The 222,817-nt window shown below is 58.0% G+C and carries 229 protein-coding genes, 4 tRNA genes, 1 other RNA gene and 1 pseudogene (2 of these 235 only partly in view); 114 read left to right on the top strand and 121 right to left on the bottom strand.

Annotated elements, in window-relative coordinates; translation table 11 throughout:
• Together ACR0B0_RS01410 and ACR0B0_RS01405 are read left to right on the top strand one after the other, a co-directional pair.
• Positions 1 to 3,343, top strand: the 3' portion of a protein-coding gene (locus tag ACR0B0_RS01410) for a pyruvate carboxylase (protein ID WP_170348023.1). The gene continues 95 nt to the left of window position 1, outside the view; 3,343 of the gene's 3,438 nt are visible here — the last part of the coding sequence; its start codon lies off the left edge, out of view; the stop codon is at positions 3,341 to 3,343.
• A 74-nt stretch (positions 3,344 to 3,417) separates the two neighbouring features.
• The gene (locus tag ACR0B0_RS01405) at positions 3,418 to 3,801 is read left to right on the top strand and encodes an MAPEG family protein (protein ID WP_170348022.1); all 384 of its coding nucleotides are present in this window, start codon (positions 3,418 to 3,420) and stop codon (positions 3,799 to 3,801) included.
• A gap of 16 nt (positions 3,802 to 3,817) precedes the next feature.
• Here the strand turns inward: ACR0B0_RS01405 and ACR0B0_RS01400 are convergent, their stop codons facing one another.
• On the bottom strand, positions 3,818 to 3,970 hold the full coding sequence (locus ACR0B0_RS01400) for a hypothetical protein (protein WP_170348021.1): 153 nt from the start codon (positions 3,968 to 3,970) through the stop codon (positions 3,818 to 3,820).
• Positions 3,971 to 4,118: 148 nt separating this feature from the next.
• On the opposite strand from ACR0B0_RS01400, the gene ACR0B0_RS01395 reads away from it, so the two are divergent.
• From ACR0B0_RS01395 to ACR0B0_RS01385, 3 genes are all read left to right on the top strand, one after another.
• Positions 4,119 to 4,193, top strand: a tRNA-Gly gene (locus tag ACR0B0_RS01395).
• Between the two features lie 34 nt (positions 4,194 to 4,227).
• A tRNA-Gly gene (locus tag ACR0B0_RS01390) sits at positions 4,228 to 4,302 on the top strand.
• Between the two features lie 85 nt (positions 4,303 to 4,387).
• The gene (locus ACR0B0_RS01385; RefSeq protein ID WP_170348020.1) at positions 4,388 to 5,254 is read left to right on the top strand and encodes a GNAT family N-acetyltransferase; all 867 of its coding nucleotides are present in this window, start codon (positions 4,388 to 4,390) and stop codon (positions 5,252 to 5,254) included.
• On the opposite strand, the gene ACR0B0_RS01380 is transcribed toward ACR0B0_RS01385, so the two are convergent.
• Positions 5,251 to 5,490, bottom strand: a complete 240-nt coding sequence (locus ACR0B0_RS01380; protein ID WP_058280212.1) for an Lrp/AsnC ligand binding domain-containing protein — start codon at positions 5,488 to 5,490, stop codon at positions 5,251 to 5,253. The two genes, ACR0B0_RS01385 and ACR0B0_RS01380, sit on opposite strands and share 4 nt — an antisense overlap.
• Positions 5,491 to 5,644: 154 nt before the next feature.
• On the opposite strand from ACR0B0_RS01380, the gene hisB reads away from it, so the two are divergent.
• A complete protein-coding gene (hisB, locus tag ACR0B0_RS01375) occupies positions 5,645 to 6,232 on the top strand; it encodes an imidazoleglycerol-phosphate dehydratase HisB (protein ID WP_170348018.1) in 588 nt (195 codons plus the stop codon).
• Complete coding sequence (gene hisH, locus ACR0B0_RS01370; RefSeq protein ID WP_480635967.1) at positions 6,233 to 6,871, top strand: imidazole glycerol phosphate synthase subunit HisH; 639 nt, start codon at positions 6,233 to 6,235, stop codon at positions 6,869 to 6,871. It abuts the gene before it with no gap.
• A gap of 4 nt (positions 6,872 to 6,875) precedes the next feature.
• Here hisH and ACR0B0_RS01365 read toward each other — a convergent pair whose 3' ends face one another.
• Positions 6,876 to 7,277 (bottom strand): DUF2147 domain-containing protein, encoded by a 402-nt coding sequence (locus ACR0B0_RS01365; RefSeq protein ID WP_480635965.1) that lies wholly within the window; start codon positions 7,275 to 7,277, stop codon positions 6,876 to 6,878.
• Positions 7,278 to 7,411: 134 nt separating this feature from the next.
• Here ACR0B0_RS01365 and hisA point away from each other — a divergent pair, with 134 nt between their 5' ends.
• Positions 7,412 to 8,134, top strand: a complete 723-nt coding sequence (gene hisA / locus ACR0B0_RS01360; RefSeq protein ID WP_480646110.1) for a 1-(5-phosphoribosyl)-5-[(5-phosphoribosylamino)methylideneamino]imidazole-4-carboxamide isomerase — start codon at positions 7,412 to 7,414, stop codon at positions 8,132 to 8,134.
• 49 nt (positions 8,135 to 8,183) lie between these two features.
• Here the strand turns inward: hisA and ACR0B0_RS01355 are convergent, their stop codons facing one another.
• Positions 8,184 to 8,630 (bottom strand): DUF302 domain-containing protein, encoded by a 447-nt coding sequence (locus ACR0B0_RS01355; RefSeq protein ID WP_480635961.1) that lies wholly within the window; start codon positions 8,628 to 8,630, stop codon positions 8,184 to 8,186.
• Between the two features lie 416 nt (positions 8,631 to 9,046).
• Between ACR0B0_RS01355 and ACR0B0_RS01350 the strand changes: the two genes are divergently transcribed.
• The 4 genes from ACR0B0_RS01350 to ACR0B0_RS01335 all read left to right on the top strand — a co-directional run bounded on the left by ACR0B0_RS01350 (position 9,047) and on the right by ACR0B0_RS01335 (position 12,904).
• Positions 9,047 to 11,089 (top strand): fused MFS/spermidine synthase, encoded by a 2,043-nt coding sequence (locus tag ACR0B0_RS01350; protein WP_480646108.1) that lies wholly within the window; start codon positions 9,047 to 9,049, stop codon positions 11,087 to 11,089.
• Positions 11,090 to 11,188: 99 nt separating this feature from the next.
• Complete coding sequence (gene hisF / locus ACR0B0_RS01345) at positions 11,189 to 11,950, top strand: imidazole glycerol phosphate synthase subunit HisF (RefSeq protein ID WP_170348013.1); 762 nt, start codon at positions 11,189 to 11,191, stop codon at positions 11,948 to 11,950.
• Positions 11,947 to 12,264, top strand: a complete 318-nt coding sequence (locus tag ACR0B0_RS01340) for a phosphoribosyl-ATP diphosphatase (RefSeq protein ID WP_170348012.1) — start codon at positions 11,947 to 11,949, stop codon at positions 12,262 to 12,264. Before hisF ends, ACR0B0_RS01340 begins: the two co-directional genes overlap by 4 nt.
• 73 nt (positions 12,265 to 12,337) lie before the next feature.
• The gene (locus tag ACR0B0_RS01335) at positions 12,338 to 12,904 is read left to right on the top strand and encodes a hypothetical protein (RefSeq protein WP_170348011.1); all 567 of its coding nucleotides are present in this window, start codon (positions 12,338 to 12,340) and stop codon (positions 12,902 to 12,904) included.
• Here ACR0B0_RS01335 and ACR0B0_RS01330 read toward each other — a convergent pair.
• The 4 genes from ACR0B0_RS01330 to rlmB all read right to left on the bottom strand — a co-directional run bounded on the left by ACR0B0_RS01330 (position 12,901) and on the right by rlmB (position 15,197).
• Positions 12,901 to 13,371 (bottom strand): CoA-binding protein, encoded by a 471-nt coding sequence (locus tag ACR0B0_RS01330; protein ID WP_480646106.1) that lies wholly within the window; start codon positions 13,369 to 13,371, stop codon positions 12,901 to 12,903. The genes ACR0B0_RS01335 and ACR0B0_RS01330 overlap by 4 nt on opposite strands.
• A gap of 198 nt (positions 13,372 to 13,569) precedes the next feature.
• A complete protein-coding gene (locus ACR0B0_RS01325) occupies positions 13,570 to 14,022 on the bottom strand; it encodes a YHS domain-containing (seleno)protein (RefSeq protein WP_170348009.1) in 453 nt (150 codons plus the stop codon).
• Positions 14,023 to 14,128: 106 nt separating this feature from the next.
• Complete coding sequence (locus ACR0B0_RS01320; RefSeq protein WP_174821525.1) at positions 14,129 to 14,443, bottom strand: hypothetical protein; 315 nt, start codon at positions 14,441 to 14,443, stop codon at positions 14,129 to 14,131.
• Positions 14,424 to 15,197, bottom strand: a complete 774-nt coding sequence (gene rlmB / locus ACR0B0_RS01315; protein WP_170360322.1) for a 23S rRNA (guanosine(2251)-2'-O)-methyltransferase RlmB — start codon at positions 15,195 to 15,197, stop codon at positions 14,424 to 14,426. Before rlmB ends, ACR0B0_RS01320 begins: the two co-directional genes overlap by 20 nt.
• Before the next feature lie 116 nt (positions 15,198 to 15,313).
• On the opposite strand from rlmB, the gene ACR0B0_RS01310 reads away from it, so the two are divergent.
• Positions 15,314 to 15,397 (top strand) — tRNA-Tyr (locus tag ACR0B0_RS01310).
• A 34-nt stretch (positions 15,398 to 15,431) separates the two neighbouring features.
• On the opposite strand, the gene ACR0B0_RS01305 is transcribed toward ACR0B0_RS01310, so the two are convergent.
• The 4 genes from ACR0B0_RS01305 to ACR0B0_RS01290 form a co-directional block, all read right to left on the bottom strand.
• On the bottom strand, positions 15,432 to 16,550 hold the full coding sequence (locus ACR0B0_RS01305) for an alanine racemase (protein ID WP_480646104.1): 1,119 nt from the start codon (positions 16,548 to 16,550) through the stop codon (positions 15,432 to 15,434).
• On the bottom strand, positions 16,547 to 17,794 hold the full coding sequence (locus tag ACR0B0_RS01300) for a D-arabinono-1,4-lactone oxidase (protein ID WP_480646102.1): 1,248 nt from the start codon (positions 17,792 to 17,794) through the stop codon (positions 16,547 to 16,549). The genes ACR0B0_RS01305 and ACR0B0_RS01300 overlap by 4 nt, the downstream gene beginning before the upstream one ends.
• Positions 17,795 to 17,881: 87 nt before the next feature.
• Positions 17,882 to 18,403 (bottom strand): DUF2478 domain-containing protein, encoded by a 522-nt coding sequence (locus ACR0B0_RS01295; RefSeq protein ID WP_170374471.1) that lies wholly within the window; start codon positions 18,401 to 18,403, stop codon positions 17,882 to 17,884.
• A 72-nt stretch (positions 18,404 to 18,475) separates the two neighbouring features.
• Positions 18,476 to 19,141 (bottom strand): NnrU family protein, encoded by a 666-nt coding sequence (locus ACR0B0_RS01290; RefSeq protein ID WP_480646101.1) that lies wholly within the window; start codon positions 19,139 to 19,141, stop codon positions 18,476 to 18,478.
• A gap of 168 nt (positions 19,142 to 19,309) precedes the next feature.
• Here ACR0B0_RS01290 and ACR0B0_RS01285 point away from each other — a divergent pair, with 168 nt between their 5' ends.
• Together ACR0B0_RS01285 and ACR0B0_RS01280 are read left to right on the top strand one after the other, a co-directional pair.
• Positions 19,310 to 19,972 (top strand): DNA-3-methyladenine glycosylase I, encoded by a 663-nt coding sequence (locus tag ACR0B0_RS01285; RefSeq protein WP_480646099.1) that lies wholly within the window; start codon positions 19,310 to 19,312, stop codon positions 19,970 to 19,972.
• A 40-nt stretch (positions 19,973 to 20,012) separates the two neighbouring features.
• Positions 20,013 to 20,699, top strand: coding sequence for a hypothetical protein (locus ACR0B0_RS01280; protein ID WP_170548032.1), 687 nt, complete (start codon positions 20,013 to 20,015; stop codon positions 20,697 to 20,699).
• Between the two features lie 3 nt (positions 20,700 to 20,702).
• Here the strand turns inward: ACR0B0_RS01280 and ACR0B0_RS01275 are convergent, their stop codons facing one another.
• Positions 20,703 to 21,107, bottom strand: coding sequence for a c-type cytochrome (locus ACR0B0_RS01275; protein ID WP_170348001.1), 405 nt, complete (start codon positions 21,105 to 21,107; stop codon positions 20,703 to 20,705).
• Between the two features lie 92 nt (positions 21,108 to 21,199).
• Here ACR0B0_RS01275 and ACR0B0_RS01270 point away from each other — a divergent pair, with 92 nt between their 5' ends.
• Positions 21,200 to 21,637, top strand: a complete 438-nt coding sequence (locus ACR0B0_RS01270; RefSeq protein WP_170360332.1) for a DMT family transporter — start codon at positions 21,200 to 21,202, stop codon at positions 21,635 to 21,637.
• Here ACR0B0_RS01270 and ACR0B0_RS01265 read toward each other — a convergent pair.
• Both ACR0B0_RS01265 and ACR0B0_RS01260 read right to left on the bottom strand, forming a co-directional pair.
• Entirely contained in the window at positions 21,621 to 22,307 is a 687-nt protein-coding gene (locus tag ACR0B0_RS01265; protein WP_480635947.1) for an ABC transporter ATP-binding protein, read from the bottom strand. The two genes, ACR0B0_RS01270 and ACR0B0_RS01265, sit on opposite strands and share 17 nt — an antisense overlap.
• Positions 22,300 to 23,595, bottom strand: coding sequence for a lipoprotein-releasing ABC transporter permease subunit (locus ACR0B0_RS01260; RefSeq protein WP_170395608.1), 1,296 nt, complete (start codon positions 23,593 to 23,595; stop codon positions 22,300 to 22,302). The genes ACR0B0_RS01265 and ACR0B0_RS01260 overlap by 8 nt, the downstream gene beginning before the upstream one ends.
• Before the next feature lie 377 nt (positions 23,596 to 23,972).
• Here ACR0B0_RS01260 and ACR0B0_RS01255 point away from each other — a divergent pair, with 377 nt between their 5' ends.
• Positions 23,973 to 24,326, top strand: a complete 354-nt coding sequence (locus tag ACR0B0_RS01255; RefSeq protein ID WP_170347997.1) for a hypothetical protein — start codon at positions 23,973 to 23,975, stop codon at positions 24,324 to 24,326.
• A gap of 2 nt (positions 24,327 to 24,328) precedes the next feature.
• Here the strand turns inward: ACR0B0_RS01255 and ACR0B0_RS01250 are convergent, their stop codons facing one another.
• Positions 24,329 to 25,240 (bottom strand): glycosyltransferase family 2 protein, encoded by a 912-nt coding sequence (locus ACR0B0_RS01250; RefSeq protein ID WP_170360338.1) that lies wholly within the window; start codon positions 25,238 to 25,240, stop codon positions 24,329 to 24,331.
• Positions 25,224 to 26,564: a proline--tRNA ligase gene (gene proS / locus ACR0B0_RS01245; protein WP_170360340.1), complete on the bottom strand. Its 1,341-nt coding sequence runs from the start codon at positions 26,562 to 26,564 to the stop codon at positions 25,224 to 25,226. Before proS ends, ACR0B0_RS01250 begins: the two co-directional genes overlap by 17 nt.
• Before the next feature lie 168 nt (positions 26,565 to 26,732).
• On the opposite strand from proS, the gene ACR0B0_RS01240 reads away from it, so the two are divergent.
• The 5 genes from ACR0B0_RS01240 to ACR0B0_RS01220 all read left to right on the top strand — a co-directional run bounded on the left by ACR0B0_RS01240 (position 26,733) and on the right by ACR0B0_RS01220 (position 32,520).
• Positions 26,733 to 28,097, top strand: a complete 1,365-nt coding sequence (locus ACR0B0_RS01240) for an FAD-dependent oxidoreductase (RefSeq protein ID WP_480646748.1) — start codon at positions 26,733 to 26,735, stop codon at positions 28,095 to 28,097.
• Entirely contained in the window at positions 28,097 to 29,071 is a 975-nt protein-coding gene (locus ACR0B0_RS01235) for an isopenicillin N synthase family dioxygenase (RefSeq protein ID WP_170347994.1), read from the top strand. The genes ACR0B0_RS01240 and ACR0B0_RS01235 overlap by 1 nt, the downstream gene beginning before the upstream one ends.
• Positions 29,072 to 29,162: 91 nt before the next feature.
• On the top strand, positions 29,163 to 30,236 hold the full coding sequence (locus ACR0B0_RS01230; protein ID WP_170347993.1) for an AI-2E family transporter: 1,074 nt from the start codon (positions 29,163 to 29,165) through the stop codon (positions 30,234 to 30,236).
• Positions 30,237 to 30,926 carry an HdaA/DnaA family protein gene (locus ACR0B0_RS01225; protein ID WP_170347992.1) on the top strand — a complete coding sequence of 230 codons (690 nt, stop codon included), beginning with the start codon at positions 30,237 to 30,239 and terminating at the stop codon, positions 30,924 to 30,926.
• Positions 30,927 to 30,975: 49 nt separating this feature from the next.
• Positions 30,976 to 32,520, top strand: coding sequence for a Ppx/GppA family phosphatase (locus ACR0B0_RS01220; protein WP_170347991.1), 1,545 nt, complete (start codon positions 30,976 to 30,978; stop codon positions 32,518 to 32,520).
• On the opposite strand, the gene ACR0B0_RS01215 is transcribed toward ACR0B0_RS01220, so the two are convergent.
• The 6 genes from ACR0B0_RS01215 to scpA all read right to left on the bottom strand — a co-directional run bounded on the left by ACR0B0_RS01215 (position 32,517) and on the right by scpA (position 37,956).
• Entirely contained in the window at positions 32,517 to 32,888 is a 372-nt protein-coding gene (locus ACR0B0_RS01215) for a hypothetical protein (RefSeq protein WP_170347990.1), read from the bottom strand. The genes ACR0B0_RS01220 and ACR0B0_RS01215 overlap by 4 nt on opposite strands.
• A gap of 38 nt (positions 32,889 to 32,926) precedes the next feature.
• On the bottom strand, positions 32,927 to 33,904 hold the full coding sequence (locus tag ACR0B0_RS01210) for an endonuclease/exonuclease/phosphatase family protein (RefSeq protein WP_170347989.1): 978 nt from the start codon (positions 33,902 to 33,904) through the stop codon (positions 32,927 to 32,929).
• 4 nt (positions 33,905 to 33,908) lie between these two features.
• A complete protein-coding gene (locus tag ACR0B0_RS01205; protein WP_170347988.1) occupies positions 33,909 to 34,589 on the bottom strand; it encodes a molecular chaperone DjiA in 681 nt (226 codons plus the stop codon).
• 9 nt (positions 34,590 to 34,598) lie between these two features.
• On the bottom strand, positions 34,599 to 35,123 hold the full coding sequence (locus ACR0B0_RS01200; protein ID WP_480646096.1) for an N-acetyltransferase family protein: 525 nt from the start codon (positions 35,121 to 35,123) through the stop codon (positions 34,599 to 34,601).
• Entirely contained in the window at positions 35,120 to 35,722 is a 603-nt protein-coding gene (locus tag ACR0B0_RS01195) for a VOC family protein (protein ID WP_480646094.1), read from the bottom strand. The genes ACR0B0_RS01200 and ACR0B0_RS01195 overlap by 4 nt, the downstream gene beginning before the upstream one ends.
• 107 nt (positions 35,723 to 35,829) lie before the next feature.
• Positions 35,830 to 37,956 carry a methylmalonyl-CoA mutase gene (scpA, locus tag ACR0B0_RS01190; protein WP_170347985.1) on the bottom strand — a complete coding sequence of 709 codons (2,127 nt, stop codon included), beginning with the start codon at positions 37,954 to 37,956 and terminating at the stop codon, positions 35,830 to 35,832.
• Positions 37,957 to 38,124: 168 nt separating this feature from the next.
• On the opposite strand from scpA, the gene ACR0B0_RS01185 reads away from it, so the two are divergent.
• Positions 38,125 to 38,571 carry a DUF4174 domain-containing protein gene (locus ACR0B0_RS01185; protein WP_170347984.1) on the top strand — a complete coding sequence of 149 codons (447 nt, stop codon included), beginning with the start codon at positions 38,125 to 38,127 and terminating at the stop codon, positions 38,569 to 38,571.
• Positions 38,572 to 38,647: 76 nt separating this feature from the next.
• Here ACR0B0_RS01185 and ACR0B0_RS01180 read toward each other — a convergent pair whose 3' ends face one another.
• On the bottom strand, positions 38,648 to 40,693 hold the full coding sequence (locus ACR0B0_RS01180) for an acetyl-CoA carboxylase biotin carboxylase subunit (RefSeq protein WP_480646092.1): 2,046 nt from the start codon (positions 40,691 to 40,693) through the stop codon (positions 38,648 to 38,650).
• 114 nt (positions 40,694 to 40,807) lie between these two features.
• Complete coding sequence (locus tag ACR0B0_RS01175) at positions 40,808 to 41,011, bottom strand: hypothetical protein (protein WP_170347982.1); 204 nt, start codon at positions 41,009 to 41,011, stop codon at positions 40,808 to 40,810.
• A 650-nt stretch (positions 41,012 to 41,661) separates the two neighbouring features.
• On the opposite strand from ACR0B0_RS01175, the gene ACR0B0_RS01170 reads away from it, so the two are divergent.
• A complete protein-coding gene (locus ACR0B0_RS01170; RefSeq protein ID WP_170409074.1) occupies positions 41,662 to 42,825 on the top strand; it encodes a DcaP family trimeric outer membrane transporter in 1,164 nt (387 codons plus the stop codon).
• 87 nt (positions 42,826 to 42,912) lie between these two features.
• Here ACR0B0_RS01170 and ACR0B0_RS01165 read toward each other — a convergent pair whose 3' ends face one another.
• The 3 genes from ACR0B0_RS01165 to ACR0B0_RS01155 form a co-directional block, all read right to left on the bottom strand.
• On the bottom strand, positions 42,913 to 43,266 hold the full coding sequence (locus ACR0B0_RS01165; RefSeq protein WP_170347980.1) for an alpha-amylase family protein: 354 nt from the start codon (positions 43,264 to 43,266) through the stop codon (positions 42,913 to 42,915).
• Positions 43,267 to 43,399: 133 nt separating this feature from the next.
• A complete protein-coding gene (locus tag ACR0B0_RS01160; protein ID WP_480646090.1) occupies positions 43,400 to 43,882 on the bottom strand; it encodes a DUF6497 family protein in 483 nt (160 codons plus the stop codon).
• Between the two features lie 100 nt (positions 43,883 to 43,982).
• Entirely contained in the window at positions 43,983 to 45,515 is a 1,533-nt protein-coding gene (locus tag ACR0B0_RS01155) for an acyl-CoA carboxylase subunit beta (protein ID WP_170347979.1), read from the bottom strand.
• 183 nt (positions 45,516 to 45,698) lie between these two features.
• Here ACR0B0_RS01155 and ACR0B0_RS01150 point away from each other — a divergent pair, with 183 nt between their 5' ends.
• Together ACR0B0_RS01150 and ACR0B0_RS01145 are read left to right on the top strand one after the other, a co-directional pair.
• Positions 45,699 to 46,904: a multidrug effflux MFS transporter gene (locus tag ACR0B0_RS01150; protein ID WP_170347978.1), complete on the top strand. Its 1,206-nt coding sequence runs from the start codon at positions 45,699 to 45,701 to the stop codon at positions 46,902 to 46,904.
• Positions 46,905 to 46,969: 65 nt separating this feature from the next.
• Positions 46,970 to 48,370 carry a helix-turn-helix domain-containing protein gene (locus ACR0B0_RS01145; RefSeq protein WP_170347977.1) on the top strand — a complete coding sequence of 467 codons (1,401 nt, stop codon included), beginning with the start codon at positions 46,970 to 46,972 and terminating at the stop codon, positions 48,368 to 48,370.
• 74 nt (positions 48,371 to 48,444) lie between these two features.
• On the opposite strand, the gene ACR0B0_RS01140 is transcribed toward ACR0B0_RS01145, so the two are convergent.
• The 6 genes from ACR0B0_RS01140 to ACR0B0_RS01115 form a co-directional block, all read right to left on the bottom strand.
• The gene (locus ACR0B0_RS01140; protein WP_170347976.1) at positions 48,445 to 48,684 is read right to left on the bottom strand and encodes an HP1242/YdcH family protein; all 240 of its coding nucleotides are present in this window, start codon (positions 48,682 to 48,684) and stop codon (positions 48,445 to 48,447) included.
• Positions 48,685 to 48,763: 79 nt separating this feature from the next.
• Positions 48,764 to 50,422: a choline dehydrogenase gene (gene betA / locus ACR0B0_RS01135; RefSeq protein WP_170347975.1), complete on the bottom strand. Its 1,659-nt coding sequence runs from the start codon at positions 50,420 to 50,422 to the stop codon at positions 48,764 to 48,766.
• Between the two features lie 72 nt (positions 50,423 to 50,494).
• On the bottom strand, positions 50,495 to 52,003 hold the full coding sequence (gene betC / locus ACR0B0_RS01130) for a choline-sulfatase (protein ID WP_480646088.1): 1,509 nt from the start codon (positions 52,001 to 52,003) through the stop codon (positions 50,495 to 50,497).
• Positions 52,000 to 52,572 carry a choline-binding transcriptional repressor BetI gene (betI, locus tag ACR0B0_RS01125; RefSeq protein ID WP_425081042.1) on the bottom strand — a complete coding sequence of 191 codons (573 nt, stop codon included), beginning with the start codon at positions 52,570 to 52,572 and terminating at the stop codon, positions 52,000 to 52,002. The genes betC and betI overlap by 4 nt, the downstream gene beginning before the upstream one ends.
• A gap of 89 nt (positions 52,573 to 52,661) precedes the next feature.
• The gene (locus tag ACR0B0_RS01120; protein ID WP_170347972.1) at positions 52,662 to 53,570 is read right to left on the bottom strand and encodes a DMT family transporter; all 909 of its coding nucleotides are present in this window, start codon (positions 53,568 to 53,570) and stop codon (positions 52,662 to 52,664) included.
• A 40-nt stretch (positions 53,571 to 53,610) separates the two neighbouring features.
• On the bottom strand, positions 53,611 to 54,210 hold the full coding sequence (locus ACR0B0_RS01115; protein WP_170347971.1) for a LysE/ArgO family amino acid transporter: 600 nt from the start codon (positions 54,208 to 54,210) through the stop codon (positions 53,611 to 53,613).
• Between the two features lie 88 nt (positions 54,211 to 54,298).
• On the opposite strand from ACR0B0_RS01115, the gene ACR0B0_RS01110 reads away from it, so the two are divergent.
• Complete coding sequence (locus ACR0B0_RS01110; RefSeq protein ID WP_480646086.1) at positions 54,299 to 55,189, top strand: LysR family transcriptional regulator ArgP; 891 nt, start codon at positions 54,299 to 54,301, stop codon at positions 55,187 to 55,189.
• Here ACR0B0_RS01110 and ACR0B0_RS01105 read toward each other — a convergent pair.
• A complete protein-coding gene (locus ACR0B0_RS01105) occupies positions 55,184 to 56,473 on the bottom strand; it encodes a permease (protein WP_170548015.1) in 1,290 nt (429 codons plus the stop codon). The two genes, ACR0B0_RS01110 and ACR0B0_RS01105, sit on opposite strands and share 6 nt — an antisense overlap.
• A gap of 135 nt (positions 56,474 to 56,608) precedes the next feature.
• The gene (locus ACR0B0_RS01100; RefSeq protein WP_170347968.1) at positions 56,609 to 57,349 is read right to left on the bottom strand and encodes a YebC/PmpR family DNA-binding transcriptional regulator; all 741 of its coding nucleotides are present in this window, start codon (positions 57,347 to 57,349) and stop codon (positions 56,609 to 56,611) included.
• A gap of 110 nt (positions 57,350 to 57,459) precedes the next feature.
• On the opposite strand from ACR0B0_RS01100, the gene ACR0B0_RS01095 reads away from it, so the two are divergent.
• The 4 genes from ACR0B0_RS01095 (at position 57,460) to ACR0B0_RS01080 (ending at position 62,586) form a co-directional block, all read left to right on the top strand.
• A complete protein-coding gene (locus tag ACR0B0_RS01095; RefSeq protein WP_170347967.1) occupies positions 57,460 to 59,232 on the top strand; it encodes an SLC13 family permease in 1,773 nt (590 codons plus the stop codon).
• 16 nt (positions 59,233 to 59,248) lie between these two features.
• Positions 59,249 to 59,983 (top strand): glutamine amidotransferase, encoded by a 735-nt coding sequence (locus tag ACR0B0_RS01090; protein ID WP_170347966.1) that lies wholly within the window; start codon positions 59,249 to 59,251, stop codon positions 59,981 to 59,983.
• A 72-nt stretch (positions 59,984 to 60,055) separates the two neighbouring features.
• Entirely contained in the window at positions 60,056 to 60,913 is an 858-nt protein-coding gene (locus ACR0B0_RS01085; protein WP_170347965.1) for a bile acid:sodium symporter family protein, read from the top strand.
• An 11-nt stretch (positions 60,914 to 60,924) separates the two neighbouring features.
• On the top strand, positions 60,925 to 62,586 hold the full coding sequence (locus ACR0B0_RS01080; RefSeq protein WP_170347964.1) for an FAD-binding dehydrogenase: 1,662 nt from the start codon (positions 60,925 to 60,927) through the stop codon (positions 62,584 to 62,586).
• 9 nt (positions 62,587 to 62,595) lie between these two features.
• Here ACR0B0_RS01080 and ACR0B0_RS01075 read toward each other — a convergent pair whose 3' ends face one another.
• The 3 genes from ACR0B0_RS01075 to ACR0B0_RS01065 all read right to left on the bottom strand — a co-directional run bounded on the left by ACR0B0_RS01075 (position 62,596) and on the right by ACR0B0_RS01065 (position 66,116).
• A complete protein-coding gene (locus ACR0B0_RS01075) occupies positions 62,596 to 63,336 on the bottom strand; it encodes a YbaY family lipoprotein (RefSeq protein ID WP_170347963.1) in 741 nt (246 codons plus the stop codon).
• Between the two features lie 95 nt (positions 63,337 to 63,431).
• Entirely contained in the window at positions 63,432 to 65,210 is a 1,779-nt protein-coding gene (locus ACR0B0_RS01070; RefSeq protein WP_480646083.1) for an SLC13 family permease, read from the bottom strand.
• Between the two features lie 90 nt (positions 65,211 to 65,300).
• Positions 65,301 to 66,116: a TIGR00282 family metallophosphoesterase gene (locus tag ACR0B0_RS01065; RefSeq protein ID WP_170347961.1), complete on the bottom strand. Its 816-nt coding sequence runs from the start codon at positions 66,114 to 66,116 to the stop codon at positions 65,301 to 65,303.
• An 89-nt stretch (positions 66,117 to 66,205) separates the two neighbouring features.
• On the opposite strand from ACR0B0_RS01065, the gene ACR0B0_RS01060 reads away from it, so the two are divergent.
• Positions 66,206 to 66,439 carry a putative hemolysin gene (locus ACR0B0_RS01060; RefSeq protein WP_170347960.1) on the top strand — a complete coding sequence of 78 codons (234 nt, stop codon included), beginning with the start codon at positions 66,206 to 66,208 and terminating at the stop codon, positions 66,437 to 66,439.
• 5 nt (positions 66,440 to 66,444) lie between these two features.
• Here ACR0B0_RS01060 and ACR0B0_RS01055 read toward each other — a convergent pair whose 3' ends face one another.
• Positions 66,445 to 67,008 carry a 5-formyltetrahydrofolate cyclo-ligase gene (locus tag ACR0B0_RS01055; RefSeq protein WP_170347959.1) on the bottom strand — a complete coding sequence of 188 codons (564 nt, stop codon included), beginning with the start codon at positions 67,006 to 67,008 and terminating at the stop codon, positions 66,445 to 66,447.
• Positions 67,005 to 68,399: a magnesium transporter gene (mgtE, locus tag ACR0B0_RS01050; protein ID WP_170347958.1), complete on the bottom strand. Its 1,395-nt coding sequence runs from the start codon at positions 68,397 to 68,399 to the stop codon at positions 67,005 to 67,007. Before mgtE ends, ACR0B0_RS01055 begins: the two co-directional genes overlap by 4 nt.
• 140 nt (positions 68,400 to 68,539) lie before the next feature.
• On the opposite strand from mgtE, the gene guaD reads away from it, so the two are divergent.
• Positions 68,540 to 69,829 (top strand): guanine deaminase, encoded by a 1,290-nt coding sequence (gene guaD / locus ACR0B0_RS01045; RefSeq protein ID WP_480646081.1) that lies wholly within the window; start codon positions 68,540 to 68,542, stop codon positions 69,827 to 69,829.
• On the opposite strand, the gene ACR0B0_RS01040 is transcribed toward guaD, so the two are convergent.
• The 3 genes from ACR0B0_RS01040 to ACR0B0_RS01030 all read right to left on the bottom strand — a co-directional run bounded on the left by ACR0B0_RS01040 (position 69,826) and on the right by ACR0B0_RS01030 (position 72,484).
• On the bottom strand, positions 69,826 to 71,160 hold the full coding sequence (locus tag ACR0B0_RS01040; RefSeq protein WP_480646079.1) for an 8-oxoguanine deaminase: 1,335 nt from the start codon (positions 71,158 to 71,160) through the stop codon (positions 69,826 to 69,828). The two genes, guaD and ACR0B0_RS01040, sit on opposite strands and share 4 nt — an antisense overlap.
• 114 nt (positions 71,161 to 71,274) lie before the next feature.
• Complete coding sequence (gene hisN, locus ACR0B0_RS01035; protein ID WP_480646078.1) at positions 71,275 to 72,066, bottom strand: histidinol-phosphatase; 792 nt, start codon at positions 72,064 to 72,066, stop codon at positions 71,275 to 71,277.
• A gap of 46 nt (positions 72,067 to 72,112) precedes the next feature.
• Positions 72,113 to 72,484 carry a helix-turn-helix domain-containing protein gene (locus ACR0B0_RS01030; RefSeq protein ID WP_170347955.1) on the bottom strand — a complete coding sequence of 124 codons (372 nt, stop codon included), beginning with the start codon at positions 72,482 to 72,484 and terminating at the stop codon, positions 72,113 to 72,115.
• 338 nt (positions 72,485 to 72,822) lie between these two features.
• Here ACR0B0_RS01030 and ACR0B0_RS01025 point away from each other — a divergent pair, with 338 nt between their 5' ends.
• Positions 72,823 to 73,779, top strand: a complete 957-nt coding sequence (locus tag ACR0B0_RS01025; RefSeq protein WP_480646076.1) for an NADPH:quinone oxidoreductase family protein — start codon at positions 72,823 to 72,825, stop codon at positions 73,777 to 73,779.
• Here ACR0B0_RS01025 and ACR0B0_RS01020 read toward each other — a convergent pair.
• Positions 73,776 to 74,657, bottom strand: coding sequence for a LysR family transcriptional regulator (locus tag ACR0B0_RS01020; protein WP_170347953.1), 882 nt, complete (start codon positions 74,655 to 74,657; stop codon positions 73,776 to 73,778). The two genes, ACR0B0_RS01025 and ACR0B0_RS01020, sit on opposite strands and share 4 nt — an antisense overlap.
• Positions 74,658 to 74,784: 127 nt before the next feature.
• Between ACR0B0_RS01020 and ACR0B0_RS01015 the strand changes: the two genes are divergently transcribed.
• Entirely contained in the window at positions 74,785 to 74,994 is a 210-nt protein-coding gene (locus ACR0B0_RS01015; protein ID WP_170347952.1) for a DUF1127 domain-containing protein, read from the top strand.
• A 182-nt stretch (positions 74,995 to 75,176) separates the two neighbouring features.
• Positions 75,177 to 75,956, top strand: a complete 780-nt coding sequence (locus tag ACR0B0_RS01010) for a Bax inhibitor-1/YccA family protein (RefSeq protein WP_170347951.1) — start codon at positions 75,177 to 75,179, stop codon at positions 75,954 to 75,956.
• A 167-nt stretch (positions 75,957 to 76,123) separates the two neighbouring features.
• Here ACR0B0_RS01010 and ACR0B0_RS01005 read toward each other — a convergent pair whose 3' ends face one another.
• Together ACR0B0_RS01005 and rpmG are read right to left on the bottom strand one after the other, a co-directional pair.
• Positions 76,124 to 76,630, bottom strand: coding sequence for a hypothetical protein (locus ACR0B0_RS01005; protein ID WP_170347950.1), 507 nt, complete (start codon positions 76,628 to 76,630; stop codon positions 76,124 to 76,126).
• Between the two features lie 207 nt (positions 76,631 to 76,837).
• Positions 76,838 to 77,005 (bottom strand): 50S ribosomal protein L33, encoded by a 168-nt coding sequence (gene rpmG, locus ACR0B0_RS01000; RefSeq protein ID WP_037309480.1) that lies wholly within the window; start codon positions 77,003 to 77,005, stop codon positions 76,838 to 76,840.
• Between the two features lie 280 nt (positions 77,006 to 77,285).
• Between rpmG and ACR0B0_RS00995 the strand changes: the two genes are divergently transcribed.
• From ACR0B0_RS00995 to ACR0B0_RS00985, 3 genes are all read left to right on the top strand, one after another.
• Positions 77,286 to 77,921: a DUF1326 domain-containing protein gene (locus tag ACR0B0_RS00995; protein WP_170395555.1), complete on the top strand. Its 636-nt coding sequence runs from the start codon at positions 77,286 to 77,288 to the stop codon at positions 77,919 to 77,921.
• A gap of 11 nt (positions 77,922 to 77,932) precedes the next feature.
• Positions 77,933 to 78,754 carry a DUF2182 domain-containing protein gene (locus tag ACR0B0_RS00990; RefSeq protein ID WP_480646074.1) on the top strand — a complete coding sequence of 274 codons (822 nt, stop codon included), beginning with the start codon at positions 77,933 to 77,935 and terminating at the stop codon, positions 78,752 to 78,754.
• A gap of 85 nt (positions 78,755 to 78,839) precedes the next feature.
• On the top strand, positions 78,840 to 79,172 hold the full coding sequence (locus tag ACR0B0_RS00985; protein ID WP_170347947.1) for a GYD domain-containing protein: 333 nt from the start codon (positions 78,840 to 78,842) through the stop codon (positions 79,170 to 79,172).
• A gap of 9 nt (positions 79,173 to 79,181) precedes the next feature.
• Here the strand turns inward: ACR0B0_RS00985 and rnpB are convergent.
• The 5 genes from rnpB to gatC all read right to left on the bottom strand — a co-directional run bounded on the left by rnpB (position 79,182) and on the right by gatC (position 82,832).
• Positions 79,182 to 79,597: RNase P RNA component class A (gene rnpB, locus ACR0B0_RS00980), an RNA gene on the bottom strand.
• 44 nt (positions 79,598 to 79,641) lie between these two features.
• Entirely contained in the window at positions 79,642 to 80,355 is a 714-nt protein-coding gene (locus ACR0B0_RS00975) for an N-acetylmuramoyl-L-alanine amidase (RefSeq protein ID WP_480646746.1), read from the bottom strand.
• Positions 80,300 to 81,013 carry a hypothetical protein gene (locus ACR0B0_RS00970; protein ID WP_170395549.1) on the bottom strand — a complete coding sequence of 238 codons (714 nt, stop codon included), beginning with the start codon at positions 81,011 to 81,013 and terminating at the stop codon, positions 80,300 to 80,302. Before ACR0B0_RS00970 ends, ACR0B0_RS00975 begins: the two co-directional genes overlap by 56 nt.
• A 40-nt stretch (positions 81,014 to 81,053) precedes the next feature.
• Positions 81,054 to 82,541 (bottom strand): Asp-tRNA(Asn)/Glu-tRNA(Gln) amidotransferase subunit GatA, encoded by a 1,488-nt coding sequence (gatA, locus tag ACR0B0_RS00965; RefSeq protein ID WP_480646072.1) that lies wholly within the window; start codon positions 82,539 to 82,541, stop codon positions 81,054 to 81,056.
• A 3-nt stretch (positions 82,542 to 82,544) separates the two neighbouring features.
• Positions 82,545 to 82,832: an Asp-tRNA(Asn)/Glu-tRNA(Gln) amidotransferase subunit GatC gene (gatC, locus tag ACR0B0_RS00960; RefSeq protein ID WP_058280141.1), complete on the bottom strand. Its 288-nt coding sequence runs from the start codon at positions 82,830 to 82,832 to the stop codon at positions 82,545 to 82,547.
• Positions 82,833 to 83,060: 228 nt separating this feature from the next.
• Between gatC and ACR0B0_RS00955 the strand changes: the two genes are divergently transcribed.
• Together ACR0B0_RS00955 and ACR0B0_RS00950 are read left to right on the top strand one after the other, a co-directional pair.
• Positions 83,061 to 83,219 carry a hypothetical protein gene (locus ACR0B0_RS00955; protein ID WP_170347943.1) on the top strand — a complete coding sequence of 53 codons (159 nt, stop codon included), beginning with the start codon at positions 83,061 to 83,063 and terminating at the stop codon, positions 83,217 to 83,219.
• 149 nt (positions 83,220 to 83,368) lie between these two features.
• On the top strand, positions 83,369 to 83,932 hold the full coding sequence (locus ACR0B0_RS00950; protein WP_480646070.1) for a DUF4202 domain-containing protein: 564 nt from the start codon (positions 83,369 to 83,371) through the stop codon (positions 83,930 to 83,932).
• On the opposite strand, the gene ACR0B0_RS00945 is transcribed toward ACR0B0_RS00950, so the two are convergent.
• Positions 83,923 to 84,579 carry a ceramidase domain-containing protein gene (locus ACR0B0_RS00945; protein WP_170360414.1) on the bottom strand — a complete coding sequence of 219 codons (657 nt, stop codon included), beginning with the start codon at positions 84,577 to 84,579 and terminating at the stop codon, positions 83,923 to 83,925. The genes ACR0B0_RS00950 and ACR0B0_RS00945 overlap by 10 nt on opposite strands.
• A 59-nt stretch (positions 84,580 to 84,638) precedes the next feature.
• On the opposite strand from ACR0B0_RS00945, the gene ACR0B0_RS00940 reads away from it, so the two are divergent.
• On the top strand, positions 84,639 to 85,331 hold the full coding sequence (locus ACR0B0_RS00940) for a metal-dependent hydrolase (RefSeq protein WP_170395542.1): 693 nt from the start codon (positions 84,639 to 84,641) through the stop codon (positions 85,329 to 85,331).
• Here the strand turns inward: ACR0B0_RS00940 and ACR0B0_RS00935 are convergent.
• The gene (locus ACR0B0_RS00935; protein WP_170347939.1) at positions 85,321 to 85,782 is read right to left on the bottom strand and encodes a nucleoside deaminase; all 462 of its coding nucleotides are present in this window, start codon (positions 85,780 to 85,782) and stop codon (positions 85,321 to 85,323) included. The genes ACR0B0_RS00940 and ACR0B0_RS00935 overlap by 11 nt on opposite strands.
• A 61-nt stretch (positions 85,783 to 85,843) precedes the next feature.
• On the opposite strand from ACR0B0_RS00935, the pseudogene ACR0B0_RS00930 reads away from it, so the two are divergent.
• The 15 genes and pseudogenes from ACR0B0_RS00930 to ACR0B0_RS00860 form a co-directional block, all read left to right on the top strand.
• Positions 85,844 to 86,650: pseudogene (locus ACR0B0_RS00930) on the top strand (pseudouridine synthase); the annotation flags it as partial.
• 177 nt (positions 86,651 to 86,827) lie between these two features.
• Positions 86,828 to 87,742 (top strand): 5-bromo-4-chloroindolyl phosphate hydrolysis family protein, encoded by a 915-nt coding sequence (locus tag ACR0B0_RS00925; protein WP_170395538.1) that lies wholly within the window; start codon positions 86,828 to 86,830, stop codon positions 87,740 to 87,742.
• Positions 87,743 to 87,772: 30 nt separating this feature from the next.
• Complete coding sequence (locus ACR0B0_RS00920; RefSeq protein WP_170347936.1) at positions 87,773 to 88,963, top strand: toxic anion resistance protein; 1,191 nt, start codon at positions 87,773 to 87,775, stop codon at positions 88,961 to 88,963.
• Entirely contained in the window at positions 88,938 to 89,933 is a 996-nt protein-coding gene (locus ACR0B0_RS00915; protein WP_480646067.1) for a DUF2927 domain-containing protein, read from the top strand. The genes ACR0B0_RS00920 and ACR0B0_RS00915 overlap by 26 nt, the downstream gene beginning before the upstream one ends.
• A 22-nt stretch (positions 89,934 to 89,955) precedes the next feature.
• Positions 89,956 to 91,104: an SPFH domain-containing protein gene (locus ACR0B0_RS00910; RefSeq protein WP_480646065.1), complete on the top strand. Its 1,149-nt coding sequence runs from the start codon at positions 89,956 to 89,958 to the stop codon at positions 91,102 to 91,104.
• A 35-nt stretch (positions 91,105 to 91,139) separates the two neighbouring features.
• The gene (locus ACR0B0_RS00905; RefSeq protein WP_480646063.1) at positions 91,140 to 92,228 is read left to right on the top strand and encodes a TFIIB-type zinc finger domain-containing protein; all 1,089 of its coding nucleotides are present in this window, start codon (positions 91,140 to 91,142) and stop codon (positions 92,226 to 92,228) included.
• Between the two features lie 103 nt (positions 92,229 to 92,331).
• Complete coding sequence (locus tag ACR0B0_RS00900; RefSeq protein WP_170347933.1) at positions 92,332 to 93,000, top strand: nitroreductase; 669 nt, start codon at positions 92,332 to 92,334, stop codon at positions 92,998 to 93,000.
• A 25-nt stretch (positions 93,001 to 93,025) separates the two neighbouring features.
• Positions 93,026 to 93,463, top strand: coding sequence for a D-aminoacyl-tRNA deacylase (dtd, locus tag ACR0B0_RS00895; protein WP_170347932.1), 438 nt, complete (start codon positions 93,026 to 93,028; stop codon positions 93,461 to 93,463).
• Positions 93,463 to 94,566: a glycerate kinase type-2 family protein gene (locus ACR0B0_RS00890; protein WP_170347931.1), complete on the top strand. Its 1,104-nt coding sequence runs from the start codon at positions 93,463 to 93,465 to the stop codon at positions 94,564 to 94,566. Before dtd ends, ACR0B0_RS00890 begins: the two co-directional genes overlap by 1 nt.
• A gap of 51 nt (positions 94,567 to 94,617) precedes the next feature.
• Positions 94,618 to 95,019 (top strand): hypothetical protein, encoded by a 402-nt coding sequence (locus tag ACR0B0_RS00885; RefSeq protein WP_170347930.1) that lies wholly within the window; start codon positions 94,618 to 94,620, stop codon positions 95,017 to 95,019.
• 259 nt (positions 95,020 to 95,278) lie between these two features.
• The gene (locus tag ACR0B0_RS00880; RefSeq protein ID WP_170347929.1) at positions 95,279 to 96,865 is read left to right on the top strand and encodes an ABC transporter substrate-binding protein; all 1,587 of its coding nucleotides are present in this window, start codon (positions 95,279 to 95,281) and stop codon (positions 96,863 to 96,865) included.
• A 15-nt stretch (positions 96,866 to 96,880) separates the two neighbouring features.
• Positions 96,881 to 97,837, top strand: a complete 957-nt coding sequence (locus ACR0B0_RS00875) for an ABC transporter permease (protein ID WP_170347928.1) — start codon at positions 96,881 to 96,883, stop codon at positions 97,835 to 97,837.
• Entirely contained in the window at positions 97,834 to 98,649 is an 816-nt protein-coding gene (locus tag ACR0B0_RS00870; RefSeq protein ID WP_170347927.1) for an ABC transporter permease, read from the top strand. Before ACR0B0_RS00875 ends, ACR0B0_RS00870 begins: the two co-directional genes overlap by 4 nt.
• Positions 98,646 to 100,283 carry an ABC transporter ATP-binding protein gene (locus tag ACR0B0_RS00865; RefSeq protein WP_170347926.1) on the top strand — a complete coding sequence of 546 codons (1,638 nt, stop codon included), beginning with the start codon at positions 98,646 to 98,648 and terminating at the stop codon, positions 100,281 to 100,283. Before ACR0B0_RS00870 ends, ACR0B0_RS00865 begins: the two co-directional genes overlap by 4 nt.
• Positions 100,284 to 100,433: 150 nt before the next feature.
• Positions 100,434 to 101,270: an alkaline phosphatase family protein gene (locus ACR0B0_RS00860; protein ID WP_170347925.1), complete on the top strand. Its 837-nt coding sequence runs from the start codon at positions 100,434 to 100,436 to the stop codon at positions 101,268 to 101,270.
• A 4-nt stretch (positions 101,271 to 101,274) separates the two neighbouring features.
• Here ACR0B0_RS00860 and ACR0B0_RS00855 read toward each other — a convergent pair whose 3' ends face one another.
• From ACR0B0_RS00855 to ACR0B0_RS00820, 8 genes are all read right to left on the bottom strand, one after another.
• Entirely contained in the window at positions 101,275 to 102,198 is a 924-nt protein-coding gene (locus ACR0B0_RS00855; protein ID WP_170347924.1) for an alpha/beta hydrolase, read from the bottom strand.
• 12 nt (positions 102,199 to 102,210) lie between these two features.
• Positions 102,211 to 104,100, bottom strand: coding sequence for an acyl-CoA synthetase (locus tag ACR0B0_RS00850; RefSeq protein ID WP_170409025.1), 1,890 nt, complete (start codon positions 104,098 to 104,100; stop codon positions 102,211 to 102,213).
• Positions 104,101 to 104,257: 157 nt separating this feature from the next.
• Complete coding sequence (locus ACR0B0_RS00845; RefSeq protein ID WP_480646061.1) at positions 104,258 to 106,078, bottom strand: ABC transporter transmembrane domain-containing protein; 1,821 nt, start codon at positions 106,076 to 106,078, stop codon at positions 104,258 to 104,260.
• Between the two features lie 128 nt (positions 106,079 to 106,206).
• Positions 106,207 to 106,281 (bottom strand) — tRNA-Gly (locus ACR0B0_RS00840).
• 108 nt (positions 106,282 to 106,389) lie between these two features.
• Complete coding sequence (gene nagA / locus ACR0B0_RS00835; protein WP_480646059.1) at positions 106,390 to 107,526, bottom strand: N-acetylglucosamine-6-phosphate deacetylase; 1,137 nt, start codon at positions 107,524 to 107,526, stop codon at positions 106,390 to 106,392.
• Positions 107,523 to 108,551 (bottom strand): SIS domain-containing protein, encoded by a 1,029-nt coding sequence (locus tag ACR0B0_RS00830; protein WP_480646057.1) that lies wholly within the window; start codon positions 108,549 to 108,551, stop codon positions 107,523 to 107,525. Before ACR0B0_RS00830 ends, nagA begins: the two co-directional genes overlap by 4 nt.
• Before the next feature lie 18 nt (positions 108,552 to 108,569).
• Positions 108,570 to 109,319 carry a GntR family transcriptional regulator gene (locus ACR0B0_RS00825; RefSeq protein ID WP_170347919.1) on the bottom strand — a complete coding sequence of 250 codons (750 nt, stop codon included), beginning with the start codon at positions 109,317 to 109,319 and terminating at the stop codon, positions 108,570 to 108,572.
• On the bottom strand, positions 109,306 to 110,181 hold the full coding sequence (locus ACR0B0_RS00820; protein ID WP_170374346.1) for a glucosamine kinase nucleotide-binding domain-containing protein: 876 nt from the start codon (positions 110,179 to 110,181) through the stop codon (positions 109,306 to 109,308). Before ACR0B0_RS00820 ends, ACR0B0_RS00825 begins: the two co-directional genes overlap by 14 nt.
• A gap of 170 nt (positions 110,182 to 110,351) precedes the next feature.
• Between ACR0B0_RS00820 and ACR0B0_RS00815 the strand changes: the two genes are divergently transcribed.
• The 7 genes from ACR0B0_RS00815 to ACR0B0_RS00785 all read left to right on the top strand — a co-directional run bounded on the left by ACR0B0_RS00815 (position 110,352) and on the right by ACR0B0_RS00785 (position 118,458).
• Positions 110,352 to 111,236, top strand: coding sequence for an N-acetylmuramic acid 6-phosphate etherase (locus ACR0B0_RS00815; protein WP_170374344.1), 885 nt, complete (start codon positions 110,352 to 110,354; stop codon positions 111,234 to 111,236).
• Positions 111,237 to 111,259: 23 nt separating this feature from the next.
• Positions 111,260 to 112,513, top strand: a complete 1,254-nt coding sequence (locus ACR0B0_RS00810; RefSeq protein WP_170374342.1) for an ABC transporter substrate-binding protein — start codon at positions 111,260 to 111,262, stop codon at positions 112,511 to 112,513.
• A 65-nt stretch (positions 112,514 to 112,578) separates the two neighbouring features.
• On the top strand, positions 112,579 to 113,493 hold the full coding sequence (locus ACR0B0_RS00805; protein WP_170347915.1) for a carbohydrate ABC transporter permease: 915 nt from the start codon (positions 112,579 to 112,581) through the stop codon (positions 113,491 to 113,493).
• 10 nt (positions 113,494 to 113,503) lie between these two features.
• Entirely contained in the window at positions 113,504 to 114,343 is an 840-nt protein-coding gene (locus ACR0B0_RS00800) for a carbohydrate ABC transporter permease (RefSeq protein ID WP_170347914.1), read from the top strand.
• Entirely contained in the window at positions 114,340 to 115,374 is a 1,035-nt protein-coding gene (locus tag ACR0B0_RS00795) for a Gfo/Idh/MocA family protein (RefSeq protein ID WP_480646055.1), read from the top strand. Before ACR0B0_RS00800 ends, ACR0B0_RS00795 begins: the two co-directional genes overlap by 4 nt.
• Complete coding sequence (locus ACR0B0_RS00790; RefSeq protein ID WP_480646053.1) at positions 115,371 to 116,366, top strand: ABC transporter ATP-binding protein; 996 nt, start codon at positions 115,371 to 115,373, stop codon at positions 116,364 to 116,366. The genes ACR0B0_RS00795 and ACR0B0_RS00790 overlap by 4 nt, the downstream gene beginning before the upstream one ends.
• A gap of 202 nt (positions 116,367 to 116,568) precedes the next feature.
• Complete coding sequence (locus ACR0B0_RS00785; protein WP_480646051.1) at positions 116,569 to 118,458, top strand: PhoX family protein; 1,890 nt, start codon at positions 116,569 to 116,571, stop codon at positions 118,456 to 118,458.
• 39 nt (positions 118,459 to 118,497) lie between these two features.
• Here the strand turns inward: ACR0B0_RS00785 and ACR0B0_RS00780 are convergent, their stop codons facing one another.
• Together ACR0B0_RS00780 and ACR0B0_RS00775 are read right to left on the bottom strand one after the other, a co-directional pair.
• The gene (locus ACR0B0_RS00780) at positions 118,498 to 119,061 is read right to left on the bottom strand and encodes a tetratricopeptide repeat protein (protein ID WP_170347910.1); all 564 of its coding nucleotides are present in this window, start codon (positions 119,059 to 119,061) and stop codon (positions 118,498 to 118,500) included.
• Positions 119,062 to 119,091: 30 nt separating this feature from the next.
• Entirely contained in the window at positions 119,092 to 119,580 is a 489-nt protein-coding gene (locus tag ACR0B0_RS00775) for an Lrp/AsnC family transcriptional regulator (RefSeq protein ID WP_170374334.1), read from the bottom strand.
• Between the two features lie 102 nt (positions 119,581 to 119,682).
• Between ACR0B0_RS00775 and putA the strand changes: the two genes are divergently transcribed.
• Complete coding sequence (gene putA, locus ACR0B0_RS00770) at positions 119,683 to 123,084, top strand: bifunctional proline dehydrogenase/L-glutamate gamma-semialdehyde dehydrogenase PutA (RefSeq protein WP_480646049.1); 3,402 nt, start codon at positions 119,683 to 119,685, stop codon at positions 123,082 to 123,084.
• A 42-nt stretch (positions 123,085 to 123,126) separates the two neighbouring features.
• Positions 123,127 to 123,870, top strand: coding sequence for a rhomboid family intramembrane serine protease (locus tag ACR0B0_RS00765; protein ID WP_170347907.1), 744 nt, complete (start codon positions 123,127 to 123,129; stop codon positions 123,868 to 123,870).
• A 3-nt stretch (positions 123,871 to 123,873) separates the two neighbouring features.
• Here the strand turns inward: ACR0B0_RS00765 and ACR0B0_RS00760 are convergent, their stop codons facing one another.
• Entirely contained in the window at positions 123,874 to 124,704 is an 831-nt protein-coding gene (locus tag ACR0B0_RS00760) for an IclR family transcriptional regulator (protein WP_170347906.1), read from the bottom strand.
• A gap of 186 nt (positions 124,705 to 124,890) precedes the next feature.
• On the opposite strand from ACR0B0_RS00760, the gene bhcA reads away from it, so the two are divergent.
• The 4 genes from bhcA to bhcD all read left to right on the top strand — a co-directional run bounded on the left by bhcA (position 124,891) and on the right by bhcD (position 129,310).
• A complete protein-coding gene (gene bhcA / locus ACR0B0_RS00755; RefSeq protein WP_480646047.1) occupies positions 124,891 to 126,081 on the top strand; it encodes an L-aspartate--glyoxylate aminotransferase BhcA in 1,191 nt (396 codons plus the stop codon).
• A gap of 11 nt (positions 126,082 to 126,092) precedes the next feature.
• Positions 126,093 to 127,067: a beta-hydroxyaspartate dehydratase BhcB gene (gene bhcB, locus ACR0B0_RS00750; RefSeq protein ID WP_226688752.1), complete on the top strand. Its 975-nt coding sequence runs from the start codon at positions 126,093 to 126,095 to the stop codon at positions 127,065 to 127,067.
• Positions 127,068 to 127,079: 12 nt separating this feature from the next.
• A complete protein-coding gene (gene bhcC / locus ACR0B0_RS00745) occupies positions 127,080 to 128,243 on the top strand; it encodes a 3-hydroxy-D-aspartate aldolase BhcC (protein WP_170547982.1) in 1,164 nt (387 codons plus the stop codon).
• 77 nt (positions 128,244 to 128,320) lie between these two features.
• Positions 128,321 to 129,310: an iminosuccinate reductase BhcD gene (bhcD, locus tag ACR0B0_RS00740; RefSeq protein WP_170347902.1), complete on the top strand. Its 990-nt coding sequence runs from the start codon at positions 128,321 to 128,323 to the stop codon at positions 129,308 to 129,310.
• Positions 129,311 to 129,381: 71 nt separating this feature from the next.
• On the opposite strand, the gene ACR0B0_RS00735 is transcribed toward bhcD, so the two are convergent.
• Both ACR0B0_RS00735 and ACR0B0_RS00730 read right to left on the bottom strand, forming a co-directional pair.
• Positions 129,382 to 130,167, bottom strand: coding sequence for an inositol monophosphatase family protein (locus tag ACR0B0_RS00735; RefSeq protein ID WP_170347901.1), 786 nt, complete (start codon positions 130,165 to 130,167; stop codon positions 129,382 to 129,384).
• Positions 130,168 to 130,263: 96 nt separating this feature from the next.
• On the bottom strand, positions 130,264 to 131,169 hold the full coding sequence (locus tag ACR0B0_RS00730) for a LysR family transcriptional regulator (RefSeq protein ID WP_170349338.1): 906 nt from the start codon (positions 131,167 to 131,169) through the stop codon (positions 130,264 to 130,266).
• 94 nt (positions 131,170 to 131,263) lie between these two features.
• Here ACR0B0_RS00730 and metF point away from each other — a divergent pair, with 94 nt between their 5' ends.
• Both metF and ACR0B0_RS00720 read left to right on the top strand, forming a co-directional pair.
• Entirely contained in the window at positions 131,264 to 132,130 is an 867-nt protein-coding gene (gene metF / locus ACR0B0_RS00725) for a methylenetetrahydrofolate reductase [NAD(P)H] (protein WP_170347900.1), read from the top strand.
• Positions 132,131 to 132,334: 204 nt separating this feature from the next.
• Positions 132,335 to 132,982 (top strand): DnaJ domain-containing protein, encoded by a 648-nt coding sequence (locus tag ACR0B0_RS00720; protein ID WP_170577579.1) that lies wholly within the window; start codon positions 132,335 to 132,337, stop codon positions 132,980 to 132,982.
• Between the two features lie 52 nt (positions 132,983 to 133,034).
• Here ACR0B0_RS00720 and ACR0B0_RS00715 read toward each other — a convergent pair whose 3' ends face one another.
• Positions 133,035 to 133,553: a YHS domain-containing (seleno)protein gene (locus ACR0B0_RS00715; RefSeq protein ID WP_480646044.1), complete on the bottom strand. Its 519-nt coding sequence runs from the start codon at positions 133,551 to 133,553 to the stop codon at positions 133,035 to 133,037.
• A 231-nt stretch (positions 133,554 to 133,784) separates the two neighbouring features.
• Between ACR0B0_RS00715 and yghU the strand changes: the two genes are divergently transcribed.
• Positions 133,785 to 134,660 carry a glutathione-dependent disulfide-bond oxidoreductase gene (yghU, locus tag ACR0B0_RS00710; RefSeq protein ID WP_480646042.1) on the top strand — a complete coding sequence of 292 codons (876 nt, stop codon included), beginning with the start codon at positions 133,785 to 133,787 and terminating at the stop codon, positions 134,658 to 134,660.
• A 46-nt stretch (positions 134,661 to 134,706) separates the two neighbouring features.
• Here yghU and ACR0B0_RS00705 read toward each other — a convergent pair whose 3' ends face one another.
• Positions 134,707 to 135,495, bottom strand: coding sequence for an SseB family protein (locus ACR0B0_RS00705; RefSeq protein ID WP_480646039.1), 789 nt, complete (start codon positions 135,493 to 135,495; stop codon positions 134,707 to 134,709).
• Positions 135,488 to 136,075, bottom strand: a complete 588-nt coding sequence (locus ACR0B0_RS00700) for a uracil-DNA glycosylase family protein (protein WP_480646037.1) — start codon at positions 136,073 to 136,075, stop codon at positions 135,488 to 135,490. Before ACR0B0_RS00700 ends, ACR0B0_RS00705 begins: the two co-directional genes overlap by 8 nt.
• A gap of 233 nt (positions 136,076 to 136,308) precedes the next feature.
• Here ACR0B0_RS00700 and ACR0B0_RS00695 point away from each other — a divergent pair, with 233 nt between their 5' ends.
• Genes ACR0B0_RS00695 through ACR0B0_RS00680 form a run of 4 tightly spaced genes read left to right on the top strand, consistent with a single transcriptional unit; the run spans position 136,309 to position 140,870 of the window.
• Positions 136,309 to 136,968 (top strand): ABC transporter ATP-binding protein, encoded by a 660-nt coding sequence (locus tag ACR0B0_RS00695; protein WP_170347894.1) that lies wholly within the window; start codon positions 136,309 to 136,311, stop codon positions 136,966 to 136,968.
• The gene (locus ACR0B0_RS00690) at positions 136,946 to 138,520 is read left to right on the top strand and encodes a KpsE/RkpR family capsule polysaccharide export protein (RefSeq protein ID WP_170347893.1); all 1,575 of its coding nucleotides are present in this window, start codon (positions 136,946 to 136,948) and stop codon (positions 138,518 to 138,520) included. The genes ACR0B0_RS00695 and ACR0B0_RS00690 overlap by 23 nt, the downstream gene beginning before the upstream one ends.
• A 5-nt stretch (positions 138,521 to 138,525) precedes the next feature.
• On the top strand, positions 138,526 to 139,359 hold the full coding sequence (gene kdsA / locus ACR0B0_RS00685; protein ID WP_170347892.1) for a 3-deoxy-8-phosphooctulonate synthase: 834 nt from the start codon (positions 138,526 to 138,528) through the stop codon (positions 139,357 to 139,359).
• A 14-nt stretch (positions 139,360 to 139,373) separates the two neighbouring features.
• A complete protein-coding gene (locus ACR0B0_RS00680) occupies positions 139,374 to 140,870 on the top strand; it encodes a phosphomannomutase/phosphoglucomutase (protein WP_170347891.1) in 1,497 nt (498 codons plus the stop codon).
• Positions 140,871 to 140,903: 33 nt separating this feature from the next.
• Here the strand turns inward: ACR0B0_RS00680 and ACR0B0_RS00675 are convergent, their stop codons facing one another.
• Positions 140,904 to 142,862 (bottom strand): AsmA family protein, encoded by a 1,959-nt coding sequence (locus ACR0B0_RS00675; protein WP_170347890.1) that lies wholly within the window; start codon positions 142,860 to 142,862, stop codon positions 140,904 to 140,906.
• 96 nt (positions 142,863 to 142,958) lie between these two features.
• On the opposite strand from ACR0B0_RS00675, the gene rimO reads away from it, so the two are divergent.
• Entirely contained in the window at positions 142,959 to 144,347 is a 1,389-nt protein-coding gene (rimO, locus tag ACR0B0_RS00670) for a 30S ribosomal protein S12 methylthiotransferase RimO (protein WP_170347889.1), read from the top strand.
• 113 nt (positions 144,348 to 144,460) lie between these two features.
• Here rimO and ACR0B0_RS00665 read toward each other — a convergent pair whose 3' ends face one another.
• The 3 genes from ACR0B0_RS00665 to ACR0B0_RS00655 all read right to left on the bottom strand — a co-directional run bounded on the left by ACR0B0_RS00665 (position 144,461) and on the right by ACR0B0_RS00655 (position 145,533).
• Positions 144,461 to 144,712, bottom strand: a complete 252-nt coding sequence (locus tag ACR0B0_RS00665) for a hypothetical protein (protein ID WP_480646035.1) — start codon at positions 144,710 to 144,712, stop codon at positions 144,461 to 144,463.
• 143 nt (positions 144,713 to 144,855) lie between these two features.
• Complete coding sequence (locus ACR0B0_RS00660; RefSeq protein WP_170347887.1) at positions 144,856 to 145,212, bottom strand: diacylglycerol kinase; 357 nt, start codon at positions 145,210 to 145,212, stop codon at positions 144,856 to 144,858.
• Between the two features lie 132 nt (positions 145,213 to 145,344).
• Entirely contained in the window at positions 145,345 to 145,533 is a 189-nt protein-coding gene (locus ACR0B0_RS00655; protein ID WP_170347886.1) for a hypothetical protein, read from the bottom strand.
• A gap of 229 nt (positions 145,534 to 145,762) precedes the next feature.
• Between ACR0B0_RS00655 and ACR0B0_RS00650 the strand changes: the two genes are divergently transcribed.
• Entirely contained in the window at positions 145,763 to 146,005 is a 243-nt protein-coding gene (locus ACR0B0_RS00650) for a CDGSH iron-sulfur domain-containing protein (RefSeq protein WP_170347885.1), read from the top strand.
• Here ACR0B0_RS00650 and ACR0B0_RS00645 read toward each other — a convergent pair whose 3' ends face one another.
• From ACR0B0_RS00645 to ACR0B0_RS00630, 4 genes are all read right to left on the bottom strand, one after another.
• Positions 146,006 to 146,266 (bottom strand): DUF6455 family protein, encoded by a 261-nt coding sequence (locus ACR0B0_RS00645; protein ID WP_170347884.1) that lies wholly within the window; start codon positions 146,264 to 146,266, stop codon positions 146,006 to 146,008.
• 118 nt (positions 146,267 to 146,384) lie between these two features.
• Positions 146,385 to 146,636, bottom strand: coding sequence for a DUF6455 family protein (locus ACR0B0_RS00640; RefSeq protein WP_170347883.1), 252 nt, complete (start codon positions 146,634 to 146,636; stop codon positions 146,385 to 146,387).
• A 69-nt stretch (positions 146,637 to 146,705) separates the two neighbouring features.
• Positions 146,706 to 147,074 carry a YigZ family protein gene (locus ACR0B0_RS00635; protein WP_480646032.1) on the bottom strand — a complete coding sequence of 123 codons (369 nt, stop codon included), beginning with the start codon at positions 147,072 to 147,074 and terminating at the stop codon, positions 146,706 to 146,708.
• On the bottom strand, positions 147,071 to 147,778 hold the full coding sequence (locus ACR0B0_RS00630) for a M48 family metallopeptidase (protein ID WP_170347881.1): 708 nt from the start codon (positions 147,776 to 147,778) through the stop codon (positions 147,071 to 147,073). The genes ACR0B0_RS00635 and ACR0B0_RS00630 overlap by 4 nt, the downstream gene beginning before the upstream one ends.
• Before the next feature lie 122 nt (positions 147,779 to 147,900).
• Here ACR0B0_RS00630 and ACR0B0_RS00625 point away from each other — a divergent pair, with 122 nt between their 5' ends.
• Positions 147,901 to 148,149, top strand: a complete 249-nt coding sequence (locus tag ACR0B0_RS00625) for a hypothetical protein (RefSeq protein WP_170347880.1) — start codon at positions 147,901 to 147,903, stop codon at positions 148,147 to 148,149.
• On the opposite strand, the gene ACR0B0_RS00620 is transcribed toward ACR0B0_RS00625, so the two are convergent.
• Positions 148,137 to 148,412 (bottom strand): DUF167 domain-containing protein, encoded by a 276-nt coding sequence (locus ACR0B0_RS00620; protein ID WP_170347879.1) that lies wholly within the window; start codon positions 148,410 to 148,412, stop codon positions 148,137 to 148,139. The two genes, ACR0B0_RS00625 and ACR0B0_RS00620, sit on opposite strands and share 13 nt — an antisense overlap.
• Positions 148,413 to 148,550: 138 nt before the next feature.
• On the opposite strand from ACR0B0_RS00620, the gene ACR0B0_RS00615 reads away from it, so the two are divergent.
• Together ACR0B0_RS00615 and ACR0B0_RS00610 are read left to right on the top strand one after the other, a co-directional pair.
• Positions 148,551 to 149,129, top strand: coding sequence for a nitroreductase family protein (locus tag ACR0B0_RS00615; RefSeq protein WP_480646030.1), 579 nt, complete (start codon positions 148,551 to 148,553; stop codon positions 149,127 to 149,129).
• Positions 149,129 to 149,824 (top strand): EI24 domain-containing protein, encoded by a 696-nt coding sequence (locus ACR0B0_RS00610; protein ID WP_170532977.1) that lies wholly within the window; start codon positions 149,129 to 149,131, stop codon positions 149,822 to 149,824. Before ACR0B0_RS00615 ends, ACR0B0_RS00610 begins: the two co-directional genes overlap by 1 nt.
• Positions 149,825 to 149,827: 3 nt before the next feature.
• Here the strand turns inward: ACR0B0_RS00610 and ACR0B0_RS00605 are convergent, their stop codons facing one another.
• Complete coding sequence (locus ACR0B0_RS00605) at positions 149,828 to 150,103, bottom strand: DUF1467 family protein (protein ID WP_170347877.1); 276 nt, start codon at positions 150,101 to 150,103, stop codon at positions 149,828 to 149,830.
• Between the two features lie 15 nt (positions 150,104 to 150,118).
• A complete protein-coding gene (gene mce / locus ACR0B0_RS00600; RefSeq protein ID WP_170347876.1) occupies positions 150,119 to 150,523 on the bottom strand; it encodes a methylmalonyl-CoA epimerase in 405 nt (134 codons plus the stop codon).
• A gap of 134 nt (positions 150,524 to 150,657) precedes the next feature.
• On the opposite strand from mce, the gene ACR0B0_RS00595 reads away from it, so the two are divergent.
• Positions 150,658 to 151,374 carry a response regulator gene (locus ACR0B0_RS00595; protein ID WP_170347875.1) on the top strand — a complete coding sequence of 239 codons (717 nt, stop codon included), beginning with the start codon at positions 150,658 to 150,660 and terminating at the stop codon, positions 151,372 to 151,374.
• 220 nt (positions 151,375 to 151,594) lie between these two features.
• Here the strand turns inward: ACR0B0_RS00595 and aspS are convergent, their stop codons facing one another.
• The 4 genes from aspS to ACR0B0_RS00575 form a co-directional block, all read right to left on the bottom strand.
• A complete protein-coding gene (aspS, locus tag ACR0B0_RS00590; RefSeq protein ID WP_480646028.1) occupies positions 151,595 to 153,370 on the bottom strand; it encodes an aspartate--tRNA ligase in 1,776 nt (591 codons plus the stop codon).
• 78 nt (positions 153,371 to 153,448) lie between these two features.
• On the bottom strand, positions 153,449 to 154,120 hold the full coding sequence (locus ACR0B0_RS00585) for a CPBP family intramembrane glutamic endopeptidase (protein ID WP_480646026.1): 672 nt from the start codon (positions 154,118 to 154,120) through the stop codon (positions 153,449 to 153,451).
• The gene (locus ACR0B0_RS00580; RefSeq protein ID WP_425081089.1) at positions 154,117 to 154,764 is read right to left on the bottom strand and encodes an aminotransferase class IV family protein; all 648 of its coding nucleotides are present in this window, start codon (positions 154,762 to 154,764) and stop codon (positions 154,117 to 154,119) included. The genes ACR0B0_RS00585 and ACR0B0_RS00580 overlap by 4 nt, the downstream gene beginning before the upstream one ends.
• Positions 154,719 to 155,846: an aminodeoxychorismate synthase component I gene (locus ACR0B0_RS00575; RefSeq protein WP_480646023.1), complete on the bottom strand. Its 1,128-nt coding sequence runs from the start codon at positions 155,844 to 155,846 to the stop codon at positions 154,719 to 154,721. Before ACR0B0_RS00575 ends, ACR0B0_RS00580 begins: the two co-directional genes overlap by 46 nt.
• A 176-nt stretch (positions 155,847 to 156,022) precedes the next feature.
• Between ACR0B0_RS00575 and carB the strand changes: the two genes are divergently transcribed.
• Together carB and ACR0B0_RS00565 are read left to right on the top strand one after the other, a co-directional pair.
• Positions 156,023 to 159,367, top strand: a complete 3,345-nt coding sequence (gene carB, locus ACR0B0_RS00570; protein ID WP_480646021.1) for a carbamoyl-phosphate synthase large subunit — start codon at positions 156,023 to 156,025, stop codon at positions 159,365 to 159,367.
• A gap of 258 nt (positions 159,368 to 159,625) precedes the next feature.
• Positions 159,626 to 160,036 carry a VOC family protein gene (locus ACR0B0_RS00565; RefSeq protein ID WP_170347869.1) on the top strand — a complete coding sequence of 137 codons (411 nt, stop codon included), beginning with the start codon at positions 159,626 to 159,628 and terminating at the stop codon, positions 160,034 to 160,036.
• A gap of 18 nt (positions 160,037 to 160,054) precedes the next feature.
• On the opposite strand, the gene ACR0B0_RS00560 is transcribed toward ACR0B0_RS00565, so the two are convergent.
• The 3 genes from ACR0B0_RS00560 to ACR0B0_RS00550 are packed head-to-tail and all read right to left on the bottom strand — an operon-like array spanning position 160,055 to position 164,608.
• Positions 160,055 to 163,096, bottom strand: coding sequence for an efflux RND transporter permease subunit (locus ACR0B0_RS00560; RefSeq protein ID WP_480646019.1), 3,042 nt, complete (start codon positions 163,094 to 163,096; stop codon positions 160,055 to 160,057).
• Positions 163,097 to 163,106: 10 nt separating this feature from the next.
• Positions 163,107 to 164,144, bottom strand: coding sequence for an efflux RND transporter periplasmic adaptor subunit (locus ACR0B0_RS00555; RefSeq protein ID WP_170347867.1), 1,038 nt, complete (start codon positions 164,142 to 164,144; stop codon positions 163,107 to 163,109).
• A complete protein-coding gene (locus tag ACR0B0_RS00550) occupies positions 164,141 to 164,608 on the bottom strand; it encodes a MarR family winged helix-turn-helix transcriptional regulator (RefSeq protein WP_170347866.1) in 468 nt (155 codons plus the stop codon). Before ACR0B0_RS00550 ends, ACR0B0_RS00555 begins: the two co-directional genes overlap by 4 nt.
• Before the next feature lie 165 nt (positions 164,609 to 164,773).
• Between ACR0B0_RS00550 and ACR0B0_RS00545 the strand changes: the two genes are divergently transcribed.
• Positions 164,774 to 165,898 (top strand): beta-ketoacyl-ACP synthase III, encoded by a 1,125-nt coding sequence (locus ACR0B0_RS00545; RefSeq protein ID WP_480646017.1) that lies wholly within the window; start codon positions 164,774 to 164,776, stop codon positions 165,896 to 165,898.
• A 90-nt stretch (positions 165,899 to 165,988) separates the two neighbouring features.
• Here ACR0B0_RS00545 and ACR0B0_RS00540 read toward each other — a convergent pair whose 3' ends face one another.
• A complete protein-coding gene (locus ACR0B0_RS00540; protein ID WP_480646015.1) occupies positions 165,989 to 167,110 on the bottom strand; it encodes a PLP-dependent transferase in 1,122 nt (373 codons plus the stop codon).
• A 142-nt stretch (positions 167,111 to 167,252) separates the two neighbouring features.
• Positions 167,253 to 167,714 (bottom strand): hypothetical protein, encoded by a 462-nt coding sequence (locus ACR0B0_RS00535; RefSeq protein WP_170347863.1) that lies wholly within the window; start codon positions 167,712 to 167,714, stop codon positions 167,253 to 167,255.
• 356 nt (positions 167,715 to 168,070) lie between these two features.
• On the opposite strand from ACR0B0_RS00535, the gene ACR0B0_RS00530 reads away from it, so the two are divergent.
• Positions 168,071 to 168,649, top strand: a complete 579-nt coding sequence (locus ACR0B0_RS00530) for a thymidine kinase (RefSeq protein WP_170360506.1) — start codon at positions 168,071 to 168,073, stop codon at positions 168,647 to 168,649.
• On the opposite strand, the gene ACR0B0_RS00525 is transcribed toward ACR0B0_RS00530, so the two are convergent.
• The 5 genes from ACR0B0_RS00525 to ACR0B0_RS00505 all read right to left on the bottom strand — a co-directional run bounded on the left by ACR0B0_RS00525 (position 168,646) and on the right by ACR0B0_RS00505 (position 171,842).
• Positions 168,646 to 169,596 carry a 2-hydroxyacid dehydrogenase gene (locus ACR0B0_RS00525; RefSeq protein WP_170408993.1) on the bottom strand — a complete coding sequence of 317 codons (951 nt, stop codon included), beginning with the start codon at positions 169,594 to 169,596 and terminating at the stop codon, positions 168,646 to 168,648. The genes ACR0B0_RS00530 and ACR0B0_RS00525 overlap by 4 nt on opposite strands.
• Entirely contained in the window at positions 169,596 to 169,934 is a 339-nt protein-coding gene (locus ACR0B0_RS00520; protein ID WP_170408992.1) for a tRNA-binding protein, read from the bottom strand. Before ACR0B0_RS00520 ends, ACR0B0_RS00525 begins: the two co-directional genes overlap by 1 nt.
• A complete protein-coding gene (proC, locus tag ACR0B0_RS00515) occupies positions 169,927 to 170,742 on the bottom strand; it encodes a pyrroline-5-carboxylate reductase (RefSeq protein WP_480646012.1) in 816 nt (271 codons plus the stop codon). Before proC ends, ACR0B0_RS00520 begins: the two co-directional genes overlap by 8 nt.
• Before the next feature lie 36 nt (positions 170,743 to 170,778).
• Positions 170,779 to 171,279, bottom strand: coding sequence for a type III secretion system chaperone family protein (locus tag ACR0B0_RS00510; RefSeq protein ID WP_170347858.1), 501 nt, complete (start codon positions 171,277 to 171,279; stop codon positions 170,779 to 170,781).
• Positions 171,280 to 171,593: 314 nt separating this feature from the next.
• Positions 171,594 to 171,842 carry an accessory factor UbiK family protein gene (locus ACR0B0_RS00505; RefSeq protein WP_037308471.1) on the bottom strand — a complete coding sequence of 83 codons (249 nt, stop codon included), beginning with the start codon at positions 171,840 to 171,842 and terminating at the stop codon, positions 171,594 to 171,596.
• A 97-nt stretch (positions 171,843 to 171,939) separates the two neighbouring features.
• Between ACR0B0_RS00505 and lgt the strand changes: the two genes are divergently transcribed.
• The 4 genes from lgt (at position 171,940) to ACR0B0_RS00485 (ending at position 176,160) form a co-directional block, all read left to right on the top strand.
• On the top strand, positions 171,940 to 172,827 hold the full coding sequence (lgt, locus tag ACR0B0_RS00500; protein WP_170395438.1) for a prolipoprotein diacylglyceryl transferase: 888 nt from the start codon (positions 171,940 to 171,942) through the stop codon (positions 172,825 to 172,827).
• Complete coding sequence (locus tag ACR0B0_RS00495; RefSeq protein WP_480646010.1) at positions 172,824 to 173,891, top strand: class I SAM-dependent methyltransferase; 1,068 nt, start codon at positions 172,824 to 172,826, stop codon at positions 173,889 to 173,891. Before lgt ends, ACR0B0_RS00495 begins: the two co-directional genes overlap by 4 nt.
• On the top strand, positions 173,888 to 174,646 hold the full coding sequence (pgeF, locus tag ACR0B0_RS00490; RefSeq protein ID WP_170347855.1) for a peptidoglycan editing factor PgeF: 759 nt from the start codon (positions 173,888 to 173,890) through the stop codon (positions 174,644 to 174,646). Before ACR0B0_RS00495 ends, pgeF begins: the two co-directional genes overlap by 4 nt.
• Positions 174,647 to 175,377: 731 nt before the next feature.
• A complete protein-coding gene (locus ACR0B0_RS00485; RefSeq protein WP_480646008.1) occupies positions 175,378 to 176,160 on the top strand; it encodes a Hint domain-containing protein in 783 nt (260 codons plus the stop codon).
• A gap of 116 nt (positions 176,161 to 176,276) precedes the next feature.
• On the opposite strand, the gene ACR0B0_RS00480 is transcribed toward ACR0B0_RS00485, so the two are convergent.
• On the bottom strand, positions 176,277 to 176,777 hold the full coding sequence (locus ACR0B0_RS00480) for an Lrp/AsnC family transcriptional regulator (protein ID WP_170374263.1): 501 nt from the start codon (positions 176,775 to 176,777) through the stop codon (positions 176,277 to 176,279).
• 226 nt (positions 176,778 to 177,003) lie between these two features.
• Between ACR0B0_RS00480 and trxB the strand changes: the two genes are divergently transcribed.
• The 5 genes from trxB to ACR0B0_RS00455 all read left to right on the top strand — a co-directional run bounded on the left by trxB (position 177,004) and on the right by ACR0B0_RS00455 (position 183,052).
• The gene (gene trxB / locus ACR0B0_RS00475) at positions 177,004 to 177,945 is read left to right on the top strand and encodes a thioredoxin-disulfide reductase (RefSeq protein WP_170395432.1); all 942 of its coding nucleotides are present in this window, start codon (positions 177,004 to 177,006) and stop codon (positions 177,943 to 177,945) included.
• A 4-nt stretch (positions 177,946 to 177,949) separates the two neighbouring features.
• On the top strand, positions 177,950 to 178,408 hold the full coding sequence (locus ACR0B0_RS00470) for an RES family NAD+ phosphorylase (protein ID WP_170347851.1): 459 nt from the start codon (positions 177,950 to 177,952) through the stop codon (positions 178,406 to 178,408).
• Positions 178,409 to 178,477: 69 nt separating this feature from the next.
• Positions 178,478 to 180,148 (top strand): adenylate/guanylate cyclase domain-containing protein, encoded by a 1,671-nt coding sequence (locus ACR0B0_RS00465; RefSeq protein ID WP_170347850.1) that lies wholly within the window; start codon positions 178,478 to 178,480, stop codon positions 180,146 to 180,148.
• Between the two features lie 216 nt (positions 180,149 to 180,364).
• Positions 180,365 to 182,083 (top strand): bifunctional sulfate adenylyltransferase/adenylylsulfate kinase, encoded by a 1,719-nt coding sequence (locus tag ACR0B0_RS00460; RefSeq protein ID WP_170347849.1) that lies wholly within the window; start codon positions 180,365 to 180,367, stop codon positions 182,081 to 182,083.
• Positions 182,084 to 182,203: 120 nt separating this feature from the next.
• A complete protein-coding gene (locus ACR0B0_RS00455; protein ID WP_170347848.1) occupies positions 182,204 to 183,052 on the top strand; it encodes a hypothetical protein in 849 nt (282 codons plus the stop codon).
• Here ACR0B0_RS00455 and ACR0B0_RS00450 read toward each other — a convergent pair.
• From ACR0B0_RS00450 to ACR0B0_RS00435, 4 genes are all read right to left on the bottom strand, one after another.
• Positions 183,049 to 183,924, bottom strand: a complete 876-nt coding sequence (locus tag ACR0B0_RS00450; RefSeq protein WP_170347847.1) for a glycosyltransferase family 10 fucosyltransferase — start codon at positions 183,922 to 183,924, stop codon at positions 183,049 to 183,051. The genes ACR0B0_RS00455 and ACR0B0_RS00450 overlap by 4 nt on opposite strands.
• Positions 183,921 to 184,808, bottom strand: coding sequence for a PhzF family phenazine biosynthesis protein (locus tag ACR0B0_RS00445; protein ID WP_170347846.1), 888 nt, complete (start codon positions 184,806 to 184,808; stop codon positions 183,921 to 183,923). Before ACR0B0_RS00445 ends, ACR0B0_RS00450 begins: the two co-directional genes overlap by 4 nt.
• 109 nt (positions 184,809 to 184,917) lie before the next feature.
• Positions 184,918 to 185,142, bottom strand: coding sequence for a DUF1150 family protein (locus ACR0B0_RS00440; RefSeq protein WP_170347845.1), 225 nt, complete (start codon positions 185,140 to 185,142; stop codon positions 184,918 to 184,920).
• A gap of 5 nt (positions 185,143 to 185,147) precedes the next feature.
• Positions 185,148 to 185,561 carry an Hsp20 family protein gene (locus tag ACR0B0_RS00435; protein ID WP_170347844.1) on the bottom strand — a complete coding sequence of 138 codons (414 nt, stop codon included), beginning with the start codon at positions 185,559 to 185,561 and terminating at the stop codon, positions 185,148 to 185,150.
• A 164-nt stretch (positions 185,562 to 185,725) separates the two neighbouring features.
• Here ACR0B0_RS00435 and ACR0B0_RS00430 point away from each other — a divergent pair, with 164 nt between their 5' ends.
• A complete protein-coding gene (locus ACR0B0_RS00430) occupies positions 185,726 to 185,950 on the top strand; it encodes a YdcH family protein (RefSeq protein WP_058280035.1) in 225 nt (74 codons plus the stop codon).
• Positions 185,951 to 186,041: 91 nt separating this feature from the next.
• On the opposite strand, the gene ACR0B0_RS00425 is transcribed toward ACR0B0_RS00430, so the two are convergent.
• On the bottom strand, positions 186,042 to 187,427 hold the full coding sequence (locus ACR0B0_RS00425; protein ID WP_170347843.1) for an FAD-binding oxidoreductase: 1,386 nt from the start codon (positions 187,425 to 187,427) through the stop codon (positions 186,042 to 186,044).
• A 161-nt stretch (positions 187,428 to 187,588) separates the two neighbouring features.
• Between ACR0B0_RS00425 and purE the strand changes: the two genes are divergently transcribed.
• Both purE and ACR0B0_RS00415 read left to right on the top strand, forming a co-directional pair.
• Positions 187,589 to 188,077 carry a 5-(carboxyamino)imidazole ribonucleotide mutase gene (purE, locus tag ACR0B0_RS00420; protein WP_170347842.1) on the top strand — a complete coding sequence of 163 codons (489 nt, stop codon included), beginning with the start codon at positions 187,589 to 187,591 and terminating at the stop codon, positions 188,075 to 188,077.
• Positions 188,070 to 189,137: a 5-(carboxyamino)imidazole ribonucleotide synthase gene (locus ACR0B0_RS00415; RefSeq protein WP_170347841.1), complete on the top strand. Its 1,068-nt coding sequence runs from the start codon at positions 188,070 to 188,072 to the stop codon at positions 189,135 to 189,137. Before purE ends, ACR0B0_RS00415 begins: the two co-directional genes overlap by 8 nt.
• A 1-nt stretch (position 189,138) precedes the next feature.
• Here ACR0B0_RS00415 and ACR0B0_RS00410 read toward each other — a convergent pair whose 3' ends face one another.
• From ACR0B0_RS00410 to ACR0B0_RS00385, 6 genes are all read right to left on the bottom strand, one after another.
• A complete protein-coding gene (locus ACR0B0_RS00410; protein ID WP_480646006.1) occupies positions 189,139 to 190,290 on the bottom strand; it encodes an alpha-D-ribose 1-methylphosphonate 5-triphosphate diphosphatase in 1,152 nt (383 codons plus the stop codon).
• Positions 190,287 to 191,060 carry an alpha/beta fold hydrolase gene (locus tag ACR0B0_RS00405; protein WP_480646004.1) on the bottom strand — a complete coding sequence of 258 codons (774 nt, stop codon included), beginning with the start codon at positions 191,058 to 191,060 and terminating at the stop codon, positions 190,287 to 190,289. Before ACR0B0_RS00405 ends, ACR0B0_RS00410 begins: the two co-directional genes overlap by 4 nt.
• Before the next feature lie 38 nt (positions 191,061 to 191,098).
• Complete coding sequence (locus ACR0B0_RS00400; protein WP_170547945.1) at positions 191,099 to 191,941, bottom strand: DMT family transporter; 843 nt, start codon at positions 191,939 to 191,941, stop codon at positions 191,099 to 191,101.
• A gap of 189 nt (positions 191,942 to 192,130) precedes the next feature.
• Entirely contained in the window at positions 192,131 to 193,774 is a 1,644-nt protein-coding gene (groL, locus tag ACR0B0_RS00395; protein WP_170347837.1) for a chaperonin GroEL, read from the bottom strand.
• A gap of 53 nt (positions 193,775 to 193,827) precedes the next feature.
• A complete protein-coding gene (gene groES / locus ACR0B0_RS00390; RefSeq protein WP_170347836.1) occupies positions 193,828 to 194,115 on the bottom strand; it encodes a co-chaperone GroES in 288 nt (95 codons plus the stop codon).
• 151 nt (positions 194,116 to 194,266) lie between these two features.
• Positions 194,267 to 194,941 (bottom strand): DUF2161 domain-containing phosphodiesterase, encoded by a 675-nt coding sequence (locus tag ACR0B0_RS00385; protein ID WP_170347835.1) that lies wholly within the window; start codon positions 194,939 to 194,941, stop codon positions 194,267 to 194,269.
• Between the two features lie 124 nt (positions 194,942 to 195,065).
• On the opposite strand from ACR0B0_RS00385, the gene ACR0B0_RS00380 reads away from it, so the two are divergent.
• From ACR0B0_RS00380 to ACR0B0_RS00340, 9 genes are all read left to right on the top strand, one after another.
• The gene (locus ACR0B0_RS00380; RefSeq protein WP_170347834.1) at positions 195,066 to 196,046 is read left to right on the top strand and encodes a TraB/GumN family protein; all 981 of its coding nucleotides are present in this window, start codon (positions 195,066 to 195,068) and stop codon (positions 196,044 to 196,046) included.
• A 109-nt stretch (positions 196,047 to 196,155) separates the two neighbouring features.
• Positions 196,156 to 197,076 (top strand): manganese-dependent inorganic pyrophosphatase, encoded by a 921-nt coding sequence (locus tag ACR0B0_RS00375; protein WP_480646002.1) that lies wholly within the window; start codon positions 196,156 to 196,158, stop codon positions 197,074 to 197,076.
• 127 nt (positions 197,077 to 197,203) lie between these two features.
• Positions 197,204 to 198,280: a DUF389 domain-containing protein gene (locus tag ACR0B0_RS00370; RefSeq protein WP_170347832.1), complete on the top strand. Its 1,077-nt coding sequence runs from the start codon at positions 197,204 to 197,206 to the stop codon at positions 198,278 to 198,280.
• Between the two features lie 106 nt (positions 198,281 to 198,386).
• A complete protein-coding gene (locus tag ACR0B0_RS00365; RefSeq protein WP_170347831.1) occupies positions 198,387 to 199,262 on the top strand; it encodes a TIGR01459 family HAD-type hydrolase in 876 nt (291 codons plus the stop codon).
• 100 nt (positions 199,263 to 199,362) lie between these two features.
• Positions 199,363 to 199,806, top strand: a complete 444-nt coding sequence (locus ACR0B0_RS00360) for a MaoC family dehydratase (RefSeq protein WP_058275996.1) — start codon at positions 199,363 to 199,365, stop codon at positions 199,804 to 199,806.
• Entirely contained in the window at positions 199,728 to 200,627 is a 900-nt protein-coding gene (locus ACR0B0_RS00355) for a Stf0 family sulfotransferase (RefSeq protein ID WP_480646000.1), read from the top strand. The genes ACR0B0_RS00360 and ACR0B0_RS00355 overlap by 79 nt, the downstream gene beginning before the upstream one ends.
• 51 nt (positions 200,628 to 200,678) lie before the next feature.
• Positions 200,679 to 201,611 (top strand): bifunctional riboflavin kinase/FAD synthetase, encoded by a 933-nt coding sequence (locus ACR0B0_RS00350; protein ID WP_170547941.1) that lies wholly within the window; start codon positions 200,679 to 200,681, stop codon positions 201,609 to 201,611.
• A complete protein-coding gene (locus tag ACR0B0_RS00345) occupies positions 201,608 to 202,081 on the top strand; it encodes a YcgN family cysteine cluster protein (RefSeq protein WP_170547940.1) in 474 nt (157 codons plus the stop codon). The genes ACR0B0_RS00350 and ACR0B0_RS00345 overlap by 4 nt, the downstream gene beginning before the upstream one ends.
• Positions 202,081 to 203,115: a threonine aldolase family protein gene (locus ACR0B0_RS00340; protein ID WP_480645997.1), complete on the top strand. Its 1,035-nt coding sequence runs from the start codon at positions 202,081 to 202,083 to the stop codon at positions 203,113 to 203,115. Before ACR0B0_RS00345 ends, ACR0B0_RS00340 begins: the two co-directional genes overlap by 1 nt.
• A 12-nt stretch (positions 203,116 to 203,127) precedes the next feature.
• Here ACR0B0_RS00340 and ACR0B0_RS00335 read toward each other — a convergent pair whose 3' ends face one another.
• Positions 203,128 to 203,730 carry a DsbA family protein gene (locus ACR0B0_RS00335; protein WP_480645995.1) on the bottom strand — a complete coding sequence of 201 codons (603 nt, stop codon included), beginning with the start codon at positions 203,728 to 203,730 and terminating at the stop codon, positions 203,128 to 203,130.
• A 108-nt stretch (positions 203,731 to 203,838) separates the two neighbouring features.
• Here ACR0B0_RS00335 and ACR0B0_RS00330 point away from each other — a divergent pair, with 108 nt between their 5' ends.
• The 3 genes from ACR0B0_RS00330 (at position 203,839) to ACR0B0_RS00320 (ending at position 206,396) form a co-directional block, all read left to right on the top strand.
• The gene (locus ACR0B0_RS00330; RefSeq protein WP_170347825.1) at positions 203,839 to 204,858 is read left to right on the top strand and encodes a ribose-phosphate pyrophosphokinase; all 1,020 of its coding nucleotides are present in this window, start codon (positions 203,839 to 203,841) and stop codon (positions 204,856 to 204,858) included.
• Positions 204,859 to 204,961: 103 nt separating this feature from the next.
• Positions 204,962 to 205,411 (top strand): ribose 5-phosphate isomerase B, encoded by a 450-nt coding sequence (rpiB, locus tag ACR0B0_RS00325; protein ID WP_170347824.1) that lies wholly within the window; start codon positions 204,962 to 204,964, stop codon positions 205,409 to 205,411.
• A gap of 301 nt (positions 205,412 to 205,712) precedes the next feature.
• Complete coding sequence (locus ACR0B0_RS00320) at positions 205,713 to 206,396, top strand: hypothetical protein (protein WP_480645993.1); 684 nt, start codon at positions 205,713 to 205,715, stop codon at positions 206,394 to 206,396.
• A gap of 61 nt (positions 206,397 to 206,457) precedes the next feature.
• Here ACR0B0_RS00320 and ACR0B0_RS00315 read toward each other — a convergent pair whose 3' ends face one another.
• The 7 genes from ACR0B0_RS00315 to ACR0B0_RS00285 all read right to left on the bottom strand — a co-directional run bounded on the left by ACR0B0_RS00315 (position 206,458) and on the right by ACR0B0_RS00285 (position 212,829).
• A complete protein-coding gene (locus ACR0B0_RS00315) occupies positions 206,458 to 206,808 on the bottom strand; it encodes an H-type lectin domain-containing protein (RefSeq protein WP_170347822.1) in 351 nt (116 codons plus the stop codon).
• A 117-nt stretch (positions 206,809 to 206,925) separates the two neighbouring features.
• Positions 206,926 to 207,336, bottom strand: coding sequence for a F0F1 ATP synthase subunit epsilon (locus tag ACR0B0_RS00310; protein WP_058280015.1), 411 nt, complete (start codon positions 207,334 to 207,336; stop codon positions 206,926 to 206,928).
• Between the two features lie 12 nt (positions 207,337 to 207,348).
• Positions 207,349 to 208,773, bottom strand: a complete 1,425-nt coding sequence (gene atpD / locus ACR0B0_RS00305) for a F0F1 ATP synthase subunit beta (protein WP_170347820.1) — start codon at positions 208,771 to 208,773, stop codon at positions 207,349 to 207,351.
• Between the two features lie 19 nt (positions 208,774 to 208,792).
• Positions 208,793 to 209,668: a F0F1 ATP synthase subunit gamma gene (locus ACR0B0_RS00300; protein WP_058280013.1), complete on the bottom strand. Its 876-nt coding sequence runs from the start codon at positions 209,666 to 209,668 to the stop codon at positions 208,793 to 208,795.
• 15 nt (positions 209,669 to 209,683) lie between these two features.
• Positions 209,684 to 211,222: a F0F1 ATP synthase subunit alpha gene (gene atpA, locus ACR0B0_RS00295; protein WP_170347819.1), complete on the bottom strand. Its 1,539-nt coding sequence runs from the start codon at positions 211,220 to 211,222 to the stop codon at positions 209,684 to 209,686.
• A complete protein-coding gene (locus ACR0B0_RS00290) occupies positions 211,223 to 211,783 on the bottom strand; it encodes a F0F1 ATP synthase subunit delta (RefSeq protein ID WP_170347818.1) in 561 nt (186 codons plus the stop codon).
• 311 nt (positions 211,784 to 212,094) lie between these two features.
• Positions 212,095 to 212,829, bottom strand: coding sequence for a class I SAM-dependent methyltransferase (locus tag ACR0B0_RS00285; RefSeq protein WP_170347817.1), 735 nt, complete (start codon positions 212,827 to 212,829; stop codon positions 212,095 to 212,097).
• A gap of 61 nt (positions 212,830 to 212,890) precedes the next feature.
• Here ACR0B0_RS00285 and gloB point away from each other — a divergent pair, with 61 nt between their 5' ends.
• Together gloB and clpA are read left to right on the top strand one after the other, a co-directional pair.
• Positions 212,891 to 213,658 (top strand): hydroxyacylglutathione hydrolase, encoded by a 768-nt coding sequence (gene gloB, locus ACR0B0_RS00280; protein ID WP_170347816.1) that lies wholly within the window; start codon positions 212,891 to 212,893, stop codon positions 213,656 to 213,658.
• 166 nt (positions 213,659 to 213,824) lie between these two features.
• Positions 213,825 to 216,149, top strand: coding sequence for an ATP-dependent Clp protease ATP-binding subunit ClpA (clpA, locus tag ACR0B0_RS00275; protein ID WP_480645991.1), 2,325 nt, complete (start codon positions 213,825 to 213,827; stop codon positions 216,147 to 216,149).
• Positions 216,150 to 216,202: 53 nt separating this feature from the next.
• On the opposite strand, the gene ACR0B0_RS00270 is transcribed toward clpA, so the two are convergent.
• The 4 genes from ACR0B0_RS00270 to ACR0B0_RS00255 form a co-directional block, all read right to left on the bottom strand.
• Complete coding sequence (locus ACR0B0_RS00270) at positions 216,203 to 216,733, bottom strand: phosphotransferase (RefSeq protein ID WP_170347814.1); 531 nt, start codon at positions 216,731 to 216,733, stop codon at positions 216,203 to 216,205.
• A gap of 230 nt (positions 216,734 to 216,963) precedes the next feature.
• Positions 216,964 to 218,601, bottom strand: coding sequence for a peptidoglycan -binding protein (locus ACR0B0_RS00265; protein WP_480645989.1), 1,638 nt, complete (start codon positions 218,599 to 218,601; stop codon positions 216,964 to 216,966).
• Positions 218,602 to 218,604: 3 nt separating this feature from the next.
• The gene (locus ACR0B0_RS00260) at positions 218,605 to 219,783 is read right to left on the bottom strand and encodes a biopolymer transporter ExbB (RefSeq protein ID WP_170347812.1); all 1,179 of its coding nucleotides are present in this window, start codon (positions 219,781 to 219,783) and stop codon (positions 218,605 to 218,607) included.
• A gap of 69 nt (positions 219,784 to 219,852) precedes the next feature.
• The gene (locus tag ACR0B0_RS00255; protein WP_170374217.1) at positions 219,853 to 220,383 is read right to left on the bottom strand and encodes a gamma-glutamylcyclotransferase; all 531 of its coding nucleotides are present in this window, start codon (positions 220,381 to 220,383) and stop codon (positions 219,853 to 219,855) included.
• Between the two features lie 67 nt (positions 220,384 to 220,450).
• Between ACR0B0_RS00255 and ACR0B0_RS00250 the strand changes: the two genes are divergently transcribed.
• The gene (locus tag ACR0B0_RS00250; RefSeq protein WP_480645986.1) at positions 220,451 to 221,452 is read left to right on the top strand and encodes a DUF2125 domain-containing protein; all 1,002 of its coding nucleotides are present in this window, start codon (positions 220,451 to 220,453) and stop codon (positions 221,450 to 221,452) included.
• Here ACR0B0_RS00250 and ACR0B0_RS00245 read toward each other — a convergent pair.
• Positions 221,449 to 222,279: an extensin-like domain-containing protein gene (locus ACR0B0_RS00245; protein ID WP_480645984.1), complete on the bottom strand. Its 831-nt coding sequence runs from the start codon at positions 222,277 to 222,279 to the stop codon at positions 221,449 to 221,451. The genes ACR0B0_RS00250 and ACR0B0_RS00245 overlap by 4 nt on opposite strands.
• A protein-coding gene (locus ACR0B0_RS00240) for a prephenate/arogenate dehydrogenase family protein (RefSeq protein ID WP_170374211.1) crosses the window boundary here: on the bottom strand, positions 222,276 to 222,817 show its 3' portion. The gene runs 379 nt beyond the window's last position; 542 of the gene's 921 nt are visible here — the last part of the coding sequence; its start codon lies beyond the right edge, outside the window; its stop codon occupies positions 222,276 to 222,278. Before ACR0B0_RS00240 ends, ACR0B0_RS00245 begins: the two co-directional genes overlap by 4 nt.

The raw sequence follows: 222,817 nt of genomic DNA, 5'->3' as shown, positions 1-222,817 counted from the left end.
TGTCTTCGCCGAAGAAGATAAGCTGGGCCTGCACCGGTTCAAGGCGGATGAGGCCTATCGCATCGGCGAGGGGATGGGACCAGTTGCTGCCTATCTGAGCATCGACGAGATCATCCGCGTGGCCAAGGAATGCGGCGCGGACGCGATCCACCCGGGCTATGGCCTGCTGTCCGAGAACCCCGATTTCGTGGATGCCTGCGTTCAGAATGGCATCACCTTCATCGGCCCCAAAGCTGAAACCATGCGCGCGCTTGGTGACAAGGCCAGCGCACGACGTGTGGCTATCGCGGCGGGCGTACCCGTCATCCCGGCGACCGAGGTTCTGGGCGATGACATGGACGCGATCCGCAAGGAAGCTGCCGAGATCGGTTATCCGCTAATGCTCAAGGCCAGTTGGGGTGGCGGCGGGCGCGGGATGCGCCCGATCGAATCCGAGGACGAGCTGGAAGAAAAGGTTCTGGAAGGCCGCCGTGAGGCCGAGGCTGCGTTCGGCAACGGCGAGGGGTATCTGGAAAAGATGATCACCCGCGCCCGCCATGTCGAGGTGCAAATTCTCGGCGACAAACATGGCGAGATCTATCACCTCTATGAACGCGACTGTTCGGTCCAGCGCCGGAACCAGAAGGTCGTGGAACGGGCCCCTGCCCCGTATCTGTCCGAAGAACAGCGCGCGGAAATCTGCGAACTGGGCCGTAAAATCTGCGCCCATGTGAACTATGAATGCGCTGGCACTGTCGAATTCCTGATGGATATGGAAACCGGCAAGTTCTACTTCATCGAAGTGAATCCGCGCGTGCAGGTCGAACACACCGTCACCGAAGAAGTCACCGGCATCGACATCGTGCAGGCGCAGATCCTGATCGCCGAGGGCAAAACCCTGGCCGAGGCCACAGGTGCCGCCAGCCAGGTTGATGTGCATCTGAACGGTCACGCGCTGCAGACCCGGATCACCACCGAAGACCCGCAGAACAACTTCATCCCCGATTACGGCCGCATCACCGCCTATCGCTCGGCCACGGGTATGGGCATCCGTCTGGATGGCGGCACGGCTTATGCGGGTGGCGTGATTACGCGGTATTATGACTCGTTGCTGACCAAGGTAACCGCAAAGGCCCCAACGCCCGACGCGGCGATTGCCCGGATGGACCGGGCCCTGCGCGAGTTCCGTATTCGCGGCGTCAGCACCAATATCGACTTTGTCATCAACCTGCTGAAACACCCGACCTTCCTGTCGAATGAATACACCACCAAATTCATCGACACGACGCCGGACCTGTTCACCTTCAAGCGTCGTCGCGACCGCGGCACCAAGGTTCTGACCTATATCGCGGATATCACCGTGAACGGGCATCCCGAGACCGCAGATCGTCCCGCCCCGCGCGCTGATCTAAAAGAAGCCAAAGCCCCCGCGCCCAAAGCCGAGCCGCAAATGGGCACCCGCAATCTGCTGGAGCAAAAGGGCCCGCAGGCTGTAGCCGACTGGATGAAGGCGCAGCGTCAGCTGCTGATCACCGACACCACTATGCGTGATGGCCACCAGTCTCTGCTGGCCACCCGGATGCGGTCAATCGACATGATCAAGGTGGCACCGACCTATGCGGCCAACCTGCCACAACTGTTCAGCGTCGAATGCTGGGGCGGCGCAACTTTCGATGTGGCCTATCGCTTCTTGCAGGAATGCCCGTGGCAGCGCCTGCGTGACCTGCGCGAAACGATGCCGAACCTGATGACCCAAATGCTGCTGCGCGGGGCGAACGGGGTTGGCTACACCAACTATCCCGACAACGTGGTACAGGAATTCGTACGTCAGGCGTCCAAGAATATCGACGTGTTCCGCGTGTTCGACTCGCTAAACTGGGTCGAGAACATGCGCGTTGCGATGGATGCAGTGGTCGAGAATGGCAAAATCTGCGAAGGCACCGTTTGCTATACCGGTGACATTCTGGACCCGGATCGCTCCAAGTACGACCTGAAATACTATGTCGGCATGGCGAAAGAGTTGCGCGATGCAGGGGCACACGTTCTGGGCCTGAAGGACATGGCAGGTTTGCTGAAACCGGCCTCGGCCAAGATTCTGATCCGGGCGCTGAAAGAAGAGGTCGGGCTACCGATCCACTTCCACACGCACGACACCGCCGGCATCGCCAGCGCCACCATTCTGGCCGCATCCGAGGCCGGCGTGGACGCGGTGGATTGCGCGATGGACAGCTTCAGCGGCAACACCTCGCAGGCAACGCTGGGCACTGTGGTCGAAGCGCTGCGCCATACCGAGCGCGACACCGGGCTGGATATCAAGGCAATCCGGGAGATCAGCGATTACTTCGAGGCAGTGCGCGGCCAGTACGCGGCTTTTGAGTCCAGCCTTCAAGCCCCCGCGTCTGAGGTGTATCTGCACGAAATGCCAGGTGGTCAGTTCACCAATCTCAAGGCACAGGCGCGCAGCCTCGGCCTTGAAGAGCGTTGGCACGAAGTGGCGCAGATGTATGCGGACGTGAACCAGATGTTCGGTGATATCGTGAAAGTAACACCGTCATCCAAGGTCGTCGGTGACATGGCGCTGATGATGGTCAGTCAGAACATGACACGTGACGATGTGGAAAGCCCAGATTCTGACGTGGCCTTCCCCGACTCGGTCGTCGACATGATGCGTGGCAATCTGGGTCAGCCTCCTGGAGGGTTCCCGGACACCATCATCAAGAAGGTGCTAAAAGACGAGGCCCCGAACACCGACCGCCCGGGCAAGGACGTGCCGGCGGTTGATCTGGAAGCCACCCGCGCCGAGCTATCCAAGCAATTGGAAGGCAAAGAGGTCGATGACGAGGATCTGAACGGCTACCTGATGTATCCCAAGGTCTTCCTGGACTACATGGGCCGTCACCGCGTCTATGGTCCAGTCCGCACCCTACCCACGCGCACGTTCTTCTATGGCATGGAGCCAGGCGAAGAGATCACCGCCGAGATCGACCCGGGCAAGACACTGGAAATCCGCTGTCAGGCCATTGGTGAGACCGACGAAAAAGGCGAAGTCAAAGTCTTCTTCGAACTCAACGGCCAGCCCCGCGTGATCCGGGTGCCGAACCGCATGGTCACCTCGACCACGCAGGCGCGGCCCAAGGCCGAGGCGGGCAACCACGACCATGTCGGCGCACCGATGCCAGGTGTTGTGGCCACTGTCGCCGTCACAGCTGGTCAGCAGGTCAAGGAAGGCGACATGCTGCTGACCATCGAAGCGATGAAAATGGAAACCGGCATCCACGCCGAACGCGACGCGACGGTCAAGGCCGTTCACGTGCAGCCCGGAGGCCAGATTGACGCTAAGGACCTGCTGGTCGAACTGGAATAACCGGTTTAGCTTTCTAAATTAACAAGGGCCGCGCGGGGAACCGGGCGGCCTTTTTTACGCCGAGGAGGATCAAGATGCTGTCCGTCACCCCAATCTACGCCGCACTGCTGGCGATTTTGTACGTCGTCTTAAGCGCCAAGGTTATCAGCCAACGTCGCAGCGACAAGATTTCCTACGGGGACGGTGGCAATCAGGACATGCTCAAAGTGATGCGGACGCATTCCAACTTTGTCGAATACACACCCTTTGCCCTTCTGTTGATCGCGATGGTCGAGCTGCAAGGCGCGGGTGGGCTGCTGCTGAATCTGCTGGGGCTGGCCCTGCTGACTGGACGGGTGATGCATGCCTATGGCTTCGGTCGCAGCCCGCAGATCGTGATTCTGCGCCAGATCGGGATGCTGCTAACCTTCACGGCCATTCTGGTGGCCGCAATTGCAAATCTCGTGCTGGCGCTCTGATCCGGCTGGCGGGGGCTTATCCCGCCAATATCTGCGTCTCAATCAGTGGTGCTTTCATTAGGACCGGCTCAACCTCGACCAGTTTGCCATCATCTTCCGCACAGAACACGGCCGTCAACACGATCAGTGCAGCCAGCAGTGCCATTTTCATATCTGCAACCCGTATCATTTCCTCTCCTCGAACCCTCTTGTTTTATAATGCTCTGTGGTTTGAACGTGCGGCGGCGGGGTTTCCGTCGAAAGATTTTTCCGCCTTTTTGTCTTTTTCTGCTTGCAGGCCCGCGTGGGAATTTATACATCCCTCCTCACTCAACGGCGCGGGCGTAGCTCAGGGGTAGAGCATAACCTTGCCAAGGTTAGGGTCGGGCGTTCGAATCGCCTCGCCCGCTCCATTGAGAGGTCTTCGGACCAACATATGTATCTGATGCGGGCGTAGCTCAGGGGTAGAGCATAACCTTGCCAAGGTTAGGGTCGGGCGTTCGAATCGCCTCGCCCGCTCCAGATACAAACCCATTCAAACACACTGGTTTCTTCGTAAGCGTTGCACCATTCTGGCCGTGATTTCAATCATGCACGGAATTCGCCAATGTCGGACTATGTCATTCGCCCCCTTACTGCCGCCGAAGTCGAACACGCCGTGGATTGGGCCGGTCGCGAAGGGTGGAATCCGGGCAAACATGATGCCGAGTGCTTTCGCACGACAGACCCGGATGGGTTTCTGGGTGGGTTTCTGAATGGCGAGATGATCGCGTCGGTATCAGCGGTAAATTACGACGAAACCTTCGCATTCCTGGGGTTCTATATCGTCAAACCCGAGTTTCGCCACCATGGCCACGGGCTTGAGATCGCTCAGCATGCGTTGGCCCATTGTACCGGGCGCAATATGGGGCTGGATGGCGTGGTCGAGCAACAGGACAATTACCGCAAGTCCGGCTTTACCTTTGCCTATAACAACTATCGTTTTGCCGGCACGAAAAGTCGGATGTTGGCTAAGCTGGGAACCAGACAGAACGATCAAATCACCGATCTGACCCAAGCATCCGACGCCTTGAAAGACTATGATCGCGAACTGTTTCCCGCGCCACGCGACTTGTTTCTGGGCGACTGGCTGAGTGCCTATAGCCACGTATCGAAAGTCTTTACCGAGAACGGCAGAATCAGAGGGTACGCAACACTTCGCCCCTGCCTCACTGGGTATAAGGTTGGCCCCCTGTTTGCGGATAACTCCGACATCGCAAGGGCTTTGCTGGCCGCAATTCTGACTGCAATCCCTGAGGATCACAATGAGCATGAGGTCTTCGTGGACATGCCTCAACCCAACCCATCAGCGTTCGCGCTGGCCGATGAACTTGGGTTGGACAAGGTGTTCGAAACAGCCCGGATGTATTCAGACTACGAACCAGACATCGATCTGAGCCGCATCTTTGGCGTCACGACCTTTGAGCTTGGTTAAAACGCCTTGAACGTCATCGTGGTCAGCGACCGTTCGATGTTGGGAATCACCAGCAGGTTTTCATTGATGAAATGGCCTACATCTTCGGTCTCGGGGATGTAAAGCTTCAGCAGCAGGTCAAACTCACCGCTGGTCGAATACAGCTCAGAATGGATTTCGCGCAGGGCGATTTCCTCGGCCACCTTGTAGGTAGAGCCGGGTTTGCAGCGAATCTGGATGAAAACGCAAGTGGACATGGGCCGTGCCTTGTTGGTTCAGTTTCCTGCAGGCTGGCATGGGCCGCGACCGGGCGCAATCCCCTGCAACAGTTTGCGGTGAATGCCACGCTTGGTCTGGATAAGGCGGGCCATCCCCGTCTATAAGCGCGCCTGTAGCAAAAGGAATTCGCCCATGCGCAGCGCAAAGATCAGCCGTCAAACCGCCGAGACCGAAATATCGGTCGAGGTCAATCTGGACGGCACCGGCACCTATGACAACCAGACCGGCGTCGGTTTCTTCGATCATATGCTGGACCAGCTGGCGCGCCATTCGCTGATCGACATGACGATCCGCGCCAAGGGTGATTATCACATCGACGACCACCACACGGTCGAGGATACCGGCATCGCGCTGGGTCAGGCGTTGACCCAGGCCCTAGGCGACAAGAAAGGTATCCGCCGCTATGGCGAATGCCACCTGCCCATGGATGACGCCCAGGTGCGGTGTGCGCTGGATCTGTCGGGCCGTCCGTTCTTGATCTGGAACGTGGACCTGCCGACGCCCAAGATCGGCGCGTTCGACACCGAACTGGTACGCGAGTTCTTTCAGGCGCTCAGCACCCATGGCGGCATCACGTTGCACATCGACCAGTTGCACGGCTTCAACAGCCACCACATTGCCGAGGCCGCGTTCAAAGCCGTCGCCCGCGCCCTGCGTCTGGCGGTTGAGACTGACCCGCGCAAGGCCGATGCGATTCCGTCGACAAAGGGCGCGCTGTAAATGCTCACGGCCATTATCGACTACGAAAGCGGCAACCTGCACTCGGCCGAAAAGGCGTTTCAGCGCATGGCGCGCGAAATGGATGCCGGTCAGGTCGTAGTGACCTCGGACGCGGATGTTGTGGCGCGGGCCGACCGTCTGGTTCTGCCCGGTGACGGCGCCTTTCCAGCCTGCGCGTCTGAACTGCGCGGCCACAAGGGCATCTATGACGCGATGGTCGAGGCGGTGGAACAAAAAGGCCGCCCGTTTCTTGGCATCTGCGTCGGGATGCAGCTGATGGCCTCAAAAGGTCATGAATACACCGAGACCGACGGCCTGGATTGGGTGGCCGGTGATGTGCTGCGGATCGAACCCTCGGACGATGCGCTGAAGGTGCCCCATATGGGTTGGAACGATCTGGTGCTGGAAAGCGATCACCCAGTGTTCAGTGGCGTCAAAACAGGTGATCATGTCTATTTCGTCCACTCCTACCATTTTCGGGTAACAGACCCGGCAGAGCGGTTGGCTTTTGTGGACTATGGCCAAGAGGTCACGGCCGTGATTGGCCGCGACACAATGGTTGGCATGCAGTTCCACCCCGAGAAAAGCCAGGACGTGGGCCTACGCATGATCGGAAACTTCCTGACCTGGATGCCCTGAACGGTTACTGAACCCGCGTCCAGGTCTGCCCACGGCAGACCAGACCACCAGCAACACAGCCTTTGACAGTCAGCTCATTCTGACTGTCCAGTGTCATTTTCGAGTTGTAGGTCTTGTCGCGGTCTGGCGCCCAGATTTTTCCGCTGTCGTACTGACCATCCCCCTCGGGCACCATATCCCAGATGATCTGTTTGCCCAGGTTTTCATATTCCAACTGCTGGTTGCCATCACCGTCGAAGGCGCTGTCAATTGTGCCGCAAATCGCACTGCCACATTCCGCAATGGTTACATGCAGATAGCCGCCCGTATCCCCCGGCTGGGTCTTCCACAGCCCATCAACCGGGTCAGCCGCAAAGGCGGTGGTCGCCATGGTGGCTAAACCTGCTGCAAGTAGAAATTTCTTCATAATGCTCTCCCTGTGTTGCGATCACTCTGGCCCGGTGACCGGCTTCGGGCAAGAATGACTTTGCGTCGCGTTGCATCCCCTGCCCTGACTGTGCGATATCCCGCGCGACTGACCAAGATATAGGGCCGCCCGACATGATCCTCTACCCCGCCATCGACCTCAAAGACGGCCAGGCCGTGCGCCTGCTGCGCGGTGAAATGGACAAGGCCACCGTGTTCAACGACGATCCGGCCGCGCAAGCCCGCGCCTTTGTCGAGGCCGGGTGCGAGTGGCTGCATCTTGTCGATCTGAACGGCGCTTTTGCGGGTGAGCCAGTCAATGCCGCGCCGGTCGAGGCCATTCTGAAAGCCTGCAACGTGCCCGCGCAGTTGGGTGGCGGCATTCGCGACATGGCCACAATCGAAACCTGGATCGAAAAGGGCCTCGCTCGCGTAATTCTGGGTACGGTTGCAGTGGAAAACCCCGATCTGGTGCGTGAAGCAGCAAAGGCATTCCCCGGCAAGGTCGCTGTGGGCATTGACGCGCGGAACGGTATTGTCGCCACCAAGGGTTGGGCCGAAGAGACCGACGTTCAGGTCACCGATCTGGCCCGCAGTTTCGAGGATGCAGGCGTCGCAGCCATCATCTACACAGACATCAACCGCGATGGCGCGATGCAGGGCCCGAATATTGAAGCAACCGCCGATCTGGCCCGCGCCGTCTCAATCCCGGTCATTGCCTCGGGAGGTGTCAGTTCGCTGGATGATCTCATCGCCCTGCGCGATTGCGGAGTCGAATTGAACGGGGCGATTTCTGGTCGGGCGCTCTATGACGGAGCCCTCGATCTGAAAGAGGCCCTGGCCACCCTGAGCAACTAGAGCGGGCCCAAATGCGCCAGCAAGAAGTGCAGCTGGCGCATTCCTGATGTTATTGAGCCGCGACCGAAGTCAGTTTGGCCAACGCACCGCGCATCTTTTCGATGACCGGAGAATTCTCGACGGCGTCAAGCTCATCCATGGTCTCTTTCGGGTCTTCATAAGCCAGCCAAACCTGACCGTTTTCATCCTCATAGGCTTGAACTTTCAGTGGCAGGAACAATCCCGCCCGCGGGTCGATCTGCATCGCGGGCGTTCCCAGCGCCGGGTTGCCGAAGATCAGCACCTGATTGGCTGGGATACTCAGCCCGACCTTTTCCGCACCAGCCGCGTGATCGACGCGCGCAAATACGGTCGCGCCTGCATTGCCAACGGCGGCTTCAAGTGCATCCATTACCTCGGGCACGGATTTAGCTGTGTTTACCTTGATGATATCGTCTGCCATCGCTGCGACGGTCCCCCCAAATACAAAAGCGGCTGTCAAAAAAAGTTTACGCATCTCATTGATCTCCTAATGAATTTGGGCGCAGTGTTCACAGTTTTGAACCGGGTGGCAATCACATCTCCGGCATCGGCGAGGCTTTGCCGGTAGCGAATTAAATGGGTTTCAATGGGCCCGCCGCGACCGATGACAAATCGTGAACAATTCCACGTTTCCGGTAAGAGTTTGCACATATCAGCCGCAAAATAGTCTTATTCCGTCGCTAGGGCTGAACCGCAATCTAATGCCGGAGTTTCATTGTGTCCGTTTCAAACGTATCTCAACCGACTGAAAATTGGCGCTATTATGCTCCGGTCATCAGTTTTTGCGCGACAATTTTTGTCAGCGCCAGCCTTCTGTTTTTTGTTCAACCGCTTTTCGCAAAACTCGTCTTGCCCAAAATCGGCGGTGCTCCGGCGGTTTGGACAACAGCTATGCTGTTTTTCCAACTTATGTTGATTATGGGATATCTGTACGCCCACATCCTGACCCGGTGGTTTAGCCTGCGTTGGCAACTTGTTACACATCTGGCCCTTTGGCTGATCGCCCTCAGCTTTTTGCCCTTGGCCACGCAAGAAGGCTGGAGATTCGATTCTTCGCAATCTATTGCCCTTCAAACGCTGATTCTGTTTGCGGCAGGGGTCGGTGTTCCATTTGCAGTGCTGTCCGCAAATGCACCGCTTCTTCAGGCCTGGTATTCGCGCTCTGGCGGTCCATCAGCCAACGATCCATATTTTCTGTACGCAGCCAGCAATGTTGGATCGCTGCTGGCCCTGTTGGCGTTCCCACTGATGGCCGATCCATTCTTTGGTGCGCAAGACATCAGCCTGTTCTGGTCCGTCGGATTTGTCGTGTTTGGTATTCTTATGGCCGTCAGTGGTGTGTTTGCCCTTCGGGGTGGAACCGAACCTGTCGCCGTACATGAACCGCAAACGACAGGCAGCGCCCTGAGCATCAAGACAATTTCCACTTGGGTGTTCATTGCATTCATTCCGTCATCCCTGATGCTGGCCACAACAACCAAGCTCAGCATCGATCTTGGTGCCATCCCGCTAATCTGGGTTCTGCCACTGGCGACATATATCCTGACCTTCATTCTCGCTTTTACCAAATGGCGTCGCGTCACCCTGGATAGTCTGAAAGTTCCGGTTTTGATCGCGCTGGCAATCGCCGTGGTCCTGCTGTCCAAGGTTGCACCGACGCACAAGGCCTTGGCGTTGATGATGCTGTATGTTCCGATCCTCTTTCTGGTAGCCCTGTTTGCGCATAGGCTTCTGTATGAACTTCGGCCACCAGCCGAGCATCTGACCGTCTTCTATCTGGCGCTTTCGGTTGGAGGGGCTTGTGGAGGCCTGTTCAACTCGATCATTGCGCCGGTCTTCTTTGACCGCGAGATCGAATTCGCCCTGACACTCATTACGACCGGTGGACTGTTTCTGCTGCACGCAGGTACTTTCAGTATCCGTCACGTTGCCATGGGAATCATTGCGTCGATTCCGCTGTTGTTCGTGACAGGCGCACTGCGCTTCAGCCTCGTGTTCGACTCTCGCACACTTGGTATCTTGGTGGCGTCCTCACTTGTTGCCGCAGTGCTACTGGCCTTTAGAAATGCCCCGACCCGATTGGCGACAGTTTTGCTGATCGTTTTGGCACCGAACTTGATCTCGAAGACTCAGGTCTATTTCCGCGATCGCAGCTTTTTCGGAACCCACGCCGTCTATGATTTTAAAGAATTCCGGGTCTACAAGAACGGAACCACCGTACACGGCTGGCAAAGGCAAACACCGCCTGGTACGCGGCCGGTTGGGTCCTCGTATTATCATCCGAACGGGCCAATGGCCGAAATCCTGACATCGGAATACGGCCAGAACTCGGACAATATCGCAATTGTCGGCCTTGGGACCGGTGCGTTGGCTTGCTATGGGCAACCGCATCAGACGTGGGATTTCTTTGAGATCGACCAAACCGTTGATCGCATTGCACGCGACCCTGAACTGTTCACCTATATGTCCACATGTGCGCCGGACACGACCACCCATCTGGGCGACGCCCGGATCGTTCTGGAATATCAAAAGTTCGACTTTGATATCATGGTGCTGGACGCCTACAGTTCCGACGCGATACCGCTCCACCTGATCACGCAGGAGGCAATCGAGGTCTATCTGAACCATCTGGATCAGGATGGCACGTTGGTCTTCCATATCTCGAACCAGTATTACGATCTTTCACCGCAACTGGCGCGAGCCGCAGCAGCGCTGAACCTGCACGCGGCACTTCAAATGGACGATGCCACCGAGGAAGAAGAAAAAACCGGCGCGTCTGACACGCATGTCGTCATCCTGAGCCGAGACAAAAATCGCATCGAATCGTTCATCGATACCGGCAAGTGGGAGCCTTTGGTCACCGACGGTCAGGTTCCGTGGACGGATGACAAGGCGAACCTTCTGTCGGCCCTCAAGATACTGCACACAAACTGATTGCAAATAACGCAACCTGTGCCCCGCCACAGTCAGGCTGTTCAGCACTGGCATCGGCGGGGCTTTGTAGGTAGAGGTGCGGCAACAAAGGATGCCGACATGCTGAAAACCCGCATCATTCCCTGTCTGGATGTCGCTGATGGCCGTGTGGTCAAGGGCGTGAATTTCGTTGGTCTGCGTGATGCCGGTGACCCGGTTGAATCGGCCAAGGCCTACGACGCCGCCGGCGCAGATGAGATCTGCTTTCTGGACATCCACGCCACCCATGAAAACCGCGGTACAATGTTTGACGTGGTACAACGCACCGCCGAGCAGTGCTTTGTGCCCCTCACCGTGGGTGGCGGCGTGCGTACTAAAGATGACGTGCGCGCTCTGTTGCTGGCTGGTGCGGACAAGGTCAGTTTCAACTCGGCCGCCGTGGCAAACCCCGATGTGATTGCGGAATCGGCTGATCAGTTCGGCAGCCAGTGCATTGTTTGTGCCATCGACGCGAAGACCGTCAGCCCCGGCAAGTGGGAGATTTTCACCCACGGCGGCCGCAAACCCACCGGCATTGACGCGGTGGAATTCGCCAAAACCGTCGTCGCCAAAGGTGCTGGGGAAATCCTGCTGACGTCAATGGACCGCGACGGCACCAAAGCCGGGTTCAATCTGCCCCTGACCCGCGCGATTTCCGACGCAGTGTATGTACCAGTGATCGCTTCGGGCGGGGTTGGCAACCTTGACCACCTGGTCGAAGGCGTCACTGAGGGCGGGGCAAGCGCGGTTCTTGCCGCCTCGATCTTTCATTTCGGCGAATACACCATCCGCGAAGCCAAGGAACACATGACCGCCGCAGGTATCCCGATGAGGCTGACATGAGTATTCTACACGATCTGGCCGCCACAATTGAGGCCCGCAAAAACGCTGATCCTGACTCCAGTTGGACCGCCAAGCTACTGGCAAAAGGGCCCGAGAAATGCGCCGAAAAATTCGGCGAAGAGGCCGTCGAAGCCATTATCGAGGCCGTCAAGGACAACAAGGCCGCGCTTACGGCAGAGGCGGCGGATGTGCTCTATCATCTGCTTGTCATGCTGGCTGCGCGGGATGTGGCACTGGATGATGTGCTGGCGGAATTGGAACGTCGTCAGGGCACCAGCGGCATCGCCGAAAAATCCGCGCGCCCCAAGGGGTAATCGGCAGGGTTTCGTCATACCGCTCAACCCTTTATCATCGTGTTTCATGCTTTGCAGATCGAAGGGCACGCAGATGATCAAAGCTTTGGCCTTGGTGCTGGCCCTTCTAACGCTGGGGGCATGCGCGTCCCCTCCCCCTTCGACCGGAGATGAAGTTCAACGGCTGGCCAGCGAAATACGCAGCCTAGGCCCCGATATCGACCCAGAGGAGGCTGACCGCGCCGCGCGCATTGCCTATTCCTATACGGCGCAATTGGTGCAGGAATACGAAATCACCGACCCCCCGTTGATCCACAACGCCAAGGTCAACAAGGGTCTGCGCCCGCGCGGGCTGTGCTGGCACTGGGCCGAAGATATCGAGCGCCGCCTGAAGCAGGAAAACTTCCAGACGCTTGACCTGCACCGCGCCATCGCCAACGCCGACAACCCGTTCAGAATCGATCACAGCACGGCCATCATCAGCCGCAGAGGGGAAACGATGTATGATGGTGTGGTGTTGGATCCGTGGCGCTATGGCGGAGTGCTGTTTTGGTCGCCGCTGATCGAAGACACAAAATACGAATGGGTGCCACGCGACGTCGTTTTGGAGAAGCGCCGCGTGGAACAATACGGCGATCTCTTGCCCTATACCGGCGGCTAGATTTTGGACGAGATGACACCAGTGGTAAATCCGCCCATGCGCAACTCACCAAACAGGCGCTGATATTCGATCTTGGGGCAACGGTTCATCACCACATCCACCCCGCGCGCCTTTGCCTTGGCGGCAGCATCAGCGTTTTCGACACTGATCTGCATCCAAATGGTGCGCAGGTTCGGGAATGCGTCCAATGCCTCATCCACAATCGGCGGCACGGATTCGGAGCGGCGGAAGATATCGACCATATCTACGGGTTCATAAATCTCGGACAACGATGCCCTGACGGTCTGACCAAACAGCTCTTTGCCTGCGTGGCCCGGGTTGACCGGAATGACCGTAAAGCCCTTCAAGGAAAGATATCGTGCCACATAATAACTGGGGCGTACTGAGTTCATTGACACACCCACAACAGCGACAACTTTGGTGCGCTGAAGAATCTCTTTCAGGTGCTTATCGGAATAGTCGGCCATCTGCGCACCCTATGCCGTCCTTAACAAAGAAAAAAGCGCCCAGGTTGAACCTGAGCGCCAGTTGTTGGAACGAGGGACAGTGAAATGACCCGCGGCAGTTCCGTTCCGCGGTCACTGTGACATTTAGGCATAAATTGAGAGAAAAAAAGAGGGGATGCGCATTTTTGTGATGACAGATCACGAAAAGCGAAAACCCGCCTATTGCTCGTAAAGAATTACAGGCCAATGCGCCTCGGCCATACGGATATATTCCGTCCTGGCTTCACGCCACATCGCTTCGATTTCGGGTGAGTGGGTCAGATACAGCCGACCGTCCACGACCTGCCATGCCTTGGGATCGGTGCTAACAAGCGATCCATGCGCCATGGCATAGGCGCAATATCCACCGAATTGAGGGGCAAAGGCACGTGGATCACGTTCAAACGCGTCACGGTTCTCAGCGGTTGCAAAGTGCCATTGGGCCCCTTTCCAGACGACGGCGTATTTCGGCTGACCATGAACCGGAGCATCGCCATTGAAATACGACACCACGTCATACCCGGACATCGCGGTGCCATCGGTCACGTAGAAGACAGGTATCTCCTGCGCTGTTGCGGCAGGAGTGATCAAAGCGGCGACAATCGCGCCCAGAAGAAAACGTCGGGTCAACATCACAGAAATCGGAACAAGGTCATCAGGGTCTCAAGATGCAAGTTTTATGACCAAGTGACACCCCACTTAACGGGCTTGTGATCACCTGTGTCGCCCAGGCGCCACATCAATCAAAGATGTCTTCGATGACATCCCATGCCTCATCCAACACGTGTGAGAAGACACTCTTTTTCTTTTTCTGCTTCTTTTTCTTGTGGCTTGCAGTCGGCTTTGCCGCACCACGCCTTGATTGGCTTTCGGACAATTTACGCTTGGGCATCATCTTGAGGTTATGCAATGGCGCCCCGCAGCTGGAACAGCTCAGCTCATGACGGTCCTGACCTTTCAGAACCAGCGCAGCGCGGGTCCCGCAATAACAACAGGTGGCGATTTTGGACGGGCTGGGAATGGCACTCTCCTGTCTATCTGTGCCTTGAGGCATATAGGGCAATTGCGGCAGCATTTGAGACGTTAAGTGACCCAAACCCGCCCGCTGCGTCGATTTTCACCAGTTGATCAACTGTTTCTTTGGTTTTTTGCCGCAAGCCCGGCCCCTCGGCCCCCAATACCAACGCAACCGGCTGATCAAGTTTGCCGCCCAACGCTGTCTCGATGGTTTCTTCGGCCTCACCATCCAGACCAAGAACCAGAAATCCCATGTTCTGAAGCTCGACGATGGCGTCGGCCAGATTGCGAACCCGCAAATACGGCTGACGTTCCAACGCGCCGCTAGCGGTTTTGGCCAGCGCCCCGGTTTCCGGCGCCGAATGGTGCCGCGTGCCGATCACCGCACTGGCCCCCAAAACCTCGGCTGAGCGCAGAATCGCCCCGACGTTATGCGGGTCGGTCACCCGGTCCAGCAGAATCACGCGAGGATGCTCGCGCCCGATGCAATTCTCGGCCAGCCCACCCCAATCCAGCGGTTTAACCTCAAGCGCTGCGCCTTGATGGACAGACCCCGGATCAATCGGCGCGGTGAATTTGCGCGGATCGACCATTTCGGCCTCAATCTCTGCAAAATCAATGGCCTCTGTCAGCTTGTCCTGCGCATTTCGCGTCACGATCAAACGCAGTTTTTGCCGCTTCGGATTCATCAACGCATCGCGTACAGCGTGAAGGCCAAACAGCCAGACAGTTTCGGACGCAGCCGCTTTACGGGCTTGTTCTTTCTCAACGACCCACTTGGGTTTCTTCATTTCTTGGGCCTCCGAGCCGGGAAGTCGGTTTCCTGCGTCAAAGCGGTATTTTCCTGTTGACGCTCCTTTAAGGCGCTAGTAATCACGCCTCCACGTCAGGTGCAACGCCTGACAGTGGGCGACAGGCCGCAAGGTGTGGCAGGGGACTGTAACTCCCTCGCGGAGACGCACGCCTGGTTCGATTCCAGGGTCGCCCACCATCTTCTTCTGATGGTGACAAAGTGCAAGGGGCCGTTAATTCGGCAGGCATTCCCATTCGTCTACCACCTGACCACCCCTAACCGCCAATACGATCCCGAACTGGTTCAGCACAGCTTCGCTCTGGCTTGGGTGTAGCAGGGCGATGTCGCCGGGTTTGACGGGCGCATCTGGTGGGCCTGTCCAGACCTCCTGATTGGTTGAACGTCCGAAAATGGAGGAATAGCCAAAGCCGTTGGGAAATACCGGTTTAGCGCGGAAATACCCCCCGAAAATCGCAAGATCGGTTTTGCGCCGGGCCAGAAAATCCAATCCCGGCAGCGAATTACCGGGCATGGTTTTCAAAACCGGAGTCGCGATGAACGCTGCGGGTTGAAATCCCTGTGTCGTTTTGTGGTCGAAATCTGTGGGTTTCACGAGGACCGACCCAAAAGCGATCTCGGTGGTCTTACCTGTTGTGTGGTAGGACTGAAAAGTCAGACTGCCACCCGTGTTGAGGCACAGCCCTTTGGCCTCATTCGGCAGGTTGGAAACGGCGTGATCGAACGCATCCGCGCTGGCCCGAATGGCACGTTTGCGCAAGAAATGCGGCAGTTTGGCCAGATGCGCCTCGTACCCCATAACACCGGACAACCGCGCATTAGGGTTTGTCTCAATTTCTTGCGCAATGCGCGCAACTTGATCTGGTTGAAAGCCACCGCGATGCAGGCCGATATCAACCTCAAGCGACAGGCGCAGGGCTAGCTGACGATCCGCTGCAAGGGCCAGATAGGATTGCAACCGTTCCGACGAGTCGATCAGCCATTGAACCCGCGCAGCAGCGTCTGGACATTCGCTCAGAACCCGCGCAGCTGACCGGACCGGCAACGGTTTGCCGATCAAATGGTCGGCTTTCGGCTCGGCCTTCAAAAGCGCCAGCAGCATGGGCTCGGAAAACGTCATCAGGCCCGAGGTCTGAATCAGGCCCCGAACATGATCCAGCAGCGGCAAACAAGGCAGGGATTTGGCGACCAATCGACGGTCCAACCCATCATCCGACCTGTCCACCGCCAAGGCACAATTTGCATCGAGCCTGTCCAGATCAACCACCGCGACCGGCTTGTCCACGCCATACGCACGCAGCGTTTCAGAGAGGGATTGCAGATAGTTCGTCATGGTCGAAACAGCCTGGCAAGCGCGGGCATGAGAAACTTGCCCGACGGGTCCAATTGTTCCCGCAGCGCGCAAAAACGGTCGAAATCAGGATACATGGTGGATAGTTCTGTGAAGCCCAAGCTGTGCATTTTGCCCCAATGCGGTCTTCCTCCAGCTTCGACAAATAGTGACTCAATGGCGTCAAAGTATCGCTGGTGATCCTCGTCCGCATCGGTGTGGATTGCGATTGAAATGCGCGGCCCGCCCTGAAATGGGGATAGGCAGGCCGAGTCGCCCGCAGTTTGGCGGACTTCAATTGGAAAATAGATATCCTTGTGGTCGCGATGCAGCCGGGTAATGACCTCTTGCAGAACATCTTGGGCGACGTCAGGCGGCAGGTGGTATTCCATTTCCTTGAACCGAATATGCCTGTCACTGCACAGTACCCGCCAGCTTTCGCCCACATAATCTTCGTCCGATTGCGCCATGGTCAGTAGTCGCAACAGCAAATTGCGTAGCCCACTGCTGAGCCGACCAACATTGCGCGCCAGCTTCAGCACTTTGACGGCAATCATGTCCAGATTACGTGGTGCCCTGCTTTCGGCTGCGTCTGAAATTTCATGGCGCAGCTCGACGGCCTTACCGGTGAAAGGGATATAGAAGAACTCGAAATTTCGGTTCTGTGCCCAGTTCTGGTGCATGTTGGCGATGCAGTCCTGCAGATCAGCCAATCGTACCCTTCGGCGCAGGTTGTATTTCGGCACGACCGAGATTTGGGCCTCGGTCAAAATGCCCAACATGCCCAAAGTGACTTGCGCCATCTCAAGCGGAAGGTCGTCGGTTGTCAGAATATCCCCACCCGCGCTGACCAGTTTTGCGGCGGTGATTTCCGCTGCCAGACAGGGCAGCGAGCGTCCGGTGCCGTGTGTGGCGGTTGATACTGCACCGGCCAAAGACTGTGTGTTGATGTCACCGAGATTGCGAAAAGCCATCCCCTGCCCCGCCAAGGCCGGAGACAAGTCGCGCAGCCGGGCATTTGCGTTCACCCAAACCTTGTCTTCCCCGACTTCTCCGACCACTGGCAAGTCGATATCCGACAAGTCCAGTATCCGATCCCCACCGGCAACAATGGGTGTGAACGAATGACCGGCCCCAACGACCCGCAGCGTGCCTGACTGCGCCACGGCTTGCTGCAACTCGGAAATCGAGGTTGGGCGTTTGATCGGCGTCTGCGTACGCTGGTTTCCGGCCCAGTTGGTCCACATGTGCAATCTCCTCCGAAATCGAAGATTGCAGCACAGGTGGAACGAAACAAGTCAGGATTACAGAGGTTTACCCAACGAGAGGTTAACTCAGGCCGCAGCCGCGCGTTGCGCGTTGACCCGGTCGAACCAAGCAGAGATGGCTTCGAGGTTCGGCTCCAACTGCTCGGCCGCGCCGCCGGTGAACTCTTGAAACTTTTCCTTGTTCAAACCGTTCACGCCGACCAGCACGGGGATATCCAGTGTCAACGCTTCGGCGATCACCGGGCGAAAACCGCGCCCGTCAGCCTCATGCTTGCCGAACTTGTTGATGATCAGCAACTGCGGCGCATCCTCAAGCGAGTTGGTGACATACCCCACAGCCCGCTCCAACGCAGCCGGGTCCAGCCGACAACCGCGCGAATGCTCGCCCAGAGATTGCGAGATGCGGATGGTCTCGCCATCTGGCAGCACACGGACATCCATGTCGCATTTGCTGCTGTCGGCGCATTCGGTGTTAGTTTGAACCACGCCGACCAGACGGGCATCGTTGGCCAGAAGATGTTCGGCAACGGCGCTCAGCAGGCGGTCGGTCGCGCCGCGATCGGTGGTGGTAACATAGGCCAGATACATTGAAAGACCCTCATAGTCCTAAAGTGTGACTTTCCAGATAGCACGCATGACCCGGTCCGGCCACTCCTTGCGTTATGGCAGGGGCGAAAGGCCGATCACAGGCGCGTGCAGGTGAAGCAGAACCACAAATGCGGCCAAGGAAATCAGCGCGATCCCCAAGCCAGGCCAGGGTTGCGGCGCGCGCAGGGAAAACCGCGCCGTATTGCGGGATAGGCGTACCCATTCGATCCCCATATCGCGCGCCTTGCGCTGATCGATCAGCGCCATGCCCCACGCCGCAAAACCTGCAAAAAGACCAAATAAGATGACATGCGACAGGCTGCCATTCGCCAGAAGATGCGCCAAGGCCCACAGCATCATGGCAGCAAGAAGCGGGTGACGCGTGGCGCGCAGGATACCGGGGTTTTCGGGGTCGAACCGACGGTGACCCAGGCCGCCAAAAGAAAACGGATTTTGGATTGTCAAACCTGCCACCGCCAACCAGCACACCACAGGCATGGTCAACAGCGGCACCCAACGTAGGATGGGAAGCGGTGGAATTACTTCAACATAGGGCGCTTGCGCTGCGGCGACGATCAGCCAGCCCAAAACTAGCAGGGACAACGCGGAATAGGCCATAAAATACCCCCTGCGTCCCATCACGTCGATCAACCGCCCGCGCACGACGGGTCGGGCGGGGATGGCGTGGGTCAGCAGAAAGGTGATCAGTGCGGCAAGGAAAAGGGCCCAACCCAGCATGGTATTCTCCGTCAATGTTGGCCCTAATTTAGGTCCGTGAGGCGGCATGATCCTTGTCCGAAATCAAGTCGGGTGCGGCGCACGGGGTTTCCGCGCATGTTCTGGGCATATTGTTTCAACGCTTGCAACCCGACAATGAACAGGCAACCCTGCCCGCGGAGGACACCGATGCACCATTTCGATGAGATCTACACCATGGCTGCCAATCGCCACGGCGGACCCGACGCGTTGCAAGCCAAGCTGAGCAAACCTAAGAGCGTGGCTGAGTTGACTGCCTTGCCCGATGATCGTTGGCTGTCGATCGTCACGAAATGCGTCTTTCAGGCCGGGTTCAACTGGAAGGTTATCGAAAACAAATGGGATGGGTTTGAGGCCGCCTTTGATGGTTTTGACGTCGGTCGCTGCGCCTTTATGGATGATGAGAAGTTCGACGCCCTGCTGCAGGACACCCGCATTGTCCGCAACGGCACCAAGATCGCCGCTGTGCGGGACAATGCCGCGTTTCTGCTGGAACTGCGTCAGGAAGGTGGCGTGGGAAAGGTGTTGGGTGGCTGGCCCTCGACTGATTACGTCGGCTTGCTGGCGATGCTAGGCAAGCGCGGGTCGCGTCTGGGTGGGGCCTCGGCGCAATACGCCATGCGATTTGCCGGGCGCGACAGTTTCATCCTGTCGCGGGACGTCACCGCCCGATTGATTGCTGAAGGCGTGATCGACAAAGCGCCAAGCTCCAAGAAGGCGATGGCTGCCGTTCAAGACGCATTCAACACCTGGATGGACCAATCCGGGCGGTCGTTGACGGAAATCAGCCGGGTTTTGGCGATGAGCCTGTAAAACCGGTTGCAGTGCGGGTGCTTCACACTAGGCTCACTTCATGACCTGCCGCATTTTGATGATGGTTCTCCTTCTGCTTGCATCCTGCGGTCGCCCGCTGACCGAGCAGGAACGTGCTTTTGCCACCGCTGTTCAGGGCGAGTCGCTGAATCTGGATCGGGTGCGCCTGGTCGAGGGGGCTCCGGTCGCGCCAATCACGTTTTACCGCAAGGAACGGCCCCGTCTGGCCTGCCGTGAACGCATATTGCCAGCCCCGACCGAAGGGGTCGTCACAGCAAAGCCCGCCGCCGTAGCCCTGTTCAACAAGGTCTATTTCACGCGTGAGTGGTATCTTGAGGACTATATGTCCGACTTCCCCGAGCAGATGAACCTAATCGCCGGAATGCTGCTGGCGCATGAGCTGACACATGTGTGGCAATGGCAGAACCGGAAAACCACAGGCTATCACCCTTTGCGTGCAGCGGCCGAGCATGGTGGCAACAAGGACCCCTATCTGTTTGATATCGAAACCTCGTCCGACTTCCTATCCTACGGGTTTGAACAACAAGGCGCGATTGTCGAGGAATATGTCTGCTGCCGGGCGCTGGACCCTCAAGCCCCCCGCACCCAACGCTTGCACGACATGCTGGGCGCGCATTTCGACATTTCACCCCTGCCGAACCAACCGCGTGAGCGCGATATCGTCATCCCCTGGAGCGGCGCAAAGACCGAAGGCATTTGCCGCTAGACGTTACCCGCCTTGCAATGTTTCAAGATAGGCGATCAGATCCACGATCGGCTGGCTGGTCAGAATCGGCTGCCCCTCGGGTGTTTTCATCGAGGTGTCCTGCCCGTCGAAATAAGGACCATAGACTGGCATCGGGCTGCCGTGGCTGACCAACGGATCGCGCCCGTCAATCCGCGCAACGACGCGCGCAGTTGGGAAAACACCGTCTTCTCCGGCCAGCTTGGTCAGATCAACCGGCTGAATGACCAATATCCCCGCCATCGGCCCATGCCCGGTCGCATCGATTCCGTGGCAGGTTGCACAATAGTGCTGATACAGCTCGGCCCCGGTATCCACATCCTGTGCCGCGACCTGTGCAGCGGTCACAAGCACTCCGAACGAAACGGCAGTCATTAGGGGTCTGGGCATCGCATCCTCCTGTCACGATTGACATATACAGGCTTGCCCGAGGGCCGGCTTGGCGCAATGATCCAGATCAACGAAGCAGATGGGTACGGGCAATGACACAATATGCAGTTATCATGCTGGCCGCCGGGATTGGCGTTCCAATCCTTGCCGCTCTGAACGCGGCGCTTGGAAAGCTGATCGGATCACCGACCACCGCCGCCGTCATCCTGTTCGCCATCGCGTTCGCAGCATCCGCGCTGGTGATGGTTTTATTTACCGGCACGGGCGCGCTGCCCAAAGTCACGCAGGCCCCGAAACACCTGCTATTGGCCGGTGTCCTGATCGCCTTTTACGTCCTATCCATCACCCATGTCGCACCGCATTTCGGTGTCGGTAATGCGGTGTTCTTCGTTTTACTCGGGCAACTGATCAGCACGGCAGCCATCGACCACTTCGGGCTTTTCGGCGCGCAAGTCACGCCGCTGACATGGATACGCGCAGGTGGGATCGCCGTGATGGCCGCGGGCGTTGCGATCACTCAACTGGCCTGAGTATACCGCCCTCCAACCGCAGCTTGCGGTCCATCCGCGCGGCAAGTTCCATGTTATGCGTGGCGATGAGTGCCGACAGCCCTTCGTCCCGCACCAGTGCCATCAGCGCGTCAAACACCTGATCCGAGGTTTCGGGATCCAGATTTCCTGTCGGCTCATCCGCCAGCAGAACGCGCGGCTTGTTGGCCAGCGCCCGGCAAAAAGCAACCCGCTGTTGTTCACCGCCTGACAGCGCCGCCGGGCGGTGATCAGCGCGCGGTGCCACACCAACGCGGTCCAGCAAAGACTTCGCCCGCGCTTGTGCCGCCGCCTCGGACACCCCGTTGGCCAGTTGCGGCAAGGTGATATTCTCCAGCGCCGTGAACTCGGGCAGCAGATGGTGGAACTGATAGACGAACCCGACGTCCTGACGCCGCAATGCGGTGCGTGTCCGGTCGCCCTTACCTTTGAAATTCTGCCCCGCAATCTCGACCGAGCCGTCATCCGGCGTGTCCAGCAAACCGGCAATGTGCAAAAGGGTCGACTTGCCCGCGCCGGATGGTGCAACCAGCGCCACCGCTTCGCCCGCGTGCAGTTCCAGATCGGCCCCACGCAGCACCTGAACCTCGCCCGGTGTGCCCTTCAGATAGGTCTTGGTCAGACCGCTCAATCGCAATGTCACATCATTCATAGCGCAGCGCCTCAACCGGATTCAGCCGCGCCGCGCGGCGGGCGGGGAAATAGGTGACGAAAAAGGACAGGCCCAGCGACAAGCCGATTGCCTTCAACACGTCCGACAGGTGCAGTTCGGCGGGCAGGGCATAGATGCCGCGAATGGAAGGGTCCCAGACACCGCCACCCATGACGTAGTTCACGAACGAAAAGATCGGGTCGATATAAATCGCGAACAAGCAACCCAGAACAACACCCATCACGGTGCCTATGATGCCGGTGAATGCACCGCAGATGAAGAACACCCTCAGTACGGATCCCTCGCTCAGACCGATGGTGCGCAGGATGCCGATATCGCGCCCCTTGTTCTTCACCAGCATGATTAACCCCGAGACGATATTCATCGCCGCAATCAACACGAGGATCGACAGGATGATAAACATCACGTTGTCCTCGACCTCTAACGCGCGCAGGAACCCGCCCGAGGCGTCCTGCCAGGTCCAGATCTGACTTCGTTCGCCGGCGGCCTCAAGAATAGGGATCAGGATCGGTGTCAGTTCTTCAGGGCGGTCAACCATCACCTCGATCTCATCCGCAACGCCCTCGCGGTTGAAAAAGCCCTGCGCCTGTTCGAACGGCATATAAACGCGGGTGCGGTCGATATCATAGCGCCCGGCCGAGAAGACATAGACCACCCGATAGGCATTCACACGAGGTGAGGTACCAAAGGCCGTCTTCACCCCGTTAGGGGACGTCAGTTTGACCGTATCCCCCACAGTTGCCCCAATACTGCGCGCCACGCCCGAACCGATGGCGATAACGTCCTCTCCATTCTGGAATTCGGAAAGATCCCCAACCGCCTGTTCGCTTTCGGCGACGCCGGGCAAGTCCAGCAGGTCGTCAGGCTGAATGCCAAAGACCTCAACCCCGCTGCTGCGCTCGCGATTGGTAATCAGCACCTGCCCTTTGACCAAGGGCGCGGCGCGTTCAACGCCGGGCACCTGCGCAACGCGCTCAGCCACTCCGTCATAATCCGCGATGGTGCGGTCCAGGTTACCCTGCGCATCGAAATTACCCGCCGAGTAGACAGTGACATGCGCATTGGCCCCCAGAATGGTACCCACGAACTCGGATCGGAAGCCGGACCGAACGGCCAGCGTCGCGATCAGGGCAAACACCGCCAGTGTAATTCCGATCAGTGAAATCCAGGTCATCACGCTGACACCGCCCTCGGCACGGCGTGCGCGCAGGTATCGCCAGGCGATCTTCCATTCGAATGGGGCAAAGGGCGGGGGCGTCTTGGCCATGTCTGCTCCGGGGCTTTTTGGTTTGCGCGACCCTTTCGGCATTTGCCGGGATGGTCAAGGTGGTTATGCGCGTCCCGCCCGGCGATAGGCAATCCTGCGACTTTTATTGGCATGGCCCAATACGAATCACCCTAGGTGTCGGGAAGCTCGCTCTGGCGAAAGGAGAGAGAAAAGATCCAGATTACACCCTTGGTTGTGACCCCCTTCACAGACAACCCCCAATTGTTTCAGCTATGAAGTCAATAGGGCCGTTGCGTGAGTTACTGAACTCAAAATGCAACATTGATTAAGCAATATTCTTTCGCCTTTTGCTTATTTTTTAAAACTTTGTCACCTTAGATGTAAGGGGGATATCATTTTTAGAGCGGGGGTCGCTCATGTTTGTAAAGAGTAATAAGGAATTGTTGGACCCGATTTTGGTCCGAAACGCATCTTCAGAACTGGATTGTGAAACAGCAGCATTGTTGCGCGCAGTCATTCGCCCTGTTTTCGATACAGCGGCAAGCTGGGCAAGTTTGACCGATATCCTGAAAGACAAAGGATACCGATTGGCGTTCCGTCAGGGGCGGCTGTGCATTACGGATCGCACGACCGATCAACGGGTTTGTGGGATACGCTTTCTAGGGTTCGAATACAAAGATCTGGTCAGACGTCTGGGCCGTCCGATTGTCGTTGCACGCGGCAACAGTGCGGATGGTGAAATTCTGACGGAACGACCGGAACCGCAGTGAACCTAGAAAGACCGCCAGAACTGAGCCTTGCGACGTAACGTCTTTGTCAGGCTGTAAAGCGCGGCACGCGCGATAGCAGGCTGCGATAGCGATTTCAGCAAAATGGCGCCTGAAACCCGAACCGGCAAATGGCCTTGCTTGTACCACCCAAAGCGCTGCGCGTCCGAGTACCCGGACAGATCGCAGAACTGACTGTAGTTTTTCAGCCAACATGCGGCCATTTCGGCCCCGGCAGCGTCTGTGTCTGCTGATACTCCACCGATCCGAAACAGTGATATTGGGGCCTGCAACCGCTGGCCGGAATGGCCAGACAGGATCATTCGCAAAACCATGTCATAGTCCGCGGCGATACGGAATTGCAGGTCGTGACCGCCCAATTCCTGAAACAACGCCCGTTTCAGGACCATCGCATTGTGACCGAATGGTAAGCGCTGCAAGATGGATTTCGGGGTTAGCCGACGGGCATGACGGCGGTTGCCCTCATCATCGAAAAAGACGGTTTCACCATACACAAAATCGGGCTTATCGGGCTCGATAGCTTTTTGCACCCTCAACAGGCTGTCAGGGTCTGCAATCAGATCGTCCGAGTTGAGAAACAAGACATACTCGCCGCGACACCGATCAACCGCCTGGTTCATCGCGTCATACAGGCTTTTGTCTGCCTCACAGAAATACCGCACAGGAATGGGGTCGCCCGACTCCGAGAATTTCTGAATCGTGTCTTTCAGCAGGTCCTGCGTTCCGTCATCGGATTGGCCGTCCCAGATCACATGCTCGATGTCACGGAGCTTTTGCGACTGCACGCTGTCCAGGGCGGCGAGGACTTGCACCTCGCGCCCTGCTTCGATCAGGTTCCGCGTAACGGTGACGACCGAGATCAGCGGCCGATGATCCTGTTCAGGCGATTTGCTCATAGATTTCGGCAACTTTCGTGACGGCAGCTTCGGGGCTCAACTCCTCGCTTTCACCGGTACGGCGGCAGGTCAGCTCAACGACGCCGTTTTTCAGACCCCGCGGCCCGACGGTGATACGCCACGGCAAGCCGATCAGGTCCATGGTGGCAAACTTGCCCCCTGCCCGTTCGTTGCGGTCATCATACAGCGGCTCAAGACCCAGAGCGGTCAGCGCGCCATAGAGTTTGTCGCAGGCGGCGTCAGCCTCATCATCACCCTGCTTGAGGTTTACGATACCGCAATGGAACGGTGTTACGCCCTCGGGCCAGATGATGCCCTTATCGTCATGGCTGGCTTCGATGATCGCACCGATCAGACGACTGACACCGATGCCATGGCTGCCCATATGGACCGGCGTTGGTTTGCCATCGGGGCCCTGAACGGTAGCGCCCATCGCCTCGGAATACTTGGTACCGAAATAGAAAATCTGCCCCACTTCGATCCCGCGCGCCACACGGCGGCGATCTTCGGGCACCTGATTGAACAGCGCCTCGTCATGGGTTTCATCGGTACGGGCGTATTTCGAGGTGAACTCTTCCAGAATGGCCTGACACTGCTCTCGGCTGTCATAGTCGATCTGACGATCACCAAACGTCAGGTCGGTGACGGCGCTGTCATAGAACACTTCGGATTCACCCGTATCGGCCAGTACGAGGAATTCATGGGTGTTGTCGCCGCCGATCGGGCCGCTATCAGCACGCATCGGAATAGCCTGCAGGCCCATGCGCTCATAGGTGCGCAGGTAGGTAACCAGATGACGGTTATAGGCGTGCAGCGCGTCCTCTTTGGTCAGGTCGAAATTATACCCGTCCTTCATGTAGAACTCGCGCCCCCGCATCACGCCAAAGCGCGGGCGGATCTCGTCACGGAACTTCCACTGGATTTGGTACAACGTCAGCGGCAGGTCCTTGTAGCTGCTGACGTGGCCGCGGAAGATATCGGTGACCAGCTCTTCGGCCGTGGGCGTGAACAGCATATCCCGGTCATGCCGGTCCTTCATACGCAGCATTTCCTGACCGTAGTCATCATAGCGCCCGGATTCACGCCATAGGTCTGCCGATTGGATAATCGGCATCTGGATCGCGATATGACCTGCGCGCGCCTGCTCTTCATGGATGATATTTTCCAACTTACGCAGAACTTTGAAACCCAGCGGCAGCCAGGAATAAATCCCGGCCGATGCTTGCTTGATCATCCCGGCGCGCAGCATCAGCCGGTGGCTGACGATCTGGGCCTCGGACGGGTTTTCCTTGAGAACGGGCAGAAAGTAACGGCTGAGGCGCATTGTATGACCTTCACGGGTGAGAATTCGACTTCAAAGGTCCTTATTCCAAAGCCCCGCCGGGGGCAATCGGCCATTGGTTATTTTGCGACCTCGGGACGGTCGGAATTTTGATTGACCCGCCAGCCAAGGTTTTCAATGGTGGCTAAAATGCAAACCCATGAGGCGCCGATGCAAACCATTCAGGAACCCGCCCGTCAAATTCCCGTCGTTCACAAAACCGACGTTCTAGTTGTGGGCTCCGGCCCCGCGGGGCTGGCCGCTGCCTTGGCGGCAGCGCGCGCAGGGGCCGAAGTGTCTCTGGTCGACCGCTTTGGCTGCATGGGTGGCAATATCACCGCCGTGGGTGTCGAAGGATTTGCTTGGTACCGCCATGAGAAAACCGTCGAAGCAGGCGGCATTGGTCTGGAATTTGAAACCCGCGCCCGGGACATGGGGGCAGCGGTGCCAGAAAGCCAGTCGCTCAGCTATGAGTTGGACAGCGAAGGGTTCAAACTGGTTGCTGACGAGCTGGTCGAAGAGGCCGGGGTGCATCCAATGTTGCACCGTCAATTCGTTGCTCCAATCATGGATGGTGACCGGATCACCGGCGTCATCACCGAATCCAAAGCTGGGCGTGAGGCGATTTTGGCCAAGGTAGTGATCGACGCCACCGGGGACGCGGATGTAGCCCATCGCGCAGGCGCGCCCACCTACAAGACCGCGCGCGAGGATATGATGGCCGCTTCGGTCATGTTCCATCTGGCAGGCGTCGACAAGCGCGCCTTTATGGAGGGCGTCAAGGCCGACCCGCAGACCTATAAGGACTGGGGCGGCGGTGGCGAGTGGAACATTGAAACCAGTGGCAAAGAGGACGACATGTTCTCACCCTTCGTCAAGAAACCGTTCCAGCAAGCCATCGAACAGGGTCTGATCCCACCGCATCTGAACACCATCGCCGGCACTTGGGGCGCGGTCCACGATACGGGTGAGCTGACTTATATGAACCTGATCCATATGGACGGGATAGACGGCACCGATCCCGATAGCCTGACCCGTGGCGAGATCGAGGGCCGTCGACAGTCAATGCTAGCCATCGAGGCGCTGCGCCGTTTCATGCCCGGCTGCGAAAACGCGCGTCTGCGGAATTTCGGCATGACCATCGGCATTCGCGACACCCGCAAGATCGATGCGATCTACAATATGACCGAGGACGACGCCCGGCATCAGGGTCGGTTCGAGGATACGATCGGCATCTATCCTGAATTCATCGACGGCTATGGCATCCTGATCCTGCCGACCACGGGCCGGTATATGCATGTGCCCTACCGTTCGATGCTGCCGAAAGGCGTTAAGGGTCTGCTGGTTGCAGGCCGGTCGCACGGGGCGGACAAGGTGGCCCATGCCGCCACCCGCAATATGTCCTGCTGTGCGGTCATGGGTCAGGGTGCCGGGATTGCAGCCGCCCTGTCTCTGAAGAGCAATCAGGACTTGCATGGGCTGAACCTAGCCCCGGTTCATGCTGAACTTGACCGCCAAGGCGTCAGGGTTCACTGATGGGTGGCATTCCCACTATAGACATCGCCCCGCTGTTTAATGCGTCCCATGCGGATTATGAGCAGACCGTTCAGCAGGTCATCAGCGCCTGCACTGACATCGGTTTTTTGTCGATCACCGGAACCGACATACCCACTGACACGGTTCAAAACATGCGCGCCTGTGTGCAGGCCATCTTTGACGTTGAAGAAGGTGCCAAGTGGGATCAGGCCATCACCCGCGACAATTATCGCGGGTTCATCCCGCTGGGGTTCTTCACCCCAAATGACGGGTCTGGCAAGGCGGACAAATACGAAGGCTACAAGTTACACCATGAGGTCGCCAGCGATGCGCCGATCCGCAACGATTGTGCCTTGTACGGCCCGAATGTCTGGCCGTCACAGGTGCCAGACGCTCGCGGAATGATCCTTGACTACTGGTCCCAACTCGACCGCGTTGCAGATGCCTTGCTGGGTGCGTTGGAAACAGGACTGGGCCTGCCCGCGCGCCAATTGCGGGACGCTTTCCGCGATCCCATGACCAACATGACTCTGCTGCACTATCCGCCTCAAGCCCCCGATGAGGGCGGCTATGGCATTCATCCCCACAAGGACACCGATGCCCTGACCATCATCGCCCCTGATCCCGTCGGCGGGCTTGAAGTGCAAACCCGCAACGGCGGCTGGATCAGCCCTGATTGCCCGCCGGGAGGATTTGTCGTCAATATCGGAGACATGCTGGAACTATGGTCCGGCGGGAGGCTGAAATCTACGCCGCATCGGGTGGTGAATCGCTCGGGACAGGAACGTTACTCGTTTCCTTATTTTGCCGTGCCCCGCCATGACGTGGTGGTTTCACCTCTGGTCGACCCCCTGCCCGGCTTTGATCGGCCTGCGGTACATTGCGGCCATTGGTCTGCGGAAATCTGGCGCACCAACTGGCCGGACGAGGCCGCCCATGACGCCACGCCTGAACTGGGCACGCTCAGCGATTAGCGCCCGGGAATTGTACGGGCGATGAAGCGCTTGCATCATGGGGCTTCATGCGCCAAGAACACTGGCAAGAGCCGAAAACAAGGGGACAGCCATGGCTTTGCCGGTGAAGGATCAGCTCAGGTACTGGGGCATAGCAGCTGTAGTTTTTGTGCTTCTATTGTGGGCACTTGGCGACGTTCTTTTGCCCTTTGTGATTGGCGGAGCAATCGCTTACTTCCTTGATCCAATTGCAGACCGGCTGGAAAACATGGGGCTGTCGCGAATGGCCGCAACTGGGATCATCACCATTGTCGGCGTTCTGGGATTTGTGCTGATGGTGCTGATGGTGGTGCCCGCGCTGATTACCCAGTTGATCGATCTGGTCGAAGTTATGCCCAGTCTGCTTAAAGAACTGCGCGGCTTCATCGAAAAACAATTCCCATCCCTGCTGGATACCGAATCCAGCTCTCACCAATTCCTTGTGTCGCTGGGCGAGACGTTGCAATCCAAAACTGGAGACGTTCTGCAATCCGTCGCCGCTTCGCTGGGATCAGCCATCAACGTGGTGGTTCTGCTTGTCATCGTGCCGGTGGTCGCCGTGTATCTGTTGTTAGATTGGGATCGTATGATAGCCCGCATAGGAGAGCTGCTACCTCGTGACCACGCCCCAACGATCAAGCGGCTGGCGGGTGAGATTGACGATGTTCTTGCCTCATTCGTCCGCGGCATGGGAACCGTCTGTCTGATCCTGGGCACCTACTACGCCGTTGCGCTGATGATCGTTGGTCTGCAATTCGGCCTGATCGTGGGCTTCATCGCAGGGCTCGTGACATTCATCCCCTATCTGGGTGCCCTGATTGGCGGCACGTTGGCTATCGGCCTTGCGCTGTTTCAGTTCTGGGGCGATTGGCTTCATATCGGCCTGGTGGCAGGCATCTTCGCGCTGGGACAGGTGACCGAGGGCAATTTCCTGACGCCCAAGCTGGTTGGCAGCTCGGTCGGGTTGCACCCTGTCTGGCTGCTGCTGGCCCTGTCCGTCTTTGGCGCGCTGTTCGGCTTTGTGGGTATGCTGGTTGCTGTTCCGGTTGCCGCAGCGCTGGGCGTGGTCGCCCGGTTCCTGACCTCAATCTATCTGGACAGCCGCCTGTATACCGGCCTCGACGGGTTGAAGCAGGAAGACGAATAAATGGCCCAACAACTCAGCTTTGATCTACCGGCCAAAACCGCACTGGGCCGCGGAGATTTTTTTGTCTCGCCCGCCAATGCGCTGGCCGTTGCGATGATCTCGGCGACGTCGTGGCCCGGCAACAAGCTGGTCCTCAGCGGCCCTGCCGGGTCTGGCAAAACGCATCTGGCCCATGTCTGGGCTGCCGAAACCGGCGGGCGGATCATTCAGGCCCGCGATGTGCGGTACGAAGACGTGCCCGCCTTGGCCAGCACTCCGATAGCGGTCGAAGATATTCCGATGGTCGCAGGCGACCTCGATCAGCAGAAAACCCTGTTTCACCTGCACAACTTGGTGCTGGCAGAAGGCCATGCGTTGTTGATGACCGGGCGGTTGGCGCCAAAGCTGTGGGAACTGCCACTGCCCGATCTGCAAAGCCGGATCGAAGGGGCGCATCACGTGGCGCTGGACCCACCGGACGATGCCCTTTTGGGGGCCGTTCTGGCCAAGCTGTTTGTCGACCGCCAACTGAATCCCGGACCAGACGTGATTGCCTATCTCGTCAAGCACATGGATCGGCGGTTCAAGACCGCAGCCGAGGTCGTAGCCCGGTTGGATCATCTGGCTTTGTCGGAAAAGCGGGAAATCACCCGCGCTCTTGCGATCCGGGTGCTAAACGCGGACATGACAGATGTCGCATCCGACAATTGACCCGCACACTGCGATTTCGCATTCTGCCACCCGAATATCTGGAATAGACATGGATCAGATTGCAGAAGCCAAAATCCCGGACTGGGGATCGTTCGGCAAGCCCTTGTTCGACAACCCCGAGGCCCGCGCCCTGTCGCGGGTGGGCGTGGTCGACGTTGGATCGAACTCGGTCCGGATGGTAATCTTTGACGGGGCCGCGCGATCCCCGGCTTATTTCTACAATGAAAAGATAATGTGCGAGCTGGGTGCGGGCCTGTCGGAATCCGGGTTCCTTAACCCGCGCGGGCGCAAGCGTGCGCTGTCCGCTTTGCGCCGGTTTCAGCAATTGGCCAATGATCTGGACCTACCGGGCCTGCATGTCGTGGCAACCGCTGCAGTGCGCGAAGCCAAGGATGGACCGGATTTTTGCAATCAGGTTCATTCGGAAACCGGTCTGACCGTTCAGGTCATAGACGGCGGCGAAGAGGCGCGCTTGTCCGCGCAGGGTGTGTTGCTGGGCTGGCCCGGGGCTTATGGCCTGATCTGCGACATTGGCGGTTCATCCATGGAACTGGCCGAGATTGGCGACGGTCAAGTCGGGCGCCGTCTGACCTCGGCCCTGGGGCCATTGAAACTACGCGATATCAAGGGCGGGCGGCGCGCGCGCAAGGCCCATATCAAGGCCACCATGGAAGAACTGCGGGATCAGCTGGGGCCGCAGCGGGATCGCCTGTTTTTGGTGGGCGGCAGCTGGCGTGCTTTTGCACGTCTGGACATGCTGCGCCGGGGTTATCCGCTGAACGTGCTGCATGAATACCGCATGACCACAAAGCAGGTCCGTGAGACCATAAAGTTCATCGAAAAAGGTGATCCGGATCAGCTGCGCAGTCAGGCGGGCGTGTCTAGTTCCCGCATGGCGCTGATCCCCTATGCGATGGACGTTCTGGCGCGGCTGATCCGCACTTTCAAACCAAAGGACATCGCGATCTCAAGCTATGGCATCCGCGAAGGGTTGCTGTACGAACAAATGCCGCAGATTCTGCGCGACCGTGACCCGTTGATCGAAGCCAGCTACTTCTCCGAAGCCAAAGATGCCCGTCTGCCCGGATTTGGCAAACACCTGTTTGATTTTGTCATGCCGTTGTTCAAATCCGCTCCAGAGGCACGCGTGCGCCTGATCAAGGCTGCCTGCCTGCTGCACGACGTCAGCTGGCGCGCCCATCCCGATTACCGGGCCGAGATTTGTTTCGACAATGTCACCCGCGCCAATCTGGGCGGATTGAAACATTCTGAACGGGTTTTTATCGGCCTTGCGCTGCAACACCGTTATCGCAATAAACGCGAGGGCAACCGGTTCGAGCCGCTTTACAAACTGCTGGACGAGAAAGATCAGAAACAGGCTGAAATTCTGGGCAAGGCCATGCGCTTTGGCGCCATGCTGTGGATGCACCACGATGTCAAAATGGGCACGCTGCGATTCTATCCCAAAAAGCGTCAGCTTGAACTGCGGCTGCCCAAAGCCGCAGAACCATTGTTCAGTGAGGTGGCCGAAGCGCGCCTGAATTCCTTGGCGAATGCCCTAAAGTCAGAGGTTCACGTCACTATCCGAGGTTAGATTTCCGTCGCTCCGTCGGCTTCTTCTTCGATTTGTTCGGGCTCTTCTGGTTGATCCTCAGGCTTTTTGCGGATGATGATATCCCCATTGGGCAATATCTCAGGCGCTTCATAGGCGCTCCAGTCCTCGATCTCACCCGCCAGTTCGGCCAGGGCTGGGCCCATCTCTTCAAAGAATGACTGCATTGCTGGGCCAAATTGGCTGACCAGCCCCTGCAAGTCTTCCAGCGCGGGTTCCATTTCCTTGCGCAAACCTTCAAAAAACAGTTCGGCCCCCTGCTCCATCAAGGATTTGCCGGTATCTTCCTCGGCCTGTGCGGGCAAGGCCAGCGCGACCGATAACGCGCAGATCGCAATGAGATGTTTCATGTCAAAGAATATAAGCAGAGCCTTCCGTCGATAAAAGGTCACAACGCGATATCCAGAGTAACGGGGAAGTGGTCGGACGCGGTCAACAAGGCCTGATGCAAGTCCTCTGACGCACGAAGGCCTGCGTCTTTGAAAGGGTGCCAGATACGCCACGCCGGACGATTGGCGCGCAGGTTTTCACTGACCATGATGTAGTCCAGCAGCGCCTCAAGATACCGCCCACCCTCGCGGGCAAACCGGGCGGTTGACGGCTCTGCGTCCGTCCCCGCGGCATGCGGGTCAAACAATCCGGCCTGCAGCAGAATTTCGACCGAGGATCGGCCAAACAGGTGTTCAAACTCATCCAGCCCCGGCCCATCGTTCAAATCGCCCAGCAGGATGACCTGTTCCTCGGCCTCGACATGCGCTTTGACACGCCGAGACAGCCACACGGCCTGCGCCAGTTGCTTGCGGCGATTCGCGATCGAGATGCGGATCGCCTCATCCCGCGATCCCGCCCCGTGCGGGGCCTTGGATTTCAGATGCGCCCCGATCAGGCGAAGCTGCGCGCCGGATCGGATCTGCACCGCCAGTTCCATCGGGGGTTTGGAAAAACGCACAAGATCCTCGGTCGCATCGATATCGAGGTCGATATGGAACACGTCGTCGAACCTGGGGGCCGCATCGTTGCCCGCAACCGGGTCGTGCCGCGCTTGCAGCACATTCGGATCGTAAAGCAGCGCCAGCTCTTGATGGGTATCGTTGGGAAACCCCATCACCGCGTGTGAGGTGCGCAGATCAAACGCCTCGGCAAAATTCTGCAAAGCACGGATGGTGTCCTGCGATTTCCCGGAATTGGGGGCTTCGACAATCAAAACTGCATCCGCGTCAATTGCCGTCAGAACCTTGGCGATGGCCTCAACCTGCTGCGCTTTGGTGACGTTGTGACGACCGGACCAGCGATCATTGACGACCAAATTATCATTGCGGTCGAACAGGTTGGCGAACCATTCAATATTGTAGGTCGCCAACCGCATTCGCCTACGCCTGTGCGCCGTTGATCTCGTCCCAGGCGCGGTTGATGTCGATCATCTTTTTCTCGGCCAGACGGATGGCTTCCTCGGGCACGCCGCGGGCCATCATCGCGTCGGGATGGGTATCACGAACAAGTTGCCGCCAAATCTTGCGGATTTCAGGCAGCGGCATGTCGTGCGGCACTCCCAACACGGTATAAGGGTCATTGGGTGCGTCAGGCACAAACCGCGCGCGCAAGGCCATGAACTGCGCGTCGGTCTGACCGAAAATGCGGCTGACCTGTTCCAGAAATTCGTTCTCGTTTGGGTGATAGAACCCGTCGGCCATGGCGATGTGAAACAGCCCCTCCATCAGGTCGCACAGCGTGGTGCTGTCATCGGCAAACATACGGGCAATCTTGCGGGCATAGTCCTGATAACCGGCAACGTCCGTCCGGGCCATGTCGAAAACACGTGCGGCACCGGCCTCATCATCGCGGGCAATCTGGAAGACATCGCGAAAGGCGGTGACCTCATCCCGCGTCACCTGCCCGTCAGCCTTTGCCATCTTCGCACCCAGCGCGATCACGGCAATTGCAAACGCAACCGAGCGTTCCGGCGGCGTGCGCAGTTTTTCAAATACGTCCGTAAGGCTTTCACCCTGGGCAAGCGCACTTAGCGCATCGGATATGCGGGTCCAGATCGACATGGGCGCACCCTAGCGTCCGAAATCGCGACTGTCAGGTACGACAGGTGGGTCAGAGGAAATAATTTTCTGCATCAGCACAAGATCCAACCGTTTGCCCCATTTGAATCCAACCTCTGGCATGTGCCCGACTTGCTTAAACCCCAGCGCCGCGTGGAATGCGACCGCCCCAGGATTCGCCGAGGAGATCCCGGCCACCAGCACATGCACACCTTCCACCCGGGCGGCGGTCTCAAGCGCCGCCATCAATGCCCTCCCACCCCCCTGCCCCCGCGCATCAGGGGCCAATTGGATTGTAAGCTCGCGGCACTGCGCGTAACCTGGCCCGGAGCGGTATGGGCCGTAGGTGGCAAAACCCACAACTTGCTTGCCTTTTCCCGCAACCCAATAGCCGTCCCCACGAGAAACGATATCCTTGGCGATGCTTTCGACGCTGCGCTCATCCGTGGTGAAGGTCACAAGCGTATCGCGGATGATCGTGTTGGTGATTTCCGCGATTGAGGCGGCGTCCGCGACCTTTGCGCGCCGTATTTTCATTCCAGCACGCGGGGGCCATGCGGGGTTTCGAACTCGGCCCGCAAGGCGGCCGGACCGGTATCGAACACCACGGTTTCCAGATTACCCAGCAACCGCGCCAGATCCAAAGCGTCAGGATGAAAAACCACCAAACGTCTCAGGCGGCATCCACTGCCTTGCAACATACGCGCCGGGTGTAGATCGCCGTGCCATTGAATGAGCGCAGGAAACAGATTGTCGAATGGCAGCCGCCCGTTGGGCGGGACCGCCATTTGCCACCTCAGCGCGCCTCGTGTCAGGTCAATTGGTTGGCCTACGCCATCTGGGAATATGGACAGTGCGGCCTGGATATCTGAGACCCGGCATATCCAGTTTGTTAGGCGCGGCTGGCCAGAAAATCGATCCAGATCGAACCACCGTGTGCGCTTTAGTTTTGGTGCCTGCGGATCAATCGCGATGGCCTCGAGATAGAGCTCTTCCCGCAAACCCAGTAACCGGTTGTGCGTGCCGAAAGCATCATGTTTACCGCCCGCCTGCAGTGGCACTCCCAATGCCTGTTCGATATGGGCCGAGGCTTCTTCCAATGTTTCGCCCGCAACGGCCAAATGATCCAGTAACACGTGCGCTGCCTCCAACAAAAAACGACCAGATCCCGATGGATCTGGTCGCATGTTTTCGCCAACGGCGGTGAATCACAAGATTTTTCGGCGAAAAATCTTGGCTGGCCTCAGCCTTTTGCTTCTCGGATCAGACGCAGGATATCCTGCGCGGCCTCGGGGATATTGGTTCCCGGACCAAAGATCGCCTTAACACCATGGTCATAAAGGAACTGATAATCCTGCTGCGGGATCACGCCGCCACAGATCACAATGATGTCCTCTGCCCCGGCTTTCTTGAGTTCCTCAACCAGTTGCGGCGCCAGTGTCTTGTGCCCCGCGGCTTGCGAGGAAATGCCAACCACATGCACATCGTTATCAACTGCGTCTTGCGCAGCTTCGGCAGGTGTTTGGAACAACGGGCCAACGTCCACGTCAAACCCGATATCGGCAAAGGCTGTGGCGATGACTTTGGCACCTCTGTCATGCCCGTCCTGCCCCATCTTGACCACCAGCAAACGGGGGCGACGGCCTTCGGCTTCGGCGAACTCCTCAATGGATTTCTGGATCGCAGCAAAGCCCTCATCACCTTCGTAAGCCGCGCCGTAGACACCGGCCAAAGTCTTCACCTCGGCGCGGTGGCGGCCGAATTCTTTCTCCATTGCCATGCTGATCTCTCCTACGGATGCGCGGGCGCGGGCGGCCTCGACCGCAGCAGCCAGCAGGTTGCCACCCTCGCGGGCGGTCTTGGTCAGTGCGTCCAGCGCTTGTTGGCACGCAGCTTCGTCGCGAGTGGCGCGAATGCGTTCCAGACGTGCCACCTGAGCCTCACGCACGGCGACATTGTCGACGTCCAGGATGTCGATCGGGTCTTCCTGTTCCTTGCGGTATTTGTTGACCCCGACGATAACCTCGTCACCCCGGTCGATCATCGCCTGACGACGGGCGGCGCTTTCTTCGATCCGCAGTTTCGGCATACCCGAGGCTACGGCCTTGGTCATACCGCCCATTTCCTCGACTTCTTCCATCAATGCCCAGGCCTTTTCGACCAGTTCATTGGTCAGGCTTTCGATGTAGTAGGACCCGGCAAGCGGATCGACCACATCGATCACGCCGGTTTCTTCCTGCAGTACCAACTGAGTATTCCGCGCTATGCGTGCCGAGAAATCGGTGGGCAGCGCAATCGCCTCGTCCAGCGCGTTGGTATGCAGCGATTGGGTACCGCCCAGAACCGCACTCATCGCCTCATAGGCGGTGCGGATCACGTTGTTGTAAGGGTCCTGCTCTTGAAGCGACACACCAGAAGTCTGGCAGTGGGTGCGCAGCATCTTCGACCGCTCGGATTTTGCTCCGAACTCGGTCATAACCCGGTGCCACAAGGTGCGTGCGGCACGCAGTTTGGCAATCTCCATGAAGAAGTTCATGCCTATGGCAAAGAAAAACGACAGGCGTCCAGCAAATTTGTCCACATCCATCCCGGCCTGCGTTGCGGCGCGTACGTATTCACGCCCGTCCGCCAAAGTATAGGCCAGCTCCTGCACCAAGTTCGCTCCGGCTTCCTGCATGTGATAGCCGGAGATCGAGATCGAATTGAATTTGGGCATCTCATTCGACGTGAATTCAATAATATCCGAGATGATCTTCATCGAAGGATCGGGCGGATAAATATATGTGTTGCGCACCATGAACTCTTTCAGAATGTCGTTCTGAATGGTGCCCGACAGGACGGATTTGTCGTGCCCCTGCTCTTCGCCCGCCACGATAAAGCTGGCAAGGATGGGGATCACCGCACCGTTCATCGTCATCGAAACCGAGACCTTGTCCAACGGGATGCCATCGAACAGGATTTTCATATCTTCAACGCTGTCGATGGCCACACCAGCCTTGCCGACATCACCAACCACGCGCGGGTGGTCACTGTCATAGCCCCGATGCGTCGCCAGATCGAAAGCAACCGAGACGCCCTGTTGGCCCGCAGCCAGATTGCGGCGGTAAAAAGCGTTCGATTCCTCGGCCGTCGAAAACCCGGCATACTGGCGAATTGTCCACGGCCGCCCCGCATACATCGTCGCCTTCACCCCGCGCGTAAACGGACCGAAACCGGGCAACGATCCCATATGCGGAAGATTTGCAGTGTCCTCCTGCGTATAGAGCGGTTTGACGTCGATGCCTTCCAACGTCTCTTTCGTCAGGTCCTCCAACGGACGCCCGCGCAGCTCTTTTTCGGCTAGCGCGCGCCAGTCTTTCGTATCGGTCATAGCGATATCCTTTTTTCAATTCGGGTCGCGCTGGGGCCTGGCCTGCGCGTTGTGGTGTTCGGACGGGTTGGTTCAGACAGCGCTTTACGCAAAATTTTGAACCTTTGATGCAATTCGCCGGTCGCATTCACCGACGCAGGGGCTATATTCAATTCAACAGGAGGCCCCATGATACGAACGCTTGCCCTTGTTTTCTCGGCACTATTCCCGCTGGCCGCCTTGGCTGCCGACGGGTCCGCACCGGTGGAAGACGAATTTGTTCGCCCTACTGGTGACAGCGATCTCAGTGAGTTTCTTTGGGTCAAACGGCCCATCGTCGTTTTTGCCGACACGCCAGCCGACCCGCGGTTCCAGCAACAGATCGATATGCTGACCGAAGGCGAGGCAGCGATGCGCGACCGTGATGTGGTCGTGCTGACCGACACCGACCCTTCGGCGCGGTCTCCGATCCGGTCGCAGCTGCGGCCTCGCGGGTTCCAAATGGTATTCGTAGACAAGGACGGCGTGGTCAAACTGCGCAAACCGTCCCCATGGAGCGTGCGTGAAATCGGCCGGTCCATCGACAAAACCCCCCTGCGCGAACGCGAGATTCGCGAGCGGCGCCAGGGCGGCTGAACGCATTCGCCACGCCCAAAGCACCCGGCGCAAAACGCCGGGACCATTTGGATATATGACGAACGCGCGGACATGATCACTCGAACTCGATGATCACGTCGTCCACGGCCAGACTGTCGCCGGGGCCTGCGTTGATCTTGGCTACCACGCCTTTCTTCTCGGCGCGCAGGATGTTTTCCATCTTCATCGCCTCGACCGTACAAAGCGCCTGACCTTCCTGAACCTCCTGACCTATTTCGACGTCGATCTTCACGATCAGTCCTGGCATCGGGCACAGCAGCATTTTCGAGGTATCAGGTGGCAACTTCTCGGGCATCAGTTTGGCCAGTTCTGCCTGACGCGGTGTACGGACATGAACTTTCAGGTCAGCACCTCGATTGCGAATACGGAAGCCGCCAGAGATTTTGCCGACCTTCAGAACAAGCGGAGCGCCGTCTACGTCTAGCAACGCAAGCTGATCGCCCGGTGTCCAATCTGATGCAACACGCATCACCGCACCGTCAGTGAACGTAACCGTTGACCCGTCATGATCCGCCTCGATGGCAAGTTCGAAATCCTGACCTTGCAGGGTAACGGTCCAATCGGTTCCGACCTTACGCTCGTGATTATCCATGCGGCCCGAAACACGGGTGCGGCGAATCTCAGCAACACGATGCATCGCCGCGCATGAGGCCGCGATGCGACGCAAGTCGGCCTCGGGCAAGATTACACCTTCAAACCCGTCGGGATATTCTTCGGCGATGAAGGCCGTTGTCATATCGCCGCTGACGAATTTCGGGTGATCCATCACTGCGGACAGGAACGGCAGGTTGTGACCGATGCCTTCGACCTCGAAACTGTCCAGCGCTACACGCATCGCCTCAATCGCGGCTTCACGGGTCGGAGCCCAGGTACACAGCTTGGCGATCATCGGGTCGTAATACATGCTGATCTCGCCGCCTTCATAGACGCCGGTATCGTTACGCACGGCGGCCTCACCATTGGGCGCGTCACCCTGCCACTTGCAGTTGTCCAACATCGGGCCAGCTGCGGTTTCCTGTGGCGGGCGATAGCGGGTCAGACGGCCAATCGACGGCAGGAAGTTGCGATACGGGTCTTCAGCATACAGACGGTTTTCGATGGCCCAGCCGGTCAGGGTCACGTCGTCCTGCGTGATGGATAACGGCTCACCCGCAGCAACGCGGATCATCTGTTCAACCAGATCGACACCGGTGATCAACTCGGTCACTGGGTGTTCCACCTGCAGGCGTGTGTTCATTTCAAGGAAGTAGAAGTTCTTGTCGCCATCCACGATAAATTCCACCGTACCCGCGCTGGCGTAGTTCACAGCCTTGGCCAGAGCGACAGCTTGTTCGCCCATCGCCTTGCGGGTTTCAGGGTCAAGGAAGGGCGACGGGGCTTCTTCCACCACTTTCTGGTTCCGACGCTGGATCGAACATTCACGCTCGCCCAGATAAATCCCGTTACCGTGGCTGTCGCACAGCACCTGAATTTCGATATGGCGCGGCTGGGTCACGAATTTCTCGATGAAAATCCGGTCATCGCCAAACGAATTCGCGGCCTCGTTCTTGGAGGACTGGAACCCTTCGCGCGCTTCTTCGTCGCTCCACGCGATCCGCATGCCTTTACCGCCGCCACCGGCGCTCGCTTTAATCATGACCGGATAACCGATTTCGTTCGAAATCTTTACTGCCTCATCCGCGTCTTCGATCAGGCCCATATAACCGGGAACAGTCGAAACACCCGCATCCTGCGCGATTTTCTTCGAGGTGATCTTGTCACCCATGCTTTCAATCGCACCAACCGGGGGACCCACAAAAGCCACGCCTTCGGCATCCAATGCCTCGGCGAATTTGGCGTTTTCAGACAGAAAACCGTAACCCGGATGCACCGCCTGCGCCCCGCTCTGGCGGATGGCATCCATCACCTTGTCGATCACAATATAGGACTGGTTCGCGGGCGGCGGGCCGATGTGTACGGCCTCATCCGCCATCGATACATGCAACGCTTGTCTGTCCGCGTCCGAGTATATGGCAACTGTGCCGATACCCATCTTGCGTGCAGTCTTGATGACCCGGCAGGCGATCTCACCCCGGTTGGCGATCAGGATCTTGTTGAACATGGAACGTCCTTTGTCTTGATGTTCTGGAAACGCAAAACGCCGCCGCAGGGCGTAAACCCTGCGACGGCGTGATGCGCAATGGCAACCGGAGCGGCGGGCGCCCCGAATTCTTGGTTAGTAACAGTTCTTCTGTGTTTTGCAGTACAGCACGTTGCCCGCAGCCCCGACTGCTGCGCCGACAAACGGATCCGCTCCGATGACCGCCGAACCCAGTGCCCCTGCGCCGCCGCCAAGCAACGCCTGTTCACCGAATGAGTCGCCGCAGGCAGCAAGGCCCGCGCAGGTCGCAACGGCCAGGAAGAATTTTGAGATTCGCATGTGTTCTGCCCCTTTAGCTTTCTTGATGCATTGGGGCGCAGATGCCGGAACCAAGCGCTGTTATTCAATAACAAGCGCTGGAAATGGATGTTTTGCGCAAATTTATGCCGCATCACGCCTGCATTGTGCGCAAAGAAAAACGCGGGCAGGATTTTGTGGGTTTCACAAACCTGCCCGCGGAAGGAAGGGGTACGGAATAGTAGGTGCTTGTGCGGCGCAGGCAAAGTAGAGCCGCACGGCCCGATCACATTGCACGGCACAAATGAGGCCGCAAACAAAGTATTGTTTCCACCCAAATTTCCGGCCAGAATTCGCCCATAAGGCGAATTCCCGCGCAAAATCGTGCCGACACCGGGTCGTCCCGACTGGAAAACGCCATCCTCTGAATCAGTCACACTTCCGTTACAATTCGCGCTTCCGAGGCAGTTTTCTGCATGTGCAACATCACGTCTCAGTTCGCTGTTCCCATTTGAAAAAGTCTTTGCGAACGTATGGTTGACAGATCTGTTCACTTTGCTGTGAAAAATATCGACTCTTTGCACAATTTTGCTTGAGGAAAACGGCGCTTTCTTTGCCGTTCTCGTGATTTCCCCCACTGACGTTTGCGTGAAACTTTGCGTGGGCACACTCGCACACAAGGAATCAACTGCATGATTACAAATAGAAAAAAGGCACTCTTGCTTGCTGCCTCTGCGCTTAGCGTCACGGGCACGCTCGCGCTCGCTCAAGATGCCGGAACCCAGGCTGAACTGGATGCGCTGCGCGCCCGCGTCGAGGCGCTGGAGACCGCAAATACCGGCTCTGGGGGCGGAGACGGAGACCTGAGGATCGGAAACACCACCTTGGATCTCTATGGCTACGTCAAGGCCGACTTTTTCTACGATACGGATTTTGAACTTGGCGATTTGGCCGATACGTCGCGGATTGGTGAGCCCCAATTTGCCACGGATGGAACCTTTGGCGCCACGGTTCGCCAATCTCGGGTCGGATTGCGCACGACGACGCCAAGTGCGTTGGGCGATATCGGTGGTCAACTGGAACTGGATCTTTTCTCCGGCGGTACGGACGGTCCGGCCGAATTGCGTCTGAGACACGCCAACATCACAATCGGTGACCACTGGTTGATCGGTCAGTACTGGACCAACTTCCAGCCGCTGGATACCTACCCGACCTCTGTGGAATTCAACGGCCCCGTTGGTATCCCCTTCGCGCGTGTCCCTCAGGTGCGCTTTACGAATAAGATTGGCGGCAACGCAACCTTTGCCCTTTCGGTTGAAGAAAATGTCGGCGCTTCGAATTCCGATGATCCGGTTCTGACGGCGTCGGCGGAATATAATGACGGGAAATACATCGCCCGAGCCTCGGCCTTGTACGGCAGGGCACAATCCGGTGATGTCGAAGTTGATCAAACCGGCTTTACTCTGTCGGCTGGTATCCGCCCCTGGGAAGGTGGTCTGTTTCAGGTTAACTACGTCGACGGCGAAGCGCTTGGCCCATATCTGATCGGCTTCGGGGACGCCATCGTCGGTGGAGAGGCCAACGACGTTGACGGCTTTACCGTCGAATTCCGGCAGCAAATTAGCGAAAAGTGGAATGTCGGCATTGCCTATGGCGAAGAAGATTACGACCTGCCCACCTCGACCGGAACTCTGGCTTTTACCGAGCTTGAGACAATCCACGTCAATGCCTTCTACAAGGCAACCGACGACCTGACGTTCAGCGCCGAATATTTCTTTGGCGAACGCAACGACGCGTCTACAGGCCGGACATTTGACTCGGACCGTGTACAATTCGCGGCCCAGCTGAATTTCTAGGCACACAAATCCACCCTGCCCGATCCTGGGCAGGGTTTTTTCCGAAGTTTCCCCCGAATGGATATGCGCGACAGCGGGTTGCACGGATCAGCGTATCCCGTCGAAGATATCGGGGAACGACATGCGCGCCGCGTCCACATCAATCACCAGCAGCGCATCATAGCTGGCCGGATCGAACGGATCCTCCGCCGCGATCACCTCACGCTCGAACAACCAGCTTAGGCGACCGGCGTCCAGGTTGCCACGCTCGAACGGCTGGTCTCCGAAATTCTGCCATAGCGCTTCCATAAACGCCGCATCCGCGCGGCGATCGGCGGGTTTGCGGTCACGGAACCGCTCGCGCCGGGCAATCGGGGTTACGCCCTTGGGATTGGCGCGGCGAATGGTGAACTGAAAATCAGTTCCGGCCAGACGTCCGGGGAATCCGCGGTGCTTCAACATGCCAGCACCTCGTTGTTCGATATATTCCGGGAAACAAACTTGCACCCGAGTGCAGACGGGATCATTTCGCGCACCTCCAAAGCCGCTATGGTGATCAGGAACGCTCGGACGTGGTGAAAACGGGGTTTCATGGTCAGAGCCCCTCCCAGATACATTGGGATTGCTCCAACCGGTAGGCTTCAAAATACTGAGTTGCATCAGGTGAAGATCGCCCGAATTCAAGGGGTCGATCAGAAAGCGATATCACGACCCGCGCCGGATCAAGCTCGTATTTCGCGACATAGGCCACCGCAAGGGTTTGGCACAGATGTTCCATGTCCACCGAGGCCACATCATACCCGATCCGTCCAACGTCCGATCCGATCTTGGGCGCGATAAAACGGAACCTGACCCACAGCTCGCCCGGGTTGTTGTCCAGCAGCACATCACTCAGATGCACCGGCTGACCAGAGGGGACAGGCAACAGGTTTTCGGATTGAGCGATTGCAGGGGAGGTCCATGCCAGAAACGCCAGTACAAAAGCGCGATCCCAGACCCACAAGTGGGCTCCTCTCTCCGGGATCGCGTGCGCATGGCTTTCGGCCCGCGCGTGTTTGTATCTGGTAAGACGTCTCATCTAGCAGCTTTGGCCTCAAAGTCAAACGTAACGAAAGTTACCCTTGCCACGACCGGCCCAAGGAGCATTCTGCAAAGGGCAGGTCATTCAGCGCAGTCCGTTACAGCGGAATGTTGTCGTGCTTTTTCCACGGGTTTTTCAGCTGCTTGTTGCGCAAGCTGGCAAACGCGCGCGACACTCGACGGCGGGTGGATTGCGGCATGATCACCTCGTCGATGAAACCGCGCTCAGCCGCAACAAAGGGGTTGGCAAAGCGATCTTCGTAGTCCTGCGTGTGCTGCGCGATCTTCTCGGCATCGCCCAGATCGGCACGGTGGATGATCTCAGTCGCGCCCTTGGCACCCATCACCGCGATTTCAGCTGTGGGCCAAGCATAGTTGAAATCGCCGCGCAGGTGCTTGGAGGCCATAACGTCATAGGCGCCACCATAGGCTTTGCGAGTAATCACGGTGACCTTTGGAACCGTCGCCTCACCATAGGCAAACAGCAGTTTGGCGCCGTGCTTGATCACCCCGCCATATTCCTGCGACGTCCCCGGCAGAAATCCGGGCACGTCCACCAGCGTCAGGATCGGGATTTCGAAACAGTCGCAGAACCGCACGAACCGTGCTGCCTTGCGCGAGCTGTCGATATCCAGACATCCGGCCAGAACCATCGGCTGGTTCGCCACGACACCCACAGTCTGTCCTTCCAACCGGATGAAACCAGTGATGATGTTCTTGGCGTAATCTTCCTGAATTTCGTAGAAATCGCCCTCATCCGCCACCTTGGTGATCAGCTCTTTCATGTCGTAGGGCGTGTTGGGATTGTCTGGGATCAGAGTATCCAGCGAGGTTTCAACCCGTTCGGGGCTGTCAAAGAACGGACGAACGGGCGGTTTCTCTTGGTTGTTTAGCGGCAGGAAATCGACCAGACGGCGCACCTCGGCCAGTGCTTCGACGTCGTTTTCAAACGCGCCATCAGCGACCGAGGACTTCTTGGTGTGGGTCGACGCACCACCCAGTTCCTCTGCCGTGACAACTTCGTTTGTCACGGTTTTCACCACATCGGGGCCGGTCACAAACATGTACGACGTGTCTTTGACCATAAAGATAAAGTCGGTCATCGCCGGGCTGTAAACCGCACCGCCCGCACATGGCCCCATGATCACGCTGATCTGAGGAACGACGCCCGAAGCCATGATGTTGCGCTGAAACACTTCGGCATAACCGGCCAGCGAAGCCACGCCTTCTTGGATTCGCGCACCCCCCGAGTCGTTGATTCCAATTACAGGCGCGCCGTTTTGGATTGCCATATCCATGATCTTGCAAATTTTCTGCGCATGGGTTTCCGACAGCGAACCACCAAACACGGTGAAGTCCTGACTAAACACATAGACCATGCGGCCATTGACTGTGCCCCAGCCTGTGACCACACCATCACCCGCAGGCTTTTGATTTTCCATCCCAAAATCAGTGCAACGATGGTTGACGAACATATCAAACTCTTCGAAACTGCCCTCATCCAACAACAGTTCGATCCGCTCGCGTGCTGTCAACTTACCGCGGCCGTGCTGCGCGTCGATACGCTTTTGCCCACCCCCAAGACGGGCGTCGTTGCGGCGGTCTTCAAGCTCAGTCAGGATGTCTTTCATGGCGCTAATTCCCTGTGAAATTTAGGCGGACACTATACGCACGGATGCCGTTGCCAAAGTACATTTCGGCAAATTTGCAAACCTTTGGCAACAAAGTTATGGAAAACTGTAAAATTGCTAAGTTTCATACTGAAACACCGTCTTGGATAGCATTCCCTGAAACGGTCATTATACCTGTGAACCATGCAGTTTAGTTCGCCTATGGCGCGTCGGTCGCCACCCACCATTTTCACGCTGGTTTTGCTGTCGGGGCTGTCCGCCCTCAGCCTGAACCTGTTCTTGCCCAGCCTCCCAAATATGGCGCTGCATTTTCAGACCGACTACAAGGTCATGCAACTGTCCATCGCGCTGTACCTGCTGGTCAATGCGGTGCTGCAGGTACTGATCGGCCCGATTGCGGATAAAGCGGGGCGTCGCCCGGTTTTACTATGGGGGTTGGCTCTGTTTCTGATCGCCACGCTGGGCTGTATCTATGCGCCGACGGCCGAGGTTTTTCTAGCCTTTCGAATGTGCCAGGCCATCGTGGTGGTCGGCATGGTGCTGAGCCGAGCAGCCGTCCGGGATCTTTATGATCAGGATCAGGCGGCCTCGATGATCGGCTATGTGACCATGGGCATGGCCATCGTACCGATGATCGGCCCTGCCATCGGCGGCCTGCTTGAGGAAAGCTTTGGGTGGAAAGCTAATTTCTGGCTGCCTTTCGGCCTGGGCGCTTTGACGCTGGCCTTGACCTTTGTCGACTTTGGGGAAACCTCCGCCAAAAGCGGTAAAACGCTGGTACAGCAATTCCGAGAGTATCCAGAGCTGCTGCGCTCACCTCGGTTCTGGGGCTATTCCTTGTCCTCTGCCCTGTCTTCGGGCGCGTTTTTTGCCTATCTGGGCGGCGCGCCCTTCATCGGTACGGAATTGTTCGGCCTCAGTGCCGCACAGGTCGGCATCTATTTCGGCGCTCCTGCTGTCGGGTATTTTGTCGGCAATTTTCTCAGCGGTCGATACTCGGTCAGATTTGGCGTGAACCGGATGGTATACTGGGGATGTTGGCTGAACGCGATGGGTGTTGCCTTGTCGGCCATCCTGTTTCTGGCAGGTTTTGGCACCGCGCTCAGCTTCTTTGGCCTCATGACCTTTGTGGGCCTTGGCAACGGCATGACGATCCCCAACGCGACCTCGGGCGCCCTGTCGGTTCGTCCGCATCTGGCCGCCACCGCCTCGGGCCTCAGTGGCGCGATCATGCTGGGCGGTGGCGCGGGCCTCAGCGCCCTGGCCGGGACGCTGCTGACCCATGAAACCGGCGCCATGCCCCTGCTTTGGCTGATGCTGGCAACATCGGCGCTGGCGATCTGCGCGATTGCGTCCGTCATCCGACGCGAGAGGCAACTGGGCTTGTAACACAGCTTGCACCGCATGGTTTGCAAAGTTAGCTTGCCACAACGGAAAAGTTGCAAAGAAACGCCATGGCCACTCAAAAGCTATATGCCGGTGCGAAACTGCGCGAAATGCGCACGCGCCTGACCCTGACGCAAAAGGAATTCGCCACCAAATTGGGCGTCTCTTTGCCCTACTTAAACCAGATGGAGAATAATAACCGGCCGATCTCGACCACAGTTGTTCTGGCTCTGGCACAGGAATTCGGTATGGATGTGACCGAGCTGAGCACCGGCGACAGCGAGCGTCTGGTCTCGGACATGCGCGAGGCTTTGGCCGACCCGGTTTTCGATGACGCCATACCACCACTGGCCGATCTGCGCCTGACGGCCTCGAACGCTCCTGCACTGGCGCGCGCGTTCATTGCACTGCACCGCACCTATCGCCAAACCCACGAACGGCTCGCTTCGCTGGACGAAGCTTTGGGTCGCGAGGACGCGCAGATTCAGGCCAGCCCCTGGGAAGAGGTGCGTGACTTTTTCCATTATTGCGACAACTACATCGACGCGGTCGACCGCGCGGCCGAACATTTTTCGACCCGCGCTGGTAAGGCCGATGGCATAAGGGCGGAAGCGATCAACAGTCTTAATGAGCGCGACATTCGGGTTCAATTTGTCGATATCCCCGAAACACGGAAATACGACGCTGACAGCAAGACACTGCAACTCTCGTCCCGTATCGCGCCGCAAACACAAGTGTTTCAACTGCTGCTGCAGTTGGCGCTTATCAGCCAGGACAAACTGCTCGAAGCCACCCTGGACTTCGCCAAGTTCCAAAGCGAGGAAGCCCGCGCCATCGCCAAGATCGGTTTGGCCAACTATTTCGCCGGGGCGTCCTTGATGCCTTACGACGCCTTTCTGACCGCAGCGCAGGATTATCGCCACGATCTGGAACTGCTCAGCAACCGGTTCGGCGCGTCAATCGAACAAGTGGCACACCGGCTTTCGACACTGCAACGCCCCGGTGCCAAAGGCATCCCGTTCTTCTTTGTCCGCGTTGATCAGGCTGGTACGATTACCAAACGCCATTCGGCCACTCGCCTGCAATTTGCACGTTTCGGCGGTGCCTGCCCACTGTGGAACGTCCACCGTGCTTTTGAAACGCCCGGCCATTTCCTGCGGCAACTGGCGGAAACACCCGACGGCGTGCGCTATATCTCTCTGGCTAGGGATGTTTCGAAATCGGGCGGTTCCTATGGCGCGCCGGTGCGTCGCTATGCCATCGCGCTTGGTTGCGAAATCCGCCACGCCGAAGCGCTGGTCTATGCCGACAATCTCGACATCAATAACGCCAGCGCCTATGAGCCCATCGGCATCTCGTGCCGTATCTGCGAACGGCAAACCTGCCACCAACGCTCGGTCCCGCCGCTGGAACGCCGCCTGTCGATCGACGCCCACACCCGTGGAACCCTGCCATATAAGGTCACCTGATCTTCACCTGGCCTGAAAATACTTCGGGGGAGTCGCGGCCTGCGGCGACGGGGGCATCGCCCCCGCCTTAAGGTTTAGGCTTTCGACAAGATCGCCCAGATCTCATCCTTGAGCGCCGCGCGCTTCTTGCGCATTTCACCCTCGGTCAGATCTTCGACTGGTTCGATGTTGGTCTCGGCCCGATGCACGATGCGGTTGATCTCGTGATACTCATCCGCCAGCCGGGCAAAATGTGCATCCGATTGCTTGAGCTGGCTCATCAGCTCGACCTTGTCCGGAAACTCTTCGGCCAGTTCATGCGGGGTGTGGGACATTCCTGTTCGCTCCTCAAAATATGTCGTTGCGATTCAGGTCTATACGTCTTTTCCACACCCTGCTTTGACGCGGATCAAATCACCGCTGCGCTGTTGCCCATGCCGGATGAATCCACGGACGGTCATTGGCTTTCGGCAGGGCTTCTTTACCCAACAGATGATCCGACATTTTCTCACCCACCATGATCGACGGCGCGTTGAGGTTGCCGTTGGTGATCTGCGGAAAGATCGAGCTGTCGGCGACGCGCAGGCCGTCCACACCAATTACACGACCCTCAGGATCGACCACCGCATTCTTGTCATCGGCCCGACCCATGCGACAGGTGCCGCAGGGGTGATAGGCGCTTTCGGCATGTTCGGCGATGAAGCCATTCAGCTCTTCGTCTGTCTGCACGTCGGCACCCGGCTGGATTTCCTTGCCCGCATAGGGTTTGAACGCATCTTGCCCGAAAATCTCGCGGGTCAGGCGGATACATTTGCGGAAGTCCTCCCAATCCGTTTCGTGGCTCATGTAGTTGAACCGGATCACCGGCGCGTCCTCGGGCTTGTTCGAACGCAGCGTGACAGCCCCGCGCGAAGGCGAACGCATCGGCCCTACATGCGCCTGAAAGCCATGCCCCTCGGCCGCCGCCTGCCCGTCATACCGGACAGCAATCGGCAGGAAGTGATACTGGATGTCCGGGTATTCGACACCGGGGTTCGACCGGATGAAGGCCGCGCTTTCGAACTGGTTCGACGCGCCAAGGCCGGTTTTGGTAAACAGCCACTGCGCCCCGATCAAGCCCTTGCTGATTAGGTTCCAGTGCTTATACAGCGTGATCGGCTGCAGCGAAGCCTGTTGGATATAAAGCTCCAGATGGTCCTGCAAATTCGCCCCCACACCGGGGCGATCAGCGACAACTTCGATCCCATGTTCGGCCAGATGTGCCGCCGGACCAATGCCCGACAACATCAGCAGCTTGGGCGAGTTGATCGAGGATGCGGCCAACACCACCTCGCGCCGCGCACGGATAATTTCCTTTTTACCACCACGCACCAGCTCAACACCCGTCGCACGGCCGTTCTCTATCACCACGCGCGCGGCCAGCCCGCGCACGATATCGCAGTTTTCACGATTGAGCGAAGGCTTCAGGTAAGCATTCGCAGCCGACCAGCGCCGCCCTTTCCAGACGGTCTGCTCCATCGGGCCAAAGCCTTCCTGTTTTTCGCCGTTATAATCTCCAGTAACTTCATAGCCAGCTTGCTGACCAGCATCGACAAAGGCCTGAAACAGCGGATTTTCACGGGGACCGCGCGAAACATGCAGCGGCCCATCAGTGCCGCGCCATTCAGGATCACCACCATGGCCACCATCATGCCAGGTCTCCATACGCTTGTAGTAGGGCAGCACATCCGAATAGGACCAGCCATCAGCCCCCATCTCGGCCCAGGTATCAAAGTCACGCGCATGACCTCGCACATAAACCATGCCGTTGATCGAGGATGACCCACCGATCACCTTGCCACGCGGACAGGCCAGACGGCGGTTATTCAGGTGCGGCTCGGGTTCAGAATGATAGCCCCAGTCATAGCGCGACATATTCATCGGATAGCTCAGCGCCGCGGGCATCTGGATGAACGGACCGGCATCGGTGCCACCATGTTCGATCACCAGAACCGAGGCCCCAGCCTCGCTGAGGCGATAAGCCATCGCGCATCCTGCGGATCCTGCGCCAACGATGACGAAATCTGCTTCCATTATTTGGTCTCCATGCCCCGCCGAACCAAGTTGCGAATTTTCGGCGAGGAATCTTCGATTAGGTTGATAAGTCTATTCGCCACGCGGAAAACGAGCGTTTTCCTCGACGACATTCAGATTCATGTGATTGCGCATGTAGCGTTCCGATGCCTTCTGCAGCGGCTGGTAATCCCACGGGTAATACCCACCCTGCCGCAGCGCCTCGTACACCACCCAGCGGCGGGCCTGGCTGGCGCGGACATCCGCGTCGAACTGATCCAGATCCCAACGGGCCTCGGACTTGGCGCGCAGCGTTTCCAGCGTTCCGGCATGCGACGGGTCTTCGGCCAGGTTGGCCTGTTCGTGCGGGTCGGCCTCAAGATCGAACAACTGATCCGGGTCCAGCGCGCAGCGGTTGTATTTCCACTTGCCATAGCGCAGCGAAACCAGCGGGGCATAAGATGCCTCGGCCGCATATTCCATTGCTACGGGCGCGGTGCGTTCAACGCCCTTGGCCAGCGGCACGAGGTCTTCCCCATCGGTCCAAGGTTCGATCTCGACCATGTCGACACCTGCCAACGCACCCAATGTCGGCGTAACGTCGATTGTCGAAACTGGCGTGCCGATCCGGCCGGCAGGCAAGTCAGGGGCCGAAATCATCAGCGGAACACGGGACGAGCCCTCGAAGAAGGTCATCTTGAACCACAATCCACGCTCACCCAGCATATCGCCGTGATCCGAGACAAAGAGGATGATCGCCTCTTGCCGTGTACTTTCCAGCACTTCAAGAATCTCGCCTATCTTGTCGTCCAGATACGAAATATTGGCAAAATAGGCGCGGCGGGATTTGCGGATATCTTCTTCGGTGATGTCGAAGCTGCGCCAGTCATTGGCGTCAAAAATCCGTTTGGAGTGCGGGTCTTGGTTGTCATAGCCAAGGTCCGCGACCTCGGGCAGCAGATGTTCGCAATCCTCGTACAGGTCCCAATACTTGCGGCGCGCCACATAGGGATCATGCGGATGGGTAAAGCTGACGGTTACGCACCAGGGGCGGTCATCCTTACCGCGCGCCAGATCATACAGCTTGGTTTTGGCGTTATAGGCGACCTCGTCGTCGTATTCCATCTGGTTGGAAATTTCGGCCACGCCTGCGCCCGTCACCGAGCCCATGTTGTGATACCACCAATCAATCCGTTCACCCGGTTTGCGGTAGTCGGGCGTCCAGCCGAAATCGGCCGGATAGATATCGGTGGTCAGGCGATCCTCGAACCCGTGCAACTGATCGGGGCCGACGAAATGCATCTTGCCGGACAGGCAAGTGTAATACCCCGCACGGCGCAGATGGTGCGCATAGGTGGGGATGTCGCTGCGGAACTCAGCGGCGTTGTCGTAGACGCCGGTCCGCGACGGCAACTGGCCGGACATAAAGCTGGCCCGCCCCGGCGCGCATAGCGGCGAGGCCGTATATGCATTGGCGAACCGTGTCGACCTTTCCGCCAATTTCTTCAGATTGGGTGCATGCAGCCAGTCTGCGGGACCATCTGGAAAGAGTGTCCCGTTGAGCTGATCCACCATCAGGATCAGAATGTTCGGTTTTGTCATTTTTCAGCCTCGAGCAGAGTGTTGAGGACACGCAATGCGTGATTAACCGCCAGTTGCGGCTTTTTCGGCGCGCTCAGCGCGGCGCGGATATACAGCCCGTCAATCAGAGCAATCATATTCTCGGCCGCTTCGACCGGGTCGCTCATCAACGGGCGCAGGGCATCAATCAGATTGGAACGGATACGCGCCTGATAGATCTGCCACAGGCGCAGCGCGTCATTGTTGGTTTGGGCCAGAACGTAAAACGTCATCCATGCGGCAATGACATCGGGCGTAAAGCACGAGGGCGCAAAACAGGCCCGGATGATGGCCTGCGCCCGCTCCTGCGGTGCGGCTGCCTTAAGCTCGCTGCGCGCCTCGGCACCGAAATCGGACAGGATGCGTTGCATCGCCGCCAGAAAAATCTGGTCTTTGCCACCGAAATAGTGATGCGCAAGGGCGCTGGACATGCCGGCCCGCTTGGCGATTTGGCTGACGGTCACATCTAGGGATTTCTTCGACCCAAGCTCGGCAATCGTCGCCCGGACGATTGCGTCACGGCGGATTGGCTCCATTCCGAGTTTCGGCATAGCTGTCCCCTCCCTATGACTGGTAGGAAAACGCTACGGTGTTTTTATTGACTCGTCAATCAATAACCATTTCCGCACGCTGAAACCTGCTAGAGTTTTGGAGCAATACTGGGCGTGGTCAGGTTGCTGCGGTTCAGAACCGCTTCACGCCAGGCGATGAAGCTGACGGCAGACAGGATCAGCGTACCCCCAGCAACAACCCAGATGTCAACACTTTCGTGAAAAACCAACGCGCCCAGCAGCGTGGCCCAGATCAATTGCAGGAAGGTCACCGGCTGCGTGACAGCCACCGGAGCCGCCTGCAAGGCCAGCGTCATGAAATAGTGCCCCGCGGTGGCAAAGCAGGCGACCAGAAACAAAACCCAGATGTCACGCAAGCTGGGCGGCTGCCAAACGGCGATGGCAAAGGGGATCAACGCCAGTGTCACCCAAATCGACAAATGCGCCACGACCACCGATGGTGGAATATCGCGCACCAGCAGTTTGGCCAGCAGGTAGGACCCTCCAAGCAGCAGAGCAGTTCCTAACATGGCCAAGTGACCGGTCGAAACCTCTCTGAACCCCGGGCGCAGGATGATCACCACACCGACCAACGCCACCATTATCGCCGCAATCCGGCGAAAGGCCAGCGGCTCACCCAAGAACAGCGCCGCACCCAACGTGACATATACCGGCGTCATATAGTTCATCGCCGTGACCTCGGCCAAGGGGATCTGGGTCATTGCATAGAACCACAGCATCACAGCAAAGGCGTGAATGATCCCACGCAGCCCGAACAGGGTCAGATGACGCTTTGTGAGATGGGTCGACAGGATCAAACGCAGGGCCGGCAACAGAAATACCAACCCCAGAGCATAGCGTATGAATGCCGCCTGGATCGGACTCATTGTTGTGCCCAGCGATTTGACCAAGGCCGTCATCACCACAAAGGACAGCCCGGCGGCAAACATCCAGAACATGCCCGCAAGGGGCCGGTATGAGGTTGCAGACGTTTTCATGCCGAAACCTGAACACTGAAACCTGCGCAGGTACAACCCTTCACATGGCAACAAGTTTCAGTGCGATCCCCAGCATGACAATACCGATGACCACATCCAGAATCTGCCAGGCACGCGGTCTTACAAAGACCGGGGACAGCACCCTGGCCCCATAACCGAGGGAAAAGAAGAACACGAAGCTGGACAGCATCGCACCGCTCGCAAAGGCCAGACGGTCATCATACTGGGCCGAGATCGATCCGATCAACACTACCGTATCCAGATAGACATGCGGGTTGAGCCAGGTAAAAGCCAGCACCGTCAGCAGCACTGACCGCAGGCTGGCGCGTTGGCCTTTGGTCACGTCCATCGCCGCCCCGCCCTGCCACGCAGATTGCAGGCTGCGCAGCCCGTACCACGTCAGAAAGATCGCCCCTCCGTATCGCATGACTGTCTCAAACCAAGGTGCCGCTTCGGCCAGCGCCCCAAACCCCGCGACACCTGCGGCTATCAGGATGGCATCCGACACTGCGCAGGTCAGACACAGGGGAAAAACGTGTTCGCGCCGCAATCCCTGACGCAACACAAAGGCGTTTTGTGCTCCGATGGCTAGGATGAGACTGAAGCCCAGTAAAAAACCGGCGAAAAGGGATGCGGACATGATGCCTCCTGTGCGTTCAGGGGCATTGACTATGTGCATTTTTGCATCCTATCAAATTAAAGATGTTGATCCTAATTAAGTTTAGCTAATGATACTCGACCCCAACCACTTGTCGGCTTTGTCGTCGATTTTGCGGCACGGCAGTTTTGAGGCCGCTGCGACGGAACTTACGGTGACGCCTTCAGCCATATCCCAGCGGATCAAGGCACTGGAAGATCGCGTGGGGGCAGCGTTGATCAATCGCGGACCGCCTTGCACCGGAACACCGGCGGGGCTGCGTATTGCCCAGCATGCTGAGGATATCGGTTTGCTCGAAGCGAAGTTGGCCCGCGAACTGACATTGGATCAAGGCACCGGCCCGGCCCGTGTCCGCGTGGCAGTGCCTGCCGACGTTCTGGCCACGTGGTTCATTGATGCCATGGCACAGGTGGATGGGTTGTTGTTTGATCTGGTGGTGGATGATCAGGATCACTCGGCCGAGTGGTTGCGGCGCGGCGAGGTCAGCGCCGCCATCACAGTAGGCGGTCAGCCGGTTTCGGGGTGCGACTCCTATGCCTTGGGCGCGCTGCGCTACATCGCGACCGCCAGCCCGGCCTATATGCAACAATGGTTTGCCGAGGGTGTAAACGAACGCTCGCTGGCCCTTGCCCCTTGCTTGACCTTCAACCGCAAGGACAGCCTTCAACGAACGTGGATCATCGAACAGATGGGGTGCCGGATTTCCCCACCCTCGCATTTTCTGCCGTCACCGCAAGGGTTTGTGGATGCGGCCATAGCTGGGTTGGGTTGGGGCATGAACCCTGTCGGGCTGGCGAAGAACGCACTAAATGATGGGCGACTACGTCCGCTGCTGCCTGACGCCCCTCTTGACGTGGGCCTGACTTGGCAGGTGGGGCGCGTTCTGTCCTCTGCGCTGGTTCCGCTGACCCGCGCGGTCAGACAAACCGCGGCAAAGGAGCTTCTTCCGTCGCAATCATGACTGTCTTGGTTGCGCGCCCTTGGCCTTTTCCGCGTTGGGAAGGACCACGCGGTAACAGGTGAGGGCAGCAAACAGACTGACCATAGTGATGAACACAATGGCCCACGCAACCTCATGCATATGGGCGACCCCCGCCAAGGCCGCCGACAGGATCACCGCCGTGATCCGGCAAATACTTTTGATCGCCGCCGCGCCTTTGACACGTTGATCCTTGGGTGCCACGTCCAAATAATACAACTGCCGTGCACCGCTTATGCCAGTTACGGCCACGGTCACAACGAACAGCGCGATAGCATGCAGATGGACTGCGTGATCAATACCCAGAAAGTGGACAGTGACCAACGTGGCACCTGTCGCGGCAACCATCAGGTTTCCGGCCACCATGACGGCGCGGTGGGATTTCATGTTCACCAGCTGCCACAGCGGTGCCGAGACCAAATATCCCGACGCGGATGAGATGATCATGGCCGTCAGTCCCTTGGCTGAGGCATGATGCGCCTCGGCCGCGATCAGGGCAAAAAATGGCACCGACAGGGAGACCACGACCAAGGGCAGCCGCATGACCAGATACCGACGGAACCAAGCCTGGTCGAACATGGCGGCAATATCGGTAAAGTTCTCTGAAAATTTCCGTTTCCGCACCCTTTGCGGTGTGTCCTTGACCTCATCCCCTCGTGCGATTTCCGAGATCGCAAGAATGGACAGGCCAGACAGAACGAAAAAGGCCACCGAAACCGCAATCACGGTGGAATGGCGGGAAAACGGTGGGTTTTCCTTGGTGATCTCATGCACCAGCAGCGCCAATCCGATGGCTCCCAACCCGCCTATACCTAATTGAAGATAGTGCATGATCATCCGCGATTTGGATTGCACTTGATCCCCTATCAGATCCGTTAACATCAACGATTGAATTTCTTCAATCAGGCCGATCACGAAGAACGCTGCGACAAAGGCCAGTGCAATTGCAGGAACAAACCCGGTCGCGGCCACCAAAACAGCCATGACAAGACAGGCGCCTATACAAACCTCAGTAAGGGCAATCCCGCGTTTCTTCTGCTGTCGCGCCGAAATCGGCTGTGCCAGAAAGATATCCGAAATCATGCTGCCGACCATCCGAATGGACACCAATGCGCCTGCGATGAACATGGGCAATTCAAAAGAAACGGCCAGAAACGGCAGGACGATTGAAGGGCTGCCAAGCGTCCACGCGACCTGAGACAGGATGCTCTGACCGGTCAGAACAGGAATGTTGCGTTTGGGTTGGCTGGGTGGGCTGTCCGTCATTCGCTCAATCAGATTATGTGCCGTTTGGGCACAGATATTCTGGTCAAGCCTATCGGGTTCTGTCCAACCGGCCAAGAACCCGCAATGCAAAAAACCCGACCAGAGGCCGGGTTTTCCAACAGAAATTCAAAACGCTTAAAGCTGCGCCATGACCTCGTCTGTGGCCTCGAAGTTCGTGGTCACGCGCTGTACGTCATCGTCATCTTCCAGCGCATCGACCAGCTTCATCAGCTTTTGCATGTCTTCCAGCCCTAGCTCGGTTGTGGTGGTGGGTTTCCAGATCAGCTTGGTAGATTCGGATTCGCCCAGCGCGCCCTCCAGTGCGTTCGACACATCATTCAGGTCGGTGTCAGCACACCAGATGATGTGACCGTCTTCCGAGCTTTCGACGTCTTCGGCGCCGGCATCGATGGCGGCCTCAAAAACGGTGTCCGCATCGCCTGCAGTGGCCGGATACACCACCTCGCCCTTGCGGTCGAACATGAACCCTACCGAGCCGGTTTCACCCAGATTGCCGCCATTCTTGGAAAAGGTTGAACGCACGGTCGAGGCGGTGCGATTGCGGTTGTCAGTCATCGTCTCGACGATCACAGCCACACCGTTCGGGCCGTAACCCTCATACCGGATTTCTTCGTAATCGTCGCCTTCACCCGCAACTGACTTTTTGATCGCCCGGTCGATCACGTCCTTGGGGACCGAATTCGACTTGGCCTCTTTAACTGCCAAACGCAGGCGCGGGTTCTTTTCGGGATCGGGGTCGCCCATCTTGGCGGCGACGGTGATTTCTTTCGACAGTTTGGAAAACAGCTTGGACCGCGCGGCGTCCTGACGTCCCTTGCGGTGCTGGATGTTGGCCCATTTGGAGTGGCCTGCCATGGTGCGTCCTCGTGATAGTGATTGCGTATTCGGCGCTCATATAGACGTTTGCAGGGCATGGGATCAAGAGAGCGGCTTGCGAGACGCCCCCTTGCGGGTATGGTGGCGGGATGACGACAGATCAGATTATTCTTTTCACCCTTTTTGCCACTGTATTCGGAATGCTTCTTTGGGGGCGGTTTCGCTATGATCTTGTGGCGTTTTCTGCGCTGTTAATCGGGGTCGTTCTTGGCGTCGTGCCGGTGGACAACGCCTTTGCCGGGTTTGGACATCCGGCAACCATTATTGTGGCGTTAGTTCTGGTTGTCTCAGCAGGGCTGGTTCGGTCGGGGGCGGTGTTTCTGATCACGCGCACGCTGGTTGATGCCTCGCGCGGGCTTGGCGCGCATATCGCACTGATGGGCGGGATCGGAGCTGTTCTGTCGGCTTTTATGAACAACGTGGCCGCACTGGCCTTGTTGATGCCGGTCGACATTCAAACCGCGCGCAAGGCGGGGCGGTCGGTAGGCCTGACCCTGATGCCGCTGAGCTTTGCCACCATTCTGGGCGGTATGGCCACCCTAATCGGGACGCCGCCTAATATCATTATCGCCTCAATCCGTGCCGAAACCTTGGGCGAGCCGTTCCGGATGTTCGATTTCGCCCCTGTCGGCGGGTTAGCGGCCATTGCCGGGCTGGCCTTTGTGTCTTTGATCGGATGGCGTCTGATCCCGAACCGCGGCCCGCAAGAGGAAACGTCCGAGGCGCTGGCGGAATACATCGCCGAACTGACCATCCCTCCGGAATCAGCGCATATCGGCAAGCGGGTCAGCGAATTGTATGAGGCCGCCGAGAAATCCGACGTCGCCATCATCGGTTTGATCCGCGATGGCAAGCGGCGCTATGGACGATCGGCCCATGCTACCTTGAAACCGGGCGACGCGCTGGTGCTTGAGGCGCGGCCCGAGGCACTGGATGAATTCCGTGCAGCGCTGAATCTCGATTTTTCGGACACGCGGAGGCAGGAGTTGCTGACGGCCGAGGGCGACGGGCTGGAAGTGATCGAGGTTGTTGCCACCGAAAGCGCCCGCATCACCGGACGCACCGCGCAAGGGTTAGGGCTTGCCTGGCGGCAAAGCACTGTGCTGATGGGCATCTCGCGCCAGGGTCGCCGTATCACCGAACAGGTCCGCAAGACCGAAGTCGAGGCAGGCGATATTCTGCTGCTGCTCTGCCCTCGTGACCGCAGTGCCGACGTGACCGAATGGCTGGGCTGCCTGCCGCTGGCCACGCGTGGCCTGAACGTCACCGCTAATGACAAGGCCTGGCTGGCCATCGGGCTGTTTGTCGCTGCGGTATTGGCCGCAAGTGTCGGGCTGATCTACCTACCGATTGCTCTGGGGTTTGTCGTAGTCGCCTATGTGCTGACCAAAATCTTGCCGATTGCCGACCTCTATAACCATATAGAATGGCCGGTCGTTGTGCTGCTGGGATCGATGATCCCGCTGGGCAGTGCTCTGGAGACATCAGGCGGCACCGAATTGATCGCCAATGCGCTAGTGCAACTGACGGATGGCCTGCCCGCATGGGCGATCCTGACGGTATTGATGGTTGTTACAATGACCCTGTCGGATGTGCTGAACAACACCGCCACAGCCATCGTCGCCGCCCCCGTTGGCATCCAAATGGCTCGCACGCTTGAAGTCTCTCCCGATCCGTTTCTGATGACGGTTGCCGTGGCAGCCTCGGCCGCGTTCCTTACTCCGATCGGGCACAAGAACAACACGCTGGTGCTGGGGCCTGGCGGATATCGGTTCGGGGACTACTGGCGCATGGGGCTGCCGCTGGAAATCCTCATCGTTGCAGTTTCCGTTCCTGCCATCCTTGTCTTCTGGCCGCTTTGATGGGTAAGGGCTCTGCATGAAACGATTTCTGATCCTGCAACTGCGTCCCGAGACCGAAGCTTCGGACGCCGAATACGCCTCGATTCTGGACAAGACCGGTCTGTCGACGAACCAGACCCATCGTATCCGTCTGGATTGTCAGGACCTGCCCGCGGGTCTGGATGTGACAGATTATGCCGGTGTTATCGTAGGTGGAGGCCCCGGCTGTGTCAGTGATGATCCGGCGACGAAATCCGAGATGGATGCAGGTATCGAAGCGGCCATCATGGGTTTGATGCCGCAGATCACCGCGAATGATCACCCTTTTATGGGCTGCTGCTACGGATTGGGCATTCTCGCGGCGCATCTGGGCGGCGATGTCAGCAAGAAACAGTTCGGAGAACCCGTCGGCCCCTCGACCTGCCAACTGACAGATGAAGGTGCGCTTGACCCGCTGACCGCCGGACTGGGCGACAGTTTCGAGGCTTTCGTCGGCCACAAAGAGGCTGTGCAATCCCTGCCCGACGGATGTGTCCACTTGCTGGCCTCGGACCCCTGTCCGTTTCAGATGATCCGCTGGGGTCAAAATGTGTATGCTACGCAGTTCCACCCCGAGGCCAACGCGCAAGATTTCGAACAGCGCATCAATATCTACAAGGATTTTGGCTATTTCCCGCCCGAAGACGCCCAGCGCCTGATCGATATCTGTCACGCCGCCGAGGTCACCAAGCCCGGCGAAATCCTGCGCCGTTTCGCCCAACGCTACATGTGACCTAACGGCGCGGTTGCCTGCGCCTTGAACACTCGCTTAGGCTGATCCGAACGGCTGAGGGAGGAGTTGTTCTTGGATTTGCTAATAAATGTCGGGCTGCCGTTGTCGTTGGCCATTATCATGCTGTCCCTTGGTGTTGGGCTTCAGGTATCTGACTTCCAACGGGTGCTGCGCCGGGGTTATCCTTTTACCATAGGCGCGCTAAGCCAAGTTGTTTTGCTGCCCGTCGCAGCCTTCATCATAGTCAAACTCTTCGCTTTGCCGCCCGAGATCGCGGTGGGGTTCATGCTGCTTAGCTTTTGCCCCGGAGGGGTCACCAGCAACATCCTGTCCAAACTGGCCAAGGCCGATGTCGCGCTGTCGGTTAGCCTGACTGCCGTGATCAGCCTGTTGTCCATGATTACCGTTCCCGTTTTGGCGGCTTGGACCATCGCTCACTTCATGGGCGAAGACGCGCCCGACGTGTCGATCACCGGGCTGGCAATTGCAATGTTCTTGATCACCACACTGCCCGTCGCCATCGGCGTCAGCCTGCGCCATTTCGCAGCCGGATTTGCCGAACGGATCGACGCACCGCTGTCCAAGACGGCCACCGTTCTTTTCGTTCTGATCGTGATCGCCGCGCTTGCCGGGAACTGGCAGTTGTTCGTCGACAACCTTGGGATCATGGGCGCGAGTCTGATCACGCTGAACGTTGCGCTGTTGGCGATTGGATTGGGAATTGCCCGTGCCGCAAAGCTGTCGTGGACGGAAAGCAAAACGGTCTCAATTGAAACCGGCATTCAGAATTCGACGCTGGGGATCACGTTGGCGGCGCTGATCACCGGGACAGACAGCGGGTTCAGCCCGCTGGCTCTGCCCTCGGCCGTCTACGGGATCATGATGTATGTCGTGGCCCTGCCCTACATCGCCTGGCTCCGCAGCCGCTGAAAGGACAAGACATGACCAACACTACTGCTGACGCCATTGTCGTGGGCACTGGACTGGCCGGGCTGGCCGCTGCGGCTGAGTTGGGGGATCGTGGCAAGAAGGTGATCGTGCTGGATCAGGAGCCTGAGCATTTTCTGGGCGGGCAAGCGCATTGGAGTTTGGGCGGTCTTTTCATGGTCGACACGCCAGAACAGCGCCGGATGGGCATCAAAGACAGTCAGGACCTTGCGCTGCGCGACTGGATGGGCAGCGCGCAGTTTGACCGCGAAGAAGACGCATGGCCCCGCAAATGGGCCGAGGCCTATGTGGAATTTGCCGCAGGTGAAATGCGTCCGTGGCTGTATGAGATGGGCCTGCGCTGGTTTCCTATCGTTGGCTGGGCTGAACGCGGTGGGTCCTATGCGGATGGTCATGGAAATTCAGTGCCGCGGTTTCACATCACATGGGGCACCGGACCGGGCGTTCTGAAGAACTTTGTCCGCCGCGTGCGCGAACATGTCAGCGCCGGTCTGATCGAGTTGAAATTCCGCCATCAGGTCAGCCACATCATTATGCAGAACGGGCGCGCCAAAGGGGTCTCGGGCGAGGTTCTAGCCGATGACACGGCACCCCACGGTGCCAAAACCAACCGCGATGAAGTGGGTGAGTTCGAGATCTATGCGCCCTCGGTCATCGTTACCTCGGGTGGGATCGGCGGCAATTTTGAGATGGTGCGCAAAAGCTGGCCCCGCGATCGGCTGGGTGAGCCGCCCAAAGATATGGTGGCGGGCGTTCCGTTTCACGTGGATGGTCGTATGATTCCCATAAGCGAAAAGGCCGGCGGGCACGTCATCAACGGCGACCGGATGTGGCACTATACTGAGGGTGTGCGGAACTGGAATCCGATCTGGCCCGCGCATGGCATCCGTATCCTGCCCGGCCCCAGCTCATTGTGGTTTGACGCGCGTGGCAATCGGTTGAAACCGCCCTTCATGCCGGGGTTCGACACGCTGGGCACGCTGCAGGAGATCCTTAAAACAGGATATGAATACAGCTGGTTTGTGCTGACCCAAAAGGTGATCAAAAAGGAATTCGCCCTGTCCGGGTCTGAGCAGAACCCAGACATGACTGATGGCGGCTGGCGCGAGGTGCTGTTCCAGCGCGTCCTGACCGGCTCAAAAGCCACCGCGCCTGTCGAGGCCTTTAAGGAACATGGTGAGGATTTCATTGTCGCCAACACTCTGACCGAACTGGTCAGCGGTATGAACCAAATGGGCGGTGGGTTGATTGACGAGGCGCATCTGCGCGCCCAGATCGAGGCGCGGGATAGCCAGGTCGACAACCCCTTTACCAAGGACGCGCAGATGGCCGCCATTCTGGCCGCGCGCAATTATCGCGGCGACAAGCTGATCCGCACCGCCAAGCCGCACAAGTTTCTTGATCCCGCAAACGGCCCGCTGATCGCCGTGAAACTGCACGTGCTGACACGCAAAACGCTGGGTGGATTGCAGACCAATCTCGACAGCCAGATGATCGGCGCGGATGGTCAGGTTGTGCCCGGCCTGTTTGCCGCAGGCGAAGTCGCCGGGTTTGGCGGCGGCGGTTATCACGGCTACAACGCGCTGGAAGGCTCGTTTCTGGGCGGCTGCATATTTTCGGGCCGCAATGCCGGGCGATCAAGGGCCGTCGCCTGACGGCCCCGCCTACCGGGTGCGCACGAATTTGATAACCGGTTCGCCTGCGGCATCCAGAAAGGCCAGCGCATCGCCTTCAACCGCGTAAGTGGTGACGCTTTGCAAGGCTTGAAAGAATTGCCGCTCAACCTCTTCCAAGGCCGGAGGACACGCCATCAGCGTGGCAGCCATATTGTCAGGGAATGTGATAGTCGCACCGGAAATGTCGGCCTGCCCGTTGAATCGGTTGCAGCCACCGCTGCCTGAAAAGGCACCATCTTGGGCAAAGTTAATCTCTGGGCGGCGCTCTGCTTCAATCGGTGCACCGTTCAGGGCGGCGGCCGTCCACTGCGTGTTGTCCAGCATGTTTCCCCCCTGCACTTGCACCAGCATAAGGTCTGCGGAATTTCCTGCCCCATCGGTCAGAACCGGATAGGCCGTATCGGTGGTGAACAGCAGGTCTTGCCCCTGGCTGATCGAGGCCCGCACCACATAGCGGTGCCCGTCCTTGATCAGCGCGTCATCGAATGTCAGCTCGAACTGCGCGGGAACGCTGTCCATTGCATAGCGTTTTGCAGCAAGGGACACTGCCGGTGCATCGGCCAGAGAGACATCCTGAAGCTCGACATATAGCGTCGCATCGGGCGGCACGGCAATCCGCTCGCGATAGGCAGCGGTTCCCGTTACGGTTCCAGCATGGCTTTGGCTGCCCAAAATAGTTAGGACAAGAGCGCAGACAACGATGGCCTGGCCGAGCTTTGGAAATGGCATGACACAATCCTTTCACTTCCACTTTGGTGAAAAGATCGTGGCCAGATCAGTATTTACAAGACCTAGTGATCCAAATCGGCGATTCCACGCCTGATTTACAGGGGCCAGATCAGCGGGATCAACAACGACGCCAGCAGCCCAACAGTCAGGTTCAGCGGAATGCCGACCTTCATGAAATCGACAAACCTGTACCCGCCCGGACCATAAACCATCATGTTGGTCTGATACCCGATCGGCGTCGCGAACGAGGCTGAGGCCGCCACCATCACCGCCACCACCAGCGGGCGCGGGTCAATCCCGACCGCCTGAGCCAACCCGATGGCAATCGGTGTCACCACCACGGCCACCGCGTTGTTTGATACCAGTTCAGTCAGCACCGAGGTCAGCAGGTATACGGCCCAGATGATCAGGAAGGGCGGCAATGAGCTGAGGCCCGGAGCAATCGCCTCGACAATCAGCGATACAGCACCGGATTTATCCAGCGCGGCCCCTATGGCCAGCATCGAGAAGATCAACGCCAGCAAGCGGCCCTCGACAAAAGAAAATGCTTCATCCGCGTCGATGCAGCGCGTGATCAGGACCACCGCAACTGCCAGAACCGACAGCAACAGGATCGGTGCGACACCCAACGCGGCCAAGGCGACGATACCGACCAGCGCGCCAATCGCAATGGGGGCATGGCTTCGCCGGAACGCACGTGCCGACGGTTGCGAAACGTCGACCATGTCCATGTCGGCGGCGAGTTTCTGAATGTCAGCGGGCGATCCTTCCAGCAGCAGCGTGTCGCCGACCCGCACCACAAGATCATCCAGTTGACGCCCGATATTCTGGTTCCGTCGGTGTACAGCCAGCACATAGACACCATACCGACGCCGCAAACGCAGCGTACCCAGCGTCCGACCCACCATGCGGCAACCTGGGGTGATCAGAACCTCGACCGTCTTGGTCTCAACGGCCGAGACCTGATCGACGCGCTTTAGTTCCTTGTTGCTTTGCAAGCTCAGCAATTCGGTCATTTCAGTTCGCAGAACGACACGGTCGCCAAGTTTCAGCTCAACACCTTTCAGATTACGCCGCAGCGACTCATCCCCGCGGATTACGTCGATCAGCCGCACACCGGGGCGCTTGAACAGCTGAACCCCTGTGACCTCTCGACCGATAAGGTTGCTTTCAGGCGGAATGACGGCTTCGGTAAAGAACTTCATCTTGGACCGGTCGGACAGCAAGGTTGCCATGCTGTCCCGATCCGGCAGCAGGCGCGGCGCGATAAAGCGCAGGTAGACCATACCGTAGATCACCAGAGCGATGCCCAACGGGGTCACCTCGAAAATGGTGAAGGCGGGCATCCCCTGCGCACGGGCCACACCATCCACCAACAGGTTGGTCGAGGTTCCGATCAACGTCAGCGTGCCGCCTAAAATCGCTGCATAACTCAACGGGATCAGCAATTTCGAGGCCGGAACATTCAGCGTGCGCGCGATCTGCACAAATACCGGGATCATCACGACAACCACCGGCGTATTCGACACCACGGCCGACGCCAGCACAACAAACGCCATCAGCAACCCGATGGCGAAACGCGGGTTTACCTGTGCCTGCTTTTGCGCGGTCGAGGTAAATGCGTCCAGCGCGCCAGTGCGCACCAGAGCCCCCATGATGATGAACATCGCCGCAATCGTCCACGGCGCCGGGTTGGAAAGAACCGCCAGCGCGCTTTGATACGGCAAGATACCCGTCACCAGCATGATGGCGACACCGCCGATGGCAACGACTTCGGTCGGGTAGACCTCACGCAGGAACATGACGAACATGCCCGCGACGACCAAAAGCGCCAGTATTGCGCTGCCTGTTTCTGTCAGTTGAAGGAGTTGCATTCTTGGTATTCTGTCCGAACCCTAGCCTGGCTTACGCGCCCGGCAGCCAGTTTCACGCATTGCGCGCGGCAGAGCAAGCCTGACATCGCCTTATTGCGGCCCGGCCTGCTGCAAACGCCCACCGACGCGCACCATTTGCACAGATTTTGCCCGCCCGTCGCGGTCATCGGTTTCAACGAACACACCGCTCAGCGTTGCTTCGCCATTGGCCGGGGTAAACCGCGCCTTTGGCATGCCGGTGATAAAGCGGCGCATCGGCTCGACCTTGTCCATCCCGATCACTGAGTCATAGTCGCCACACATCCCCGCATCGGTCAGATACGCCGTGCCACCCGGCAGGATCTGTGCATCCGCAGTTGGAACATGCGTATGAGTGCCGACCACTAGGCTTGCACGTTTGTCACAATAATGGCCCATCGCCATCTTCTCAGACGTGGCCTCGCAATGCATATCGACGATGATCGCCTGGGCCTGCCCGCCACGCGGGTGGGACTTCAGAATGGGCTCAACCGCCGAGAACGGATCGTCAAAGGGCCGTTTCATAAAGACCTGCCCCAGAACCTGCACCACCAGAACCTTGCGCCCGCCCGGCGCGGTGTACAACCGATGCCCCCGCCCCGGCGCACCCTTCGCAAAATTCACCGGGCGCACGATACGCGGTTCGCTCTCGATGAATTGCAGCATATCTTTCTGATCGAACGCGTGATCGCCCAGCGTTAGACAGTCCGCGCCCGCGTCCAGTAGTAGCTTGGCATGATCGCCGGTCAGACCCATCCCGTTCGAGGCATTCTCGCCATTGACCACAACGAAATCCAGCCGCCATTCGTCGCGCAAACGCGGCAAATGTTGCTGAATGGCCATGCGTCCCGCACGGCCCATGACGTCACCCAGAAAAAGTATCCTCATCCAACCTGTCCTAAGTGTGGTAATGACCAAGCACAAGTGATTAAGCTGCCTGCATAATCTGCCAAAGCCTTTAAAGCAGGAGAATCTTGATGACTCGCATCCTTTTGGCCGTTGCTGGCCTATTCGCACTTGCCGCCTGCGACGAAACCCCAGCAACCGATTCCACCACGCAACTGGCGAACCCCGCGGCGACCTATTGCATCGACAGCGGCGCACAGTACGAGATACGCGACGGTGACAACGGCCAAACCGGCGTTTGCATTCTGCCGGATGGGCGCGAGGTGGATGCCTGGGAGTTCTTCCGTGAGAACCACCCGAGCTAAGGCGATCAGCCCGAGAACGTCAGAACCCGGCTTTCGGTAATCACCATATCCAGCGGTTGATCCGTGGGCTCTAACGGCAGCTCTTTGGCCTCTTGCGCGTCAAAGGCAAAGCCAATGGCCAGTGTCGGGCGCTTGGCACGCAGACCCTGCAACGTGCGGTCGTAAAAACCGCCGCCATAGCCCAGCCGCCCGCCCAGCGCATCGAAAGCAACCAATGGGACAATCAGAATTTCGGGGTCGAAGTAATCGTCGACCTCGGGCACCTTGGCCCCAAACGGGCCGTCCTTCAGCGTGCCTTCAGGCGTCCAGCGCGAAAACTTTAGTGGCTGACCGGCAGCCTGAATGACCGGCACACCAACCGGACCATAGGCCGATGCTTCTGCCATCGCCGCCACTGGATCAATCTCGGTACGGATCGGCATATAACCGGACAGAGGCACGCCACGGTGTCCGGCCAGAACCTCGGACAAGCGCCCCGCAGCACCGGGCAGGCGGGTGTCAAAAGCAACCTTGCGGCGTGCAAAAGCCGCCTTGCGCGCAGCGGCTTTGATTTCGGTCAGATCGGTCACAGTAGCACCACGCTGGCAAGCCCAAGGAACAGGAAGAACCCCATGACATCCGTTGTGGTCGTCACGAAGGTGCCGGAGGCAAGCGCCGGGTCAGCGCCCAATCGGTCCAGCACCACAGGTACTACCGTACCGATGAACCCAGCGATGATCATATTCACGACCAAGGCAGCGCCGATCACGACACCCAGCATCGCAGAATCGAACCACATCATCCCTACGGTTCCCAAAACGATGGCGAAACACAGGCCGTTCAACATCCCCACCAGCAGTTCCCGCCGGATCACGCGCAATACGTTCGACCCCGTAAGGTCGCGCGTCGCCAAAGCCCGCACCGCAACTGTCAGCGATTGAGTGCCCGCATTGCCGCCCATCGACGCCACGATCGGCATCAGAATGGCCAGCGCCACCAACTGATCAATCGCCGCCTCGAACTGGGAAATCACCAGCGAGGCGCAAATCGCCGTACACAGGTTCACCGCCAGCCAAGGCAGACGCCGCTTACTGGTCGCGGCAACGCTGTCGGACAGCGAACTTTCGTTGCTGACACCCGCAAGGTGCAGCATGTCCTCTTCGTATTCCTCATCCAGAACAACCATCGCGTCGTCGATGGTGATCACACCGACCAGTCGCCCGTCTGCATCGACCACGGGCGACGAGATCAGGTGATACTGGTTGAACGCATATGCCACGTCCTCTTCGTCCTGATCGACAGGAATAGTGTGGAACTCTTCTTCGGCGATGTCGTGCAGCGGCACCTCACGCCGAGCGGCCATCAGCTTGCCCAGCATGACCTGCGCTACCGGCTTCAACCGGGGATCGACCAAAACAACGTGATAGAACTGTTCCGGCAGGTCGTCATTGGCCCGCATGAAGTCGATGGCCTGCCCAACGGTCCAATGTTCGGGGGCCATGACAACCTCGCGCTGCATAAGGCGGCCGGCCGAGTTTTCGGGGTAGGATAGCGCCTGCTCAGCCGCGATCCGTTCGGAATCCTCCAGCGCGTCAAGGATGGCCTCTTGCTGCGGTTCTTCGAGGTCTTCCAGAAGGTCGACAACATCGTCGCTTTCCATGTCCCGTACAGCGTCGGCCAGAACGTCCGGGCGCAGAACCTCGATAACCTCTTCACGAACGGCCTCATCCAGTTCCGACAAGATATCGCCGTCGAATTCCTTGTCGTACAGACGGATCAGTTGGGCGCGTTCCTGAGGGCTGATCTGTTCCAGAAGGTCGGCGATGTCCGCAGCGTGCAGCGGATCCATCAGCTCGATCAGTTTGTCGCGATCATCCACTTCGACCGCGTACAGGATATCCGCCACAGTCTTGCGATCCAGCGCATAGACGTCTTCGTCACTTGTGGACTCGGTTACGGGTTCATCAAAGCCTGTTGTCATGTCTGCCCCCGTTTCGCGCGCTCATTGCCCCCTAATTAGAAGAAGCAGCTACCGGAAAACAATGACAATGCGCCGATTTACCGGCAAGTTTCGCCCGCCTATGCTGTTTCACAGTCCTATTCAGGCGGAGATGGATGAAAATGGCGCAAAAAACGCTGCTGAAAGGTCGTGTTCTGAGCTTTACGGGTTCCCCTTTTGAAGGAGATCCGACCGAGGCCGTGAAAATCAGCGGGGCCGTTCTGGTTGAAGACGACCGAATATCTGCTGTTGGGGATGCCGAAAGCCTGCGCGCCGACAACCCCGAGGCCAACGTTGTGGATCACGGCCAGAACGTGATCATGGCAGGTTTCGTCGATGCGCATGTCCACTATCCCCAAACCGCAATGATCGCCAGTTGGGGCAAACGTCTGATCGACTGGCTAAACACCTATACCTTCCCCGAAGAGATGAAGTTCAGCGACCCGGTCTATGCCTCTGAAATCGCCAACCGCTATCTTGACCTGACAGCTGCGCATGGAACCACGACCATGTGCAGTTTCTGCACCATTCACCCCGAAAGCGTTGATGCATTTTTTACCGCCGCGCAAAAGCGCAACCAACGGGTTGTGGCGGGCAAAACCTGCATGGACCGCAATGCGCCCGAGGGGCTGCGGGACACGGCGCAAACGGGTTTTGATCAGTCCCAGAAGCTGCTTGAGAATTGGCACGGCATAGATCGCCTGTCTTATGCCATCACCCCACGTTTTTCGCCCACGTCCACGCCGGAACAACTGGAAGCCATGGGCGCGCTCTGGGCCGATTACCCGCATTGCCTGATGCAAACACACCTGAGCGAACAAACCGATGAGATCGCCTGGGTCCGCGAGCTATTCCCCGAGGCACGCGATTATTTGGATACCTATGAAAAATTTGGCCTATTAGGGTCGAACGGCCTGTATGGCCACGTTATCCATCTTGAAGCACGCGAACGCGATCGCCTGCGCGAGGTCGACGCGGCGCTAATCCACTGCCCGACCTCGAACACATTCATCGGCTCTGGCTTGTTCGATATGGCGGGGTTGATGCGTGACGGCCATCGCGTCGGGTTGGCGACGGACACCGGCGGCGGGTCCAGTTTTTCGATGCTGCGAACGATGGCAGCAGCTTATGAAATCGGACAACTGCGCGGGGCGCCGCTGCACGCCGCGCAACTTTTGTGGCTAAGCACGGTTGGCTCAGCACGCACGCTGCGGATGGACGATTGCATCGGCAACGTTGCACCGGGGATGGAGGCTGATCTGATCGTGCTCGACCTCGCCTCGACCCCCGCCATTGCCCAGCGCGAAGCCTGCGCCGAGAACCTGTGGGAGGCCATCTTTCCCACCATCATGATGGGCGATGACCGGGCGATCGCAGAGGTCTGGATCGCCGGTCAACGCGTTTCCAACTAGACTTGCAGGGCGCGGGCCAGCTGGTTCTGCCGCTCGATCACGCGGGGCATGTCCAAACTGGTGACATGCCCGTCACACACGATCTGGCGGCCCTCGACGAACAGGTGCTTGACCTTCACCGGTCCGGCCAACAGCAAAGCCGCCGGGTCCCAACTGCCGGCGCTTTCGATACAGCTTGTGTCCCAAATCGCGATGTCAGCGCGTTTTCCGGGCTCCAGACGTCCGCAATCAGGACGGTTCAGCACATCTGCACCACCGCGTGTCGCAATCTCTAGAACTTCGCGCGACGACATGGCATCCGCGCCGTTGGCTACCCGTTGCAACAGCATGGCCTGACGCGCCTCGAGGATCATGTTGCCAATGTCATTGCTCGCTGAACCATCCACGCCCAGTCCAACAGGCACGCCGTGATCCCGCATCTCGCGCACCGGCGCGATGCCCGAACCCAGCCGACAATTGGAACAGGGGCAATGCGCGACGCCGGTTTGTGTTTTGGCGAACAGGTCTATTTCCACCCCATCCAGTTTGACGCAATGGGCGTGCCAGACGTCCGTGCCGGTCCAGCCCAAATCCTCGGCATATTGGCCCGGACGGCAGCCAAACTGGGCCTGCGAATAGGCGATGTCCTCGTCATTTTCCGCCAGATGAGTATGCAGCATAACGCCCTTGTTCCTAGCGAGAAGCGCAGCATCGCGCATCAGGTCACGGCTGACGGAAAATGGCGAACACGGTGCAAGCCCTACACGGCACATTGCGCCCTCAGACGGGTCATGAAACGTATCGACCACACGGATCATGTCGTCCAGAATCGCTTGCTCTTTTTCGACCAAGGCGTCGGGCGGCAGACCTCCGTCGCTTTCCCCGATACTCATCGCACCGCGCGTCGGATGGAATCGCATTCCGATCTCGGCGGCGGCAGCAATCGTGTCATCCAGCCGGGCACCGTTGGGGTACAGGTAAAGGTGGTCGGAACTGAGTGTACACCCTGACAGCGCCAGCTCGGCCAACCCGATCTGGGCCGAGACAAACATTTCTTCGGGCCCAAAGCGGGACCAGATGGGATACAGCGTCTTAAGCCAACCAAACAACAGCGCATCCTGCCCACCGGGCACCGCACGGGTAAGGCTTTGGTAAAGGTGGTGATGGGTATTCACCAGACCCGGCGTGACGACACATCCTGTGGCGTCATGCACCCTTCCGGTTGTTTGCAGTCCGTGGCCGATCTGGTCGATCTGTCCACCGCGGATCAGGATATCCGCGCCGGAAAGCTCGCGGCGTGTGTCATCCATCGTCAGGATGGTGTCTGCGTTCTTGATCAGGATTTCGGTCATGTCGCCCTCCTTGCATCCGCCCGTTTCGTGCAAGAAGGTATGGGCTGGCGGAAAACGGGCATAAGAACCAGCCGGGCAGAGATTACCTGACCAGCCTTAACCCGACAAGCTGTTTCAGTAGTTGCGCAGAAGCTTTAGCGCCGCCGCATGTAATTCGGCATTTGCCGCAGCCAACACCCGTCCGCCCTCATGGGCTGGACCACCTTGCCAATCTGTCACGATACCACCTGCGGCCTCGATCACCGCAATGGGGGCTTGAACATCATAAGCATTCAGGCCCGCTTCGATCACCAGATCGACCTGCCCCGCCGCCAGCAAAGCGTAAGCGTAGCAATCCATGCCATACCGGGTCAGTTGCACCTGTTGGGCCACAGCCTCGAACCCGGCGCGTTCTTCAGGGGTGCCGACCTCGGGGAAGGTCGTGAACAGAATGGCCTGATCCAGACTGGAGGTTTTGCGAGATTTCAGCGGCATAGTTCCGGTCGGCCCAGTCGCCTGTGCAACATCCGCTGATCCAAGGAAACGTTCGCCGATATAGGGCTGATCAATGACGCCCAAGAACGGCCCGTTCTGGTTGCTCAGCGCGATCAGCACGCCCCATGTCGGTGTGCCGCTGATAAAACCGCGGGTGCCATCGATTGGGTCCAACACCCACGTCCGGCCGGAACTGCCCTGCGTCTGGCCGAACTCCTCGCCGAAAATGCTGTCATCGGGGCGGTGCTTGGCCAGAACCTCGCGCATGGCCTTTTCCGCGTTCCGATCCGCGACCGTGACCGGATCAAAGCCGTCGACCAGCTTGTTCGACGTCTCAATATTTGATTGTCTAAAAAACGGAAGAATGGCCGCGCGCGCCGCGTCGGCCATTTCTTCGGCTACATCCAGATCACTTAAAGTTGTCTCTTGCATGCGCTACCCGTGCGGATCACACGTGCCAGAGTCAACCCCGGTTCTCTCAGGCGACGTCGCTCAGGACGCGGGCAAGTTCGAACAAGCGGCGGCGCTGGTTTTCCGGAATCGCATAGTAAGAGCGCACCAGATCCAGAGCTTCCTTGTCCCCCATCAGATCGGCCGGAACCGATTTTTTGCCGGCTGTTTCCTTTTCAGATTCTTCCAGACCTTCAAAGAAAAAGCTGACGGGAACATCCAATGCCTCGGCAATGTCCCAAAGGCGCGACGCGCTGATCCGGTTGGCCCCGGTCTCGTATTTCTGAATCTGTTGAAACTTAATACCAACCTGCTGCGCCAACTGCTGTTGGGTCATGCCAATCAGCCAGCGGCGATGCCTGACGCGTTTGCCCACATGGACATCGACGTGATGGGTCATTGGTATTCTCCTCTTACCTACACACACAACTAATTCGGGTGTGCGACATGCATGTACTACCGCAACACTAGCGAGCCGCCCTTAACCACTCCCTAATCAGGAACATGCCCCCCAAATCAGCACCTGGGACAATATTGCTCTTTTTGGGTTTTTTTTCAAGAAGGTTGAATCTGTTTCACCATGCACAGGACTAAGGTTGTGCCCTTTCGATCCCGCACACGCAGTTACCGTCGGCAAGCCTGAGACGTCATCCACACAGTCCTTTCCGCCCCGCCGGGTAAGCGATTGACATTCCCCGGTCAGCACGAACCTATGCGCCAAACCACAGGAGCCCGACCATGCTGGCCTATAGAATTTCATCTACGGACGCCGCCGCCCAGCTTTGCGACATTGACGTGCCGACCCCACAAGAAGGCCAGGTCCGTGTCGCGATCAAGGCATGCGGTCTGAACTTTGCCGATCTGCTGATGCAGAAGGGAACGTACCAGGACACGCCGCCCGCGCCGTTCACACAAGGAATGGAAATCGCTGGCGTGGTCGAAACAACAGGTCCCGGCGTTTCGCATCTGAGCACCGGTGATCGCATTGCGATCTATTCAGGTCAGGGCGGCCTGGCAGAATTCGGGGTGTTTGACGCTGAACGCGCAATTCCCCTGCCCGATTCGGTCAGCTTTGAGGATGCCGCCGCGATTCAGATCGCTTATGGCACCAGTCACATCGCCCTGGATCACCGCGCCCAATTACAACCCGGAGAAACCCTGCTGGTCACTGGCGCGGCTGGCGGTGTTGGGCTGACCGCCGTCGAAATCGGCAAGCTGATGGGGGCAACCGTAATTGCGCAGGCGCGCGGCGCAGACAAACTGGCGGTCGCTCAGGCAGCGGGGGCGGATCACCTGATTGATGCGTCCGAGGATTTACGCGCGCGTGTAAAGGAACTGGGCGGAGCGGACGTGGTGTATGACGCCGTTGGCGGCGACGTGTTCAAAGCCGCCTTTCGCGCCACCAACCCCGAAGGCCGCATGCTGCCTATCGGTTTTGCAGGCGGAGATGTGCCGCAGATTCCGGCCAATCATCTGCTGGTTAAGAACCTGACGGTGATCGGCTTTTACATCGGTGGCTATCTGACCTTTCGGCCGCAGATCGTTCAGGACAGTTTTGACACGCTGTTTCGGTGGTGTGCCGAAGGGCGGATCAAGCCGCATATCAGCCACGTGCTGCCCCTGTCGGATACCGAGAAAGGCCTGCAATTGTTGCGCGACCGTGCGGCAACCGGCAAGGTCGTGATTACGCCCTAACCGACCACAGCCTTCAAGGGCGCACTGCCGAGCATGCGGAAATTCTGTCGAACCAAAGCTGCAAGTGCCTCAACCAACGGCCCGCGTCCGGTATCGCCTCCGTACAGGTTGATCATATGTTCGGGCAGCTCAGGCAATACACCGCCATCATCGATTTGAACCAAATGCGCAGCCTCGGTTCCGTCGAGCATGGCGTGGACGGCCAAGTCAGCGGCAACGGTCGCCTCGATGGTGCGATCATTTTCGGTTTCAACCGACAGCTCCCACGGGATGCCAGCCTCATCCAATGCCGCGATGACCTGTGGCCGGAACATGCAGCGACGGCCAAGCGCTATTGGGATCGGCCGCTTGCGCCACGCCGACCCACCCGGCGCCCCGATCCAGCGCAACGGCAATTCGGCGATGATTTCGCCCCCCTCGCCCGCACTTGCCTCAGTTGTGAGGATCAAATCGCATTCGCCGCGTTTGAACATTTCCTTCAACTGCATCGTGTACGAAGAAATCAACTGCACCCGCACCCGCGGGAAATCCACGTTGAACCGCTGCAGGACACGCGGAATAGCCGGGTAAACGATGTCATGCGGCACACCCAGAACGACTTCACCCTCAAAGGCTTGGTCAGTGAGTTTCGAGATCACCTCATCGTTCAACGCAATCATCCGGCGGGCATAAGCCAACAGTTGTTCTCCGGACGCTGTCAGCGCGATGGTTCGGCCACTGCGATCCAGCAGTTCCAGTCCCAGCAGCTCTTCCAGACGCTTCAGCTGCATTGAAACGGCGGATTGCGTCAGGTGCAGGAACCCGGCGGCACGTGTCACTCCACCCTGATCCGCCACCGCCACAAACGATCGCAATGTCGTAATGTCCAAATTCCGCATGTTCACGAATCCTTATGTATCACTTCAAAAACATTCATTTTTAAAATGTGTCATAGTGCGCCATATAAATCAAGGAACTTGATGAGAGATCGAAAACTCATCTAGGATCGATGAAAGGACATACATTATGACCCAAATTGCAATTCACAGACCTTGCCCGCCCCGTCGTCGTTTTGGCCTGACCATGTTGTTGGATGCGTTCTCGCTGCGTCGCCAGCGTTGCACGCTTGCCAGATTGGATGCGCGAGCACTAGAAGATATCGGAATCACCCGCGAACAGGCCGATGCCGAAGCCGCTCGCCCCTTCTGGGATGCACCGGAATTCTGGCAAAAATGACCCTGACACTCATGTTTTCCTACTGAATGGCGGCCCGCAGACGCAGGTCGCCATTTTGTTGCATGTTTTAACCGGTTTCCCACTCTAAACTCTTGAAACACGGCCCGCAGTTGCCGATATTTGCTGGGAACGGGGTCCGGGTTTCGGACCGCGAAAAGAATTATGTGAAGGGAGACCCTTTAATGGCACAATTTGACACGATCCGGACGGCTGCCGGTACGCGCGCTGCCCAGATTGACGAGGGCCTGCGCGCCCATATGAACAAAGTCTACGGCACGATGTCTGTGGGCATGCTGATCACGGCGCTCGCCGCATGGGCGATTGCCGGTCTTGCTGTGACGTCTGATCCGACCAACGCAGTGGCCCAGATCGGCGCTGACCGTTATCTGACCAGCCTGGGTGGGGCACTATTCATGTCGCCGCTGAAATGGGTTGTGATCTTCTCGCCTCTGGCTTTCCTAATCTTCGGATGGGGCGCACTTATGCGGCGCGGATCGGCTGCAGCCGTACAGCTGGGCTTCTTCGTCTTCGCCGCCGTAATGGGCGTGTCGATGAGCTCGGTGTTCATGATCTACACCCCCTACTCGATCGCACAGACGTTTATCGTGACCTCGATTGCCTTTGCTGGCCTGAGCCTCTTTGGCTACACCACCAAGCGAAACTTGAGCGGCATGGGCACGTTCTTGATGATGGGCTTGATCGGCCTGCTGGTGGCGATGGTCATCAACATCTTCCTGCAATCGCCTGCAATGATGTTCGCAATCTCGGCCATTGGTGTATTGATCTTTGCTGGTCTGACCGCGTTCTACACCCAAGACATCAAGAACACCTACATTGCGCACGCAACCCATGGTGATCAGGAGTGGCTGAACAAAGCCGCTATTGACGGCGCGCTGAGCCTGTACATCTCGTTCCTGAACATGTTCCAGTTCCTGCTGATGTTCATGGGGCAGCAAGAATAACGCGCTTCAACACTGCACCAATTAAACAGGGCGGGTCCAAAACGACCCGCCCTTTTCTTTTGCCTATTTAGCCGTTTCACAGCCCGGTTGACACTTCGACCGGTACCCCAAAAAGACAAAGGCCCCGCTCAAATGGCGAGGCCTTGGAAGATCGAAAGAACGGGGTCTTAGCTGCAGTTCAGCGGCACCGCAAAACCCGAGCTGCTGTCGGAAGAGCCCTTGCGGTAAACGTCACCCGCAGGCAGACAGCCGGTAAACTGTTCCGCGTTGCGACCAAAGTTGGCACCGATCTGATTATCGACGCGCGTGCTGTTGTTCGGGGTGCGCAGAACACCATAGAGGGTGCCGTTCACATTGACGGTGCTGAGGAACAGATTGGTGTCCTGCCCGGTCAGAACCACCGAGTCCGTATCGCTGCGTCCACCATTTTCAATTGCAACTCGGGCAACTTTCTCTGCCTCAGTCTCATCCGTCGTGACGGCCACGGCAGGCAGAACAGCCAGTTCAGCCGGCACATTCGTTGCAGGCGGAAGGATGCCCACTGCACCGGGTACATCCGAAAGCGAGCGCGGTTCACCATCGATACCCGTGAATCCGATGCCTTCGCGGTTATAGGGATCTTCACAGGCCGCTAGGGCCAGAATGATCGTAGAGGAAAACAAGATTTTTTTCATGACGGCCAACATTTTGGAACGAGTTGTTGAAGCGTATGAGTAAGACGTCAAAAAAAGCAACCCGTCGACGATCCGATTGCCCCAATCGCTGATGCTTCGTTGCAACGGCGCGAAACGCCACAAGCGCGATCCCATCGGAATATGCGCAAAGAAAAAGGGTCCTGCCGCGGCAGAACCCTTTAAAAACTGTCCAAGCTGGACGGCAGATTACTTAATCTTGCCTTCCTTGTACTCGACATGTTTCCGAACGACCGGATCGTATTTACGAATGGTCATTTTCTCGGTCATGGTGCGCGCGTTTTTCTTGGTCACGTAGAAGTGGCCCGTGCCCGCGGTCGAGTTCAGACGGATCTTGATTGTCGTCGGCTTCGCCATGGTTATCTCCTGCGTCCGGAAAGGCAGGGGCCTTTCGGTTGAATTCCTATGAGCGTGCGCTTTTACTCGGTCGCGCAGCCGAGTCAACCAGATTCCGCGCACAACGCGCACAATTCCTGTTGTCGCACCCTGCCCCGGTTTGGCGCGATCACGGTTCTGTGATAAGGTCCCGCCGTTCTATCCCACAAAGAAGCCGACGACAGGCTCGTATTTCGAAACGGCAGCAACAGGCGAAACCCTCTGCGAGCAGAGGTTTTAAGCATGTTTTTGGGGGGCTATCATGACGGAATGGAAACTTCAGGGTGAAGAATTGGCCAATTGCAATTGCAACTTTGGTTGCCCGTGTCAGTTCAGCGTCCTTCCAAGCCATGGCAATTGCGAGGCTGTTGTCGTGTTCGATATCGAGTCCGGGAACTATGGCGACACCGATCTGGCCGGGGTGCGCGCGGCTGGCGTGTACCACTGGCCCGGCCCCATTCACGAGGGCAATGGCCAGATGCAGCTGATCATTGACGAGGCCGCCAGCGCCGACCAGCGCGCCGCTATTGAGGCCATCATGAAAGGTGAAGACACCGACGAAATGGCGACCATGTGGTACGTCTATAGCGCCATGGCCCCGACAAAACATGAAACACTGTATGCCCCGATCGAACTGAAATGGGATCGGAATGAGCGTGCTGGATACGCCAAAGTTTCGGGTATCTTCGATGTAGAGGTCAGCCCGATCCCGCATATCGTCTCGGGCATGCCGCATCGTGCCTCGATACAATTGCCCAACGGGTTCGAGTATCGCCACGCCGAGGCAGCCTCGGGGACCGCCAAGACAACGGGCGGCGCGATCAGTCTAACCTTTGACGCAACACACGCGCATTTGGCGCATCTCAACATCTCAGGCCACGGAGTCCTCGGCGCATAGCGGAGGCTAACATGAGCACGTCCCCTCCCCGTCCCGGAGTCGTAGATCGGGTGCTGCGGCGCGACAGCGGCATCGTTGTGTTCTGCGTTCTGCTGATCATTCTGGGCGCGTCCTGGTACACGATTGCGGGCATCGGTATGAACATGTCCGCCATCGACATGACCCGAATGGCTGGCCCGATTGGCGAGCCGATGAATATGGCGACTGAAACACGCTGGACGCCGATCTACGCCGTTCTGATTTTCCTGATGTGGTGGGTCATGATGATTGCCATGATGACCCCCAGCGCTGCCCCCACCGTTCTGTTGTATACGGCGATCAAACGAATGGGGCCGGACAAGTTGCGGGCGTCGCGTCTCAGCCTGCTTTTTTTGACGGGCTATCTGGTTGCCTGGGCGGTGTTCAGCATCATTGCAACCGGGGCGCAATGGGCGATGGAAAGCGTCGGACTGTCCGATGGGCCGATGATGACGATCCACTCGAAATTTTTTGCCGGATGCGTACTGGTCGCTGCCGGTTTGTACCAGTTGTCCAGCTTGAAAACCGCTTGTCTGCGCCACTGCCGCAGCCCCGCCCAATTCCTGGCCGACCACAACAGGCCCGGTGCCTATGGCGCGTTTCGTACCGGCGCGCTGCATGGTGCGTTTTGCCTGGGATGTTGCTGGGCGTTGATGTTGCTGCTGTTCGTGGGCGGTGTGATGAACCTTTATTGGATTGTGGGGATTGCCGTTTATGTCGCGTTGGAAAAGCTGATGCCGCGGGTGCGGTGGTTCGTTCCGCTCACTGGTGTTGCGTTGATCGTCGTGGGCGTTTGGCTGATCGCAATCTCATAGATCGCGACAGGCTGAAACGTTCATAAGGGCTGAAGGACCGGCCAAATTTCGGGTTCTGCATTAACTTTTTTGACAGGAGGTAGTCATGCCTATTTTTATCACCTACGCGTCCTATTCGCCGGAAGGCGTTAAGGGAATGCTCAAGAAACCCGTGGACCGTTCGGGCGCGGTCAGGGCATTGCTGAAAAAAGCCGGCGGTAAGCTGGTGGCGTTTTACATGACCTCTGGCGACAATGACGTGGTGGTTGTCAGCGAATTGCCGGAAAGCACGGATGCAGTTGCTATAGGCATGGCCGTTGCAGCATCAGGCGCGGTGTCAAAAGTTGAAACCGTGCGCGCATGGAAGGCAAAGGACTTTGTCGCTGTGACCAAAAAAGCCGCAAAACTGACCGGAGCCTACAAGGCGCCGGGCCGTTAATCGGGATCTACGCGCGGAGGGCCTGTAAGCCGGATCTTGTTCCAGGGTTACCCCCTTCGATGACCATTCCTCTAGGCCGTGCATTGCTGCGCGGCTCAAGCTGCCAACCCGGTCCTTCTCGGCCAAGACGCGCTTAGCGGCGGTATCGGCTGACGCCGACCGGCCCGCGCGAGGACCCTATTTGGCATTGCTCCCGGTGGGGCTTGCCGTGCCGCCGCTGTTGCCAGCGGCGCGGTGGGCTCTTACCCCACCGTTTCACCCTTACCGCGTATTGCCTGAGGCGAACCTCTGCAATGGTGCGGCGGTCTGATTTCTGTGGCGCTTTCCGTCGGGTTGCCCCGCCCGGGCGTTACCCGGCACCGTTGTCTTGTGGAGTCCGGACTTTCCTCTCGGGCATACGCCCCAGCGGCCATCCGTCCCTCCGCGCGGGGTGTGGGTATGCTTTGGGTACGGCGGCGTCAAGTGCCGATCAGGTTTTCTTTATCAAGGGTATAAGGTCAGCTGGTTCCAACGGGCCGTCACCCCATGGACGATATCTGAGGCGTACCGCGGCCAGAAGCGTGTCATGGTCCGTCTCCGCCGAGTAACCCGCTGCGCGCGCCAACGCATTGAACGTATTTAAAGGGGTTTTGCCAGGGTCGTGTTGAGAGCGCTTTCCGGCAAGGGCCATGTGTTCCAGTCGCTGCCAAGGGAAGCGCGGACCGGGATCGGACTTACGGCCCGGTGCCATGTCGGAATGGCCAATTACATGTTCAGGGGGGATAGCCCACCGGTTCATGATCTGGTGTAACAGGGTTTCCAAAACGTCCAACTGCAGCTCGGAAAAAGGGTGCGCGCCGGTGTTGTCCAGTTCAATTCCGATCGAACGGGAATTGATATCGCTCTGGCCATGCCACTCACCCGCCCCGGCATGCCAGGCCCGATCCTCCTCGCGAACCATCTGCCAGAGTGTACCATCCCCACCGATCAGGTAATGCGCGGATACTTCATGGACAGGGTCGCACAGCCGGTCCAGCGCCTCGGTTGCGCTGTCCATCGCGGTATAGTGCAGCACGATCAGCGACGGGGTCAGCCCATCCCTGCGTTCGCCAAAGTTAGGGGACGGGTGCCAGTTAGGCGTCAGTGGCTCAGTTATTGACGGCACTGCGGAACGGGCTGGGGTCCCAGCCACAGGCATAGCCATCGCCATCCGGGTCAAGTCCCTTGCGGTCGCGTTGCGGGCCACCGTTGGACAGGAACTCAATCTGAGCCTGATCCGGGGATGGAAAGCGGGCGCAATTGCGCTGCGCCTTGGCTTGCAGGTTCAGACCTGCACGGCTGTATAGCTGGGTCCCGACCGGGTTCGACGTGTTCAGCGCGTATTGCACGATATTTGGCTGGCCGTCTGTTCCACGCTCCGGAACGGCGGTGGGCGCGACCACCTCATAGGTCTGACGGTTCTGTTCGATCAATGCAGCGTCGGATTCGATGGTGCGACGGTCAGAGACCGCTCCAAAATCCTGCTCATCGGAAATCGCGTTGTTGATGGGGTCTTCGACGGGCGACGGTGCCGGAGTGATCGCGCCTTGCCCTGAGGTGCCAGCCAGCGCAGCCGCAGTCGCCGAAGCGATGTCGGCATTTTCGCCGGTTGGCAACGGGGCTACTGTGCCAGGCGCGCCCAGCTGCTGTTCTGACACGTCGGGCGGACCAAGCAGCGGGTTACCAGTATATCCCTGCCCCGCCAACTGGGCCTCACGCTGTGCCTGATAGGTGGGGGTGTTGAAATCCGTGCCACCTATCGGGGCCACCGAATTACAGGCGGCCACGAACCCGATTGCGGGGATCAGAAGCGTAAAGCGCATCCAGCTGCTCCGTCTTGCGTTGTCTTGCCTGACTTGAGGATTACCACCATTTGCCAGGCTTGGCCACAAACCCGGCGGCGTTTTCCAGCGCATAGGCCGTGTTCAGCAGATCGCCCTCTTCCCACGGGCGACCAATCAGCTGCAGACCCAGCGGCAGGCCCTGTTTGTCCAGACCGGCAGGCACAGAGATGCCCGGCAAACCGGCCAGGTTCACTGTCACCGTAAAGACGTCGTTCAGATACATCTGAACCGGGTCCGCCTCGGTCATTTCACCCAGGCCAAAAGCGGCCGACGGCGTTGCCGGGGTCAGGATCGCGTCGACACCTGCGGCGAAGACATCTTCGAAGTCTTTCTTGATCAGGGTGCGGACGCGACGCGCGCGATTATAGTAAGCGTCGTAGAAACCTGCGGACAGCACATATGTACCGACCATGACGCGGCGCTGCACTTCGTGACCAAACCCTTCGGCGCGGGTCTTTTCGTACATCTCGGTGATGCCGTCGCCGTGCGCCAACTGCGCGCGGCGGCCATAGCGGACACCGTCATAGCGCGCGAGGTTCGACGAGGCCTCAGCCGGTGCGATCACGTAGTACGCAGGCAGCGCGTATTTGGTGTGCGGCAGCGAGATATCGACGATCTCGGCCCCTGCCGCTTTCAGCATTTCGGCCCCTTCAGACCACAGCTTTTCGATCTCGGCGGGCATGCCATCCATGCGGTACTCTTTTGGGATACCGATTTTCTTGCCTTTGATGTCACCCGTCAGCATCGCCTCGAAATTCGGAACGGCCAATTCGGCGCTTGTCGAATCCTTGGCGTCGTGGCCGCACATGGTTTCCAACATGATCGCCGCATCACGTACGTTCTTGGTCATCGGACCGGCCTGATCCAGCGAGGATGCAAAGGCCACGATACCCCAGCGCGAACAACGACCATAAGTCGGCTTGATACCGGTAATGCCAACAAAGGCGGCAGGCTGACGAATCGAGCCGCCTGTATCGGTGCCTGTTGCGGCCAGGCACAGGTCGGCTGCAACAGCCGAAGCGGACCCGCCCGACGAGCCACCCGGTGTCAGCTTCGCGTCATCATTACCGCGACGCCACGGGCTGACCGCGTTGCCATAAACCGAGGTTTCGTTGGACGAACCCATGGCGAATTCGTCCATGTTCAGCTTGCCCAGCATCACGGCACCCGCATCGGCCAGTTGCTGCGACACGGTGGATTCGTATTCAGGCTTGAAGCCATCCAGAATCTTTGACGCGGCCTGCGAAGGCACGCCCTTGGTGCAGAACAGGTCCTTGATACCAATCGGTAGACCACACATTGACGGCGCGTCGCCACCCTTGATCCGCTCATCCGCCGCTTTGGCGCGTTCCAACGCAATCTCGGGCGTTTTATGGACAAAAGCGTTCAGCGCGTCCGCGTCATCAATAGCCTTAAGGCAGGATTCGGTCAGCTCGACCGAGGTCACATCACCCTTACGCAGCGCGTCGCGGGCCTCGGCCAGGCCAAGTTTGTTCAGATCGCTCATGTCTTACTCCACCACTTTGGGGACTGCGAAAAAGCCTTCGCGTGCGTCGGGGGCATTGGCCAGAACCTTGGCCTGCTGATTGCCGTCGGTGACCACATCCTCGCGACGTTTAAGGCGCATCGGCTCGACCGAGACCATCGGCTCGACGCCTTCGACATCGACCTCATTCAGTTGCTCGATGAACCCAAGGATTGTGTTGAACTCGGATGCCAGCGCGGGTAGCGCGTCATCCTCGACCTTGATCCGGGCCAGTTTGGCCACCTTGGCGGCGGTGCTTTGGTCAATCGACATCGGAAAACCTCATATGCGTTAGGGGGCATTTACCCGTCTGATGCCCGGGTCGCAAGTCCGCCGAAGAGCGGATGTGACGCTGTTTCCGTCGTCGGCGCGTCCAGCCATTCAAAACTGAATAACCAGTATACGCAAAAGTAAACCAATTAGTTCAGTTTTCGACTTGAAAAAGTGAACCAAACTGTTCACCTCATGATCCATGGCACAGCCAGAAACCGGAGAAAGAAAATGAAAACCTTCATTACCACAGCCCTTTTGACCGCAACCATTCTGAGCACCCCCGCCATGGCCTTCGGCCCTACGACGCAAACCCTGATCCCCGACGTCTCGTTCCCGACCCCCTCGCCCGAGACGGTGACACAGGATAGCGCCAAAGTCGGCAAATAAGGTGCCTTTTGCCGCCGGGCCAGAATCCCCCCGACTGGCCCGGCCAGGGTGCAATTGACTGCTGCATCCGATGAAACCAACCGCTACGATGGTGCGAACTAACCGGTCGGATTGCATCGTAAATCCGGCGAAACCCAACGGAGCGGAAGATGAGCGCACGCAAGCAAGCGGTTCTGGACGCAATAGATGCGGCCAACAGGCAAGACCCCACAATCGAAGATGGCCAACCCGCTGCCCTGCTGTACGGCCAGAGGATGAGCGCCGAGTTGGACCGGCTGTTTCCAGACGCGTCGGACCCATTGCAGATCGCGGCACGCGGTCAGCATGTGGAACGCTGGAAGCTGGCTCGCAGCGAATACCCTGAAGGCCGAACCGGATACCTGACCTGGCGCAAGGCACAGGCTGAACATCACGCCGAGATTGTCATGGGGCTGATGGAGCAAGCTGGATACAGCAAAGACGAGGCCGAATCCGCCGGTCGCATGCTGCGCAAACAGGGCATCAAGCGCGATGACGAGGTTCAGGCGCTAGAAGACGTCATCTGTTTCGTTTTCCTCAAGTGGTATTTCGCGCCTTTCGCGGAAAAACACTCGGCCGAGAAAATTCAACGCATTGTGGAGAAAACCGCGCGCAAGATGTCAGGCGACGGACGGACGCGGGTGCTGTCCGAATTTAACCTCCCGGAACATCTGGCCGCCGCGTTTCAGGTCTGAGACACGCGCGCCAGATGCCTACGATAGACCTCGATCATCCATCCCAGCATGGTGGCGTTCAGGATGTGCCACATAAAATGCGTGCCCAGCGGCACCTGCGCACAAATGGGGTCATCGAGCGCACGAAATGCAATCGAGACGATAAGGATCACCGCCCCGATGGCCAGTCCCTGCGCTGTATCCGGCGCCCGATTGCGCAGCAGGAATGCATAAATCAGGATCAGCAGCGGAACCGGAGCGTAAGCCGCTGATCCGCCCAGCCCCGGAACAAGTTGGAACACGGGCACGGTCAGCGCCGCGTAAGGTATGAACAGGGCCGTCAAGATTGCAGCGATCATCGGTCTAAACCGCCAGACATCCCGGTTGATGGCAAAGATATAGACCAGAATGTACAGCAGGATCGGCACGACATCCGCCATGGCCGCCCAGGTCTGCGCATGGGTATGGAACAGAAAACTGCCAACACCGATGGTGGCCAGAATGACCACAAGCGCCATTGCCAGCGGCATCCCCCGCCCCTGAACGCGCCGCCACATAACAAACGCCGCGATCAGAAACGCCGCGTTTGTCACAGCGTTGATCGGCTCGGCCCAATAGGCGGGCGACAGACGCTCGCAATAGCCGTCAATTTCCTGAAACCAGTCCATGCACTTTTACATAGCCGATGCTAGGTTGATGCCAACAGTATGATCAGGAGGATTTTTTAATGAATATCATCTGGCTGGGCCACGGTAGTTTCCGTATTGAAACCGGTGGGCAGGTGCTGTTGATCGACCCGTGGCTGACCGGTAACCCGGTGTTGTCCGAGGACCACCATGACAAAGCGCTGGATGGTGCGACGCACATTCTGCTGACGCACACACATTTCGATCACGTCGCAGACGTGGTGTCGCTGGCCAAGCATCTGAAGGTTCCCGTGGTCGGCCAATACGACCTGATGGGGTATTGGAGCGAGACCGAAGGGCTGGAAACCGTCGGCTTCAACAAAGGCGGCACAGTGGATTTGAACGGGGTCAAGGTATCCATGGTGCCTGCCTCGCACAGCTCGACCTTTTCAACGCCGGACGGCCTGCGGACCGGAGGCAGCGAGGTCGGCTTCATGATCGCCTCGGAAGATCACATGCTTTACGTGTCAGGGGACACCGACATCATGGCGGATATGGAGTGGATGGGCGATTACTACAAACCCGACATCGGCATCCTGTCAGCAGGCGGACATTTCACCATGGACATGAAGGGCACGGCCTATGCGGCCAGACGGTATTTCAACTTCAAGACGGTGATTCCCTGTCACTACAAAACTTTCCCAATTCTGGAACAGTCTGCTCAGGCGCTGATTGATGGGTTGCCGGGGGTGGACGTGATCGAACCTGAGTTGATGAAACCTATCACTCTTTAATATCACGGCGTGCAGCGAAGAAGGCTCTCAGAAGATCGGCGGCTTCTTGGGCCGCGATGCCATCGTAAATCTCGGGGACATGGTGCGCCTGTGTGTGGGTGAAAACCCGCGCTCCATGGGCCACACCGCCAGATTTCGGATCGGCAGCCCCATAATAAATGCGCCGGATACGCGCCGCGGCCAAAGCTGCCGCGCACATGGCGCAGGGTTCCAGCGTGACGTAAAGGTCGTGATCCGGCAGCCGTTCGGACCCGGCCTCGGCGCAGGCTGTGCGCAGGGCCAAAATCTCGGCATGGGCAGTGGGGTCGTTCATTTCGCGTGTCCGGTTGCCCGCCGCAGCCACGATCCGGCCGTCAGGCGCGACAATTACGGCCCCAACCGGAACCTCTCCGCGATCTGCCGCAGCGCGCGCCTCGACCAACGCCTTATCCATATGTGATTTGAACGTCATGCCTCTGACTGCATCAGAAACCTGTCTTTCGCAAGCGGGCGGGATGCGCTATGGGCTGCGGATGACAAAAACCCCTCCTCCCGGCGACCGGATCGCCAAAGTGCTGGCCCGCGCGGGCGTTGCCTCGCGCCGTGAAGCGGAACGCATGATCGAAGCTGGCCGCGTGGCAGTGAATGGTAAGCTTATTGATAGCCCAGCCCTAAACGTAACCGCCAAAGACAAGATCGTCGTCGACGGCAAACCTGTGTCGGAACCTGAACCCTCGCGTCTGTGGCTGTATCACAAGCCGTCCGGTCTGGTGACAACGACCCGCGACGAAAAAGGCCGCGCCACCATTTTCGACAACCTGCCCGAGGACATGCCCCGCGTCATGAGCGTGGGGCGGCTGGACCTGAATTCCGAAGGGTTGCTGCTGCTGACCAATGACGGCGGCATCAAACGCAAGCTTGAGCTGCCTTCGACCGGTTGGCTGCGCAAATACCGCGTTCGTGTGAATGGCCGCCCCAAGGACGAAGACTTTGCACCGCTGCGCAGGGGGCTTGTGATCGACGGAGAACGCTTTCTGCCGATGGACGTGTCTCTGGACCGCCAGCAAGGCGCAAACGCATGGCTGACCATCGGCCTGCGCGAAGGCAAGAACCGTGAGATTCGCCGCGCAATGGAGGATATCGGCTATGCCGTGAACCGCCTGCTACGGGTATCTTACGGACCGTTCCAGCTGGGCAGTCTGAAACCCGGCGAGGTTGAAGAGATCCGCCGCCGCGTTATGCGCGACCAACTGGGTCTGGACGCTGAGCCCGAATCCAAACCCAAACGCCCTGCTCGTCCGCAACGAAAACGACCGCCGGTCGGCAAGAAATCTCGCAAGTGACGCGGGTTTAGCAACCTTCCCCCTAGCGCCAAGCCCACGTATCGCCTAAATTTTCCGTAAGCTATTCCACGGGGGAACGCCATGTCAGGGACCGGAGTGCAAAAACTGGCCTATGCGGCCCTTCTTGTGCTGATGTTTGGTGTTTGCTCCGGCGTGCTGGGGGGCCTGTAGCGCATGGCTAAGCGGTATGGCGGAAAATTCAGCCCCGAAGGCGGCAGCTCTGACGACGACCAACCGCAGCGCGGGCAATTTCATGGCGCGCGCGTCGAACCGGCAGGTGCGCGGGCCAATATCCTGTTTCTGCCTGCCATTCCCCTGGTGTTTCTGTCGCTGAACGATGGTGCAGTCGGGATGACGATTGGGCTGGTCGCCGCTGGCCTGCTGACCGCCGCTGCCTTTCTGTTGCGCGAAGGGTTGCGCGCCGAGGCCGAATTTAACACACGTCGCACCGCGCGACGCCCGGCCTTTCCACGCAAGATTTTCGCTAGCGTGTTGACCGGTATTGGTGTCGCTGTGGCCGCGTACCGGACGGAATACCTAGATGCCGAAACTGCTGCTCAGGCCGGCCTGCTGGCCCCGATCCTGTTCGGGGTGGTGGCAACGGTCCTGCATTCAGTGTCCTTCGGTCTGGACCCGATGAAAGACAAGGGCATGGAAGGGATCGATACCTTTCAGCAAGACCGCGTGGCCCGTGTGGTTGAAGATGCCGAAACCCATCTGACAGAGATGACCGACGCCATCAAACGTGCGGGCGACCGCCGGATCGAGGCGCGCGTCGAACGGTTTCAGGACACCGCCCGCGATCTGTTTCGCACGGTCGAAGAAGACCCGCGCGATTTGGCCGGTGCCCGCAAATACCTGACTGTCTACCTGCAGGGTGCCCGTGATGCGACCGTGAAGTTTGCCGATGTCTATGCACGCACGCGGGATGCGCAGGCATTGGCTGACTATTCGTCCCTGCTGGACGATCTGGAACAGAATTTCGCGGCCCGCACCCGCAAGATGCTATTGGATGACCGCAGTGATCTGACGGTTGAAATTGACGTGTTGCGCGAACGGCTGCAGCGCGAAGGCGTCCGGTTGGACTAACCGGCCCATTTTTTGAGAAAGGATTACTCCATGTCCGATGAGATCAAGAACAAGGCGGTCGAAGCAGAAACGCTGGTACAGGAAGTGACCGCCGTTGCGTTGCCTGAACCCACGGCCGAAGTCATCTCGCTGGAAGACGCAGACGACCCTGTCGGCGCTGAAATCCGCAAACGCATGGACGAGCTGGATATGAGCAACACGAATTCGATCGTATCATTCGGTTCGTCCGCTCAGGCAGAATTGCAGGAAATCAGCCAGGCCATGCTGGCAGATGTGCGCAACAAGGATGTGGGGCCCGCTGGTGACAGCCTGCGCGATATCGTCACCTCGATCCGGGGCTTTTCGGTCAGTGAACTGGATGTGCGCCGTGAACGCAGCTGGTGGGAAAAGCTGATCGGCAAAGCTGCGCCCTTCGCCAAGTTTACCGCACAATACGAAGAAGTTCAGAGCCAGATCGACAGGATCACTGACGACTTGCTGGGTCATGAACACACGCTGTTGAAAGATATCAAGTCACTGGACTTGCTGTATGAAAAGACCCTTGGGTTTTACGATGAGCTGGCGCTTTATATCGCGGCGGGTGAGGAAAAGCTGACTGAACTGGACAGCCAGGATATCCCTGAAAAAGAGGCTGAGGTTCAGGCTGCGCCCGAGGATCAACAAGTGATGAAAGCGCAGGAGCTGCGCGACATGCGCGCTGCGCGGGACGATCTGGAACGCCGCGTGCATGACTTGAAACTGACGCGGCAGGTGACAATGCAATCGTTGCCCTCGATCCGGTTGGTTCAGGAGAACGACAAGTCGTTGGTGACCAAGATCAATTCGACGCTGGTTAATACTGTACCACTGTGGGAAACCCAGCTGGCCCAAGCCGTGACCATCCAACGCAGCGCCGAGGCCGCCTCGGCCGTGCGCGATGCAAATGACCTGACCAACGAATTGCTGACTTCGAATGCTGCGAACTTGCGTGAATCGAACAAGATGATCCGCGAGGAAATGGAACGCGGCGTGTTCGATATCGAAGCGGTCAAACAAGCCAATGCCGACCTTATCGGCACCATCAACGAAAGTCTGGCCATTGCCGACGAGGGCAAGGCCAAGCGTGCCGCCGCCGAGCAAGAGCTTCAGAAGATGGAGGCCGAACTGCGCGATACGCTGGCCGCAGCCAAAGCCCGCAAGGATGGTATTGGCGACAATGCCGGTACGGCAGTACCGGGTTGACGGCGGGCGAAGGGTGCGGTTTTCGGGATATCTGAAGCCGGTCATGGGCTTTCTATTGCTATTGGCTCTGGTCAATTGCGATGAAACGCTGACATCCTCTGTCGTTCCGCAACCGCGCCCAGAGGCACTGGCGCCTGCCGCCAATGCCTATGTCCCCCCATCCGCTGCCAGTCAGGACCTGGCCCGGTTCTATCAGCGGGTCGAGCGAGATCTGCTGACCCGCGGTTTGCTGCGAACGGACGGAGGAGGCCCTGACACACCGTATGACGCTGATGATTTAGCCCGCAATTTTGGCAAAATTGCTTTCATCAACGAACACTCCGGCAAATCCGCCGCATTTGTCAGCGGCCCGAGCGAGATTAAGTTAAATCGCTGGAAGAGCCCAACCCGCATCAGGACTGAGTTTGGTCCGAGTGTTTCTATGGAAAGCCGCGAAGCTGATCGGCAAACCATTCAAAACTATGCCAAACGGCTGCAAAAAGCGACCGGGCACAACGTTCGAAGTGTAAATGGTGACGGGAACTTTCTTGTTTTCATAGCAGGTCAGGACGACGTGGCTTACGCTCAGGATAGATTAAAATCACTTGTTCCGGGTATCCCTGACGACAGGTTGAATTTGCTGAGGACGCTGGACCGGCCGTTTTATTGTTTTGTCTTTACGTTTTCCGGCCAAGAGGACACCAATACCGTAATCCGTGCCGTAGCTTACATACGTGCAGAACTACCCAATCTGCTGCGGTTGAGTTGCATCCACGAAGAAATTGCGCAGGGACTTGGCCTTCCAAACGACAGCCCCGCAGCGCGGCCTTCGATTTTCAACGACGATGATGAGTTTGCGCTGCTGACCAGCCATGACGAAAAACTACTGACCATGCTTTACGACCCGCGCCTTCAGCCCGGGGTGACGGCGGATGACGCCCGCCCCGTGGTGCGGATCATTGCACGCGAATTGATGGGCCAGCAGCTCTGAGCCCAAGGAAAGGAGACCCCAAATGGGTATTTTCGATTTTCTGACCGGAGAATTTATTGATGTCATTCACTGGGTCGACGACACCCGAGATACGATGGTCTGGCGGTTCGAGCGTGAGGGCCATGAAATCAAGTACGGCGCTAAACTGACGGTGCGCGAAGGTCAAGCCGCCGTGTTCGTGCATGAAGGGCAGTTGGCGGATGTGTTCACGCCGGGTCTCTATATGCTTGAGACCAACAATATGCCGATCATGACGACCTTGCAGCACTGGGATCATGGCTTTCAGTCGCCCTTCAAGTCCGAGATCTATTTCGTCAATACGACCCGGTTCAATGACCTGAAATGGGGCACCAAAAACCCGATCATGCTGCGGGACCCCGAATTCGGCCCGACGCGCATCCGGGCTTTTGGCACTTATACAGTACGGGTAAAGGATGCCGCGAAGTTCCTGATCGAGATCGTGGGCACCGACGGTGAATTCACGATGGATGAGATCAGCTTTCAGATTCGCAACATCATCGTGCAAGAATTCAGCCGAGTAATCGCCGGATCAGGCATTCCGGTTCTGGACATGGCCGCAAACACCGCCGATCTGGGCAAGCTGATTGCAGCCGAGGTTTCCCCAGTGCTGGATGGCTACGGCCTGGAGATGCCGGAATTCTACATTGAAAATATCTCACTTCCGCCTGCAGTTGAGGCGGCCTTGGACAAACGGACCTCAATGGGGTTGGCGGGCGATCTTGGCAAATTCACTCAGTATTCCGCCGCCGAGGCGATGACAGCCGCGGCCAACAACTCCGGTCAAGGCGGCAGCATGGGCGCCGGGCTTGGCATGGGTATGGGAATGGCCATGGCGCAACAGATGTCGAATATGGCAGCGGGTCAACCCAGCGGCCCGTGGGGCAGTTCCGCCCCCGCTGCACCGCAACCGGCAGCACATGCCGCACCGCCGCCTCCGCCCCCGGTCGAACATGTGTGGCATATCGCGGTGGACGGGCAGACCAGTGGGCCGTTCTCGAAAGCCAAGATGGGACGTATGGCAACGGACGGAGAGATCACCCGCGACACCCATGTCTGGACCGCCGGTCAGGACGGTTGGAAAAAGGCCGGAGACGTGCAGGAACTGGCGCAGCTGTTCACCATCCTGCCGCCGCCACCGCCTGGAGCCTAATGCGCCAGTCACCGGCGTAAGAATAAGGCTACACGATGAACGAAGAACACAGATTTCCCTGCGAGCAATGCGGCTCAGACTACCGATTCAACCCCGGCGATGGCAGCCTGACCTGTGACCATTGCGGGCATTCCGAAGCGATTGGCGCAGGCCCCTGGGGCGGTGCCAGTTTGAAAGAACTGGATTTCAACGCCGCCATCGCGGAACAGCTTCCGGACAGCGAGATCGAGGAAACGCGTGTTCTGTCCTGCCCCAATTGCGCGGCTCAGGTCGAGTTCGACCCCGCCACCCATGCCGCCGAATGCCCGTTCTGCGCGACACCCGTAGTAACGGATACCGGCGTCAACCGGCATATCAAACCGCGCGGTGTGCTACCCTTTGCGCTGGATGAACGCACGGCGCACAAGGCGATGGGGGATTGGCTGGGACGGCTCTGGTTCGCGCCCAACGGGTTGAAAGAATATGCCCGCAAAGGTCGCAAAATGCAGGGCATCTATGTGCCGTATTGGACCTTTGATGCGGACACCACGTCCAACTATCGCGGTGAGCGGGGCGTTGTTTATTACGAGACCCGCACCGTTATGCGCGACGGAAAGCGCGTACAACAGCAAGTGCCCAAGGTGCGGTGGTCTCCGAAATCCGGGCGGGTCGCGCGATTCTTTGACGACGTGTTGGTGTTGGCATCACAGTCTTTGCCCAAAAGCTATACCGACGCATTGGAGCCCTGGGACCTGCCGGCGTTGGAACCTTATCAGCCAGAATATCTGGCCGGATTCCGCGCCGAGGCCTACACTGTGGAACTGCAGGAGGGCTACACCGAGGCCCGCGGGTACATGGCGCGGGTGATCGAACGCGACGTGCGCTTTGATATCGGTGGCGACCGTCAGCGGATACACGCGATTGACACCGATGTGCGAAACGTGACCTTCAAACATATCCTGCTGCCGGTCTGGATGGCGGCCTACAAATACCGTGGGCAGACCTATCGGTTCGTCGTGAACGGACGCACAGGCCGCGTTCAGGGAGAGCGCCCCTGGTCCGCCATCAAGATCACCATTGCCGTTTTACTTGGCCTGCTTGTGGCGGCAGGCGTCGGGTATCTGATGGCAACCGGCCAACAATGATAGAGCTGTCGGCAAGCCAAGAAATCAGTCGATGTTAGCGCTTGAACTTCCCGCTTCGTAACGCCATCCTCCACGGCGTCGACGCCTAACGGGAGAGGCCAGAGTGACACTATCCGATCTGAACCGGTTGCTGGCCTCGCGGTATTCCTGCCGGGCCTTTCGCCCCGATCCGGTGCCCAAGGATCAGATCAAACAAATCCTGAACAGCGCCGCGCGTGTGCCTAGCTGGTGCAACGCTCAACCCTGGCACGTCACTATCACCAGCGGCGCAGAAACAGACCGGTTTCGCACGGCAATACAGGCCGAGGCCGCAACGGGCACCCCCTGCCCCGACATTCCCTTTCCAACCTCTTATTCCGGTGTATACCAAGATCGCCGTCGAACCTGTGGTTGGGCTTTGTACGAGGCTGTCGGGGTTGAGCGCGGTGACCGCACTGCTTCGGCCAGGCAGATGATGCAGAATTTCTCTCTGTTCGGGGCACCCCATTGCGCCATCGTCACAAGCCCGGCTGAGCTTGGTACCTATGGCGCGCTGGATTGCGGCGGGTTCATCACCGCATTTTCACTGGCCGCGCAGGCGCTTGGCATCGCCACAATCCCGCAGGCCGCACTTGCCACCTACAGCCCGTTCCTGCGCAGGTATTTCGATATCCCGGAAGACCGGTTGATTTTATGCGCGATTTCCTTTGGCTATGCGGATACAGATCATCCCGCCAACGGCTTTCGCACCGACCGCGCCGATCTGAGTGAGATCGTAAACTGGGTCGGATGACAAGCACACCAAGCGGAGAACGATTTTGCGCGCTGTTCTACAACGAGTTTCACGAGCCAACGTCTCGGTCGACGGTCAGGTGATCGGTCAGACCGGACCGGGGTTGATGATTTTGATCTGTGCCATGCAAGGCGACGATGAAGCCAAGGCAGATCAGCTTGCCGCCAAGGTCTCCAAGCTGCGCATCTTCAAGGATGACGCCGGAAAAATGAACCGGTCCGTGAAAGATATCGAAGGGTCCGCGCTGGTGATCAGCCAGTTCACGCTGGCGGCCGATACCTCTCGCGGGAACAGGCCGGGATTTTCCGAAGCCGCCGCACCGGATGTCGGCAAACATTTGTATGAGGTCTTTGCCCAGCGGTTGCAGGGGCATGGTGTGCCGGTAGAGACCGGACAATTCGGTGCTGATATGGCCGTGGAACTGGTCAATGACGGGCCCGTCACGATTTGGATGGAAAGCTGATGGACAGGAAAGAACAGGCAATTCGCATCTGGCAGGCCGGAGTCGATGCTGTGGGTGGCCACGTAGCAACCACCAAGGTTTTGCAGGACGTCCCCGAACCCGATCACATATTGGCGGTCGGCAAACCCGCCGCGTCCATGGCTCGTGCGGCCCTTGAGCATTTCGGCCCGCGCCCAACACTGGTTGTCACCAAGGATGACCACGGGCGTGATCTGCCGGATTATGTGACTGTGATCGAAGCCTCGCACCCCGTTCCGGACGCGCGCAGCCTTCAGGGTGGTCAGGCATTGCGCGAGGCGGTTGAGGTAATGAAGCCGGGCTCGCATCTGTTGTTGCTGGTTTCGGGCGGGGCATCCTCGCTGGCCGAGGATTTGCTGCCGGGTAAGACATTGGATGATCTGGAACAGCTGAACAAAAAACTGCTGTCCGAAGGGCTGGACATCACCACGATGAATGCGGAACGGCGCAAGCTGTCGCGGATCAAAGGGGGCGGATTGCTGTCCCATTTCCAGGGCGACAGGGCGACCGTTCTGGCGATTTCGGATGTACCGGGCGATGATCTGAATGTTGTCGGGTCTGGCATCGGAGCGCTGCCGGGTAAGGTTGACTTTGCGGCGACGACTCAGATCGTGGCCTCAAACGCCCACGCCCGCGCAGCCGCTGCTGAATTGGCAAAAGACGACGGCATCCCGGTACACGCCAACGAAGAATGCCTGCACGATGATTTCCTGAAAATTGCCGAAGCGCTTGGCGAACGTATCCGCACCATGCCCAAAGGGGCATTGATCTTCGGCGGTGAACCAACCGTCGTACTACCCGACAATCCGGGGCGCGGCGGGCGCAATCAGGCGCTGGCACTGGCACTCGCGCGCGAGATTGCAGGGTACGACGGAATCACGGTGGTAGTCGGCGGCACCGACGGCACAGACGGGCCGACGCAAGCCGCCGGAGCTGTCGTCGACGGCACCACTTGGGGCGACGGCGCCGAGTTGGCGTTACAACAGGCAGACAGCGGCAGCTATCTGGATCGCGTTGGCGCCTTGCTGGTGACGGGTCCGACCGGAACAAACGTGATGGACTTGCTTGTCGCGATCCGCACATGATTTGACGGTTTTCGGACTGCCCGGGTTATAAAACACCCGGACAATATCTGAATGACGCCGCCCTCAAACGCGCTACACAACATGCAAGACCTTTCCAACGTAGGCACTAGTGTGCGCGATGATTGTCGCCGGTCGGCCCGCGTGTCTCGCCCCTCGCATGCTCTGAAAACCTCTGCCCCCGCCATTTTTGGCATTCTGCTTTTTGAGAAACGCGACGGCGTCTCGATATGGGATACGCTGGCCCCTTTGCAGTTCGCGAAACACGGCTGTGGTCACATTCGTTTGGATATGCGCGGCAATGACAGCAGTGAAGACCTGATAAGAAAAGTTTACACCCGCCAAGCGCTAGGCAACAATAGGTGGCGCTGCTCGGTCTGGGAAAGGTTCGGGGCAATCAAAGCCATGAATAATGCCGCCGCAGGCAGGAAATCAGTCGGCTTGGTATCGATTTGAGAAAAGGGACGTCTTGCGAATTGCAGGAAGAAGAACCGACATTCTACCCTTTGGCAGAAATGAAAGCCTTTGATGGTGAATGCTTGCTATCAACAAAGCAGGTGGAGGATACCAATTCACGTGATCAAATATAAATCATTCGCCGGATTGAGACAGACATTTACCCTTGCTCGGCTGACCGAAATGCGCCTACTTTGACTCATGCGTCAATAAAAAGCCCGCAAAGGGCTAGTAATCCAATCAACTGGGAGATCTTTGAATGAACGAACAACTCACTCACATGACCAAGCAGGTCACAGCGGGCAAGCTGACCCGCCGCGAATTCATGGGGAAAGCGGCGGCTTTGGGTGTCACCGCAGCGATGGCAAGCACCATGTTTGCAGATGCCGCGCGTGCGGCAGGCCCGAAAAAAGGCGGTGATCTGAAGTTCGGTCTTCAGGGCGGTGAATCCACCAACTCGCTTGACCCAGCAACCTATGCAAGCTCGGTGCCATTCCAGAACGGCAAGCAATTTGGTGACCAGCTGGTAGAGGTTGCACCCGACGGTTCGATCGAACCTCGTCTGGCAGAAAGCGTAGAAGGCAGCGCGGATGCCAAAGTCTGGACCTTCAAACTACGTCAGGGCGTCGAATTCCACAACGGCAAGACCATGACCAGTGAAGACGTGCTGAAGACCATGGAGCGCCACTCAAACGAAGATTCGAAGTCCGGTGCTCTGGGCATCATGAAAGGCATCGAGTCAATGAAGGCCGATGGCGATAACTTCCAAGTCACCCTGACAGAACCAAACGCCGACCTTCCCTATCTAATGGCCGACTATCACCTGATCATTCAGCCAGACGGCGGTATGGAGAACCCAGGTGCGGGTATCGGCACTGGACCATACAAGGTAGAAGTGGATGAGCCCGGTGTACGTCACCTGTACACGAAGTTTGAAAACCACTGGAATCCCGACTTCGGAAATTTCGACAGCGTCGAAGTAATTGTCATCAACGATGCGACCGCCAGAACGGCTGCTCTCCAGGGTGGGCAGGTTCACGCGATCAACCGCGTTGAGCCGAAGGTTGCTGACTTGCTGGGTCGTGCACCGAATTTGACCGTACATTCGACGGCGGGACGCGGGCACTATGTGTTCATCATGCACTGCGACACCGCGCCGTTCGACAACAACGAACTACGTCTGGCACTGAAACACGCCATTGACCGTCAGGACTTAGTCGACAAGGTTCTGCGCGGGTACGGCACAGTTGGTAACGATATGCCTGTAAACGCGGCATACCCGCTGTTTGATGGTTCAATTCCTCAGCGCGAGTTCAGCCTTGAGAAAGCGGCTGAGCATTACAAGAAGTCGGGCCATGACGGTTCGCCGATCATCTTGCGCGTTGCAGATGGCGCCTTCCCAGGTGCCGTGGATGCTGCGGCCCTGTTCCAGCAAACAGCAGCACAGGCCGGTATCCCTCTGGAAATCAAGCGCGAACCCAACGATGGCTACTGGTCCGAAGTCTGGAACGTGCAGCCCTTCTGTGCTTCCTACTGGGGCGGTCGTCCGGTGCAGGATCAGATGTACTCAACCGCTTATCTGTCTAGTGCTGATTGGAACGATACCCGTTTCAAGGTTCCAGAATTCGACGAGATGTTGTTTGCGGCGCGCGCTGAGTTGGACAACGACAAACGCAAGGACATCTACAGCAAGATGGGCATGATGGTCCGTGACCAAGGCGGCCTGATCTGCCCAATGTTCAATGACTTTGTCGAAGGCGTCACTAATCAGCTGGAAGGTTGGGAAAACGATCCGACCCAAGAGATGATGAATGGCAACATGTCGCGCAAGATGTGGTTCTCCTGATAGGGCCCACGGATAATGCATCCTATCATTAAATTGGTTTCCCAGCGCCTTGCGCTGGGATTCCTGCTTCTCTTCGGTGCATCGGCTCTGATATTCGGCCTCACCGAAGCCCTTCCTGGGGACGCTGCGCAAGCGGTCCTAGGCCAAGCTGCAACCCCCGAGGCGCTGGCAAACCTGCGCGAGGAAATGGGCCTCAACCGGCCCGCCCTGACCCGTTATTTCGAATGGCTGGGCGGCATTGTTCAGGGTGATCTTGGTCAATCCCTGACCAATAAACTGGATATTGCTGACTCTATTGGCAGTCGTCTGGGCAACACGCTGTTTCTGGCCTTCTGGGCCGCCGTTGTATCGGTTCCGCTGGCCATCTTTCTGGGCCTGCTGGCCGTGCGTTATCGCAACCGCTGGCCGGACAAGCTGATTTCAGCGGTTACACTCACAACCATCTCGATCCCCGAGTTTCTGATCGGTTACGTGCTGGTCTATTTCGTTGCCGTTAAGCTGGGCATGTTCTCGCCCCTGGCGATGATCAATGACAGCATGTCCTTTTGGCAAAAGCTGAATTCGATCGCTCTGCCCGTTATCGTTCTGACGCTCGTGGTTCTGGCGCATATGATGCGCATGACCCGCGCCGCGATCCTGAACGTGATGCAGTCTGCATACGTCGAAACCGCAGAGCTAAAGGGTCTGAGCAATTTTCAAGTTATCTATCGCCACGCCTTCCCGAACGCCGTCGCGCCCATCGTCAACGTGGTGATGCTGAACCTGGCCTATCTGGTCGTCGGCGTCGTCGTGGTTGAGGTGGTGTTCGTCTATCCCGGAATGGGGCAGTACCTTGTGGACCACGTGACCAAGCGTGACGTTCCGGTGGTTCTGGCCTGCGGCGTCATCTTTGCCGCGATCTATATCGGACTGAACATGATTGCAGACATTGTTGCCATTCTGGCCAACCCAAGGCTGAGGCATCCGAAATGAAGAACATCCCTATCTCTGCAATGATCGGGCTGGCCTTTACAGCCCTGTACTTCATCATCGCCCTCCTCGCCCCTCTGCTGGCCCCTTATGGCATGGCTGAGGTCGTGGGAGATGTATGGGAGCCGTCCAGCTCGCAATTCTGGCTGGGTACCGACAACATTGGCCGCGATCTTCTTAGCCGGATGATCTATGGCGGGCGCACGACGATCTTTATCGCCACGGCGGCCACGATCCTTAGCTTCGTGACCGGGTCCATCCTTGGTTTCCTGGCCGCGGTGCTGGGTGGTTGGGCCGATCAGGTCATGTCGCGCGCGGTGGATTTGATCATGTCGATCCCGACACTGATCTTTGCGCTGGTTGTTCTGGCCATGGTGCCGGTGACAATCCCGGTTCTGATCCTTGTCATGGGCCTGTTGGACGCCACCCGTGTCTATCGTCTGGCCCGCGCCGTTGCCGTGGATATTGCGGTCATGGACTATGTCGAGGCCGCGCGCCTACGTGGTGAGGGCCAGGTCTGGGTCATCTTCCGCGAAATCCTGCCCAACGCCCTGTCGCCGCTGGTTGCGGAACTGGGCCTGCGGTTCATCTTCATGGTTCTGTTTGTCTCGACCCTGTCGTTCCTGGGTCTGGGCGTTCAGCCGCCGTTGGCGGACTGGGGCGGCATCGTGAAGGAAAACAAGGACGGTATCGTCTATGGCATCGGCGCTGCGCTTTACCCTGCTGTGGCCATCGCAACGCTGGCGATCTCGGTCAATCTTGTGGCTGACTGGGTCCTGAACCGTACCACATCGCTGAAAGGAGGCCGGGGATGACAGAAGCCCTTCTCAAGGTCCGCGACCTCAAAATCGGCGCGACCGTCTACCCGCCGGGTGAAAAACCCCATGACATCGAAATCGTGCACGGGGTCAGCTTTGACCTCGCGCCTGGCAAGGTGCTGGGGCTAATTGGCGAATCCGGTGCCGGTAAATCAACCATCGGCCTGGCCTCGATGGCTTATGGCCGGGGTGGCGTGGAAATCACCGGTGGTGAGGTTTGGGTCAACGGGCGCGATATCCTCAAGACATCCCATGGCGATATCCGCAAGCTGCGCGGGGGTGAAGTCACATATGTGTCCCAATCCGCCGCAGCCTCCTTCAATCCCGCTAAAAAGATCATGGATCAGGTGGTTGAAGCCGCGGTCGAACAGAAAAAGTTCAGCCGTAAAGAGGCCGAAGGCCGCGCGCGGGAGCTGTTTGCCAAGCTGGGTCTGCCCGATCCGGATAACATTGGTGATCGCTATCCGCACCAGGTCTCGGGCGGTCAGCTGCAGCGCTGCATGACGGCGCTGGCGCTGTGCCCCGAACCTGATCTGGTGGTTTTCGACGAACCCACCACTGCGCTGGACGTGACGACTCAGATCGACGTTCTGATGGCCATTAAAGAGGCCATTGCAGACACCGGCGTTGCCGCGCTTTACATCACCCATGACCTTGCGGTCGTGGCGCAGGTAAGTGACGACATCATGGTGCTGCGGATGGGCAATACGGTCGAGTATGGCAATACCGACCAGATCATCAACAACCCGCAGGAAGAGTATACGCAGGCTCTGGTCTCGGTCCGCTCGATCGAGCACGAAGAAAAGAAACCCACACCAGATCCCGTGCTGAGCGTCGACGGCATCACCGCGCGCTACAAAGGGTTGAATTTCGATGTGCTGCACAACGTAAATGTCGAGCTTCATCCGGGGCAAACGCTGGCTGTTGTGGGCGAATCCGGTTCGGGCAAGTCCACGCTGGCGCGAGTAATCACCGGCCTGCTGCCGCCGCGCGATGGTGAGATCACCTTTGCCGGTCGCAAGCTCAGTGGCGATCTGAAAGGCCGCACCCGCGAAGACCTGCGCGAGTTGCAGATGATCTATCAGATGGCTGACGTGGCGATGAACCCACGCCAGACCGTCGGCACGATCATCGGGCGTCCGTTGGAGTTCTACTTCAACATGCGCGGCGCGGAAAAGCGCAAGCGGATCATCGAACTGCTGGATGAGATCGAGCTGGGCGAAAAGTTCATGGATCGCTATCCGGCCGAGCTGTCCGGTGGTCAGAAACAGCGTGTCTGTATCGCGCGGTCGCTGGCAGCCAAGCCCAAGATGATCATCTGTGATGAGGTCACCTCGGCGCTTGATCCACTTGTGGCGGACGGCATCCTCAAGCTCTTGCTTGACCTGCAAAAGATCGAGGACGTGGCCTATCTGTTCATCACCCACGATCTGGCGACGGTTCGAGCGATCAGCGACAGCATCGCGGTGATGTATCAGGGCCGCGTGGTCCGCTATGGTCCCAAAAGCCAGGTGCTGAGCCCACCGTTCGACGATTATACCGACCTGCTGCTCAGTTCGGTGCCCGAGATGCATCTGGGTTGGCTGGAAGAGGTTGTCGCCCATCGCAAGATGGAGAGTGCGGGGAACTGACCCGGTTCGCGACAGGTTGAAAAAACTGAAAATCCCGGCGCTTTGTCTGATGACAGGTGTCGGGATTTTGCTATTGGGGGCGGGAACAGGCAGCCCATATGCAACGAATCCCCTAGGGTCGCCTGAGGGACTTTAAGAAAGGGTCAGGGAATGGACCGAAAACTCCTCCTCATCATTCTAGACGGTGTTCCGTGGCGCAATTTTCGCCGCCTGTTCGGCAATCTGGAAGGGTGGGTCGACAGTGGCGAGGCGCAGGTTTGGAAGCATCGCGCGGTGCTGCCATCGATCTCGGCCAGTTGCTATGCCTCGATCCACACCGGCGTCACGCCGCAGGAACATGGCTGTACCGGCAACGGCAACGTCTTCCGCCTAAGCCACAAGGACGTCTTCAGCCAAGTCCGCGAAGCGAGCGGCGTGACCGGGGCGGTGACCCACAGCTTTTGGTCGCAATTCTTCAACCGTCACCCGTTCGATTATGTCCGTGACGTCGAATATGACGAGCCCGAGAGCAAAACGATCAACCATGGCCGGTTCCACTCAATGACCGGCTACAGCAAAGTGAACCAGATGACGCCGTCGGACGTTGATCTGTTTGGCACTCTGACCAATCTGTGCCTGCGCTTTGGGCTGGATTACGGCGTCCTGCACACTTGCACGCTGGACAGTATGGGTCACCGGTTTCATCACGACTGCGAGGAAATGGACCACGCCTGTTTTGTCATGGACGAAATGCTGGCCCCTTTCATCCCGCGCTGGCGGCAACTGGGGTATGAGGTCATCGTGACCGCCGATCACGGTCAGGACGAACGTGGCCATCATGGCGGGCGCAGCCCGCTTCAGCAGGAAACTGCATTGTATTATTTCGGCGATGCCGAAGGCCCCGAGGCTGATGCGGTGATCGACCAGCTGCAACTGGCACCCACGATCCTGAACCGCATGGGCGCACCGATCGCCGAGACGATGAAAGCCAAGCCTTTCCTGAAGTAACGGATCAATCGTAGGGCCAGATCTGCTGGCCCAGCGCCTCGATCGCAACTGATATCCGTTCAAAACTGTCTGCAGCGCGTTTCACTGAGGTGCGCGCCCGCAGGTACCCGTGCACAAGGCCGGGCTCATTCACCCAATGCGCCCTCCCGCCCGCTTCGGTGATCTTAGTGCAATAGGCCAGGCCATCGTCGCGCAACGGATCGCAATCGGCGGTGACCACCACAGTAGGCGGCAGGCCCGAGAAATCTTGATCCTGCAGCGGCGCAAACGTGGGATCGTTCTGCGGCGCAGGTCCGCCACAGCGCACTTTTTCGTAGAACCGGATTTCTTCCAGCGTCAAAAGCGGTGCCTGGGCGTGCTCGATATATGACCCTGTGGATGTGTCCCCGCCCAGACCGGGATAAATTAGGACCTGCCCCAGCACTCCATCAAGCCGCCCCCGTGCGTGCTGCGCCACCGCGGCGGCCAGATTGCCACCCGCGCTGTCACCGGCCAAAATCAACGGGTCGCCGTATTGCTGCACCACCCAATTCGTTGCGGTCCAGCTATCCTGAAACTGTGCCGGGTGCACATGTTCGGGGCACAGGCGATAGTCTACGGCAACAACCCGATACCCGGTCTGAACGCAAATCTCAGCACAAACGTCATCATGGCTATCCAGCCCACCAACGACGAAACCGCCGCCATGAAAATAGACGACGGTTCGGGTCGGATCTCCGGCGGTGTAAACCCGGACAGGCACGCCATTGGCGGACCTGTCCTGCACATCCAGACCTGCAGGCCGGGGTTGGCGAAAGTCCTGACACATCTTGTTGTAGACACGGCGCTGATCTTCGATCGAAAGGTCGACAGCGTCATCAGGATAGCTTTCAGCCGTTCGTCTAATGAACGCCCAAGTCTCTTCATCAATCAGACGTTCATAGTCCATTGTCCCTCCCGGTCAGGCAGCCCATTCCCATGGCCGGGTAAACGTTCCCAGCACCTTACCGACATCGTCGTCCGAGCAGCCGTTCGCGTCAAGCTGCGCGACAAGCCCGCGCTTTTTGTCGTCAAGCACGGATACGACGCGCGCGTCCAGCCCGGCCTCTTCCAGCGCGCCATTATAGATGCGGGTGATTGCCTGCTTGCGTAGTTCGGGTTTGAAGACCTTGCCCACGGCGGTTTTCGGCAATTCGTCCAGAATGGTCATGTGCTTGGGTCTTGCCGCACGTTCGTGAACATGCACGCCGCAATACTCCATCAATTCCTTCTCGGTCACACTGGCCCCGTCGACCAGTTCTACAAAGGCGCAGGGCACCTCGCCCGAATGCGCGTCGGGCTGACCAATAGCGCCGGCAAAGGCAACGGCATCGTGGCCCAGCAAAGCCTCTTCGATTTCGGCTGGGTCGATATTGTGGCCGCCGCGAATAATCAGGTCCTTGGCGCGGCCGGTGATCCACAGATACCCATCGTCGTCAAACCGACCCAGATCGCCTGTGCGCAGGTACTTGTCGAAATGGTACAGGTCAACGTTCTTGTCCGCCTCGGTATAGGTGTTGCCCGCATAGACGCCGGGATTCGAGATACAGATTTCGCCGATCTCATCCGCGCCGCATTCCTTGGGGCCGTCCGGTCCGTTCTGCAGGATTTTCACATCCGTATAGGGGAATGGAATCCCGATCGATCCGATTTTCTTTTCGCCATCCACCGGGTTGCACGACACCAGACAGGTTGCCTCGGTCAGTCCATAGCCTTCGACGATGGTCACACCCGTCGCTTCTTCGAACCGGCGGAACAGTTCGACCGGCAGCGGGGCCGAACCCGAGAAGGCTGTTTTCACGCTTGAGATATCGGCATCCACCGGGCGTTGCATCTTGGCGGCAATCGCGGTGGGGACGGTGATGATGAAACTGACCTTCCAGCGCTCGATCAACTTCCAGAAGTTATCAAACACGCCATCGCCCCGATACCCGGCAGGGGTCGGGAAGACCACATGCGCGCCCGACGACACCGCGGCCATCACGATCACATGCACAGCAAAGACATGGAACATCGGCAACGGGCACATGATCACGTCTTCGTCCGAGAACAACAGCGTGTTTCCAAGCCAGCCGTTGTAGATCAGGCCCGAGTATTTATGCTGCGCCACCTTGGGCATACCGGTGGTTCCGCCGGTGTGGAAATAGCAGGCGACACGATCTTCGGTGCTGTCCTCGAAGGTCAGCGTAGTGGGCTGTTTGGCCAGTTCCTTGTTGAAGTTCTTATAATCCGCATGCGCGAGATGTTCCTTGTCGCCCATCTTGGGACGCAGGAGCGGAACCAGCCAGGATTTCGGTGGCGTCAAATAGCGGTTGAGGTCGATCTCAAGAATGGTTTTGACGTTGGGCGCATGGCGCACGGCCTCTTCGACCTTTTGCGCCACATCGGCCTTGGGGAAGGATTTCAGCGTAACCACCACCTTGGCGCCGGTTTCGCGCAGGATCGCGGCTATCTGCTCGGGCTCCAGCAACGGGTTTATAGGGTTCACGATCCCTGCAACCGCGCCACCCATCATGGTGATCAGCGTCTCGTTACTGTTGGGCAGCACGTAGGCCACCACATCCTTTTCACCGATCCCGAGCGAGCGGAACAGGTTGGCGGCCTGGTTGACCTTACCCAGCAACTCGGACCAGGTCAGCGTTTCGGCCTTGTCGGTCGGCCCGGACAAAAGCTGAAAACTGATCGCATTGCTGTTGGGGAACTTGCTTGCCGTGCGCGACAACAACTGATGGAAGGTGACCGGAACATCGCGGTCCTCCCACGGCATTTCCTGCTCCATCCTTGCCTTGTCTTCCAAACCCACAAAGGCCATATGACTCCTCCCTTATCTCTCCCGTGTCCGGCACGGGTTTTGTATCCACCGCCAAGATGGAAGCAAAACCGTGCATGATCAAGAAAGGGCTTAGCTGTGAAGCCCGGAAAGAGGTAGAATTACGCTGCGGAGCGAATTGCCCTGCCCCAGCGTCACTTTATTCTGCTGCCATGCCGTCGGTGAACTGCAGACGCGCCAATCTGGCATACAGGCCGTCCTGTGCCACCAGATCGTCATGGGTGCCCTGCGCCACGATACGGCCGGCCTCCATCACCACGATCCGGTCAGCCTTTTTCACCGTCGCCAGCCGGTGCGCCACGATCAACGTGGTGCGCCCGGCGCGCATCTGATCGACAGCGCCTTGAACCGCACGCTCGCTTTCGGCATCCAGTGCCGAGGTCGCCTCGTCCAACAGCAGTACCGGCGCGTCCCGCAGGATCGCACGAGCGATGGCGATACGTTGCTTTTGCCCGCCAGACAGCATCACACCCCGTTCACCAACGAAACTGTCGTAACCTTCGGGCAAAGCCGAAATGAAATCGTGTGCGGCGGCGGCCCGGGCGGCGGCCTCAACCTCGGCATCGGTGGCGTCCAGACGACCAAACCGGATGTTTTCACGCGCCGAAGAGGCAAAGATGATCGGGTCCTGAGGCACCAGCGCCATGTGGCGGCGGAACTCGGCCCGGTCGATGTCACGCAGATCGACGCCATCCAGACTGACCTGCCCCGAGACCGGATCATAAAACCGCTGGATCATCTGGATGACGGTTGTCTTCCCCGCCCCCGAGGGGCCGACAAATGCAACCGTCTCGCCGGGGTTAACCTGCAATGATAGATGTTCCAGCGTGACAACATCGGGGCGTGACGGATAGCGGAAGGTCACATCGTCAAAGCGGATCTCACCCCGAACCGGTAATGGCAGCGTATTGGGATTGGACGGATCGGTGACGGTGTCCTGTGCATTCAGCAATTCCACCAGTCGTTCAGTTGCGCCTGCGGCGCGCTGCAATTCACTCCAGATTTCAGACAAGGCCGCCACAGAACCCGCCATGATAATCGAATAGATCACGAACTGGATCAGTACGCCTTCGGTCATCACGCCATCGCGGACATCATTTGCGCCCATCCACAACACGCCGACAATGCCCGAAAAAACCAAAAAGATGACGATAACGGTCAGAACCGCGCGCGTCTGAATACGCCGCAGCGAAACGACATAGGACGTTTCCGTCATATCCGCGAATTGCTTGCGGCTGGCCTGTTCATGAGTAAAGGCTTGCACGGTTTGCACCGCGCTCAGCGCCTCACCTGCATTACCGGACGAGGCTGCGATCCAGTCCTGATTTTCGCGGCTGATCACCCGCAGGCGGCGCCCCAGCACCAAAATCGGCACCACCACCACCGGGATCAACAACAAAACCAAACCTGTCAGCTTGGCCGATGTCAGCAGCATCAACACCAGCCCGCCGAAGAACAACAACATGTTGCGCAGCGCGATGGACACAGACGAGCCAAGCACTGACTGGATCAGCGTCGTGTCGGTGGTTATCCGGCTCAGGACCTCGCCGGTCATGATACGTTCGTAGAATTCGGGGCTCATTCCGATGACGCGGTCGAACACGGCCTCGCGGATATCGGCGACGACCCGTTCGCCCAGCCGGGTCACCAGCGCATAGCGCAGACCAGTGCCCACGGCCAGAATCCCGGCGATGCCTAGTGCTGCCAGAAAGTACCACTCTAACAACTCGCCATCTTCGATGCGGAAATTGTCGACCACACGGCGCACGGCAAGTGGCAGCGCAAGGGTCATGCTTGCCGTCAGCACCAACGCTAGTGTCGCCCCGGCCATCAACATCCGATAGGGGCGCATGAAGGGCCACAACGACGCCAGAACGCCAATTTTCTTGGACCGGGCGCGCTCTTCACTGGCGCCGGGTGCGGGTTGTTGTGCTGGACTGGCTGGGGCGGTTCTTGCCATGCGTGGCCCTTAGTTAAAATTCGCAATCAGGTGGTCGCTTCTTGGCGGCAGCAGACGGCGGGGTCAAGCAGCGCGTCACCAATTCACGGCCTGTAAGGGCCATTTGACGCAGAATTTCGCGGCTGATTTGGAGCGGGCGGCGGGAATCGAACCCGCTTCATCAGCTTGGAAGGCTGAGGTAATAGCCAGTATACGACGCCCGCTCAGCGCAGGTCGGTTTAAGGGATGCGTCTGGTGTCGTCAAGCGCCGTTCGGCGCAGGAAATCAATTTCTGTAATCGCGTTCTAATGCAGAAGACAGACGCCCTTCCCTCAACCCTGTGAACATATCCAAGAACAGGATTCGAGGTCCGAGGAAATCCGAATCATCGACTCGGCACGCAGCGGTTGCGCAACCGGCTGGCCGATCAGAGACGCCGGATAAGTCGTGGCTGCAGCCAGCGCCTCCTGAAGCGGCACGTCAGCATGTGTGACCAGAATGCGGATCGCAGTGGTCAAGTCCAAATCGGCCCCAGCCAGCGTTCCATCCTCAAGTGTCAGGCGTCCGTCCGTCCGCGTGATCCGGCGACCCTCCAGTTCGAACGCGGCCTGATCCGTACCCGCAACAGCCATGGCATCGCTGACAAGAAATATCTGGCCGGGCGCTTTCTTGGCAGCCCAGGCCGAGCGGATAACCTCGGGGTGGAGATGGATACCGTCGGCGATCAACCCCGCCGACAGCCCTCCCGTCGCCAGCGCCGCACCCACCAGACCAGGTTCGCGGCTGCCCAGTTGGCTCATGGCGTTGAAAAGGTGTGTGACGCAGCGCGCGCCCGCCGCGGCATAGCGCTGACACGTCTCGAAATCTGCATTGCTATGTCCTAGCGACACCAGAATGCCGGCGTCCGACAAAGCTTGCACTTGCTGCAGGGACACGGATTCGGGCGCAAGGGTCACCTTCAGGCACGGCAATTGCTCTGCTGCCGCAATCAGCATGGTCAGGTCCGCGTCCTCCATCGGACGAATTAGCGCCCCGTCATGCGCCCCCTTTCGCGCCACCGACAGGTGTGGCCCTTCAAGATGCAGCCCAGCCACACCCGGAACCCCCGCGCGAACCGCCTCTATCGCGGCTGCAACGGCGGCTTCGGTTTTTTCGGGCGTGTCGGTGATTAGTGTCGGCAGCAAGGACGCCACACCTAGACGGCGATGCGCTTCGGCGATCTGCCGGATCGAATCAACCGAGGGGTCGTCATTGAACATCGCGCCGCCGCCGCCGTTCACCTGCAGGTCGACGAAGCCGGGGCACAAGATATCCCCGTTCAGGTCGATGACTTGCCCTTCGATCTGTGCGGTCTCCTCAGCCGCAAGCGCGGCAAGGACGCCGTTGCGAAAGGTCATGACCTGATCAAAATGCAGGCGCTCTCCATCGAACAGGGCACCATTGCGAAATGTCATGGAGTCTGAGGTCATACCGTCTCTGTCACCTTTCTCAGATGGCGCGGAGTATCTGGGTCGATCCCGCGCGCCTGCGCCACGGATTCGACCATGCTGTAAAACGACGTGATCGTGGCAATGGGGTCAGTCAACCAGTGATCGGTTCGAGTTACCGGCAGGCTATGCGCTTTGGTGACCTTATCAGTGGCCGCGAAAACAGCCGCACCTTTGCCTGCCAACGCATCAGCCGCCTCGGCTGTCGTTTGCTCGGCGGCATCTGCGGCGGCAAAAACGATGGCAGGAAACCCCTGTTCAACGATTGAGACCGGACCATGCAGAACCTCGGCCGCCGAATAGCTTTCGGCGTGAATCTGGCAGGTTTCCTTGATCTTCAGAGCAGCTTCATTGGACATCGCAAAGGACGGACCGCGGCCCAGCGTGAACAGTGACCGGCCGGTGATTGCATCAGCCGCCGCCGACCAATCGCATTGCGCGGCCTGCCCCAAATGACCGGGCAAGGATCGGATCGCGGCCGTCAAATCACCATCCCCCTTGATTTCAGCCAACAACCACAACCCCGCCACAAGCGAGGTGACAAAAGTTTTGGTCGCAGCGACACTCAGTTCCGGCCCTGCGTGCAGGGGCAAGACCGCATCCGTCACTTCAGCAAGGCGCGAGGCCGTGTTGTTGGTGATCGCAACCGTCACCCCGCCCGAAGATTTCAGCGTTCGGGTCATCCCTACAATGTCTGGACTTTGGCCCGATTGCGACACCGAAAGGCACACCGCCCCAGCCGCACGCAGATCAGCCCCATAGATCGAACTGACCGACGGCCCGACCGAGGCCACAGGCAGGTTCAGCAACAATTCGGCAGCGTATTTCAAATACGCGCAAGCGTGGTCCGACGACCCCCGCGCCACTGTGATCAGAAACCGGGGATCGGCCTCTTTCACCCGCCTTGCCGCATCCTGAATATTGGCGGCACCCTGGCTTAGCAATCGGTCAACGGCGTCGGGGATTTCCAAAACCTCCTGACGCATTTTCGAACTGTGTTCTGACATGCTCACTTGCCTTTCCGGCTACAGCCGCAACTCGGCGACAAAGTCATAGGTGTCGCCTCGATAGAGGGATCGGGTCAATTCCGCGACCCGCCCGTTTTTAAGAAATGAAACGCGTTCGATGTTCAGTCCGGCGGCCCCTTCGGGCACCTCCAGCAACTCAGCCTCTCGCGCTGCGAGGTTAAGGGCCGATATCTTCTGCACCGCGCGCACTGGTCGTCGCCCCAGACCGTCTAGCACCTCATAGAGCGAGGTCGTCACCTCGATCGGGTTTGGCAGGATATCCAGCGGCAGCGCAGCACGTTCCAGCGCCAGCGGGCGGCCATTTGCCTCGCGCAGGCGATAGATTCGGGAAATTTGCTCGCCCTCTTTCAGGCTCAGGGCTTGGACCTCCTCGGGGGTAGGTGCAAAGACGCCGCGTTCCAGCCATTTTGAGGTGGTCTGCATACCGCGGCTCGACATGTCCTCGGTGAACGAGGTCAAATGAGTCAGCGATTGTTCGACCCGCGCCACACGTTCGCGAATGAACGAGCCTGACCCCTGACGTTGTTCGATCACACCTTCCTGCACCAATTCCTGAATCGCTTTACGAACGGTAACGCGCGAAAGATCGGTGATTTCAACCAACTCGCGTTCCGACGGCAGCGAGGAATTCGGTGGTAACACGCCGGTGTCGATCCCCTCTTGCAGCCTGTGCCTTAGCTGAACATAGCGCGGCCCTTTGTCCGGGCTCAGCCACAAATCGGCGCGCAGGAAGTCAGAGATGCTCATGTCGGATCTCCTTCGCAAGGGCCAAGGCCCCGGTCAGCGGCTCACCCAGCGAAGGGCGAATGGCCGATTGCATGTCATCAGGTAAATAGTGCGCATATTGCCCCGCAATCCCACCGGTCAGGCAGATCGTCTGACCCGCCTGCCAGCCCAACTGTTTGGCGATATCCGCGATATAGCCAGCCCCCGCTCGTAGAATATGTACGGCAACCGCATCGCCCTTTTTCGCAGCGGACGTCACTGTAGGTGCGAGCACTCCGAATTGTGCGGGCGTGGCCGTTCCAGCAAAGCGCACAATACCAGCCGGGCCCTGAAGGTCAGCCAACAGCATTTGCGTCAGATCGGTTTCGGCTTGCGTGCCATCATATGCACGCAGCGTCTCAGCCAAGGCTCTGCGCCCAACCCACTGGGCCGAGGCCTCATCCCCCAGAATCGAACCCCAACCTCCGGCAAAACGCATCGCGCCATCCGCCTGCACCGCAAGAAAAGACCCGGTGCCGCAATGCGCGATCAAACCGTCCTGCGCGCCCAATGCCCCCCTCACGGCGGCGGGCCGGTCATCTTCGACCCGCGCGCAGGTCAGGCCCAGCGCATCCCGCAACCGCCCTGCGATCGCGGCATCAGTAACGCCCGCCAGTCCCACAAAAGCAGGCAGAGTGATTAAATCCCCTATGGTCACCTCGATCTGACGCGACAATTGATCCAACCCAGCCCGAATCTGCGCCAGCGCGCTGTCAAAATCGGTCGAAACATTGGCCGCTCCGGTCTCGACACTATGGACCGCACCCCAGATTTCACAGGCGACGCGGCATCGCGTCCCCCCGCCATCAACGGCCAACACAGCATTATCTCGAGACTCATTCATAACAATACCATTATAATACCTTTCAGCGATAGAAAAGGCCAAATTCAACACCGAATGGCCACATCGCCAACTAAATGGATGAATTACTTCGATAAGTCTCAGTCAGAAATAAAATTCTAGACAAGTGGTATTAGATAGGTATTGTATTAGGGAAACGTGGGAGGATTCTCTTGGCGCTGCCGTCAACCGAACAATTACACCCTGATGCCGCGCGCCTGTCACCAGGCGATCTGGCCACTTCGGCTCGTGCGTTGGCCGAAGGTCAAATCAAAGCTGCCGCAGCCGTTCGCGACGCCGAGGACAACATCGTCCGGGGCGCCAAGGCCATGGCAGAAACCATGCGCGCAGAGGGGATATTGCACTTTGTGGCCGCCGGGTCATCTGGCCTGATGGCAGCTGCTGACGCGCAAGAGCTGGGCGGCACATTCTCGATCCCCCCTGCCCGTCTGCGCATACATATGGCAGGTGGCCTGCCCACCGGGGTTGAAATGCCGGGCGGGGCCGAGGATGCGACCGAAGGGTTGGAACAAGCCTTGGACAGCTTACAAGCCAAAGACACGGTGATTGCGGTTTCAGCAAGCGGCTCTACGCCGTACACCGTGGCTGCCATGAACATCGCCCGCACCAAGGGCGCAACTGTGATCAGTATCGCCAATAACGGCGGCAGCCCCTTGCTGCTGGGCGCTGACATTCCCATCCTGTTGGCGACGCCGCCCGAGCTGATCTCAGGCTCCACACGCATGGGCGCTGGAACAGCGCAGAAGATTGCGCTGAACATGCTGTCTTCGCTTATGGCGGTTGAGCTTGGCCATGTGCATAGCGGCATGATGGTCAATCTACGTGCCGACAACGACAAACTGCGGGGCCGCGCCGCCGGGATCGTCGCCCGCATCGCCGAAGTGGATACAGAAACGGCGCAAAACGCACTGAACGTTGCGCATGGCGACGTAAAACCCGCCATTCTAATTGCCGCACAAGACCTGTCGTTGGCGCAAGCGGATGCTCGCCTGCGAACCACGAAGGGAGTTCTGACCGCAGCATTGGCCAAGGATTAACAACTAAATAACGGGAGAGAGAGATGAAACATAAAAGCCTGAAGCTGGCCTTATTGGGGACAACCCTGATGGCCACAACTGCCTATGCCGAAGACGTAACCCTGACCATCGAAAGCTGGCGCAATGATGACCTGACCCTGTGGCAGGACCAGATCATTCCCGCGTTCGAAGCGCAGCACCCCGGAATCAAGATCGATTTCACCCCGTCAGCACCAGCAGAGTATAACGCCGTTTTAAACTCGAAACTGGACGCGGGTTCAGCCGGTGACCTGATCACCTGCCGCCCCTTTGACGCCTCTTTGGCGCTGTATGATGCAGGACACCTGACCGATCTGTCCGGAGTCGATGCGATGAGCAACTTCTCGGACGTGGCAAAATCGGCCTGGCAGACGGATGATGGCGCGGTCACATTCTGCGTTCCGATGGCTTCGGTAATTCATGGGTTCATATATAACAAAGACGCATTTGCTGAACTTGGGATCGAAGTTCCAACGACCGAGGATGAGTTCTTTGCCGCGCTCGACAAGATTCGAGAAGATGGCAACTATATTCCGATGGCGATGGGCACTAACGACCAGTGGGAAGCCGCCACGATGGGTTACAACAACATCGGGCCGAACTACTGGAAGGGTGAGGAAGGCCGTCAGGCCCTGATCGCGGGCGAGCAAAAGCTTACCGATGAGGCCTGGACAGCCCCTTATGCCACATTGGCACGCTGGGGTGAGTATCTGGGCGACGGGTATGAGGCACAGACCTATCCCGATAGTCAGAACATCTTCACACTAGGTCGCGCGGCGATCTATCCCGCAGGCTCATGGGAAATCTCGGGCTTCAACACACAGGCCGATTTTGAGATGGGTGCATTCAAGCCGCCAGTCCGTAACGCTGGCGACACCTGCTACATTTCGGACCACACCGATATCGGCATCGGCATGAACGCCGCGACTGAACATCCCGAGGCCGCCGAGACATTCTTGACCTGGGTCGCAAGCCCGGAATTTGCAGAAATTTTCGGCAATGCCCTGCCCGGCTTCTTCCCACTTTCCAACACGCCTGTCGAATTGCAAGATCCACTGGCCAAGGAAATCGTGGGCTGGCGCGACGAGTGTGAATCGACCATCCGCTCGACCTATCAAATCCTGTCGCGCGGTACACCGAACCTTGAAAATGAAACCTGGGGCGCATCGGTTGCCGCCATCAAAGGCGCCAAATCCCCCGAGGATCTGGGTGCAGAATTGCAGGAAGGCCTCGCCTCCTGGTACGCACCACACCAGTAAACCCAATCATACCCGGGCGGCGGTGATCGCCCGGGTAAACCCGACACCCCATTGAAAGCAGTCCAATGAACCGCCCCCGCTTCCGCTGGCATATCGTCGTGTTTCTGGCACCGGCCGTGCTGGTCTATACCGCGGTTATGATCTTTCCGCTGTTCAACACGCTGCGTCTGGCGCTGTTTACCGAGGTCGATCAGACCCGTGTGTTCGTAGGCCTACAGAATTTTCGAACGCTGTTCTTTGACCCGATCTGGTCCGAACAGTTCTGGAATGCACTGGGGAATAACTTCTGGTTTTTCCTGATCCATATGCTGGTGCAAAACCCCATTGGCATCGCACTGGCAGCGCTTCTCAGCCACCCACGGCTTCGATTTGCGGCCTTGTACCGGTCGGCGATCTTCATCCCTACGATCCTCAGCTTTGTGATTGTCGGCTTCGCCTGGAAATTGATCCTGTCGCCGATCTGGGGCATCGCTCCGTCAATGTTGGACGCGATTGGGCTGAAATCCCTGTTCGCTCCGTGGCTGGGAAAAGAGGAATACGCCCTGACCACGCTGGCGCTGATCTCGGTTTGGCAGTTCGTGGGCATACCGATGATGCTGATCTATGCCGCCTTGTTGACCATACCCGAAGAAATCCTTGAGGCAGGTGAGATTGACGGCATCACCGGGGCCTCGGCCTTTTGGAAAATCAAGCTGCCGCTGATCCTACCGTCGATTGGGATCATCTCGATCCTGACCTTCGTGGGCAATTTTAACGCGTTCGACCTGATCTATGCGTCTCAAGGCGCGCTGGCCGGGCCGGATTTCTCGACAGATATTCTGGGTACATTCATGTATCGCACTTTCTTTGGCTTCCAATTGCAACTGGGCGATCCCCATATGGGATCAGCCATCGCCGGGGCCATGTTTGCCATCATCCTGGTGGGTGTCTGCATCTATCTGTTTGGCATCCAGACCCGGATGCGCCGGTATCAACTGTGAGGGTGAACGGATGAACAAAGCACGCCAAAATCCCTTCAACACCACCGCGATGCACGGTGCGTTGATCCTGTATACGCTGATCGCCCTGTTCCCGGTCTTTGTCATTCTGATCAACAGCTTCAAAACCCGCCGCGCGATCTTTCGCGAACCCCTGGCCCTACCCAGCGCAGACAGCTTTTCACTGATCGGGTACGAGACGGTGATGAAGCAGGGGGATTTCTTCCTCTACTTCCAGAACTCGATGATCGTCACGGTCGCATCGCTGTTCTTCATCCTACTGCTTGGCGCCATGGCGGCCTATGCGCTGTCTGAATACCAGTTCAAAGGCAACCTGCTCATGGGGCTTTATCTGGCGCTGGGGATCATGATCCCTATCCGCATCGGCACTGTGGCGATCCTTGAGATGATGGTGGCGACCGGGCTGGTGAACACGCTGTGGGCGCTGATCCTTGTCTACACAGCGCAGGGGTTACCGCTGGCCGTATTCATACTGTCTGAATTCATGCGGCAGGTCAGTGATGACCTGAAAAACGCAGGTCGCATTGACGGTCTGTCGGAATACACGATCTTTTTCCGACTGGTCCTGCCACTGGTTCGTCCGGCAATGGCAACTGTAGCCGTGTTCAACATGATCCCTATCTGGAATGACCTGTGGTTCCCGCTGATCCTTGCCCCGGCTGAGGAAACCAAAACGCTGACATTGGGCAGTCAGGTCTTTATCGGCCAGTTCGTGACCGACTGGAACGCGGTTTTGTCCGCCCTGTCGATGGCAATCCTGCCGGTTCTGGTTCTCTACGTCATCTTCTCGCGCCAACTGATCCGTGGCATCACATCCGGAGCTGTCAAATGACCCGTGTACTGATCACAGGTCTGGGCAATATGGGGCTAAGCCATGCGCTGGCCCATCACCACCACCCCGATGCGCAAATCGTCGGGCTGGTGAACCGATCCGGGCGCGTAGATCACACCGAACTTTCGGATTATCCAGCGTATTCGGATTTCGAAACTGCTCTGAATGAGACCCGCCCCAATCTGGCTGTGATCGCGACCTATTCCGACAGCCACGCCGATTACGCCTGTGCGGCGATGCAGGCAGGCGCGCATGTCTTCGTCGAAAAGCCGCTAGCCACCAACGTCGCTGACGCGCGGCGGGTGGTGGAAACCGCCACGCGGCTGAACCGCAAGCTGGTCGTGGGCTATATCCTGCGCCACCACCCGTCTTGGATGCGCTTGATCACCGAGGCGCGCAATCTCGGCGGGCCATATGTGTTCCGTCTGAACCTGAACCAGCAATCCTCGGGCGCGGAATGGGAAACGCATAAGGCGCTGATGCAAACGACCTCACCTATTGTCGATTGCGGCGTGCATTATGTGGACGTGATGTGCCAGATCACCGACGCGCAGCCCGTCCGCGTACACGGCATGGGTCTGCGCCTATCCGATGAGATCGCCGAGGACATGTACAATTACGGTCAGTTTCAGGTGGTTTTCGATGACGGCTCGGTCGGCTGGTATGAGGCCGGATGGGGCCCAATGATGTCTGAAACAGCCTTTTTCGTGAAAGATATCGTGTCGCCCAACGGATCGGTTTCAATCACCGATGGCAATAAAGGCGCATCCTCCGATATTGATGGGCATACAAAGGTCGGAGGCCTTCTGGTCCATACGCCACAAGGTGACCGAACCATCGAAATGCCCGATGAACCCGGCCATCAGGAACTCTGCGATGCCGAACAAGCCTATATGCTGCGCGCAATTGCCGAAGACATCGACCTGACCCGTCATATGAATGACGCCGTTCAATCCCTCGCCATTTGTCTGGCCGCGGATGAAAGCATCCGCACCGGCCAGCCCGTTTCCCTTGAGGAGCCCGCAAAATGACCGCCCTGACGTTGAGCAATGTGAACAAATCCTTTGGCAATGTGCATGTCCTCAAGGACATCACGCTTGAGGTTGAAGAAGGCGAGTTTGTTGTCTTCGTCGGCCCCTCGGGTTGCGGCAAGTCCACCCTGCTACGTGTGATTGCGGGGCTCGAAGATGCCTCCTCGGGCGAAATCAATATTGGTGGTCAACAGGTCAATCTGGTGCCGCCATCCAAGCGTGGCATAGCTATGGTGTTTCAAAGCTATGCACTTTACCCGCACCTCAGCGTGCGCGGGAACATGACGCTGGCGCTGAAGCAGGAAAAGCAGTCCAAAGCGGTGATAGAGGAACGCGTTGCCAATGCCAGCCGGATGCTGAACCTCGAGCCCTATCTGGATCGCTATCCGTCTGAATTGTCGGGTGGTCAACGCCAGCGGGTCGCTATCGGCCGCGCCATTGTTCGGGAACCCAAGCTGTTCCTGTTTGACGAACCGCTGTCAAATCTGGACGCCGCCTTGCGGATGAACACACGGATCGAGATTGCGAACCTGCACCGGGCACTGGACGCCTCGATGATCTATGTCACCCATGACCAGACCGAGGCGATGACACTGGCCGACAAGATCGTCGTTTTGCGTGACGGGCGGGTGGAACAGATCGGCAGCCCGATGGAGCTGTACAACAACCCTGCAAACAAGTTCGTTGCCGGATTTCTAGGCTCACCGTCTATGAATTTCCTACCCGAAAGCCTGTTGGGGGATAGCGGCCAGAACATCATTGGAATCCGCCCCGAAGACCTGTTTCTGTCCGACGACGGCCCGCTGACAGCTCAGGTCAGCCACGTTGAAAAACTGGGTGGGGATACAAACGTTATCGCCAAAATACACGACCAATCCGTGACCGCGCGGTTATTCGGTCAGCACGCCATTTCCGAAGGTCAAGAATTGCGGCTCGCCTATACTGCTGACAAGGCCTATCGGTTCGACGCAGCTGGTCAGCGTTTGCGCTAAATGTCGCAGGCACGCGTGTTTTCTGCGGAACAATCGCGCACCAGAACGCGCGGATTCCCGCAGAGAAAAGGCCTCTTCCCTTTTCATTGAACGCAAAATTCTGAAAGATCAGGCCTCTCCCTTAATGGGGTTGTTATCAAGCTGTCACAAAGAAATTCTAATTGCCTTTCATCTGCTATTTTCTGACAGCCAGGAGCTATCCATGAAAGACATTGATCCCACCACCCTGTCCGCCGACGATTGGGACGAGCTGCATTTCCCCCGCCCCGAAGAAAACGACTTTGACCGTGTTGTAGAAAGCGCCATTTCGCGCCGAGGTTTTCTGGGTGGTGTGCTAGCATTTGGATCAGGCGCTGCCGCTATGGGCGCGGGTCTGATGGGGTCGACTGCCGCTCATGCCGTCACCATGTCGCGCTTTGCATTCACGCCGATTGCTGCGCAGACCGATGGCACCGTGCAAGTGCCCGAAGGGTATGAGTGGAAAATTTTGATGCGTTGGGGCGATCCACTGTTTTCCGATGCCGATGGCTATGACCTGACGGATGGCGGCCCATTGGACAAATCAGACCGTATCTTCGGTGAAAACACTGATGGGATGGAGACATTTTCGTTCCGGGGTCATGAGCTGATCGCCATCAACCACGAATACCCGAACCGCAAGATCAACATGCCAGCTGCGCAGGAAGGCGTGCCCGCCAACGCGGACGATGTTTTGAAGCTGCAGAACATTCAGGGTGTGACCGTGATGGAGATCGCCGAAGGCCCCAACGGCTGGTCGGTTGTCAAAGACAGCCCATTCAATCGCCGTATCCACCACAATACGCCGATGAAGATCGTAGGCCCCGCTGCAGGTCACGATCTGCTGAAGACGCAGGCCGACCCGACCGGCACGGCGTCTCTGGGCACCATGAACAACTGTGGCGCGGGTAAAACGCCATGGGGCACATACCTGACCTGCGAAGAGAACTTTAACGGCTATTTCGGATCGTCCGATGAAAACGCCAGCTACGACCAGAAGGTGGCAGACGGCTTCAAACGTTACGGTGTCAAAGCCGAAAGCTGGAACGGGTATGAGCTTTTCGATCCGCGTTTCGACACGTCTAAAAACCCAAACGAACCGCACCGCGCGGGTTGGATCGTGGAAATCGACCCGACCAAGCCGAACAGCACGCCGGTCAAGCACACCGGCTTGGGCCGCTTCAAACACGAAAACGCCGAGGTGACACTGGCCGCAGATGGCCGTGTGGTTGTCTATATGGGCGATGACGAGCGCGGCGAGTACTTGTACAAGTTCGTCTCGAACGGCACCTATCAGCCAGGTGGCGAAACCGAGAGCTTGCTGAATGACGGAACGCTGTACGTTGCCAAGTTCAACGACGATGCGACCGGTGAATGGCTGCCACTGACGCCGGAAACGACTGGCAAGGATGATGCTGAAATCCGAATCTTTACCCGCATGGCAGCGTCTGCCGTAGGTGGCACCACTATGGACCGCCCAGAATGGGTGGCGTCGAGCCCGGTTGCGGTCGAGGCCTATTGCTGCCTGACCAACAACAAGAACCGTGGTGTCAAACCGAATGCCGGTGGTGACGACACTTCGGTCAATGCCGCCAACCCACGTGAGGCCAACAAGTACGGTCAAATCGTACGCTGGCGACCCTCGAATGACGATCACGCCGCAGACACGTTTGACTGGGATCTCTATGTCATGGCGGGCAACCCGACGGTGCATTCCGACGACCGCGCTGGCTCGCCGAATGTGAATGAGGGTAACCTGTTCAACTCGCCCGATGGCATGGTCATCGACTCGACTGGCCTGATCTGGATTCAGACCGACGGTAAGGACAACAATGAGGGTGACTTTGCTGGCAATGGCAATAACCAGATGCTGGTTGGCGACCCGGTGACCGGCGAAATCGTACGGTTCATGACGGGCCCCAATGGTTGCGAGGTCACCGGCTTGGCCTGGTCCAACGACCTGCGCACCATGTTTGTGGGCATTCAGCATCCGGGCAGCAACTGGCCCGATGGCGGTACACCGCGATCATCGGTCATCGCCATCAAGCGCTCCGACAACGGTTTGGTCGGCTAAACGTCGAAAAAGCCCCCACTCTATGGTTGGGGCGTTTTGTCAGATATCCTCACCCGGAGGCGCCAGTGGCCCTCCGGGTGCCAGAAGATGACGCTCCGAAAGCCACGGGTTCAGTTCCAGTGCTTGGTTCAAAGCTTCGCGCGCCTCGTCAATCCTTTGCAATCCCAACAAGGTCAGGGCGCGCCCGCTAATGGCCGCCACATGATTAGGCGACAGTTCGATCGCCTTGTCCAGATCGGGTAACGCGGCCTGAAAATCCTGCCGCAAATAATGCGCAAAGGCGCGCTGGTTGTACCCTTCGGCATATGACGGGCAATAGGCGACCAGCTTGTTGAAATCCTCGATAGCGCCCAGCAGGTCCCATGCGTTTCGGCGCGTCATGCCTCGATCCAGAACCGCCTGCGCGCTTTCATCAGGTGCGTCCGTCCAAAACTCCCACAATTGGTTCGACAAGAGACGGGCGGCCTGTTCGTTTTCGGCCTGTTGTATCTGGGCGATTACGCCACTGACATCGGCGCTGTGATCCGGCGCAACAGGGCATTCATCGGCATGCGCTGTTGTGGATGTTATTAACAGGATGGTGGCATAGGTGATCTGTTTCATGACCCAATGGTGACGCGTGCGGGGTTTTCGTCAACCCATCCCGTCAATGGCACCGGACACGCCCGTCTCTTTCACCGCTTCCATAGCGACGAAGGTCGATGTGTTGGCCACATGCGGCAGGGATGAGATTTTCTCGGCCAGCACCGCGCGGTATTCCGACATCGAGCCGGTACGAATTTTCAACAAATAGTCAAAATTTGACGCAATCATATGGGCTTGCTCGATCTCGGCCACCCTACGCACTGCCGCGTTGAACTCGGCCAGGGCCTTTTCGCGCGTGTCGGTCAGGCGCACCTCGACAAAGGCGACGTGATCCAGACCAAGACGGATCGGGTCCAGCAGGGCACGGTATCCGGTGATGATACCCTCGGCCTCAAGTCTTTTCACACGTGCTTGAGTTGGAGACTTCGACAACCCGATCCGCCGCGCAAGGTCGGCAACCGAAATGCGCCCGTCCTCGGCCAGAATCGCCAGGATCGACCGGTCGAACCGATCCAGATCGGGATTATCTTTTTGCATCGCTAAACCTCGAAATTTCAGAACATTCGCCTACCATTTTTTGAACTTAAGGCGATTGTCCTGAAAAATCGACTGTATACTCCCCAAAAGCCCGGAGGATACATGACACACAGCCTGCGCACCCATATCGACGGCCAGACCTATGCTGACCAGTCTGCAGTATTGGATCAGTTGGTCGAACATGCCAACCTGCCCCAAGCCGACCGCACGGCGATCTGCGCAGCAGCGGCTCAGTTGGTGCGTGACATCCGGTCCAGTACTTCGCCCGGCATGATGGAGGTGTTTCTGGCCGAATACGGCCTGTCCACCGACGAGGGCATCGCGCTGATGTGTCTGGCCGAGGCGCTGCTGCGCGTCCCTGATGCCGACACCATCGACGCGCTGATCGAGGATAAGATCGCACCGTCGGATTGGGGCAAACATTTGGGGCAGTCCTCGTCTTCGCTGGTGAACGCGTCAACCTGGGCGCTGATGCTGACCGGAAAGGTTCTGGACGAGGGCAAAGCGTCGCCCGTCGGCGCCCTGCGCGGGGCTATCAAACGATTGGGCGAACCGGTGATCCGTACGGCCGTTGGCCGCGCGATGAAGGAAATGGGCCGTCAATTCGTACTGGGTGAGACTATCCAGTCCGCCATGGACCGGGCCGCCGGGATGGAGGCAAACGGTTACACCTATTCCTACGACATGCTGGGCGAGGCGGCGCGCACCGAAGCTGACGCCGCCCGTTATCACCTGTCTTATTCTCGCGCTATCGCGGCCATTGCCGATGCCTGCACCCATGACGATATCCGGGCCAATCCGGGGATATCGGTAAAGCTGTCAGCCCTGCATCCGCGCTATGAGTTGGCGCAGGAACAACGGGTGATGGAAGAGCTTGTCCCTCGCCTGCGCGCCCTGTGTCTGTTGGCCAAAGCCGCCGGTATGGGCCTGAATGTTGACGCCGAAGAAGCCGACCGCCTGTCGCTTTCCCTGCAAGTGATCGAGGCCGTTATGGGTGAGCCCGCATTGGCCGGTTGGGATGGTTTCGGCATTGTCGTGCAAGCCTATGGTCCGCGTGCGGGGCTTGTTCTGGACACGCTCTATGACATGGCAGAACGTCATGACCGCAAACTGATGGTCCGGCTGGTCAAAGGGGCCTATTGGGATACCGAGGTCAAGCGCGCGCAGGTCGAGGGTGTCGACGGTTTCCCGGTTTTCACGCGCAAGGCGGCGACCGATATCTCGTACATCGCCAATGCCCGCAAGCTGTTGGGTATGACCGACCGGATTTACCCGCAATTTGCCACCCATAACGCCCATACGGTCAGCGCAATCCTGCATATGGCCGACGCGCAACCGTTCGAGTTTCAGCGTTTGCATGGCATGGGCGAAACTTTGCATCAGATCGTTCGCGATCAAAGCAACACTCGCTGCCGAATTTACGCTCCGGTCGGAGCACATCGCGATCTTTTGGCCTATCTGGTGCGGCGTTTGCTTGAAAACGGTGCGAACTCATCCTTCGTGAACCAGATCGTCGATGAAAATGTGCCACCCGAGGAGGTCGCCTCGGACCCGTTCGACACCATTGCAGAACCAAAATCACCGCTGCCAACCGGCCCTGAACTGTTTCAACCCGAGCGACCCAATTCTAAAGGGTTCGATCTGCAACACACACCGACGCTCGATCGAATTGACGCCGCCCGCGATGCGTTTCGCGCGCATCACTGGTACGCGCAGCCGCTTGTGTCACAAGACGCGCATCCCGACGCTGACGAACCCGTCACCAATCCGGCGCATCCACAGGACCGTCCGGGCGCAGTCGCCCCGGCCAGCGCGCAGGATGTCGAACTTGCCTTGGCCACGGCGTCCCCGTGGAATGCTCCGGCTGAACAACGGGCGCAGGTATTGAATACAGCAGCTGATCTGTACGAAGCACATTATGGTGAGCTTTTCGCTCTGCTGGCGCGAGAGGCTGGTAAATCGATTCCCGATGCGGTCGCTGAACTGCGCGAGGCTGTCGATTTCCTTCGTTATTATGCTGCTAACATCCCCGCGGCTGAACCAGCGGGCACGTTTACTTGCATCAGCCCCTGGAACTTTCCGCTGGCAATCTTTACCGGGCAGATTTCGGCGGCTTTGGCCACCGGCAACGCCGTTCTAGCCAAGCCTGCGCCGCAAACGCCGTTGGTCGCGCACCGGGCTGTCCAACTGCTGCACGAGGCCGGAGTACCGCGCGACGTTCTGCAACTGCTGCCCGGTGGGCCGTCCGTCGGGGCGGCGTTGACGTCAGACCGGCGCGTGTCTGGGGTCGCCTTTACAGGCTCGACCGCCACCGCATTGAAAATTCGTTCAGCAATGGCAGAGAACCTGAAACCTGGCACGCCTTTGATCGCGGAAACCGGCGGATTGAACGCCATGATTGTGGACAGCACCGCACTGCCTGAACAAGCCGTGCAATCCATCATCGAAAGCGCATTTCAATCTGCGGGTCAGAGATGCTCGGCCCTGCGCTGCCTCTATGTGCAGGAAGATATCGCCGACGACTTGCTGACCATGCTGACCGGCGCGATGGAGGCTTTGCAGGTCGGAGACCCATGGCTTTTGTCGACCGACTGCGGCCCGGTCATTGATCAGGACGCGCTGCAAGGCATTGCGGACCACATCGCGCAAGCGCGCGCAGAAGGCCGGGTGGTGAAGGAACTGAACACGCCCCCCGAAGGGACTTTCATCGCCCCTACCCTGATCGAAATCCCCGGTATCAGCGCACTGGAGCGTGAAGTGTTTGGCCCGGTCCTGCATGTCGTCCGCTTCAAGGCTGCTGAGATTGATCAGGTCATCGCCGACATCAATGCCACGGGTTATGGGCTGACTTTCGGCCTGCACACCCGCATCGATGACCGGGTCCAACACATCACCGAGGCCGTTCACGCGGGCAACATTTATGTCAACCGCAACCAGATTGGTGCGATCGTGGGTTCTCAGCCCTTTGGCGGCGAAGGTCTGTCGGGCACCGGACCCAAGGCGGGTGGGCCGAACTACATGGCACGCTTCTGTGCTCCGGATCGTCAACACAGCACGGCGAATTGGAACAACACGATGGGCGATCTACCCGATCCGCAAGGCCAGCCTGCTGCCGTACGCACGCAATCCCTGCCCGGTCCGACCGGCGAATCCAACCGACTGAGTGAATTCCCCCGCGCGCCGTTGTTGTGCTTGGGGCCAGGACCCGAGGCCGCGCAAGCGCAGGCCGAAGCAGTCGCAGCCCTGGGTGGCACCGCCATTCTAGCGACCGGCATGGTGGACCTGCACAGGCTAGAGAACATCGTCAATATCTCAGGAGTTCTGTGGTGGGGAGATGACGAAACCGCGCGCGAGATCGAACTCCACCTGGCCCGCCGTGATGGCCCGATCCTGCCGCTGATCCCCGGTCGGCCTGACCGGGCGCGGGTTCTGGGCGAGCGTCACGTCTGCGTCGACACCACCGCCGCCGGAGGCAATGCGGCCTTGTTGGGAGGTGCGGCGTAACCGTACCTTGACGCTGGGCCGGGAAAAGCCCAGCGTCCCCCCATGTTTCCGATCCGTGACCACAATCCGTCGGGGCGCACGCCCTATGTCGTTTACCTACTGATGGCAGCCAATATCCTGATTTTCTTCAGCTATGTGGGGATTATGGATAATGCACCGCTGATCAACAGGCTGTATTTCGACTATGCTATAATCCCGGCGCGGATCACCGATGGATTTGCGTTCGAAACCCTTGTGACGTCGATGTTTCTGCATGGTGGATGGATGCATCTGGCCGGGAACATGCTGTTTCTCTGGATTTTCGGGGACAATCTTGAGGATGAGATGGGCCACCTGCCCTTCCTGCTGTTCTATTTGCTGGCTGGTGTCGGCGCAGGCCTGATCCACGTTGCCACCGCGCCGGATTCGGTGGTGCCGACCATTGGAGCCTCGGGTGCGATTGCCGGGGTGATGGGCGGCTATCTTTTGCTGTTCCCCAAAGCGCGCGTGGACGTTCTGCTGATTCTGATCGTCTATTTTCGGATTTTCACCATCCCGGCTTTCATCATGCTGGGCATCTGGTTGGGCCTTCAATTCATGGGCAGCCTTGCAAGCAACCCAGACGAAGGTGGAGTTGCCTATTGGGCGCACACGGGGGGCTTTTTTGTCGGCCTGGTCCTGTGCCTCCCGCTTTGGCTTAAACGAGGTGGCCCCGCGTATTGGGGCCGCACCCACGGCCACCCGCCCCACCCCGAACACAAATACAAATTATCGCAATCCCGCATTCCACGGGTCCCGCGAAAATAGGCGCTAGTCCTCAGGCGGCTTCGGTAATCGACCACCGCTGAGGTGAGTGATCTCTTCTGCGGCGTCCCGAACCAACGTACCCAGTTCTGTTGCCCGGTCGGCAACGAACCGGACAGACGGCCCAGACACGGAAATCCCGGCACAGGGTTCGCCCCGGTCATTGTAGATGGCGGCACCGATACAGGACATGCCTTCGTACCGTTCCTCATGATCATGCGACCAGCCGCGGGCATGGGTTTTAGCCAAATCCGCCTCTAACCCTTCGTTCGGCAGCAACGTATGTGAGGTGAAACGAACAGCGTCAGCCGTCAATGCTTTGCTGACCGCAGACTCGCTCATCGCGGCCAATATCGCTTTGCCTGTGCCGGACGCGTACATCGGCGTCCGCGCACCCGGTGGGAAAAACGCCCGGATCGGGTTCGGCGTTTCAACCTGTCCGACAAAAACCACTTCGGACCCGTCTGGCACGGCCAAATTCGCGGTTTCGCCACTTTCTTGCATCAAACGCCGCAAGATCGGTCGCCCGATTTCAATCACGCTGTTTCGACGCAGGAACGAAGCGCCGGTGCGATACGCTTCAATCCCGATCATCCATTCCTGCCGCTCGTCATCGAAGGCGACAAACCCATGTTTCTGCAACGTCGCCAGAATACGGTGCGTAGTGGCTGTAGGTACATCCACTTCGCGCGCAAGATCGCTTAGCGCAGAGCGTTCCATTCGTGCCACTGCGGTCAGAACAACCAGCGCCCGATCCAGTGATTGCATGGTCCCGGCCGAGCTTTCCTTGAACAGCGATTTGGGCCTGCCGCGCGGCCTTTTGGGGGTGTCCGTCACTGATTTCTCCTTTCAGCCCGGCAAAGTTTTTTTCATCCCGCTTTCTGAAACTCAAAAATGAAAAACGGAAAATCACATCTATTCAATGGATTATTTATTTAATTGCAAAAATGAAAATATTTTTCAAGAAAATTGCACCAAGAAGCGATTTCTACAACACTCTTCTTCAAATCGGAGGATCTAGAAATGTCCAATCAAAACCCGGTATTCATTCCCGGCCCCACCAATATCCCGGATCGGTTGCGCCTAGCGATGCAGGTCCAGACACAGGACCACCGCGCGCCTGATTTTGTCGAAACCTTTGCCCCTGTGCTGGAAGACACCAAAAAGGTGTTTGGAACCAAAGAAGGGAACATCATCACCTTCCCGGCCAGCGGAACAGGCGGCTGGGAGGCATCGGTGACCAATACGCTCAGCCCCGGCGACAGCGTACTGGTTGCGCGCTATGGCATGTTCAGCCATCGCTGGATCGACCTGTGCCAACGGCACGGCTTGGATGTCCGCATCATCGAATGCCCCTGGGGCAGCGGCGCGCCCGCCGATAAGTTTGCCGAAGCTCTTGCCGCAGACAAAGAGCATAAGATCAAAGCAGTTCTGGTAACGCATAACGAAACGGCGACCGGCGTACGCTCGGATATCGGAGCGGTGCGCAAGGCAATGGATGCCAGCGACCACCCGGCGATGCTGTTTGTGGATTGCGTCAGTTCACTGGCCTCGATGCCGTTCGAGTTTGATGGCTGGGGCGTCGATATCGCGGTGTCGGGTTCGCAAAAGGGCTTCATGCTGGCAACCGGTATGGCGATCCTGTGTGTCAGCCCCAAGGCGCTGGCTGCGATGGAAACGGCCCAACTGCCGCGCACCTTCTTTGATTTCCGCGACATGATGAACGCAAATGCGTCGGGCGGGTTTCCCTATACCCCACCGCTGCAGCTGATCTATGGTATGCGCGAAAGCCTGAAGATGCTGTTCGAGGAAGGGCTGGACAACGTATATGCCCGCCATTTCCGTCTGGCCGAAGGGGTCCGCAAGGCAACTGCCGCCTGGGGGCTGGAGTTGGTGGCGCAATCGCCCGACCTGTATTCCGATACCGTCAGTGCGATTTACGTACCTGAAGGCTTTGACAGCAATGCGCTGACCGATCACGCCTTTAATTCCTATGGCGTAAGCTTTGGCATCGGGCTGGGCGAAATGAACGGCAAAGCCTTCCGTATCGGCCATCTGGGCAGCCTGACGGATGTTATGGTTCTGTCCGGTCTGGCCACGATCGAAATGGCGATGGCTGATCTGGACTATCCGATCACGTTGGGCAGCGGTGTTGCAGCAGCGCAGGAGTACTTCCGCAGCGGCAGCGCCACACCGATGCAATCCGCAGCTTAAGGAGGAGCTTGATGTTGGACGCACTCACCACAGCTGAAAGCCTGACGCTGGCCGACATGCGCGAAGCGCACGAGCGGATTCGGCCACATATCAACCGGACGCCTGTGATGCGTTCGGACTATCTGGACGAACTGACCGGCGCACAGCTGTTCTTTAAATGTGAAAACTTCCAAGAGGCCGGGGCCTTCAAAGTGCGCGGGGCCTGCAATGCGGTCTTTGGGCTGGATGACGACGCGGCAAAGCGCGGCGTGGCTACCCACTCTTCGGGCAACCATGCGCTCAGTTTGTCATATGCAGCCGGACGGCGGGGTATTCCCTGTAACGTCGTGATGCCGCGCACGGCACCGCAAGCCAAGAAAGACGCGGTGCGCCGTTATGGCGGGATCATCACCGAGTGTGAACCTTCGACCACCTCGCGTGAGGCCGTGTTTGCCGAAGTGCAAGGCCGGACGGGCGGTGAGTTCGTACACCCCTACAACGACCCGCGCGTAATTGCAGGGCAGGCAACCTGTTCGGCCGAGCTGCTTGAGCAAACCGACGGTGTGGACGCTGTAGTCGCACCCATTGGTGGCGGCGGCATGATCTCGGGCACGTGCCTGACCCTGTCGAACGCGGCCCCCGAGGTAAAGATATACGCCGCCGAACCGGAACAGGCCGACGACGCCTATCGCAGCTTCAAGGCCGGGCACATCATCGCCGATGACGCGCCGGTCACTGTAGCCGACGGTCTGAAAGTGCCGCTGAAGGAAAACACCTGGCACTTCGTGTCCCGCTTTGTCACCGACATTCAAACCGCCAGTGAAGACGAAATCGTCGAGGCGATGAAGATCACCTGGAAATACCTGCGTGTCGTGATGGAGCCCAGCAGCGCCGTGCCATTGGCCACCATCCTGAAACACCCCGAAGTGTTCAAGGGCAAACGCGTCGGCGTGATCATCACTGGTGGCAACGTGGATTTGGATAAATTGCCCTGGATCAAGGGCTGAGGAGGAAGAAATATGAACAAGCCTGTGAATATTGATCAGCTTGAAGTTGGCTTTGACATTCCTGCCGCGATTGGCACGGACGAGGCCGATATTCAGACGCCAAGCCTGGTGCTGGATCTGGACGCGCTGGAGCGCAACATCAAAAAGATGGGTGACTATGCCAAGGCCCATGGGATGCGTCACCGGGTGCATGGCAAGATGCATAAATCCGTCGATGTGGCAAAGCTGCAGGTCGAGCTGGGCGGGGCCTGTGGGGTATGTTGCCAGAAAGTCTCTGAGGCCGAGGTCTTTGCCCGCGGCGGTATCAAAGACGTTCTGGTCTCGAACCAAGTGCGCGACCCGGCCAAGATCGACCGCCTTGCGCGCATGCCCAAGCTGGGCGCACGGACGATCTGCTGTGTCGACGACATCGACAATGTCGCCGATCTGTCCGAGGCGGCACAACGCCATGGCACCCAGATCGAATGTCTGGTGGAGATTGACTGCGGCGCAGGTCGCTGCGGCGTGACGACGACGCCCGAGGTAATCGCCATCGCCAAAGCCATCGACGCGGCTCCGGGGCTGAAGTTCTCTGGCATTCAGGCTTACCAGGGCGCGATGCAGCACATGGACCTTTATGAGGACCGCAAGGCCAAGATCGACGTTGCCGTGGCACAGGTCAAAGACGCAGTGGACGGGCTGGCCGCAGAAGGTCTGGAGTGTGACATTGTTGGCGGTGGCGGCACCGGGTCCTACTATTTTGAAAGCACTTCGGGCGTATACAACGAACTGCAGTGCGGTTCCTACGCCTTCATGGACGCCGATTATGGTCGTATCCTTGATCAGGACGGCAACCGCATCGACCGTGGAGAATGGGAGAACGCGTTCTTCATCCTCACCAGCGTCATGAGCCACGCCAAGGCCGACAAAGCCATTGTCGATGCAGGCCTCAAGGCGCAGTCAGTGGACAGTGGTTTGCCGGTGATTTTTGGGCGCACCGATGTGGAATACGTCAAGTGTTCGGACGAGCACGGTGTTGTCGCTGATCCCGATGGTGCGCTGAAGGTGAACGACAAACTGCGCTTGGTTCCGGGTCACTGCGATCCCACCGCCAACGTCCATGATTGGTATGTTGGGGTGCGCAACGGCAAGGTCGAAACCCTCTGGCCAGTATCCGCTCGCGGTAAGGCGTATTAAGCCGAACCGCATTGATCCGGGCGGCGGTTCTTCCCTTCCCTGCCGCCCGGACCTGCCCTCAAGCTAAGGAAAAGGTCATGAAAGATATGTCGGAAAAACCCTTGCTGATCGTCGGAGAAGATCTGTGCCAGCAACTGGTTGGCCGCAGCGACGCGTTTGACGCGGTGCAGGACGTGTTCGCCGCAATGGCGCGCGGAGATGCTTACAACTTTCCGGTCATCCGTGAAGCGATTGGCTATGCCGATGCGCTATATGGATTCAAATCCGGCTTTGATCGGGCCGGTCAGGTGCTGGGTGTCAAATCTGGCGGCTACTGGCCCGGCAATCTGGACAAAGGGTTGACCAACCACCAATCCACTGTCTTCCTGTTCGACCCGGACACCGGGCGTCTGTCTGCACTGGTCGGCGGCAACTACCTGACCGCCGTGCGCACGGCTGCATCGTCTGCCGTTTCCATCGCCCATCTGGCCCGAAAGGACTCCAAGGTTCTGGGCATGGTTGGCGCTGGCCATCAATCCGCCTTCCAACTGCGCGCCGCAGCCGAGCAACGCGACTTTGAAAAAGTCGTTGCCTGGAACCCCCACCCCGAGATGCTTCCGCGTCTGGGTGAGGTCGCGAAAGAAATCGGCCTCGACTTCGAAGCTGTTAGTCAAGAAGAGCTGGGCGCACAGGCGGATGTCATCATCACCATCACGTCGGCGTTTGAACCTTTGCTGATGAAAGACTGGATCAAACCGGGCACCCATCTGGCCTGCATGGGCACCGATACGGTAGGCAAGCAAGAAGTCGACGCCGCGCTGGTTGCCAGTGCAACGGTTTACACCGACGAAGTTGCCCAATCGGTCACCCTTGGCGAAGCTCAGCATGCCATCGCAAACGGCTCGTTGACCGAAGATCAGATCACCCCAATCGGTGCCGTCATCAATGGCGACCATTCGGGGCGGGCAAGCGCGGATGAGATCACCTTGTTCGACGGAACCGGTGTTGGGCTACAGGACCTGGCGGTTGCATCTGTTGCCGCACGGCTGGCGGATGAAGCCGGGCTGGCGCAGCGCGCAACCCTCTGAATCCAGTCTCTTTGAAACGACAAAGCGCGCCTGTAACAGGGCGCGCTTTTTTTAATGGATTTGCAGGAAGCTTAGCCCCGGATAACCTTGGCGAACTGGTCAAAGATCGGCTCATTGGCGCAGATCACCTCGCCATCCTCAAGCACGTTGCCTTCGGGGTTCAGGGCTTGCACAAAGCCACCGGCCTCTTTCACGATGATGATCCCAGCGGCCACGTCCCAAGCGTTCAGGCGACGCTCCCAGAACCCTTCATAGCGGCCTGCGGCCACATAGGCCATGTCCAGCGCCGCAGCGCCCCAGCGGCGCACACCAGCGCAGGCAGGCATCAGCCGGGCCAGATCCTGCAACGTGGCAGGCAGGTCCGAGCGGCCCCCGAATGGCAAGCCGGTCGAAAAGATGGACTCGATCATGCGATGACGGCCCGAGACACGGATGCGGGTATCGTTCATCCATGCGCCTTCACCTTTTTCGGCAAAGAACATCTCATCCTTGGCGGCGTCATAGATCACTCCGGCCACGATCTTGCCCTTGTGTTCCAGCGCAATCGACACCGCCCAGTGCGGCAGGCCGTGCAGGAAGTTGGTTGTGCCGTCCAACGGGTCTACAATCCAACGGCGGGTTGGGTCCTCACCATCAATCGCGCCGCCCTCTTCGGCCAACCAGCCATAGGTTGGGCGCGCACCCAGCAGTTCCTCTTTCAGGATTGCCTCGGCGGCAATATCGGCCTTGGAGACAAAGTCGCCCGCGCCTTTCATCGACACCTGAAGGTTCTCGACTTCACGAAAATCCTTGACCAAAGAACGCCCCGCCTTGCGCGCGGCTTTGATCATGATGTTGAGGTTTGCACTGCCAACCATTGTCCAAAGGCTCCTGTCCGGTCAAACCGCGCGTATACTGGTGCAACGCGCCCTTGCCAAGAGGAATGATGCGCATAGCAGACCCGCGTTTATTACCTATTGCTCTTGCAGCTTGCGCGCCTCGGTTCCCGCCAGTTCGATCAGTTCCTGCACGTAGGGTTTTTCAAGGTCTTCCGAGCGCACTGCCGCGTACAATGTGCGGGTAATTCCGTTTTCCGTCAGCGGGCGGGTGACATAGTCCGAGTTGTATTTTACCTCGCGCACGACCCAGTCAGGCAACGCAGCAACGCCCCGGTTCGAGGCCACAAGCAACAGGATCACTGCCGTCAATTCCACCTGCCGGATTGCGGCCGGTTCAACGCGTGCCGGGATCAGCAATTGGCTGAACACATCCAAACGTGTGCGTTCGACCGGGTATGTAATCAGGGTTTGCCCTCGGAAATCCTCGGCCTCGATGAACTCTTTCTGCGCCAAGGGGTGCGAGGACGACGCGACAAAGACCGCGTCATAGTCAAACAGTTCGATGAATTCTATACCCGGCAGCTCCTCAGGGTCGGACGACACCACCAGATCGACCTCTTCCTTCTGCAGGGCAGGCAAAGCGTCAAAGGCCAGACCCGGGCGGATATCGACATCTACATCGCCCCAGGATTTGCGGAAAGATTCCAGCACCGGGAACAGCCATTCGAAACAGGCGTGACATTCGATGGCGATATGCATCCGCCCCGTGCGCCCGTCCCGCAGAGAGGAAAATTCCTGTTGCGTCGCCTCAAGTTGCGGCAGAATCTGCTCAGCCAGCCGTAACAGACGCAAGCCCGCCGCCGACAGTTTCATCGGCTTGGACCGGCGCAGGAACAATTCGACCCCCGCCTGATCCTCCAACCCCTTGATCTGATGGCTCAGCGCGGATTGCGTGATGTTCAGCTGATCCGCCGCACGGGCCAAGCCGCCGCATTCATGGATGGCCTTAATCGTACGCAGGTGTCGGAATTCGATGTGCATTGTAGTGTGACTCATGTTGTTCTTGAGTAATATGAGTTTGTCTCACAATGCGCAAACTGGCACAAGAGCCACAGATAGGACCAGTGAGGCAGCCATGACGAAACCAGAAATTTCATTCGAGTTTTTCCCGCCGCAAACGCTCGAGGCCTCATTCCGCCTGTGGGATACGGTTCAGACGCTGGCCCCGCTTGAGCCGCGCTTTGTCTCGGTCACCTATGGGGCGGGCGGCACAACCCGCGAACTAACCCGCGATGCCGTGGCCACCCTGCACAAATCATCCGGCCTTCCTGTGGCAGCGCACCTGACCTGCGTGGACGCCTCGCGCCAGGAAACGCTGGAGATCGCCGATACATTCGCGCGTGCCGGGGTTCAGGACATTGTCGCCCTGCGGGGTGATCCGCCGAAAGGTCAGGTTCGGTTCCTGCCGCATCCCGATGGGTTCGCAAACTCGGTCGAGTTGATCGAAGCCCTGGCTGAAACCGAAATGTTCAGCATCCGCGTCGGCGCCTATCCCGACAAGCACCCCGAGGCACAGGATTTTTCGGCTGATGTCGACTGGCTCAAGGCCAAGCTGGATGCCGGTGCGGACGAAGCCCTGACGCAGTTCTTCTTTGAGGCCGAGACCTTTTTCCGCTTCCGCGATGCCTGCGAAAAAGCCGGGATCGACAAGCCCATCGTGCCCGGCATCCTGCCCATCGAGAACTGGAAAGGTGCCCGCAATTTTGCCCGCCGCTGTGGTGCGCATATCCCTGACTGGGTCGAAAACGCCTTTGAAAAGGCGATTCGCGATAATCGAGAGGATCTGCTGGCCACAGCACTATGCACCGAACTGTGTTCGGACCTGATCGACGAAGGCGTGGACAAGCTACATTTCTATACCCTGAACCGGCCTGAACTGACGCGCGACGTGTGTTTTGCACTGGGTATTACTCCAAAGGCCGAATTGCAAAACGTCGCCTGATTTGATCCCTGTTGATTACTTTGCCCGGACCCTACCAAGGCTCCGGGCTTTTTTGCGGGATCACAAGTGCAACCGGGATGTGAACAATAGCGCGACCCCTTTCGAACTGTCCCCCAAATAGCGATAAATTTTTGATAAAGTTTGACAAATTTGTGAGCCTCCACACACTGAGTTCGTAGTGTTTGTTTAATGAGTGTTTTGGCTATGGAGCCTGTTGAAAAGATAAATGCACGCGTTGACGCGCTCGAAGCTTTGGGCTTGGACCAGAATGCAGGGTCCGACGATATCCGAGATGCTTGGCGCCACATCGCATTTCACGCACATCCAGACCACAGAAATGGCGATTGCACACATTTCGCGCGCGCCAAAGAGGCGTATGATTTTTTACGCCGCGAAGGGCTGACCGTCAAAGGACGTGCCACCGGCATGCCGCGCCGGCCGAAGCTACGCAAACGTGTCATTGAATTGGAAAGTGCCGATATCGACGCCTGCCGCGTGTTGCTGAACACAGCTCTGGCGCACAGCCCGGATGGCGCAAACCCGGAATCTCAGACCTCAATCGAAGCGGACCATGTCCCTGAAGCCGTTGGGTTCTATGGCCGTCATCTGACTTATTTTGTTCCAACACCGGTTTGTGAAGGGTCCAACCGGGTGGCGCTGCCAACCTCGGTTCTTGCCTCGGCCCGGCGGACGGAAACCGAAGTGCTTAGCTTTCAGTCGAACGATGCAGGGGCCGGTGAAGTCGTGGTTCCCGACACGATCACCGAACGAAAATTTCCCGGCGCGAAAAGCGTTCGCATCAAGTTCGACGCGGATCAACAGATGCGCGACGACTTCTGGCTGGCTGGCTAACAGCAAAAACCCGGCCTAGTGTGGACCGGGTTTAGCTTCGGTGAGTAGCGTATTAGTTTGCGATCGGACCTTCCGAGGTGAATTTCGGAATAACGCTGGTCGATGCGTCATCGCCTTCGATCCCCGGCCAGTTGCCTTCGGCCAGATTGATGTTGCCGGGGATATCCTCTTCAAAAAAGCCGACAACAACATCAGTGATGTTCAGGTACAGCTTGTCATCGACAATCCGCCACAGGTTCGGGTTCGCCGGAACCTTGCCACCACGCGATACACCGTAAGCGCAATGCCCATCATAGGCCGGGGCGTAATAGGCGGGGTTTTCAAGAAACTTATCGCGGTTCTCTTCGGTCGAGAACGCCCAAGTGGCACCGTTATAGTCCGCTGTAATATCAGAACGGCCACGCACAGCCTCGGGCTGGGCATGGCCAACCGGCGCCTGATCCAGGCCACGATAGGCGACAACGTCGTAACCCGACACGGCAAAACCGGTGCCGTCTACATACTGATCACCGGCGAAAGCCGGCACGGCAAAGGCCAAAGCTGTCACGAAAGTCAGGGCAAAGCGTTTCATGTGGTAAATCCTTTTGTCCTCGGGGTTGGGCACTTGCTGAGAGAATAGATATTTTCGCCCCAATGGGCAGTCCTGCTCGCGCCGCTGTGACATCGCATGAAGAAATGTGAGAGGTCCGATCCCGAATGTTACAAAACTGCCCCAACATCCGGGGTTGGACTCGGGGCTTTGCAACATTAGCTGTTGAGACGGACATAAACTTTACCAGAACGCAGCTGAGAAAGACGACAGATGAGCGAGCAATCCCCATACACGCCCCCCGCAGTCTGGACATGGGACAGCGAAAGCGGTGGTCGATTTGCCAATATCAACCGACCCATTGCCGGGGCGACCCACGACAAGGACCTGCCGGTCGGAAAGCATCCACTACAGCTTTATTCACTGGCCACCCCAAACGGCGTCAAAGTCACAGTGATGCTGGAAGAACTACTGGCGCTAGGTCACGAAGGCGCTGAATACAATGCATGGTTGGTTAATATCGGCGAGGGGGACCAATTCAGCTCGGGCTTTGTCGACGCCAATCCGAACTCTAAGATTCCTGCACTTTGGGACCGCTCAGGCGATGAGCCTGTGCGTGTTTTCGAAAGCGCCTCGATCCTGTTCCATCTGGCCGAAAAGTTCGATGCTTTCCTGCCGAAATCGGGTCAGGAACGCACCGAGGTGATGAACTGGGTATTTTGGCAGATGGGCAGTGCGCCTTATCTTGGCGGCGGTTTTGGCCATTTCTACGCCTATGCGCCTGAGAAATGGGAATACCCGATCAACCGCTTCGCGATGGAGGCCAAACGGCAGCTGGACGTGCTGGACCGGCAACTGGCTGAAAACGCTTATATTGCAGGCGAACACTATACCATTGCTGATATGGCCATTTGGCCCTGGTATGGCCAACTGGTGTTGGGCCGTCTCTACAGCGCCGCCGAGTTCCTGGATGTCGAGTCCTATAAAAATGCGATGCGGTGGGCCAAGGCGATCGACGCGCGCCCCGCTGTTCAGCGTGGCCGCATGGTCAACCGTGCGTTTGGTGAGCTGCATACGCAGCTGCACGAACGCCATGACGCAAGCGATTTTGACACCCGCACACAAGACAAGCTGGAAGCAGCAGAATAGTCGCGACGCCCCGCGGTTCGTTGGATCGCGGGGCTTGCCTGATCACCTATTTCAAAATTGGTGGCTTATCCGGGTTACTGCCCGGCGTAACCTGTTCGATGACCCGCGCCTCGGGCTGTGGCAAGTCGAACCGTAAGCCAACCCGTGCCAGTGCCGCTGATGCTGGATCATGCGGGCCAAAAAAACCAACATCCATCGCCCCAGCCTCAATCCCGGAAAAGGTCAGTGCCTCGGACGCGGCTTTGGCCAGTGCGGGCTCAGCCCCCTCAACCGCGCCGACAAAACCAAGAAGGTGGCCCATGCCGCCCTCTTCCGTCTTGGTCCCAACAAGAAACGCAGCTTCGGCCAAGCCGACGGCTGTGGCCAGCTTCGTGTCCAGCGCTGTCAACAGATCATCCGGCATGCCCTTTGGCGGCAGGAACTCTGCCAGACGTTGCTGTACCTCTTCTGGTGCATGTTCCAACGTGGTGGCCAGCCAGCCCAGCGCTTCGGCCGGGATCAGCATGGATGAAGGTGCAACCTCAAGGTTCAGACCCAGCCCGATCCCCTGCCCTGCCAGCATCGTCGACAGCACCCGCCCCGACAGCGCGACGTAAGGCACGGGACGTTCCGCAAATCGGGCCAAACGGTCGTGGCGATCAAAGGCCAGTACAAAGCGGCCATCCGCAACATCGAACAGCTCGGGCGAGATATTCTCGTCCTGCGCTTCTTCGGCCAGCAACAGAAACAGCTCAGAGTCTGCCAGGCGCTCAAAAAACCGCAGACGCGCCGCGTCATCCTGCGGACTGGCCTCCATCGTGGCATGGGCGGCGTCAAGCGCCGTGGCGTTAGTCATTCAAAACCTCTTGCACCCGCGCACGCAGAACCGGCAGCAGTTCAGCTTCGAACCACGGGTTTTTCTTCAGCCATGCCGTATTCCGCCAAGACGGATGAGGCAAGGGAAAGACGCGCGGCGCATGGTCTCGCCAGTTGCGCACGGTTTCGGTCACGGCCGTACGTACACCTAGGTGATATTTGTGCGCGTGCCCCCCGACCAGAACCGTCAGGGGCACCTCCCCTAACTCATTCATCACCCTGTCATGCCATGTCTTTCCGCATATGGGCGGCGGTGGTAGGTCGGCTTTACGCTCGTTATATCCAGGAAAGCAAAAGGCCATCGGAACGATCGACACGCGGGCGCGGTCATAGAATACGGCCTCGTCAATCCCCAGCCAGTCCCGCAGACGGTCGCCAGAGGGATCGGTGAATGGACGCCCCGAGGCATGGACCCGCGCGCCAGGCGCCTGCCCTGCGATCAACAATGGCGTACCAGACCGAAACCAGACCACCGGGCGCGGCTCATGCGCGGTAAACGTGGTCTGAAACCTGTCTGCACAAATACGGCAGGCCTCAATTTCTTTCTGTAGCGAATTCATCAGATCGCAAGACTTCCTGCATCAAATTGGTTGACGGTCGAAAGGAAAGATAGTCAACGGACACCCCAAGGCCAACAGATGCAAAAGTCACAAAACCAACAGCACAGCTACGGTACGCATTGATCATTTGTTTCACAATTCGACATAATGTAGCCAACATGGACCAATAAATTTGTCGATGGTTTACCAACCTGGGCGGTGTACCAAACAAACGCCCGAGCAGCAGGCCGTGAATGCTTGAGTTTGAGAATGTCAGTAAGTCCTTTTGGACCGGGACCCGACGCAAGGTGATCCTGGATCGGGTCTCGTTCCAGATCGAACTGGGCCGGTCGATTGGCATATTGGCCCCAAACGGCACCGGCAAGACGACATTAATCAACATGATGGCCGGGCTGGAAAAACCGGATGAGGGTGTGATCCGCAAATCCTGCCGCATCTCGTTCCCGATGGGGTTTTCCGGCGGTGTGGTCAAAAAGCTTTCGGCCCTGGAAAACGCCCGCTACATCGCCAAAATCTATGGAATGGATCCCGACTATGTCGAGGCGTATTGCAGCTGGCTGTGCAATCTGGGTGAGTATTTCAACCAGCCTATCGGGACCTATTCATCCGGTATGCGGGCTCGCTTTACCTTTGCTCTGATGCTGGCGCTGGATTTTGACATGTACCTGATTGATGAGGGCATGCCCTCATCCACGGATGTAGAATTCAACCGAAAAGCAGGTGACATCCTGCGAGAGCGTTTGCGGACAACGACACTGGTGATCGTGTCCCACAATCCCGACGTTCTTGAGAAATTTGCACAGCAGGCGGCCGTTCTATTGGACGGTCAGCTTTACATGTTCGACACCTTGGAAGAGGCACGACAGTTATATGACTACCAAACCCAAGGCTAAAAAATATCGCTGGCGCCGCAATCGTCAGGGCTCGGATTCCGCAGACGCACGGGCCGACGCGATTTCGCGCATCAGAAAAGCGACGCAACCGTCTGAGGCGGCAAATAACCCGTCTCCCTCGACCGATATTGAGGCGATCAAGCGCGAAGGGCTAACCGGTCGCCAACTGCGTGTGGCACGTCGTCTGGCCCAGAAAAACGGGCTTGCTGCAACGTCGGATTACGACGCGGTGCGGCTATTACGTAAAAAGGGCATCGATCCGTTCGAACGTGCCAACTTGCTGGATTTGGCAGCCGAAAAAACAGGTTCGAATGATCAGGCAAAGGACAAGATCAAGATCCAGTTGCCGCAGACGATTTCGGACTCTTCCCAAGGCCTGACCGGTCCGGAGCTAACGCCAGCCGAGCGGCGAAATCTTGAAATCGGTGAAATTCAGAAGGACATCGCACGCCGCCGCAAACGCAAGCTGTTTGCGCTGTTTGCGCGTCTGGCAGCCTTTGTACTGCTGCCGACCCTGATTGTGGGCACCTATTTCTATCGGTACGCAACACCGATGTACGCCAGCGATTCCGCCTTTTCAATCTTGCAGGCAGACGGCGGCGGGGCGTCCTTTGGTGGGTTTCTTGCAGGCACTCAATTCGCCACTGCACAAGATTCCGTCGCCACGCAGGAATTTTTGGAATCCAAAGACGCGCTGGTGCGACTTGAGAACGACACCAATTTTTCCGAAATCTTCAAGCAGGATTGGATCGATCCGATTCAACGCCTGCCGCAGGATGCATCTCTTGAGGATACCTATAAGCTTTACAAGCGGATGATTACCATTGGGTACGACCCCAGCGACGGTATCATCCGGATGGAAGTTGCGGCACCAAGCCCCGAGATTTCAGTCGAACTTTCCAATCTTCTACTGTCCTATGCCGAGGAAACCATCAACGGTCTGACCGAATTGAAACGCGAAGACCAAATGCGCGATGCCCGGGCCGGTTTTGAATTGGCTCAGAACGAACGTCGAAAAGCTCAGGAGGAACTGATCGAGCTGCAGCTTCAGGGGGCGGTTTTGGACCCAGAAAACGTCCTCCTTGGCCTGCGCGAACGGATCAACGTAATCGAAATCGAGTTGCAGGAAAAAGAACTGCAGCTGGCCGCACTTTTGGACAACTTGCGCCCGAACCAAGCCAAAGTGGATGGTGTCCGTGCGGACATTCAACGACTTGAAGTTGCCCTGGCAGAACTGAACGCCGAAATGCTGGACGCGTCAGCAGGCGAAAACTCGCTGGCGCGTTTAAGCGTGCGAATTCAGATGGCCCAGGCCGACCTTGTGGCTCGTGATTTGATGCTGCAAACCGCAATGGAACAGATGGAAACCACACGAACCGAAGCCAACCGCAAAGTGCGTTATCTGACGGTTTCAGTGAACCCGGTCGCCAGTGAGGAACCCAGCTATCCGCGCAAGTTTGAAAATACGATTTTGGCTTTCCTATTGTTTGCTGGTATCTACCTGATGATCTCGCTTACCGCGTCGGTCCTTCGTGAACAGGTATCCTCGTAAGACACATGAAACATGTAAAAATCTCCGATCTCACGGTCGGTAATGATCTGCCTCTGACGATCATTGCCGGCCCCTGCCAACTTGAAACCGCCGATCACGCCCAGATGATCGCTGGCAAAATGAAAGAGGCCTGCGACGCCGCCGGTGCTCAGTATGTGTTTAAAGGCTCGTTCGACAAGGCTAACCGCACCTCTGTAAACGCAGCTCCTGCACTGGGCCTCGACAAAGGTTTGGCAGTGCTGCAATCGGTAAAGGACAGCATTGGCGTGCCAGTCACTACGGATGTGCATGAGAAAGAACAATGCGCGTCCGTTGCCGAGGTGTGTGACATCCTGCAAATCCCCGCTTTCCTTTGCCGTCAAACCGCCCTTCTAAAATCCGCAGGCGCAACAGGCGCTGTGGTCAACGTCAAAAAAGGTCAGTTCCTGGCCCCTTGGGACATGCAGAACGTCGCGGCCAAGATCGAAAGCACCGACAATCACAACATCATGCTGACGGAACGTGGTGTCAGCTTTGGCTACAACCGCCTCGTGGTGGACATGCAATCTCTGCCGGAAATGTCTCGCACCGGGTACCCGGTGATAATGGACGCCACCCACACTGTGGCTCAGCCCGGTGGATTGGGTGGTGCATCCGGTGGTCAGCGCGAATTTGCGCCCGTTATGGCACGCTCGGCTGTTGCCGTTGGTGTAGCCGGTGTATTCATGGAAACACACCAAGATCCGGACAACGCCCCCTGTGATGGCCCCAACATGATCTATCTGGATCAAATGCCTCAATTGATTGACACATTGATGCGCTTTGATGCATTGGCCAAAGCCAACCCGATTCAGATTTAAGCAAGAGCGATAGTATGACCAAACCCATCCCCGAGGTGACTCCGAACACCTGGAGTTTTCTGCGCGACCCGATGATCAAACCCACCGGGTTTCGCGAATATGACGCCCGTTGGAAATACCCCGAAGAGATCAATCTGCCGGGCATGACGGCGCTGGGGCTGGGTTTGGGCACTCAGATGCGCAAGCGTGGAATCGCGCCTGTGATCGCGGTCGGCAACGACTATCGCGACTATTCGCTGGCAATCAAGAATGCGTTGATCCTGGGCCTGATGCAGGCTGGAATTCAGGTCAAGGATATCGGCCCGGCACTGAGCCCTATGGCCTATTTCGCCCAGTTCCATCTGGACGTTCCCGCCGTGGCCATGGTCACCGCCAGCCACAACCCGAACGGCTGGACCGGCGTGAAGATGGGCTTTGAACGCCCGTTAACTCACGGCCCGGACGAGATGTCGGAATTGCGCGATATTGTTCTGAATGGACAAGGCGCCCCCCACGAAGGGGGTTCGTACGAATTCGTGGACGGCGTGAAAGAGGCTTATATCGACGACCTGGTTGGTGACTTCAAAATGTCCCGGCCCCTGAAAGTTGTCTGTGCGACGGGTAATGGTACAGCGTCAGCCTTTGCGCCCGAGATTTTCGAACGGATGGGGGTCGAGGTCGTGCCCAGCCACAACCGGCTAGACTACACCTTCCCCAACTACAACCCTAATCCTGAAGCCATGGAGATGTTGCACGACATGGCCAACACCGTGAAATCCAGCGGCGCCGACATGGCGCTGGGATTTGACGGTGACGGAGATCGCTGCGGTGTTGTCGATGACGAAGGTGAAGAGATTTTCGCCGACAAGGTCGGCGTGATCATGGCCCGCGATCTGGCCAAGCTGTACCCCAACGCGACCTTTGTGGCGGATGTCAAATCAACCGGGCTGTTTGCCAGCGACCCCGAGTTGCAGGCCCACGGCGTCAAAGCCGATTACTGGAAAACCGGCCATAGCCACATGAAGCGCCGGGTTAAAGAAATCAATGCTCTGGCAGGGTTCGAGAAATCGGGCCACTACTTCCTGGCAGAGCCGATCGGGCGCGGCTATGACTGCGGCATGCGAGTCGCGGTTGAGATCTGCAAATTGATGGATCGCAACCCGGACAAAAGCATGTCGGACCTGCGCAAGGCGTTGCCAAAAACTTGGTCGACGCCGACCATGTCGCCCTATGCCTCTGATACCGAGAAATACGACATTCTCAAACGGTTGGTGGACAAGCTGGTTGCCAAGGCAGATGCGGGTGAAACCCTGGCAGGCCGCGCGGTCAAAGAGGTCGTCACCGTCAATGGCGCCCGCGTCATTCTGGACAATGGCAGCTGGGGGCTGGTGCGGGCGTCCTCGAACACGCCAAACCTGGTTGTGGTCTGTGAAAGCAGCGAAAGCGAAGAAGAAATGCGCGCCATATTTGCCGATATCGACGCCGTCATCCGGACTGAGCCCGGCGTTGGCGATTACGACCAAACCATCTGATTTGGGATCGGGGCGCCTAAGGCGCCCCGCCCTTTAATTTCCACCCAACAGCTTGAACAAGCCTTTCTTGGCCTCTTCTTCCAGCTTATTTTTCAAAGCATCCTCGACACTTTCACTGTCAGTCACTGCCGTACCCAGTTCATCACCCACTTTGTCCAGAACCTTTTGCTTGGCGTCGTCCTCAAGGTCTTTTAGCTGACCTTCGGCGGCGGCCTCGATCACTTTGGACAAATCGGGTTTGATCGAAGGGTCGCTCCACGGCCCGACAATCCGCACTGGAACCGAAAGACCCTGCCCCGAGTTGGCCCGCAGCGCGGTTGGGGTAAACAGATAGTCGATCCTGCGCGCGCCGATATTGACCTTGCCCGTCCCATCTGCACGGAAATTGTCCAGTGACATCAGCAGGTCGTTATTGGTCAGCACACCCTGATCAATGGTAAAACTGGCTGTCAGGCTGTTGAACACGGTTGTCCCACCCGAACCTTTGCCGCGCCCCATCAGGCGATCCAGATCAAAACCCGAAATCACGCCCTGCCCCACATTCAGATTGCCCGTGCCACTGAGGGATCGCATGATCTGGTCTTCGGTCTGCCCGACGCCTAGAAATTCAAACTCACCCGTTCCTGTACCCGTAAAACGCTCAATCCCCGCGAGGGTGGACAGGGCTTGTTGAACGTTCATGTTTTTCGCCTTCAGCTTACCGCCGACTGACAGGCCATTGCGGTTGTTGGCCACCACCTGCCCGTTAACCTGACCCGAGAACAAAGTGGCCGGGTTCATCTGCAACACAGCACGGGACCGGTCGAGTATCAGCGTCAGGTCGCTGGCTCCCAGTTCTATGTCGGGCAGGACAATGGACGAGGCCGTCAGGCGTATTTCCCCATTGGCCAGCGACAGGGCCGAGGCATCAATCGGGGCCTTGGACCACCCACTGTCGGGCGAGGACGCCGTTCCCGACCCACCCCCGCTCGACGCCGGCGCGTCATTGAAACGTGACAGGTCAATATCCCCACTCTTGAGCCGCGCGGTGATTTTCGGCGGATCCGAAATCTCGATATCCGTTTCTCCGGTAAAGCGGTTGTGGTCCAACTGCGCCACCATGTTGCGCAGTGAGATACGGCCCTCGCTGGTATAGGTCATCTGCCCAGACACATCGGCCTTGCGGCCCAATCCCAGCGGCACCCCGACACCCGCCTGTCCAAAAGCGGCCATCATTTCCTCGGTGTTCCTGGTTTTGACCGCAAGCGCGCCGTCCATTTCTCCAGCAAGGTTGACGCGGCCATCGAACCCAACCTCGCCGCCCGGCGCGGTCAGAGCCAATTTCAAAGGTGCGACAGCCCCGGATGCATAGGTCGGCAGGTCCGGTATTTCGAGGTCAACTTTCACGTGGCCGCCCGGCACTGCCATCCGCGCCTCCATGACCATGGGTGAGGTCGGCCCCGGCCAGCTGGCCGACAGATCAACGTTTGAGAAGTTGAATTTCGTTGCGCCATTTTCGATGTAAACCAACTGTGCATTGGTCAGTTCCAGACGGTCCAGCGTCACGGCACCTTGAGGCGATGCAGATGACGCGCTGGTATTGCTTCCGGTCGTCGCCTGCGAGGCAACCGGAGCGCTTAATTCCCAATTGCCGCGTCCATCGGATAACTCGAGCCTCAAAACCGGATTATCCGCGACAACCCGCCTTATCCGTAAATCTCCGTTCAGCAGCGCCGAAGCATCCACGCCGACGGCAAGGCTTTCGGCGCTGAGCATCGGTTCGGACCCGGCCCAGGGTGCGTTGCCAAACGTGACAGGGCCGGTCTCCATCCCCAGAACGGGCCAGAACGACAGGTTCACATCCCCCGACAAGGTCAGGTCGCGCCCCGTTTCGCTTTTGACCTGTTCCGCCAGAATCGCCGCCAGCTTATCCCCCGGCATCAGCAATAAGGCGCCGATGACCAACCCGATTGCGGCCACGAATAAGAAGAGTATGCGCACCAGCCACTTCATTTTTCTGCTCTCCGCTTATTTGGCATGCGTTGAAAAGATCATCCAAAGCCCAGCCCGTATTTGCAAGAGGAAGCGTTCCCCACTATATGCCGCGCCATGAGCACGAACCCACCAAACCTCCGCCCTGACCTGGCGCCCGCCGCCAGGATGCCTGATACGCCACGTACCAACCAACCAACCATTGGTATGGTGTCGCTGGGCTGCCCCAAGGCCTTGGTCGATAGCGAGCGGATTTTGACCCGTCTTCGTGCAGAAGGGTACGGCATTTCGCCAGATTATTCCGGGGCCGATGCCGTAATCGTGAACACTTGCGGGTTCCTTGACAGCGCCAAGGCTGAGTCTCTGGACGCCATTGGCGAGGCTTTGGTAGAAAACGGCAAGGTCATTGTGACCGGCTGCCTGGGGGCCGAGCCCGACTATATCCGTGAACACCACCCGCGCATTATGGCCGTGACCGGGCCGCATCAATACGAACAGGTGCTGGATGCGGTGCATTCAGCAGTTCCCCCCGATCCTAATCCATTCGTTGATCTACTGCCCGCCGCCAGCGTGCAGTTGACCCCGCGCCATTACAGCTATCTCAAGATATCCGAGGGCTGTAACCACAAGTGCAAATTTTGCATCATCCCAGACATGCGCGGGAAACTGGCCAGTCGTCCCGCCCACGCCATATTGCGTGAGGCCGAAAAGCTGGTCGACAATGGCGTGCGCGAATTGCTGGTGATCTCACAGGATACCTCGGCCTATGGGCTGGACCGGAAATACGATGTGAACCCGTGGAAGGACCGTGAGGTGCGCAGCCACATTACCGATCTGGCGCGTGAGCTGGGGCAGCTGGATGCCTGGGTTCGTCTACACTATGTCTACCCCTACCCGCATGTGCGCGAGCTGATCCCCCTGATGGCCGATGCCAGGTGCAACATCCTGCCCTATCTAGACATTCCGTTCCAACATGCCCACCCGGACGTTCTGAAACGCATGGCCCGCCCGGCGGCAGCGGCGAAAACACTGGACGAGATCGCAGCATGGCGCGCGACCTGCCCCGATATCACCCTGCGCTCGACCTTTATCGTCGGCTATCCCGGCGAGACCGAGGCTGAGTTCCAGACGCTTTTGGACTGGATGGATGAGGCGCAATTGGATCGCGTGGGATGCTTCCAATACGAAAACGTGGATGGCGCACGCTCGAACGATCTGCCCGACCATGTTCCGGCCGAGATCAAACAAGAGCGCTGGGAACGGTTCATGGAGAAGGCACAGGCGATCTCCGAGGCAAAGCTGGCCGCAAAGGTCGGCCAGACCATCGAGGTGATCGTGGACGAGGTCGATGGCGAAGCCGCCACTTGCCGCACCAAATCCGACGCGCCCGAGATCGATGGGAATCTGTTTATCGACGAAGGGTTTGAAACCCTCAACCCTGGCGACATCGTCTCGGTCGAGGTCGATGAGGCTGGCGAATATGACCTTTGGGGCAAGCTGACCTGATCCAGTCACCCCTGCTGGGCAAAGCGTGAGGCAAGTTTATTGGTGTTTTGCGCCAGACTCGTGGATTATGACGGGACATACCGCCTTATAGGAAGGAAGTTCCAATGTCCTGCCTACGCCCCTTTGGCCTGAAATGCATAACGGTTATCCTTGCTGCCCAGCTTTATGCCGTTCCCGCTGTTGCGGACAACGTCCGCGCGGGCGGTTTCATAATTATAGGGTCCGAACCGCTGAGCCTGCACCTGCGCAGCAAACACCATGTGCAGCGATACTATGGCGAACCTAAAGTCTATCATCGGTCCAGCAAACACAAACATCAAACCAAGCCGAAAGTGTACCACCACAAGAACAAACCCAAGGTTCATTACGTCAAACCGGTCAAACGACACCACCGGTCAAGGCAAGCGTTCAGCAACAAACATGCCTCGCCTTATTACCTTCCACGGAGTTACGGAATTCAAAACCGAAGATATCGCTATGGTATAAAACGGCGGAGGTATTGATGGCTTCAAAACAGGCTTAGAAGCCCGATGACCCAAGCCAATCCCGCCGCCAAAGCCGTTAACGCAACAGCAGCACTGGCGGCGTCCTTGGCCTGCCCCGCCAGTTTATTGTGATCGGTCGAGGTGTGATCGACAGCGCGCTCAATCGCGGTATTGAACAGCTCGGCCACCAAAACAAGCAGGCCAAATATCAGGATCAGGGCGCGCACCCCTTCACCGAACGGCAACCAAACGGCCAAAGCAGCCGAGACCAGATTTGCCCAAACCCAGGCGCGGAACGAATACTCTTCACGCCAGGTCGCGACCAGCCCTTGCCAGCTCCAACGCGTTCGATCCTTGAGATGTGTAAGAAGGTTTCTCATCAGCCTTCAACTTTTCGGTGTACGGAACTGAAGCCGCATTGATTTATGGAGGGCAAGAAAAAACCGCCCCGAGGGCGGTTTTTTTGTCGAGAATGTGCGGGCAGCCTTAAAAACGGGCCACCCGCGGAATAGTTATTGTGCGACCGGATTACAGACGGTCTGGCCTGCTTCTGTCGTGGCCAGCTCAGTTCCTGCCGGGCAGCTAGGTGTGCCGAATTTGTCGTACTCAGGCGTGATATAAACCGGCGCCGGTTCTTCCTGCTGCGAGCAAGCAGCCAAAACAAGGGCAAATGCACCAACGGCAGCAAATTTGAGTTTCATGTCCGTCATTCCTCTATTAATTTCCTGATATTGCCCAAGAATCCGGGGCCGGTCTCACAATACGACTTGAATGGCATATTTGCAACGAATTCGATCACGCGATCGTGAAGAAAGGCGAAACAACGCCGGTAACCCCCTCAGAAACAGCGGATTTATGAGCATAGGCTACCGATTTTCGCGTATCGCTCTACACTGGTAGACTGACATCAGCAAAAGACGGAGTAGCCACATGTCTGACAGCCCCACCATCGCGCAAAAAGGTCCCTTCCCGGTCGAGGTGATCGAAGGGAAAAGCTATTTCTGGTGTGCATGCGGCCGATCCAAGCGGCAGCCGTTTTGCGATGGATCGCACAAAGACACCGGGTTCGAACCGGTAAAGTACACGGCAGACAGCAGCAAAAAAGTCTTTTTCTGTGGCTGCAAACACAGCGGGAATCCTCCGCTGTGTGACGGGTCGCATTCCAAACTGTAATCAGGTCTTCAACGCGTTCAACAGATCAGCGTTGGCACAGAATTCGGGTGCGGTGTGGGCCTCGGATTGTTGTTCAGACAACCAGATGGCACATTGGTTACTGCACTGCGATGCCCGGCAGCGTGTTACCAGTTCGGCATAGCGATCCGGTGTCAGCCGTTTCTCTGCCATGGCTTCGGTCAACGAGATTTTCATACATCGCGCCACCGAACGGGTTAGCCAAAAGTGTTTTTCGACATCCCCCAAAGAATTTCGCGCCATCAGTTTTCCTGCTTTGATCATGTTTTCAACACAGCAAACCGGTGTTGGTTTCTGCTAGTCTGTAGGTCACCTATCGCGTCCGGTGACCACTCTAATGCGGCATGAAACCTTCCTGTCGTTAAGGCTGCAGTTTTCGGAGCATTTCCTGATTGCGGCAGTATTCCGGCGTTTGGCCCGCCTGCGCGGGCTGCTGTAGGAAGCTCTGGCAATGATTGGGATTTGCACAGCCCGTACACCTCAGAACAGCATCGGAAAGCTGATCGATCGAAACATCACCTTCAATCGCGGATTCCTGCAGATCCACACCAAGTTTCGTAGCCATCTGATCCACAAGACCTGCATGGAATTTCAAGACTTCTTGATCGGGCATGAGAGGTCCTTTCCTGCCATCTGTCCGCAGCAGGATATCTCAACCCGGTGCTTGGGCCTTTGACTCACATCAAGGCCCGACGCCGATATGATCCAGATAGGCTCGGGTCGCGTCCTGCACGCGCCTAAATCGATCCCCACCCAGCTTTTTTCCGCCGTACCAGCGGGTGACGATGACCACATGACTGTCCAGCCCGGCCCGTTCAAGCATCCTTAGAATCACCATGCCCGCACCGCTTTCCCCGTCATCGGCCTTCAACGCCCCGGTCGGCAAAATGGCCGCCCAGGTGTTGTGCGTGGCTTTGGCATAAGCCTTGTCTGACTTGAGCTCCTGCAAGACTGCATTAACATCGGCCCGCGTGCCAACGGCTGCGCCTGTTACCGCGTATTTCGACCCCCGGTCCGTCAGGATCACGCCCAGCCGTGTCAAAGCGGTCATTGCGTCAAACCCAATTGTCTTGCGGTTTCAAGAACGATCTGAACTCGGTCGGTATTTGGGGGGTGCGTTCCCAGAAACTGATCCCCCGGATCGGGAAGGCGATCAAAATATTTGGCGCCAATTAAAGGGTTGTATCCCGCGTTATGGGTGATGATCGTGCCCAGTTGGTCCGCCTCAAGCTCGAACGCTTTCACGTTCACCTGCACACCCAATTCGGCCCCCAATTTCTGCGTGCGTTCAAGGTCTTTGCCTTCCTCGCCATGCAGCTTACCCAATTCGCTGAAGATCGCGGCACTTTCCTGGGCGTTTTTCGACTGCCGGGCGATGTGTCCCAAAACATGATGCGCTGCCTCGTGCCCCATGACAAACGCCAGTTCATCAGGATTCTTCGCAGATTGGATCATCGAACGCGTGAATATGATTACCGGCTGATTGTCATCATCCAGAGTCTGAAAGGCATTTGCCGGTGCGCGCGGGTTCAGGTCGACCAATATCGTGAAATCGCAATTTTTGACCTTGGCCTGGCGCAGACATTCGGCGCGGGCTTCGTCGCCGACCTGACGGCTGATTTTCCGAAACGCGGCGGCGTCGACCTGAAAATCACTCGAATCCAGCGACCATTCATTTGCCGGTTGCACGCGCAGGACACCGGCACTGCAGGCCGTCAACAACAGAGGAAACAGCAAATAGATCAGACGGCGCATTCATATTCCTTTGAAACGGTGATCCCGTTTGAAAAACCATAGCGCGACACCTGGGGGACTGCCACCTTCGGATTGCACGGGAACGGGTTGCATTGCCGCCTTGCTCCCTGCACTCTGCCTATATGTTTTCGATTGAGCATGAATTCGACTCGACAGTCATTACTCTGGTGGACGAAGGCCCCAAACCTTTGCAAGAGGATGTCGTCATCAACAGCTTCGCCGAATGTGTGACGCTTGAGCAGCTGGACCCACGCACAGACAAGATCCAGAAAATAACCTTGTCGCCCGAGCAGGTCCGCGATCTGGCCGCTGCGCTGGATTTGCCGGAAGGGGTGTATCAAATCCACGAAAGACCCAGTCAAGGCGCATAGACAAACAGCTTGTCCCGCGCAGTCTGCCCTTGTTTTAGGGTCAGCGTCGAAGGGGCCACCTGCATGGCCGTGGCCAGTATCCGGCGCACAGCTTCGTTGGCTTTGCCGTTTTCGGGCGGCACAGTGACCGTAATGCGGATTACGCCCTTGTCCATCGTAATGCTGTCCTTTGCGGCTTTCGGCGTGACCCGAACCGGAACCGCCGTGCCAGGGACGGCATGGGCGCTTAGGTCGGGTATGTCGCGCAGTTTTGGCCTGGCCATCTTTTCACCTCTTGCCTGTAAATACCCTTGCATGGGGCACCGGGGAATGAAAATGATCCGGCCTATCCAGCTGATTGCACTTGAAACGCGCCAGATACTCAACCAGATACAGACTGCTCATGTAAAGGAAGTTAACATATGTCCTTGAAAAACCCCGCTGCCCTGGAATTTCTGCAATCGCGCCGGTCTCGCCCTGCCAAAACGCTGATTGCTCCGGCCCCGACGCGGGATGAGCTGTTGCCGCTTTTGACCGCCGCCGCCCGCAGCCCCGATCACGGCAAGCTGGAGCCGTGGCGCTTTATCGTGCTTGAGAAAGGCGCAATGCCGCGCCTGTCCGGGTTGACGCAAGAGCGGGGCGTTGCCCTGGGCAAGACGCCCGAGGACATCACAAAAGCGCAAAGCCAGTTTGACATGGGCCATCTGGCCGTTGCCGTGGTCGAGGTGCAGAAACCATCCAAAAAAATACCGGCGATTGAACAGACCTATTCGGCTGGTGCTGTCTGTCTGGCCTTACTGAACGCGGCGCTTGCAGCGGGTTGGGGGGCGAACTGGTTGTCCGGCTGGCAAACCCATGATCCCGAATTCTGCCGTCAAGCCTTTGGCTTGCAAGACAACGAGCGCATCGTTGGCCTGATCCACATTGCTACTGAAGGAACGGCCCCGCCAGAACGCCCTCGCCCGGATGTGGCAGCGCTGACCGAATGGGTCGAGGAATGATGATCCTCAACGCGTTTTTCGCAGCGCTTGGTCAGATCGGAGACCCCAAGTTCCGCGCAGTCATACTGCGTGGCATAGGTCTGACGGTCGCGCTGTTGATCGCTGCCTGCGCTGGTGCAATCTGGCTGATCAACAGGCTGTCCGGAGATGAGATTTCACTGCCTTGGATTGGCGCCGTGCCGTGGCTGAACGATGTACTGAACTACTCCGGCATTTTTGTGGTGTTGATACTGCCGGTGTTTCTGATGATGCCAGTCGCCTCGGCGATTACGTCTTTGTTTCTGGAAGAGGTCGCGCAGGCAGTCGAGGATAAACACTATCCCACCCTGCCCGCCGTTCCAGGCATCCCGTTCAACGAAGGGTTAAGGGATGCGGTTAGCTTCATGGGCGTGCTGGTTGTGGCCAACCTGCTGGCGCTGATCCTCTATGCGATGTTCCCACCACTGGCGCCGTTTATTTTCTGGGCAATGAACGGGTTTCTGCTGGGTCGGGAGTATTTCACGCTGGCCGCGATGCGAAGGATCGGGCGGGACGGCGCACGCAAGCTGCGCGCCAAACACTCCGCCACCATTTGGCTGGCCGGCACCTTGATGGCCATTCCCCTCTCGGTGCCGCTAGTGAATCTGGTGATCCCAATCCTCGGGGTTGCCACTTTCACCCATATCTATCACAAGCTGTCAGGTCTCTCGACCTGACGCTCAGTTCCGCGGTTCCAGTTGGTTCAGCCAGTCGAAATCGCGCACCGAGATCACACCAGAGATGATAATCCCGGCAATAACAGCCCAGAGCACCACCGAAATCCCGGTGGTGATCCACATCTTTTTTTTCATGTGATGCACTTCCGGCGCGCCCGCATGGGTGCCCGGAACGATATCACCCAGATCGCCTTGCGTTTTGATACGGATGGGCAACACAACCAACAGCGTCATGAACCAGATGACGGCAAACAATACCAATGCAGCAGTGATCGTCATGACAGCCTCGCTTGATTAAACCTGTTCTAGTTCGACCAGACAGCCGTTAAAGTCCTTGGGGTGCAAGAACAGTACTGGCTTGCCATGCGCGCCGATCTTCGGCTCGCCCGATCCCAGAACGCGGGCACCGGTTTCCTTTAAGTGATCACGGGCAGCGATGATGTCTTCGACCTCATAGCAAACATGGTGGATGCCGCCTGCCGGGTTCTTTTCCAGAAAGCCGTTGATCGGGCTGTTTTCACCCAGCGGGTACAGCAATTCGATCTTGGTGTTGGGCAGTTCGATGAACACAACGGTAACGCCATGATCGGGCTCATCCTGCGGCGCGCCGACCTTGGCGCCCAGTGCATTGCTATATTGCGCGGACGCGGCCTCAAGATCGGGTACGGCAATGGCGACGTGGTTCAGACGACCAATCATTGAACTCTCCTGTGTTCTGCGTTGCCGCGGTTATGGGGGCAGTTTGGCCAAAGAACAAGTGCGCCAAATTGCCGTTAACCCTGTGTTAGCCAGAAGTTCCTAGCTTAGGGCATCTGCTGATTAGGAGTTCTGCCATGGACGATTCGAGCCCCTTCGCCTCACCCGCGCAGCCGACGGCCACGCGGCCTCTGCTGGGTCAAACCATTCTGGTTGTCGAAGACAGCCGCTTTGCCTGTGACGCGATCCGGCTGATGTGCCTGCATAGCGGTGCGCGTATCCGGCGAGCGGATTGCCTGACCTCGGCCTGGCGCCACCTGCAGATCTATCGCCCTTCTGTCATTCTGGTGGATATCGGCTTGCCAGATGGGTCCGGTGCCGACCTGATTGCCGAATTGGCCGAAGCAACCCCACGTATCGGCGCCATTCTGGGCATGTCCGGTGACGATCACGGTCAGGAGGCTGCGTTGCAAGCAGGTGCCGATGGGTTTTTGAACAAACCCCTGAAATCACTTTCTCATTTTCAGCAGTTCATTCTGAAAAACCTGCCCCAGGATCGTCGACCCAACAATCTGCGCGCCATTCGGGATGAGGTTATCCACCCGGACCCGATGGCCTATCAAGACGACATGGCCCATATCGCAGATGTACTGGCCGGGCCGAACGATCATCGCACTTTGGATTATGCGGCCCAATTCCTGATCGGCGTTGCCCGGGATGCCGAGGATACGGTTCTGGCGGATGCCGCGCAGAAACTGGCCGAAACGCGCGCAGGCGGAGGACCAGTTACGGCGCTGGCCGCAAAGGTCGCCGGCATCGTTCAGGCGCGACTGGAACAGCGCGAGGCGATCTGAATTGATAACGGCGTATTTTCTGACATCCACGATCCTGACGATCTGGGCCTATTCTCAGACCCGTGCAACAGCCCGGAACATCCGTGTTGCACGCGGATCAAAATACTGTCCGTTGACCGACACTGAAGCAACACAGCAGTTACCGCAGAATATTAACCACAGGCTTGTGGCACCTGATCCAAAGGAAAAACCCGCCGCAGGGGCTGCGGCGGGTGATTGATCAATCCTGTGGGATGATCCGCAATCCCAATTCCATCAACTGATCCGAGGTCGGATCGGATGGCGCGTCCATCATCAGGTCTTCGGCGCGCTGGTTCATCGGGAACATCATGACTTCGCGGATGTTGGCCTCATCAGCCAATAGCATCACGATCCGGTCGATCCCCGCAGCACAACCACCGTGCGGCGGAGCGCCATAGTGGAAGGCGTTGAACAGCGCACCAAAGCGGCTTTTCACCTCATCCTCGCCATAGCCTGCCAGTTCAAAGGCTTTCAGCATGATCTCAGGCTTGTGGTTCCGGATCGCGCCCGAGACCAGCTCATACCCGTTGCACGCCAGATCGTACTGATATCCACGCACGTCCAGAGGATTACCCTGCAGCGCCGCCATACCACCTTGCGGCATCGAGAATGGGTTGTGTTCAAAGTCGATGGTGCCGGTTTCTTCGTCCTGTTCGTAGATCGGGAAATCTACGATCCAGGCAAAGGCAAAGCGGTCTTTCTCGGTCAGACCCAACTCCTCACCGATCACATCGCGCGCCTTACCCGCCACCTTTTCAAAGGCCTTCGGCTTGCCGCCCAGGAAGAACGCGGCGTCACCAACACCCAGACCCAGCTGTTGACGGATTGCCTCGGTCCGCTCGGGGCCGATGTTCTTGGCCAACGGACCTGCGGCCTCCATGCCTTCGCCCTGATCGCGCCAGAAGATATAGCCCATTCCGGGCAGACCCTCTTTCTGGACAAAAGCATTCATGCGGTCACAGAACTTGCGGCTGCCACCCGTCGGCGCAGGAATGGCGCGGATTTCGGTGCCTTCCTGCTCCAAAAGCTTCGCGAATATCGCGAAGCCAGAATCGCGGAAGTGGTCGGAGACCACTTGCATTTTAATAGGATTGCGCAGGTCCGGCTTGTCGCTGCCATACCAAAGTGCCGCGTCCTTGTAGGAGATTTGCGGCCACTCCTGATCAACCTTGCGACCACCGCCGAATTCCTCGAACACACCGGTCAGAACGGGCTGGATCGTGTCGAACACGTCCTGCTGTTCAACAAACGACATCTCAAGGTCAAGCTGATAGAAATCGGTGGGTGAGCGGTCGGCACGTGGGTCTTCATCGCGGAAACACGGCGCGATCTGGAAGTATTTGTCAAAGCCCGACACCATGATCAGCTGCTTGAACTGCTGCGGCGCCTGCGGCAACGCATAGAACTTGCCCGGATGCAGACGCGAAGGCACCAAGAAGTCACGCGCGCCTTCCGGCGACGACGCAGTGATGATCGGCGTCTGATATTCGCGGAACCCCTGATCCCACATGCGACGGCGCATGGACGCCACAACGTCCGAGCGCAGCGTCATGTTCTGCTGCATCGCCTCGCGGCGCAGGTCCAGATAACGATAGCGCAGGCGGGTTTCTTCGGGGTATTCCTGATCGCCGAACACCATCAACGGCAGCTCATCAGCGGCGCCCAGCACTTCCAATTCGCGCACGTAAACTTCGATCTCGCCGGTGGGCAGTTTCGGGTTTACCAGCTCAGCGTCGCGCGCTTTGACAGTGCCGTCGATGCGGATACACCATTCGGACCGAACCTTTTCCAGCTCGGCAAAGGCGGCGCTGTCACCGTCACACAGAACCTGTGTCACTCCGAAATGATCGCGCAGGTCGATGAACAGCACGCCACCGTGATCTCGGACACGATGCACCCAACCGGACAGGCGGACGGTTTCACCGACATTGGCGGCGGTCAGAGCGGCGCAGGTGTGGCTGCGATAGGCATGCATGAAAATATCCCTTCGGGCGCAGAATTCGTCGCGCCGATACACCCTGTCAGGCATGGAAAGTCAAGGCAGGTCGCGCTGTCAAAACGGCCTTTGCACGTTGCCCGAGTAGAAATAGATACCCAGACCGGCGGCAAAGATGATATTTCCCGCGATCGCGTGCAATAAGACCGCGTAGAAAAACGATCCGCGTTTGCGATAGGCCCAGGTGAACAGCAACCCTCCGGCAAAGGTCATAACGGCGACGATCCAGCTCCAATACATCAGATGTGCCAGTGAAAACAGCGCAGCGTTCAGCAGATAGGCCGCGCGTCCGTTTGGCAAGATTTCGTGATAGCGGCGGAAGAACAGGGACCGGAACAAAAGCTCTTGCGGCAGGGCCGACAGCAAAGGGTAACCAATCCAAATCACCAGAAGGAATTCGGGTCGATTTCGCAGTAGGAAAAACGCCGCCTCGGGTCGCATTGCCATCACAACCACGGCGCAAATGATCGTCATGGCTAAGGTAAACAAAGCAACCTCGCGCCAGGACCAGTTGCGCCAGTTGTACCGCAGTTCAGCCCAGGCAAAGTCGGGCGTAAAATGCAGCAACACAATCCCGATGGCCGTGAAGGTGAACAATGAGGGGAACATCCAGTCGGGTGGAAAGAACACCGCGATCAACACCGGCGCGGCAATGAAAAACAATCCAAATTCCAGCCGTAATCGCAGATACGGCACCCCGCTGTCCGCCCAATCGGTTTGTTTACTCACTGTATTGCCAACTCCGCCCGGATCAGACCACGCAACGAATTCCCCATATAGAGTTTTTCTGCGTTTTTCAGGTCGGTCAAGGTCAGGGCGGCTTCGGTAACCTCTTTATTACTCAGCAATTCTTCGCGCAGAATGCCGGGTAGAACGCCGCTGGACAACGCAGGCGTTAGGCGACGGCCATCCGGCATATGCAGAAACAGATTGGTGATGGTGCCTTCGCACAGCTCGTCGCGTTCGTTCAGAAACAGGACCTCGTCTATGCCTTGAGGCAAAGTCGCTCGAGTGGTGTCGTATATGGAACGTTGTGTTGTTTTGTGCTGCAACCAGATGTCAGACGCGGTCAGGCGCGGTTCGGCAATGGCGCACCGCCAGATCGTCGGATTATCGGCCAATGCTCCGGTCGTTATATCCAGCTGACCACCTGCGGTCAGCGTCAGTCGACACCTAAGCGGTGATGAGCCACCCACGCCGTTCAACAGATCAATGGCGCGGTCCGCGTCAAAGGAAATCCCAAAGGCTTGGGCGGATCGGGCCATCCGAGCCAAATGCCGATCACGTCGCACGAACCCCTGTTCTGGCCGAAAGGCCAGCGTTTCGATTATGCGGAAGTCAGGATCAGCTGGTGGGCAAAGCGGGCTTTCCATAACGCTTCCTCGTATTCCGACGGGGCTGTGCTGTCCCAGACCAGGCCACCGCCCACGTTCAGAGTGGCTCTGCCATCCTCAACCATTAGCGTGCGGATCGCTACGTTGAACTCGGACCGGCCGTCCGGGGCCGCCCAGCCTATGGCGCCGCAATAGATGTCGCGAGGCCAAGGCTCCAAATCGGCCAAAATCTCCATCGCACGGATCTTGGGCGCACCGGTGATTGAACCACAGGGGAACAGCGCCATCAGGATATCGGACAGCTCGGCCCCCAAATGCAGATGCGCCTGCACCAACGACACCATCTGATGCACAGTCGCATAGGTTTCGACTTTGAACAGCTCGGGCACTTTGACCGATCCGGGCAGCGCAACACGGCTAAGGTCATTTCGTAGAAGATCGACGATCATCAGGTTTTCGGCCCGATTCTTTTCGTCAATCGACAGAAAGGCCCGGCGTCGCGCGTCCTCGGCCATATCATCGCTGCGAGGTTGCGTGCCTTTCATCGGGCGGGTTTCAATCCCTCGATCCGCATCGGTACGAAAGAACAACTCGGGCGAGCGGCTCAGCAAATCAGGCAAGCCGTCCTGCTGTACCAGCGCGCCGTGACCCACCGCTTGCCCGGAAGCCAGAGAAGCATAGAACGCGGCGCTGTCGCCCTGGATGGTCAGGTCGATAGGAAAGGTCAGGTTGGCCTGATAGATATCCCCGGCCCCGATGGCGTCATGAACCTGTTGAAAGGCGCGCGTATACCGTGCCTCATCCCAGCGGGGCTCAAATCCGGTGACGCCACCAGCTGCCGAGGGAAGATCGCGTTGCACTGGGGCCTCATAAACGCCAAAGCACAGCAAAGGCAGACGGCGATCCGCGGGCAGTCGGTCAGCCAAGCGCGGCTCAAGCACATAGCCCAGCTCATAACTGGCATAACCGGCAAGCCACGCACCGCCGGCGCGCGCCTCATCCAGCGCCACCAGGGCCTGGGGCACGTCGTCCGGCTTGTCCGCACGGATCACACTGGCTGGCCGATCGAAACTTGTTCCGGGTCCGGCTGGCCCCTGATCGAAACGAATACGCAATTGCATCCTCATTTGTCGTGCTGCGCGGTATAGAGAATACGACGGCAAGGGAAAGAGGGGAAAGCGGCAATTTCGTCACCGTTTCCGATACCCCTTGAACCTTTTCGCGCGGTCCCTATAACGCAGGACAATTTGGGCGCATGGGGGCGCCCTGACTCGCAGTTAACCGAAGGAACCAGGCCATGCCCAGAAGAACCGACATCCAGTCGATCATGATCATCGGAGCGGGGCCCATCGTCATCGGTCAGGCCTGCGAATTTGACTATTCCGGCGCACAGGCCTGTAAGGCGCTGCGCGAAGAAGGATACCGGGTCATCCTGGTGAACTCAAACCCGGCCACCATCATGACCGACCCGGGGCTGGCTGACGCCACCTATATCGAACCGATCACCCCCGAGGTTGTCGCCAAGATCATCGAGAAAGAACGCCCCGACGCCTTGCTGCCCACAATGGGTGGACAGACCGGGCTGAACACCTCGCTGGCGCTGGAAGAGATGGGCGTGCTGGAAAAGTTCGGGGTCGAGATGATCGGCGCCAAACGCGACGCCATCGAAATGGCCGAAGACCGCGCCCTGTTCCGCGAGGCGATGGACCGGCTGGGACTGGAAAACCCCAAGGCAACCATCGTGACCGCACCCAAGCGCGAAGACGGTTCCACCGATCTGGATGCCGGTGTGCAGATGGCGCTGGATGAGCTGGAAGAAATCGGCCTGCCCGCCATTATCCGCCCTGCCTTTACCCTGGGCGGCACCGGTGGCGGCGTGGCCTATAACCGTGAGGATTATATCCATTTTTGCCGCTCGGGCATGGATGCCTCGCCCGTCAACCAGATCCTCGTCGATGAAAGCCTGCTGGGTTGGAAAGAGTATGAGATGGAGGTGGTGCGCGACACCGCCGACAACGCCATCATCGTCTGCTCCATCGAAAACGTCGATCCGATGGGCGTGCATACCGGCGACTCGATCACCGTGGCCCCTGCCCTGACGCTGACCGACAAGGAATACCAGATCATGCGCAACGGTTCGATTGCCGTTCTGCGTGAGATCGGGGTCGAAACCGGCGGTTCGAACGTACAATGGGCGATCAACCCCGATGATGGCCGCATGGTTGTGATCGAGATGAACCCACGTGTGTCGCGCTCCTCGGCGCTGGCGTCCAAGGCGACCGGTTTCCCGATTGCGAAGATCGCCGCAAAACTTGCCGTGGGTTACACGCTGGACGAGTTGGATAACGACATCACCAAGGTCACCCCGGCCTCGTTCGAGCCTACGATCGACTATGTAGTCACCAAGATCCCGAAATTTGCCTTCGAAAAATTCCCGGGGTCCGAACCCTACCTGACCACTGCGATGAAATCGGTGGGAGAGGCCATGTCCATCGGCCGCACGATCCACGAATCGATGCAAAAGGCGCTGGCCTCGATGGAATCGGGCCTGACCGGGTTTGATGAGATCGAAATCCCCGGGCTTAACGTCGGTGTCTGGGAAGAAGCCAGCGACAAAGCTGCCGTCATCAAGGCGATCAGCAAACAGACCCCCGACCGTCTGCGCACCATCGCGCAGGCCATGCGTCACGGTCTGACCGATGACGAAATCTTTGGCGTCACCAAATTTGACCCATGGTTCCTGGCCCGTATCCGCGAGATCATCGAGGCTGAGCGCGTTGTCCGCAAAGATGGCCTGCCGGTGACCGAAGACGGCATCCGCAAGCTGAAAATGCTGGGCTTCACCGATGCTCGTCTGGGCAATCTGACCGGCCGGGATGAGGACAACGTCCGCCGCGCCCGCCGCAATCTGGGCGTCAACGCCGTGTTCAAGCGTATCGACACCTGCGCCGCCGAGTTCGAAGCACAGACGCCTTATATGTATTCAACCTACGAAGCGCCCATGATGGGCGAGGTCGAATGCGAAGCGCGCCCGTCTGACCGCAAAAAAGTTGTCATCCTTGGCGGTGGCCCGAACCGGATCGGTCAGGGCATCGAGTTCGATTATTGCTGCTGCCACGCCTGTTTCGCACTAACCGAAGCGGGATTTGAAACCATCATGGTCAACTGCAACCCCGAGACGGTCTCGACCGACTATGACACCTCGGACCGGCTGTATTTTGAACCGCTGACCTTTGAACACGTCATGGAAATCCTGACGAAAGAGCAGGAGAACGGCACGCTGCACGGTGTGATCGTTCAGTTCGGCGGCCAAACCCCGCTGAAACTGGCCAATGCGCTTGAGGCTGAAGGTATCCCGATCCTCGGCACCACGCCGGATGCGATTGACCTTGCCGAAGACCGTGAACGCTTTCAGGCGCTGGTCAATGATCTGGGCCTGAAACAGCCCAAGAACGGCATCGCCTCGACCGATGAACAGGCGCTGGAGATTGCCGACGAGATTGGCTTCCCACTGGTCATCCGCCCCTCTTACGTTCTAGGTGGCCGCGCGATGGAAATCGTGCGCGATATGGAGCAGCTGAAACGCTATATCAACGAGGCTGTAGTGGTCTCGGGCGACAGCCCGGTTCTGCTGGACAGTTATTTGGCCGGTGCGGTTGAGCTGGATGTGGATGCCATTTGCGACGGTGAGGCCGTACATGTCGCTGGCATCATGCAGCATATCGAAGAGGCTGGCGTTCACTCGGGTGACTCGGCTTGTTCGCTGCCGCCCTATTCGCTGTCGAAAGAAATCCTGGTTCAGATCAAGGATCAGGCGTTCAAGCTAGCCAAAGCTCTGAATGTCGTCGGCCTGATGAATGTGCAGTTCGCCATCAAGGATGGCGAGATTTATCTGATCGAGGTCAACCCGCGCGCCTCACGGACCGTACCGTTTGTCGCAAAGGCGACCGACAGTGCCATCGCATCGATTGCCGCGCGTGTCATGGCTGGTGAGAAGCTGGCGAACTTCCCGCAGCGCCCGCCTTATCAGGACGGTCAGGACACCAAGATCGCAGACCAGATGACACTGGCTGATCCGGACATGCCGTGGTTTTCGGTGAAAGAGGCGGTGCTGCCCTTTGCTCGTTTCCCCGGCGTCGACACCATTCTGGGTCCGGAAATGCGCTCGACCGGTGAGGTCATGGGCTGGGACCGCGACTTCCACCGCGCTTTCCTAAAGGCACAGATGGGTGCTGGTATGGTACTGCCGTCCTCGGGTCGTGCGTTTATCTCGATCAAGGATGCCGACAAGACCCCCGCGATGCTTGAGGCCGCGCAGGTTCTGACCGGGCAAGGTTTTTCTCTGGTGGCCACACGCGGCACCCAGTCCTGGCTGGCTGAACAGGGTGTAGCCTGTGATGTGGTCAACAAGGTCTATGAAGGCCGCCCTGACGTGGCTGACATGCTAAAAGACGGTCAGGTGCAATTGTTGATGAACACCACCGAAGGCGCACAGGCGGTCGAGGACAGCAAGTCCATCCGTTCAATCGCGCTCTATGACAAGATCCCCTATTTCACCACCGCGGCCGCCAGCCATGCTGCCGCGCTGGCGATCAAGGCACAGGCCGAAGGCGATGTTGAGGTGAAGTCGCTGCAGGGCTAACTCCCCTGGGGTGAAACCCGCGCATTTTGAACCAAACACACCGCGCCCGTTGACCCCGTGTCTTCGGGCGCGCATCTTTTTTGCAAACGAGCAGAAGGAAAACAAAATGCGCAGGTTTATGGTTCTCGCCGCTTTGATGACGCTTGCCGCGTGTGATGTGCCGCTGATCCCACTGATCTGACGCGAACCGCAGGGCCGTTTTCGCTTTCCCTGTGTTGTCGCGGGCAGCATGATGCTGTTCTGACAACCGGTGAAACCATGCGCCTTTACACCACATACGGAACCAATGACTTGTCCCGGGCCATCCGGTTCTATGACGCGATCTTTTCTGTACTGGATCAGCCGCGCCTTCCGGGTTGGTCAAAGGATCGCGCGGGCTGGGGAAACCATCCCGATGCCGGGACAGGGTTTTGGGTCTGTACGCCATTTGATGGTGAGGCGGCCTGCGTGGGCAATGGAACGATGATTGCTTTTCCGGCCAGCAGCGCAGCGCAAGTTCGGCGTTTTCACGTGGCAGGTCTGGAATTTGGGGGCACGGACGCAGGTGCGCCGGGCATTCGGGACTATTACGCGCCTGATTTCTATGTCGCCTATCTGCGCGACCCGGACGGAAACAAGCTATCCTGTTTTTACTATCATTATGATCCGGAAAAGGACCCGGGCGACTGAAACGCCGCCCGGTACCAGTCAGGCCTGTGCAACCTCGCGTTTTTCATCGCGTGCAAAGAACACCATGTAAAAGACCGGAGCCGCGACCATGGTCAGGATCGTGGCAAAGGCCAAACCGCCCATAATCGTCACCGCCATCGAGCGGAAGAACGCGTCCGTCAGCAACGGTGCCATCCCTAGTATGGTGGTGATCGCCGCCAGCATCACAGGGCGCAAACGCGAGACAGAAGCTTCGACAATCGACTCGCGCAGGGGCTTGCCGGTGGCGCGGACCAGATCAATCTCTTCGACCAGAACGATCCCGTTCTTGATCAGCATCCCCGACAGGCTCAGCAGCCCCAGCAGCGCTGTGAAGGTGAACGGCAGACCCGTCCCCAACAGCCCGATCACGACGCCGTTCACCGACATCGGCACCAACAGCCAGATGATGATCGGCTGGCGGATCGCGTTAAAGATCAACACTGAGATCAGCACCATGATCAGCAGGCTCAGGGGCAACTGACGTCCTAGGCTTTCGTTGGCCTCGCCAGCGTTTTCGAACTCCCCCCCCCATTCCATGCGATAACCGGGTGGCAGGTCCATGTCTTCGATGGCCGCGCGTACCTCAGAATGGACCTGTGCCGCCGTCATGCCGGGCGGGATATCAGCCCCGACGGTGATCGTCAGCACGCGGTCACGACGATGCACCAGCGTGTTGAGCGGCTTGTATTCGAACCCATCGACCATTTGCTCGATTGGAACGAACTTTTGCGATTCTTCTGAAAACACCACCTGATCGACGATCGAATAATCTCCGTCCGCGGGACGGCGTATGATGATGGGGATCAGACGGTCCCGCTCGCGGAATTCTCCGGCGGTGATCCCGTCCGTGGAAAACTGCAAAGTCGCGGCAATATCTTCTCGGGACACACCTGCGGTCTGCGCCCGCTCGGTCGCATAGATCGGCTGCACTGCCAGCTCCTGCTCGCGCCAATCATGATAGACGTTCAGCGCATTAGGGGAAGCCTCGCGCATTTTCAACACCGCCTCATCGGCCAGCTGGCGCAATACCTTCGGATCACTGCCCGAGAACCGGGCTTGGATTGGGTCTCCGCCGCCCGGGCCGAAGATCAGGCGTTTGGTGCGGAATTTGCCCTCGGGGAATTGTGCCTGCCCAAACGCTTCCAAATCCGCCTGCAATACCGGAATGTCATCCAGCGTTTCAGTGCGAATGATCATGTGCCCATAGCTGGGGTTAGGTTTTTCGGCCGAATAGGTCAGCAGGAACCGAGTTGCGCCCTGCCCGACAAAGGTGGTGACGGACACGACATCGTCGCGCTCGGCCAGCCAGTCTTCGAAGACCGCCATATCCTCAGCCGTGCGCGCGATGGGTGTGCCTTGCGGCAGGTTGTAATGCACGAAAAACAGCGGTGTGTTCGAGTCAGGGAAAAACTGCTGTTTCACCAAACCAAAGCCCGCGAAACAGGCCACCGTCACCCCGACCAGCGCGGCAATCACCAGCCAGCGCATCCGCAAGGACCACCGCAGGATCGCACCGTAGACACGGAACATGATGCCGCCATAAGCGTCCACCTCGCCCTCTTTTCCCTGCTTGAAGAAGATGTGCCCCAGCATCGGCGTCACCGTCAGCGCCAGAACCCAACTAAGCAGCAGCGAGATACCAATTACCGCAAACAATGAGAACAGAAACTCACCCGTCGCATCCGGGCTGAGGCCAATACCGGCAAAAGCCATGATGCCGATGACCGTCGCCCCCAACAGCGGGATTTGCGTTTTCGACGCCGCCTCATCAGCCGCATCGCGGGAATTTTTACCGCGCAGCATGGCGATCTGCATTCCCTCGGCCACCACGATGGCGTTGTCCACCAGCATCCCCATCGCAATGATCAGGGCGCCCAGCGATATCCGCTCCATCTCGATCGAGAAGATCGACATGAACAACAGTGTCCCCACTACGGTCAGCAGAAGGGTCGAGCCCACGACCACCGCCGCGCGCCAGCCCATGAAGATAGCCAAAACCGCCACAACGATGCTGACTGACATGGCCAGGTTCACCAGAAAGTCGTTCGAGGCCTGTTCGACCACCACATGCTGCTGATAGATCGGCAGGATTTCGACCCCAAAGGGAATCTGAGGGTCCAACTCGGCGAATTTGGCATCGGCACGCTGACCGACTTCGACGATATTCTCGGTCGACAGACCCGCGATGCCCAGCGTGAACGCCTCGGTCCCGTTGAACCGGATCATGACCTCGGGGTCGGTCTGACGGCCACGGAAGACGTGCGCCATGTCGAATAGGTTGATCACCTGCCCCTGCGACCCCAACGACAAACCGGCAATGGCAGAAACTGTATCTGACCCTTCGGCCGTCAGGATCGTGGTGCGGTCATTCTCAGTTCGGACCGATCCCGACGCATTAACCGAGTCCGCGTTGGCAATGGCCTCGTTGATGGACGGGATAGGCACGTTCTGGTTGACGGAAATGGCCAGATCGGGTTCGACAAAGATCGCCTCGTCCGGCAGGCCCATCACCTCAACATCCGCGACACCGGGAACGGTCAGCAATTCGCGCCGCAGAAAAGTGGATAACTCATGCTTTTCAGCGTCCGAAAACCCTTCGGCCGTGACAGCGTAAAACAGGCCGAACACATCACCGAACCCGTCATTCACCATTGGTTGGCTTACGCCCGATGGCAATGCACGCGATGCGTCGCGCACCTTGGCGCGCAGCTTGGTCCAAATTTCAGGCAGTTCTGTACCGTCATAAGTCGATTTGATCTCGACCTCGATCAGCGAAAATCCCGGTTGGTTGACCGAGGTGATCGTATCAACCTCGCCCATCTGCTGGATGGCAGATTCCAATGGTTCCGAGACCTCGAGCGCCACTTCTTCGGCTGTGGCGCCTGGGTATTGCGTTGCTATGACGGCATTCTTGATGGTGAAGGCCGGGTCTTCCAGACGACCCAGCGACAGGAAGCCCCAAATGCCCCCAAACAGGGCAATCAGGATGATCAGCCACGTATAGATCGGCCGGTCGATCGAGGCGCGCGCGATGTTCATCTGTTTGCCCTCAGTTCGCAAAGCCAGCAAAGCGGCGTACGGCCTGACCGTCGGTCAGCGCACTGCCGCCAGCGACAACGATTTCGTCACCGTCCGACAGACCGGTCAGCACTCGGACCTCGCCGGTCTGGGTGGGTTCGATGGTGACAGGTACGTATTGAACGGCGCCTTCGTCGGCGCCAACTGGCGAAAACACCATGACGCCCAAAGCTCCATCAGCGCCTGCAACGATGGCCGCGGCCGGAATGACGATACCGGTTCGTCCATCCTCTACCTGAACAGTCACGGTCACGGACGAGCCCGGCAGGATTTGCAAACCCTCCGGCGGGGTCAAGCCGAACTGAATGCGGAAGGTCTGCCCCACGGTTGAGCTTTCGGCATCAAACTCACGAATCTGAAGGGGGAATACCTCGTCACTGGTCGGGAATTTCGCGGTGATTGTGTAGCTTTCTTCCTGACCCGAACGCTGAAACAGAATCTCGGGCACATCGACTTCGATCCGCAATTCCGACATGTCGTGAATGCGCACGATGGGGGCGCCAGCTGACACGGTGGTAAAGGCTTCAACCGCCCGGCTGGACACTAGCGCGTCGAATGGCGCGGTCAGAGTCGCATGTTCAAGATCGTATTCCGCATCCCGCACGGCGATATCAGCCAGTTGCGCCTCGGTCTCCGCATCGTCCACGGCCACCTGGCTGGCGGTGGTACCCCGCAATCGAGACAAGCGAGCCACGGTTCGGTCCGCCTGATCCTTTTGCAGGACCGCGCGATCGTACCGGCGCTGGAAAGGTGCCTGATCCAGCTGCGCGATCAACTCACCCTTGGGGATCACAAAACCTTCGGTCACCGGCATCTCAACAATCTGACCCGAGACCTGAAAGGCCAGATCAACGGTTTGTCGGGCGGCCACGCGCCCAAAGAACTGGCGTGAAAAGCCCGGTGCGGTTTCGCGCACCTGCATCAGCTTGACCGGCTTGGCGGTTTCTTGAGCCAGAACCGGTGTCGTCAGCGCGATCAGGGTCGCACTCAGAACAGAGAGGAGTTTCATTTCGTCAATCCCTCGGGAATTCCTGTTTTCAGGATGTTATCTCGGATTTTGCGCGCCAATCGCGCGAATTCGGCAGTTTCTTTTGCATCCAATCCGGATGCGCGGTGGAAAAGGTCACCGGCTTCGGACACCAGCATATTCCGGGCCTCTTCGCCCTGCTCAGTCAGAACCAGCAACCAGGCACGGCGGTCTTCGGGGTCACGTTCACGCGTCAGATAGCCAGCTTTTTCCAAACCGTCCGCCGTGGCGGTTATGGTCGAAGGGACACTCAGCATGTCGGCCGCCAGAACGCCCATACGCTTGGGTTGATCCAGTTTGATCAACATGTGGCATTCCGGATGGCTAAGTTCCGTTTCAATGCAATCGAACGCCTCTTCCAGCTTCCAGTACAGGGCATACACACCCATGATTGACTGGATTTCAGGGCTTAGGCGGCCAAGCCTGTCGCTTATGTTGTCTGGCATTGGGAGCTCCGTGTGTCCGTGGCGTCATATACTTCAGATTATGAACCATTCAAGTTGTGAAGCAGTAATTTGACTGGTTTCGCTGCATTCCCTTGGGTCACCTTCTCTTGATCAAAACCCGCAGCGACTGCATTTTAAGCGGATTCGAAACATTCAGGACCCGCCATGTATACGCCCGCAATCACCGGCACCGGTGTTTTCACGCCCGAGAACGTCATCACCAACGCCGAGCTTGTCGCCACCTTCAACGCCTATGCCGACACGCAAAACGCCAAGAATGCCGACGCGATTGCAGCGGGTGAGATTGAACCGATACAGCATTCGTCCGTAGAATTCATCCTCAAGGCATCGGGTATCGAGAACCGATATGTGATGGATAAATCCGGTGTGCTGGACCCAGACGTGATGCATCCCCTGCTTCGCCAACGCGGCGATGACGAACCCGGCATCATGACCGAGATGGCCGTGGATGCCTGCAAAAAAGCGCTGGCTCAGGCGGGTCGCAGTGCCGAAGATGTCGATCTGGTGATCTGCGCCGCGTCAAACCATGAACGCGCCTATCCTGCGATCGCGATCGAGATTCAGCAGGCGTTGGGCATTGACGGCTTTGGCTTCGACATGAACGTCGCCTGCTCCTCGGCCACGTTCGGTATTCAGGCAGCGGCGGATATGATCCGTTCTGGTTCGGTCCGGTCAGCGCTGGTGGTCAACCCCGAGATCTGTTCGGGTCACCTGGAATGGCGTGATCGCGATTGCCACTTTATCTTCGGCGATGTGGCCACGGCCACCTTGGTCGAGCGGATCGAAGGCGCGACGGGCCCGCATTTCGAAATCCTCTCGACCCGCTGCGCCACATCCTTCTCGAACAACATCCGCAATAATAATGGCTTCCTGCGCCGCTCGCGCCCTGATGGGGTGATCGACCGGCGAGACATGCAATTCATGCAAAACGGCCGGAAAGTGTTCAAGGAAGTGCTGCCGATGGTCAGCAAACACATCTCGGATCACATGGAATCCGAAGGGGTTGGCAGCAGCGACCTGAAACGCCTGTGGCTGCATCAGGCAAACAAGACGATGAATGATTTCATTGGCAAAAAGGTACTGGGACGCGAACCCGAAGCGGGTGAACAGCCCAATATTCTGCAGGACTATGCCAACACATCCTCAGCCGGGTCGATCATCGCGTTTTCCAAGTATTCCGATGATCTGTCGGATGGAGATGTTGGTCTTATTTGTTCGTTCGGCGCTGGGTATTCGGTGGGATCGGTGATCGTGAAGCGGCACGGGTAACGGCCTGTATACAGAAGCCGCGTAAAAGAGTTCGCCTGTCCGCTTTGAGCCCAATTTGACCAATGCCGCAGGTTGCGTAAATGTCAGCTTTTAGGATTTTTGATATTGGGACAGTACGTCTCTAATTCGATCCAGAACTGTGTCGATTTCTTCTTGCGTAAGTTGGACTAGCTCCAACACTATCTCCGACTGGTGGGTTAAATGGTCCATGATCCAGATCGAAGGTTCACCGGCTTTCAAAGCTGCTGCCATTTGTGCCGCATCAGGAAATTCTGACGACTTGGCAATGCAGAGATGCGCTCGATCAAATGGCAGATTTGTAGGATCAGGATTTGCATTGGCCGTGATACCTTCAATCGTGTTCGCTACTGAGACAAATCGGGCAACCTTTTCCTTTTGTTGTGACGACCAAGCCTCTTTGTTAAGCTGTTGGCGAAGCTTCAAAGCAGTAAGGACACCGAGGAGAGCTTCCTTTGATGCCTTCATGCCGCGCCCTATTCCTTTTTCCTGTGCTCTGACTGCTGAAACCAGATCGGGCTTTCCAAGAACCAAACCTGATGTTGGGCCAGCTAAGTATTTTTGGCCGCTAATGAGAACCACGTCAGCTCCGGTATCCAGCAAGTCTTCAATTCGAAAATCCTGGGCCGCGCCATCAATCACCACTGGCAGATCATGTTCATGGGCCGCAGAGACTGCTTTTCGAAAATCCAGCATTTCGCCTCCAGTAAGTCTGGAGGAAACAAGCACTAAACAACACGCATCCAGTTTTGAACAAGCGTGAGCAAGGTCCTCAATGCCGCAAGCCGAATTGTCGCCCACAAGCTCCGGTTTCGCACCTGCAAGTCGGATAGCTTGCTCAATGGGATGACCGTAATTTACTGCGTGTTTTGCAGGCAAAATGACTCGGCTCTTGAGACCGCTTGCATCGGGAAGCTGTTTAATCGCGCCTGGGGAACAACCGGTCATAGAGGCCGCTACAGCCAATGTAATCGCAGCCGCACTGCAATGTACGACAGTGGCCGCGCTCGCATTGGTCATTTCGGCAATTTCTCGACACACTGCATCATGGAGATCATCCATAATGAAGTGACGCCCTAAAGCATCGGAAACAGCTTCACAGACTTCTTTTGAGGATCGAGAAACACCAAGAGGTGTAAAAACACCTCTAGCATTGATCACTTCTGAGAGCGTGTTTTGCGTTCCAATCAGCATATGGCAATTCTAGACTAAGTATCTGCCAATGCATAGGAAGCTGACCTTCAAATCGCCGGCAGTAAAGTCCGGATTGTCCGCAAAGCAGACCTTTGAAGCCCGACTCTGCAGGTATTATTCGCGGGAAGGTTAACGATCAGAGTTAGCTCACGCTTTCCTCTTCCAGATGCAGCTTCATCTCGATCAGCACCTGTTGCAGCAGGCTGGTTTCCTTCAGAAGGCGTTTGGCCTCGTTCACGGTTATGATGCCGTCTTCGATGGCGGCCTGATATTCGGTCATCAGCATGGCGAACCGCTGGCTCAACGCGATCACGTCCGAATTCACCCCACCGGTGCGCGGGCTTTCGGTGTTGCGACCGTCATACGACAGCGTGATGTTTTTCAGATCGGCCAGCGCCGAGGTAACATGCGGGTAGTTTGACACAGCCTCAAGCCGGGCCACGGCGTCCACAGGCATGAACCGGTCGGCGTGTTCGGCATTGTCTGAATAATACCGCCCCAGAGTCGCCTTGGATTTTCCAGTGATCTCACACGCGGATTCAATGCCGACGTCTTTGACCAACGCCTCTGTGTGCTTTTTCAGGTAGGCCCCGATATCTGCCATGTTTGTACCTTTGCTGCCTGTGCCCTCCACAACATCTGCCACTGTGGGGGAAAGGGACAGGAAATTTCCCATATTCGATTCATAGTTGAAATGTCATAAATTGGCTATCCCTCAGATATGCAGGGGTTTTGTGAGTGAGTGGCGGCCGTTCCGGCCGGTAAAGAGTGATTGCGGGGCGCAATTTAAGCCCCGTTCGGTATAGGCCGCATGTTGGCCGACGGCGTCGCTGTTGTAGGCGCAGGGGATCCATCCCCTTTGAGCGTACGCTCTGTCCCTGCAATGACAACGGCGACGTCGCTTCCTTAACGGGTTTTGATGCCTTGCCCAGGCAGGTCTTGCCAATTAGACCCGGGTGCATGGCAAAGCTCTACTTCAATTATTCCACCATGAACGCGGGTAAATCGACCGTCTTATTGCAAGCCTCGCATAACTATCGTGAGCGGGGCATGGACACCTATTTGATGACCGCTGCCCTGGATGGGCGCGCTGGTGTCGGGAAAATTGCGTCGCGGATCGGGATTTCCGCAGACGCCGATACGTTCACAACCGAAGATGACGTCTTTGCCATGATCCGAGCGCGGCTGGATCAGGGCAATATCGCCTGCGTTTTTATAGATGAGGCGCAATTCCTGACGGAAGATCAGGTCTGGCAACTTGCCCGTGCGGTAGATGACCTAAACGTGCCGGTATTGGCTTATGGGTTGCGAGTGGACTTTCAGGGGCGTCTATTTCCGGGCTCAGCAGCGCTGTTAGCTCTGGCTGATGAAATGCGTGAGGTGCGCACCATCTGCAAATGCGGGCGCAAGGCGACGATGGTGATTCGTCAGGATGAGAACGGCAACACCATCACCGAAGGTGCACAGGTGCAGATCGGCGGGAACGAGACCTATGTCTCGCTCTGCCGCAAACACTGGCGCGAGGCGGTCGGATCTTAGACCGGATTTGGCAACGGCCGTCCCTCGACAAAGGCCGCCACGTTGTCCAGTGCCATATGCCCCATGTCGCTGCGCACTTCCTCGGTGGCTGTGCCAAGATGTGGTAACAGGGTCACGTTATCCATATCACGCAGCGCCTGCGGAACGGCGGGTTCGAATTCATACACGTCCAGCCCGGCGCCCGCGATCTGGCCGGACTGTAGGGCGGCGATCAGGGCGGTCTCGTCAATGACCTCACCGCGGGCGATGTTTATCAGAATGGCTGATGGATTCATCGCATCTAGCACCTGCGCGTTGATCAGGTGACGGGTTTCAGCCCCGCCAGGCACGGCAATCACGAGGAAATCGACCGACGCCGCCAAAGACGAAAGGTCGGGGATATATTCAGCAGGAAACTCTACCTCCTTCGGGCTGCGTGACTGATACGCCACCTGCATCGCGAACCCGAAATGACAGCGCCGGGCAATGGCCTGACCGATCCGGCCCATACCAACGATTCCGACTCGCTTGCCGGTAACGTGGTGGCCCAGCATCTGCGTTGGATGCCATCCTTGCCAGTTGCCCGCGCGGACCAGCCGTTCGCCCTCGCCCGCGCGACGGGCCGTGGATAACAACAGGGTCATGGCGATATCGGCCGTCGCATCGGTGACTGCACCGGGCGTGTTGGTGACCGCGACACCAACGGTACGCGCGGCGTCGACGTCGATATGGTTGTAACCGACACCAAAATTGGCCAGGAGTTTGCACCGAGGGTTGGGGGCATCCGAGAAAATCTGGGCCGAAAACTGGTCACCCAATGTGGGCACGACCACATCGAAATCCCTTAGTGCGCGTAGCATTTCCTCGGACGTCATGGGCAAGGTGTTGCTACGAATTTCCACATCGAACGCGCGGCGAGCGCGGGCCTCGACGGCGGCGGTCATTGGGCGGGTGATCAGCAATTTCATCAGTGCATCCGCCCGCCGATAGGAACTTCGCCATCCGGGCCGATCAAGACCACTTCACCGTTTTCATCGGGCAAGCCTAGTACCAGAACTTCAGACATGAACCGACCGATCTGGCGCGGGGGGAAGTTCACTACGGCCATCACCTGCTTGCCCACCAGCGTCGAAGGATCGTAATGCGCGGTGACCTGGGCCGAGGTTTTCCGCTCACCAATCTCATCCCCAAAATCGATCCACATCTTGATCGCAGGTTTACGGGCCTCTGGGTAAGGTTCGGCCCGGATCACCTCGCCCACGCGGATGTCGACCTTGAGAAAATCGTCGAATGTAATCTCACTCACGGGACAGCTCCTTGGATCGATCTGTCGCAGCTTTGACTGCACGGTGCAGCAGGTTGGGGAAACCTTCTTCCTCGTGCATCAGCACCTCAAGCGCGGCTTGGGTTGTGCCGTTAGGCGATGTGACATTGACGCGCAGTTGCGAGGGGTCTTCTTCGGCCGCCATGGCCAATGCCCCTGCCCCGGCCACAGTGGATTTAGCCAGCTTCATCGCCAGCTCATGTGGCAAGCCCTGTGCCTGACCAGCGGCGGCGAGCGTTTCAATCAGGTGAAAGACATAGGCCGGGCCTGACCCGCTGAGCCCGGTGACGGCGTCCATCTGCGCCTCATCTTCCAGCCGAACGGTCTCGCCGATGGCAGACAGCAGGTTTTCAGCCAATGCCACATCGGCGTCCGAAGCCTTCGCATTGCCGATAAGCGCCGTGATTCCCTGCCGGATTGCGGCTGGCGTGTTCGGCATGGCGCGCACGATCGGGGTGTCTTTGCCCAGAACGGCCTCGAACGTGGCAATCGATGTCCCCGCTGCGATCGAGACAAACAGGCTGTTACCTCCGCCCAACGCTTTGATCGCAGGCAGCGCCTCGCCCATCATCTGCGGCTTGACGGCCACTAGTACCACGGCGGGGGCCTCGGGCAGCGGGGTGTTGATGTTGACGCCCTGCGCCTTAAGCCAGTCCGAGGGGTTAGGATCAATTACCCAGACCGCTGACGCAGGAAGGCCATGCTCTAACCATCCGGCGAGCATGGCCGATCCCATCTTGCCGCACCCCAGAAGAACCAGCCCCTGTTCGGCAACGCTTGTCATGTCCATGATTGCCCCTCTCCTCATTCGGTTCGGGGCAAAGCTTTACGCGCGGCCGTAGGCCTCTGCAATGGCGACTTGTATCGCTTCTTCGGGGGTCCGATTGCCCCATGTGACCAACTGGATCGCCGGATAGTAGCGCTCGGCGCTCAGCACCGCGGCGCTGATCATCGTGTCGATCTGATCCGGGCTGGCCATCTGACCACCGGCCAGAACCAGACCATAGCGATAAACCATCAGCTTTTGATTGGCCCAGTACGTAAACGCCCCGGCCCAGCACTGATCATTCATCTTGTTCAGCAGTTCATACAGCTTGGCTTCGCGATCCGTCGGTGGCTCCATCTCGAACGAGCACACCATGCGCAGGGTTTCGTCATAGTTCGACCAGGCCAACGTGATCGAGTATGTGCGCCACTGCCCTTCGACGGCCATGGCAATCTGATCATCCCCGATCCGGTCAAAGTCCCAGTCGTGATGTTCAGCAATATGTTCAACAATATCGATCGGATGAAGGTCTTCTTCGAGAAACTGCTCGGAAAGGGCCATAATGCCACCTCACTAATCTCTAGCCTTTTAGGGGCTGGCAGCGCCCCAATGCTAGTTGCTTACTCTACAAGCCGGGGCCAACCCCGTCTGCCTGTACTAAATATGGTGCGATGCGAGATAGGTTCTGGCAACCCTATTTATTGGGGATAACAGCAATAAGTTGTGGACAGTCGGCAACGGCGATCAAAATATTGGCACGAATTGTAGCTTTGTCTTGATTAATCTCAGCAGGGCGGCATGATGCACAACACCGCACAACCCAAGTTCGGATTGCGCGGCGGATAGCTTTAGCCAAAAATCAGATTGTTGGGGCGTTACTTGTCCAGCTTTGCCTCAAGCGCGGCTATGCGGGATTCCAGCGCTGCGTTTTCTTCACGCGCTTTTTGCGCCATCGCACGCACGGCGTCGAATTCTTCGCGTGTGACAAAATCGCGGTCGGCCAGCCAGCGGTCGATCATCGACTTCATCGCATTCTCAGCCTCTTCCCGTGCGCCCTGGGCCACGCCCATGGCGTTGGTCATCAGTTGGGAAACATCATCGAGGATCTTGTTGCGGGTTTGCATGGCTCTACTCCGAAATCGCGGTTGGTCTCTATATGGGGAATGATTACTCCGGGCTCAAGGTTGACTTGCCCTGCAAACCCCGGGCAATGAGACGCACATGCAGGCTGTTCTGAATTTCCCCGATCTGTCGCCCGAGTTGTTCTCGATCTCATTGTTTGGGATGGAGTTCGCCCTGCGGTGGTACGCGCTGGCTTATATCGTTGGCATTCTTATTGCTTGGCGGATGGGCATTGCGGCGCTGCGGCGCCCGGCTCTGTGGCCCGACAAGACGCCCCCGATGAAGCCCGAACAGCTTGAAGATCTGATTACCTGGATCATCCTCGGTGTGATTCTAGGCGGGCGCCTGGGATTCGTGCTGTTCTACCAGCCCGCCTATTACCTTTCGAACCCGCTGGAGATTCTCAAGGTCTGGCAGGGTGGCATGGCGTTCCATGGCGGGCTGTTGGGGGTAGTAATCGCCTCTTATCTTTATGCGCGACGCCACCAAATTCCGGTTCTGTCCATGGCCGACCTGATCGCCCATACAGTGCCGCCAGGACTATTGCTCGGGCGGTTGGCGAATTTCACCAACGCCGAGTTGTGGGGGCGCCCCAGCGAATTGCCTTGGGCGGTGATCTTCCCCGGAGCGGCGGCGCAGGATTGCCCCGGTGTTGTGGCCGGGATGTGCGCGCGGCATCCATCACAGCTGTATGAAGCCGTGTTAGAGGGCCTGTTTCTCGGGCTTGCACTGCTGTGGCTCGCTTATCGACGCGGCGCGTTTCACAAGCCGGGCCTGATTATGGGCGTCTTTCTGGCAGGCTACGGTGCTTCGCGTTTCATTGTCGAATTCTTCCGGCAGCCCGACGCGCAGTTTATTTCGGCCGGGAATCCGCTGGGGCTGGCCTGGCATGTGGGCGGCTATGGTCTGACGATGGGCCAATTGCTGTCACTGCCGATGATTGCCCTTGGCTTGTGGTTCGCCCTGCGTGCAAGATCGAAGGCATGAGCCTGCAAGATCATCTGCTGGCGCGTATTGCGCAGGACGGCCCGATAAGTGTTGCCGATTACATGGTCGAATGCCTGCTGCACCCGACGCATGGCTATTACACCACCCGTGACCCTCTGGGCACGCAGGGCGATTTCATCACTGCCCCCGAGATCAGCCAGATGTTCGGAGAATTGATTGGCCTGTCCCTGGCCCAAAGCTGGATGGATCAGGGCCATCCCGATCATTTTGTGCTGGCCGAGCTTGGACCAGGGCGTGGCACGTTGATGGCCGACATGCTGCGCGCCACGTCCCGCGTGCCGGGCTTCAATGAGGCCGCCAAGGTCGTGCTGCTTGAAGCCTCGCCTGCTCTACGTGACGTACAAGCGCAAACTTTGAAGGATCATAACCCGCGCTGGATCGACTCGGTCGCCGACCTGCCCGAAGCGCCGTTGTTTCTGGTCGCAAACGAGTTCTTCGACGCCCTGCCAATACGACAGTTCCTGCGCGACCGCGATGGCTGGCGCGAGCGGTTGATTGGCCGCGATGGCACCGCGTTAACTTGGGGATTGGGTCCACATGCAGATCAGATCGCCCTCAAGGATCGACTGAACGACACTGCCGATGGTGACCTGGTCGAACTGTGCGCCGCTGCCATTCCCATCATTACCGTGGTTGCTGGGCGGATTGGCACCCATGGCGGCGCAGGGTTGATTGTGGATTATGGCGACTGGCATTCGCTTGGCGACACGTTTCAGGCACTGCAGGCACATGAACGCACTGATCCTTTGGCCCAACCCGGTCAGGCTGATCTGACGGCACATGTGGATTTCGAACCACTGGCACTGGCGACCCGCGCCGCTGGATGCGCCCATTCGCGCCTGACACCACAGGGTGTATTTCTGGAGCGCTTGGGAATTGCCACCCGCGCACAAGCCCTTGCCGCGCCCCTCGGCGGGTCTGAGCTTGAAGCGATAATTGCCGCACATCGCCGGTTGACGCACCCCGATGAAATGGGAAACCTGTTCAAAGTGCTGGGCCTCTACCCCACCCCTTCCGCACCACCTCCGGGATTGGAGCCATGACCTTGGAAATTCTGACCTCTGATTTATTGGCCCCTGTGCGCCACGGTTTTTTCAGCCGACGCGGCGGTGCGTCATCGGGTATTTTTTCGGGCCTCAACTGCGGCTATGGCTCATCCGATCAGACCGAAGCGGTCACGGTAAATCGCAAGCGCGTGGCGCAGGCGATGGACGTCACACCCGAAGCCCTAGTGGGCATTCATCAGGTCCACTCTCCCACCGTTCTGACTGTCGACGCCCCGATCAACGGTGACAAACCAAAAGCCGACGCGGTGGTCACGGCAACCCCTGATCTGGCCCTGACGATTCTTACCGCCGACTGCCAGCCGGTCCTATTTGCCGATTCTGACGCGAACGTGATCGGAGCTGCGCATGCCGGATGGCGCGGCGCTTTGGATGGGGTGCTTGAGGCAACGTTGGACGCAATGGAGGCGCTTGGCGCCAAGCGGGAAAACACCGTGGCGGTAATCGGCCCCTCGATCTCGCAGGCGGCATATGAGGTCGGGCCGGAATTTCTGGATGAATTCGTCGCGGATTCTCCGAAAAACCTGCAGTTTTTTGCGAATGGAACGGGCGACCGACTGCAGTTCGACTTGCCTGCTTTTGGCCTTCACAGGCTGCGTCAGGCGGGGGTCGGACAGGCCGAATGGACACGCCATTGCACCTATTCTGACCCCGACAGATTCTACTCGTACCGCCGCTCAACCCACGCGAAAGAGGCTGATTACGGTCGCCTCATTTCTGCCATAAAACTTTAAGACTGGGTCCGAATTGCGGCAAAATCGCCGCTTTTTCGCCACAATTTTCCTATCTATTCGTGTCTCGACAATTTGATAATTATTGTCCGCTCTCAAGTGTTTATCTGCCGATTCTCCAGTGGAGCGCGACGCGATCAGAAAAGAGGAAATGCAAGACTTCATTTGTCCTGAATTCAATCCGGATCAGCCTTATCGCCGCCGTAATAAGCGGGCAGACTTAGGTGTCAGAGGAAAACGGGGCGTCAGTTCCCAAGCGAGCAGGACACAAAAATGAAGACGAGATCACGCTTTCTAAGCGCCGTACTTGTGGCCACCAGAGAGCAAAAACTGGAGATGCCGTGGAAACGGGTTTCCAGCAATTCGGTCAGAGTTGCGCGCCGCCTGGCGGTCCGACGCTGACGATGACTTTCCCGCGAACCAAGCTGCCGGTTCTGGGGAATAAGACGCACAACGGAGGGGTGCTCCGATCCGGTGTGCGGCCTGCCGCCAATATTTGCGCGGCTCAATACCGGGGCGTGTGTGCGCTGGCAATTTCGCCTGCGTTTGTATGAGTTTGTCTGGGGGGTCATTGTGCTGACCAAAAATGTAGGAACTTCCTTCGCAAAAAGCGATCTGCGTTTCTGTCGCCTTGCATGTCGCCGCTTTCTTCCAAGACATGGAAATAACCGATCAGGCTGGCCTGTACGGGGGTCTTGCCTGCCTGCGCGGTTTTTAGAGGGGACGGAATTGTAATGGCTATTCCAAATTCTTTATCACGCGCCGCCAGAAATGCTGTTGAAACCTCAGCATTGCTGCGCGAGGCGCCAAGACCGACCACACAACACAAGGCGCAGCTGCGGCGCTATGAGGTCAGTACGCTGATGAAAAACGGCGATGTGGTCCAGACTCGTCACATCGCACCTGCCCTGCCAATGTTCGAGGACGCGTTCTGCGCATTTACGCGTGGGGCGTTGGTTGAAACGGAATTTGGCCCGATGGCAATCGAAGATCTGCTGCCAGGTGATACAGTCCTGACGCAAGATGGTGTATCCGAAACAGTGTTGTGGAAAGGGTCAGTCACGCTGATACCCGGGCGTGTGGATTCGCGGGGGCGGACACGTCCACTGACACGGATTATGGCCGACACGTTCGGGATGCAAAAACCGATGTCCGGTGTAATCGCTGGCCCTGCTGCGCGAATCGTGGGCACGCCCGCGCATTTGCGTCATCTGCACGGAGACGAACAGGTGCTAACGCCGGTCCACGAATTTCAGGATGGAATGGGTGTCATTGAAACCATGCCACCAACGCCGGTCGAACTGTTTCACATTTGCCTGAAACGGCACTCGGTCATTCGGGTCGATGGTCTGCAATTCGAATCTTATCACCCTGGCACCAATGCAATTCGCCGGGTCAGCCGGTCGCTAAGATCGGTCTATCTGAACCTGTTCTCGCATGTCGAATCACTCAATGATTTCGGCCCGCTGGTCATGCCGCGCGCGGGGGATGGTGAGGTGGACGCAATTTCCGCCTAGTTTAAAACGAGTTCTGCAATGTGGGGGCATTATGCAGTTATTAGTCAGTTGGATGGTCTCTATGTCGGTGGCAGCCTTCCTGCCACAGATGAAACCGCATCCGAAACATCGGGAATTCAGGCCGTTCGGTTCATGCGTTCCTCGAGAACGTCGAATGGCACGCCTGGTTCGTCTTTTGCGCCGCGAATAACGAGCGATGTCTTGACGCTGGCCACATTCGGCGTGGTCAGCAGCTTGCCGGTCAGAAACTGCTGAAAACTGCTTAGGTCAGGCGCAACGCATTTCAGAATGAAATCAACTTCGCCGTTCAGCATGTGGCATTCCCGAACCAAAGGCCATTCGCGGCAGCGTTCCTCGAATGCGGTCAACTCGGCTTCGGCCTGACTTTCCAGACCGACCATGGCAAAGACTTGAACCTCAAACCCCAGCTCGCGTGAATTTACATCGGCATGGTAGCCGCGGATCAAGCCTGATTCTTCAAGGGTGCGTACGCGCCGCAGGCAAGGTGGGGCGGAAATTCCCACACGTTTTGCCAATTCGACATTGGTCATGCGACCGTCTGCCTGCAATTCCGCCAGAATCTTGCGGTCAATCTCGTCCAGCCGTATCGCGACCATCAAATACTCCTGAATTTTTCGGTTGTTATATCAGCACCCGGCAGATGCGCAATAATCTTTCGTGAATGCGCAATATTGTTTATTTTCAATGTTCTTATTCAACCGTCATTTACCTAGCGTCTGACAGGCGTAAATCAGGAAGGGGCTTTAAGCGCGGCACAGGGGTCGCTATATCCATCCGCCAGGGGCCACGCGCCCAAATCAGGCAGATCGAGTTGGGGGTACCATGAGCGAGACACGTCACACCAAGGTTCTGATCATCGGATCGGGACCGGCCGGTTACACTGCGGGCGTATACGCAAGCCGCGCGATGCTTGAACCGATCCTGGTTCAGGGAATCGAGCCCGGCGGTCAGTTGACAACAACCACCGACGTCGAAAATTACCCCGGTTTCACCGAAGTTCAGGGGCCTGATCTGATGATCAAAATGCAAGAACATGCCCAGGCGATGGGTTGTGAGGTCATCGGCGATATCATCAGTGATCTAGACATCAGCAAACGCCCCTTCACCGCAAAAGGCGACAGCGGCAATATTTATACTGCGGACGCGGTCATTCTGGCCACCGGTGCGCGCGCTAAATGGCTGGGCCTGCCGTCGGAAGACAAGTTCAAGGGTTTTGGTGTTTCGGCCTGTGCGACTTGCGACGGCTTTTTCTATCGCGGACAGGAAATCGTGGTCATCGGTGGCGGCAACACCGCCGTGGAAGAAGCGCTGTTCCTAACCAATTTCGCCAGCAAGGTTACTCTGATTCACCGCCGCGACGAACTGCGGGCCGAGAAAATTCTGCAGGAACGATTGCTGAAACACGAAAAGATCGAACCGATGTGGTTCCACGAGTTGGAAGAAGTGATCGGCACCGATTCCCCACTGGGCGTCGAGGGTGTGCGCGTCAAGAACGTCAAAACCGGTGAGATCACCGAAGTTCCCTGTAAAGGCGTCTTTGTCGCCATTGGTCACGCGCCAGCAAATGAGCTGGTCAAGGACTCGCTGGAAACCCATATGGGTGGGTATGTGGTGACCAAGCCGGGCTCTACCGAAACCTCGGTGCCCGGTGTGTTCGCAGCAGGCGATCTGACTGACCACATCTATCGTCAGGCCGTCACGAGCGCCGGTATGGGCTGTATGGCCGCGCTGGATGCCGAGCGGTTCCTGGCGGAACAGGACTAAGACAATGCTGGAGTTCTCCGGCCCGGTCTGGAGAATTCTGTTTCTCTCCCAAAGTGACGCCCCTTTGGCCCCTGCCCGGGCGCCCGAGGGGCGTTTTCATCATTCAGGGCAGATTGCTCTCTATGCCTCTCTCAGCGCCGAAGGCGCAGGGGTCGTCATTCGTCGGTATGTCTCGCCCAACGATCCGCCGCGGATATTGCAAAGAGGCCAAGTTACTGGTGCAAGACTGGTCGATCTGAGGGGCCAGTCCGATGCGTCGATTATCTGGCAGGATATCCACGAAGAACGGGGCGTTTCACCGACATGGCGCTTCTCTGATCACGCCCGCGATACGGGTGCTGACGGGTTGATCTACAGCTCTCGGTCCCGACCGGAGCTAAGCCATATTGTGCTGTTCACTCTTTCGCCAACGATTATTTTCGCTGAATCCCAAGCAACCCCGTGGACACCGCCATTTACGTAACCATAACTTGACCCACTCGCGTCGCCGTACCAGACTCGGGAACACGCGCGGCGAATACAGGTGGCTTGATTGAAAAGCGTTTTATGGCAAGGCGGGTGGACAACCCGGCTTAGGATCATCAGCGGTCTTACCCTGTTCGCCTTTGCCTTCTTTCATTTCATCAATATCGGGTTGGGGCTGTTCCATACCGATTACCTGCACGGCATGCAGGATGGGCGCCACGCAGTTACCCGGCACAGTCTGGGCAGCTTGATCTTGTATCTGGCACTGTTCGTCCACCTTGGCCTTGCGCTTTATTCCATTAGCCAACGCCGAACGCTACGCATGCCCTTCAGCACGGCCTTGCAGGTCATTCTGGGGCTGTTGATCCCGCTGCAACTGATCTCGCATATCGTGCAGACGCGCTATGCCCACGAAATCTATAACGTCAATGACGAGATGGGGTACATCATCATTCTGATGTGGCCCAACTCGGCGATCTGGATGCAAAGCCTGCTGTTGCTGGTGGTTTGGGTCCACAGTTGCATTGGGCTGCACATGTGGCTGCGACTGACCCGCTGGTGGTCCAGATGGGTGCCTTACCTGATCGGTCTGGCGGTATTTGTGCCCAGCTTTGCGCTGGCTGGGTTGCTTACCGAAGGGCGCCGCATCTGGGCGGATTTTGCCGATCCGTTCCTGCGCGATCAATATATAGAACATTACAACTGGCCCACGCCCGAGGCCTTTCAGGTCATGTTCAGTGTCAAAGACAATGCGTTAATGGCCTTCTGGATCGCCTTGGGGGCTTCGCTGGCGGTATTTACTATCCGCAAACTATGGCGCCGCAGGCACTCGGTCCGGGTCAAGTATGTCGATGGCCCCGAGGTCGTGGCAGAAAAGGGCATGACCCTGCTTGAGATTTCGCAGGCCAATGGCATTCCGCACACAGCCCTTTGCGGGGGCAAGGGGCGTTGCACCACCTGTCGCGTGATCATTGAGGATGGCGCGGATCAACTGCCCACCCCGGATGAGGTTGAAACCCGCAGCCTTGCCGCCGTCAGCGCCCCGACTGGCGCAAGGCTGGCCTGTCAGATACGGCCAACCGCCCCCCTAGTTGCGTTTCGGATGTTCCGCTCTGATGGCAAGCGCGGACGAGCCCATGCCAGCCAAGGGCAGGAACGCAAGCTGGCGGTTCTGTTTCTCGATATGCGCGGGTTCACATCGCGGACCACGGGCCAGTTGCCCTATGACATTGTATTCCTGCTGAACCGTTTCTTTGATGCCATCGTCCCGGCAATCACGGCGGATGGCGGGGTGGTCGACAAATACATGGGCGACGGCTTGCTGGCCGTGTTCGAAACCCCGAATGCCAAAGACTCGGCCCGTGCCGGGCTGAAGGCCGCCGCCGATGTCAGCCGCGCGCTTGAGTATTTCAATCAACAGCTTCAAACCGAAGGCAGCCCCCGGATACGCATCGGAATGGGTCTGCATCTGGGCGATCTGGTACTAGGTGAAATCGGCGCTGCAGGCAGTTCTGCGCGCACCATTATCGGCGACGCGGTTAATGTGGCCAGTCGTCTTGAAGGCCAGACCAAGGCGCTTGGGGCGGAACTACTGGTCTCGGCCGAATTACTGCAGGCGGCTGGGTATGACGGCGATCTGTCCGGACTGCAATCGTTTGAGCTGCGCGGCGTGACACAACCGGTTTCCGCGCTGCCGGTGACGCGTGCTGCGGACCTTATGACGGACAAGGCCGCCTAGGAACGGATGTACTGAATTCACACGACAGGTGCGTGTCAGCGGGATACAAGTCGGGAAAAGCTGCGTCAGGCGAAAAATCCTTCCATTCCGGACAAAAACCGCGCATATCGTCCTTAATTTCGTGAATGTATATGGACTTCGCCCAGCAGCCGGGGCACATGCCCCATAAACACCCCTGAATCACCGATAAAACCGCACTGCGACAAGAGTATTCCAATGACGATGTTAAGCAATCTGGCTCCGATCTCTGAACTGTACGTTTCGTACGAGTCGGCGCAGAAATTGAAAGTGGAAGCTGCCGACCTGACCAGCTGGGACCTGAGCCCGCGTCAGATCTGCGATCTGGAACTGCTGATGAATGGCGGGTTCAACCCTCTCAAAGGGTTCCTGAGCGAAGCTGACTACGACAACGTCGTCGAAAACATGCGTCTGGCCGACGGCACCCTGTGGCCGATGCCCATCACGCTGGACGTTAGCGAAGATTTTGCTGAGACCATCGAATTGGGTCAGGACATTGCCCTGCGCGATCAGGAAGGTGTCATTCTCGGCACCATGACCGTGACCGACCGCTGGACCCCGAACAAAGCGCGAGAGGCCGAAAAGGTCTTTGGCGCCGATGACGATGCGCACCCGGCGGTGAACTATCTGCACAACGTGGCTGGCAAGGTCTATCTGGGCGGCCCCGTAGTCGGCATTCAACAGCCGGTTCACTATGATTTCCGTGGCCGCCGGGACACGCCGAACGAGTTGCGCGCCTATTTCCGCAAGCTGGGCTGGCGCCGCATCGTTGCGTTCCAAACCCGCAACCCCCTGCACCGCGCACACCAGGAACTGACCTTCCGCGCCGCGAAAGAGGCGCAGGCCAACCTGCTGATCCACCCTGTCGTTGGCATGACCAAACCGGGCGACGTCGATCACTTCACCCGCGTCCGCTGCTATGAGGCGGTTCTGGACAAGTACCCGGCATCGACCACCTCGATGTCGCTGCTGAACCTGGCGATGCGCATGGCTGGCCCGCGCGAGGCGGTCTGGCACGGCCTGATCCGCGCCAACCACGGCTGCACACATTTCATCGTTGGCCGAGACCACGCCGGTCCGGGCAAGAACTCGGCGGGTGAAGATTTCTACGGCCCCTATGACGCGCAGGACCTGTTCCGCCAGTTCCAGGATGAAATCGGCGTCGAAATGGTTGACTTCAAACACATGGTCTATGTGCAGGAACGCGCCCAGTACGAACCGAATGACGAGATCGCAGACAAGGACAACGTCACGATCCTGAACATCTCGGGCACCGAGCTGCGCCGCCGTTTGCGCGAAGGGCTGGAAATCCCCGAATGGTTCAGCTTCCCTGAGGTTGTCACCGAACTGCGCCGCACGTCACCGCCCCGCTCGGAACAAGGCTTTACCGTGTTCTTCACCGGTTTCTCGGGCTCGGGCAAATCCACCATCGCCAACGCGCTTATGGTCAAACTGATGGAAATGGGTGGCCGTCCGGTTACATTGCTGGATGGTGATATCGTTCGTAAGAATCTGTCGTCTGAACTGGGTTTCTCTAAAGAGCACCGCGACCTGAACATCCGTCGTATTGGTTACGTGGCTAGTGAGATCACCAAGAATGGCGGCATCGCCATTTGTGCGCCAATCGCGCCCTATGCCACCACCCGCCGTGCTGTACGGGAAGACATCGAACAGTTCGGTGCTTTCTGCGAGGTTCACGTTGCGACCAGCATCGAAGAATGCGAACGCCGTGACCGCAAGGGCCTGTACAAGCTGGCACGCGAAGGCAAGATCAAGGAATTCACCGGTATTTCAGACCCTTACGATGTACCGGCCAACCCCGAACTGAGCGTCGAGACCGAAAATGTCGATGTCGACAACTGCGCCCATCAGGTGCTGCTCAAGCTGGAAAGCATGGGTTTGATCGCCGCGTCTTAAGCGCAGGCAATTCCATTCAGGCGGCCTCCGACTTTCGGGGGCCGTTTTTTTGTAGGCACGATTGACAAGGCGCTGGCCAATTGGTGCATTTGCCTGACTTGATTTGGACGCAACACGCCTATGCCCTCTGACCTGCCCACCATAGCCAGTTTCTGGTTCGGATCAGATCTAAGTTGGCTAGAGGCATTGTGCATCCAATCCTATCTGGATCGGGGTCACCGGTTTATTCTTTATACCGGGCACGAGATCGAAGGCGTTCCCGCAGGGGGCGAATTGCGGCCCGCCAGTGATATCCTCTGGCCCGCGCCGTTTGATATGCCTGCAGGTGACCGGCGACGCGTCGCGGTTTTTTCCGACATTTTTCGTCTGCGACTGATGCAGAAAACCGATTTCATCTGGGTGGATCTGGACGCCTATTGTGTCAGGCCCTTTGCCTTTCCATCAGCGTATATCTTTGGACAGTCCCATACCGGAAATTTCCTGACCGGTGTGTTGCGCCTGCCAGCAGACTCGCAAACGCTGGCGCATATGCTGGACTTTGTGATCGCAGCCAACCCGACCCAGCCCTGGCGGGGCGGTCCGCTGCACCGGCGCAACCGTCAACGCATCCGGGACGGTGAGACCTGGGGGATCGAGAGCCTGCCCTGGGGCAGTTCCGGCCCCAAAGCCTTTGCACATTTCCTGCGCAAGACCGACGAGGACAGCCATGCCATGCAAGCGGAGGTGTTTTACCCTCTGTCCAAGCATGATCTGTGGAAATTGCACAACCCGTTCACCCCGACCGCACAGATTGAAGGCGACATGGTTCATTCCGTCCACGTCTATGGTCATCAGAAACGGCTGATGGCGCAGAACACGGACGGTTTGCCGGTGCGCGGATCGTATCTGCAGCGGCTATGCGATCGGCACGGGATTGACCCCGAGGCCCGTCCAATTCTGCAAGAAGGCTGGTTGGCACCCGCTGGTTAGTTCGGGCCCGCGTCTAGTTCAGCGCGCAGAAGGCGCACGGCTCTGCCCTCAAAATCCCCATATTCTGCTGCGTGTTGCTGGATCGCCTGCAGATGCGGCAGGCGCGCGGCGAAATCCTCGATTGATGCGGATTGGATCGCGCGCTGAATATCCTCTTTGGTTTCGCACAGGATCATACCAGAGGTATCGAAGAAATCGCCGATATTCGGGCATCCCCAATAGATCGGGACCGAGGAGCACAAGATCGCATCCGTCAGCTTTTCCGAAAAGTAATTCTTCTCACGCACGTTCTCGATCACCACAGAATAGCGGTACGGCGCCAACCCGTCGGATTTGAGATCAAACGGAGTGTATCCCCGGCCCATGATATCAACATCTGCACCAGTTTCACGCACCCAGTCGATCACCGAATGGCGCAACTGATGCCCTACAAGATCGCGCTTGGCCGAAGCAATTAGCGAGCAGGATTTGGTTTTCTCAACCTTCAGGTCCTGCCAGTCGGGCACCATCGTCACGCCATACGGCAGGAACACTGCATTCGGGATGTTGTGTAGCAGCACGTCATGAAAAGTCAGCACCCGGAAGAACCGCCGCCATGTATATCGCAGCATCCGATCATGTTTGGCGTGAATGGCCGAAGGCTCGCCCATCATCAATGAAATCCGCGCGCGGGTACCGCGACGCAAGCGCAGATGCACGGTCGAGTTCGGGTACATGATCAGGTGATCGGTGCGCTCCAGATCGCCCACCGTCTTGCCGGTCAGGCGATCCGGGCACCCTTCGGGCCAGATCAGTTCGGACAGCGAAACCGAGGCCAGTTTTGGCCCCAGCCGATGCCCATATGGCAGGATGGCAATGGCAGGTCGTGTCATTGTGTTGTCTCGGGCAGATCAACCTGCCCCCGCATCAACACATGACCGCGCCCTGCGACTTTGATACCGGTCATCGCATCGGGTGGGCCAACGCGTGTGACAACAGCCTGACCGGGGCGGCCCATGTCATGGCCTTGTTCTGCGATGAAACTGTCTTTGGGCATTAACCCGTACTTCCACAGATAGGCCGCCATGGCACCGGTGGCCGATCCGGTGAACGGGTCTTCGGGCGGGCTGGGTGGCGCCATCAACAGGCGTGAGAACGTGTCGCCCGCATTTGTCGCGCCCTTCATCGTCACAAGGAACGGTTCCGCCATATCGGTGCCAGAAAATCCGGCCTTCGCGGCCACTTTGCGCAGTGCCTCAAGATCCAACTGTGCGGCGCGCAAGGCCTCGTGATCACGCAGAACCGTAATGCAGAACGGCAACCCGGTGGACACAAATTGCGGCGGTGAGATTATCGCATCCTCGGGCAGGCTAATGGCGGCCGCAACCAGATCGACGGGAACAGGATTGCCGAATTTCGGCGCGACCTGAGTCATTTCGATCTCGTCTCCGTTCAAACGAATCGAAACGATCCCCGCGCCTGTTTCCAACGTCAGTGCATCGCCTTCAACCAAACCACGGGACCGCATCGCCACTACAGTTGCAATTGTGGGGTGTCCGGCAAAAGGGATTTCCTTGCTGGCCAGAAAATAGCGCACCCGGATTTCGGCCACATCAGATGGTCCCGTGAACGTGCATTCAACCAGAGAGGTTTCGCGCACATAAGCAGTGCACACATCTTCGGGCAATTCAGCCCCGCCGTGAACCACGGCGCAGCCGTTGCCGCCAAAGGCGCGATCACTGAAGGCGTCTACCCAATCGAAATCGAACCAGCTCATCCGCAAAATCCCCTGATGCAGAGTAAATCAGCCGGGCATGTCATGCCGGTTCGTATGTGTCGCGCTTGTTGTTGGGATTGTCACGCCGAAAAATAACCGGCGGGGCCGTTCAGTGAACGGCCACCGGTGACAGATCGTGTTCACGGGCCAGGAAAAAGGCCATCTTACGATCTGTCACGAGCGCAAGCTGCTGGCCATCGGAATCGTGAACCGCGTACAACTGATCCAGATCGCCTGCCTTATCCCGGACATCGCGGGGCAGATCGGCAACATCGACGGTTTTCACATAAACGATGCGGTCGCCTTCGGCGTTATATTCAATCGGTGTATTCATAGCTCTTACCCCTTTTTTATGTTGATCGTTTGCACCACGGTCTCAGGCACGGCGCGGGTCAGGTCCACATGCAGCAGACCGTTCTCCATGATCGCCTCGCCCACCTCGACACCATCGGCCAGCACGAACATGCGCTGGAACTGGCGCGCGGCGATGCCGCGATGCAGAAAAATGCGCCCCTCGCTGTCGTCGCGTTGGCGCCCCCGGATCACAAGCTGGCGATCCTCGATTGTGATCGACAAATCTTGTTCCGCGAACCCAGCCACAGCCAGGGTGATGCGGTATGAAAAGTCCGAGGTCTGCTCAATATTATAAGGCGGGTAGCCTTCGTTACCGGCCTTTGCAGACCGTTCCAGAAGACGTTCCAACTGCTCGAACCCCAAAAGATGCGGGTATGAGCCAAGAGTAAGTTTTGACACGTATTTTCGTCCTTTATTGCCAAAGCGACGTGTGATGCGGCCCCGTTCCGGCAACCGCGTATAATAGAATATGGGTTTATGCCGTGATGTCCACAAGGTCTGGCCGGATAAACCCTGACACACTATCTTGTGTCACAAGCACCACAAAAGGCACTGAGTCGCTCATGAATGCGCCAACAGATCTTTCGATGAAAACAGATGAGGTTTTGCGGGTTGAACTGGAGGTTTTTCGCCGCCAACACCGTGATCTGGACGAAGCGATCGAGGCGCTGCAGTCCACCGGCACAGCCGATCAGTTGACGATTAAGCGACTGAAAAAGCAAAAACTTCGCCTGAAGGACATCATTCGTCTGATCGAGGACCGTTTGACGCCGGACATCATTGCCTGAAAACTCCACCACTCGGTTCACACGCACATTCAAGGCGCTTATGAACCGAGTTTTGCAGTGTTACGTCATATTCAAACGGATGACATCTGTTTCAAGGTGAAACATTTGCGTTTGCGCAGAAGAAATTGGTCGGATCGTATTTCCGCTTAACCTCTTTCATTTGATCAAGATTTTCACCGAATGCCGTCTCTATCGCACTGTCTTCATCGGCGCCCAGATAGTTCAGATAAGTTCCGCCCGTGGAATAGGGCGCAATTGCATCATGCATGGACCGCGCCCAGGCAATCTGATCCGCGTCATCCGCTGGATCAGTCCACAGCGGTAGTATCGCAATCAGATAGTCGTGACCGCGTTGCGCAAAGGCGTTGTCCCCATTTGATTTGGACTTTGCTGCGCCAGCGCAATGTTCGATCAGAATGCCCGAGCCGGGTATTGTCATCCCTTCAGATTGTGCAACGATCGTATCAATGGCCTCATCCGTCAGCGCGTTGAGATATGCAGATTTCCAGTAGTTCCGGCTGCCTGGCCCATAGGCCCCATCCAGCATGCTTTGTTTGGCGGGGAACGGCATCTCGTGCAAGTCGACGACCAAAGGTTCTCCGATCTCCGTCAGGGGTTGGATTGCCTGACGCCCAGCTTCCTTATCGTCTCCAATCCAACACGGCACCATAGCTGTTAGCGGCGTTCCATCCGGTCCCCACAACAACCCCGCATAGACCGTCAGTTCATCAGGTGCCCGTGAAACGATATCCCGAAAACCTCGCAGCACTTCGGCGGCGTCGGCTCGGGGATATGCAATCATGCCCCCCAACACCGTAGACAGAGGATACGCCCTGTAAAGGAATGACGTCACGATGCCGAAATTTCCGCTGCCGCCGCAGATGCCCCAATAAAGGTCTGGATTCCTGTTCGCATTCGCAGTTCTGATCGAACCGTCTGCCGTTACGACTTCGGCCTCGATAACGTTGTCGCAGGTTGGCCCGTATTTTCGTGCCATCCAGCCGAATCCGCCACCCGTCGTCAATCCGCCAATACCTGTCTGCGATACGACGCCCAATGGCACAGCAAGTCCGTGAAGATGTGTTTCGCAGTCTACATCCCCCAACGTGGCCCCGCCCTGAGCGCGTACGGTTTGGGTTTCTGCATCAACATGGACCGCGCGCATGCAGGACAGGTCAATTACGAGGCCATCATCGCAGACGGCGCGCCCACCCACGTTATGACCGCCACCTCTTACCGATACCAGTATGTTGTTTTCAAACGCGAACCTGGCGGCCGCCGCGACATCGGCGGTGCCGTGGCACCGCAGTATTGCACCGGGATACTTGTCAACCAACGCGTTCCAAATACTGCGCGCACCGTCATACTCGGGGTCACCGGGCAAAATCAGTGCCCCGCGAACTTGCGATTTAAATGCCTCAATACTGTCCTGCGGCACGGCTTGGCCGTCCCGGTTTTTCAAAACTGTATCTGTCATGGGTACCTCCTCGGGAACCACTTTCCCGCGATCAAGTATACACTAATTCGAATGTATTTTCAGCAGGACGTCAGACGAGCCATACGGTCGCCAAACCACATTGCCTCTGGGACCGATTTAGCTATAGTGCGCGCTCTTTCAGACGGCAGGGAAACAAGCGGATGAGCGATGTGAAAGTGGGGATCATCATGGGCAGCCAGTCGGACTGGCCCACGATGAAGGAAGCCGCGAACATACTTGATGAGTTAGGCATCGCGTACGAAAAGCGCATTGTCTCGGCGCACCGCACACCGGACCGCTTGTGGGACTATGGCAAGACCGCCGCATCACGCGGGCTGCATGTGATCATTGCCGGGGCCGGTGGGGCCGCGCATCTGCCTGGCATGATGGCGTCGAAAACACGGGTGCCGGTGATTGGCGTTCCGGTACAGACGCGGGCCCTGTCGGGCGTCGACTCGCTGTATTCCATCGTGCAGATGCCCAAAGGGTTCCCTGTTGCCACCATGGCCATCGGCGCGGCCGGTGGGGCCAACGCGGGCCTGATGGCGGCCGGGATTCTGGCCTTGCAGGATGACGCTTTGGCGCAACGACTGGACGCTTGGCGCGATGCACTGTCGGCGTCGATCCCCGAGGAGCCCGTCGATGAGTGACGCATTGCAAACGGGTGCCAGGATCGGAGTTCTGGGCGGCGGTCAATTGGGCCGGATGCTGTCCGTGGCAGCGTCTCGTCTGGGGTTTGTGACCCATATCTACGAACCCGGCGCCAACCCTCCTGCCGGCCAAGTGGCCGATCGCGTGACCACCGCCGCCTATGACGATATCGATGCGCTAAAGGCGTTTGCCGGGTCGGTAGATGTCATCACATATGAGTTCGAGAACATCCCGACCGAAGCGCTGGACCTGCTTGAAGCGCACTGCCCGATCCGTCCGGGGCGAGAAGCGCTGCGCGTCAGCCAGGACCGGTTGACCGAGAAGAATTTCCTGCAGGGGCTTGGCCTGCAAACCGCGCCTTTCGCGGATATCACCGATCTGAACAGCCTGAATGCGGCGATCGAGCAGATCGGTACGCCCGCAATCCTGAAAACGCGCCGGTTTGGCTATGACGGTAAGGGGCAGGCCCGTCTGCGCGCACCCGAGGATGCCGAAGCCGCGCTGGCCGATATGGCCGGGGCACCCGCGATCCTTGAGGGGTTTGTGGAGTTTAGCCACGAGGTATCGATCATTGCGGCCCGCGGGCTGGACGGTCAGGTTGCCTGTTTCGATCCCGGTGAGAACATACACCGCGATGGTATCCTGCACACCACAACAGTCCCTGCCCGTCTGCGCCCGGCGCAACGGACAGATGCCGTTCTGTTGGCCGCCAACATCCTAAACGCGCTGGATTATGTCGGCGTCATGGGCGTCGAACTGTTCGTGACGCCCGGCGGTCTGATCGTGAATGAGATCGCGCCGCGCGTGCATAACTCGGGCCACTGGACGCAGAATGGCTGCGCCGTGGATCAGTTCGAACAGCATATTCGGGCCGTCGCAGGATGGCCTTTGGGAGATGGTCAGCGACATTCGGACGTGGTCATGGAAAACCTGATCGGAACGGACATGGACCGCGTGCCCGAACTAGCGCAGGAACGCGACGTGGCGCTGCATCTCTATGGCAAGGCCGAGGTTAAGGCAGGCCGCAAAATGGGGCATTTCAACCGCATTGCACGGTGAATCAGCCAACAAACCGCGCCGCAATATCACCTGACATATAGCTAACCCGCCCGCCAGCCAGCGTGGCGGCTACGCGGCGGGTTTCGGCATCCAGTATCACCAGATCGGCGCGCTGGCCGGGGGCCAGCTTGCCCCGATCCTGCAAACCAAGGACACGGGCGGGGCCGGATGACACCAGCGCCCAGGCCCCGGCGAAATCCACCAAGCCAGACTTCGCCACCATCAGCGCCGCGCGGCGCGGGCTGGGATAGTGATAATCCGAGGCCAACGCATCGCAATATCCCATCGTGATCAGGTCAAGTGCGCTGACATTACCCTTGTGCGATCCACCGCGCACCACGTTGGGCGATCCTAAAATGATGTAATCCCCGGCGGCACGCGCGGCCTCGGCTGCTTCGAGCGTTTCGGGAAATTCCGAGATCTGCGCCCCCCGCGCCCGCCAGTCGGCCCGTATTTGTGCAGTCGCGTCGTCATGGCTGCCCATGCGCACGTACTGTGAGTCCAATGCCGCACATAGCGTGTCCAGCGCCGCTGGCACTTCGTTACGACGGGCGTGCATGGACAACAGCATTTTAAAATGCGTGTCCGGGTTTCGCCCGGCTTTCAGTGCTTGGCCGGTCAGACGCGGCGGCTTGCGCCCCTCGGCCAGACGGTCATGCGGCAGGTGGTCGTTGAACACGACATAGGGCACCTGCCAGTCCGCGATACGGCCGGGCAGGTCCGCATAGTCATCCAGCATGTGTGTCTCGAACCGCAACTGAGGCATCAGGTCGGTCACGACGCGATCCTTGACCGAGGTTATGGCGCGAAACACCTGATCCGCGAATTCCGGGCCACGCACCCCACCCTCCCAACTGTGAAACTGGGCCAGAACGGCGGTAGTGATACCATTCGCAGCCAATTCAGCCTCGACCGAGAGAATGCCTTCGTCCATCTGCTTCATCGCCCCGCGGCGTGGCGCGATATGGCGTTCGAACCCATCCCCGTGCAGGTCGATAATGCCGGGCAGAACAAGATAGCCAGTCAGGTCGATCTGTCGCCCGACCCGATCCGTTTGAATGATGCCATCCGCCAGAGACAGATCGGCGGGCACAAGGCCATGCTCCGGCAACAGCACCTCTGCACCGGTCAGGGTCAGATTCAATGCGGTCATTGCGTGGGCTCCGACTCGGGTTCCGAGCAATCCTGCCCGATACAGATTTCGTTGATGATATCCATGACGCCATCCAGCCAGGTGATCTGCGGATCGAATTGCCCGAATTCGATAAAATGCAGCGCCTGCGCCATGACGCGGGGATTGTTCATCATAAAAGTGTGCGTCACCGGAAGAACGATGTGATCCGTCATGCCGTCCACTTTTGTCGTTTCAATCGAGACCTTGCCGTCATCCTTGCCGTCGATCAGCGAGGAAAACAGCGGGTTCAGCGAGTTCTCACCCGCGATCACGCCCACCTCAAACTCAACGGATGGCAGCTTGCGCGGTATGCCCTCGGGGCCCGTGCCCAAGGCCAGCCCGGCGGGGCCATGCAGCATGCCGAACACCTCATACGCGCCCAGTTCATCCACAAGCTGACTGCCCTGATTGGGCGGGCCGAGCATGACCACACGGCCCAGATTTTCCGGGTGATGGTCCTGCAACCAATAGCGCAGCAGGATGCCACCCATTGAATGCGCCACCACATTCACGGTCTCTTCACCACAGGCCGCGAAGGCGTCCGGCAATGTCTGGTTCGCCAGTTCAGGTATCGGCAAGTCGGTCGAAGGATAGCCGGGTCGGACAACGGTGTACCCGTGCGCCTGAAACAGTTGTTCCATCACTGTGAAGGACGCCTCGGTCCGCGCCAGCCCGTGTAAAAGCACCACGCATTTGGCCTGGGCCACGGCGGGAACAAGGAAAAGAAACAGGGCAAGCAGATATCTCATAGCCGCCAGATAAGCGTTATCCGATTGCGTTGAAACCCCTAGCGCGGCTTCAGGCGCAGGACAGCCAGCGCGATGCCGCCCAGAACCAGCGCCGCGCCAAAGATCAGGCGCAAACTGGCGACTTCTCCCAACAACAAAACGCCAGCGAAGATGGCGATGATTGGTACGCTCAATTGCACCACCGCCGCCGTGCTTGGCGCCAGTTGCGGCAATACCCGATACCATACCGCATAGCCCATCCCCGAGGTCACACCTCCGGAAAGGACAGCCAGCAGGTAGCCGGCGCCACTCATCTGCCAATCCCCAACGATCAGCATTAACGCTAGCGCAGTGACCGGCAGGGCTATAACGAAATTGGCCGCCGTTCCGGCAAGGGCGTCAGGCTCAGACCGCCCAACCAGCGAATAGACTGCCCATCCGACCCCGGCAGCTGTCATCAGAGATGCGCCAATCGGGTCGACCTGTACTGCTCCGGACGGCCACAGGACATAGGCCAGCCCCATAAGGGCGATTGCCGCGCCCCCCATCTGTCGCGCAGTCGGAGCATTGCCGGTTAACGACGTCACTGCGAACATTGTGATCTGCACAACGCCAAACAGGATCAGCGCCCCAAGGCCCGCATCCAACGTCAGATAGGCGATGGAAAACCCAATCATATAGAGTGACAGCGATCCTGCCCCCGCCAACCTGCGCCGGTTGCGCAATGGCAGACGACCTGACCTGAGCCAAACCAGACCGGTCAGCACCACTGCCCCGGACAACACGCGAATTATGGCAAACCCGGCGGGGTCGCTGGCACCGCTGTCTATAGCCAGACGATTCAGGATCGAATTCGCCGCAAAGGCGCACATGGTCAGAGTGGTGAGCAGAAACAAACGCATATCAACCGCATAGCGGTATCGCGAGCGTTTGCACACTCACTTTCCAGCGCGGCGTAGTGGTAAAAAGAAACGGGGCCGCCCAAAGGCGACCCCGTCAGTAAGTTCTATGGCGGTCCCTCTAAGCAATCTGGCCATAGGGCCAAGCGCTTGTCGGGATCGTCGGAATTCGCCGGGGCGAATTCGACGTGCTTACATCATGCCGCCCATGCCGCCCATGTCAGGCATGCCGCCTGCAGGTGCTGCGCCTTCTTTGGCAGGCTTGTCTGCAACCATTGCTTCGGTGGTGACCAGCAGGCCAGCAACCGATGCCGCATCTTCCAGAGCGGTACGGACAACCTTTGCCGGATCGATCACGCCGAACGAGAACATGTCACCATATTCTTCGGTCTGTGCGTTGAAACCGAATGCTGCGTCAGCAGATTCACGGACTTTGCCCGCAACAACCGCACCGTCAACACCTGCGTTCTCGGCGATCTGGCGCAGCGGCGCTTCGATGGCTTTGCGAACGATGTTGATGCCAGCGTTCTGGTCAGCGTTTGCACCTTCCAGAGTTTCCAGTGCTTTACCGGCCTGAACCAGAGCAACACCACCACCGACAACAACGCCTTCCTGAACAGCAGCGCGTGTTGCGTTCAGAGCATCGTCCACACGGTCCTTACGCTCTTTCACTTCAACTTCGGTCATGCCGCCGACGCGGATAACGGCAACACCGCCTGCCAGTTTGGCAACGCGCTCTTGCAGCTTTTCACGGTCGTAGTCGCTGGTGGTTTCTTCGATCTGAGTGCGGATCTGAGCAACACGTGCTTCGATCTCGGCTTTCTCGCCAGCACCGTCGACGATGGTGGTTTCGTCTTTGGTGATCTCGATTTTCTTGGCGGTGCCCAGCATGTCCATGGTGACGGACTCGAGCTTCATACCCAGATCTTCCGAGATAACCTGACCGCCGGTCAGGATCGCGATGTCCTGCAGCATGGCTTTGCGGCGATCGCCGAAGCCCGGTGCTTTGACAGCAGCAATTTTCAGGCCGCCGCGCAGTTTGTTGACAACCAGAGTTGCCAGCGCTTCGCCTTCAACGTCCTCAGCAATGATCAGCAGCGGCTTTTGCGACTGGATCACCTGCTCGAGCAGCGGAACCATCGGCTGCAGCGAGGACAGTTTCTTTTCGTGCAGCAGGATCATGCAGTCGTCGAGTTCTGCGATCATCTTGTCTGCGTTGGTGACGAAGTAAGGCGACAGGTAGCCACGGTCGAACTGCATACCTTCGACAACATCGGTCTCGGTTTCCAGACCTTTGTTTTCTTCGACGGTGATGACGCCTTCGTTGCCAACCTTCTGCATCGCGTCTGCGATCTGCTGGCCGATTTCGGCTTCGCCGTTGGCCGAGATGGTGCCAACCTGAGCAACTTCTGCCGAGTCTTTGACTTCGCGCGAGGCGTCTTTGATGCCTTCAACAACCTTGGCGGTTGCCAGGTCGATACCGCGCTTCAGGTCCATCGGGTTCAGGCCCGCTGCAACCTGCTTCAGGCCTTCGCGAACGATTGCCTGCGCAAGAACGGTTGCGGTGGTGGTGCCGTCGCCGGCTTCGTCATTAGTGCGGCTGGCGACTTCTTTCACCATCTGCGCGCCCATGTTTTCGAACTTGTCTTCCAGTTCGATTTCCTTGGCAACCGAAACACCGTCTTTGGTGATGCGCGGTGCGCCAAAGGATTTGTCCAGAACCACGTTGCGGCCTTTTGGGCCCAGGGTCACTTTGACAGCATCGGCCAGGATGTTCACACCTGACAGCATGCGGTTGCGGGCATCGGTGTCGAACTTGACGTCCTTAGCAGCCATATTGTCTCTCCTTGAGAAATAAGTTGGAAATGAAGATCAGAGAAGCGCGCGGCTTACTCGATGATCCCCATGATGTCGCTTTCTTTCATCATCAGCAGCTCTTCGCCGTTGACCTGAACCTCGGTGCCCGACCATTTGCCGAACAGGATCTTGTCACCGGATTTTACAGCCATTGCGATCAGTTCGCCGCTGTCCTTGCGTGCGCCTTCGCCGGTTGCAACGACTTCGCCTTCGCTGGGCTTTTCTTTAGCGCTGTCAGGAATGATCAGCCCGCCTGCTGTTTTTTCTTCGCTTTCGGTACGGCGAACCAACACGCGGTCATGAAGCGGTTTCAATGCCATCTTTGCAGCTCCTTGGGCTCAAAGTTTATTTATCCTCCCCTCGCCGGATGGCGAGGCGTTAGCACTCGGGTGATGAGAGTGATAACGACGCATAGCTAGGGGGTCGCAAACCCCGAGTCAACAAGCTGTGATGGATTTTTTGCAACCGGGCTCAGTCAGGCTGTTCCCAGCTGTAAGCCCAGTGTTTCAGACCGTCCTGCCCGGCGGCGGTCAGGTCGTAGACGCCCTTTTCCACCTTACCGAACCAACCGTAGTGATTGTCGCGCATCAGGCGAGTGGCCTCAGGAACGCCGGTTGCCTTTGCGACTTCGGACCCTTTGGTTGCCCCACATTCCGCCAGATGTGCCGCGCATTTCAGGGCGTCCTGACGATAGGCCGTGACGATCCCGTGTCGCGTAGCGCCGCCTGCATTGGGATCGCCCTCAAGCCGGTCGAACTCACGCAACAAGCGCGAAGTCTTAGCCTTGGACTTGCGCGGTGCGTACGGGCCGGGATCACATTGCACCTCGACCTTGCCATCGGCCCGCACGGTGATCAGCCCCAACCCCAGCCGGCGACACAGCGCCAGATTGTCCTTCAGCGCCCGACGCGCGCTGCGGCCTTTGGGCTTGCACACCCCGATGTAAACCTGATCCGTCACTTTCAGCCGTGTGATCGCCTGATGGAACAATGCCAGCGAAAACCGCAGCTTAAGCTCGACGATGACCGGTTCTTCGCCATCCCGCACGGCCACGATATCAGCCGCGCCAACCTCGCCTTTGACGGAATAGCCCTGACGCTCTAACAGCGCCTTGATGGGGGGATAGAGATCCTGCTCGCGGTTCATGTTTGCATGCTATGCGATTTGCGGCGGAATGCCAGACGCCAGGCGCAGCTTTCCAATCGGCCTTGCACCCATTCACCTGCCGAGGCAGTGTTTCAGCAACTCTGATTTCAAAGGAAATTTCCACATGCGCATAATTCTGCTGGTGATCTGCCTGTTGCTGCCCGTCACGGTTCACGCAGCTTGCGAGGGGCGCGATCTAAAGGGCGAATTGTCACCTGCAGCCCACGCCGAGCTGAAAGAAACCCTGACCAACGTCCCATTTGCAGAAGGCAACCACTGGATCGCAACAAAGGGCACAACGGTGCTGCACCTGATAGGTACGATGCACCTGAACGATCCGCGCATGGATGTGATTGTCGCAAACCTGACGCCAACACTCAGCCAAGCCGATGCATTCTATTTCGAAGTAACCCAAGACGAGATGAAGGCCTGGGAAAAGGAACTGGCTCTGGACCCGAGCCCGATCTTGATTACGTCCGGCCCCACCTTGATTGACCTGCTACCCGAAGAGGCTTGGACAACCCTGTCTTCCGCCCTAGCCGAACGCGGCATACCCAGTTGGATGGGAGCGAAAATGCGCCCCTGGTTTCTGGGCATGACTCTGGCCATGCCTACATGCCTACTTCAGGACCCGAACGCCAATCATGGGCTGGATGCGCGTCTGACCGTTTTAGCCGAAGATCAAGGCATCCCTCAATTTTCGCTGGAGAGCATTGAGGAACTGATGACCATGTTTGAACTCCACTCGATTGAAGAACAGGCGGAATCGCTAGCGCGGTGGGTCAATTCGTACGAAACCAGCGACGACCAGCTGGCCACCATGACAAACTCATATTTCGAGGAAAATCACGCACAATCCATCGAACTAGGCCGTATTTTGGCGCGAGAGCATTCTGGTATGTCGCCCGAAGTGTTTGACGAAGAATGGCAGGCGTTCGAACAGCACTTACTGGTCGGGCGAAACAACAATTGGATGCCGAGGATTCTGGACATTCAAGATCAGACCGCAGTGATCGCCGTGGGGGCTGGACATCTAGGCGGTACTCATGGATTGCTGAACCAATTGCAACAGGCTGGATATTTCTTGACCCGCGCGCCTTTCTGATCGCACTCGGCGAAAGACAGACCAACCGTCGCAGCGAGGATTCTGCCGGGTGACAACCCCGGCGGACCGCCCTATAAGGCGCGCAAATTATCATCCTCAGGACGCTGACATGACAACCCTTGTATTTGGCCATAAATCTCCCGACACCGACTCCACAGGATCACCCATCCTGTGGTCGTGGTACCTGAACGAAGTCATAGGCGAACAGGCCGAGCCCGTTCTGCTGGGCGAGCCCAACACCGAAGCCGCGTTCATGCTGCAGCGCTGGGACCTGTCCAAGCCGCGTATCATCGACGACGTCGAAGCCGACGCGCCGGTTGTCATCGTTGACACCAACAACCCGGCCGAACTGCCCGCCAGCATCAACAGTGCCGATATCCAAGCCATCATCGACCACCACAAGCTGGTCGGCGGCCTGAAAACCAAAGGCCCGATCGACATCACCGTGCGCCCGCTGGCCTGCACCGCCACCATCATGGTCGACCTGATGGGCGACGACGCAGCCAAGATGCCCGACGCCATCAAAGGCGCGGCGCTGACTTGCATCCTGTCGGATACCTTGGAGTTCCGCTCGCCCACAACCACTGCGCATGATCGCGAAGTGGCCGAGAAACTGGCTGCTGAACTGGGCCTAGACGTATCGGCTTATGCCGCCGACATGTTCGCGGCAAAATCGGATGTATCGTCCTTCTCAGACGCCGAACTGATCCGCATGGACAGCAAAGAATACGAGGTCGACGGCACCAAGTTCCGCGTCTCGGTTCTGGAAACCACGGCCCCCGGCGTCGTGCTGGACCGCAAGGCTAGCCTGGCGGACTCGATGGTCAGTGTGGCCAGCGAGGACGGCGTCGATCAGGTGCTGCTGTTCGTGGTCGACATTCTGAACGAAGAGGCCACTCTGCTGGTGCCGAACGATCTAGTCAAAGGCGTGGCCGAGAAAAGCTTTGGCGCATCGGTTAACGGCGACGCCGTGGTCCTGCCGGGCATCATGAGCCGCAAAAAGCAAATCATTCCGAACCTCAAGGTCTGATCTTTAGATCTTTCCAAAGAAAAGGCGCCCAAGTGGGGCGCCTTTTTTTGTTGAGGCATAGGATTTGCGCGACCCGCTTCCATTGCTACTCTGGTCAGGAGAGCAAGTAGCGGATCAGTTCCGACATATGAGTACACGCAAGTTCAGCACCACCCGAGACATCTTGCGGTTTGAAGGCAAGGACAGAGCAGCCTATTGGCGGCGCTTTGCGATGCTGCTGACCCTATCGGTTGTGATCGCTACGATGGGCATGCTTCGCGATTCAGGCGCGGTGGTGATTGCCGCAATGCTGGTGGCGCCGCTGATGGCTCCCATATTGGGCGTGGCGGCGGCTATGGTCATGGGGTGGCTGGGGCGTGCGTTCTATCTGGCTCTGATTGTCTGCGGTGCGGCCATTCTTTGCGTATTGCTCGCGTGGCTCTTGGTCTATGTCGCAGATGTCCCGCGCGGCATCCTGATCCCTGATCAAGTCTTGGCCCGGACCGACCCCGGAACCGAGGACCTGATTGTCGCTCTGGCCGCAGGCGTCGCCGGTGCTTACGTGCAAATCAACCGCTCCGAAGCCAGCTTGCTGCCCGGCGCGGCCATCGGCGTGTCACTGGTGCCGCCCCTGTCCGCCTCGGGCGTTCTGCTGTATTTCGGCGAACCGGGCGAGGCGTATGAGGCCGGGTTGTTATTCGCCACCAACCTTGGCGCGATCATCCTGTCCGCCTGCGCGGTTTATATCGTGTACGCGGCCCGCTCGATGGTCTTCAGCAAAGGTCGCCGGAAACTGAACTTTACCGCCAGTGTGACTGTGACATTGGCCTTTCTGGCTCTTGTCGTTTTGCAGTTGGGTAAATCCACCTATAATCGCTATCTCGAAACCCGAACCGAAGCTCAGGTCGCACAAGCCATCCGCGATTGGGCAGACCCGGTGTCGGTCGAGGTCATCCGCATTGACGTAAACGCCAAACGCAAGCAGGCAGATATCTGGCTGATCGTCGACCTGCCGATTGAAGCGGCTTACAAAGTCTCCTCGGTCGCTGGATTGCTGCCAGAAAGCCTGCGCGAGACACCTTTGGTCGAAATCCTTCAAGATCAATTGGGTCCGGGCTATCTGGTGGTGGTGCGGTTCCAAAACAGGATTGGCGCGCAAGTCATTCTGGGCACTGATGCCGTCCAGCAGGCGCCGGATGTCGACGAGATCAGCGAAGAAAACTGACCGACACAGCCATTTAACGGCGGCAATTGGCATTGCGGGATGGTCAAAGCCCGTCAGCTTTGCAATAGCTGACGCAACCTTGCATTCAACTCGCCCGAGGTCCTCAATGACTCAGATCGTCCACGCCCTGTCCGACATATCCGACCGCTACAAAGCACTGTTCGTTGACCTTTGGGGCTGTGTTCACAACGGCATCACCGCCTTCCCCGAGGCCGTCGCTGCCCTCAAAGCCTATCGTGCGAAAGGCGGGATTGTCGTGCTGGTGACGAACTCTCCGAAACCCCGCGCGGGCGTTGCCCAACAATTGGTGCAATTCAACGTCCCCGAAGATGCCTATGACACCATCGCCACCAGCGGCGATTCTGCGCGGTCGGCGATGTTCCGGGGCGCCGTCGGGGAAAAGGTCTATTTCATGGGCGAATGGCAGCGCGATGCGGGGTTCTTTGAGCCGCTGAAAATACTGCACCACCCGATCCACATCGAACGGGTCCCGCTGGATGAGGCCGAAGGGATCGTCTGTTGCGGTCCGTTTGATCCGATGGCGGACCCGTCCGTCAACCGCGCGGATTTCCTCTATGCCAAGCAAAAGGGCATGAAGCTGCTGTGCGCCAATCCCGATATTGTGGTCGACCGGGGCGAGGTGCGCGAATGGTGTGCCGGGGCGCTGGCCAAACTGTATACCGAGATGGGCGGCGAAAGCCTGTACTTCGGCAAACCCCACCCGCCGATCTATGATCTGGCCCGCCGTAGGCTGCAAGAACTGGGCCACGACATCCCCGATGGCGACATTTTGGTGATCGGTGATGGCCCCCATACCGACATTCTGGGCGGCATGGGTGAGGGGATTGATTCTCTGTTTATCTCGGGCGGATTGGCTGCTGCAGAAACAAAAACTGAGCATCATCCGCACCACGAATCGCTAACTGACTACATTGCAAGGGAAAATATAAATCCCACCTATACAATCGGTCGCCTGAGATAAGCAGAAAAGGCTTGATTTTCTGCGCTTGCGAAGTAATAAAGTTGCCGAACACGGGCAACATTGATCCTTTTGTTGCTCAACGGATTCAAGTGAGGGCGACATGTTGGACAATCTTCCGCGCGGCACGATCTGTATTGAAGACATCGAAATGGGCATGACCCGTCACCTGCGCAAAGTGGTGACTGACGAAGATATCGAGATGTTTGCGCAGGTTTCGACCGACCGGAATCCGGTGCATCTGGATGATGACTATGCCCGCGACACGATCTTTGAGGGGCGCATCGCCCATGGGATGCTGACGGCGGGCCTGATCTCGGCCGTCATCGGCGAACAGCTGCCCGGCCACGGCACCGTGTATATGGGTCAGTCGCTGAAATTCCTGGCCCCCGTGCGCCCCGGTGACATGGTCTATGCCGAGGTCAAAGTGATCGACATCGACTTTGCCAAGCGTCGGGTGAAACTGGATTGCCACTGCGCCGTAGATGGCAAAAAGGTTCTGGTCGGCGAAGCAATGGTTCTGGCCCCGTCGCGCAAGTTCGACTGATCCAAAGCACAGCTTTACCAGCCTTGTTTCGTTCACCGGCCCGGTCTAGACCCGGGTCGGTAAACAATTTTGACAGCTACTTAATTTGCACGACCCCGCGCAGCGGCAGCACTTTGCTGTGCCAGCTACTAGCCGCCACGGGTTGCGCAGGAAAACCGGATTCGTACTTTCATGCCCCGATCTTGGAAGAATGGATGGCGTATTACGATCTGGATCGCAGCGCGTTTCCGGATACAAAAAGCACCCTGCGCGCAATCTTTGCCGAGGCCATTCACCAGAGAAAAGCCGCTACAGACATCTTCGGATTGCGCCTGCAAGGCAAAAGTCGGGCCTTCTTTCTTCAGCAATTGCGCAGTCTATACCCGACCGCCGGGGATGACCTAGCCCGGCTGAAAGCCACCTTTGGCGAGGTCTGCTTCGTTTACCTTAATCGGCGCAACAAGCTGGAACAGGCTATTTCGATTGTGAAAGCCGAACAGACCGGATTGTGGCACCGCAACGCAGATGGGACCGAGTTGGAGCGTCTCACCCCACCTGCCGACCCGGTTTACGATCCGATCGCCATCGCCCGATACATGGCTGAACTTGAAGAAGGGGATGCGGCCTGGCGTGACTGGTTCGCCGCGCAGCAGATCACGCCGCATATCATCCATTACGAACAACTTGAAAACGATCCAATTGGCGTTTTGACCGATGTACTATACCTGCTGGGGATCGATCCCGCGCGGGGTGCCGAGTTCACGCCCGCCACAGACAAGCTGGCAGACTCGACAAACCGGGAATGGGCCAGACGTTTTTTGGCCGATCATCCCACACACTGACAATGCAATCAGATGCTTGAACCCGAACCGCAGTCCCGTTAGGCAGATGCTATGCGCATCATCCGTGATTTTCAGTTCATCGAGCCTCAGGACCGCGGCGCCAGCGTGGCGATCGGGAATTTTGACGGCGTCCACATCGGCCACCAGTCTGTGATCGAACTGGCCCGCAATGCCGCGCCGGATGCGCCTTTGGGGGTGATGACCTTTGAGCCGCACCCACGCGAGTATTTCGCACCCGCAGCCCCGCCTTTTCGCCTGATGCGCTGCAATGCCCGAGCGCACCGGCTAGAAAAGCTGGGTGTCAAGAAATTGTATGAACTGCCCTTCAATTCCGCCCTTGCCGGGCTGACTCCGGAAGAATTCGCGTCGAACGTGATTTGCGACGGGTTGGGCCTTTCGCATGTGGTTGTCGGTGCCGATTTCTGTTTCGGCAAGGGGCGCAGCGGTACGGCGGATGATCTGGTTCGGTTCGGTCAACAAATGGGCTTTGGCGTCACCATCGCACCTTTGATGGAGCGGTCCGAGAATATCGTGTCGTCCACCGCGATCCGTACAGCGCTGACCGAAGGCCGCCCTCGCGATGCGGCAACCATGCTGGGCCATTGGCATCGGATCGAGGGTCCGGTGATCGGCGGCGAACAACGTGGCCGCGAGTTGGGCTTCCCGACCGCCAACATGTCCATCGAAGGTCTGCACCCGCCAAAATTCGGCGTCTACGCGGTGCTGGTCGATGTGTTGGACGGCCCGCATCAAGGCAGCTATCAAGGCGCAGCCTCGGTCGGGACGCGGCCAATGTTTAAGGGCGAAGTGCCGAATATCGAAACCTTCCTGTTCGACTTTTCAGGCGACCTTTATGGTGCGACCCTATCGATTGGTCTGGTTGAATATCTACGACCTGAATTGACCTTCGACGGGCTGGACGGGTTGATTGCACAAATGAACTCTGATTGTGACAAGGCCCGAACACTGCTGGCGACGCTATGACCGCCGATCCTATTGATCGCACTGGCCTGAGCCCCCGGTTCTGGGAACGCAAACCCCTAACCAAGATGAACGAGCAAGAGTGGGAGGCGCTTTGCGACGGCTGCGGCAAGTGTTGTCTGAACAAGCTTGAAGACGAAGACACAGGCGAGGTGGCCCTGACCTGCGTCGCCTGCCGTCTGCTGGATGATGAGACCTGCCGCTGCACCCAATACGATATCCGCCACCAGTTCGTGCCGGAATGTATCGTGATGAAGCCCGACAATATCGACGATCACGCCTATTGGCTGCCGCAAACGTGCGCTTACAGGCTGTTGTGGGAAGGGAAACCTCTTTACGACTGGCACCCATTGATATCAGGTACGCCGGACAGTGTTCACGCTACCGGAATCTCGGTTCAGGGGCGCACAGTGTCCGAGTTCGAAACACCCATCGAAGAATGGGAAGACTATATCATCGAGGAGCCCAGCTGATGTATTTTGCCTCTGACAATTCCGGGCCGGTCCATCCGCAGGTCATGACCGCTTTGAACGAAGCAAATCAGGGCTATCAGATGGCCTATGGGGCCGACACACTGATGAATGAGGTGCGCGATCGAATTCGCGGCATCTTTGAAGCGCCCGGTGCTGCGGTGTATCTGGTAGCCACCGGAACGGCGGCAAACTCGCTGGCATTGGCAACCCTGGCACAGCCGTGGGAGACGGTGTTCTGTTCGCCCGTCGCCCATATCCACGAGGATGAATGCAACGCGCCGGAATTCTACAGCGGCACCAAGCTGACGTTGGTACCCGGCGGCGACAAGATGGATCCCGAAGCGCTGCGCCGTTCCATTCTGGCCGAAGAAACCCGCGGTGTGCATGGTCCGCAACGCGGACCGGTTTCGATCACCCAGGTGACCGAGCGCGGCTCGGTCTATTCGCTGGAGGAGTTGCAGGTATTGTGCGGCGTAGCAAAGGAGTTTGACCTGCCCGTCCATCTGGATGGAGCTCGGTTCACAAACGCTTTGGTCGCGCTGAACTGTTCTCCGGCCGAAATGACGTGGAAAGCGGGCGTCGATGCGGTCAGCTTTGGCGGCACCAAGAACGGTTTGATGGGGGTCGAGGCAGTTGTCTTCTTTGACGAATCCAAAGCCTGGGAGTTTGAACTGCGGCGCAAGCGCGGTGCGCATCTGTTTTCAAAACATCGCTATCTGTCCGCACAGATGGCAGCCTATTTGCAGGATGACCTGTGGCTGACTATGGCGCGTAAGGCCAACGCCAATTGTGCCCACCTGGCCGACGGCCTGCGTGCCAAGGGCGCGACCTTCCTGCACGAGCCGCAGGCCAACATGGTATTCGCCCAGTTTTCCCGCGCCCGGCATAGGCAACTGCATGAGGCCGGGGCGATCTACCACCTTTGGGGGGCAGAACTTGACGGGGCAAGTGACGAAGAGACGCTCGCCTGCCGTCTGGTCTGTGACTGGTCGATCAGCAGCGACGATATCGACCGTTTCCTCGACCTGCTTTGACTGGCATGCCGGTCAACCCTTGGCCTCGGTCAGGTGCCGGTCCAGATCATCTAAACGGTCCTGCCCCCAGAACCGCTGGCCATCCTCAGTAATGTAGAACGGCGCGCCAAAGACGCCGCTTTCAACGGCCTCTTCCAGATTGGCGGCATAGGTTTCGGCGCCGACCAGCAGGCCACTGTCTGCCAGATTTGGGTCAAAGCCCGCCTGCGTCAGGCAATCGCGGATCACATCATCCTGTGCGATGTCTTTTTCCTCGGCCCAACAGGCCCGCAGCAAGGACTGGACCAACTTACCTACATCCCCTGCCCCATCCTTCATCGCTGCAATCACCGCATAGGACGACGGCGCCATATTGGTCGGCCAATGCGCCGGTTGCAGATTGAATTCTATTCCCAGGTTCTTGGATTGGCGCAGCAGTTCCTGCGCCCTGTATTCATTGCGCGACGGGTGGCGATCTTTTGGCGGCGTTCCCCCCGTACGCCCGAACAGCGCCATGATATCCAGCGGTTTGTAATTGATCGTCGCGCCATGCTTGGCCGCGACCTCCTCCAGCCGCTCACCTGCCAAATAGGTGAATGGCGAAATTGTCGCAAAATAGTAGTCAATCCGGGCCATGTGCACTTTCTCCGCTGCGTTACCTTTGCTGGACGGTAAGGCCATGCTAAGCGGTGTCAACATCACGAATCTGTCACATTTGCCATTGCTGCCCGGGGACCTCAGCCGATGCCGACACTCAACGAACCCAAGCTTATCGCTGGGAACGCAAATCTTCCGCTTGCCGAATCCATAGCTCGCCGCATGAGCCTGTATCGCGGCGTCGATCAGGGTCTGGTCGATGCGAGAGTTGAACGGTTCAATGACGGCGAGATTTTCGTCGAAGTGTTCGAAAACGTGCGTGGCGAGGACATGTTCATCGTCCAGCCAACCTCGAACCCCGCCAATGACAATCTGATGGAGCTGCTGATCATTGCCGACGCGTTGCGCCGGTCATCGGCCCAACGGATCACCGCTGTTATCCCCTACTTCGGTTATGCTCGACAGGACCGCCGCACCAAGGCCCGCACGCCGATCAGCGCCAAGCTGGTGGCCAACATGCTGACCGGTGCAGGGATCGAGCGGATCCTTACCATGGACCTGCACGCAGCGCAGATTCAGGGGTTCTTCGATATGCCGGTCGACAACCTCTATGCCTCGCCAATCTTTGCACTGGATGTAAAACACCAGTTCAAGAACAACCTGGATGAACTTATGGTTGTCTCGCCCGACGTGGGCGGTGTGGCCCGTGCACGTGAACTTGCCAAACGCATCAGCGCTCCCTTGTCGATCGTTGACAAACGACGCGAAAAGGCTGGCGAAGTGGCAGAAATGACCGTGATCGGCGACGTCAAAGACAAGATTTGCCTGATCGTGGACGACATGTGCGACACTGCCGGCACGTTGTGCAAAGCGGCTCAGGTACTGATGGATAACGGTGCGAAAGAGGTTCACTCTTACATCACACACGGCGTCATGAGCGGCCCGGCAGTCGAACGCGTAACCAATTCGGTAATGAAGTCGTTGGTGCTAACCGACACGATCCAGCCAACCCCAGAGATCGCAAAAGCCAAGAACATCCGCATCGTACCAACGTCTCCGATCTTCACGCAGGCGATCCTGAATATCTGGAACGGTACCAGCGTTTCGTCGCTATTCGAAGACAAGACCTTGATCCCGATCTACGAGTCTATGTACCACATGGACTAAGTTTGGATCGGGCGGTCCTTTTGGGCCGCCCTTCCCTTTGCAGGCCTCCGCGCCCGCGACCAACCTGCCACGAAAATCAGCGTGGTTATCTGTGGAAAGTCCCATGACAGTCAACAAACGCATCGTTCTCTCCAGTGACCACGCAGCCATTGATTTGCGTCAGGCTGTTGCCGCCCATGTTGCGGCAAATGGCTGGGAAGTGGTGGACATCGGCCCTACCACTCCTGAAAGCACCCACTACCCCCTGCACGGCAAAGCTGCTGCACAGGCTGTGGCTTCGGGCGATTGCCAATTGGGAATCGTTCTGTGCGGCACCGGTCAAGGCATCATGATGGCCGCCAACAAAGTCCCCGGCATCCGTTGTGGTGTTTGTTCCGACGCGTTTTCGGCCCGGATGATCCGCCATCACAATGACGCAAACATGCTCTCCATCGGTGCGCGCGTTGTGGGTGAAGGTCAGGCGTTGGATATCGTCGATGCCTTTCTGACCGCCGAGTTTGAAGGCGGCCGTCACGCGACCCGTGTGGACATGATTGAGGGAAATGAGGCCTAGAGCAGCATTTCACGCCACTTCAGACCACCGCAATCCTGGCAACGCCCGCTTGCAGAGCTTTGTTGGACCGTGTCTGGAACACGTCAATGCATGTCGGCGATGCAACTTTATGAGCGACCTGTGCCTTAGCGCTACGAATGTTGTCAAACGTAGAAAAGTTCAGACGTCTCACACCCAATTATGTTGCGGCTCCTTTCTTGGCCTCGGCGCATCAATTGCGCTGACGTCAGACCAATTTTCAACACATTGCCCTGGCAAAAAACCTACAAGCACTAACTGATAGAGTTTCAGACCTCGACCCATGTCCAACACAAGCTTTCAAGACCGCATTCAACGCATCAACGCCAATAACCCTCAAGCAACCTCTGACCTTTCGCAAAAAGTAACAAAAGCTCCATCACTCCGACCAAATCACTGGAAGGTCCTTGTCGGCATACTGTTTTTGAGTGTCGGGCAACAAGCAGTAAAACAGGCGAACGAAAGTTACGAGGTTATAAAGCAAAGCTATGGGATCGGTGCCGCAGCCGGGCTGGGTGTTGCGGGGGTGTTCGCGTTAGTGGCTGGCTGTATCCTTATGTACCGCGGCATTTTGGCTGGTGACAAACAGCGGAACAAGGCGATCTCGGACGTCTCCGAAACGGGAGGGCGTCGAAAGCGTATTACGTCAAACAGGGCTCGGACCATATGTTCCATAGTAGGCTTCAGCTTTGGCGCCATTGCCACATTTTACCTTATTACAGGCAAAATCGCCCACTCGATGGATACCGAGAGTGCCCGAGAGTACGCCCTCGGGGCCAGCGTGATTATGATTGGTCTCCCTATGCTTTCTCTGCTCATAGGATTTATCGGACTTTTCGTGCGTGGTTTTGCCTTGGGCCGTGTTCCCGTATTTTGCGTGCTTGGAGCCGTCATAACGATTTGCGCCATAATTCTGAGCGGTGCTAATCCTTACGAGTGGAACTGGTTGTTTTCCAGACTACACTGATTATCCCGAAAAGCGCGTAGCATGTTTTTCAAACCACTTCCTGGCTCAGGCGTTGAATCAATCACGAGATATCCCAGTCATCCTCATGTGCGACCTCACCAATGGCCGTCCATGTCACCCGTATCCGGGCAATTCGCGTATCCGACCAGGTTCGGAATACGGTAACAAAGCCCTCAGGTGTAATGTCCGCAGTCGTCACCTCGGCACGTAGCGCCGAGGACGTGTCCACATCCCATAAAGACACGCCAATCTGAACCACCGGTGCGGTTCGAAATGGCTGACTGAAGAGGATCGCAGACCGCCGTTCGCGTGGCCCCTCGCCCGTCCACATATCGCCGCCATCAGCGAAATCGGAAAACAGCACTGACTCGCCTTGGTCGATACCAATAGGGTGGGTTCGAAAAGTCTTCATTGTTGATGTCTTTGTCTTTGTATTCCTTACACCTATCCTGCGGCCTCGGCAAAATCACGACAAAAAAACGGCCCCGCGCAGGCGGAGCCGTTATAAATCACAAGAATTGCCAGAGCCTTACAGGCTCATATGCGTTCCAAGGGCTTCCATGTCGGCCAGCAACTTGGCAGCGTCGTCAACGATGGACTGATCATCGCCTTCCTTCGCTGCCTCGTGCGACGCGCGTGCCTCGGCGATCAGATCGTCCAGGTGTGAGCGTGTCACTTCGGCAACCGGGATCGCCTTTTCGGCCAGAACCGACAGGCCATCGCCATTGATCTGAGCAAACCCACCGGTGACCAGGTATTCGCTGGACCCTTCAGGTGCTTCGACCTTCAGGATGCCCGGGCGCAGCGTGGTGATGGTGGGGGCATGATCGGGCATCGCCGTCATGTCCCCGTCCGCGCCGGGAATCTGGACCGCCGTCGCGCTGAGCGAAGCAAGGCTCCGCTCGGGGCTGACGAGGTCGAATTGCATCGTGTTTGCCATCAGGGATACTCCTTAGGCGGCTTCTGCGGCCATCTTTTCCGCTTTGGCGATCACTTCGTCGATGCCGCCAACCATCAGGAAGGCCGCTTCGGGCAGGTGATCGTATTCGCCAGCCACAACGGCCTTGAACGACGCGATGGTGACATCCAGAGGAACCTGAACGCCAGGGCTACCGGTGAAGACCTGCGCCACGTCGAACGGCTGCGACATGAAGCGTTCGATCTTACGGGCACGGGCCACGGTCAGTTTGTCCTCTTCCGACAGCTCGTCCATGCCAAGGATGGCGATGATGTCCTGCAGCGACTTGTAGCGCTGAAGGATCTGCTGAACATCGGTCGCAACCTGATAATGCTCTTCGCCAACGATGGCCGGGTCGAGCAGACGCGAAGTCGAGTCGAGCGGGTCAACCGCAGGGTAGATACCCTTTTCCGAGATCGCACGGTTAAGAACGGTAGTCGCATCCAAGTGAGCGAACGAGGTTGCCGGCGCAGGGTCGGTAAGGTCGTCCGCAGGCACGTAGATCGCCTGCACCGAGGTGATCGAGCCCGACTTGGTCGAGGTGATGCGTTCCTGCAGGGCACCCATGTCAGTGGCCAGTGTCGGCTGGTAGCCCACCGCCGAAGGAATACGACCCAGCAGAGCCGAAACCTCGGAACCCGCCTGCGTAAAGCGGAAGATGTTGTCGACGAAGAACAGAACGTCGGTACCGGACTGGTCGCGGAACTGCTCGGCCAGGGTCAGGCCGGTCAGAGCAACACGCGCACGCGCTCCGGGAGGTTCGTTCATCTGACCGTAAACCAGGGCCACCTGCGATTCCGACAGGTTGTCCGGCTTGATAACATTCGATTCGATCATCTCGTGGTACAGGTCGTTCCCTTCACGGGTCCGTTCACCAACACCCGCGAACACCGAAAAGCCCGAGTGCACTTTTGCGATGTTGTTGATCAGTTCCATGATCAGAACGGTTTTACCAACGCCAGCGCCGCCGAACAGGCCGATCTTACCGCCTTTGGCGTAAGGGGCCAGCAGGTCCACAACCTTGATGCCGGTGACCAGAACTTCCGACTCGGTCGACTGTTCTGCGAAGGTCGGTGCAGGCTGGTGGATGGCGCGGGATTCGGTTGCCTCAACCGGGCCCTTTTCGTCGATGGGATCGCCAACAACGTTCAGGATGCGGCCCAGGGTGGCGTTACCAACCGGAACCGAGATCGGCGCGCCCATGTCGGTCACTTCAGCACCACGAACCAGACCTTCGGTCGCGTCCATCGCGATGGTGCGGACAGTGTTTTCACCCAGGTGCTGGGCAACTTCCAGTACCAGACGCTTGCCGTTGTTTTCGGTTTCCAGCGCGTTCAGAATTTCAGGCAGCTGATCTTCGAAGTGCACGTCGACGACGGCCCCGATGATCTGTGTGACTTTGCCTTTTGCATTCGCCATATTGTTGTCTCCGGTTTTCTTACAGCGCTTCGGCGCCGGAAATAATTTCAATCAGCTCGTTGGTGATCACGGCCTGACGCGAGCGGTTGAATTGGATCGTCAACTTGTCGATCATCTCACCCGCGTTGCGTGTCGCGTTGTCCATTGCGGACATCCGTGCACCCTGTTCAGACGCTCCGTTTTCGAGCAGGGCCGAGAAGATCGCGGTTGCAACCCCCTTGGGCAGCAGGTCGGCCAAGATGGCCTCTTCGCTGGGCTCGTAGTCGAAAACAGCACCGCTATCGTCACCCTCGGTTTCCTCGAACGAGGCGGGGATGACCTGCTGTGCCGTCGGGATTTGGGTCACAACGTTGACGAACTTCGAATAGAAGATCGTGGCAACGTCGAACTCACCCCCGTCAAAGCGCGACAGGACGTCCTTCGCGATGTCTTGCGCATTGGTGTAACCCAGACGCTTGACCTCGCTCAGGTCGATATGTCCAACGAACAGATCGCCAAAATCACGCTTGAGCGCGTCGCGGCCTTTTTTGCCGACGGTCAGAACTTTGATCGTCTTGCCTTTGGCGCGCAGCTCGTCCGCCTTTTGGCGGGCCAGCTTGGCGATGTTCGAGTTGAAGCCGCCGCACAGGCCGCGTTCAGCTGTCATGACGACCAGCAGATGGACATCATCACTGCCCGTACCACGGAGCAGCTTGGGGGCGCTGTCGCTGCCCCCGACCGAAGCCGCCAGCCCCGCCATCACGGCATTGAACCGTTCGGCATAGGGGCGCGAGGCTTCAGCTGATTCCTGGGCGCGGCGCAGTTTTGCAGCCGCGACCATCTGCATGGCCTTGGTGATCTTGCGGGTCGATTTGACCGACTCGATCCTGTTTTTAAGGTCCTTAAGATTTGGCATATGCCCGCCTCTCCCTTAAGCGAAGGTTGCGGCGTATTCGTCCAGCGCAGCCTTGATCTTATCGGAAGCGTCACCCTTGATCTTGGGATCTTCGTCCGTGATCCACTGAAGCAGATCCGCGTGCTTGCCACGCAGGTGCGCCAGCAGGCCAGCTTCGTAACGGCCAACATCGGACACGTCGATCTTGTCGAGGTAACCGTTGGTACCGGCGAAGATGACGCAGACGATTTCAGCATTGGTCAGCGGCGAGTACTGCGGCTGTTTCATAAGCTCGGTCAGACGCGCACCACGGTTCAACAGCTGCTGGGTCGCGGCGTCCAGGTCGGAACCAAACTGAGCAAACGCAGCCATTTCACGGTACTGAGCCAGTTCCAGTTTAACCGGACCGGCAACCGACTTCATCGAGTTGGTCTGAGCCGAAGAGCCCACACGCGAAACCGACAGACCGGTGTTCACAGCAGGGCGGATACCCTGGTAGAACAGTTCGGTTTCCAGGAATATCTGGCCGTCGGTGATCGAAATCACGTTGGTCGGAATAAACGCCGAAACGTCACCACCCTGAGTTTCGATGACCGGCAGAGCAGTCAGCGAGCCCGCACCGAAATCCTCGTTCAGCTTGGCCGAACGCTCCAGCAGGCGCGAGTGGAGGTAGAAAACGTCGCCAGGATAGGCTTCACGTCCGGGCGGGCGGCGCAGCAGCAGCGACATCTGACGATAGGACACAGCCTGTTTAGACAAGTCATCATAGATGATCAGCGCGTGACGGCCATTGTCTCGGAAGTATTCGGCCATCGCGGTTGCAGCGTAGGGTGCCAGGAACTGCATCGGAGCCGGGTCGGACGCGGTTGCGGCCACAACGATCGAGTATTCAATCGCACCGGATTCTTCCAGCTTCTTCACCAGCTGCGCAACGGTCGAACGCTTTTGACCGATGGCAACGTAAACGCAGTACAGTTTCTTCGACTCGTCGTCGCCTGCTGCGTCATTGTACACTTTCTGGTTCAGGATCGCGTCCAGAGCAACAGCAGTTTTACCGGTCTGACGGTCACCAATGATCAGCTCACGCTGGCCACGGCCAATCGGGATCATCGCGTCAACCGATTTCAGGCCGGTTGCCATCGGCTCGTGAACCGACTTACGCGGGATGATGCCTGGTGCCTTAACGTCTGCAACGCCACGCTTGGTTGCGTTGATCGGGCCTTTGCCGTCCAGCGGGTTGCCCAGACCGTCAACAACACGGCCCAGCAGCTCGTCACCGATCGGAACATCCACGATCGAGTTGGTGCGCTTGACGGTGTCACCTTCTTTAATGTCACGGTCGGAACCGAAGATAACGACACCGACGTTGTCGCTTTCCAGGTTCAGCGCCATGCCCATGATGCCACCGGGGAATTCAACCATCTCACCGGCTTGTACGTTGTCCAGGCCGTATACACGGGCAATCCCGTCACCGACGCTTAGCACGCGGCCGATTTCGGCCACTTCGGCTTCCTGACCAAAATTCTTGATCTGGTCCTTCAGGATTGCAGAAATCTCTGCAGCTTGGATTCCCATTTATCCGACCTCTTTCATTGCATTCTGTAGGGAGTTCAGCTTCGAACGGATCGAGCTATCGATCATTTTCGAGCCCACTTTAACGACAAGACCGCCGATGAGGCTTTCATCAACGGTCGCATTGATTGTCACGGTCTTGCCCACACGCTCGGACAGCGTCTTGGACAGTTTATCCAGTTGCGTCTTGGTCAACGCCTTGGCCGAGGCGACATCGGCGGTCACTTCGCCGCGTTCGTCTGCCAGCATGTCGCGCAGTACCTGCACCAGTTGCGGAATAACAAACAGGCGGCGCTTTTCGGCCATCAGACCCAGCGTGTTGCGCAGGATGGTATGCAGACCCATCTTGTCGGCAATCGCGGTAATCGCTGCTTCCTGTTCGGCGCGGGATACCAGCGGCGATGCAATCAGGTCGCGCAAGTCGGCGCTTTCGCCCAAAGCTGCTGCCAAATCGTTGATGCCGGTTTCCAGACCTGCAAGGTCATTATTCTCTTTGGCGATCTCAAAGATCGCGGTGGCATAGCGTTCAGCAATGCCAGTGGAAATCGAAGCTGGTTCGGACACGTCCACCCTTCCGATATTTGAGGCCCCGATTTTGAGTAGCGGCCGCTACCACGGGGGCGTGAGGAAACCCCGCCCAGACGGCCGGGGATCAAAATCACCGGGGATGTAGCAGAGCCGAACCAAGCTAGCAATATATTATCACGGCAAGCACTTTATCCACAAAATGTTTTGTTTCAATTACTTACGAAGGGTGCGACCCTTTTATCCGGCTGGAAGGCAGGAAAAATGTTACGAAAGTGTAGGTTTTTGCGATTCCTGTGACCTATTTCCCGCAAATTCGGGCTTTGAAACGTCCCAAATCGACACAAGAATTATGCTGGCTTCAACAGTCCATCTAGCGCCTTGATCGGGCGACGTTCGGTATCTTTTGTGACGGTGCCGCTGGGGGGGCGGATGTGCTTGGTGACCTCTACCATCAGCACGCCCCCTGCCATCACCGTTGGCATGCGCTGACCGGTTTTTTCGATCAGACTGCCCGATTTCAACCAGAACCGGCGAAACGAAGGCGGCATATACAGGGCCGAGCAGTGGCCTTCGGGAATGAAGTGATGCGCCTTGAGCTGGCTTTCCAACTGCGACGCCGAATACGGGCGCCCGAATCCAAAGGGCGTTCGATCTGATCGCGACCACAGCCCGGCCCGGTTCGGCACAATGAAAATCGCGCGCCCGCCTGGTCCGAGAACCCGCCAGCATTCGTTCAGCAATTCGCTGGGCTGGCCTGAGGTCTCCAACCCGTGCATCACGACCAATTTGTCCACGTGCCCGGTTTCAATGGGCCAGAGTGTTTCTTCGGTCAGCACAGAGACATTGGGCATCCCGGCAGGCCAGGGCATGACCCCCTGCGGCCCTGGCATCAAGCCGATGACACGACGCGCTTCTGCCAGATATGGCCGCAAAAGTGGCACCGCGAAGCCAAAGCCTACTACGGTCTGACCTTTGGCTTCGGGCCACAACTGCGTCAGCCGTCCACGAATAGCGGCCTGCGCCGCACGGCCCAATGTGCTGCGGTAGTAGAAATTCCTCAGATCCTGCACATCAAGATGCATTGCGGACACCTGGTCAATCGGCTTAGCTGGACGCAGTCTAGCAACGAAAGGGCAAAAGGCCATGCCTCTTGAGATCGTAACCATCCCATGTCTCAGCGATAATTATGCTTTTCTGGCGCATGACGCCACCAGTGGCCAGACCGCCCTGATTGATGCGCCCGAAGCAGGACCGATTCTGGCAGAACTGGACGCCCGCGGCTGGACGCTAAGTCACGTGTTGCTGACCCATCATCATTGGGATCACGTCGACGGGCTGACCGGTATTCTGGAAAGACACCACGCCAAAGTCATTGGTGCCAGTGCCGACGCCCACCGCCTGCCCCCACTGCATCTGCAAGTGGCCGAGGGCGACTCGTTCCAGATTGGTGACGAACCGGTGCAGGTATTGGATGTGTCAGGCCACACGGTTGGTCATATTGCATTCTACATGCCGCAAAGCGCTGCCGTTTTTACCGCAGACAGCCTGATGGCCCTGGGCTGCGGCCGCCTGTTCGAAGGTACCGCGCCGCAGATGTGGCAATCTCTTTCCAAGTTGGCCGCACTGCCCGACGAAACAATCGTCTATTCGGGCCACGAATATACGCAATCCAACGCCAAATTCGCCATTTCGGTCGATCCAGGCAATGCCGCACTGCAGCAACGCATTGCGGATATCGACACCGCCCGCGCCGCCGGAAAACCTACGGTTCCCTCGAGCCTGGCGCTGGAAAAGGCCACAAACCCGTTCTTGCGTGCCACTGATGCGTCGATTCAGGCCAATCTGGGTATGGAAAACGCCGAACCGACGGCTGTATTTGCCGAAATCAGGGCTAGAAAAGACCGCTTCTAATGCTTATTTCGCGCTCTTCACGGCCACGGTCACAGGAAATGTGACTGTCAAGTGAAAGAAAACCCTTGAAGCCGGGCCACGATCAACCAAACTCTATTAGTATGAGGACATGGTTGAACCGGGGCCACATCCTGCCCCTTTCGACCCAAGACAGAGGAGCACCCGCGTGCCTTCATTCTCGAGCACTTTAGAACAAGCCATCCACGCGGCCCTTGCGGCTGCGAATGAACGGCGACATGAATTTGCAACGCTGGAACATCTGCTGCTGGCGCTGCTGGAAGAACCCGATGCCATCCGCGTCATGAAAGCCTGCAGCGTCGATCTGGAAGAATTGCGCAGCACTTTGGTCGAATTCATCGACGAAGACCTGTCTAATCTGGTCACCGACATTGATGGGTCCGAGGCCGTACCAACCGCCGCTTTCCAGCGCGTGATTCAGCGCGCCGCGATCCACGTGCAAAGTTCGGGCCGCACCGAAGTGACCGGAGCCAACGTTCTGGTCGCCATCTTTGCTGAACGCGAAAGCAACGCAGCCTATTTCCTGCAAGAACAGGACATGACGCGCTATGACGCGGTGAATTTCATCGCACACGGCGTAGCCAAAGATCCGGCATATGGCGAAAACCGCTCGGTTTCCGGCGCGGATCAGGTCGAGGAAGAGGCTCAATCCAGCACCACTGATGGTGATCAGAAAGAAAGCGCGCTGGGGAAATATTGCATCGATCTGAACGCCAAGTCGCGTGCAGGCGATGTCGACCCCCTGATCGGTCGCGCCGACGAGGTGGAACGCTGCATTCAGGTGCTATGCCGTCGCCGCAAGAACAACCCGCTGCTGGTGGGTGACCCGGGCGTGGGCAAAACCGCCATTGCCGAGGGTCTGGCCCACAAGATCGTGGGCGGCGAAGCCCCTGATGTGCTGTCGAACACCACCATTTATTCGCTGGATATGGGCGCGCTGCTTGCGGGCACCCGCTATCGCGGTGATTTCGAGGAACGGCTGAAAGCAGTCGTGACGGAATTGGAAGATCACCCCGACGCTGTGCTGTTTATTGACGAGATTCACACCGTGATCGGTGCCGGTGCGACTTCGGGTGGCGCGATGGATGCGTCGAACCTGCTGAAACCTGCCCTGCAGGGCGGCAAGCTGCGCACCATGGGCTCGACCACTTATAAAGAGTTCCGTCAACATTTCGAAAAAGACCGCGCGCTCAGCCGCCGGTTCCAGAAGATCGACGTGAATGAACCTTCGGTCGAAGACAGCGTAAAAATCCTGCGCGGTCTGAAACCCTATTTTGAGAAGCATCACGAGATCAAGTACACTGCGGATGCGATCAAAACCGCCGTAGAACTGTCGGCGCGCTATATCAACGACCGCAAACTGCCAGATAAGGCCATCGACGTGATCGATGAGGCCGGTGCCGCACAGCATCTGGTCGCAGAAAGCAAACGCCGCAAGACCATCGGTGTGAAAGAGATCGAGGCCGTCGTTGCCAAGATCGCGCGCATTCCGCCCAAAAACGTCACCAAGGACGATGCGGAGGTTCTGAAAGATCTGGAAACTTCGTTGAAACGGGTGGTGTTTGGTCAGGACGAAGCTATCGAGGCGCTTGCCAGCGCAATCAAGTTGGCCCGCGCTGGTCTGCGCGAGCCTGAAAAGCCCATCGGCAACTATCTCTTCGCTGGTCCAACCGGTGTGGGTAAGACCGAAGTGGCCAAACAGTTGGCAGATACGCTGGGCGTGGAACTGCTGCGCTTTGACATGTCGGAATATATGGAGAAACACGCGGTCTCCCGTCTGATCGGTGCCCCTCCGGGTTATGTCGGGTTCGATCAGGGTGGTCTGCTGACCGACGGCGTGGATCAGCATCCGCATTGCGTGCTGCTGCTGGATGAGATCGAAAAGGCCCACCCGGACGTGTTCAACATCCTTTTGCAGGTGATGGACCACGGTGAGCTGACCGATCACAACGGCCGCACGGTGAATTTCCGCAACGTGGTTCTGATCATGACGTCGAACGCGGGTGCGCAGGAACAGGCCAAGGCCGCCATTGGCTTTGCCCGTGACCGCCGCGAGGGCGAGGATACCGCTGCGATCGAACGTATGTTCACGCCGGAATTCCGCAACCGTCTCGACGCCGTGATCTCATTCGCACCTCTGCCGAAAGAGGTCATCCTGCAAGTGGTCGAGAAATTCGTCCTGCAGCTTGAGGCGCAATTGCTGGATCGCAATGTGACCATCGACCTGACGCCCAAAGCCGCCGAATGGCTGGCCGACAAGGGCTATGACGACAAGATGGGTGCGCGTCCTCTGGGCCGCGTGATCCAGGAACACATCAAGAAGCCTCTGGCCGAGGAGTTGCTGTTCGGCAAGCTGGCCAAGGGTGGTGTGGTTCGTGTCTCGGTCAAGAAGGGCGAGTTGAACCTGGAAATCTTCGGCCCCGGTCAGCCGCGCATTCCGGGGGACAAGCCACCGCTGCTGACCGCAGATTGATTGCATCGTGATACAGAAAGAAACCCGCCTTCAATGGCGGGTTTTTTTTATGTTTATTTGGTGCGCTGTGGATGCGGGCTGTGAAAATACTCTGATCGACGGCGCCGTGAAGCCCGATAGGCCGACAGAAAGACTTGAGCATAACGCAGCCCGTCGAAACTCTGAGACAAAGCGGACACCAACGCGATTCCAACGTCCCTGGCTTTGCGAATGCGCCCGGCCCTGGTTTGCACAAAGTATTCGAGATCAATGAAACGAATTTGCTGCCCGTCCCAGCACATATCCCGAAAAGCCGGGCGCCCGTGGGCTAGGTCGATTGAATGCAAGCGTGCCAACGCTTGCCCCGCCGCATAACATGCCTTTTCTTTATCCCCAGCGGTCAAAGAGTTAGACTTGCAGATGTCAGTCAGACTGGCGCCAGCATCTTCAAGCACAAAGTAGCCCGTACCTTCGGTCACAATTGCCGGGACTGGCACACCGCTGTGCCACAGGAAATGATGTGAACACCGGTCCCGGTCGAACGCCATATTCGGAGTTCCCTTTACCAGCCAAAGCAGAGGCGCAGACCGCTCAATGCGCTTCATCCAAAACGGGGTTCCTTTTAAGGTCTCAAACCGGGCCACACGCCGATAAGGTGCTTGCAGGGCCTCATCAACCGCGCTTTGCAATTCAACTGCCAATTTGTTCAAATCCGTACCTGCTCAACCTATGGTGCAGATATAGGGGCATCACACTCGCCTTTCACCCAGTGCGAGCTAAAATTGCGGCGGATCGAAGCCACTTTCGTCTGCCTGAAAAAACCCATTGTAGCGATTTAACGCTCAGTCAATTTCAACTCGATCCTGCGGTTCTGGGCGCGGGCTTCGGGGGTATCGGCGGGATTGACAGGCTGGAACTCACCAAACCCGTTGGCGGCCAGCCGGTTCGGCGGGATACCCAGCGCTTCGACCATGTATCGCACCACCGAAAGCGCTCGGCCCTGGCTGAGTTCCCAATTGTCGCGATACCGGCCCGTCCCGGCCAGAGGTACGTTGTCCGTGTGGCCATCGACACGGATGACCCAGTTGAGACCCTCGGGAATTTCCGCCGCTACACTGCGCAGGATATTGGCCACCTTGGCGACCTCTTGCCGCCCGACCGGCGACAGCGTAGCTGATCCTGTGTCGAACAGCACCTCGGATGAGAAAACGAACCTGTCTCCTTCGATCCGCACGCCTTCTTCATCGCCTAGGACATCGCGCAAACGACCGAAGAATTCAGAACGGTAACGCTGCAGGTCCTCGGCCTGTGCGGCTAGCTCTTCGGCCTCGGCCTCAAGGCGAACGCGCTCGGCCTCTTCCAGCAGTCGGCGGCGACGTTCTTCCGAGGCGGCCCGCGCCAACGCTGCATTCAAGTCCTGTCCCAAGGTCTGGATACGGATATCGGCGGCCGCATTGCGCTCCTGATAGTCGTCCAGCAACGCCTGCAACCCACCCAATTGTTCGCGCAGTGCCGCCATTTGCTGATTGAGCAATGCCGTTTCGCGCTGCGCTTTTTCCGAAATCGCCTGCTCATTCGACAGCGAATCACGCGCAACGGCCAGCAAGGCCGCGCGTTCTTCGGCCAATGTGCGTTGTTCCTGCGCTTCAGCCTGAGCCTCGGTTCGAGCTGCCAAAGCCGCCTCAAGCTGGGCTCGCAATTCTTCTGCGTTCAAGGCCCCAAACTGCCGTTCCAATTCGGCTTTTGCAGCCTGTGCAGCGGCCAACAGTGTCAAGGTCTCTTCAGCCTCTTTCCGCTGCGCTTCCAGCGCCAAGGTCATGGCCGTCAGTTCAGCATCCGCGTTCAGCAATCGGTTGCGCAGATTTTCGGCGGCGGCGGCCTCAGCCAGCTTGGCAGCCTCTTCGGTGCTCAGTTGTTCTTCTAGCTCAGAAATCCGCGTGGACTGCGCCGCATCGCTTTGTTCCAGATCAGCAACCAAGGCTTCCAGCGCCTCGCGTTGCGCTGCGGCCAGACGCGCGGCTTCGGTCTGTTCATCGACCTCAGCGCGGCTTTGCGCCAAGGCCAGATTCAACGCGCCCTGTTCATCAACCAACTCGGCGATTTGACCCTGTGCGCGCTCTTGCTCGACCAGCAGAGCCGCGACCTGAGCCTCAAAATCGGTCAGTTGGATCTGCGCTTGCACCAGTTCGTTCTCGACCTGCGACAAAGTCGAGTTCAACACACCCAACCGCGCTTGCAACCGGCTGTTTTCCCGTTCTTCCAGCCCCAACGCTCCGGCCAGCGCCGCAACCTCATCCGACAAGGCGGTCAGTTCGTCCTCTTGCCCGGAAATAGTCTCACGCAGCACAAACTGCACGACCATGAAGATCGTCAGCACAAACGTCAGCACCATCAAAAGTCCGGTGATCGCATCCACAAAACCGGGCCAGACCGAACCCTGGAACCGTTGACCTGTGCGTCGGGACAGGGCCATGGATTACTCTCCTTCCGGAGCAGTACGCACGGCGCCTCGGGGTAAGGTCAGGGCTTTGACCAGCAATTCGATATCCTTGCGCAACTCGCTCATGCTTTCCTGACGGCCAGCCGAGATTTCTTCGAGAATACGAAGCAACTGCACATCCATCGAGCGCAGGCGCATACGGCTTTCGGCGTCTATCCCGTCTCCAGCGCCCTGTTCGCGCATGTGATCCAGCAGGGCGTCCTGCCCAAGCGCAACCCGTTCCAAGGCAGCTGTCACGCCCTCGGTATCGGACTGTCGCACGTTCATTTCGCCGATCGAATCCGCCAATTGGCCCAGTTTGGACGACACCGCAGCGCGATCAGCCTCTTGCGCTGAAAACAGATCCTGCAGTGCGTTCATCTGTTCGGACATGGCATCCAATACTGGCGTCAGAACCGCCAGTTCAGCGCCACCTTCATCGCTGGCCCCGAAGCCAACGCGGGTGATCGAGGATAACCATTCCTCAAGCTCGCGGTAGAACCGGTTCTGTCCATGGCCCGCAAACAATTCCAGCAGACCAACGATCAGCGAGCCAGCCAGACCCAACAACGAAGACCCGAAAGCCACGCCCATGCCCTGCAGCTGCGATTCTAGCCCGACCATAAGGCGGTTGAATACGGCCAGCCCCTCTTCACCTTCCTGCGGGTTAAGGCTGCGGATTGTGTCCACGATGGCGGGAACCGTGGTGGCCAGCCCGAAGAACGTGCCCAAAAGACCCAGATAGATTAGGACGTTGGTGATATAACGGGTGATCTCACGTTCTTCCTCGACCCGTTCTGCGACTGAATCCAGAATGGACCGTGTCGAGGTTGAGCTGATCTGAGACCGCGCGCCCCGTTCGCGGAGCAGGGATGCCAACGGTGCCAGCAATTGCGGTGTGCGTGCATCTTCGCGCACAACACCGCCCACAAACGCCTCGATCCATCGGACAGAGCCGATCAGTTGGGTCACCTGAAAGAAACAGGCGAAAACACCGATGATGAACACCAGGATGATAAAGCCGTTCAGGTATGGGTTGGCTTCAATCACCGGCATCACATAGGGCAAGGCCATAAATACGCCCAACCCGGCCAGACCTATTGCGACCAACATCATCACAATCTGTCGAATGGGATGCGAGAAATGAGGTCTCGCGCCCTGATGTGCCTGCGCCATGCGCGTGGTCCCCGGTTTTTGCCTGCTCTGCGCTGAATCTAGCGAACTTATACCGGTGACGCCAAGGGTTTATGCGGTGATATCACGCACACGTTGCGCCAACCACTCAAGATCGGGGTCGCGCAGGTCGATCTCGGCCAAATGTTCGGCGGTGTTATAGAGGTATTCGGTGTTTGGCCCCCGCCCGCCGACCGCATGGGCGATTATCTGGGCCTGCTCTTCCAGAGGGATACCGCCGCAATACTGCACATGATGGGCGTCGATCACGTAAGTCACGGCATTCACAACCTCGCCGCTGTCCAGGTGCAGGTCCAGCATCTTCTCGACATAGGCCGACGAGATCAGCTCGCGCTCGCGCAATTCATGCAGGGTGCGGTCTTCGTGTCCTGCCTCAACCGCCAGAGCCAGCCCCTTGCAATTGGCGTCGGCCTGTTCGTCCAGCGCCAGAACCAGACCAGGATGGTCTTCAGTACCGCGATGGTGGATCGAGCTCATGCAAAAGGACCGCGCATAACCGTTCAGTGTGGCGCGTTCGCTGCGGGCCACCGGAAAGCCCGGATTCCACAGCAGCGATCCATATCCGAAAACCCACATCGTCATAGCACTGGTCCTTGCCCGTTTGCGTCTATAAACATCAATTCCGAGGTGGGAAAAAGGGCGAACTGCCATGCGCGGTCTGATACGGGTAATCATTTTCATCGCTGTAATCTGGAGCGTCTATTGGTTCGTCGCCGGCTTCGGCCTGCGCAACGCGATCACCACATGGTTTGACAAACAGCAGGAACAGGGCTGGCAGGCTGATTTTTCAGACGTTGAAACTGCCGGGTATCCTCTGAACCACATGACGCGCCTGAATAACCCGGCGCTGGCCGATCCGGTCAATGGCACCGCCTGGAGCGCGGACTGGATCGAATTCCAAAGCCCGGCAATCTGGCCTGGTCGACAAGTGCTGCGATTTGCCGACACGCCGCAGCGTCTGTCCTATTTCGATCAGACCGCAACCATTCAGGCCACCGACCTGCAGGCCGAACTGGAACTGCAACCCGGCGTGGCGCTTATGTTGGAAAAGATGGCGTTGACCGCCGGGCCGTGGTCGATCACCGATGATTCCGAAGCTTTGGCCGGGGGCAACACATTGGCACTTGTGATGGAACAGACCGCCACCCCCGAGGCATATGTGATCAGCGCGCAGGCAGACGGCTTCACCCCCGGCGATGACCTGCGCGAACTGATGCGTTCGGCCACTACCCTGCCGCAAGCGTTTGAAACGCTGGAGCTGGACCTGACGGCCACTTTCGACAAGGCATGGGATCGATCCGCGCTGGAACAAAGCAGACCGCAACCGGTTAAGCTGGACTTGCGCCTGGCTGAAATGAAATGGGGCGCGCTGCGCCTGTTCGCAACCGGAGAGCTGGACGTAGACCCGCAGGGCATTCCCACCGGAGAAATCGCGATCCGGGCCGAAAACTGGCGCGACATGATCGCCATGGCCAATGCAGCGGGCGCCCTGCCCGATCAGGCGGTGGACCCTGTGACAACGACTCTGAACTTTCTGGCCGGGCTTGGCGGCAACCCCAATGCGTTGGACGTGCAGCTGAATTTCCGCGATGGGTTTGTCGCCATGGGCCCAATCCCTTTGGGCCCGGCACCGCGTCTGATCCTGCGTTAACGGCAGTACGGCCCGCGACGATGGCGTGCCGTATCCAGGTGGAAATGATCGCGATGGTACCGGTCCGCATTCGGCCCCAGAACCGTACCAAACGGGCCGCACGCCCCGCGCCAGACTTTGGTCAGTTGACGTTTTGACGGGTTCTTTCGCCATCCGTTCAGAACGGTCACGACCTCTCCGTCTGCCATCTTAAAACCAGAAATGTCGATTGCCCGGCCTTTGCCATGCTCCGAAATTCTGGCCCCTTTTTGATTGTTTCGGGTCCGACAGGCGTAATGGGCAGCAATCTGAAGCTCGGCCACCGGACCGCGCCGTTTGAAGGTGGGTTTGACCGTTTTGTCGACCCATTTGTTCAACGCTATCGCCGTCCCACAATCCATCGTCGACGGGCGGCTGAGCACCACACCTGAAACCGAGGTGATTTGCACAGCATCCTTGATGCCGCAGGCCTTGATACGACCGGGCACATTTCCGACAGGCTTGCCCTGAATAGCGATATCCCCACAGACCGAAGTTTTGCGCAGTTTGCGTTTCTTGAACAACGCCTCCTGTTCCAATTCCTTGGGCCGTAGATACGGCATCAACGAGGTATCCGGCCCCAGCAACGGCAATTCCGAGGGGCGCGCTGCCACGGCTAAGACCTGCGGCGACTCAGGGCGCAATACAGGCCGTGTCTTCACATTGGGCAACGGGCTGGCAAAAGCCAGAACAGCGGTCGTTGCGGGCCGCGCCATAGGAGCGAGCGACTGTTCAGGAGGCGCCGCGTTGGACACTGTGGCGCAGACCGCCAAATATCCAATCGCAAGGAACCTCCAGCCGCGTTTCATGGGTTCGCCTTTCCCCGTCCGAAATCAGGCGCATCCGTATCCTGCCCCGCATCGATAATCCCACGCCGGATCGCGCGGGTACGAGTGAAATAGTCAAACAGATGTTCGCCATCGCCGGTGCGAATAGCACGTTGCAGCGCAAAAAGCTCCTCGGTAAAGCGCCCGAGGATTTCCAGGGTCGCGTCTTTGTTGGTTAGGAACACATCGCGCCACATGGTCGGGTCCGACGCCGCGATGCGGGTGAAGTCCCGAAAACCAGCGGCCGAATACTTAATGACCTCGCTATCGGTGACGCGGCGCAGATCGTCTGCAACCCCCACCATCGTATAGGCAATCAGGTGCGGCGCATGTGAGGTCACGGCCAGAACCAGATCGTGGTGGTCCGCGTCCATCTCATCCACATTCGCGCCCATTCCTTCCCAAAGCGCACGCAAACGGGCGATGGCGTCCGGGTCCGAACCTTCAACCGGCACCAGCAAGCTCCAGCGATTATCGAACAGTTCGGCAAACCCGGATTCGGGGCCGGAATGCTCAGTCC

It is taken from the genome of Ruegeria sp. BA12, from assembly GCF_056539625.1.
The sequence above is the reverse complement of the archived record's forward strand: the minus strand, read 5'-3'. Positions and strand labels throughout refer to the sequence as shown.

Bases quoted from the DNA above. Each gene is read 5' to 3' on its own strand.
- ACR0B0_RS00370 (WP_170347832.1), top strand. From the start codon at position 197,204: ATGAGTACACGCAAGTTCAGCACCACCCGAGACATCTTGCGGTTTGAA.
- ACR0B0_RS00480 (WP_170374263.1), bottom strand. From the start codon at position 176,777: ATGGTCGCGATACGGCTGGACGAGATTGACCGCAAGATTCTGGCGGAA.
- ACR0B0_RS01150 (WP_170347978.1), top strand. From the start codon at position 45,699: ATGCAGTTTAGTTCGCCTATGGCGCGTCGGTCGCCACCCACCATTTTC.
- guaD (WP_480646081.1), top strand. From the start codon at position 68,540: ATGGCGCAAAAAACGCTGCTGAAAGGTCGTGTTCTGAGCTTTACGGGT.
- ACR0B0_RS00300 (WP_058280013.1), bottom strand. From the start codon at position 209,668: ATGCCAAATCTTAAGGACCTTAAAAACAGGATCGAGTCGGTCAAATCG.
- purE (WP_170347842.1), top strand. From the start codon at position 187,589: ATGAGCGATGTGAAAGTGGGGATCATCATGGGCAGCCAGTCGGACTGG.
- ACR0B0_RS00310 (WP_058280015.1), bottom strand. From the start codon at position 207,336: ATGGCAAACACGATGCAATTCGACCTCGTCAGCCCCGAGCGGAGCCTT.
- ACR0B0_RS01080 (WP_170347964.1), top strand. From the start codon at position 60,925: ATGACCAACACTACTGCTGACGCCATTGTCGTGGGCACTGGACTGGCC.
- ACR0B0_RS01350 (WP_480646108.1), top strand. From the start codon at position 9,047: ATGCTGTTTTTCCAACTTATGTTGATTATGGGATATCTGTACGCCCAC.
- rlmB (WP_170360322.1), bottom strand. From the start codon at position 15,197: ATGAAGAAACCCAAGTGGGTCGTTGAGAAAGAACAAGCCCGTAAAGCG.
- ACR0B0_RS00690 (WP_170347893.1), top strand. From the start codon at position 136,946: ATGACTACCAAACCCAAGGCTAAAAAATATCGCTGGCGCCGCAATCGT.
- ACR0B0_RS00380 (WP_170347834.1), top strand. From the start codon at position 195,066: ATGCGCATAATTCTGCTGGTGATCTGCCTGTTGCTGCCCGTCACGGTT.
- ACR0B0_RS01285 (WP_480646099.1), top strand. From the start codon at position 19,310: ATGCACCATTTCGATGAGATCTACACCATGGCTGCCAATCGCCACGGC.
- bhcB (WP_226688752.1), top strand. From the start codon at position 126,093: ATGTTGGACGCACTCACCACAGCTGAAAGCCTGACGCTGGCCGACATG.
- ACR0B0_RS01230 (WP_170347993.1), top strand. From the start codon at position 29,163: ATGGCTTTGCCGGTGAAGGATCAGCTCAGGTACTGGGGCATAGCAGCT.
- ACR0B0_RS01305 (WP_480646104.1), bottom strand. From the start codon at position 16,550: ATGACGAACTATCTGCAATCCCTCTCTGAAACGCTGCGTGCGTATGGC.
- kdsA (WP_170347892.1), top strand. From the start codon at position 138,526: ATGAAACATGTAAAAATCTCCGATCTCACGGTCGGTAATGATCTGCCT.
- ACR0B0_RS01115 (WP_170347971.1), bottom strand. From the start codon at position 54,210: ATGTCCGCATCCCTTTTCGCCGGTTTTTTACTGGGCTTCAGTCTCATC.
- ACR0B0_RS01325 (WP_170348009.1), bottom strand. From the start codon at position 14,022: ATGTTGACCCGACGTTTTCTTCTGGGCGCGATTGTCGCCGCTTTGATC.
- ACR0B0_RS00875 (WP_170347928.1), top strand. From the start codon at position 96,881: ATGCATCCTATCATTAAATTGGTTTCCCAGCGCCTTGCGCTGGGATTC.
- betC (WP_480646088.1), bottom strand. From the start codon at position 52,003: ATGACAAAACCGAACATTCTGATCCTGATGGTGGATCAGCTCAACGGG.
- ACR0B0_RS00510 (WP_170347858.1), bottom strand. From the start codon at position 171,279: ATGGCCCTTTCCGAGCAGTTTCTCGAAGAAGACCTTCATCCGATCGAT.
- ACR0B0_RS00975 (WP_480646746.1), bottom strand. From the start codon at position 80,355: ATGGCTATGCCTGTGGCTGGGACCCCAGCCCGTTCCGCAGTGCCGTCA.
- ACR0B0_RS01295 (WP_170374471.1), bottom strand. From the start codon at position 18,403: ATGTATCTGGCCTATGTTACCACCACCGATCGCGGCGCGACCGACCGC.
- ACR0B0_RS00425 (WP_170347843.1), bottom strand. From the start codon at position 187,427: ATGACAGATACAGTTTTGAAAAACCGGGACGGCCAAGCCGTGCCGCAG.
- ACR0B0_RS00255 (WP_170374217.1), bottom strand. From the start codon at position 220,383: ATGACGATGTGGGTTTTCGGATATGGATCGCTGCTGTGGAATCCGGGC.
- ACR0B0_RS00780 (WP_170347910.1), bottom strand. From the start codon at position 119,061: ATGAAACAGATCACCTATGCCACCATCCTGTTAATAACATCCACAACA.
- ACR0B0_RS00910 (WP_480646065.1), top strand. From the start codon at position 89,956: ATGGGTATTTTCGATTTTCTGACCGGAGAATTTATTGATGTCATTCAC.
- ACR0B0_RS00705 (WP_480646039.1), bottom strand. From the start codon at position 135,495: ATGACTAACGCCACGGCGCTTGACGCCGCCCATGCCACGATGGAGGCC.
- gloB (WP_170347816.1), top strand. From the start codon at position 212,891: ATGCCTCTTGAGATCGTAACCATCCCATGTCTCAGCGATAATTATGCT.
- ACR0B0_RS00660 (WP_170347887.1), bottom strand. From the start codon at position 145,212: ATGAGAAACCTTCTTACACATCTCAAGGATCGAACGCGTTGGAGCTGG.
- ACR0B0_RS00645 (WP_170347884.1), bottom strand. From the start codon at position 146,266: ATGGCGCGAAATTCTTTGGGGGATGTCGAAAAACACTTTTGGCTAACC.
- ACR0B0_RS00340 (WP_480645997.1), top strand. From the start codon at position 202,081: ATGTATTTTGCCTCTGACAATTCCGGGCCGGTCCATCCGCAGGTCATG.
- ACR0B0_RS01270 (WP_170360332.1), top strand. From the start codon at position 21,200: ATGACACAATATGCAGTTATCATGCTGGCCGCCGGGATTGGCGTTCCA.
- ACR0B0_RS01075 (WP_170347963.1), bottom strand. From the start codon at position 63,336: ATGCCATTTCCAAAGCTCGGCCAGGCCATCGTTGTCTGCGCTCTTGTC.
- ACR0B0_RS00550 (WP_170347866.1), bottom strand. From the start codon at position 164,608: ATGCCAGACAACATAAGCGACAGGCTTGGCCGCCTAAGCCCTGAAATC.
- proS (WP_170360340.1), bottom strand. From the start codon at position 26,564: ATGCGCCTCAGCCGTTACTTTCTGCCCGTTCTCAAGGAAAACCCGTCC.
- ACR0B0_RS00635 (WP_480646032.1), bottom strand. From the start codon at position 147,074: ATGACCGCTTTGACACGGCTGGGCGTGATCCTGACGGACCGGGGGTCG.
- ACR0B0_RS00950 (WP_480646070.1), top strand. From the start codon at position 83,369: ATGAGCGCACGCAAGCAAGCGGTTCTGGACGCAATAGATGCGGCCAAC.
- betA (WP_170347975.1), bottom strand. From the start codon at position 50,422: ATGGAAGCAGATTTCGTCATCGTTGGCGCAGGATCCGCAGGATGCGCG.
- ACR0B0_RS01120 (WP_170347972.1), bottom strand. From the start codon at position 53,570: ATGAAAACGTCTGCAACCTCATACCGGCCCCTTGCGGGCATGTTCTGG.
- ACR0B0_RS00250 (WP_480645986.1), top strand. From the start codon at position 220,451: ATGCGCGGTCTGATACGGGTAATCATTTTCATCGCTGTAATCTGGAGC.
- ACR0B0_RS00445 (WP_170347846.1), bottom strand. From the start codon at position 184,808: ATGAGCTGGTTCGATTTCGATTGGGTAGACGCCTTCAGTGATCGCGCC.
- ACR0B0_RS01070 (WP_480646083.1), bottom strand. From the start codon at position 65,210: ATGCAACTCCTTCAACTGACAGAAACAGGCAGCGCAATACTGGCGCTT.
- ACR0B0_RS01220 (WP_170347991.1), top strand. From the start codon at position 30,976: ATGGATCAGATTGCAGAAGCCAAAATCCCGGACTGGGGATCGTTCGGC.
- mgtE (WP_170347958.1), bottom strand. From the start codon at position 68,399: ATGACAACAGGCTTTGATGAACCCGTAACCGAGTCCACAAGTGACGAA.
- ACR0B0_RS01175 (WP_170347982.1), bottom strand. From the start codon at position 41,011: ATGCGAATCTCAAAATTCTTCCTGGCCGTTGCGACCTGCGCGGGCCTT.
- ACR0B0_RS01300 (WP_480646102.1), bottom strand. From the start codon at position 17,794: ATGTGGACCAACTGGGCCGGAAACCAGCGTACGCAGACGCCGATCAAA.
- ACR0B0_RS00315 (WP_170347822.1), bottom strand. From the start codon at position 206,808: ATGAAGACTTTTCGAACCCACCCTATTGGTATCGACCAAGGCGAGTCA.
- ACR0B0_RS00920 (WP_170347936.1), top strand. From the start codon at position 87,773: ATGTCCGATGAGATCAAGAACAAGGCGGTCGAAGCAGAAACGCTGGTA.
- ACR0B0_RS00605 (WP_170347877.1), bottom strand. From the start codon at position 150,103: ATGACGATCACTGCTGCATTGGTATTGTTTGCCGTCATCTGGTTCATG.
- hisN (WP_480646078.1), bottom strand. From the start codon at position 72,066: ATGCAAGAGACAACTTTAAGTGATCTGGATGTAGCCGAAGAAATGGCC.
- ACR0B0_RS01265 (WP_480635947.1), bottom strand. From the start codon at position 22,307: ATGAATGATGTGACATTGCGATTGAGCGGTCTGACCAAGACCTATCTG.
- ACR0B0_RS00595 (WP_170347875.1), top strand. From the start codon at position 150,658: ATGGACGATTCGAGCCCCTTCGCCTCACCCGCGCAGCCGACGGCCACG.
- ACR0B0_RS01110 (WP_480646086.1), top strand. From the start codon at position 54,299: ATGATACTCGACCCCAACCACTTGTCGGCTTTGTCGTCGATTTTGCGG.
- ACR0B0_RS01020 (WP_170347953.1), bottom strand. From the start codon at position 74,657: ATGCGGAATTTGGACATTACGACATTGCGATCGTTTGTGGCGGTGGCG.
- ACR0B0_RS00540 (WP_480646015.1), bottom strand. From the start codon at position 167,110: ATGCTGATTGGAACGCAAAACACGCTCTCAGAAGTGATCAATGCTAGA.
- rpiB (WP_170347824.1), top strand. From the start codon at position 204,962: ATGACAGTCAACAAACGCATCGTTCTCTCCAGTGACCACGCAGCCATT.
- ACR0B0_RS01260 (WP_170395608.1), bottom strand. From the start codon at position 23,595: ATGGCCAAGACGCCCCCGCCCTTTGCCCCATTCGAATGGAAGATCGCC.
- nagA (WP_480646059.1), bottom strand. From the start codon at position 107,526: ATGACCTCAGACTCCATGACATTTCGCAATGGTGCCCTGTTCGATGGA.
- gatA (WP_480646072.1), bottom strand. From the start codon at position 82,541: ATGAGCGATCTGAACAAACTTGGCCTGGCCGAGGCCCGCGACGCGCTG.
- ACR0B0_RS01040 (WP_480646079.1), bottom strand. From the start codon at position 71,160: ATGACCGAAATCCTGATCAAGAACGCAGACACCATCCTGACGATGGAT.
- ACR0B0_RS00555 (WP_170347867.1), bottom strand. From the start codon at position 164,144: ATGAAACTCCTCTCTGTTCTGAGTGCGACCCTGATCGCGCTGACGACA.
- hisF (WP_170348013.1), top strand. From the start codon at position 11,189: ATGCTGAAAACCCGCATCATTCCCTGTCTGGATGTCGCTGATGGCCGT.
- ACR0B0_RS00440 (WP_170347845.1), bottom strand. From the start codon at position 185,142: ATGAATACACCGATTGAATATAACGCCGAAGGCGACCGCATCGTTTAT.
- ACR0B0_RS00735 (WP_170347901.1), bottom strand. From the start codon at position 130,167: ATGGTTGGCAGTGCAAACCTCAACATCATGATCAAAGCCGCGCGCAAG.
- ACR0B0_RS01185 (WP_170347984.1), top strand. From the start codon at position 38,125: ATGATACGAACGCTTGCCCTTGTTTTCTCGGCACTATTCCCGCTGGCC.
- ACR0B0_RS00430 (WP_058280035.1), top strand. From the start codon at position 185,726: ATGAATGCGCCAACAGATCTTTCGATGAAAACAGATGAGGTTTTGCGG.
- ACR0B0_RS01205 (WP_170347988.1), bottom strand. From the start codon at position 34,589: ATGTCGATCTGGACCCGCATATCCGATGCGCTAAGTGCGCTTGCCCAG.
- ACR0B0_RS00330 (WP_170347825.1), top strand. From the start codon at position 203,839: ATGCCGACACTCAACGAACCCAAGCTTATCGCTGGGAACGCAAATCTT.
- ACR0B0_RS00830 (WP_480646057.1), bottom strand. From the start codon at position 108,551: ATGTCAGAACACAGTTCGAAAATGCGTCAGGAGGTTTTGGAAATCCCC.
- ACR0B0_RS01210 (WP_170347989.1), bottom strand. From the start codon at position 33,904: ATGCGGTTGGCGACCTACAATATTGAATGGTTCGCCAACCTGTTCGAC.
- bhcD (WP_170347902.1), top strand. From the start codon at position 128,321: ATGAAAGATATGTCGGAAAAACCCTTGCTGATCGTCGGAGAAGATCTG.
- ACR0B0_RS00560 (WP_480646019.1), bottom strand. From the start codon at position 163,096: ATGAACATCGCGCGCGCCTCGATCGACCGGCCGATCTATACGTGGCTG.
- ACR0B0_RS01010 (WP_170347951.1), top strand. From the start codon at position 75,177: ATGGCACAATTTGACACGATCCGGACGGCTGCCGGTACGCGCGCTGCC.
- ACR0B0_RS00525 (WP_170408993.1), bottom strand. From the start codon at position 169,596: ATGAAATTGCTGATCACCCGCCCAATGACCGCCGCCGTCGAGGCCCGC.
- ACR0B0_RS00885 (WP_170347930.1), top strand. From the start codon at position 94,618: ATGACGCCGCCCTCAAACGCGCTACACAACATGCAAGACCTTTCCAAC.
- ACR0B0_RS00850 (WP_170409025.1), bottom strand. From the start codon at position 104,100: ATGGCCTTTGTGGGTTTGGAAGACAAGGCAAGGATGGAGCAGGAAATG.
- ACR0B0_RS00460 (WP_170347849.1), top strand. From the start codon at position 180,365: ATGACGATGTTAAGCAATCTGGCTCCGATCTCTGAACTGTACGTTTCG.
- ACR0B0_RS00495 (WP_480646010.1), top strand. From the start codon at position 172,824: ATGAGCCTGCAAGATCATCTGCTGGCGCGTATTGCGCAGGACGGCCCG.
- ACR0B0_RS00615 (WP_480646030.1), top strand. From the start codon at position 148,551: ATGTCCTTGAAAAACCCCGCTGCCCTGGAATTTCTGCAATCGCGCCGG.
- ACR0B0_RS00890 (WP_170347931.1), top strand. From the start codon at position 93,463: ATGGACAGGAAAGAACAGGCAATTCGCATCTGGCAGGCCGGAGTCGAT.
- ACR0B0_RS00535 (WP_170347863.1), bottom strand. From the start codon at position 167,714: ATGGCAGATATCGGGGCCTACCTGAAAAAGCACACAGAGGCGTTGGTC.
- ACR0B0_RS00470 (WP_170347851.1), top strand. From the start codon at position 177,950: ATGCTGGAGTTCTCCGGCCCGGTCTGGAGAATTCTGTTTCTCTCCCAA.
- groES (WP_170347836.1), bottom strand. From the start codon at position 194,115: ATGGCATTGAAACCGCTTCATGACCGCGTGTTGGTTCGCCGTACCGAA.
- ACR0B0_RS01105 (WP_170548015.1), bottom strand. From the start codon at position 56,473: ATGACGGACAGCCCACCCAGCCAACCCAAACGCAACATTCCTGTTCTG.
- ACR0B0_RS00450 (WP_170347847.1), bottom strand. From the start codon at position 183,924: ATGACACGACCTGCCATTGCCATCCTGCCATATGGGCATCGGCTGGGG.
- putA (WP_480646049.1), top strand. From the start codon at position 119,683: ATGACACACAGCCTGCGCACCCATATCGACGGCCAGACCTATGCTGAC.
- ACR0B0_RS01025 (WP_480646076.1), top strand. From the start codon at position 72,823: ATGCTGGCCTATAGAATTTCATCTACGGACGCCGCCGCCCAGCTTTGC.
- ACR0B0_RS01280 (WP_170548032.1), top strand. From the start codon at position 20,013: ATGACCTGCCGCATTTTGATGATGGTTCTCCTTCTGCTTGCATCCTGC.
- ACR0B0_RS00855 (WP_170347924.1), bottom strand. From the start codon at position 102,198: ATGGACTATGAACGTCTGATTGATGAAGAGACTTGGGCGTTCATTAGA.
- ACR0B0_RS00655 (WP_170347886.1), bottom strand. From the start codon at position 145,533: ATGAAACTCAAATTTGCTGCCGTTGGTGCATTTGCCCTTGTTTTGGCT.
- ACR0B0_RS00915 (WP_480646067.1), top strand. From the start codon at position 88,938: ATGCCGGTACGGCAGTACCGGGTTGACGGCGGGCGAAGGGTGCGGTTT.
- ACR0B0_RS01275 (WP_170348001.1), bottom strand. From the start codon at position 21,107: ATGCCCAGACCCCTAATGACTGCCGTTTCGTTCGGAGTGCTTGTGACC.
- ACR0B0_RS00625 (WP_170347880.1), top strand. From the start codon at position 147,901: ATGTTTTCGATTGAGCATGAATTCGACTCGACAGTCATTACTCTGGTG.
- ACR0B0_RS00575 (WP_480646023.1), bottom strand. From the start codon at position 155,846: ATGCAATTGCGTATTCGTTTCGATCAGGGGCCAGCCGGACCCGGAACA.
- ACR0B0_RS00335 (WP_480645995.1), bottom strand. From the start codon at position 203,730: ATGGCCCGGATTGACTACTATTTTGCGACAATTTCGCCATTCACCTAT.
- ACR0B0_RS00715 (WP_480646044.1), bottom strand. From the start codon at position 133,553: ATGAAACGCTTTGCCCTGACTTTCGTGACAGCTTTGGCCTTTGCCGTG.
- ACR0B0_RS01155 (WP_170347979.1), bottom strand. From the start codon at position 45,515: ATGAAAGACATCCTGACTGAGCTTGAAGACCGCCGCAACGACGCCCGT.
- ACR0B0_RS01030 (WP_170347955.1), bottom strand. From the start codon at position 72,484: ATGACCCATCACGTCGATGTCCATGTGGGCAAACGCGTCAGGCATCGC.
- ACR0B0_RS01060 (WP_170347960.1), top strand. From the start codon at position 66,206: ATGACTCGCATCCTTTTGGCCGTTGCTGGCCTATTCGCACTTGCCGCC.
- ACR0B0_RS01165 (WP_170347980.1), bottom strand. From the start codon at position 43,266: ATGTTGAAGCACCGCGGATTCCCCGGACGTCTGGCCGGAACTGATTTT.
- ACR0B0_RS00640 (WP_170347883.1), bottom strand. From the start codon at position 146,636: ATGCCCGATCAAGAAGTCTTGAAATTCCATGCAGGTCTTGTGGATCAG.
- scpA (WP_170347985.1), bottom strand. From the start codon at position 37,956: ATGACCGATACGAAAGACTGGCGCGCGCTAGCCGAAAAAGAGCTGCGC.
- ACR0B0_RS01160 (WP_480646090.1), bottom strand. From the start codon at position 43,882: ATGAGACGTCTTACCAGATACAAACACGCGCGGGCCGAAAGCCATGCG.
- pgeF (WP_170347855.1), top strand. From the start codon at position 173,888: ATGACCTTGGAAATTCTGACCTCTGATTTATTGGCCCCTGTGCGCCAC.
- ACR0B0_RS00410 (WP_480646006.1), bottom strand. From the start codon at position 190,290: ATGACCGCATTGAATCTGACCCTGACCGGTGCAGAGGTGCTGTTGCCG.
- ACR0B0_RS00630 (WP_170347881.1), bottom strand. From the start codon at position 147,778: ATGCGCCGTCTGATCTATTTGCTGTTTCCTCTGTTGTTGACGGCCTGC.
- ACR0B0_RS00620 (WP_170347879.1), bottom strand. From the start codon at position 148,412: ATGGCCAGGCCAAAACTGCGCGACATACCCGACCTAAGCGCCCATGCC.
- ACR0B0_RS01170 (WP_170409074.1), top strand. From the start codon at position 41,662: ATGATTACAAATAGAAAAAAGGCACTCTTGCTTGCTGCCTCTGCGCTT.
- ACR0B0_RS01140 (WP_170347976.1), bottom strand. From the start codon at position 48,684: ATGTCCCACACCCCGCATGAACTGGCCGAAGAGTTTCCGGACAAGGTC.
- ACR0B0_RS01180 (WP_480646092.1), bottom strand. From the start codon at position 40,693: ATGTTCAACAAGATCCTGATCGCCAACCGGGGTGAGATCGCCTGCCGG.
- ACR0B0_RS00790 (WP_480646053.1), top strand. From the start codon at position 115,371: ATGACCGCCCTGACGTTGAGCAATGTGAACAAATCCTTTGGCAATGTG.
- mce (WP_170347876.1), bottom strand. From the start codon at position 150,523: ATGATTGGTCGTCTGAACCACGTCGCCATTGCCGTACCCGATCTTGAG.
- hisA (WP_480646110.1), top strand. From the start codon at position 7,412: ATGATCCTCTACCCCGCCATCGACCTCAAAGACGGCCAGGCCGTGCGC.
- ACR0B0_RS00775 (WP_170374334.1), bottom strand. From the start codon at position 119,580: ATGCAAAAAGATAATCCCGATCTGGATCGGTTCGACCGGTCGATCCTG.
- ACR0B0_RS01380 (WP_058280212.1), bottom strand. From the start codon at position 5,490: ATGTCCACTTGCGTTTTCATCCAGATTCGCTGCAAACCCGGCTCTACC.
- yghU (WP_480646042.1), top strand. From the start codon at position 133,785: ATGAGCGAGCAATCCCCATACACGCCCCCCGCAGTCTGGACATGGGAC.
- ACR0B0_RS00245 (WP_480645984.1), bottom strand. From the start codon at position 222,279: ATGAAACGCGGCTGGAGGTTCCTTGCGATTGGATATTTGGCGGTCTGC.
- ACR0B0_RS01330 (WP_480646106.1), bottom strand. From the start codon at position 13,371: ATGGCCGACTATTCCGATAAGCACCTGAAAGAGATTCTTCAGCGCACC.
- ACR0B0_RS00400 (WP_170547945.1), bottom strand. From the start codon at position 191,941: ATGCGTTTGTTTCTGCTCACCACTCTGACCATGTGCGCCTTTGCGGCG.
- ACR0B0_RS00610 (WP_170532977.1), top strand. From the start codon at position 149,129: ATGATCCTCAACGCGTTTTTCGCAGCGCTTGGTCAGATCGGAGACCCC.
- ACR0B0_RS00405 (WP_480646004.1), bottom strand. From the start codon at position 191,060: ATGAGATATCTGCTTGCCCTGTTTCTTTTCCTTGTTCCCGCCGTGGCC.
- ACR0B0_RS00700 (WP_480646037.1), bottom strand. From the start codon at position 136,075: ATGAATTCGCTACAGAAAGAAATTGAGGCCTGCCGTATTTGTGCAGAC.
- ACR0B0_RS00880 (WP_170347929.1), top strand. From the start codon at position 95,279: ATGAACGAACAACTCACTCACATGACCAAGCAGGTCACAGCGGGCAAG.
- ACR0B0_RS00870 (WP_170347927.1), top strand. From the start codon at position 97,834: ATGAAGAACATCCCTATCTCTGCAATGATCGGGCTGGCCTTTACAGCC.
- ACR0B0_RS00865 (WP_170347926.1), top strand. From the start codon at position 98,646: ATGACAGAAGCCCTTCTCAAGGTCCGCGACCTCAAAATCGGCGCGACC.
- ACR0B0_RS00360 (WP_058275996.1), top strand. From the start codon at position 199,363: ATGTTGGACAATCTTCCGCGCGGCACGATCTGTATTGAAGACATCGAA.
- carB (WP_480646021.1), top strand. From the start codon at position 156,023: ATGCCCAGAAGAACCGACATCCAGTCGATCATGATCATCGGAGCGGGG.
- ACR0B0_RS01385 (WP_170348020.1), top strand. From the start codon at position 4,388: ATGTCGGACTATGTCATTCGCCCCCTTACTGCCGCCGAAGTCGAACAC.
- ACR0B0_RS00265 (WP_480645989.1), bottom strand. From the start codon at position 218,601: ATGGCCCTGTCCCGACGCACAGGTCAACGGTTCCAGGGTTCGGTCTGG.
- ACR0B0_RS00530 (WP_170360506.1), top strand. From the start codon at position 168,071: ATGGCAAAGCTCTACTTCAATTATTCCACCATGAACGCGGGTAAATCG.
- betI (WP_425081042.1), bottom strand. From the start codon at position 52,572: ATGCCGAAACTCGGAATGGAGCCAATCCGCCGTGACGCAATCGTCCGG.
- rimO (WP_170347889.1), top strand. From the start codon at position 142,959: ATGAGCACGAACCCACCAAACCTCCGCCCTGACCTGGCGCCCGCCGCC.
- ACR0B0_RS00925 (WP_170395538.1), top strand. From the start codon at position 86,828: ATGGCTAAGCGGTATGGCGGAAAATTCAGCCCCGAAGGCGGCAGCTCT.
- ACR0B0_RS00485 (WP_480646008.1), top strand. From the start codon at position 175,378: ATGGCTATTCCAAATTCTTTATCACGCGCCGCCAGAAATGCTGTTGAA.
- ACR0B0_RS00365 (WP_170347831.1), top strand. From the start codon at position 198,387: ATGACTCAGATCGTCCACGCCCTGTCCGACATATCCGACCGCTACAAA.
- ACR0B0_RS00940 (WP_170395542.1), top strand. From the start codon at position 84,639: ATGAATATCATCTGGCTGGGCCACGGTAGTTTCCGTATTGAAACCGGT.
- ACR0B0_RS00270 (WP_170347814.1), bottom strand. From the start codon at position 216,733: ATGAAGCGCATTGAGCGGTCTGCGCCTCTGCTTTGGCTGGTAAAGGGA.
- ACR0B0_RS00415 (WP_170347841.1), top strand. From the start codon at position 188,070: ATGAGTGACGCATTGCAAACGGGTGCCAGGATCGGAGTTCTGGGCGGC.
- ACR0B0_RS01095 (WP_170347967.1), top strand. From the start codon at position 57,460: ATGACGACAGATCAGATTATTCTTTTCACCCTTTTTGCCACTGTATTC.
- ACR0B0_RS00680 (WP_170347891.1), top strand. From the start codon at position 139,374: ATGACCAAACCCATCCCCGAGGTGACTCCGAACACCTGGAGTTTTCTG.
- ACR0B0_RS00320 (WP_480645993.1), top strand. From the start codon at position 205,713: ATGTCCAACACAAGCTTTCAAGACCGCATTCAACGCATCAACGCCAAT.
- ACR0B0_RS01015 (WP_170347952.1), top strand. From the start codon at position 74,785: ATGACCCAAATTGCAATTCACAGACCTTGCCCGCCCCGTCGTCGTTTT.
- ACR0B0_RS01250 (WP_170360338.1), bottom strand. From the start codon at position 25,240: ATGAGCAAATCGCCTGAACAGGATCATCGGCCGCTGATCTCGGTCGTC.
- ACR0B0_RS00990 (WP_480646074.1), top strand. From the start codon at position 77,933: ATGAGCACGTCCCCTCCCCGTCCCGGAGTCGTAGATCGGGTGCTGCGG.
- ACR0B0_RS00860 (WP_170347925.1), top strand. From the start codon at position 100,434: ATGGACCGAAAACTCCTCCTCATCATTCTAGACGGTGTTCCGTGGCGC.
- ACR0B0_RS00695 (WP_170347894.1), top strand. From the start codon at position 136,309: ATGCTTGAGTTTGAGAATGTCAGTAAGTCCTTTTGGACCGGGACCCGA.
- ACR0B0_RS01355 (WP_480635961.1), bottom strand. From the start codon at position 8,630: ATGCGTAAACTTTTTTTGACAGCCGCTTTTGTATTTGGGGGGACCGTC.
- ACR0B0_RS00385 (WP_170347835.1), bottom strand. From the start codon at position 194,941: ATGAACCGCGAGCAGGATCTCTATCCCCCCATCAAGGCGCTGTTAGAG.
- ACR0B0_RS00285 (WP_170347817.1), bottom strand. From the start codon at position 212,829: ATGCATCTTGATGTGCAGGATCTGAGGAATTTCTACTACCGCAGCACA.
- hisB (WP_170348018.1), top strand. From the start codon at position 5,645: ATGCGCAGCGCAAAGATCAGCCGTCAAACCGCCGAGACCGAAATATCG.
- aspS (WP_480646028.1), bottom strand. From the start codon at position 153,370: ATGCATGCCTATCGCAGCCACACCTGCGCCGCTCTGACCGCCGCCAAT.
- metF (WP_170347900.1), top strand. From the start codon at position 131,264: ATGACGAAACCAGAAATTTCATTCGAGTTTTTCCCGCCGCAAACGCTC.
- ACR0B0_RS00545 (WP_480646017.1), top strand. From the start codon at position 164,774: ATGTATACGCCCGCAATCACCGGCACCGGTGTTTTCACGCCCGAGAAC.
- ACR0B0_RS00665 (WP_480646035.1), bottom strand. From the start codon at position 144,712: ATGAACCTTGGGTTTGTTCTTGTGGTGGTACACTTTCGGCTTGGTTTG.
- ACR0B0_RS00970 (WP_170395549.1), bottom strand. From the start codon at position 81,013: ATGCGCTTTACGCTTCTGATCCCCGCAATCGGGTTCGTGGCCGCCTGT.
- ACR0B0_RS01320 (WP_174821525.1), bottom strand. From the start codon at position 14,443: ATGCCTCAAGGCACAGATAGACAGGAGAGTGCCATTCCCAGCCCGTCC.
- ACR0B0_RS00350 (WP_170547941.1), top strand. From the start codon at position 200,679: ATGCGCATCATCCGTGATTTTCAGTTCATCGAGCCTCAGGACCGCGGC.
- ACR0B0_RS00375 (WP_480646002.1), top strand. From the start codon at position 196,156: ATGACAACCCTTGTATTTGGCCATAAATCTCCCGACACCGACTCCACA.
- ACR0B0_RS01340 (WP_170348012.1), top strand. From the start codon at position 11,947: ATGAGTATTCTACACGATCTGGCCGCCACAATTGAGGCCCGCAAAAAC.
- lgt (WP_170395438.1), top strand. From the start codon at position 171,940: ATGCAGGCTGTTCTGAATTTCCCCGATCTGTCGCCCGAGTTGTTCTCG.
- ACR0B0_RS00810 (WP_170374342.1), top strand. From the start codon at position 111,260: ATGAAACATAAAAGCCTGAAGCTGGCCTTATTGGGGACAACCCTGATG.
- ACR0B0_RS01365 (WP_480635965.1), bottom strand. From the start codon at position 7,277: ATGAAGAAATTTCTACTTGCAGCAGGTTTAGCCACCATGGCGACCACC.
- ACR0B0_RS01290 (WP_480646101.1), bottom strand. From the start codon at position 19,141: ATGCTGGGTTGGGCCCTTTTCCTTGCCGCACTGATCACCTTTCTGCTG.
- ACR0B0_RS01335 (WP_170348011.1), top strand. From the start codon at position 12,338: ATGATCAAAGCTTTGGCCTTGGTGCTGGCCCTTCTAACGCTGGGGGCA.
- ACR0B0_RS00905 (WP_480646063.1), top strand. From the start codon at position 91,140: ATGAACGAAGAACACAGATTTCCCTGCGAGCAATGCGGCTCAGACTAC.
- atpA (WP_170347819.1), bottom strand. From the start codon at position 211,222: ATGGGAATCCAAGCTGCAGAGATTTCTGCAATCCTGAAGGACCAGATC.
- ACR0B0_RS00455 (WP_170347848.1), top strand. From the start codon at position 182,204: ATGCCCTCTGACCTGCCCACCATAGCCAGTTTCTGGTTCGGATCAGAT.
- ACR0B0_RS00345 (WP_170547940.1), top strand. From the start codon at position 201,608: ATGACCGCCGATCCTATTGATCGCACTGGCCTGAGCCCCCGGTTCTGG.
- ACR0B0_RS00995 (WP_170395555.1), top strand. From the start codon at position 77,286: ATGACGGAATGGAAACTTCAGGGTGAAGAATTGGCCAATTGCAATTGC.
- rpmG (WP_037309480.1), bottom strand. From the start codon at position 77,005: ATGGCGAAGCCGACGACAATCAAGATCCGTCTGAACTCGACCGCGGGC.
- ACR0B0_RS00565 (WP_170347869.1), top strand. From the start codon at position 159,626: ATGCGCCTTTACACCACATACGGAACCAATGACTTGTCCCGGGCCATC.
- ACR0B0_RS00945 (WP_170360414.1), bottom strand. From the start codon at position 84,579: ATGGACTGGTTTCAGGAAATTGACGGCTATTGCGAGCGTCTGTCGCCC.
- ACR0B0_RS01400 (WP_170348021.1), bottom strand. From the start codon at position 3,970: ATGATACGGGTTGCAGATATGAAAATGGCACTGCTGGCTGCACTGATC.
- ACR0B0_RS01065 (WP_170347961.1), bottom strand. From the start codon at position 66,116: ATGAGGATACTTTTTCTGGGTGACGTCATGGGCCGTGCGGGACGCATG.
- ACR0B0_RS00765 (WP_170347907.1), top strand. From the start codon at position 123,127: ATGTTTCCGATCCGTGACCACAATCCGTCGGGGCGCACGCCCTATGTC.
- ACR0B0_RS01090 (WP_170347966.1), top strand. From the start codon at position 59,249: ATGAAACGATTTCTGATCCTGCAACTGCGTCCCGAGACCGAAGCTTCG.
- bhcC (WP_170547982.1), top strand. From the start codon at position 127,080: ATGAACAAGCCTGTGAATATTGATCAGCTTGAAGTTGGCTTTGACATT.
- ACR0B0_RS00730 (WP_170349338.1), bottom strand. From the start codon at position 131,169: ATGCACATCGAATTCCGACACCTGCGTACGATTAAGGCCATCCATGAA.
- ACR0B0_RS01255 (WP_170347997.1), top strand. From the start codon at position 23,973: ATGTTTGTAAAGAGTAATAAGGAATTGTTGGACCCGATTTTGGTCCGA.
- groL (WP_170347837.1), bottom strand. From the start codon at position 193,774: ATGGCTGCTAAGGACGTCAAGTTCGACACCGATGCCCGCAACCGCATG.
- ACR0B0_RS00505 (WP_037308471.1), bottom strand. From the start codon at position 171,842: ATGCAAACCCGCAACAAGATCCTCGATGATGTTTCCCAACTGATGACC.
- ACR0B0_RS01145 (WP_170347977.1), top strand. From the start codon at position 46,970: ATGGCCACTCAAAAGCTATATGCCGGTGCGAAACTGCGCGAAATGCGC.
- hisH (WP_480635967.1), top strand. From the start codon at position 6,233: ATGCTCACGGCCATTATCGACTACGAAAGCGGCAACCTGCACTCGGCC.
- ACR0B0_RS00675 (WP_170347890.1), bottom strand. From the start codon at position 142,862: ATGAAGTGGCTGGTGCGCATACTCTTCTTATTCGTGGCCGCAATCGGG.
- ACR0B0_RS01005 (WP_170347950.1), bottom strand. From the start codon at position 76,630: ATGAAAAAAATCTTGTTTTCCTCTACGATCATTCTGGCCCTAGCGGCC.
- ACR0B0_RS00795 (WP_480646055.1), top strand. From the start codon at position 114,340: ATGACCCGTGTACTGATCACAGGTCTGGGCAATATGGGGCTAAGCCAT.
- ACR0B0_RS00955 (WP_170347943.1), top strand. From the start codon at position 83,061: ATGAAAACCTTCATTACCACAGCCCTTTTGACCGCAACCATTCTGAGC.
- ACR0B0_RS00805 (WP_170347915.1), top strand. From the start codon at position 112,579: ATGAACCGCCCCCGCTTCCGCTGGCATATCGTCGTGTTTCTGGCACCG.
- ACR0B0_RS00800 (WP_170347914.1), top strand. From the start codon at position 113,504: ATGAACAAAGCACGCCAAAATCCCTTCAACACCACCGCGATGCACGGT.
- ACR0B0_RS01240 (WP_480646748.1), top strand. From the start codon at position 26,733: ATGCAAACCATTCAGGAACCCGCCCGTCAAATTCCCGTCGTTCACAAA.
- ACR0B0_RS00845 (WP_480646061.1), bottom strand. From the start codon at position 106,078: ATGGCAAGAACCGCCCCAGCCAGTCCAGCACAACAACCCGCACCCGGC.
- ACR0B0_RS00580 (WP_425081089.1), bottom strand. From the start codon at position 154,764: ATGGAAAGCCCGCTTTGCCCACCAGCTGATCCTGACTTCCGCATAATC.
- ACR0B0_RS00720 (WP_170577579.1), top strand. From the start codon at position 132,335: ATGGAGCCTGTTGAAAAGATAAATGCACGCGTTGACGCGCTCGAAGCT.
- ACR0B0_RS01235 (WP_170347994.1), top strand. From the start codon at position 28,097: ATGGGTGGCATTCCCACTATAGACATCGCCCCGCTGTTTAATGCGTCC.
- ACR0B0_RS00820 (WP_170374346.1), bottom strand. From the start codon at position 110,181: ATGAATGAGTCTCGAGATAATGCTGTGTTGGCCGTTGATGGCGGGGGG.
- ACR0B0_RS00260 (WP_170347812.1), bottom strand. From the start codon at position 219,783: ATGGCGCAGGCACATCAGGGCGCGAGACCTCATTTCTCGCATCCCATT.
- gatC (WP_058280141.1), bottom strand. From the start codon at position 82,832: ATGTCGATTGACCAAAGCACCGCCGCCAAGGTGGCCAAACTGGCCCGG.
- ACR0B0_RS01215 (WP_170347990.1), bottom strand. From the start codon at position 32,888: ATGAAACATCTCATTGCGATCTGCGCGTTATCGGTCGCGCTGGCCTTG.
- ACR0B0_RS00650 (WP_170347885.1), top strand. From the start codon at position 145,763: ATGTCTGACAGCCCCACCATCGCGCAAAAAGGTCCCTTCCCGGTCGAG.
- ACR0B0_RS00935 (WP_170347939.1), bottom strand. From the start codon at position 85,782: ATGACGTTCAAATCACATATGGATAAGGCGTTGGTCGAGGCGCGCGCT.
- trxB (WP_170395432.1), top strand. From the start codon at position 177,004: ATGAGCGAGACACGTCACACCAAGGTTCTGATCATCGGATCGGGACCG.
- bhcA (WP_480646047.1), top strand. From the start codon at position 124,891: ATGTCCAATCAAAACCCGGTATTCATTCCCGGCCCCACCAATATCCCG.
- ACR0B0_RS00985 (WP_170347947.1), top strand. From the start codon at position 78,840: ATGCCTATTTTTATCACCTACGCGTCCTATTCGCCGGAAGGCGTTAAG.
- atpD (WP_170347820.1), bottom strand. From the start codon at position 208,773: ATGGCGAATGCAAAAGGCAAAGTCACACAGATCATCGGGGCCGTCGTC.
- ACR0B0_RS01100 (WP_170347968.1), bottom strand. From the start codon at position 57,349: ATGGCAGGCCACTCCAAATGGGCCAACATCCAGCACCGCAAGGGACGT.
- proC (WP_480646012.1), bottom strand. From the start codon at position 170,742: ATGGACATGACAAGCGTTGCCGAACAGGGGCTGGTTCTTCTGGGGTGC.
- ACR0B0_RS01225 (WP_170347992.1), top strand. From the start codon at position 30,237: ATGGCCCAACAACTCAGCTTTGATCTACCGGCCAAAACCGCACTGGGC.
- ACR0B0_RS00825 (WP_170347919.1), bottom strand. From the start codon at position 109,319: ATGAGCATCTCTGACTTCCTGCGCGCCGATTTGTGGCTGAGCCCGGAC.
- ACR0B0_RS01405 (WP_170348022.1), top strand. From the start codon at position 3,418: ATGCTGTCCGTCACCCCAATCTACGCCGCACTGCTGGCGATTTTGTAC.
- ACR0B0_RS00785 (WP_480646051.1), top strand. From the start codon at position 116,569: ATGAAAGACATTGATCCCACCACCCTGTCCGCCGACGATTGGGACGAG.
- ACR0B0_RS01200 (WP_480646096.1), bottom strand. From the start codon at position 35,123: ATGAAAATACGGCGCGCAAAGGTCGCGGACGCCGCCTCAATCGCGGAA.